Raw genomic sequence first — 162,413 nt, forward strand, 5'->3', positions numbered from 1 at the left:
CGATCTGAACGCCAGCCCCGCCACCTCGATCTGGATCGTCAACGCGTATCAGCTCGCCATCACCATTTCGCTGCTGCCGCTCGCCGCGCTCGGCGAAATCGTGAGCTACCGACGCGTCTACACGGTCGGTCTCGCCCTCTTCACCGTCGCCTCGCTCGCCTGCGCGCTCTCCGACTCCCTCGTCACGCTGACGCTCGCACGCGTGGCGCAAGGCTTCGGCGCGGCCGGGATCATGAGCGTGAACACGGCGCTCGTGAAGACGATCTACCCGTCGCGCTGGCTCGGACGCGGTGTCGCCCTCAACTCGCTGATCGTGGCCGTCTCCTCCGCAGCCGGGCCGACGATTGCCGCGGGCGTGTTGTCCATCGCGCACTGGCCGTGGCTCTTCGCGATCAACGTGCCGCTGGGGATCATTGCGTTCGCCATCGCGGTGCGCTCGCTGCCGGACAGCACGCGCTCGTCGCATCCGTTCGACTGGATGGGTGCGCTGTTGAGTGCGCTGACGTTCGGGCTGCTGATCTCCGGCATCGATTCGTTCGGCCACGGTCAGGAGCGCTGGCTCGTCGCGGTAGAGATCGCGGCAGCCGTCGTCATCGGGACGATCTTCGTACGCCGTCAGCGCAGTCAGCCGGTGCCGCTGCTACCCGTCGATCTGTTGCGCATTCCGATTTTCGGGCTGTCGATCTGCACGTCGATGGCGTCGTTCTGCGCGCAAATGCTCGCGTTCGTCTCGCTGCCCTTCTTCCTTCAGGACACGCTCGGCTTCGATCACGTGCAAACGGGATTGTTGATGACGGCGTGGCCGCTCACCATCGTGGTCGTCGCCCCATTGGCGGGACGTCTGCTGGAGTACTACAAGCCGGGCCTGCTCGGTGCGATCGGGCTGGCGGCGTTCGCGCTCGGTCTGCTTGCGCTCGGCTTGCTGCCCGATCAGCCGGGCACGCTCAATATCGTCTGGCGCATGGCGCTGTGCGGTTTCGGCTTCGGGCTGTTCCAGTCGCCCAACAATTACGCGATGCTGATGTCCGCCCCAAGCCATCGCAGCGGCGGCGCGAGCGGCATGCTGGGCACCGCGCGGCTGACCGGACAGACGACCGGCGCGGCGCTCGTGGCACTCGTCTTCAGCGTCGCGCCGCAAGGCTACGGCACGCGGGCATCGCTTTACGTGGCGGCCGCGTTTGCGGCGGTGGCGGCGGTCGTGAGCAGTCTGCGCACGTTGCCGTCCGCACAACCGGCGGTGAAATGACGACGCGTCAGACGCCGCTGCGGCCCCCCCTTCCCGGGCCGCGTAAGCGGGTTCACCCGGCCGACCGTCCGGCCGTGCTACACTGCCGACCTTTTACGGCTCGCATGCGCGGGCCGCAAACGCCATGAGTTTCTGCGCCATCGATTTCGGCACTTCGAATTCTGCCGTCGCCGTGAAAGGCGGCAGCGCCATGCGTCTGGTCGAACTTGAGGCCGGCTACGGCACGCTGCCCACCGCCGTGTTCTTCAACGCCGACGAAGGCGGCCGCGCCTCGTTCGGGCGTCAGGCCGTCGCCGATTACGTCGATGGCTACGACGGGCGCCTCATGCGCTCGCTCAAAAGCCTGCTCGGCTCCTCCCTGATCGAAAGCACCACCGACCTCGGTAACGGCTCGGCGATGCGCTACATCGACATCATCGCCACGTTCCTGCGCCACCTTCGCACTCATGCGTTGAAGGCCGACGGCGGCGATCTGCGTCAGGTCGTCATGGGCCGTCCGGTGTTCTTCGTCGACGACGACCCGAAAGCCGACGCGGCCGCCCAGCGCTCGCTCGAACAAAGCGCACGCGACGTCGGCTTCAAGGACGTGCATTTCCAGTTCGAACCGATCGCCGCCGCATTCGATTACGAATCGCGCCTGACGGAAGAACAGCAAGTGCTGGTCGTCGACATCGGCGGCGGTACTTCGGACTTCTCGCTCGTGCGTGTCGGCCCGGATCGCGCCCGTCATCTGGATCGCAAGGACGACGTGCTCGCGCACCACGGCGTGCACATCGCCGGTACCGACTTCGACCGCCGCATCGAGCTGGCGACCATCCTGCGCGAACTCGGTTACAAGGCGCTCGGCCCGGACGGCAAGGAAGTCCCCAACCGGATTTACTTCGATCTGGCCACATGGCACCTGATCAACACCGTCTACACACCCAAGCGCGTGGGCGAACTGGCGCTCACGGCGCATCTGTACGCCGATGCAGCCCATCACCGTCGCCTCATGCGCACGGTCGAGCAACGCCTCGGTCACGCGCTGGTCGGTCATGCCGAAGAAGCCAAGATCGACGTGTCCGCTGGCGGTGAGACGCGCATCGATCTCTCGGTCATCGAGCGCGAACTGGGTGTGGCCTTCTCGGAAGCCGGTCTGGTAGAAGCTGTAAGCGACGAAATCGCCAGCATCACGGCGGGTGCCGTACATACGGCATCGCTCGCCGGGCTGCGCGCCGAGGATGTCGACGCGCTGTACTTCACCGGTGGCTCGACAGGACTGCGTTGTCTGTCCAGCGCGATGTGCGCCGCGTTCCCGAAAGCGACGCCGGTCTTCGGCGACCGCCTCGCCAGCGTGGCGCTGGGTCTTGGCATTCACGCAAAGCGTGTGTTTTCCTGATCGCCCGGCTCGCAACAAAAAAAGCGCGCGACCGAAAGGTCAGCGCGCTTTTTTTATGCCGTGAGGCGAAGCAAATCGAGACGGATCACACGAGGAATTGCCAGAGCAGCAACGTCATCACCAGCCCGACCAGCGACACGATGGTCTGCAACACAGACCACACCCACAGCGTCTCCTTGAGCTTGAGGCCGAAGTACTCGCGCACCATCCAGAAGCCCGCGTCGTTGACGTGGCAGAAGAACACCGACCCCGCCCCGATCGCCAGCGCGATGAGCGAGCCCTGCACCGGCGGCAGATGCATCACGAGTGGCGCAACGATACCGGCCGTCGTGGTCGTGGCGACCGTCGCCGACCCCGTCGCCTGACGCAGCGCCACGGCAATCAGCCACGCCAGCAGAATCAGCGGCATATTCGTGCCGACCGCCACCTTGCCGATGGTTGTCGCAATGCCCGCCGTCACCAGCGCCTGCTTCAGCCCGCCGCCCGCACCGATGGTCAGCAACAGCCCGGCAATCGGCGGCAGCGCGCGACGCAGTGTCTCGCCCACGCGAGCGCGCGGCAGACCGCGCCCCCAGCCCAGCACGACGATGGCGACGATGACCGTCAGCGCCAGCGCGATGATCGGTTCGCCGAGGAAGTTGAGCGCATCGAACAACGGCGTCTCCGGTGTGAGCGCCACCTTGGCGAGCGTGCGCCCCAGCATCAGCACGACCGGCAGCAGAATCACCAGCAGCGCTGCCGCGAACGGTGGCTGCGACGCGTCGTCGTCACGCTTGGTGAATAGCTCGCCCATTTGCTGCGGCGCCTGCACTTGCAAACGCGGCGCAAGCCACATACCGTACAGCGGCCCGGCGAGAATCACGGCCGGGATCGCGATGAGAAGACCAAGGCCCATCGTCATGCCCAGATCCGCGCGCAGCGCGGACACAGCGATCAGCGGTCCCGGATGCGGCGGCACGAGCGCGTGCAGCGTCGTCATGCCCGCCAGCGCCGGGATCGCCACGCGCAGAATCGGCGTGTTAGCGCGACGTGCCATCACGAAGATGATCGGCACCATCATGACCAGACCGACTTCGAAGAACAGCGGCAGGCCGATGATCATGGCGACGAGCGCCATCATCCACGGCAACGCCGCGCCCTTCGCGAACTTCAGCAGCACCGTGACGATTCGGTCGGCGGCCCCGGTGTCGGCCATCAACGCCCCGAGCATGGCCCCGAGCGCGATGATCATGCCAGCGTCGCCGAGCAGACTGCCCGCGCCCTTACTGAACGAACTGGCCACCGCTTCGAGCGGTAGCCCTGCGCCCAGACCCGCGATGAATGTGCCGATGAGAATCGACAGGAACGGCGATAGCTTGAGCGCGCTGATGAAAACGATGATGGCCACGAGGCCGACGAGACAGGACAGCAGAAGGCGAGTGTCGTGCGCTGCCCAAGGCACGACGTGGTTGACTATCTCCACGATGATCCTTGATGACGAGAAACGAAAACACCGGCGCGCAGCGCGCAGCCGGTGTGTGCGGGGATTGTGCTACTGGAGACGGCCGCATGCACGCGTGGGCCGCAACGCCCCGTGAGACGGGGCAGGCGGGAGGCAGCGGCAAGTTTCGATCGACAAAACATCGCCGCTGCGGGTCGCGTTACTGGAACGCGACTTCGTTGAAACTGCGCAGTTTGCGACTGTGCAGACGGTCCAGACCGTTATCGCGCAGCAGCTCCATGGCCTTCACGCCGATCTTCAGATGTTGGTCGACACGCTCGCGATAGAAACGGTCCGCCATGCCCGGCAGCTTCAGCTCGCCATGCAGCGGCTTGTCGCTCACGCACAGCAACGTGCCGTACGGCACGCGGAAACGGAAACCGTTGGCGGCAATCGTCGCACTCTCCATATCGAGCGCAATCGCGCGGCTCTGGCTCATGCGCTGCACCGGCTCACGGTGATCGCGCAATTCCCAGTTCCGGTTATCGACCGTCACCACCGTGCCGGTGCGCATCACACGCTTGAGCTCGAAGTCGTCCAGTTGCGTGACGTCGGCCACCGCGCGCTCCAGCGCCACCTGTACCTCGGCCAGCGGCGGCACCGGCACCCACAGCGGCAGGTCGTCGTCGAGCACGTGGTCTTCTCGCACGTAACCATGCGCGAGGCAGTAGTCCCCCAGACGTTGCGAATTGCGCAGGCCGGCGCAGTGACCCAGCATGATCCACGCGTGCGGACGCAGCACGGCAATGTGATCGGTGATGGTCTTGGCGTTCGACGGCCCCACGCCGATGTTCACCATCGTGATGCCGGTGTTGTCCGGGCGCACAAGGTGATACGCGGGCATCTGCGGCAGGCGCGGGGGCGACGTGCCCTCTTCGCTGCGCGCTTCGATGTTCTGGTTCCAGTGCGTGACGTTGCCCGGCTCGACGAACGCCGTGTACTGGCTACGGTACTCGCGCAGCGCGGGGTCGTCCGTCGCGCTCATCAACTCGCGTCCCAGTTCGACGAACTCGTCGATATAGAACTGGTAGTTGGTGAACAGCACGTAGTTCTGAAAGTTCTCGGGCGACGTCGCCGTGTAATGACGCAACCGGTGCAGCGAATAGTCGACGCGCGGCGCAGTGAAAAGCGCCAGCGGCAGAATCTCGCCCGGCAGCGGATCGCGCGTGCCGTTGACGATGCTGTCGTCCATCTTCGCCAGGTCGGGCACGTCGAACACGGTGCGCATGGCGCGCAGGTGCGTCTGGTCGAGATCGCCTTCGAGGTACACGCCATCCTGATAGGCAAAGTGCACGGGAATCGGCTCGTCCGAGACGCCGACCTCGAACGCGGCGCCGTGGTTATGCGCCAGTCGGCGCAACTGCTCGATGTAGTAATTCTCGAACAGATCCGGACGGGTGACGGTGGTCTGATAACTGCCCGGGCCCGAGACAAAACCGTAGGACAGGCGCTTGTCGAGCTGGGTGATGTCTTCCGTGGTGATGCGAACGAACGGGTAATGGGCGCTTACGCGGCGCGCCTGATCCTTCTGCTTCGAGAAGCGCTCGAATGCCGCGCGCAGATAGGCCGTATTGGCGTCGTAAATCGTCTTCAGATAGGCGACGGCTTCCACCGGATCTGCGATCGATCGGGTGGCATGGACCGGTTCTTGTTCGGACATGCGCAAACCTCTTCTGTCTTCTTCGTGATCTCGAATATGCGCCTATTGTGACACGACTGTACGACATCTGCGGGACAGTGAAGCAGGTCGCTTCCCATTCGGCGGAAGGCGTGAACGGCAGGGTTTGAGCGGAGATTCAGAGGGGATTTGGCGCGACTTCGGCCGGGGAAGTTCGTCCCCCGGCCAAAGGGGTTCTTGCGGATGCAGCCGGACGGTGCCGGATGCGTGCACTCAGTCTTCGAGCCGCACCCCGACCTTGAGCGTGACTTGCCAGTGCGCGACCTTGCCGTCTTCGATATGGCCGCGTGTTTCGGTGATCTCGAACCAGTTCAGATTGCGCAGCGTCTTGCTCGCGCGTTCTATGGCACATTTGACCGCGTCCTCGATGGACTTGGTCGACGAGCCGGTCAGCTCGATTTGCTTGTACACGTGATTCGTCATGTCAGCCTCCGGGTGGGTTTGGAGACTTCCCATGCTAGGCCTGTGCTACTGAGGCCGCAAGTCGGTGTATTCCGACAGGTCGTCGCCAGCATCGTCGAGCAAGTCGACAGCAGCCGCGGGCGCGCTGACGTTCGCCGCATTTTCCGCCTGCGCGCGGCGCAGCACCGCGGGCACGACCGTATCGAGTGGCGTGGGGACGACGTGTGTGAGATTCCGACGCACTTTCTGCAGCAACTGCGTGAGCTGCACCGCTTCGAACGCGGTCAGGCCGTGCAGCGCTTCATCGCGCACTTCGTCGGAAAGGCGGCGCGCGACCTGCAGTTGCGCAACCGCCGCCCGCGTGACGAACAGGCGTTCGATGCGAGGATCGTGCGCATCGGGCCGACGTCGCACCCAACCGGCCTCTTCCATGCGTTCCAGCATGCGGGCGAGCGTCTGTACCGGGGTTTCAAGAATGTCGGCCAGCACCGTCTGGCTCACGCCGCGATTGACGTAGAGATAGGCGAGCAAGCGGCATTGCGCGCGCGTCATCGGCAGCGTGCGCTGTGCAAACTGCTCGAAGCGGCGCCCGAAGAGACGTTGGATGTCTGCGACGAGAAAGCCGAAACGTTGGGCGGAATCGGTTACTTTCATATGCCGCATTATGCTAAACATGTTTAGGGATATCAAGCCGACGACACTTCGGCGTCCGGTGCATCCTCACATCCCCGGCGGCGGCGCCCTGGTCCTCCCCGCCCGGCACCACCCAGCGCCGCTTCAGGCCGCTTCAGGCCGCCTCAGGCCGCAGCCGGTGTGCCGTCGCCCTGTCCGCTACCGTGTCCCAACCAGTCGAGCGCGCCCTCGCCCGCGGTTTCGCCTCCCGGACCAGCGCGCCGAATCGCGACGCCCACGGCCAGCACGTCAATGGCGGCAAGATGCAGAATCCGCGCAATCATGGTGACGTGTGCGCCCATCGTCTCCACATGATCGTTGGGCAGCACCAGCGTCGCCTTGCGCGCGAGCGGTGAATTGCGTGCAGTAAGCGCGATCACCTTGGCACCGCGCGTGAGTGCGATATCGACGGCGCGGTTCAGGTCCGTCGAGCGTCCCGATGCGGAAATCGCGACGACCACATCCCCATCCCCCAGCAACCCGGCCGACGCCTGCAACAGGTACGGATCGCCGTACGCGATGGTCGGCTTGCCGAAGCGGAAGAACTTGTAGTGCGCGTCCTGCGCGATCACACCGGAGTTGCCCAGCCCGTAGAACTCGATGCGACGCGCGCCGTCGAGCAACGTCACGGCCGCCTCGACGGTGCGGGCATCGAGATGCTCACGCATTTGCAGAATCGACGACACGGTGTTATCGAGCACCTTGGCGCTGAACTCGGCGGCCGTGTCGCCCACGTGCACCTGCCCGTGACGCACCGGCAACGTGCCCGTCAGCGCGCTTGCGAGCTTGAGCTTGAAATCCGACAGCCCCTGACAGCCGAGCTTGCGGCAGAAGCGGATCACGGTGGGTTGACTCACGCGCGCCAGGCGCGCGATCTCCGCCACCGGCTCAGCCAGCAGCGCGCGCGGTTGCTTCAACGTGAGTTCCGCGACGCGCTGCTCGGCAGGACTCAGACGGTCACGCAGACGATGCAGACGGTCGATGAGCGCTCCCGCCCCGACCGCGTGCGTGCCCAACTGCTCAGCGAGAATTGCGGATGTGCCCAGAAACGCCGGATGATCGGCGGTGATGATGTAAGTCGGAATCTTCTTCAGATACGCTTCGAAACGTCCCTTCGCCTCGAAGCGCTGACGAAACGGCGAATCCTCGAACAGCTTGCCGAGCTTCGGAATCACCCCGCCGCCGAGGTACACGCCGCCGACCGCGCCGAGCGACACCGCCACGTTACCTGCGAGCGTGCCCAGCATCGCGCAGAAGCAATCGACGGTCTCGCGTGCGAGCGCGTCGCCCGATTCCGCGAGCTTGACGATGGCCGGGGTCTCAAGCGATTCCACACGACGTCCCGCCCGCTCCGCCAGCGCCTGATAAACCAGCGCCATGCCGGGGCCCGCCACCAGCCGCTCGAACGACACGTGCGGGAAGTGCTTCCACGCGTAGCGAAGCACGTCGATCTCGCGCTCGTCCGCCGGAGAAAACGTCGTGTGGCCGCCCTCGCTGCCCAGCGCGATCCATCGGTCTCCCGCCGGAATGAGGCCCGACACACCCACGCCGGTACCCGGCCCAAGCAAACCCAACACACCGTTCGGACGCGGTTCGCCGCCGCCGATCTTATGCTTCTGCGCGTCCGTCAGATACGGCAACGCCATCGCCAGCGCGGTGAAATCGTTAACGACCAGCAGCGTCTCGAAACGCAGCGCACGGCGCGTCGCTTCGATGGAGAAGTGCCAGTCGCGGTTCGTCATCTGAATCTCATCGCCTTCGATGGGATTGGCGATAGCGATGGCAGCGTGCTGTACCGGTTCGGCGTGATCCGCCTCGTCGAGATAGGCGCGGATGACTTCGGGCACGCCCGCATAGTCGTCGCAGGCGTAATCACGAATTTCAACGAGATCGCCCGGCGAAATCTCCAGCGCAAAGCGGGCGTTGGTGCCACCGATGTCGGCCAGCAGTCGCGGGCCGCTCAGGTGGGGCGGGTTATTCCTCACTCCAGAAGACATCGAGCTTGACTCCTTCACGGTGGATTAGCCGGGAGATGGCGTTGTCCTGTTCGTTCGCCTGCGCGGCTTCGAGTACGGCGCGTTTGGCCGGGCCCTGTATTTGCAGGATGAGCCGGTCGCTGGCCGCGAGCGCGGCGAGCGACCACGACACACGCTGATACGGCGCGTGCTGCGGCTGCACGAAGACGAACTTGTCGTGGGTGGTAGTGGCGTAGGGCCATTGCGGGGCGTCGGCAAAGAGCGACGCGGTGTGCCCATCCTCGCCCATGCCCAGCACACAGACTTGCGGCACGCCGTGCGTCCATGTGTCGTTGAGCGTGCGCACGTGCAACGCCGTGGCCGTCGCGGTGTCGACAATCGGCAACCAGCGCGCGCCGGTCGCACCGGGTAGCAGCGTCTCGGTCACGAGTCGCGCATTGCTGTCTGCGTGATCGGGCGGCAGCCAGCGATCATCCACCAAGGTGATGTCGACGTCGCGCCACGCCACGGGCAGGCGCGCGAGCTGCGTGAGAAACGCCCGGGGGCTTGTACCGCCTGAGACGGCCAGCAACGCACGCTTGCGAATCGTCAGCGCTTCGTCGATGCCCGCCACAACGGCGTTAGCCAGCGCGTGTGCCTGCGCGTCGCGCGTAGGAAAGTTTCGCCAATGAATCATGCGGTCCGCCGTCAGTTGTCTTCTTCCATCCAGCTCGATCCGTATTGCGTGAGCAGCGCGCTGGCGGCGGGCGGTCCCCACGTGCCGGCGGCGTAACGCTTCGGGCCCTTGTGCTGTCGTGACCAGTACGCCTGAATCGGCGCGACCCAGCGCCACGCCTGCTCCTGCTCGTCGCGTCGTACGAACAGTGCCAGCCGACCGTTGATGACGTCGAGCAACAGACGCTCGTACGCATCCATCCGGTGCCCCTTGAAGAACTGGTCGAATGCCAGATCGAGGTGCACGGATTGCAGATTCATGCCCTCGCCCGGCTGCTTCGCGAGGCAGTACAGACGAATCGATTCGTTCGGTTGGAGGCGAATGACGAGACGGTTGACGCCCGGTTGTGCCGTCGCGTCGCCCAGCAGCGGATACGGCGTCGCGCGGTAGTTGACGACGATCTCAGCGACGCGCTCGCCGAGCCGCTTGCCCGTACGCAGGAAGAACGGCACACCGGCCCAGCGCCAGTTGTCGATGTCGGCCTTGAGCGCGACGAAGGTTTCCGTCTGGCTGTCGGGCGGCACGCCCGGCTCGTCGATGTACGCGGGCACCGCCGAATTGCGGATCGCGCCACCGCCGTATTGCCCGCGCACCACATTGCGCGACACGCTCTCGTCGTCCAGTTGACGCAACGACCGCAGCACGCGCAGTTTTTCGTCACGCACGGCGTCGGCGTCCATCGACAGCGGCGGCTCCATCGCGACGATGGCCAGCAGTTGCAGCAAATGGTTCTGCACCATGTCGCGCAGCGCGCCGGTCTGCTCATAGAACTCGCCGCGTCCCTCGACGCCGATCTCCTCGGCAATCGAGATCTGGATGTTGTCGATCAGCTCGCGACGCCACAGCGGCTCGAAGATCGCGTTGCCGAAACGCAGGGCCAGCAGGTTCTGCACCGCCTCCTTTCCGAGGTAGTGATCGATGCGGTAAATCTGGTCTTCGCGGAAGATCGCGCCGACAGCGTCGTTGATCGCCTCCGACGACGCCAGATCGTGACCCAGCGGCTTTTCGAGCACGATGCGGCTGTTCTCGTTGAGCTTCGCGCTGCGTAGCCCTTTGCAAATGGGGATGAACAACGACGGCCCGGTCGCCAGATAGAAGATGCGCACGCCGGGGCGCTTCGACAGCCGCTCGGCGAGTACGCCGAACTCGTCTTCGCGGCCCAGATCGAGCGGCATGTAGTCGATGGTGTCGAGAAAACGCTTCCAGGCGCTCTCATCCCACACGTCGGGCTTGATGTGTCCGCGCACATGCTGCTCGCACCACACGTGGTACTCGGCGACGTCCATCGGTTTTCGGGCGACGGCGAGGATGCGGCCAGCCTCGTTGGCACTCGTCGTTCCGTCCTTCGCATCGTCCGCGCCGAGCTGGCCGGTGCGGAACGCGCGGAACAGCGCGGGAAGGACTTTGCGCAGCGACAAATCGCCGGTAGCGCCGAACAACACAAAGGTATAGGGTGAAGGCGTGTTCATGACAAGACGTCCACGTGTCACTGGGAAAGCGCAACTTTTGACACTGCATTGTAGTTTAACTACACTGCAATTCAACAAAATATCGTGCTTTAACTACACGCCTCGGCGGCGTGTGTTACGACAGTTCGCACGCATTCCGCGTTTGCTCCCGTCCCCACAACGTCCGTCCCGGGATCCCCCATGACCCAGTCTTCGCATAACGTGTCGCTGCATCCGGTGGTAAAACGCGTGACAGAGCGCCTCATCGAGCGCAGTCGGTCGTCCCGCCAGGCCTATCTCGCCGGCGTCGAGCGCGCAACGCAGGGGCAACCCGGGCGCGAGAAGATCGGATGCGCCAATCTGGCGCATGCGCTGGCCGCCGCCCCCGCCGACGACCGTCTGAAAATCCGCTCCGAGCGTACGCCCAACATCGGCATTGTCACCGCGTACAACGACATGCTCTCGGCGCACGCGCCCTTCGCCGAATTCCCCGACATCATCAAGTCTGCCGCGCGCGCGCATGGCGCAAGCGCGCAGGTCGCCGGTGGCGTACCCGCCATGTGCGACGGCGTGACGCAAGGTTATGCGGGCATGGAGCTGTCGCTGTTCTCGCGCGACGTGATCGCGCTGGCCTCCATCGTCGCGCTCTCGCATCAGATGTTTGACGCCGCTATGTTCCTCGGCGTGTGTGACAAGATCGTGCCGGGGCTGGTGATCGCCGCGCAGGCGTTCGGCCATTTGCCCGCCGTGTTCAGCCCGGCTGGCCCGATGCCGTCGGGGTTGCCGAACGACGAGAAGTCGCGCATCCGGCAGGAATACGCGGCGGGCCGTGTCACGCGCACCGCCCTGCTCGACGCCGAGCTCGCCGCCTATCACGCCGAAGGCACGTGCACGTTCTACGGCACGGCGAACAGCAACCAGATGCTCATGGAGTTCATGGGCCTGCACCTGCCCGGGTCGTCGTTCGTCAATCCGCATACGCCGTTGCGACACGCGCTCACGCAAGCCGCCACGGCACGTGCTGTGGCGCTCGCCAAGTCGGGCATCAATACGTCGCAGATTCTGGACGAGCGCGCGTTCATCAACGGCGTCGTCGGTCTGCTCGCCACCGGCGGATCGACGAATCACACGCTGCATCTGGTGGCAATGGCCCACGCAGGCGGCATTCTGCTCGACTGGCAGGACTTCGCCGAGCTGTCGGACGTCACGCCGCTGCTCGCGCACGTCTACCCGAGCGGCAAGGCCGACGTGAACCAGTTCCATGCGGCCGGTGGCCTGAGTTTTCTCATCCGCGAACTGCTCGATGCGGGCTTCTTGCACAACGACGTGACGACCGTCATGGGGCATGGTCTGCGCGCCTACACGCAGGAAGCCTTCCTGCGCGACGATGTGCTGTCGTGGCAGGAAGCGCCGAGCGAAAGCCTCGACGAAAACATCGTGCGTCCGGCCTCGCGACCATTCGCGCCCGAGGGCGGCCTGCGCATGCTCGCAGGCAATCTGGGACGCGCCGTCATCAAGTCGTCCGCCGTCAAGCCCGAACACCAGAAGGTACGTGCACCGGCGCGCGTGTTCTCCGATCAGGAATCGGCACAAGCGGCCTTCAAGGCGGGCGAACTGACGCGCGACGTGATCGTCGTGGTGCGCTTCCAGGGGCCGCGTGCCAACGGCATGCCCGAACTACATAAGCTCATGCCGATGCTGGGACTCTTGCAGGATGAAGGGCACCACGTCGCGCTGGTGACGGACGGTCGGATGTCCGGGGCATCGGGCAAGGTGCCTGCCGCTATCCACCTGTCGCCCGAAGCGGAGGAAGGCGGCATGCTCGCGCGCGTGCAGGATGGGGACATCATCGAGATCGATTGCGAGACGAATACTCTGCACTGCGAAGTGGATGACGCGGCGCTTGCCGCGCGCACGCCCGAGCCGGTGCCGCAACGTCCGTTCGATCCGTGGCGCAATATGTTCGCGCTGTTCCGTAACAATGTCGGCACCGCACCGCATGGCGCAAGCGTGCTGTTCATCGATGCGCAGTACCCGAAGCACGACTGATCTCACCGCTAAACGTCAGGTCGGCAAGGCGTCAAAATCTTGACGCCTTTTTTACCTGCGCCTCCCTAGACTGGCCTCGTTGTCACTTCAGTCGTCAAAACGACACGTCGTCATGCCCTCAATCGCCCAACGCGTCAGCCTTGAACCTCCTGGTGCGAACGCCGCCCCGGCCGATGCTACGCGTACTTACACCGCAACGCCCGCCGCCGCCCGTGCGTCGGTCACATCGGCCAACAATGCCGTCGCCGCAACGCCCGCCAGCACACTGACCACGCTAAGCGCACCGCCCGCCGAGACCGTCTCCGTGGCGCGTCAACGCAATCGATACAACCCGCGCGCCCGCCTCGACGCGACGCTCGAAATCACTCTCAGCCGCGCCGCCGTTTCCTCGCTGGCCGTCACGCTGGCGATGAGCTTGCCGCTGCCGTGGCGTGTCGAGACAATTCGCCCGATCCGGCGCGATACGGCGGCTGTGGTGTCGATTGCCTTGCCGCGCGTCGAAGCGGCGCGTGCGATGGACGTCGTGATGCAATCGCTGCCGGAAGCCGAATTCGGCGCACTGCGCCTGCGTCCGGCCGTCTGAGACTCTCCCGGCGATCTTCGCCAATACCGATGCTTCAGGTTATGAACACAGCCATCTTCGAAGGCGTGTGGGTTCCGCTCGTCACGCCCATGTCCGGCGCCAATGGCGCTCAGATCGACTACAACGCGTTTGCACGTCTGGTCGACTATTACCTCGCGGCGGGCGTGGACGGCCTCGTGGTCGCAGGCACCACCGGCGAGGGCACACTGCTCACCGACGACGAGCGCCGCCGACTCGTGGAGACCGCCTGTCACCTCGCCCACGGACATGCGCCAGTGCTCGCCGGTGTCGGTGCGGCCGACACGACGAATGCCGCGCGCCAGATCCGCAGTCTCGATGACTTGCCGCTCGCCGGTTACCTCGTGCCGCCACCGTACTACCTGCGCCCCTCGCAGGAAGGCATTCTCTGGCACTACCGCACGCTTGCCGCCGGCACGCGCAAGCCGCTCGTGCTCTATAACGTGCCGCTTCGCACCGGTGTCACGCTGGGCGTGGAGACGATCCGCGAGCTGGCATCGCACGAGTCGTTCGCCGCCATCAAGGAGTGTGACGCGCACCCGCTCACGCATCTGCCCGCGCAAGTGACGATGCGCGTGCTGTGCGGCGACGACATGCAGATCCTGCCCGCGCTGCGTGCCGGTGCCGTCGGTTGTATCTCGGCGGCAGCGCATGTGCGCCCGGACCTCTATCTCAAGCTGATGCGCTACGTGCGTGAAGGCGACATGGATCACGCGAACACGCTGTTCAACGGCATGAAGCCGCTGATCCGGCGACTGTTCTCCGAGCCGAATCCGGTGGCGATCAAAGCCGCACTCGCCTCGCTAGGCTTCTGCCAGGACACGGTGCGCCGCCCGCTCATGCCGTGCACCGCCGCGCTTCGCAAGGACATCGACGCACAACTGGAAGTCACGATGGCGTTCTGATATCGACAGCACGCCGCCACGACGTGGTCCATGACCGCACCTGACAGGACACTCGCAATGGATGAGATCGAACGGCGTCACCGCACCGTCGCCCGTCTGCTGATCAAGCTCTCGGGCACCACGCTGGCAAGGCTCGCTTACGCGACCGGCATCACCGGCAACACGATATCGCGCTGGGTGCATGGCGATCACTGCGCGCTCGGCACACACGGCAGAGACAAGCTGTTCACCGCGTTGGGCGTGCGCAGCGACGGCGTCAACATCCGCTTTGCGCCTCGCTCTACGGGCGCGGCGCAACCGGTCTTCCAGATCAGCGGTCTGGTGCAGGCCGAGCGATTCGCCACACTCGCCGCGCTCACATCGACGCAGTTCGTCGCCGCACGCGAGACCGCTCAGGGGAAAACGCTGGTGAGCGTGGTCACGGACATCAGCGGGCAGACGACGGCGTTGCTCGTCGGCACCCGCGAGGCGTTCGACGAGCTGTACGCCGAGCTTGGCATCGCGCTCTCGCCCAATCGCCGTTTGGAGGCAGGCCTCCGTCCTTATGGGGTGACGGAAAAAGCGATGCGTATACACTCGAACTGACAGCAGATTGCGTAGCAGAGTGCTGATGGCCACCCATCGGCGATCCATTCTTGGCCCCCCGTCAACTATGGAGCGTTGTCATGACAACAGATCGCATCAACAAGCGCATGAAGGTGTACGCCGATGAGGGCTGGCAGGACACGGGATACAAGGTGGGGGCGCAGAGCGCACCGAAGGTCATTCTGCGAGCGTCCGGTGAGTGGTGCACACGCACGGACGACCGCAAGTTCGGACGCCGCGACGCCAACGGTCGCACCCCGAACTCCGGCGCGACGTATCTGCACAATGTCTCCGGCGACAGCGAGTATCCGTATCACGGTCACGACGCCCTGATGGGGCAGCTCGTCGGACGCTTCGGCGAGACGGGCGAACCGTTCCTCGTCGGCAATCAGAAGTCGTTTCGCGTCGATGGCATGCCAAAGGACGTGTCGCTGTGGCTGTGCTGCAACGATCCTCTCGGCAGCGCAAAGAAGGACAACGACGGCGCGCTTGACGTCACCCTCGAACTCGACGATGCCCGCGACGTCTTCGCCCCGCGTTCGCAGCACTTCGACCGGCCGTCAGGCACCTGGGTCGACGATTGAGCCTCGCATCGAAGCCCCATGAAAAAAGCCAGCGGTGAACGACTCGCCGCTGGCTTTTTTCTTTGACGGCTACCGCAGCAGCGTCACTGCCACCCGAACCGTCGCGCGAACACGCCCTTCATCAACTGCGTGAGCACGGCATACGCCAGCAGAATCGCGGCGAGCATCGGGAAGTATGCAAGCGGCAGCGCCTGCATCTTGAAGGTCTCGGCGAACGGCGACAGCGGCAGCATGATGCCGATCAGCATTACCGCGCCCGTCATCAACAGCAACGGCCATGCGGCGCGGCTCTGGATGAACGGCAGACGGCGCGTGCGAATCAGGTGCACGATCAGCGTCTGAGACAGCAGGCCTTCGACGAACCAGCCGGACTGGAACAACGTCTGATGCTCCGCGCTGTTCGCGCCGAACAGATGCCACATGGCGACGAACGTCAGCACGTCGAAAATCGAGCTGATCGGGCCGAAGAACACCATGAAACGCGACAGATCCGACGGATTCCACTGCTGCGGTTTCGTCAGTTGTTCGGCATCGACGTTATCGAACGGAATCGTCGTCTGCGACAGATCGTAGAGCAGATTCTGCGTGAGCAACTGCAGCGGCAACATGGGCAAGAACGGCAGGAAGGCGCTCGCGATCAGCACCGAGAAGACGTTGCCGAAGTTCGAGCTGGCCGTCATCTTGATGTACTTGAGCATGTTCGCGAACGTACGGCGTCCCTCGATCACGCCCTGCTCCAGCACCATCAGGCTCTTTTCCAGCAGGATCAGATCGGCCGCTTCCTTGGCGATGTCGACCGCCGTATCCACCGAAATGCCGATGTCGGCTGCACGCAGTGCCGGGGCATCGTTGATGCCGTCGCCCATGAAACCTACGACGTGACCGTTCGCGCGCAGCATGCGCACGAGACGCTCCTTGTGCGCAGGCGTGAGCTTCGCGAAGACGTTGGCGCGCTCGACGGTCTTGGCAAGTTCAGCATCGCTCATCGCTTCGATGTCGTCGCCCAGCACGCACGCCGTCACCGGCAGACCGACTTCGCGGCAGACTTTCGCCGTGACAAGATCGTTGTCGCCCGTGAGCACCTTTACGTCCACGCCTGCCGCCGCCAGCGCCTGGAGGGCCGGTGCGGTCGACTCCTTGGGCGGATCGAGGAAGGCGATGTAGCCAACGAGCACGAGTTCGCTTTCGTCCGCGATGCTGTAGCTCTCGCGTACCGGCGGCAGATGCCGCGTCGCTACCGCCACCACACGCAGCCCTTCGGCGTTCAGGTGGGCCGTCACGCGCCGCAATTGCGCCAGCACGTCCGGCGTAAGCGGCTCGACGTTCGCGCCATGCTGCACGCGGTTGCACACCGCCATCACCTCTTCCACTGCGCCCTTGCAGATCAACTCGTGGTGATCGCCGTTCTCACTCACGACCACCGACATGCGACGACGCTGGAAATCGAAGGGGATTTCGTCGATCTTGCGATAATGATTGACCACGTCCAGGCGCTGGTGCAACTCGGCGTGATTGAGCACGGCGACGTCCAGCAGGTTCTTCAGACCGGTCTGATAGAAGCTGTTGAGGTACGCGTATTCGAGGACGTCTTCGGAGAAGTTGCCCCATACGTCGGTGTGACGTTCCAGACAGATCTTGTCCTGCGTGAGCGTGCCGGTCTTGTCTGTGCAGAGCACATCCATCGCGCCGAAGTTCTGGATCGCGTCGAGCCGTTTGACGATCACCTTCTTGCGCGAGAGCACGACCGCGCCCTTGGCGAGCGTGGCAGTCACGATCATCGGCAGCATTTCGGGTGTGAGGCCGACCGCGACCGACAGCGCGAAGAGTGACGCTTCGAGCCAGTCGTGCTTCGTGAAACCGTTGATGAGCAGGACGATGGGCGTCATGACGAGCATGAAGCGGATGAGCACCCACGACACGCGGTTCACGCCTTGCTGGAACGACGTGACGGTCGGTTGCTGCGCGGTTACGCGCTGCGCAAGCGAGCCGAAGAAGGTGCGACCGCCCGTGGCAACGACGACGGCCGTGGCCGAGCCGCTCACCACGTTCGTCCCCATGAACGCGAGGTTGTCGTAAGCGAGCGGGTTGCTGCCGCCGGTCTCGCACGGGTGCGCGAATTTCTCAACGGGCAACGCCTCGCCCGTCAGTGCCGACTGCGAGATAAACAGGTCCTTGGCGGTGAGAATGCGCACGTCGGCCGGAATCATGTCGCCCGCCGCGAGCAGCACGATATCGCCGGGCACGAGGTCTGCGAGGGCGATTTCACGGCCCATACGTCCGAGGCGGCGCACGTTCTCCGGCTCGGCAGCGCCGTCGATCAACGGCTCACGGCGCAGCACGGTCGCCGTGGTGCTCACCATCGCCTTGAGCTTCTCCGCCGCCTTGTTGGAGCGAGCTTCCTGCACAAATCGCAACACCGTGGAAATGATCACCATCGACGCGATGATGATCGTTCCCTCGGTGTCGTCGGTCGCATAAGACACAGCGGCCAGTGCAGTGAGCAGCAGGTTGAACGGATTGCGGTAGCAGTTAAAGAGATGACGCCACCAGGGCAGCGGCTTTTCGTGCTCGACCTCGTTGGGGCCGACGTGCGCGCGCACCGTGGCGGCTTCGTCGTCGGACAGCCCGTCGCGCGTGGTGCGCAGACGCGCAAGCAGGTCCGGCCCGGCGTCGCGTGCGGCTTCGAGCAGGCCCGGTGGTGCCTCGTGGCCATGCGCTGGCGCATCGAGGGTTTCGAGCATGTCGCGGCGACGGAAGAAGCGCAGGCCGAGGCGCGCGCCAAGCACCGCAATCAGTCGCTCGCTGAGCGTGAGAGCTTGTTGCATGGATACATCCTGAAATGGCTTGCGAGGCGCCGGAGAATCCCCGGCGCCTCACGTAACAACGGAAAGACGCGGGGTCAGGCTTGCTTGACGCTCTCGCGATGGCGCACGAACGAGGCCAGCCATTGCCCGGCACGCGCCACGAGACCGGGACGCGCCGCTTCATGGACGACGTCGGGGTGAGGATCGACGTGATAGTGATGCAGGCACTGGGACGGCAGCATCAGGGCTTGCGGATTGCCTCCGCGTAGGGTCATGGAGTAACGGAACACGATGAATCTCCCGGCCGCACGGCACCTGAGCGGCGTGAGCGGCGGGTTCGCGTTTCATGCAAAACACGCGAACGCACGCGCACGACGGGACAGCCCGAACGGCAGACGTAAAACCAATAAGGGAGCGTGCTACGAGAGACGGACGCTATCGGTACGACCCAACAAAACCCTTCTTCGCCTGAGTGCTGCGACTAAAGGGTGAAGGCATTCGACAGGTACATCTGAGGTGCGCGCCAACCCGACTATGCGAGTTAGCGGCTGGGAAGATCCCGGGGACTAACTCGCGGTGATGGTGTCGACTTCGGTCGACCGGCAACTACCACTAGAACTACTGTCCACGGAAGGACCTCCTGAGAGCTATGACGGCGCGATTCTACCTCCGGGAGCGTCGAAAGAAAAGTGACAATTCAAGGTGTTACAAAATGATGACAAATGGCACTTTCCTCGCGGCGACGGGTCATTCAGAATCTGTCACGCAATCGTCACAAACCGTCGGCCGGCGGCCGTTGAGGCGCCGGCAACGCTAAAGCGCCCGGCCGCATGCTCAACCTCCGGCAGGCATTCGTCCCCCCCGGAGTTCATGGATTCGCTCAACCGCGCCCTCTTTCTCGCGATCAACGCCTCGCCCGATGTGAGCGATGGCGAACTGGCCATCGCCGTCTTCATTGCCAAGTACCTGATCCTGCTGCTGCCGGTGGGCCTCATCACGCTGTGGCTCGCGGGCGGACGCGACCGCGAAGGCGCGGTGCACGGGCTGCTGGGCGTGGGGCTCGTGCTGCTGATCAACTTCGTCATCGGATTCGCCTGGTTCGAGCCGCGACCGTTCGTCGTCGGCCTCGGCACGAATCTGCTCGCGCACGCGCCGACGAGCGCCTTCCCGAGCAACCACGGCTCGATCATGTTCACGTCGGCGTTCGTGCTCATGGGTACGGTAGCCCGCACGCCGCGTCTGCTCGGCAAGCTCCTTCTGATTTGCGCGCTGCCCGTGTGCTGGGCGCGCATCTACCTCGGCGTGCACTGGCCAGTCGACATGCTCGGCGCGCTGGTGGTGTCGCTGGTCGTCGCACTCATCATGCGCACGGCGAGCGCACGCGAGACGAGCCGTATCGTCGCGGCGATCCTCGAAGGCATCTATCGTCGCCTGTTGGCATGGCCGATTTCGCGCGGCTGGCTTCGTCGCTGAGCGGGGAATTGCTGGAATTGCGGGGGGAGATGACTGGGAGACTCGGGAGATCCGAATCTCCCAATGGTGCTGCGGAGAATAGAATTAGCGGTGATATTCGCCAGCGGCTTCAGGCTGGTAGTCGAGGCCGAGCAATTCCAGCTCGATGAGATGACCGCCCGGCACTTGCCAGTGAATCGACTGGCCGACGCGCAGACCCAGCAGCGCGCTGCCCACCGGCGCCAATACCGAAATGCCGTTTTCCGTGGCGGCGAGATGCTGCGGATACACGAGCGTCACGCGGTGCTCCTGCTGCGTGCTCAGATCGCGATAGCGCACCACCGAATTCATCGTGGCGACATCGGCAGGCATTTGCTCCGGCTCGACGACGCTCGCCCGGGCGAGCTCTGTTTCGAGTGCCTCCACATACGGCAGGGCCGTGCGCGGCGCATTCTCGATGACCGAATAGAGACGATCGAGGTCGAGAGACGAGACAGTGATCGAAGGACGTTGTGCGTTGACGGTGGACATGTCGAAGGGCCTTGAATTTCCTTGGCGTTGAGAAAGTTGCCTTCAATCTAACAGAAGCCCCCGGCCGCGAGAAGTCCCGGACTTCGACGCCATCCGCTAGAATCGACGCATTAGGGTCAATAGGCCTATGCGCCGCAAAGCTGAAGTCATGTCTGAAAACACTACGAATGCCGCGCTGTTCGAGCGCGCCCAGCAAACTATTCCCGGCGGTGTGAACTCGCCCGTGCGCGCCTTCCGCTCGGTCGGCGGCACGCCGCGTTTCATCGCCCGCGCACAAGGCCCCTACATGTGGGACGCCGAAGGCGTGCGCTACATCGACTACATCGGCTCGTGGGGCCCGATGATCGTCGGCCATCTGCACCCGGAAGTCGTCGCCGCCGTGCAAACGGCCATGTCGCAGGGTTTCAGCTTCGGCGCACCGACGGAAGCCGAAGTCGTGATGGCCGAAGAAATCTGCCGTCTCGTGCCATCCATCGAGCAAGTGCGTCTGGTGTCCTCGGGCACCGAAGCCACGATGAGCGCGCTGCGTCTGGCACGCGGCTTTACGGGCCGCAACAAGATCGTCAAGTTCGAAGGCTGCTACCACGGTCACGCCGACAGCCTGCTGGTGAAGGCCGGTTCGGGTCTGCTGACGTTTGCCGACTCCACTCGCAATGCGCCCTCCTCGGCCGGTGTGCCGCCCGAAGTCACGCGCGACACACTCGTCCTCGAATACAACAACGTCGAACAGTTGCGTGAATTGTTCGCCGGTCAGGGCGGTGAAATCGCGGCAGTGATCGTCGAGCCGGTCGCGGGCAACATGAATCTCGTGCGCGGCTCGCGTCACTTCCTCCAGACGCTGCGCGAGCTGTGCACCGCGCACGGCGCCGTACTGATCTTCGACGAAGTGATGTGCGGTTTCCGCGTCGGTCTCGGCGGCGCGCAGGCGCTTTACGGCATTACGGCCGACCTGACGTGTCTGGGCAAGGTGATCGGCGGCGGCATGCCCGCAGCCGCATTCGGCGGACGCCGCGACATCATGTCGCATCTCGCACCGCTCGGTGGCGTCTATCAGGCGGGCACGCTTTCGGGTAACCCGCTGGCCGTCGCCGCCGGGCTCGCCACGCTCAAGCTGATTCAGGCGCCCGGCTTCTACGAGGATCTGGCCAAGCGCACGTCGAAGCTCGTGAGCGGTCTCGTCGATGCCGCACAGGCCGCCGGTGTGCCGTTCTCAGGCGACAGCGTCGGCGGCATGTTCGGTCTGTACTTCCGAGCCAACGTGCCGCAGAGCTTTGCCGAAGTGACGACGTCGGACGTCGCCCGCTTCAACAAGTTCTTCCACGCCATGCTCGATCGCGGCGTCTACCTCGCACCGAGCGCGTTCGAAGCGGGGTTCGTGTCGGCCACGCACGACGACACGATCATCGATGCGACGATCGACGCCGCGCGCGACGCGTTTGGGACCATTGCATGATCGCGTCCGAAAGCTTGCCTACCATTTGCACTGTGGTTCGTGCCACGTTTTGCGCAGTCTGCCGGATGTCCGTCCGGTCATAACAAGGGGAAAACGTCATGCAAATGCTACTGCCGATCCTTCGTCGTCAGTCCTGGGTGCGATGGCTCGCGCTGGGACTTCTCGCGTCGATGCTGTCCTCCTGCGGCTACAACGAAATTCAGGTCAAGGACGAAGCGGTCAAGGCGTCGTGGAGCGAGGTCGTCAACCAATACCAGCGACGTGCCGATCTGGTGCCGAACCTGGTGAACACGGTCAAGGGCTACGCGTCGCATGAGCAGGCCACGCTCACCGAAGTGATTAACGCCCGCGCCAAGGCGACAAGCATCACGGTCACGCCGGAGACGCTCAACGATCCGGAAGCGTTCAAGCGCTTCCAGCAAGCGCAGGGTGAGCTGTCGGGCGCACTCTCGCGCCTGATGGCCGTTTCGGAAAACTATCCGAACCTGAAGGCCGACGGCCTGTTCCGCGACCTGCAATCGCAGCTCGAAGGCACGGAAAACCGCATCACGGTCGCGCGCAATCGTTACATCCAGTCCGTGCAGGACTACAACGTGTATGTGCGTCAGTTCCCGAACAATCTGACAGCCAAGATGTTCGGTTACGGTACGAAGCCGAACTTCACCGTGGATAACGAGAAGGCTATTTCCACGGCACCGGCCGTCAAGTTCTGAGGCCGTGGCAATGACAGCGCTCATGCAACCGAAGCGCTTTGTGTGGGCGTTGTGGGCACTCGCGCTGGCCAGTCTGTGCTGGCTGGCGCAGCCCGCGAGCGCAGAAGCGCTGGTGGCGGTGCCCGCGCTGACGGCGCGCGTGACCGATCTGACCGGCACGCTCACCGCCGAGCAGCGCAACGCACTTGAGGCGCAGCTCGCGCAATACGAGCAGCAACGCGGCAGCCAGATCTTCGTGCTGATGCTGCCGAGCACCGCGCCCGAGACCATCGATCAGTACAGCATCCGTGTCGCCGACGCCTGGAAGGCAGGCCGCAAGGGCGTGGACGATGGCGTCATCATGCTTATCGCAAAGGACAACCCGAACGACTTGCGCAAGATGCGCATCGAGGTCGGACGCGGCGTGCAAGGCTCGCTCACCGATGCCATTTCGGGTCGCATTCTGCGCGACGTGATGGCACCGTACTTCCGCAATGGTGATTTCTTCGGCGGCATCGCGGCGGGAACGGCGGCCGTGCAGGCGGCCATGAACAACGAGGCGTTGCCCGCACCGAATCTGCCGTCCACGCGCGCGCCTCACTCCGATTTGTCCGATTTTCTGCCGCTGCTCTTCATTGTCTTCATCATCGCGATGGTGGTGATCATGGAAGGCCGTCGGCGCTTCAGTGGTCCCGGTTTGCCGAGCGCCCCCAACAACCCGCGCTCGCGCGTTCTGACCGGTCAGCGCGGACGCATCGGCCCCGGTGGTTTCGGCGGCATCGGTGGCATCGGCGGCGGACTCGGCGGTGGCTGGGGACGTAACGACGGCGGTGGCTTCGGCGGGGGCGGGGGCGGCGGTGGTGGTTTTGGCGGCGGAGGCGGCGGTGGTTTCGACGGCGGCGGCTCGTCCGGCAACTGGTGAAGACAATGACGACAGCACACGAACCGGCAGTCGCAATGCAACCGAAACCGCGCGACGTGTCGCGCTGGCTGCGTCACGCAGGCACGTGGCGGGCGCATGCCCGCTGGCTATTTCCCGACAACGCGCTCGACACGCTGGAAGCCTCGATCCGCGAATCCGAATCGGAGCATCGTTGTGAAATCCGGCTGGTGATCGAAGCGGCCATGCCGCTCGCCAATGTGTGGCGCGGCCAAACGTGCCGTCAACGCGCCGTTCAACTGTTTCACCATCTGGGTGTCGCGCACACCAGCGAGCGCACAGGCATACTGCTGTACATCAACATCGCCGATCACGATATCGAGCTGATCGCCGACAAGGGCGTCAATGCGCTGGTGGACGATGCCAAGTGGGAAGCCGTCGTGAAGCAGATGAGCGCCGGGTTTCGCGATGAACGCTACGTCCAGAGCGCGCTCGACGCACTGAACACCCTGCGCGGCATTGCGCGCGAATCCTTGCCAGCCCGTGCTGGCGCAGCCCCGGCCAATGCGCTGACCGACCGGCCGCTGATGCTCTGACGATCTCAGCCTCATGTTTTCCGATCAGGATTTTGACTACATGCGCCGCGCGCTGGCCCTGGCCGAGCGCGCGATGTTCACTACCACGCCGAACCCGCGCGTGGGCTGCGTCATCGTGCAGGACGGCCGTGTCATCGGTGAAGGTTTCACCCAGCCCGCCGGGCAGGATCACGCCGAAGTGCAGGCCATGAAGGACGCCCGTGTGCGCGGTGAATCGGTACGCGGCGCGACGGCCTACGTCACGCTGGAACCGTGCAGCCATTACGGTCGCACGCCGCCGTGCGCCAAAGGGCTTATCGAAGCGGGCGTGAAACGCGTGATCGCCGCCATGGAAGATCCGAACCCGCTCGTCGCCGGGCGCGGTCTGGGTATGCTGCGTGACGCCGGTATCGACGTGCGCTGCGGTTTGCTGGAGAACGAAGCACGCGAGATGAACATCGGCTTCATCGCCCGCATGACGCGAGGCACGCCTTGGGTTCGAATGAAAGTGGCCGCGAGCCTCGACGGCAAGACGGCGCTGCACAACGGCGTGAGTCAGTGGCTCACCGGCCCGGCTGCACGCGCTGACGGCCATGCATGGCGTGCACGCGCCTGCGCGATTCTCACGGGCATTGGCACCGTGCGTGAAGACGACCCGTCGCTGACCGTGCGCGACGTAGAAACGACACGTCAGCCGCTGCGCGTCGTCGTCGACTCCCGTCTGGACATCGCCCCGACCGCGAAGGTGCTGGCGGACGGCAACGCGCTCGTGGTCTGCGCCAACGGCGACGCGGATCGTGTGGCGCGGCTGCGCGACCTGGGCGTCGACGTGCTCGATCTGCCCAACGCCCACGGCAAGGTCGAATTGCCTGCGCTACTGCGTGCGCTGGGCGAGCGTCAGTTCAACGAAATCCACGTGGAAGCCGGTTACAAGCTCAACGGTTCGCTGCTGCGCGAAGGCTGCGTGGACGAACTGCTGACGTATTTCGCGCCGAGCATCGTCGGCGATGCGCAAGGCATGTTCAACCTGCCCGCCCTCACTTCGCTTGATGACAAACTCGCGCTGACGTTCACCGACGTACGCATGATCGAGACCGATCTGCGCGTGATGGCCCGGGTGAAGCGGGACTGACGCCCTGCCGGGATTCGTTGGACAGCAAAAACAAAAACGGGGCGTGCCGCGTGGCGCGCCCCGTTTTGCATGGCTCGGCGACACGGTGAAATGGCCCGCCGTGCCCGTCGTTCGATGTCTTAGACGTGGAAGCCCACGCGACCGAGCGATTCCATCTCGACCGACACATACTGCCCCGGCTGGATGTACTCGGCCGGTGTCGCGCCGCCCGCCATCACGATCCAGCCCGCCTGCAACGGCTCGCCGGCCGCCGCCGACAGACGCGCCGCCGCCACGAGCGAGCGCAGCGGATGGCCCAGCAGCGCCGCCGTCGAACCGACCTGCACAGTGCGGCCGTTGATCGACATCGCCAGCCCCAGATTCGAGAAGTCGACGTGTGGGCTATGCCACGCGCCGATCACGAAACCGCTGGACGAAGCGTTGTCGGCAATCACTTCCGGCAACGTGAACTTGAAGTCCTTGTAGCGCGAGTCGATGATCTCGATGGCCGGCGCAATTGCCTCGACTGCTGCCAGCGCCTGCGGCCCGGTGACGTTGCCTTCGAGCGGCTTCTTCAGAATGAAGGCAATTTCCGGCTCGACGCGCGGATGCACGTAACGCTTGAAGTCGATGGACGTGCCCTCTTCGATCTGCATGCCGGACGTCAGACGCCCCCAGATCACATCGGACAGCCCCATCTGAATCATCTTCGCGCGGCTGGTGAACCCCATCTTCACGCCGACGCGCGTCTCGCCACGCTCGGCGCGGCGCGCCAGCGAGGCGGCCTGAATGGCGTAGGCGTCGTCGAGCGACAGACGGTTATCGGTGTCGAACTGTTCGACTTCGTGGGCGAAATGCGCTGCGTCGTCGAGCAGCTTGGCGTAATCGTGGATGTGGCTCATCGTGCAGCCTCGCTGGCAGGTTCAAAGACGGCGCGGACCGAGCCCAGGCCATTGATGCGGGTCTCGAAAATATCGCCCGGGGTGACGGCGGCCATCGGCCCGAGGGCGCCCGAGAGCACCAGATCGCCCGCCTTGAGCGGCGTGCCCACCGCAGCCATCGTGCGCGCGAGCCACACAACGGCGTTGATCGGGCTACCCAGACAGGCCGCCCCTGCGCCGACCGAGACCGGCTCGCCACGACGCTCAAGCACCATGCCGCACATGCGGACGTCGAATTCCGAGAGCTTCTTCGGCGTGTTGCCGATCACATAAGCCGACGACGAGGCGTTATCGGCAATCGTGTCGGTAATACGGATATTCCAGTCGGCCACGCGGCTGCCGACGATTTCCAGCGCGGGCAGCGCGTACTCGATGGCATTGAGCACATCCAGCTGGCCCGGATGCTCGACGTTCAGATCACGGCCGATCACGAACGCAATCTCGGCTTCGATCTTCGGTTGCGTAAGGATCGAGGCAGGAATCGGTTCGCCGTCGCCATAGCCCATGTCGTCGAATAACAGGCCGAAGTCAGGCTGATCGACACCGAGTTGCTTCTGAACGGCGACCGACGTCAGGCCGATCTTGCAGCCGACGATACGGCGACCGGCCGCGAGGCGTCGTTCGGTGTTGATGCGCTGAATGGCGTAGGCGTCGTCGATGGTGAGCGGCGCGAACGTGTCGCGCAGCGGGGCGATGAAGCGGTGCGAGCGTTCGGCTTCGAGCAGCGCATCGGCGGCCTGCTGGAGACGCGCCTGTGTAGCGACGTCGCGTTGGATGGCGTTGCCCATTACGCACCCGCCTTGGCCGGTGCTGCCGGCTCGTCCTTCGTGCGCTCGCCCACCGCCCAGTGGGCGGCCGGCACCTGCGTCGCAAAGACGCGAATCGATTCGAGCGGTGCGCCGAGCGTCTCGTGCACGGTGCGCGCCACGGCCTTCACGCAGGCTTTGACGGCGGCGTCATCGCGGCCCTCGATCAGATTGATATGTACGATTGGCATGATGCTGTCTCCTGAAATGCTCGATAGAGCGGCTTCGTGCAGCCATAATGCGCGCGCGACGGGATACCGTCCAATACCAAATTTCCAGATTCCGATACTATTTCGGTATTGACATTGAGCATCTGGATCATGGACATCAAGCAAATGCGGTACTTCCTCGCGGTGGCGCAGGAAGGCCATTTCGGACGCGCCGCCGAACGGCTGAACATGGCGCAGCCGCCGCTCACCCGTCACATCCACGCACTGGAGGCGCAACTCGGCACCGCGCTCTTCGTGCGCACCCCCAAAGGCGCGACGCTGACCGCCGCCGGACAGACGCTGCTAGCCGAGGTACCGAACATCCTCTCGCTCACGCGCCGCGCGGAAGAACAGACGCGGCTGGCCGGTGACGGTTACATCGGGCGGCTCGATGTCGGCATCTTCAGTTCCGGCATTCTCAACGTGATCCCGCGGCTGCTCGCAGACTTCCACACCGAGCGCCCCGAAGTGAAGATCGGTCTGCACAACCTGTCGAAGACGGAACAGATCGCGGCACTGCGCGAGCGGCGCATCGCCATCGGCTTCAACCGGCTGATTCCGGACGAACCGGATCTTGTGGTGGACTGGATTCACCGCGAGCCGTTTCTCGTCGCGCTTTATGAAGGGCACCCGCTATGCAAGCGCGCATCGCTCACGCTCGCCGATCTAGATAACGAGCGGATGATTCTCTACCCGAACGCACCAGTGCCCGGACTCGCAGAAGAAGTGGCCGCCGCATTTCGCGCCGAGGGTGTGACGCTGCGCGTAGAGCAGGAGGTGGAGGATGTGGTGACGTCGATTGCACTCGTGGCGAGTCGCTTCGGCGTGTGCGTCACGACCGAGTCGGCCGCGAATCTGCGATTGCCCGGTGTGGTGTACCGGCCGTTGAAATCGCAGCGGCTGCGCTCCATCGAACTGAACTGCATGTACCGGCGCGACGACGATTCGCCGATTCTCGCCGCGTTTCTCGCGCTGATCCGCGCATCGCGCACCCGGCGTCACCCGCTGCCGATGTAAGGCTGGCGTCTATTCATGGATATATGCGCCCGGATACGGCAACACAGATGTCGTCATAGATGTGACCCGCCGAACCGGTGCGGCTGAATGCAAAGTGCCGACGATTGGATTTCAATACGCGCCGGATTGTATCCAAAATGTCCTGACGCCTATTTCGTCGCATCTATTCAACATGGCCCTCATTTGCAGACTCACGTGACATTCACCGATTTTCCAATCTGCGTAGTACTACGGAGAATCGCTGTGACGACTCTTATTTTTTTCTTATGACCCTTTTGAAACCCTTTATCCATGCGGGTTTTCGGGGGACTCAGGATACCTGTTTCTATTAAAGAGCGTATTACGCTACTATGGCGCATCGTTCAGGCCGCCAGCGGTTTGAAGGATCCAATACCGACCAGGTTTAGCAGTCGATTAAGGCTACCGCACCACGGGGTAGTCAAAAAATACAAATCAAGGAGATGTCCACAATGCAGTTTCGTCACAAATCCCTGTTCGTTGCCGCTGCTCTCGCCCTCCTCGGAACGGCTGCCAATGCAGAGACCGTCAAGATCGCCATCGCCGGCCCGTTCAGCGGCTCGGTTGCTCAGTACGGCGACATGGTCAAGGCCGGTGCGCTGACCGCGATTGAAGAAGTCAACGCAGCTGGCGGCGCGAACGGCAACAAGCTCGAAGCCGTGTTCATGGATGACGCATGCGAGCCGAAGCAGGCTGTCGCCGTCGCCAACAAGATCGTCAGCCAGAAGATCAAGTATGTGATCGGTCACGTGTGCTCGGGCTCGACGATCCCGGCATCGGACATCTACGAAAACGAAGGCGTCGTGATGATCACGCCGTCGGCCACTGCACCGCAACTGACCGAAGGCAAGAAGCGCCACTTCATCTTCCGTACGATCGGCCGTGACGACCAGCAAGGTCCGGCAGCCGCTCAGTACATCATCAACAAGGTCAAGCCGAAGAAGGTTGCCGTGCTGCACGACAAGCAGTCGTACGGTCAGGGTATCGCCACGTCGGTGAAGAAGGACCTCGACGCCGCCAAGGTGCCGGTCGTGCTGTTCGAAGGCATCAACGCTGGCGACTCGGACTACTCGGCTGTCATTACCAAGCTCAAGGCGCAAGGCGTGGACTTCGTCTACTTCGGCGGCTACCACCCGGAAATGGGTCTGCTGCTGCGTCAGGCACGTGAGCAAGGCGTGAAGGCCACGTTCATGGGACCGGAAGGCGTGGGCAACAAGGACGTGACGGCTATCGCCGGTCCGGCTTCGGAAGGCATGCTCGTGACGCTGCCGGCCGACTTCGCTGCCGACCCGGCCAACGCCAAGCTGGTGAAGGCCTTCGCCGACGCCAAGCGCGATCCGAACGGTCCGTTCCAGATGCCGGCCTACACGGGCGTGCAACTGATCGCCAAGAGCATCGCCGGCGCGAAGAGCACCGACTCGGAAAAGGTGGCGAAGTACCTCCACGCCAACACGTTCGACACGCCGATCGGCAAGGTGGCTTATGACGCTGCCGGCGATCTGAAGTCGTTCAAGTTCGTGGTCTTCACCTGGCACAAGGACGCTACCAAGACCGCAGCCAACTGATTCCCTGACGCTTTACCGGCCAGCGAATCACCCCCAGCCGCCCGCCGACCCCGGCGGGCGGCTCGCATTCGCGCTCGGCCCCCGCTAGTCGCGAGGCTTCCCGCATGAACGAATTTTTCCCACAGCTTGCCCAGCAACTGGTCAATGGCCTGACGCTGGGCGCGATCTACGCGCTGATTGCCATTGGCTACACAATGGTCTACGGCATCATCGGCATGATCAACTTTGCCCACGGCGAGATCTATATGATCGGCGCCTATGTCGGGCTTGTCACACTGACTGCAATCGGAACGGCGGCGGGCTACCCCTTGCCGCTCGTGCTGGGCGCAGCGCTGCTGGTATCGGTGCTGGTCACGGGCCTTTACGGCTTCGCGATCGAGCGGGTGGCGTATCGCCCGCTGCGCGGCGGACCTCGTCTCGGACCGCTGATCTCCGCGATCGGTATGTCCATCTTCCTGCAGAACTACGTGCAGATCGGTCAGGGCGCACGCGATGTTTCGGTGCCGATGCTGATCTCCGGCGCCATCGATATTCCGATGGGCGACTTCACCGTGACGATTCCCTACGCTCGCATGCTGATCGTGGGCGTGACGGTGGCACTGATGATTCTGCTCACGCTGTTCATCGCTAACTCGCGTATGGGCCGCGCCTGCCGTGCCTGCGCCGAGGACATGCGCATGGCCAACCTGCTCGGCATCGATACGAATCGCGTGATCTCGTTCACGTTCATTCTCGGTGCCATGCTCGCGGCCGTGGGCGGCGTGCTGATCGGCCTGACCATCGGCAAGCTCAATCCGTACATCGGCTTCATCGCCGGCATCAAGGCCTTTACGGCAGCGGTGCTGGGCGGTATCGGCAGCATTCCCGGCGCAATGCTGGGCGGCGTGTTGCTGGGCCTGGCGGAGACGCTCGCCTCGGGCTACATGCCCTCCGAGTACAAAGACATCGTGGCGTTCTGCCTGCTGGTGCTGGTGCTGCTGTTCCGCCCGACCGGCCTGCTGGGCAAGCCTGACGTCGAGAAAGTCTGAGGTCGACCATGACACAACAACTCACCATGAAGTCCGGCGCCGCCAACCGCGCGCCGGCAGGAGAGACGCTCAAGGGTGCGGTCATTGCCGCAATCGTGACGATCATCCTCACGGCCCCCATCCTGGGCCTGCAACTGAAGCTCGACGGCTACAAGGTTGTGCTCGAACAGCATTGGCGTCCGGTGTGGATCGCGACCGCCGTCGTGTTCGTGTTCCAGTTGATCAAGCCGTTCCTGATCCGCACCAAGCGCGCGGTGAAGCTGCCGACGATGCCCACGATGGGGCGTCGTCAGCAACTGACCGCCATGTGGGTACTGCTCGCCGTCGGTCTCGTGTGGCCGTTCGTCGGTTCGCGCGGTGCGGTGGACGTCGCGACGCTTGCGCTCATCTACTGTGTGCTGGGTCTTGGCCTGAACATCGTCGTGGGCTTCGCCGGTCTGCTCGATCTGGGCTATGTCGGCTTCTATGCCGTCGGCGGTTACACGTACGCGCTGCTCAATCAGTACTTCGGTCTGACCTTCTGGGAATGCCTCCCGCTCGCCGCACTGATGTCAGCGACGTTCGGCTTCCTGCTGGGCTTCCCGGTGCTGCGTCTGCGCGGTGACTATCTCGCCATCGTGACGTTGGGCTTCGGCGAAATCATTCGCCTGCTGCTCAATAATCTGACGAGCCTGACCGGCGGTCCCGACGGCGTGTCGGGCATTCCGAAGCCCAGCGTGTTCGGCTTCGAGATGGCGCGCTCGTCGAGCGTGGAAGGGGCGAAGACATTCCATGAACTGATCGGGCTGGATTACAGCGGCGGTCATATGGTGATCTGGCTGTATCTGCTCGCGTTCGCGCTGGTCGGCTTCACGCTGTTCGTCACGAGCCGCCTGATCCGCATGCCGATCGGTCGCGCATGGGAAGCCCTGCGCGAAGACGAAATCGCCTGCCGCTCGCTCGGTCTGAACCCCACGCGCATCAAGCTCTCGGCATTCACGCTGGGCGCATCGTTCGCGGGTCTGGCCGGGGCGTTCTTCGCTGCGCGTCAGGGGCTGGTCACGCCGGAATCGTTCACGTTCATCGAATCGGCGCTGATTCTCGCCGTGGTGGTGCTCGGCGGCATGGGCTCACAGATCGGTGTGATTCTCGCGGCCATCCTGCTGACGATTCTGCCCGAAGTGGCACGTGACTTTGCCGAGTACCGCATGCTGATCTTCGGTCTGGTGATGGTGCTGATGATGATGTGGCGTCCGCAAGGTCTGCTGCCCGCCACCCGCCCGCATGTGGAGTTGCCGCAATGAGTGCAGAACTGTTGAAACTCTCCGGCCTTCAGATGCGCTTCGGCGGTCTGCTGGCTGTCGACGGCGTCGAGTTCGACGTCCGCAAGAACGAAGTCTTCGCGATTATCGGTCCGAATGGCGCAGGCAAGACGACCGTCTTCAACTGCGTGGGCGGCTTCTACCGTCCCACGGGCGGATCGATCGTGCTTGACGGCAACGACATCACCGGCTTGCCGAGCCATATGGTGGCGCGTCGCGGTCTGGTGCGCACGTTCCAGAACATTCGTCTGTTCCGTCAGTTGACGGTGGTGGAGAACCTGCTCGTCGCGCAGCACATGACCGTGCACACCGGTTTTCTGCAAGGGCTGCTCTCGACGGGCGCGTTTCGTCGCTCGGAGCGCACGGCGCTTGAACGCGCGAAGATGTGGCTCGATCGTCTGGGTCTCACGCCGGTCGCCAACCGCGAAGCCGGCACGCTGTCATACGGCCACCAGCGCCGCCTCGAGATCGCACGATGCATGATCACCGAGCCGCGTCTGCTGATGCTCGACGAACCGGCAGCCGGCCTGAACCCGCAGGAGAAGGTCGAGCTGCAGCAACTCGTGGACAACCTGCGTAACGAGTTCGGCATTTCGGTGCTGCTCATCGAGCACGACATGAGTCTTGTGATGGGCGTCTCCGACCGGATTCTCGTGATGGAACACGGCAAGCCGATCATGACCGGCAAGCCCGACGAGGTGCGCAACGACCCGCGCGTCATCAAGGCCTACCTCGGGGAGGAATAATGCTCAAGCTGGAACAGATCCACACCCATTACGGGGCCGTCGAGGCGCTCTCGGGCGTGTCCATCGAAGTGAACAAGGGCGAGATCGTCACGCTCATCGGCAGTAACGGTGCTGGCAAGACCACGCTGATGATGACCGTGTGCGGCACGCCCCGTGCATCGAGCGGTCGCGTGATGTTCGAGGGCAACGACATCACCAACCGTCCAACGCACGAAATCATGCGCATGGGCATGGCGATTTCGCCAGAAGGCCGTCGCGTGTTTCCGAGCCTGACGGTCATCGAGAACCTGAAGATGGGCGGCTTCTTCGCGTCCAAAGACGAAATCGATGCAGGCATGGATCACGTCTTCAAGCTGTTCCCCCGGCTCGCACAGCGTGGCAAACAGCGCGCGGGCACGATGTCCGGCGGCGAACAGCAGATGCTCGCCATCGGGCGCGCGTTGATGAGCCGTCCGCGTCTGTTGTTGCTCGATGAACCGACACTCGGCCTCGCACCGCTCGTGATCGCGCAGATCTTCGACATTATTCGTGCGATTCGCGAAGAAGGCGTGACGGTGTTTCTGGTGGAGCAAAACGCGAACAAGGCGCTGCACGTGGCCGACCGCGGTTACGTGCTCGAAACCGGGCGCGTCGTGCTCGCCGATTCGGCCGACAATCTGCTCGCAAACGACGACATCAAGCGCGCTTATCTGGGCGCCTAAGTCGCCGGTCATTCGGCCATCGCTCAGGCGTGCGTGACGAGCAAAGAAAAAGGGGATGTGCTTTCGGGCACATCCCCTTTTTTCATACGTCTGCGGCCGATGACTTCAGCCGGGTTACTTCATCAGATCGACCAGTTGATCCAGCGCCTTGCCCCAGCCGTCGTGGAAGCCCATGGCCTCGTGCTGTGCGCGCGTGGCTTCGTTGCCGTGCATGGCAATCGCCGTGTAGCGCGTGCCCTTGCCTTGCGTCTCCATCAGCACGGCGGCGGTGAACTGAAAGCCACCGTGTTCAGCCACCGGCGCAGGCGCGGGACGGAAGCCGGGCAGCACCGCGTTCGTCCATACGAGCCGCGAATTTTCAACCACTTCCAGATAGCAGCCGACGTTCGGAAACTGCTGCCCTTCCGGCGAGCGCATGACGGTGTGAAACAGACCGCCCGGACGCAGATCGATTTCGCACTCGACCGTTTGCCAGGGCGCAGGCGTGAACCACTTCTTGAGATGTTCCGGCTGCGTCCACGCGGCCCAGACGCGCTCGCACGGCACGTCGACATAGCGCTCCAGCACCAGGTCCAGCTTCGGGTCCACCGAGAACAGGTTGGGTTGGCTCATCGTCACGTCTCCTTCATCTGCAATAGATAGTTATCGAGTTGGTCGAGGCGGCGCGTCCACTTGTCACGCTGCAACTGGAGCCAATCCTGTGCGCCCGCCAGCGTTTCGGTCTCCAGCGCGTAAGTCCGCACGCGTCCGGTCTTGCGCGAGACGACCAGCCCGCTCTCCTCCAGCACGCTCAGATGCTGCGAGAAGGACGGCAGCGCCATCGAAAACGGACGCGCCAGTTCGCTCACGGACGCCGGGCCCAGCGTCAGGCGCTCAACGACCGCACGACGTGTGGGATCGGATAGCGCCTGAAATATCCGATCGAGGGGAATGGATTGGTTAGTCATATGCCTAACTATAGTCACCACATTCACTTAGGTCAATGCCTTTGTATTGACGCTTTTCCGTTGTCCGATGCGCTAGATCGGACGCAGCCGCGCACCGGCTTGGCGTAGAATAGAGCCTTTCCAAATCGAGCCCCGCGTTGCCGCTATGCCGTTGGCCACTACAGAAGAAATCATTGCCGAGCTCAAGGCCGGCCGCATGGTTGTCCTCGTTGACGAGGAAGATCGTGAAAACGAAGGCGACCTGGTCATGGCAGCCGAATTCGCAACGCCCGAAGCCATCAACTTCATGGCGAAGTACGGTCGTGGCCTGATTTGCCTCACGCTCACGCAAGCGCGCTGCAAACAGCTCAACCTGCCGCTGATGACGTATCGTAACGGCACGCAGTACGGCACGGCGTTCACGCTGTCGATCGAAGCGGCCGAAGGCGTGACCACGGGCATCTCCGCCGCCGACCGCGCCCATACGGTGAAGACAGCGATTTCGCGCGACGCCCGTCCCGAAGATATCGTCCAGCCGGGTCACGTGTTCCCGATCATGGCGCAACCCGGCGGCGTGCTGGTGCGCGCCGGTCACACCGAAGCCGGTTGCGACCTGACGGCGATGGCCGGCCTCACGCCTGCGGCCGTCATCTGCGAGATCATGAACGACGACGGCACGATGGCGCGTCTGCCGCAGTTGCTGGAGTTCGCCGAGCAGCACAGCATCAAGATCGGCACCATCGTCGATCTCATCCACTATCGCAGCCGTACCGAATCGATGATCGAGACGGTGTCGTCGCGCGAGATGCAAACGGCATGGGGCCCCTTCCAGGCCACGCTCTATCGCGACAAGCCGAGCGGCAATCCGCATCTGGCGCTGGTGCGTGGCGTGCCGTCGCCCGACGAAGAGACGCTGGTGCGCGTGCACGAGCCGCTGTCGGTGATGGACCTGCTGGAGACCGGCGTGTCGACCCACTCGTGGACGCTGGGCGGCGCGATGAAGGCGATTGCCGAAGAAGGCAAAGGTGTAGTCGTGCTGCTGAACTGCGTCGAGACACCCGAGCATCTGTTCAACCAGTTCGAAGCCCTCGACGAAACCGAGAAGGCCGCACGCGCCAAGCGCCGCCCGGTGGACTTCCGTACGCACGGCGTTGGCGCGCAGATCCTGCGTGAGCTGGGTGTCGGTAAAATGCGAGTCCTGTCGAGTCCGCGCAAGATTCCCAACATGGCAGGCTATGGCCTTGAGGTCACCGGTTTCCAACCGATGCCCGGCGCCGCGACTGCCTGAGTTACCTTGTATCGGCGTCCCGTCTTTGGCGGGGCGTCATCTTGCCGAGCATTGCCTGTCTCGGGCATGTCGGCATAACGTTGGCCGCACCGCCTGGACGGTACTTTTTTGAGGAAGCCCATTATGGAAATCGGACAATACCAGCCGGAACTCGACGGTGAAGGCCTACGCGTGGGCATCGTGCAAGCACGATTCAACGACGCGGTCTGCACCGCGCTGCGCGCCGCAGCCGTGGCCGAACTCGACCGCCTTGGCGTCGACGGCGAAGACGTCTTGCTGGTGACGGTGCCCGGCGCGCTGGAAATTCCGCTGGCATTGCAGAAGATGGCCGAAAGCGGGCAGTTCGACGCGCTCATCGCGCTCGGCGCGGTGATCCGTGGCGAGACGTATCACTTTGAGCTGGTGTCGAACGAAAGCGGCGCCGGCATTACGCGCATCGGTCTGGATTTCGGCATCCCCATCGCTAACGCGGTGCTGACGACCGAAAACGACGAACAGGCCGAAGTGCGCGCCGCCGAGAAGGGTCGCGATGCGGCTCGCGTGGCGGTGGAAATGGCCAATCTGCTCGAAGCCATCGACATGTTGAGTGGCGACGATGCAGAAGATGAAGACGAAGACGAAGAAGAGGAAGATCGGTAATGAAGAGTGCACGGCGCCGCGCGCGCGAATTTGCGCTGCAAGGAGTGTATCAATGGCTGATTTCGCGCGGCCACGCGAGTGAGATCGATGCTCACCTGCGCTCCACCCCTGGCTACGACAAGGCGGATCAGGCCCTGCTGGAAGCTGTTCTGTACGGCAGCATCCGCGAAGCCGACGCCCTGTCGGAGCAACTCCAGCCGCATCTGGACAGACCGGCAGCGCAGCTGTCGCCGATCGAACATGCCGCGCTCATCGCGGGTGCGTACGAACTGATTCATCTTCAGGACGTGCCGTACCGTGTGGTGATCAACGAGGCGGTCGAAGTCGTGAAGACGTTCGGCGGACCGGACGGTCACCGTTTCGTGAACGGCGTGCTCGACAAGTTCGCCGCCGAGGTTCGTCCGGCTGAGGTCGCAGCCAACCGCAATGGCGGCAACGGCGGTCGCGGCAAGAGCGCCTGACGTTCCAACGTACGTAAGCCCCCCCGTCCTCCCCCCGATATGGACCGCATGCCCAACCTCGCTTCCGCGCTGACACTGGCGCAACGTGTCGACGACATCGCCCCTTTTCACGTGATGGAGTTGGCCAAGCAGGCCGCGTTGCGTGAGAAGGCGGGGCACCATGTGATCCACATGGGGATTGGGGAGCCGGATTTCACGGCCCCCGAAGCGGTCATCGAGGCTGCGGCGAAAGCCATGCGCGACGGCCGGACGCAATACACCAGCGCGATGGGCGTTCCCGCGCTGCGCGAAGCCATTTCCGGCTACTACCGTAGTTTTTACGGGGTGGAGGTCGATCCGTCGCGCATCGTTGTGACGGCCGGCGCCTCGGCTGCGCTCGTGCTGGCCTGTGCAGCGCTCGTGGGGGTGGGCGACGAAGTGCTGATGCCGGACCCCTGCTATCCGTGCAACCGTCACTTCGTGTCGACGTTCGACGGCAAGCCGGTGCTGATTCCGTCGGGTCCGGCGGAGCGTTTCCAGCTTACGGCTGAGCGCATCGAATCCCATTGGGGGCCGAAGACGAAGGGTGTACTGCTCGCGTCGCCATCGAATCCGACGGGCACGTCCATCGAGACCGACGAACTTGCACGTATTGTGAAGACGGTGCGCGCGCGTGGCGGCTTCACGCTCGTCGACGAGATCTATCAGGGGCTGTCGTATGACGGCAAGCCGACGACCGCGCTGAGCTTCGGCGACGACGTGCTGGTCGTGAGCAGCTTCTCGAAGTACTTCAACATGACGGGGTGGCGTCTGGGCTGGCTGGTGGTGCCGCCGTCTCTGGTGCCGACGTTCGAGAAGCTTTCGCAGAATCTGTTCATCTGCCCGTCGGCGGTGGCGCAGCATGCTGCAACGGCATGTTTCCTCCCCGAAACGCTGGCGATTTACGAAACTCGCAAGGAAGCGTTCCGCCAACGTCGCGATTACGTTGTGCCTGCGCTGGAGCGCCTGAGCTTCAAGGTGCCGGTCATGCCGGACGGCGCGTTCTACGTCTACGCCGACTGCACGGGTGTCCCGCATGCGCACGCTGGCGATAGCGACCGTCTCACGCAAGCGCTGCTTCAGCAGGCCGATGTCGTGCTGGTGCCCGGCCTCGACTTCGGGTTCGCCGAGCCACGTCACTACATCCGCTTGTCGTACGCCACGTCGCTCGAACAGCTTCACGAGGCGATGGACCGGATCGGCAGAGTCTTCACGTCAGGCTGAGCGGTTTTCCTCGCGCCAAAACAAAAAACCCATCGAAGCGATTCGATGGGTTTTTTGTTGGCTGCGCAGTGCGTCTCTATATATAGATAGCCTTGCTGGCCGATGGATGCGCCGGCCGTGGCGCATCGCGAGGTCGTCGGCAGATGCCGATCGTTCAGGCTGCCGTGCTGTCGTCCGCTTCGAGCGGCTTGGCAGCCGCGGCCGCCTTGCCGTTCGAGTTCGACGCTGCAGGCGCAGGAGCCGATTCCGTCGGGTCGGCCGACTTGCCGGTCGAAACCGGCTTCGCAACCGGCTTGGCCGAGCTGACGATCACCGGCGCTTGCGGCTCGTTCGGCGAGACCTTGCGTCCCATGGTCACACCACGCAGACGGTCGCGCTCGGCGAGCACCTTCGCACCATAGCCACCGTCACCGGCGCTGGTCGATCCGACATACAGACGCAGACCGCCCGCGAGCGAACCGCCACGTGCGATGCATTCCTTCAGGATCAGTGCACCGACCTTGATATTGGCCAGCGGATGCAACGCAGCTTCCGGACCGCCGAAGTATTCGAGCTTGTCCTGATGCACTTTCGACATGACCTGCATGAGGCCCTGCGCACCAACGGTGCTCTCGGCATACGGGTTGAAACCCGATTCGATGGCCATCACGGCGAGCAGCAACAGCGGATCGAGTCCGACTTCCTTGCCCGTAGAGTAAGCCGCGCGCACGAGGTTGCCCGTCACGTCGCCCGCCACGCGATAGCGGCGTGCGAGATAGTCGGCAACGGCGATCTGCTCACGCGTATCGAGCACCTTGGTGGCGCGCGCATCGGCCGCCACACGCTGGTTCGGAATATATGCGGCGAGGACAGCGGCCGACGGCACATGCTGCGCCGCTTGCGCCATCATCGTCGAATCCGACGCCGTGCCCTGTGCGACGATGCCGCCGCTGGCGCCTTGGCCGGCCGCGTTGGCCGTACCCGTGGCTGCCTCAAGCAGCGGACCCACGCGCGACGCCATATCGGCGCGCCACGTCGGTCGGGCCCACAGCGCCAGCGTACCAACCACGGCAACCAGACCGACCGCGCTGGACGTATACAGTCCAACACGACCGCCGTGCCAGGCAAGGCGACGCCAATCGCGGCGAGCCAAGGCTACCGTTGCCGCGCCGCGCGCGCGAAGCGCACCGAACACGGCCAGTAGCCAGGGTGATAAACCAGACTTCTTCATACTACGTACTCCGGTTACGCCGTCACCACGGGGTGGCCCCGGGGCGTAAGGAAGTAAGCCGGTATGCCCGCCAGGCATCCCGTCAAGCGCTTACTTACGGCATATGGAAAGAGGCGGTGCATCGTGTTGTCATGGACGATGCCGCTACCGCCGCAGCGCGCCGACCTGTTCAGGTCTCTGGCGCTGACGAGCTATCGCTCGCGCTGCTTCCTAAAACACTGGTTTCCCGACCTCGGTGAGAAAACCAGCCACTGAAAATCCACGTCGATGTTGTAGTTGTCGCTAAGCTCGAGCGGGTCGGCCTACCCGTCATCGAAGCCGCCTTTCTGGATTCAACGGGCGGATTGTAGCAGTGATATATAAACCGTCAATACTATTAACACTAAAAATCATTACTAAAAGTAATTTGTAACGCCTGTTTTGCCGTGACGTTTTACCGCCTTGGCCGGTAAAATGCCCTGCCCCACCCCGCGTTTACAAGGGTGTCACCCCGACTTTCACGCGATTCAAACGCCCGTTCGATCCGACCGTATGAATTTCGTAAAAATTTTTGGTAACGGTTTGTTTCATGAAATATCTCGATCTTCGTGACTTCACCGCGCAACTGGAGCGATCCGGCCAGCTTCGTCGCGTAGACGTGCCGGTCTCGCCGGTGCTTGAGATGACAGCGCTGGCCGACCGCGTACTCAAAGCCGGCGGCCCGGCTCTGTGGTTCGAGCGACCGACCGGCCATGACATGCCCGTGCTCGCCAACTTGTTTGGCACCCCTGAACGAGTGGCACTGGGGATGGGTGTCGAAGACGGCGAGAACGCCCTGAGCTCGCTGCGCGATATCGGCCGTCTTCTCTCGACGCTCAAGGAACCCGAGCCGCCGCGCGGGCTGAAGGACGCAGGCAAGTTGCTCGGCATGGCCAAGGCCGTGTGGGACATGGCCCCGAAAGAAGTCAGCAGCCCGGTGTGTCAGGAGATCGTCTGGGAGGGCGACGACGTCGACCTCTCCCGCCTTCCGATCCAGACCTGCTGGCCCGGCGATGCGGCGCCGCTGATTACTTGGGGACTGGTTATCACCAAGGGCCCGCATCGTAGACGTCAGAACCTCGGCATCTACCGTCAACAGGTCATCAGCCGCAACGAAGTCATCATGCGCTGGCTCGCGCATCGCGGCGGCGCGCTGGATTTCCGCGAGTTCGCGCAGGCGAATCCGGGCAAGCCGTTCCCGATTGCCGTCGCCCTTGGGGCCGACCCGGCGACCATGCTCGGCGCAGTCACGCCAGTCCCCGACACGCTCTCCGAGTATCAATTTGCTGGATTGTTGCGCGGCAGCCGTACGGAATTGGCCAAGTGCGTGACGCCCGGATTGGAGTCGCTGCGCGTGCCCGCCCGCGCCGAGATCGTGCTGGAAGGCTTCATTTACCCGTCCGAACAACCGCCTGTCGTGCCCGAAGGCGCACCGCCACCTCCCTCGCGGGGTGCGACCGCCGGTTACGAACACGCGCTCGAAGGCCCCTACGGCGATCACACCGGCTACTACAACGAGCAAGAGTGGTTCCCGGTGTTCAAGATCGAGCGCATTACGATGCGCCGCAACGCCGTCTATCACTCGACCTACACGGGCAAGCCGCCCGACGAACCGGCTGTCCTGGGTGTGGCCTTGAATGAAGTCTTCGTGCCTCTGCTGCAAAAGCAATTCCCGGAAATCACCGACTTCTATTTGCCGCCCGAGGGTTGCAGCTACCGGATGGCCATCGTCCAGATGAAGAAGGCTTATCCAGGGCATGCCAAGCGGGTGATGTTCGGCGTGTGGAGCTTTCTGCGCCAGTTCATGTATACGAAATTCATCGTCGTGGTGGACGAAGACGTCGACATCCGCGACTGGAAGGAGGTCATCTGGGCGATCACGACACGCGTCGACCCGACGCGCGACACCACGCTCGTCGACCAGACCCCTATCGACTATCTCGATTTCGCCTCGCCCAAGGCCGGGCTGGGCTCGAAGATGGGGATCGACGCGACCAACAAGTGGCCGGGCGAAACTTCGCGCGAGTGGGGGCGTCCGATCGAAATGACCGCCGACGTCGACGCGCGCATGGCTGCTCTATATAAGGATCTCGGCCTGTAAAACGGGCCTCCGATCCTGCGTCATGCCGAACGCCGGTGGCCATCAGGCTGCCGGCGTTTGTGTTTGCGCGCAATGCACGCTGCGAGTCACGAACCTTCTCCATCAATAGAGTAAGCTGGCACCCGAAAGACAGATAAGCCGTATCCATTTCCGTCCCCCGGGTCGGTGCGCCCCCCCCCCCCGAGCGCACCGACCGGCCATCGAAAGGAGCTAATCGTGTCCTCATCCACTACCTCCCGCGCCTCCCACGCGTCAGCCAAGTCGCATCCCGCGCTGGCCCGTCTCAAAGATCCCGACCTGCTCAAGTTCAACGCCTACATCGACGGCGACTGGACGCAAGCCGACTCCCACGCCACCTTCTCGGTCAACGATCCGGCCACCGACGCCGAAATCGCTCAGGTGGCCGATCTCGGCGCGAAGGAAACCGAGCGAGCACTCGTCGCCGCCGAAGCCGCGCTGCCCGAGTGGCGCGGCAAGACCGGCAAGGAACGCGCCCGCATCATGCGTCACTGGTTCGATCTCATCATGGCGGCGCAGGACGACCTCGGTGCCATCATGACGGCCGAACAAGGCAAGCCGCTGGCCGAAGCCAAGGGTGAGGTGGCGTACGGCGCATCGTTCATCGAGTGGTTCGCCGAGGAAGCCAAACGTATCGACGGCGACGTGCTCGCTTCGCCCGAAGGCGGCAAGCGCCTGCTGGTGCTCAAACAACCCATCGGCGTGTGCGCGTCCATCACGCCGTGGAACTTCCCCATCGCAATGATCACGCGCAAGATCGCACCGGCCATTGCCGCGGGCTGCACCATCGTTGTCAAACCGGCCCGTCTCACGCCGCTGTCTGCGTTGGCGCTGGCCGAACTGGCCGACCGCGCCGGATTGCCCAAGGGCGTGTTCAATGTCGTGACGTCGAAAAATTCGTCGGACGTGGGCAACGTGCTGACGTCCAGCCCGCGCGTACGCCATCTCTCCTTCACAGGCTCGACGCCGGTCGGCGCGAAGTTGATGGAGCAATGCGCGTCCACCATCAAGAAGGTGGCGCTCGAACTCGGGGGTCTCGCGCCGTTTCTGGTGTTCGACGACGCGGACGTCGATGCCGCCGTCGAAGGCTGCATCGCATCCAAATTCCGCAATGCGGGACAAACGTGCGTCTGCGCCAACCGCATCTACGCACAAGACGGGATTTACGACGCCTTCGTCGAAAAGCTCACTGCTGCGGTGAGCCGCCTGCGCGTGGGCAATGGCTTCGAGCCGGGCGTGGCGATCGGCCCGCTCATCGAAGACGCCGCCATCGCCAAGGTCGAGCGTCACGTCGAGGACGCAGTCGCCAAGGGTGGACGCGTCACCGTCGGCGGCAAGGTGCTGCACGGCCGCTTCTTCGAGCCGACCGTCGTGGCCGACGCCAGCGCCGACATGCTGGTGGCGCAGGAGGAAACGTTCGGCCCAGTCGCGCCCGTCTTCCGCTTCAAGGACGAAGCCGACGGCATCCGGCTGGCGAACGCATCCGACTTCGGACTTGCGTCATATTTCTTCGCGCGCGACGTAGGCCGCGTATGGCGCGTGGCCGAGGGCATCGAGGCTGGCATGGTCGGCATCAACACCGGCCTCATCTCGAACGAAGTCGCACCATTCGGTGGCGTCAAGCAGTCCGGACTGGGCCGTGAAGGGTCGAAATACGGCATCGACGAGTACCTTGAGATGAAGTATCTCTGTCTCGCCGGGATGTGAAATACATCTGACCCTTTAACAATTTGTAATAGTTGCTTTCCCACGGCGTGAGCCGCGCCGTGACTGGGTTGCGCGCATTTCGACCTAACGTCGCCGAACCGGACGCCATCGTGGAAACGTTACAAAGTCCCACAGAGGCGGTCCGGCTCGGGTAGAATCGCGCTTTTTTCGCGAACCCCGACTCCGACCCCAATTCGGCCGACACATGGGCCAGTTGCGGTGTGACGTCGGAAGCCGGTGCGGTGTCGCGAAGCCGATCAACAGAAGTCGCGTCCGTCAGCGCCTCCCCCGCGCCGTCATGCTCCTTGTGATGGCGACGGCCTGACTGCCGTGTCCGCCCTCGCGCAATGCATCGCCCGCTCCCTGCGGGCGTCCGCTTGTCCCCCCGGGCGTGGAGTAGACATCTATGGATAACAATCAATCCCTCATGCGCAACATCGGGCCGTTCGCCCTGATGTTGACCGGTCTCGGCTCGATCATCGGCTCCGGCTGGCTGTTCGGTGCCTGGAAAGCCGCCAAGATCGCCGGACCTGCGGCCCTTTTCGCCTGGCTTATCGGCGCTGTCGTGATTCTCGCCATTGCCCTCACGTACGCCGAACTCGGCGCGATGTTCCCCGAGTCGGGCGGCATGGTGCGCTACTCCCGTTACTCGCACGGCAGTCTCGTCGGCTTTATCGCCGCCTGGGCTAACTGGATCGCCATCGTGTCGGTGATTCCGATCGAAGCCGAAGCGTCGATCCAGTACATGAGCACGTGGCCTTACGATTGGGCGCACGCCTTGTTCGTGGACGGCACACTCACCACGAGCGGGCTGGTGCTATCCGCCCTGCTCGTGATCGTCTACTTCATGCTGAACTACTGGGGCGTGAAGCTGTTCGCACGCGCGAACACGGCGATCACGCTCTTCAAGTTCGCGATTCCCGCGCTGACCATCGCCGGTCTGATGATTGCAGGCTTCCATCCGGGCAATTTCAACATCGCCGAGCATGGCGGCTTCGCGCCGAACGGCATGTCGGCGGTGCTGACTGCCGTCGCCACGTCAGGCATCGTGTTCGCGTTCAATGGCTTCCAAAGTCCCGTGAACCTTGCCGGTGAGGCGCGCGATCCGGGCCGCAGCATTCCGTTTGCGGTCGTCGGCTCGATCCTGCTCGCGACCGTCATCTATCTGTTGCTGCAAGTCGCGTACATCGGCGCGCTCTCGCCGGAGCAACTCGCGGGCGGCTGGCACATGGTGAGCTTCAGCTCGCCGTTCGCCGAACTGGCGATTGCGCTGGGCCTGAACTGGCTGGCGATCGTGCTGTACTTCGACGCGTTCCTGAGCCCGAGTGGCACGGGCACGACGTACATGGCCACCACGAGTCGCATGATTTACGCGATGGAGCGCAACCGCACATTGCCCGCCATCTTCGGTCGTGTGCACCCGCTGTACGGTGTGCCGCGTCAGGCGATGTGGTTCAACCTCGCGATCTCGTTCATCTTCATGTTCTTCTTCCGCGGCTGGGACTCGCTGGCCGCCGTGATCTCGGTGGCGACCGTGATTTCGTACCTCACCGGCCCGATCAGCGTGATGTCGCTGCGTCGTTCTGCACCGGAGATGCACCGCCCACTGCGCCTGCCGGGCCTGTCGCTGATCGCGCCGTTCGCGTTCGTCTGCGCCTCGCTGATCCTGTATTGGGCGCGTTGGCCGCTGACCGGCCAGATCATTGTGCTGGTGGTCGTGGCGCTGCCGGTCTACTTCTACTATCAGGCGAAGGACAACTGGGAAGGTTTCGGACGCGACCTCAAGGCCTCGTGGTGGTTGATCGGCTATCTGCCGTGCATGGCGCTGTGCTCGTATATCGGCAGCAAGGAATTCGGTGGTCTCGGTCTGCTGCCTTACGGCTGGGACATGCTCATCGTGGCGGTGCTGTCGCTCGCGTTCTATCACTGGGGTGTGAAGGCTGGCTGGCGCACCCCGTACCTGTCGGAAGAGCGTGAAAACGACGCCGCCAGCATGGAAGGTATGCCTGCGCTGTCGCACTAAGCTTTAAGCTGCTTCAAACGAAAAGCCCGCCGATTGGCGGGCTTTTTCTATGTGACGAAGCGCCGCCGAGCGGCTTACCGATGCGCCCGACGCCGCTCGATGAACAGGCTGTTGCCGAGCGCGCGCTTGGCCATCTTCTTGGCATCGGCAGCAGCGGCCGAGACTTCCACGTGTGACGGGAAGCTCTCCGGCGTGACCGCAACCACGCCAATCGACAGACTCGTGATCGGATGGAAGATGACCATGCCGCGACGATCCTCCGCCTCGAACCCGCCAGCAGCAATCTGATCCGGGTGGAAGTACTCCGTCACCGCCTCACCAAAACGCGTGAGCGCTTCGCGGCACCGGGCCTCCCAATCAGGGCTGCGAAACAGAATCAGGAAATCGTCGCCGCCGATGTGTCCGAGGAAATCGCGCTCGGGATTGCGCACCGCCATCAGCACGCGCGCGACCAGTTGAATCAGGTCGTCGCCGCGACGATAGCCGAACACGTCGTTAAACGGCTTGAAGTTGTCCAGGTCGACATAGCAGGCGTGGAACGACTGACGCTCCCCGATCATGCGATCCATGTAGTCGTCGATGGGCACGTTGCCCGGCAGTAGCGTCAGCGGGTTGGCATAGCGCGCCGCATCCAGTTGCATATCGGTGATGTGACGCATCAGCGCATGCCCCTGCGCCACACCGAAATAACGCCCCTGATCCGTGACGATGAAACCGGCCGCGATCTGACGACTCGCCCCTTCGGCAATCATCCGACTCAGATCCTCGACGCGCGCCGCCTTGTCGAACGTCAGCGGACGCGGCTCCATCACGGCCGAGCACGGCTTGCGTCCGTACAACTCGCGCGTGAACGGTCGTGCAAAGCGCCCGATCAGCGACGCCCGTCCAATCAGCCCGACGGCGCGCTCGCGCTCCACCACCGGCAACACTTCCAGCGCGGGATCGCTCTCGAAGCGCGCCACGACATCCTCGCTGCGCGTGTCCGGCGAGACGGGCGCGACGTAGGACGCAATGCGCTCCAGCGTCACATTACCCGCCCCCAACTGACTCGGTTGCTGATGGACGTAAGCACGGCGCTCATTCACCACTTCCTGCACGTTCGCCGTGATGGCGCGCTGCGGCTGCGCTTCCGGCCGCGCAATGAAATACCCCTGCCCAAGGAAAATGCCCAGATCGCGCACGACCTGAAGCTCCTCGGCATGCTCGATGCCTTCTGCAATGACGCGCGTGCCACTTGTCTCCGCAATCTGGCGCATCGAGCGCACAAACTGAAGTTTGACGGTGTCGGCATCGATGCCGTCGACGAAATGCCGGTCAATCTTGACGTAATCGGGCCGCAGCTCTGACCACAGACGCAGGCTCGCGTAGCCCTCGCCCATGTCATCGAGCGCTACTTCGAAGCCTAGCGCACGGTAGGCAGCAAGCGACGCACGCGTGCTCGCCAGGTCCAGCGTCGGCGCGTGTTCCGTGAGTTCCAGCACCACGCGCTCCGGCGCGAGCCGGAACGACTGAAGCATGGCGAACGTCTCGTCCAGCCCCAGCGATTCGCTCACGCCACCGCCAGGATGCGCACGCGTGACCGGACCGATGTTCAGGAACAGACGTTCAGGCAAGTCCTGCTCGACGAACCCGCGCAGCACCGTACGTCGACAGGCGAGTTCGAGAGGCCCGCTCACGCCGTGACGCCGCGCCGCAGCGAACAACGCCATCGGCGAATGAATCGACGTGCCCGCAGGCCCGCGCACCAGACCTTCATAACCCGCGACTTCGGACGTCCGGAAATCGACGATCGGCTGGAACACACAGGTCAGGCCGATGCCTTCACACAGTTCGGCGAGCAGCGACGCTTCGTCGGGTTCGACGTAGGGACTCGAAGCGGAGGGCGAAGTAGAGAGCGCGGAAGCTGGCTGCGCATCGCGCGCTGTCGCGGGAGCGCCAAAGCGATCCTGCGGACGTATCCCGGCAACTGCGGCAGGCGGGAGAGGGTTCAACTGAGACTCCGTATGTCGGTGCGGCGCGCCGGCATCATGCAAACAGCTGTACGTTATGCGGGCATGTGTCGGGCACACTCATGCGCACCGGGGGCATCTTTACTTCGATGTGCCCCGATGAGGTCTCACCCGTTCCCCGTGTTTCACGTGCGGTCGCTGCTCTTTGGCCCATATCCGCGTCTTGTGACGGTGCCCGCGGGCACCCTCTTTTACTTGGCACTCAGGCTATCGCCGTTATTTGACAAAACCGTGACAGCACCGGAATTGCAACAAATGTCGACGCAGCACTCGCGCCCGTCTCCCGTCACGCGGGAATCCGTAGCCTGATGAAGAGATTCGCGTCGCACAAGGACGAAAAAAAACGGCAACGCGCCAAAGCGTTGCCGTCTTTCGTCAGGCGCATCCGAGCGGTGCGCCGTCCAGCCATCGATACGTCCCGAAACTTACCAGGCCGTCACGACCGAGCCGCCGAACTTCTGCTCGATGAACGCCTTCACTTCCGGCGAGTGGTAGGCCTTGATCAGCTTGGCGACCCACGGCTTGTTCTTGTCGGCCGAGCGGATGACCAGGACGTTGGCGTACGGGCCGTTCGCGTCTTCGATGGCGATCGAATCCTTCTTCGGGTTCAGACCGGCTTCCATCGCGAAGTTGGTGTTGATGACGGCCACGGCCACGTCGTCCAGCGAGCGCGGCAGTTGTGCGGCGTCCAGTTCCACGAACTTCAGCTTCTTCGGGTTTTCAGCCACGTCGATGGGCGTTGCCTTCAGACCGGCGTCGGCGCGCAGCTTGATCAGCCCCTGCTTTTGCAGCAACAGCAGCGCACGGCCGCCGTTAGTCGGATCGTTCGGCAGCGAGACCTTGTCGCCCGTCTTCAAATCGGCCAGCGACTTGATCTTCTTCGAGTAGATGCCCATCGGGAAGATCACCGTCTTGGCGATCGATTCGAGCTTGTAGCCACGGTCCTTCACCTGCGCGTCGAGGTACGGCTGGTGCTGGTAGCTGTTCACGTCCAGATCGCCCGACGACAGGGCTGCGTTCGGCTGCACGTAATCGCTGAATTCGATGACCTTGAGGTTCAGGCCGTCCTTGGCTGCGACCTTCTTCACTTCGTCGAAGATCTGGGCGTGCGGGCCGCCCGTCACACCGACCTTCAGGTTGATGGCGTCGGCGGCAACCGCAGGTGCTGCAAATTGCGTGGCGAAAACCGTGGCGGCGCCAACACCGGCCAGCAGCTTGAAAATCGTACGACGTTGCATGAAAAACCTCGTGTGTGTGAGTGAAGTGCCGGTTCGACCGGCAACCGTTGTTATGTGGGAATTACTTGTGGCTCAGACGCCGCACCAGCCAGTCGCCGAACGTCTGCACCAGTTGCACGAAAACGATCAGGATCAGCACCACGGTGATCATGACTTCCGGCAGGAAGCGCTGATAGCCGTAGCGGATGCCGAGGTCGCCCAGCCCGCCGCCGCCAATCGCGCCGGCCATTGCCGAATAACCGACCAGGCTCACGAACGTAATCGTCAGACCGGCAACGATGCCGGGCAACGCCTCGGGCAGCAGCACCTTCATGACGATCTGACCGGTCGTCGCGCCCATCGACTGGGCGGCCTCGATCAGGCCACGGTCCACTTCACGCAGCGCGGTCTCCACCAGACGCGCCACGAAGGGTGCTGCGGCGATGGTGAGCGGCACCACGGCGGCCATCGTGCCGATGGACGACCCGACGATCAGTCGCGTGAACGGAATCACTGCGACGAGCAGGATGATGAATGGCGTCGAGCGCACAGCGTTGACGAGAATGCCGACGATCCGGTTGGTCGGCAGGTTCTGCAACACGCCGTTGCGGTCGGTCAGGTACAGCAGTACGCCCAGCGGCACGCCCACGACCGCGCCGATCAGCCCGGAGATGCCGACCATGATCAGCGTCTCCCAAAACGATGAGACGAACAGATCGAACATTTCACTCCACATGGCTCAGCTCCTCAACGACAACGCCTTGACTGGCGAGGAACGCCATGGCTTCGGCCACGCGGGCCGGGGTGCCGCCCGCCATGACGGCGAGCGATCCGAACGCCTGCCCCTGGATCTCGTCGATCTGGCCATGCAGGATGTTGAAATCGAGTTCGTAGCGGCGAATGGCCTCGGAGAGCAGCGGCTGATCCACGCCCGCCCCAGAGAACGCCAGACGATACAGATGGTCGTGGCCATTGCCGATGCGCGACGCCACACGCTGGCGCACGCCTTCGGGCAGTTCCTGCGCAATCACGTCGCCGATCAGTGCGCGGGTGACCTCATGGCGCGGACGCAGGAACACGTCGATCACGGCACCCTGCTCGACCACGCGACCGGCGTCGAGCACGGCCACACGGTCGCAAACCTGTTTGATCACTTCCATCTGGTGCGTGATGAGCACAACCGTCAGGCCGAGTTCGCGGTTGATGCGCTTGAGCAGTTCGAGAATCGAACGGGTCGTCTCGGGATCGAGCGCAGAGGTGGCTTCGTCCGAGAGCAGCACTTGCGGCTCGCTCGCGAGCGCTCGGGCGATGCCCACGCGCTGTTTCTGACCACCGGAAATCTGCGACGGATAGCGATCCTTCTGCGCCGTGAGACCTACGAGTTCAAGCAGCGGCAACACCTTCGCGCGAATCTCTGCGGCCGACATGCCCGCGAGTTCCAGCGGCAGCGCCACGTTCTGGTAGACGGTGCGCGAGCTGAGCAGGTTGAAGTGCTGGAAGATCATGCCGATGCGGCGGCGCGCCTGACGCAGTTCGTCGGACGACAGCGAGGTCAGATCCTGACCGTCGACCCGCACCGAGCCGTCGCTGGGACGGTTAAGCAGGTTGATGACACGCACGAGCGTGCTCTTACCGGCGCCGCTTCGGCCGATGATGCCGAAAACTTCGCCGCGCTCGATCGACAGGCTGATATTGGAAAGCGCGTCGATCGGCCCCTTGGGTCCAGCAAAGCGCTGGGTAATGTTCTGGAGTTCGATCATGCAAAAAAATAGCAGCCCCACTGCCGAAACTTCCCGAACAGTGCCGCCGCCAAGACTCTATTTAGCGCAAAGGCAATATTCTAGCCCATGCGCCTAAATAGTTGAAAATAATAAAATTTGATCTCTTTATATTGAATTTCGCAGATAGAGAGTGTGGGGTTCAGGCCTGCCGCTCGTTGGCAAAATCGTCGAGCACTCTGATGACTTCGTCGAACTCCAGCGACTTGTCGAAAAAGTGCCGCACGCCCAGTTGCTGGCAGCGCTTACGGTAGGTCGCAAGCGCATAGTTGGTCAGCACGATCGCCATCAGCTTTTCCAGCATGCCCCTGCTGTGCAAGTACGAGAGCACGTCCATGCCCGAGCCGCGCCGCAACTGGATATCGACGATGACCGCGTCGAAGGAATCGTTTTCAAGGGTACGGACCGCGTCGTCAGCCGTCTCCGCCACGCCTGTCACTTCCAGCATCCCGCTCGATCCGAGCGCTTCGGACAGACTCTCGCGAATCACCGCCGAATCTTCGATCAGCAGCACCTTGAGGGGCGCACGCGTCCCTGTAAGCGTTGCTGCGTTCCCAGTTGACATGAAAGCCTCTCTCAACTGATCAGGCCGTTCTTGAGCGCGTAAAGCGTCAGATCGGCATTGGTTTTCAAATGCATCTTTTCCAGTACACGCGCGCGATAGGTGCTGACGGTCTTCACCGACAGATGCAACTCGTTGGCGATTTCAGTTGGCGTGCGGCCCTCCGCCAGCTTGCAGAACACCTGGAATTCGCGCTCCGAGAGCTGTTCGTGCATGGGTTCGTCGACCGGCTTGTCGAGCTTCTGCGCCAGCAGATCCGCCGTCACCTCGCTCACATAGCGATGACCGCGCGCCACCGTGCGAATCGCCCGAATGATTTCCTCGGGGGCCGCGTCCTTCATCAAATAACCGTCTGCACCGGCACGCAGCAGATTGACCGCGTACTGCGCTTCGGGATACGTAGACAGAAACAGCACACCCTGCTCGGGTCGTAACTGCTTGATCACGCGCAGGGTGTCGATGCCGTTCTTGTCAGGCATGGCGATATCCAGCAGCACGACATCGAATTCGGTTTCGCGCACGGCACGAATCACCTCGTCCCCGCTCGCGGCCTCGCCCAGCACCTCCATGTCCGACTCGTCGGCAATGAATTGCTTGAAGCCGGTACGAACGATGGCGTGGTCGTCGGCAATGAGGATTTTTATTGTCAGTGACATCTAAGCTCCAGAGACTGTCCCCGTCGGCCTCCTGGCCGCGCTTGAGTGAATTCGGTGCGCGCGCCATGGCCGTCACTCCCGGTCGAGCAGATCCCGCATATCGTCGGCATGCTCTTCCTCGACGGCGAGGATTTCTTCGAGCAAGCGACGGGTTGTGGTATCCCGGTCGCCCAAATAATGAATCATCTCGCGGTAACTCTCAATCGCAATACGCTCGGCGACGAGGTTTTCGCGAATCATGTCGCGCAGGGTTTTACAAGTGACGTACTCGGCGTGGCTGCGCGAGGAAAGGCTGTCCGGCGAGAAATCCGGCTCGCCGCCCAGTTGCACGATACGCGCCGCGATGCGATCCGCATGATCCTGCTCCTGTGTGGCGTGCTCGGCAAATTCGGCCGCCACCGGCTCGGCGTGAATCCCCGTGGCCATGAAATGATGGCGCTTGTAGCGCAGCACGCAGACCAGTTCGGTGGCGAGCGCGTCGTTAAGCATGTGGACGACCGCGTCGCGATCGGCCCGGTAATCTTCCGTGACGGCACCTTCGTCGAGGTGCTCACGGGCACGCTCGCGCAAGGCGCGAACGTCGATTTCGAAATCCTCTCCCGCGTGCTGGCTATGACCATTACCGGTCATCGCGTGCTTGCCCTGCTTGGCGTGCTGTTTAGCGTGCTTGGCGGTGTGCATCTGCGAATTCTCCTGTAGCGGTTTGGCGAGTTTGCCGGGGTTGGGCGAACGCATTTTCCAGATATTGCGAAGGGCGGCTCAGGCCGCCCCGCGTTCCTTGACGGTATCTATCGTCGGACCACCCCGAAGAGCAGCGTGACCAGGAAGATCACCAGGAAGATGAAGAACAGGATCTTCGCGATTTCAGCCGCACCGGCGGCGATTCCCGTGAAACCGAAAACCGCGGCGATCAACGCGATCACGAAGAAAACAACGGCATAGTGAAGCATCGCAACCTCCTTGAATGTCGATGGCCCGTTAGCCCATGTGGCAGGCGCACCGCGAACCGCTTGCCGCGAGCCACATGACTATGCTGCGGCGCAAAATACGACCGCGCCGCAGCGCACTTCTAGTCGACGATTTTCTTGGCGACGGTCAGGCCAAGCAGCAAGAAAACCACGAACAGCACCAGGAACAGCACGAACAGAATCTTCGCGATCCCGGCGGCGCCGGCGGCAATCCCGGTAAAGCCCAACAGGCCTGCCACGATTGATACCAGCGCGAACAACAAAGCCCACTTCAGCATGGCGTTCTCCTTGGTTCCATGTGTCGTTTCCCGGAGACTTTCTGGCTCCCTGCGACGGGTGCACTGCCTTGTCAGGCGGCACACCAACCCGAGGGCGCTGAATGAATATTAGAAAAATGCCGCTCGCGGGACTGCCCGCGCGGCGCTGGTTTTTGCGTAGGAATTTGCTGACAATTACCCGGATGGTGGGATTTTCGCCGTATGATCGAAGCACTCCCCGCTATCAACGGTCATTCAAACCCCGCCCAATGCCCCGATTTACGTCCTGGTTGCGTCGCCGAAGCTGGATCATCGCCATGATCGCTGCGATCGTCATCACGGTCGGCAGTCTGATCGGACTGGAATCGGCACACCGTCGTCTCGCCTCCACCTACGAAGCGGCCCTGCAAGACATGACCGCCGCCAATGAGCTCAACGAGATCATTGCGCGCACCTCGACGGTGGTCGCGAGTCAGCGCGGTTATCTGCTCACGAACGATCCGAGCTATCTGGATCCGTATCTGTCGGCCGTGCGACGCATTCGCGACCTCTCAGCGCTCGTCATCCAGCACTACAAGGATGTGGGTGACGATCAGGCCACGCGCGAATTTGCGCGCGTCATGACCTTGTTCTCGCAGCGCATCACGGCGATGGACACGGCGCGATCCGCCGTGACGCAGGGCGAAATGACGCTCGAAGAAGCATTGTCACCGGCCAATCTCGGCATTGGGACAATGGAACCGGTGCAAACCGGCATTACCGATCTCTATAACCGCGAGCTGGCCCGCGCCCGCACGGCGCAGGACGACGGCCGCTTCGATCAGGCGATCTCGGCGGTCAGCGCCGGCGCACTGTCGGTGCTGACGATTCTGCTCTTCGTATTGTTGTTCCGCTCGCTCGGCAAGCAGATGCGTCAGGAACAACTCGCCCGCGACCAGTTGCACGAGCAGCAGGCCCACCTCGACCGGCTCGTGCGTGAGCGCACCGAACAGCTAGACGAACTGGCCACCCACTTGCAGAACGTTAGTGAGGACGAGAAGACGCGTCTGTCGCGCGAATTGCACGACGAACTCGGCGCGATTCTCACGGCGTGCAAGATGGACGTCACGTGGGCGCATCACAAGCTGCGCAACGTCGATCCGGTGATTTCCGAGAAACTCGCGCGCGCGCAACGCAATCTCGATTCCGGTATTCAGACTAAGCGACGCATCATCGAGAACCTGCGCCCGACTGTGCTGATCAACTTCGGCCTCGTCACCGCGCTGCGCTCGCTCGCGGAAGAAACGGCCGATCAACAACACTGGCAGCTTGATCTCGATCTGCCTGAGGAAGACTTCGCATTGCCCGAGTCGACAGCCATCGCGCTGTTCCGCGTGGCGCAGGAAGCGCTGACAAACGCAGGCAAATACGCGCGTGCCACGACTGTGCGCATCGCGCTCGCCTGCGACGACCAGCGCGTGCGCCTCGAAGTCATCGACAACGGCATTGGACTCACGCAAGACCAGTTCAATAAGCCCAAAACGCACGGCCTGTTCGGCATGCGTCAGCGCGTCTCGGCCAAGGGCGGACGCATCGACATTCACTCGCTGCCGCAGCGCCTTGGGACTGAGATTCAGGTGGTGCTCCCATTGTGCAATCCGGCCGATGCGCTGGATATCGCGACCGAAGTCACCGAAAGCACTGTCTCCGCGCAATCGGGCGAGGCATCGTCCGAAGGCAAGACCGCCGAATCGTCGAACGCGACACCTTCGCGCGACGGCACCGACACCGCCACCACGACAGACGCCTCGCAGCCTCCCCGCCCGCCGGTCGGAATGCACTGACAGCGCAACCCGACTCCGCCTACACCGCGTTGACGTCGCGGCTGACAGCACAAACACTTCGCACTCCCTACCATGGAATCACCTGCCGACGCCCTGAAGGGCGCGGATTGTGGTTTCCGTGCGCACGCCGCGCTTTGTGCGTCCTATGTGCGCGAAATGACGGAATCGCGGACTCCCCGCAGAAGCACCTGAACTAACCCAACACTGAGGAGTAGTTTATGAACTCGGATCTGATCAAGGGCAAGTGGAACCAGCTCAAGGGCGAAGCGAAGAAGCAGTGGGGCAATCTGACCGACGACGATCTGCTGAAGATCGAAGGTAATCGCGACAAGTTCGTCGGTGTGATCCAGGAACGTTACGGCAAGGCCAAGGCCGATGCCGAGAAGGAAGTCGACACCTGGAACAACCAGCACAAGCTCTGGTAAGCCAGCGTCGCTCGCGTGAGTCATGCCGGCCGGGAGGTCGGCGTGGCTCCTCCCCCCTCGCGCGTCCTATGCGCTTCGGACGACATCATCTCTCCAAGGAGAAATCAAAATGAAACGATTGATCGCCATCGCACTGCTCTCGGGCTTCGCACTGGGCCTGGCCGGTTGCAACACCATCCACGGCGCAGGCAAGGACGTTGAAAAGGGCGGCGAAGCCATTCAGGGCGCGGCCGACCGCAACAAGTAACGCGGCACCAACCGGTGTCTGACAACACCGGAGCGCAGCACCCGACAGCATCGACATCCCCCCGATACGCGACGCACGGCGCATAGTTCATTCCCCATGCCGTCCGGGCGTCGCCCCACGCTCGCCCAATCCCCAGACTAGGAGGACTTTGAGATGTCACATCGAATCGCTATGAACGTCCTGACCTGCGCCTGCATCGCGGCGGCAGGCATGCTCGGCACAACGGCGGCCAGCGCCGCCGATGCCGCGGCCAAGGACCGTTACGACGCTGCTCAGAAATCGGCAGAAGCCGACTACAAGGCCTCCGCTGCGCGTTGCGACGACATGAAGGACAACGCGAAGAAGATTTGTGTGGAAGACGCGAAGGGCAAGGAGAAGATCGCCAAGGCCAACGCGGAAGCCGACTACAAGCAAACGCCGAAGGCCCGCTACGATGCGGCCGTCGCCAAGGCCGACGCCGATTACAGCGTTGCCAAGCTGCGTTGCGACGACAAGAAGGGTAACGACAAGGACGTCTGTGTGAAGGATGCCGACGCCGCCAAAACCAAGGCCTATGGTGACGCCAAGGTCATGCGTACGAGCCGCGAATCGTCCAAGGACACCATGGAGGCACGTCAGGATGCCAACGCCGATGCCAACAAGGCGCAGTACAAGGCGGCATTGGAGCGCTGCGACAGCATGACGGGCAATAGCAAGGACAGCTGTGTGGCCGACGCCAAGTCGCGCTATCACCAATAAAGCACGGGTCAACATCGATTAGAACGACAGCAGGTTTAGCAGGGAGGAGGAGGCGTCACGGACCGTCACCACGGGTGCGCGCCGGACGTCGGCACCGGGCGAATGTTGCGCAAGCGGCATTCGCCCGGTGTTTTTGCGCCACAGGCCGTGCGCGCCATGTAAATGAATGTAACAAGTGTCATGCGCCGCGCGCGGCGGACCGCAGCCTGTCGCTGGGGGTGATGTCAACCGAAACGAGCGCAAAGCGTTGATTCTGAATAGAATAGAGGCCTGATTTTCACGTTTGGCGGCCGCCTTTCTACGCCCGAACGTTCCCCACACCGGATGGCTTCGCATACTTTGCAACAATTGCGTTGCGCCCGCGTTTCGGAACTTCAGTAAAGTAAAGCCAAGGAATCTGACGAACCAGGGTGCCGGCGGGCACCAGGCGCGTCGAACGGCATGGTGCCGTTCGGGTGCCGTCATCAGTACGCTGCCAAGTCCGCAGGAGAAATGTCATGAAAACCAAGTTTGCCGCCCTTGCCATCGCCGGGGTCGCGCTCGCCGCGGGTGCGATCGGGACGGCGCAGGCACACGTTTCGGTCGGAATCGGTATTGGTGTACCGCTGATCGCACCGGCTCCGGTTTATGCGCCGGCACCGGTCTACGTTGCGCCGCCTCCGCCGGTCTACGTTGCACCTCCGCCCGTCTATGTCGCCCCGGCCCCGGTCTACTATGGCCCGCCGCCGGCGTACTACGGTCGTCCGTACGGTTACGGCGGCTACGGCCGCGGTTACTGGCGTCATGGCCGCTGGTACGGCTATTGATCGACGGCCGAACCGGCTAAACGCCGAAACGAAACGCGCCGCCGACTGAGAAGTCGGCGGCGCGTTTCGTTTATGAAGAAAGGCAGTATCCGGCGATGTTCAGCGTGCCACCCGATAGGCAATCCGGAAGCCGCCCCAGTGACGCCCGTTCACATAGATCGGCGCAGACGCATCCTTCATCACCACGAACTCCCCGCCCCCCATATCGCGCCGATACGTTTGCAACAACAGCGGCTTGGTGTTGCGCCCGGCCGCGGCCCCCGTGCGATCGTTGAACAGACGTCGATTGCGACAGTGCGCGGCGTTCCACACGGGATCGTTCGTCGGCGCTTGCGAGAATTTGCGGTTGTGCGTCGGCAGATAGCCGTTTTCGTCGACCGCCGCACAGAACGTGATGCGCTCGTTCATGCCGAGCAACGGTTCCTGAATCGCGGGCAGCGTCTCATCGGTAAAGCGTGTAAAGCGCGCCATCAACTGCTGCGGATTCGAGCCCGGAATCGGTTCGTAACGGCGATCGAACAATTCCTGCTCGCTGATCTTGCCCTTCGCCAGCGCCGCTTCGAAACTTTCACCGACTTGCTTGGCCGCGCGACGCACGGCCCGAATGAACGGCGTGTCTTCCGTCTCGACATCTGCCTCTGCAATCAGACCGATCAGATGCTCTGACACCGACAGCAGACCGTTGATTCGCTCGCGCGCGCTCTCGACGTGATCGGCGGAGTGCGTCACACCGTCGGCCATTTCGTCGACGTGTGCGGCGAGCGTGTTGCATTCGTTTTCGATGGCTTCGCTGGCTTGTGCGATCTGTCCGGCCTGACGGTCGAACGTATCGAGCGCCGTACCGGCCGTCTCGATCACGCTTGCGATGGCGCGGGTGCCTTCGCGGGCGTCGTTGGCGCGCGCAACGTTCGCGTTGCTCTCACGCATGAGACGCTCGGTGCGCTCGCCGAGCGCCGCCAGCGTGTGTTCGATCTGCTGCGTAGCCTCGGCCGTCTTGCTCGCGAGCAGCTTGACCTCGGTCGCTACGACGGCGAAGCTGCGTCCCGCCGCGCCGGCCCGCGCGGCTTCGATAGCGGCATTGAGGGCGAGCAGATTGGTCTGACGCGCGATAACGGAGATGCCTTCGGCGACCTTGCCGACGTGATCGAGCGCCTCGCGCAGGCCGGAGATTTCGTCCGCCATACCGGAGACGCCTTCGACAAGCCCGTGAATCGACGCGAGCGACGCGTCGGCCGTGCTGCGCGATGCTGAAATTTCTGCACTGGCGCGATCGGCCACGTCGCGGGCTTCGCGCGCCGCTCCGGCAATACGCTGATTCCCTTCGCTGGTATCGGTCGCGGCGCGGCGAAGCTCCTGAAATACTTCGGCCTGACGCTTGATGCGAACCGCGATTTCATCGACATTGCCCGCGATATCGCACAACTCCACACCGAGGGTGCCGGCGTTGTCCGCCACCTCGTTCATGATGTTGACGGTCTGCCCCGCTCCCCTTGAGCGCGTGAATAGCCCCATCGTCAGTCTCCTCGCATCTCTGATCTGCTTGTTATGACGAGGGCGAGACGGTCGCCGGAACTGCCAAAACGTAAAACGCCGGATAGACGTCTGCGCCACACGTATGGGTATCTTTTTTACCCGGTGTCGAAAAGTATAACGGGAGAAAAAACGGCTGACTTGAGGGTTTCTTCGCGTGATTCGTCCCCGTTTTCTCTATTTTTCGACGTTTATAGGGGCACCCTCTCACGCAAGGCTTACGCGGGACTTACTGCCGGGCACGACGCCCCCTTCAACGCCCCCGCCAGCGCATCAGCCAGTGCCACGACCAGCCCGCCCGCGTCGCGGCGGCGCAGCAATGCGACTTCGCTGTCGGCATTCGCGTCGTCGAGCGCAACCCGGCGCACATCCGGCCCGGCGAGCGCCGCAAGGCTCTCGGGCACGATCGCCACACCGAAACCGGCGGCGACCAGATTGACGAGGGTTGCCTTGCGCGAAGTTGCTGGAGCCGCCATCGGAAAGAAGCCATGCTGCTGACACAACTGCGCGACCCGGTAGCTCAGTCCACCGCGCTCACGGTGCGGCAGCGACACGAACGGCTCGCCCGCCAGCGTCGACACACTCACAGATGCCACGTCTGCCAGCGCATGCTCGCTGGCCACCAGTAGCAACAAGCGCTCGCGCGCAATCGTCTCGCAAACGAGCGACGGCGCGGGGCGCAGCACGGGCAATCTCACCAGCCCCAGGTCGATGCGTCCGGCCTCGACTTCGTCCTGTTGTTGCTCGGAAGACAGTGTCGAGACGTCGACGGTGACGCCCGGGTTCGCCTGAAGATGAGCACGCAGCGCGACCGGCAGCCCGCCGGCGAACGGCACGGAACTGGAATGCGCGAGCCGCACGGTGCCTTGCTCGCCGCGCGCCACACTGCGCGTGAGCGCGACAGAGCCTTCGAGTTCGGTCAGCACACGGCGTGCTTCGGTGACGAACGTCCGCCCGGCAGGTGTGAGCGTCACACCTTTCGACGAACGTTCTAGCAACACCGCCTGCAACTCCTTTTCGAGTTCGGAGATCTGGCGGCTCAACGCCGACTGCGCGACGAACAGACGCTCCGCCGCCGCGCTGAACCCGCCCGCGTCGACCACTTCCAGGAAATAACGCAACTGCCGCAGCGACACCATGACTATGCCGTTTCGAGATCGAACATCGCCACATTCTATATTGGCGCGACGCCTGCACGCGGCCCTATGCTGACGGAAAACCCACGTGTTCTCAGGCCCATGCGCCCGCACGCTTCGCATCGAATCCCAACGCCGTCACCATGCTCACAACGCTAGCCACCTCACCGCTCGACTCACTCGGCTCACTCACTGCGGCCCTTCCGACGCCTGGCCACTGGCTGATAATGAGCGCGGCGCTCGTCGTCGCCTATGTGATCTTCGGCGTCGCGGGCTTCGGCACGGCGCTCGTCGCCAGTCCCATCCTGGCTTACGCGATGCCTGTCGCCCAGATCGTGCCGATGCTCGCGCTGCTCGACTTCAGCGCGGCGTCGGGCAACGTCCTGCGCAATGCCCGCGCCGCCGACATGAGCGAGTTGCGACGCCTGCTGCCCGCCATCGTGATCGGCAGCCTGGCGGGCGGGGCGCTGCTGTTGCGGCTGCAACCGGAGGTGCTGCTTAAAGCGCTGGCGTGGTTCGTCTGCGCTTATGCGGTGTTTTCGCTGATCGGGCCGCGCGCGAAATCGCGTCTGTCCCAAGCATGGGCTATTCCGTTCGGGGCCGTGGGGGGTATGTTCGGGGCGATGTTCGGCAGCGGGGGCTTCGTCTTCGCCATCTATCTGACGAGTCGTCTGGAGCGCGTGGAGGCGATGCGCGTGACGCAGGCGACACTCATCGGCTTCAGCACGCTCTCGCGCGCCGTGCTGTTCCTGCTGGCGGGTGTCTACGCCAACGTGTCGATGCTGGTGACAGCTGTCTCGCTCGTCCCCGCGATGATCGTCGGCATGTGGCTCGGCAAGCACATCACACTGCGGCTCTCACGCCAGCAGTTCGTACGGGCGGTGAATTTCGTGGTGTTGGCCGCGGGCATCGCCTTGCTGATACGCAGCCGGTAAACATCGCGCCCACAAGCGGGTATGCTGACGGCCATTCTTACGCGACGCCCCGCTCATGTCCCTGCCCGCCCTGCTCGTCTTTGGCGAAGCCCTTACCGATCTGATCCGTCAGCCGGATAGCGACGGCCGCCAATGGATCAGCCGTGCCGGTGGTGCGTGCTGGAACGTCGCCCGGGTGACGGCGGCCATGGGCGTGGCGACGGGCTACGGCGGTGCCATCAGCACACATGCTCCGTTCGGCGCAGAATTGCTCGCGCTCTCCCGCGAGGCCGGGCTGGACGAGCGCTACTGGCAAGCCGTCGATGCGCCACCGCTCGTGGCTGTTGTGCACCGGCACGATCCGCCCGCCTACTTCTTTCTCGGTGAAGGCGCGGCCGATCTGGCATTCGATCCGGCGACCTTACCCGTCGGCTGGCAGGATGCCGCACGCGTCGCGCATTTCGGTTGCATCAGTCTCGTTCGGGAGCCGCTGGCGAGCACGCTGCTCACCATCGCCCAGACGTTGCACGACGCCGGTGTCGCGATCAGCTTCGATCCGAATCTTCGAAATCTGATGGGGCCTGCGTACTTCGCCACGTTTAGTCGCATGGCGAGACTCTCGACGTGGCTCAAGCTCTCGGTGGAAGATTTGCGCGGCCTCTATCCGATGCACACAGACGACGACGCCCTCGCCGACGTCCGTCGCATCGCCCCGCAAGCGCAGATTCTGTTGACGGATGGCGAGCGTGGCATGCGCTTGCTGCTGCCGGACGGCAGTGCCCTCGTCCAACCGGCGTTCAACGTCGAAGTGGCCGACACCGTAGGCGCAGGCGACGCCGCGATCGGTGGCTGGCTGGCCAGCCTGTCCCGGATGCCGGGCGCGCCGATCACCGTCCATTTGCGCCGGGCCGCGGCCGCCGCCGCGCTGGCCTGCACCCACACCGGCGCTCACGCGCCTGACTGGGACGACGTCGAAGCGCTCACTCGGACCTGACTTCCACCGAGATTCGGACGCAAGCGTCAAGTCAATCATCCGAATATTGGCTATGATGAGAGCCAATCATCACCCCAGCCGATAGATTCAACGATATGACGCCTGACCAATTGCTGACCTTCGCGACGGTGGCCGAACTGGGCAACATCAGCCATGCGGCGCAGGCGTTGCACCTGTCGCAGCCAGCCGTTTCCGGCCAATTGCGGCTGTTGCAGGAGTCGTTCGGCGAGCCGCTGTACCGACGTGACGGTCGCGGCATCCGCCTGACCGCCGTGGGCGAGCAGGTGGCCGTCTACGCCAACAAGCTGCGTCAGGACTACCGTCAGGCGATAGCGCTGCGCGACAGCTTGCGGGGACTGGAGACGGGCGCGCTGCGCATTGGCGCGAGTACGACGCCCGCGAGCTATCTGTTGCCATACGTCATCGCGGAATTCCATCAGCGCTACCCGGCGGTCGGGCTGCATATCGTCGACGGCAACACGAGCGAGATCGTGGCGCAGCTCGACCGGCTCGACGTCGCATTTATCGAGGGGGCGGTGCCGCCCGGGTTGTCCCCGGAGATTGCGGTGCGTCCGTGGCGCGACGACGAGATCGTGGCGATTGCGCGCGCCGATCATCCGCTCGCACAGCATCCGGCAGGCGCGTCGTTGCAGAGCATCGCGGCCTATCCGCTGATCATGCGCGAACCCGGCTCCGGTGTGCGGGCGCTGGTGGCACGCGCCTTCTCGGTATCGGGACTGGAGCCGCGCGTGGCGCTCGAACTCGCGGGGGTGGAAAGTATCAAGGAAGCCGTACGCGCAGGCATGGGCGTGGGCTTCGTGTCGGCCATGTCGATGCGTCACGAAGACGCCGCGCTTGCCACAGTGCGCATCGATCCGCCGCATGGCCTCAAGCGCTTGCTCACCGCGCTCGTGCCGCATGCCGACGCGTTATCACGTCCCACCGAGCGCTTTCTCGCTCAATGTTTTGCAGGGGACGCAGCCGATCCGGCGCAGATGCGGTGACACGTGAGAACGACCCCACCGTGCGCCGCACGGCACTCGTCGCATCGCGAAGAACCGGATCGGCGCGTCAGACCGATCCAGGGTCTGCTCCCCCTACAACCCTATTTGAAATCCCACGCCATCTGTTCTGCGACCGACGTCGCTTCGGACGACCGCACGCACACGTCCAGATAGTCGGTCACGGCAGGCGGCGGGGGCGTACCTTCGCCGAGCAGACGACGGTTGTCGAATACATAGTCGAGCGCCGCAAAAGCGCCATAGCGACGCAACGCCTTCGCCATCAGACGGCTATTACCATGCCCCAACTGGCGCGCCAGCGCAGGCGTCAGCCGGTCGATCTCCGCTTCGCCGATGTGACGGAAGCGCTCGCCAAGGGGCGCCACGCCGCGCGCTCTGGCCAGCGCCGCCTCGATTTCGCGAATCGTACGTGCGCTGCCCTCGCCCGCCGACACGTGATACAGGTCGTGACGCAGTCGGGGCAGGAACGCGAGATCGATGAGAGCATCGGCGCAGTAATCGACCGGCACGACGTCCAGACGGTCGTCGAGCCCGCACGTGAACGCACCCAGCAACTGCACCATCCGGAACATCCAGAAAATGCTGCCCGACGGCTCGCACCCGAGGCGCGTATGCCCCACGACAATGGACGGCCGCGCGATCACCAGCGGCAGACCCGGCCACTCGCTGCGCAGACGCCGTTCGGCCTCCGCCTTCGACGCCGTGTAGGCCACCACCTGATGATCGGCAAGCGCCAGCTCGTGCGACTCCTTCACCAAGCCGGACAACGCATCGCCGCACGCCATGGCGGTGCCGACATGCACGAACCGCTCCAGCACCGGCGACGCCGCGACCGCGCGCGCCAGCGCTAACGTCCCGGTCACGTTGACGGTATCGAGTTGCGGATGTGCCGAGAAGCTCGCAATCGCCCCGGCGTGAATCACATGCGTGACGCGACGCATGCGCGGGTCGTCGTCGAACGTCACCGGCTGCGCCAGATCGCCGCAAACGATGTTCGCTTCGGTGAGCGTCAGCCGATGCACAGGTGCCACGCGAAAACGGTCCATTGCGGCGCGTACACGGGCAAGACCGTCGCTGCTGGTGCGCGCACGCACGAGCAGCAATAACGACGGACCGAAGCCGTCCTTCAGAAGTTGGGCGACAACGGCGCCGCCCACAAAACCGGTACTGCCGGTGACGAGAATTCGCATGGCGATGGCCTCACAGAACGATATGCGTCGCAGATCGCCCGATCAGAACGTGTAGTCGAGCGTTGCCGCAGCCTGATAGTTGGTCTTGTTGAAGACGATGGGGCTCTTGGCCGCGTTGCCGGTGTAGCGCATCACGCCACCCGCGACTGTCGTGCTCCAGTGCTTGGTGAATTTGTGCGTCCAGTTCGCCGTCAGGCTCACGCCGTAAAGACCGCCGCCGGGAGCGTACTGACCGAAGCCGGAGTTCAGGCTCTGGTTGGCCGTCACACCGAAATAGGTTTGCGCGTATTTGCCGCTGGCGAAGTGCGCGGTAGCGCCGATGCCGACGGAATCCGCCGCCGACTTGTAGAGCACGCTATCGACCGAGAAGCGATAGATGTTGCCGCGGTCGCGGTTGGTCAGCGCAATGTCGGTCGCAACACTCACGACTGCAAGATCGCTGATTGCGTAACCGGCTTGCAACGTGGTGAAAAGCGATCCCTTGATGTTGCCCATGCCGCGCAGCTTCTTCGAACCGGAGTCGAGCCCCTTGGGGTCATCCTTACGGCCGCCGTCATACGACAGTGCGGCCGAGACGAAGAAGCCCGCTGGCAGCGACAGGCGATAGCCGATGCCGCTCAAGCCGATGAACACGCCGATGGGCGTTTGCAGCGCAAGATTCAGCGCAGGTGTCGCACGGTATTCGTCGCTCCCCATGTAGCGCGGCGAGACACCCACACCACCGCCGAGGGTGAATTCGTAGCCGCTATCCGCCGCGTTCGTGGGCAGACTCTGGTCCTGCTGAATGCCGCTGTATCGGGCAGGCTCCACAGCCAGGGCTGACGAGGTGACACCAGCGAAAAGCACGCTCGCCGCCCCGGCCGCCGCGAGGCGATGCAAATGGCGATTGCCATGAAGGCTTCGGTGGACGCTGAGATGACGGAGGGGGCTGGTGAGACGGCTTTTCATGGCACTCCTACAAAATTCGGTGAGTTTCGGTAGTGGGAAATTGGAACTTGGCATTGCGATCTGCGCATGGATCGCAAGTTGAACGCATGGTAGGCAAGAAGCCTTCGCGTGGCTGTTATCCGATTTAGGAGAGTTGTGAACAAATGTTTTCATTTGTTCGCAGGTTTGAAACGCCCGCCCGGCGGGCCTCCGGGGCAGTAAAATGCGCCTCACGGGAGTGCTGCCGGCCATCGGACGCTTAACGCCGGACGTGGAAAACCGGGCGGCACAGAAAAATTGACAGGAATAACGTCCATGTATCGAGTCTTGCTGGTCGAAGACGATGCACGCCTTGCCGCACTCGTTACCGAATATCTGCACGCCTATCGCTTCGAAGTGATGGTCGTGGGCGACGGCTCGCGAGCGCTCGAGCGGTTTCGCGCGTTTTCGCCGGACATCGTGATCCTCGATCTGATGCTGCCGGGAATGGACGGCATGGAAATCTGCCGCCAGTTGCGCGCCGTGACTACCACGCCGATCCTGATTCTCACTGCACGCGAAGACACCTACGATCAGGTGGCGGGGCTGGAAGTCGGGGCTGACGACTATGTCGTCAAGCCGGTCGAGCCGCGTTTGCTACTGGCGCGACTTCGGGCCCTGTTGCGGCGTGTGGTGCCGAGCACCGAGCTGGAACTCGAGAACGACGACGGAATCGCGTTCGGTCAGTTGCGCATCGTGCCGCGCGACCGCATGGTGTTCTGGCGCGGCGCAACGGTCGAGCTCAAGTCCAATGAGTTCAGCCTGCTCCTGATATTGGCGCGCGGCGCCGGGCGAGTCGTCACGCGCGACGAAATCCTTCAGCAGTTACGCGGCATCGAATTCGACGGCATCGATCGCACGGTGGATGTCGGCATTTACCGGTTGCGCAAACGCTTCGAAGACACGGACGGTGAACCCCAGCGCATCAAGACCGTTTGGGGCCGGGGCTATCTGTTCAGCCCTTCGGCCTGGGAAAGTTGAAGGGAAATAAAGGGAGAGTTAGGGCATGTTTCGCGTCCTGTTGAAGCTGTACGCGCTGGTAGGCATTTCTGTCGTTGCGTCGATTCTGATCATCACCTACACGTTCGGCCATCTGTTTCTGGACACCATGAACCGCTCCGCGCAAACGCAACTGGGCGGTTATGCGTGGCTGATCAACGAGAAGCTCGGCGACATTCCGGAATCCGAGTGGCCGCAGTTCGTCAAAGAATTTGCTTCGAAGACGCAGGACACCCTGACGCTCCAACCACTCAAGGACTTCCCGGTAGAACGCGAGTACCTTCGCCAGGATCTCGAAGCGGGGCTACCGATCGTGAACGGCACCGACGGCGAGCACTACGCCATGCGCCTGCGCAATTCGCAGTGGGTTCTGACGTCGGCAAGTGGTACCGATCTGAGCATGAAACAGATCAACTACCTTGCCTATGCCGTGGTGGCCTTACTCATGCTGATCTCCGTGTTGACCTGGGTGCGTTGGTACTGGTCCGATCTGAAGTCGCTCAACCGGGCGGCGATACGCTTTGGCGAAGGCGATTTCAGCTCACGTGCCAAGGTGTCGCGCTTTTCGAATATGACCGCACTCGTGCGCGTGTTCAACACCATGGCCGACCGTATCGAGCGGTCCATCAAAGCGCAGAAAGACATGATCAATGCCGTGTCGCACGAATTGCGCACGCCGATTGCGCGACTGGATTTCGGGCTGGAGATTTTGCAGCAACGGCGTCAGGAGCCGGACGCAGACGACCGGATCAACGCGCTCAAGGGCGATATCCGCGAGTTGGACGAACTGGTGACGGAGTTGCTTTCGCTTGCGCGACTCGACCAGATCACTGCGCCACCGATGCGTCAGACGGTATCGTTGCGCCTGATGTTCGACAGTCTCGCGGCGAATTGCACGGAGGTATTGGCGACGCGCTCGATTGCGCTGGACATCGCGGCCGAGCCGGGCGCGGATCGTGTGGAGGTGGAGCCGAAGCTGCTGGCGCGCGCGGTACAGAACCTGCTCAACAATGCGATGCGGCACACGTCTCGACGCATCGTCTGCGGCGCGCGGACGTGCGAGAACGGCGAGGTGATGATTTACGTGGACGACGATGGCGAGGGTGTCCCGACCGCCGAGCGGGCCCGCATCTTCGAGCCGTTCCACCGATTGGACAGCAGCCGCAACCGCGCGACGGGCGGCTTCGGCCTGGGTCTGGCCATCGTGCGTCGCATCGCGCTGCTCCACGGCGGGCGCGTGCGCGTCGAGACCTCGCCACTCGGCGGCGCCCGCTTCACGATCACGTTGCCAGCACCACCCGCCTGAAAACGCACGATCCCCCTCTTTCGGATGACGACACATTGTCATGTTCGCGACATGTTGGTCGCTTACATTGGCGGCTCAATTTAATCCCAAAGAGGACCTTGAAATGAAGCCCAACCTCCGCATCGCGGCGGCAGGGTGCTGCCTGGCGTTCGCCAGCAGCCTGCCCATGCCCGCTCTGGCCCAGTCAAACGTTCAGCTCTACGGCTTGATCGACTCGGGCGTCGAATTCCTCACCAACGCCGATAAGAACACCGCCGGTAGCGCCGTGAATCTCACGCGTGTCACGTCGGGCAACCTCGCCGGTTCGCGCTGGGGCCTGAAGGGCACCGAAGACCTCGGCGGCGGCAACAAGGCGTTGTTCCTGCTCGAAAACGGCTTCAACCTCGGTAACGGCCAATCGCTTCAGGGCGGCCGCGAGTTCGGTCGTCTGGCCTACGTCGGCCTGTCGAACAAGTCGTTCGGCACCGTCACGATCGGCCGTCAGGGCGGTGTGTTCCTCGACTGGGTGAGCAAGTTCAACCCGCTCAACAACGCCGTGTACGCCATCAAGATGCAGGACACGGCGTTCTCCGACCGTCTCGACAACAGCCTTCGCTACAGCGCCAGGCTCGGTGACTTCGAAGCCATGGTCCAGTACTCGAAGGGCTACGACGACGTGAGCTTCGGCGCGGCCAGCACCACGCCGGGCGACAACCGTCGCGCGCAGGTCGTCGACGCAGGTGTGCGCTACGCCAACGGCCCGCTCTCGTTCGTGATCGCTTACGATCAGAAGAACGGCGGCTCGACCCTGCCCAACGCAGCGATGACCTCGAAGGTCGGTGGCTACGAAGGCAACATGGACCGCCGTATCGCGGCGGCCGTGCAGTACTCGCTGCAAAGCGTCGATCTGTACGTCGGCTACCGTTACCTGAACGCCAAGGCCATCCATCTCTCGGCCCTGAATAAGAGCCCGGTGGAAGCGTCGAGCTACTACTGGATCGGCTCCACGTGGCACGCCACGCCGGCCCTCGACCTGTCGGCCACGGCCATGTATCAGGACTTCTACGGCACGAACCGCGACCCGCTGTCGTTCCAGGTCAGCGCCGACTACAGCTTCTCGAAGCGTACGGACGTCTACGTCAACATGGGCTACGTCGTGAACCGCAACGGCTCCGATCTCGGTCTGAACGGTTTCGGCACCAACGTCATCGCTGGCAAGAACCAGTTCGGTACGATGGCTGGTATCAAGCACACGTTCTGATGACGAGCGACGCTCTGCCTGCGCCGCAAGGCGTCGCCGTGTCGCTGCGCGCGCTGCACCAGACTTTCGGTGCAGCGCGCGTGCTCGACGGCATCGACATCGATGTCCCGGCCGGCACCACGACCGCTTTGCTCGGCCCCTCCGGATGCGGCAAGAGCACACTGCTCAAACTGCTCGCCGGTCTGCTCGCCCCCACCGGGGGCGAAATCCGTTTCGACGACACCGTTGTCGCCAGCGCCAGCGTCTGCCACGCCCCCGAGCTGCGCTCACTCGGCATGGTCTTTCAGGACTACGCCCTGTGGCCGCACATGAGTGTGGCCGCCAACGTGGCGTTCCCGCTGGAGATGCGCGGTGTGAAACGCACTGCGCGCGCCGAGCGCGTCGAAGAAGCCCTCACGCTCGTCGGCCTTGCCGGTCTGGGCACCCGCCGCCCGCAGGCGCTCTCCGGCGGCCAGCAGCAGCGCGTTGCGCTTGCGCGCGCCATCGTCTCGGCCCCGCGACTGCTCCTGTTTGACGAACCGCTATCCAACCTCGACCGCGATCTGCGCACGCGTTTGTGCGCCGATATCGGCGCCCTGCTCTCACGCCTTGGCACCACCGCCGTCTATGTCACCCATGACCGCGAAGAAGCCGAGGCGCTGGCCGACCAGATCGTGATCCTCGCCCACGGGCGCGTTGACAAACGTATTACGAGGTAGCCCATAATGCTCCACCGCAAAATTATCGCGACACTCACCATGGCCTTTGCTGCAAGCGTTGGCGTTCAACACGCGCATGCGCTGACCGTCTATACCGCCGGCCCCGGCAACCTCAGCAAGAAGCTCGCTGCAGGTTTCGAGAAGAAGACCGGCATCAAAGTCGATGTGTTTCAAGCCACGACCGGCAAGGTGATGGCGCGCATCGAAGCCGAACAGGCCAACCCGCGTGCCGACGTGCTCATCTCGGCCTCGTGGGACACCGCGCAGGATCTCGAAAAGCGCGGCTGGCTGGCCCCGTTCCAGAGTGCCAACGCCTCGCGCGTGCCGGCCCCGTTCAAGACGACGCATTACGTCGCGCAAGGCCTCTCCGCGCTCGGCATCGTGTGGAACGCCAAGTCGGGCACGCCGGAACCGCATGACTGGCGCGATCTGACCAAACCCGCGTATCGCAATCTCGTGACGATGCCTGACCCAGCCCTCTCCGGCGCGTCCGCCGACCTGCTGCTGGGTCTGCAAGCGCGTCTGGGTGGCGAAGCGTGGAAGCTCTTCGACGAGCTGAAGCAAAACGGCATGGTCGTGTCCGGTCCGAACGCTCAGGCACTCAACCCGGTGTTGCAAGGCGCGAAGGCCGCCGTGTTCGGCGCAGTCGACTACGTCGCCTATGCCGCCGCCGCACAGGGCGAAGCCGTGAAGGTGATCTTCCCGACGAGCGGCACGGTCATCGCACCGCGTCCGATGATGATTCTGAACACGTCGAAGCAGCAGAGCGAAGCGCGTCAGTTCATCGATTACGTGCTCTCGGAAGAAGGCCAGCAGATGGTGGCCGAAGCGTGGCTGATTCCGGCACGCGAAGACATCGCCATCAAGCGCGCGTCGTTCAAGGATCTGCGTCTGCTGCCGCAAGGCGACGCGCAATCGTCGAGCGCCTCGCGCGCCGACGTCCTGGCACGTTTCGCCAAACTCAACGGCCAGCACTAACGGTGAAATCGCTCCGACTACTGCCGACGGCGACCGTTGCAGCGCTCGCCGTCGTGGTGGCGTTGCCGGTCGTGTTCGTTCTGTTACAGGCTGTTTTTCCGCATCTCGCGCAGGGGTCGTTCGCCGATCCCTTCTCCGCTGTCTGGCCCACGCTGTCGCATGACAGCACGCTGCCGCTCGTCACCAATACGCTGAGACTCGGCGTGTCGGTGGCGCTCGGCACGGCGTTGGTCGGCGGGGCGCTCGGTGCGGTGCGCGGCCTGTTTCACGTACCGGGCGCACGGCTCTGGGATCTGTGCTTTCTCCTGCCGTTTCTGGTGCCGCCGTATCTCGCGGCACTCGGCTGGATGCTGCTGCTGCAAACGGGCGGCTATGCTCAGCAGCTCACCGGCATGGACGCCGGACAGTTCCTGTTCTCGCTGCCGGGCCTCGTCTTCGTGATGACGCTCAACATCTTTCCCGTCGTCTACTTCGCGGTGTCCCGCGCGCTCGCGACCACCGGCTCGCGACTGGCAGACGTTGCCCGCGTGCACGGTGCGTCCGCGTGGCGTGCGTTTGCACGGGTGACGTTGCCGCTCGCGCTGCCAGCGTTCGCAGCCAGCCTGTTGCTCGCGTTCACGATGGCCATAGAAGAATTCGGTGCACCCGCCGCCCTCGGTGCGCGTGCCGGTTTCTCCGTGCTGGTCACGTCCATCGAAGGCCGCTTTGCCGACTGGCCGATCGACCTGCCGGGCGCGTCGATTCTGTCTGTCGTGCTGGCGGTGCTCGCGCTCCTCGCCTTCGTGTTGCAACACCGGCTCGCAGCAGGTAAGGACTTCGAGACGCAAACGGGCAAACCCATCGCATCGCCTCCGCGCGAACTGGGCCGCTGGAAAGGTCTCGCGCTCTTCGGCTTCGCCTTCGTGGCGCTGCTGGCCACCGTGGCACCGCTGTTCTCGATTCTTGCCACGGCGTTCTCGGGCACGCTCTCGGGCGGCCTGTCGCTTGCCAACCTGACGACCGCGCACTTCGCGGCGTTGCTCGGTCAGGGCGCGGAAGGGCTTGAAGCGCTGGCGACGAGTCTGTCGCTGGCGCTGGGCACATCGCTCGTCACAGGCGTGTTGGGCTTCCTGTGTGCGTGGTGCGTCGTGAAGTCGACGATGCGAGGCCGCGTGCTGATCGACGGCCTGTCGCTGCTGCCGCATGCCTTGCCGGGCATCGTCGTCGGCGTGGGCCTGATCCTCGCGTGGAACCTGCCGTTCTGGCCCGTCACGCCGTACAACACCTGGGGCATTCTGCTGCTGTCTTACAGCTGCCTGCTGCTGCCGTATCCGGTGCGCTACACGAGCGCTGCGCTGCGGCAGACGGCGGCGTCGCTCGAAGCCGCAGCGCGCGTGCACGGTGCACCGGCGGGTGTCGCGCTGCGACGCATCACGCTACCGCTGGTGATGCCCGCGCTAGGCGCGTCGCTGATGATCGTGTTTGCGATTGCGTCACGCGAACTCGTGACCTCGCTGCTGCTCGCACCAAGCGGCGTGCAGACGGTCTCGATCTTCGTATGGCGTCAGTTCGAGCAGGGTTCCATCGGTCAGGGCATGGCGATGGGCGTCGTCTCGATGGCCGTGAGCGGCACGTTGCTCATGCTGGCGTCGCGTCTGGGGAACAAGCGCGAGCGCGCCGCCTGACCCTGACGCGGCAGGGACGAAGGGCGCGCTACCGGTATCCGGTCAGCGCGCCCTTTTCATTTCATGCGGGACAAGCCGTTATCGACTTAACGACGCCAGCGCAGCGGCCGACGCAACGGGTGCCGTTGCGGCCCCGTCGCCATCCACACCTGCCCTGCTCCGACGATTGACGAAGGGGTCCCGGACATCGCCTTCGCTTCGTCCGCTTCGTCCTTGTCGACGGTCTTGCTCGTGTCGATGAACAATGCAGCGACAACGCCCATGCCGAGCAACACCGCCGAGATGGCAAATGGCACGTTGTAGCTGCCGCTCGTCTCGATCAGGTAGCCGAACGCCACGGGCGAGATCATTCCCGCAAGACCGAAACCAGTGTTCATCATGCCGCCCGCCGTGCCCGCATACTTGCCCGCGATATCGAGCGGCAAGGTCCAGAGCACCGGATTCGTGATTTCGAGGAAGAAGAAAGACGCCGAGAGCAGGAACACCGCCACCATCGGATCGGACACCATCGTCATCGGCAACAGAAACGCCAGCGATCCGCCCATGCCGACAACCAGCACCGACACACGAGCGAAACGCAGGCGGCCCGTCGCCTTGTAGAGCTTGTCGGACACCACACCGCCCAATGTATCCCCGACCACCCCTGCGAGCAGCGGCAGCGCCGTGAACAAGGCGAGTTGCTTTAGATCGAAGCCCTGCGACTCGCGCAGATATGACGGCATCCACGTCAGATACACCCACAGCAGCCAGCCGTAACAGAAGTCGACGAACGTCACGAGCCACATGCGGCGAATGAGCTTGCGCCACGGCGTCGACGCACGCTTGGCCCGTTCGCAATCGCCCGGCCGGTAACCGATCTCGGCGGCCTCCTCCGGCGTGACGCGACGGTGTTGCTCGGGCGTGTTCGTGAACACCCTCATGTAGAGCGCGGTCCAGATCAGGCTCACCACACCCAGCACGATGAACGCCTCGCGCCAGCCGAACGCCACCACGATGGCGAGCACGACCGGCGGCGTGACCGCCCCGCCCAGACGCGCGAAGCTATGCGTAATGCCCTGTGCAAAGCCGCGCTCGCCGACGGGCATCCAGTAGGTGAAGGCGCGCGTTGCCGTGGGGAACGCACCGCCCTCTCCGATGCCCAGCAGGAAGCGCAACGCAACGAGCGCGGCGATGCTGCCCGCGAAGCCGGTCGCCAGCGTCGCCACGCCCCAAATGAGCGAAAGCACCGTCAGTACGAGCTTGGGTCCGTACCGGTCCGCCAGCCATCCACCGAAGATCTGCATCGCGGCATACGGATAGGCGAAGGCAGAAAACACGAGCCCCAGTTGCACCGTCGTCAGCCCCATCTCCTGTCGGATGAAGGGTCCGGCGACGGCAATGTTGACGCGATCGATGTACGAGATGAAATACATCAGGCACATGACCGCAAGAATGATGTGGCGCGTTTTCACGCGACCGGTACGCTTGTCCATGTTGTCTCCTATGTATTTACGTCGCACACATCATGCGTATGCGATCGTGTCCTGCACCCGGGGAGCGATGGCCCCCTCGGGTCGTTACTGTTGCAGCAGTTTGAGTCGTTGCACCTTGCCCGACGGGCCACGCGGCAACTCGGTCACGAAGCGGAATTCCTTCGGAGTCTTGTAGCGGCCAAGCGTTTGCAGACAGTGTTCGCGCAACGCCTGCACTTCGGCAGACGCGTGCTGAGCGTCGCCCGGCTCGCGCAGCACGACGAACGCCACGATCTCCTGTCCGTAGGCCGGGTCGGGCACGCCGACGGCAGCCGCCTCCAGCACATCGGGATGCCGCAGCAACGCCTCGTCGATCTCGCGCGGCGCGATGTTCTCGCCGCCTTTGATGATCAGTTCCTTCGCGCGTCCGGTGATGTAGAAGTACCCGTCGCTGTCGCGATGGCCGAGATCACCCGTGCGCAACCAGCCATCTGCCGTGAAAGCGTCGGCGGTCTCGTCCGGGCGCTTGTAGTAGCCGCGCATGATCTGCGCGCCACGCAGCACCAGCTCGCCGGTCTCGCCCGCGTCGGCTTGCGAGCCGTCGCGGCGTATGACCCTCGCCTCGCTGCCAGACGGCAGCCCGACACTGCCGATGCGGCGCATGTGCGCATCGAACGGATTGCTGAAAACGGGCGCGGCGGTCTCCGTCATTCCCATCGTCTCGATGATGCCGATGCCGAAGCGCGCCTCGAACGCCCGGTGATGGTCGGCGGGTAACGCCGCCGACGCACTGCGGCAAAAGCGCAGCCTGGCAAGCGCAGCGCGCGCCGGGGCATCGCATTCGAGCAGATACGCGACGATGGTCGGCACGACGTTGATCCACGAGCACCGCGTTGCGGTCACGTCACGCCAGAACGTGCGCGCGGAGAAGCGCGGGGCCATCACGACCGAGCCGCCGTGGAACAGCGGCGCCAGCAACGTCACCACCAGACCGTTGATGTGATAAAGCGGCAGCGAAGCCAGCACGCGGTCCTCATGCGTGAGCCGATGTTCGGCGCTGATGAACGCGGCGTTCGCGAGCAGACTTCGATGCGTGAGCAGCACGCCCTTGGGCACCCCGGTGGTTCCCGACGTGTACATGAGCAGCGCTACGTCGGCGATCATCGGTGAGGCCAGCGATGGTACCGCCGCCATCGATGGAATTTCAGGCAGTGCGGTGGCATCGGGCGACATGCACACCAGCGCCACCGCGCGCGTCATCCCCTGTTCACGTGCGGCGTCCACCGCTTGCGTGAGCGCTGGAAGCATGGTCTCGGAGACGAAGATCAGCCGCGTGTCCGAGTGCTCGACGATGTATTGCAGTTGCGCCGGCTGACAAAGCAGATTGATCGGATTGACGATCAGGCCGCTGTACATCGCGGCGAGAATCACACGTGCCGACTGCGGGCCGTTGCCCATGCACACGGACACGATGTCGCCCGCGCGCAGGCCAGCCTCCGCAAACCGCCGCGACAGTTCCCGGCAATCATCACGCAACGCACGGAAGGTCAGCGGGACGGCATCTCCACTTTCATTTCCGCTTTCATTTCCGCTTTCATTGCCGCGTTTATCGCCACCAGTCAGCGCCAGCAAGTAGGGACGCTCGCCATGCTTGTCAGCCTGCTGCTCGATCAGATCTCGCAACGAACTGGCGTTCGTGACGAGCGATTCATGCGCTGCGGCAAGGGCTGCGGAGACGGGGTTCATGGGCGCGTTCATCGTCCGAATCTCCCGAAATAGTCGGCGAGGAGATCGTCGGCCTCAGGCACTTCGGCGGCGATGGGATAGGCCACGCGCGTGACGTTGAGGTACTGACGGTAGCCGAGGTTGTCGGTGAAGTTGTTTCGCCCCCACGTGCCGCAGCCCATCGACAGGGAGAACGGCAGACCGTTGTCGAAATTCCCGCCGGTCGCGAAGCAGTGCGCCTGATTCACGATCACGCGCGCGACTGGCAAGGTCTCGCCCAGTTGCACGGCCTGCGCCTTGTCAGCGCCATGCAGACCGACCGAATGACCTGCGCCCATGTAGCGGTAGATGTTCGAGACGAGCGACACGGCGTCGTCGAAGTCGCGGGCACGATAGACCGTCAGCACGGGCGAGAGCTTTTCACCCGAGAATGGGTAATCCAAGCCGGTGCCCGACTCCTCGACCATCAGGAATTTGGGATGCCGAGCCGCGATATCGTCGAGTCCGGCCAGACGCGCAATCCGCTGCGCCGACTTGGCCGTGCATGCGCTGGAGAGCTTGCCGTCCACCCACATGACTTTTGCCAGTGCCTGCTTCTGGTCCGCACTGAGCAAGACGCCACCGGCAGCGTGCAATGCATCGATCATCGCGTCGTACACCCGGCTTTCGATCACGACACTGTTCTCCGACGAACAACTTGTCGCGTTGTCGAACGTCTTCGAACGGGCGATCTTTACGGCGGCACCCGGCAGATCGGCGCTCTGCGTGACGATCGACGCGACGTTGCCAGCGCCGACGCCGAACGCCGGTGTGCCGCTCGTGTAGGCCATGCGCACATTGGCCTGCGAGCCCGTCGCCACGATCAGATCGACCTGACGCATGAGCGCCGCCGTTGCAGCCTTGGTGATCGGCTCCGGCAGCATCTGCACGAGATCCGGGGAGAGGCCCGCTTTGACGAGTTCCGCGTGCACAAACCGCAACAGCAAGGCGCACGCGCTGTAGCCTTTGGGCGATGGTGCGACGATCACTGCATTGCCACACTTGAGCGCATTGACGATCTTGTTCGCAGGCGTCGCCGCCGGGTTGGTCGACGGCGTGATCGCCGCCACCACGCCGACCGGACGTGCGATCTCGACAATGCCCTTGCCCGTATCCTCGGCAATCACGCCGTGCGTCTTGCGGCCGTGCAGATCGCGCAGCAGGCCGAGCGTCTTGCGGAAGTTCTTCTGAATCTTGTCGTCGACGTTGCCCAGCCCGGTGTCGTGCACCGCCAGTTCGGCGAGTTGACGGTTGCGCGCCGGTTCCATGATCGCCCACGCCGCCGCGCTCGCCGCCGTGTCCAGTGTCTGCTGTCCGGCAGCGGCGAAATTGCGTTGTGCCGCCTTTGCCCGCGCGATCAGCTGCGCGACCTGTGCCTCGACGTCGGCCGTGTCGTTGCTCGCGTGCGGCGCTAACGTGCGAGCGTCCGATGGCGGAACGACAGCTCCGAGAGCCCGTGAATTCATGAGACGCCTCCTGATGGTTTTCGAGTGGGATCGCGTAACCAATCTAGCCAACACACGACGCGTCGCCGGTCTCAAATTCCCGGTCAAGCCGGACACCTTCGGAGGGTGTAAAGGGTGGGTCGAAATTCGGGACCACAGAGGTCCGCAAAAGTAATCAAACCGATGCAGAATTGCGTTAATGGGCGAGAGAACAACGACAAAGCTTCGCCACAGGCAACGTCAGATTGCCGAGGGGGAAGTAGCAACACTCAGGAGACGACATGGCCGCATCGAATCAATCGAACGCCGCCGCAGTGCGAGCGTTTCGCGTGCTTGAAACCCTCGCCGACGCTGGCGGCCCACTATCGATGATGGATCTCGTGAACGCGCTTGGACTGCCGAAGCAAACGGTGCATCGCATCCTCACGCAGTTGAAGGATGCATGGCTGATCACCCGCAGCGACGACGACCGACGCTACGAATGCTCGCCACGCGTGCGCGCGCTGGCCATCAATGTGTTGATGCAGACAGGCCCTGCTGCAGCGCGTCATGGTTTGCTGGAGCAACTCGTCGCGAGCATCGGCGAGACGTGCAACCTGACAATGCTCTCGGGCAACGATGTGATCTACGTGGACCGTGTGGAGACGGAGTGGCCGCTGCGCATGCATTTGCAGCCCGGCTCGCACGTCCCGCTGCACTGCTCGGCGAGCGGCAAGCTGCTGCTGAGTTTTCTGCCGAAGGAGCGTCGCGAACATCTGATCGACACATTGCCGCTGCGCCGTTTTTCCGACCAGACGTTCACCGACCGCAGCGCGTTGCGCGCCGAGCTGCAACAGACTCGGCGTCGCAAGATGGGCATCAACAATCAGGAGCATTTGCAGGGGCTGATCGCGATCGCCGTGCCCGTCATGCTCAATCGCAACCGCGCGTGCGCCGCTATCGCCGTGCAAGCCCCCATCGGGCGCCTGACGCTCGACGACCTGCTGGCATTCGAGCCCGAACTGCGCTTCGCTGCCGAAGAAACCGCACGCACCTTCAAGCACTGAGCTGGCTCCGACTCGCCGCCCCGCCCTGCACGGGGCGCGCTTCACCTCCTCCCCTTCGCGACACCCGCGCGCACACCTGTCCATTATCTGAACAGGTGTCATGCCTGCGAACGCCCGTTCGCCCCCCGAAAAATCCCCTCAATCGTCTAGATTCTTGCGTTTCGAGACGCTGGCATTGAACTTGCTGATCCCTGTGGGCGACGACTTGAAAGTCGCGCCGCATTCCCCCTCGCACAGGTTGATTTCAACATCGTTATCACAAGGATGCCTATCGTGGACAAGATCGAACATCTCGAACGTCAGATCAAGGAACATCACGCGACGCTTGCACATCACCCGGTGTTCCATTCCATCGAATCGATGCAAGGTTTGCAGACGTTCATGGAGTGGCACGTGTTTGCCGTCTGGGACTTCATGTCACTGGTCAAGCGCCTGCAGGCCGACCTCACGACGATCACGCTGCCGTGGATCGCACCGCGCAATATTCACGCCGCCCGTTTGATCAACGAGATCGTGCTCGGCGAGGAATGCGACGAGACGCCACAAGGCCCGATGAGCCACTTCGATCTGTACCTCGCCGCCATGCGCGACGTCGGCGCCGATACGCGCCAGATCGAGAAGCTGATCGACCTGCTCGTCAAGGGCCATAGTGTGAGCGCTGCGCTCGCCGCCGTCGACGCTCCCGCGCCGGTGCTGCGCTTCGTCAACTCGACGTTTGCGACCTGCTACGAAGGCAAGACGCATCAGGTGCTCGGCAACTTCTTCTACGGCCGGGAAAACGTGATTCCCGACATGTTCCGCACGCTGCTCGACGGCTGGCAAATCGATCCGAAGAGCGTGCCGCTGCTCACGTTCTATCTGGAGCGCCACATCGAAGTGGACTCCGGCGAACACGGCCCCGCTGCACGCGCCATGATCGTCGAGGCCGCCAATAACGACGAGCGCCTGATGATCGAAGCGCTGGAAGCTGGCCTGCGCGCCATCGACGAGCGCCTGCGTCTGTGGGACGGCCTGCATGAACACATCGTGGCGTCGCAGAAGGAAGCCGTCGCTGCGTAAGTCGTTTGCGCGATTCGTTTGCGAGCGCTTTTTTATGAGGCAGGACGGTCGGGGGACCGGAGGGGCGCGGCCGACAGCACACGCTGTCGGCCGCACACGCCCCGTTTCATCCCTCGTCCGGTGCCGCGTGCGCTCCCATCCGAATCCTGAGTCGCAGGTCCTCTGCCGTCCCCCATATTCCGAGGCAACGCCATGTCATTGCAGAGTTACGTCAGCCACGCTGACCAATGGGAACAACGCGCCACGATCCGTTCCCGTCCGCGCCGCATCGTCGAAGACGACGACCTGAGCTACTACCCCGTCGAGCGTCAGCCGCTGTACGCGCACCCCGCCGTGATCGACGCCGGCCGTGAAGTGCAGGACTACATCCTGCTGCAAAGCTTCTACAAGTACATCAACGACGTCATCATCTTCGAGACGGAGATCGTGAACCGCACGGCGCTGGCCATCGCCAAGTCGCGCTTCCCGTTCGAGTTTCCGTTCGCGTGCCGCAGCGACGCCATGTCCGTCGTGATCGACGAGAACTACCACGCCTACGTGGCGATGGACTACCTCGACCAGGTCGAGCGCAGCACCGGCATCGGCCCCATCGAGCAAAACCGCGAGATCGAACTCTCGCGCGCCATTCCCCGCGCCATGGAATACGTGCCGCCGCAATACGCCGCCGGTATGGAACTGCTCGGGGTCGCTATCTCGGAGAACACGGTGACGGCCGAGGTTGCAGCCTTCTCGCGCGACACCACGCTCAAGCGTTCGGTCAAGGGGGTCATGGCCGACCATCTGGCCGACGAAGGCCGCCACTCGGTCTTCTGGATCAATCTGGTCAAGCTGTATTGGTCGGAGATCGACGAGACGGCGCGCATCGAACTCGGACGCGGCCTGCCGTTCTTCCTTCGCGAGTACCTCACGAACGAGTTGCAACTCGAATTCGACCGCCGCCTGATCGGCACGCTCGATCTGCCCGCCGCCACGCGCGAACAGATCGCGAACGATATGGTCGGCGCGTACCCGATCACCAACCAGCACCCGATGATCGTCAACATCCGCAAGTTCTTGAAGATGGCGGGGCTGCTCGAACACGAACCCACTCGCGCGGCCATCGCGCAATACCTGTGAGGAACGAGTCATGAGAGCGATTTCCTTCGCCATCGCGGGCAACAACCGTCTCGGCGCACGTCTGTTCGCCGCGCTCCACGACATGGGGCACGACGTGGTGCCGCTGTCGTACAGCAGCGGCCCGCTCACGGAGACGGCGGCGCAACTCGGCGCGAGCGTGCCTACGCCGGACAGCGGACCGCAGCGCGTCGAGTGGCGTATCGACTGTGGCGACGCCGCACCGGAAACCGCCTGTGCCGCCACGCACACCATGACGTTTCGCGCCAGCGCCCCTGCACTTCCGCCGGTCACGTCCACGCTCGCCTGGCAATGGCACGGTCCGCGTGGCGAGGTCGACGTCGCGACTACGGCCTGCGCGTTCGACAACCTGCGCTGCGGCGCGGACATGGTCGCGCAGATCGATGCCGAGGCCGAAGCCATGCTCGTCGACATCGTCAGCCAGCTCGGCCGCGATGTGCTGACCACCGATGCGCTGGCGTCGCGCCCGGTGGCCGAGGCGACGCCGGGGAGCGTAGTGCTCGACCTGCATCGCCTGTCCGGCTGGCATGCGACTAACGAGACGGCACGCGAGATGGCGTTGGAGCCGTCGCTGCCAGAGATGATTTCGCGTCGCGCGCTCGAAGCCCCGTCGGCCATCGCACTGCGTGATGCCAACGGCGACGTCAACTACCGCACCTTCGTGGCGGCGTCGATGAAGCTTGCGCTCGACATCGCTGCGATGCTGCCCGTGCAATCGCCCGACGACCGCACGCCGCAGGTCGTTGCCGTGCGACTGCCCAAGTCGCGACTGCTGTACACCGCGATTCTCGGCGCCATCGGCGCGGGCGCGGCCTATGCGCCGCTCGACCCGTCGTTTCCTGCCGAACGCGTGCGCCAAATCGTCGAACAGAGCCGTGCGACGTGTCTGATCACCGACGACGACTTCGACGCGAGCGCACTTGACGGACTGAACGTCAGAATCATTCGACTGCGCTCGCTCAATGTCGCAGACGTGAATATCGGCGTGACGGCGTGGCCCGTCTCGCGCCTGCCCGACCGTGCGAGCCGCTGCGCCATCACGATCTTCACCTCCGGTTCGACGGGCGTGCCCAAGGGCGTGATGCTCACGCACCGCAACATCGTGCACTTCTGCCACTCGTATCGCGACTACATCGGGCTGGACGCCAGTTCGCGTGCGCTGCAGTTCTGCACGGTGGCGTTCGACGTCTCGCTGCTCGACATCTTCCCGACGTTCCTCGCCGGTGCCATGCTGGTGATCCCGACCGAAGCCCAGCGACACGCGCTTGACGACCTTAGCGCGCTTATCGAACGCGAAGCCGTCACACATGCGTTCCTGCCCCCCGCGCTGCTCGGCGTGATGCCGGACGCACAATGGCCTGCGCTGCGGCATCTGCTGACCGGCGGTGACGTCTGTTTCCCCGAGACGATTGCCCGCTGGAGTCAGGGCCGCGAGTTCCACAACATCTTCGGTCCGGCCGAATGCACGGTCTTCGTCACCGTCGCGCGCCTGAAGGCGGGCGACAGCAACCGGTTGATCGGGCGGCCACTTGCAAACGTGCGCTGCTATGTACTCACCGAGACAGGCGAACCGGCGCTGACCGGCGAGGCGGGCGAGCTGTGCGTCGCCGGTGCCGGTGTAGCGGACGGCTATCTGCATCGTCCCGACCTTACGGAGCGCAGCTTCGTGCCGAACCCGTTTGCCGATCCGAACGGGCAGTGGCCGTCGGCCCACGACGAACTGCTGTATCGCACGGGTGACATCGTGCAATGGGATGAGTACGGCGCGCTGCACTTCGTCGGACGCCGCGACGCGCAGGTCAAGATACGGGGCTTTCGCGTCGAGCTCGGCGAGATCGAATCGGCCGCACTCGCCACCGGCCAGTTCGGTCAGTGCGCGTGCGTGGTCGACGACCGCAAGCGCATTCGTGGCTTCGTCGCCCGCCCGCTGGCGGCATCCGTGACGGGCGATACGCTTCGCGACGTGCTCGTTGCACGTCTGCCGGACTACATGGTGCCTTACGAGATCGTTGTGCTCGACGCACTGCCTGCCACCAACAACGGCAAGATCGACCGTAATGCGCTTGGTCGCATTCCGGCACAGCGCACCCGCACAGAAGACGACGCCGCACAAGCACCGCTCACCGAAACGGAAACGAATCTGCGTGCCCTGTGGGCACGGCTGCTCGATCTGGAGCCGTTCGAGATCGGCCGCGACGATTCGTTCTTCAACCTCGGCGGCCACTCGCTGCTGGTCTCGCGGCTCATGCTGGCAGTCAAGAAGGAGTTCGGCGGCAATGCACCGCTCGCCCGCTTCATGGAACGTCCGACCATCGGCGCTCTGGCGTCGCTGCTCTCGAACGACGACGTCAGCAAGGGAGAACGTATCCCGCAGCGTGTCTTCGACGACATGGTGCTCCCCGACGACATTCGTCCGATCGACGGTCTGCGTCCCGTTGCAGACGGCGCACGCGCCATTCTGCTCACGGGCGCGAACGGCTTCCTCGGCACCTTCATCGCTGCCGAGCTGATCGCACAGACGTCCGCCACGATCCATTGCATGGTGCGGGCGGCGAGTCAGAAAGAAGGCGAAGCGCGTCTTGCGCAGGCGTTGCAGGCGAACGGGCTGGCAGCGCTCGCAGGTCATCCGCGTCTGAAAGTCGTGCTTGGCGATCTGGCGAAACCGCGACTCGGCGTATCGCCAGAAACATGGCGAACGCTGGCGCACGACATCGATGCGATTTATCACAACGGTGCACACGTTAATCACGTCTACGACTATCCCTATCTGTACGACGCGAACGTCGGCGCAACGCTCGAACTGTTGCGTCTCGCCTGCGAGTTCCGCAACAAATCGATGCATTTCGTCTCGACGTTGTCCGCCGCGAGCGCGGTAAGCGCCGACGGTCATGTACTGGAGGAAGGCCCCGCCCGCAATGCGCCCGCCTTCGTGAACAACGGATACAACGTGACGAAATGGGTGGCGGAGCATCTCGTGTGGGAGGCTGCCGAGCGCGGCGTCGACGCCACGATTCTGCGCCCGGGGAACATCACCGGCGTGTCCGGCACGGGGCTGTGCCAGCCGACGCGCAACCGGATCCTGTTGCTCGTCAAAGGCTCACTGCAACTGGGCGCGGCCCCTGCCGGGGATACGGATTTCGACTTCACGCCGGTCGACTTCCTGGCGCGCGCGATGGTCCGCTGCACGACCGACCCGCAGCGCGAGTTGCGCGTCTTCCACCTCCAGAACCCGCAACCGCTGACGTGGGAGGACTACCTCGGCGCACTCGCCCGATGCGGGTATTCGCTCGCGCTGGAAGAGCCGGCGGACTGGCGCAATCGCCTGACGTCCATCGACGAGACCAACGCGTTGTTCGACGTGGTCGCGTTCTATCTGGACGACAGTCAGGAGGACATCGGCGATATGGCACGCATTGCGCACCGGCAGTCTGCTCAAGCGCTTGCGCGCCTGGGGCTGGCGTATCCGCGAAAAGACGACGCCCTGCTCATGCATCACTTCGGCTATCTGATCGAAAGCGGTTTCCTGCCCGAGCCGGGCGGCAGCAGTGCCCGGCGTACCGAACCTAAGGCGAGTCAGACGGGTAAGTCGGGCAATTCGGATTTGGCAGGTAAGTCCGACGAGAAGGAGACGGCCTCCGTCGCCTGATCGGCGTGTGGGGTCTCTCAGTCACTTGTTGCACCTTTTTTCGCGCAGTCCATTTTCTTCATCGAGGAGTTCATCATGCTGCAAAAAGTCCGCACCGAACTGCAACCCGACACGCTGATCCACAACCTCACGACGACTGTGCACGCCGGGGTGGCCGACCTGAATGCGTCTGCTCGTGACGTCTGGAACATCGTCGGCCGCTTCGACGGCTACAACCGCTTCGTGACCGGTCTCGAGTACATCCAGATGACGGGCACGGCGACCGGGCCGCGCTCGCTGCGTCACAAGCACTTCACGGGTGGCGATCTCGTCGTCGAGCAACTCAACACGCGCAACGACGACGCCATGACCATGAGCTGGACGCTGATCTACACGACGTTCGACATCGGCAACATGTGGGCGTCGATGGAAGTAGTACCGCGCGGCGACAAGGCGTGTACGGCGACGTATCGCATCGTCGGCGAAGCGCGCTCCGGGAATCCGAAGGACCAGCCGGCGTTCGACGACTTCGCCGTCGGCTTCCTGAAGATGGCGATGGACAATCTGCGCAAGATGTTCAACGAGTAAGACTCGGGTTACCCGACATCGATGTCATCGATGATATTGCGCCCTCACGGCTCATGTCGTGAGGGCGTCCCTCTTCTTCGTTGCGGACCGCACAATGGACAGACATCTCCCGCCCGCCGGTCGCTGGCAACTCGCGGCGCGCGCGCAACGCATGCAGCCGTCGGCGCTGCGTGAACTGCTCAAGGTCGCCGAGCGGCCTGACATCATCTCTTTCGCGGGCGGCTTGCCCTCGCCCTATGCGTTGCCGGTCGAACGGCTTCAGGCGTCGGTCGACCGGATTTTGCGGCGCGACGCCATCGGGGCGTTGCAATACGGGCCGTCCGAGGGCTATCTGCCGCTACGCGAAGCCATCGCCGCGCGGCTGACCCGGCAGGGCGCGGCGATCAGTCCGTCTCAAGTGCTCATCACGACCGGCTCACAGCAGGCGCTCGATCTTGTCGCACGCGTGCTCGTCGATCCCGGCTCGCGTGTGCTGATCGAGACGCCGACCTATCTCGGCGCGGTGCAGGCACTCGCGCAATACGAACCCGTGTTCGAAGAAGTCTCGACAGACGCGGCAGGCCTGTTGCCCGAACGGCTCAACGAGACATCGATGCGCAGTGCGCGCCTGCTCTATACGCAACCGAACTTCCAGAATCCCACGGGACGCACGCTCCCCCTCGACCGGCGCATGGCCCTGGCGTCACTGGCCATCCGTCACGGCTTACCGATCGTGGAGGACGACCCTTACGGCGAACTCGTCTACACCGGCGTGACCCTGCCGTCGCTACTGTCGATGGCGCCCGAAAACGTCGTGCATCTCGGCTCGTTTTCGAAGGTCATTGCGCCGGGCCTGCGAGTGGGATACGTCGTCGCGCCGGAAGAACTCATGATCAAGCTGTTGCAGGCGAAGCAGGCGAGCGACCTGCACACGACGGGCATCACGCAACGGCTGGCGCATGCCCTGCTCACCGACGGCGAATACGACACGCACCTCGAAGCCATTCGTCTGCGGTATCGGGCGCAATGTGCGCTTATGCTCAAGTGCCTCTCCGAGCATATGCCGGAGGGCGTGAGCTGGACGCGCCCCGCAGGCGGCATGTTTCTTTGGGTGACGCTGCCGCCCGGCGTCGACAGCGCGAGTCTGTTCGAAGACGCGTTGGCGCGCGGTGTGGCGTTCATTCCGGGCGCATCGTTCCATGCCGTATCACCGAAGGCGAACACGATGCGACTGACATTCACGACCGCCACGCCTTCGCAGATCGAAACCGGAATTGCACGCCTGGCGCAGGCCATCGAGGCGCGGCTTCGCAAGACCGAAACCTGCCTCACTGTCTCCTAGGTTCCGCTACACCGACACCGGCGCTTCAGGCGCAAGCCTGAAGTGCCGCGTCCGACGGCTCGAACAGTCCGATGTTCTGCGCCGTCTGCACAAAGCGCTGTACGCACGGGTTGCGGCTGGTCGCGCTCCATACCAATGCCACGTCGATATGCGGCGCGTGCAGCAGCGGCACGAACTGCACGTTCTCCGCGCGCGTGCTGCGCATCGAGCTGTGCACAAGCGCGACCCCGAGGCGCTGTCCGACCAGATTCACGATCGTCTGCTGGAAGTTCGTCTCCAGTCGGACCCGCGGTGAAAAGCCCGCCTGGCGACAGTGGTCTGTGATGGTGTTGTGGATGAACGGCGACGCTTCGCGCGGCGAGATGATGAAAGCATCGTCACGCAATTCGGCTACCGAAATGGCCGAGCGCGCCGCTAGCCGATGACCGGCGGGCAGCGCCGCCACCAGCGGTTCGCGGAAGATGGTTTCCGTGCATAACTCGTCGGATGCATCGGAGGAATACATGATGCCCACGTCGACCTTACCGCAGCGAAGCTCGGCGGCGAGGTCAGTCGGAATCGACTCTTTGAGTTTGACCTCGATACGCGGAAACGCCGCAGCAAATGCCCGCGTGAGCACGGGAAGCACGCTGCATGCCACGGCGAACATGAATCCCGCACACAGCATGCCCGAGTCGCCGACTTCGGCTGCGCGTGCGTGAGAGCGCGCCTGATCGAGCGTGGCGAGCACGGAGCGTGCATCGCGATAGAAACGCTGTCCTGCCGCAGTGAGCGCCACGCTGCGCTGTGTGCGTTGAAACAAAACGACCCCCAACTCCTCTTCGAGCATCGCAATCTGACGCGACAACGGCGGTTGCGAGATGTGCAGCAAATTCGCTGCGCGCCCGAAGTGAAGTGTTTCAGCCAGTACTACGAAATAGCGAAGTTGCCTCAGTTCCATGGAGCCTTACCCCTTAAAAGAACATCGGTTTCTATTCATAGCGAACCGGTATCAGTCATCGCATCATATGGTATTGGAGACCGCTCGCGAATCAAACTATGCTTGGTCTTGCTTTATGGAGCACCCCCCACGGCATTCGCCATGATGCGATACCGCGCCGCCAAACGCAGCGCCCGCCAATTCCAATAAAGTCAATGAGAGACGCTATGTACGCCCACGATCCGCTGGACCGTTCAAACGCAAACTTTCAGTACTCCTCCCGGCCAATGCTTGACCGGCTGTGCGGCAGCGATCCCTCGATGCTGGCCACCCTCGCGCGTGCCAGACTGCTCATCGATCGCCAGCTTCCCATTCTGATTCTCGGAGAAACCGGTACCGGCAAGGAGTACCTCTCACGCGCCCTGCATGACTACAGCGCACGCCGTCAGGCGAGCATGGTGTCGGTCAACTGCGGCTCGATTCCCGAAAACCTTATCGAAAGCGAATTGTTCGGATACCAACGCGGCGCTTTCTCGGGCGCCCTCAATACCGGCATGAAGGGTAAAGTCGTACAGGCCGATGGCGGTACGTTGTTCCTCGACGAAATCGGCGATATGCCTTTCGCACAGCAGACACGTTTGCTGCGCGTACTCTCCGAGCGGGAGGTCACGCCCATCGGCGCCTCTGCGCCGGTTCCCGTCGACCTGCAACTCATTTGTGCGACGCACCAGAATCTCGAATCCCGCGTGCAGACGGGGGCGTTTCGCGAAGACCTCTATTACCGTGTGGCCGTCGGCATCGTGCATCTGCCGCCGCTACGCCTGCGACAGGACCGCGCCTGGCTGCTCGACGCCATGATCGTCGCCGAGTCTCACGGCAAAGCCAGCTTCGAATCGCTCGACCGCGAGACGCGTGAGCTACTACTGTCCTATGCGTGGCCGGGTAATCTGCGACAAATGCGTGCGGCCGTTCAGTACGCTTGTGCGGTCAGGAGCGGCGACACGATTCGTGTGTCCGACCTGCCCGCGAATCTGCTGCAAAGTGCGATGGCTCCCGCCATTGCGCCGGTGATGGCACCGGCGGCCGTCTCGCCGGGCGCGTCCGGGGTATCCGGGTCCGCGGGCAACATCCAGATCGCACCGCTTGCGTCGCTATCGGCCATCGCCAACGGCGAGCGCGAGATCATTATTCGAGTGCTGTCGTCGCGACGCTGGAATATCTCCGCAGCCTCACGCGAACTCGGCATTTGCCGCACGTCGCTCTATCGCAAACTGCGTGAACTGCATATTCCTCATGTGCGCGATATGGGCAGCGACGTGCTGCTCGGGCCGGATCGCTGATATCGATGCCAGAAACGAACGGTCGGACGACGGGGCCTGATGCTCTTTGTGCCCTTCGTCCACCGTTCGCTTCAATCTCCTTCAATTCCCCTCAACTCGCTACGCCGGATCCGCCAGCAACGCCATCATGGCCGTCGGCTTGTAGCGGTTCCCGGAGGTCGCGTTCGCGCCAAAGTGCGCTTCGAGCACGCGCACCATGCCCGGGTCGAGATGCACACTCGCTGCCGCAAGGTTCTCCTCAAGGCGGCTGACGCGGCGCGTGCCCGGAATCGGCACGATGTCGTCGCTACGCGAGAGCAGCCACGCCAGCGCCAGTTGTGCGGGCGTCACACCGATTTGCGCCGCATAGCCCGCGAGCGTCTGCGCCAGCTTCACGTTGGCGTCGAAATTCTCGCCCTGCAGACGCGGGTCCGACGTGCGACGCGAGTCGCCTTCCGGAAAGTCTTCGGCACGCCGCGCGGTGCCCGTCAGAAAGCCACGCCCGAGCGGCCCGAACGGCACGAGTCCGATGCCCAGCTCGCGCAGACATGGCAGAATCGACGCTTCGATATCGCGATGCCAGAGCGAGTATTCGCTTTGCAACGCACTGACCGGATGCACGGCGTGTGCGCGACGGATGGTGCGCTCGCCGGCTTCCGAAAGTCCGAAGTAACGCACCTTGCCCGACCTGACGAGTTCGCCGACGGCACCCGCCACGTCTTCGATCGGCACATTGGGATCGACGCGGTGCTGATACAGCAGATCAATGTAGTCAGTGCCGAGTCGCGACAGACTGGCGTCGACCACTTCCCGGATATGTTCGGGTCGGCTATCGGCCCCCGTGACCGCACCGTTTTCGAAGCGAAATCCGAACTTCGTCGCAATGATCGCCTTGTCGCGACGGCCTTTGAGTACGCGACCGAGAAGACGCTCGTTCTCGAACGGGCCATACACTTCCGCCGTATCGAAGAAGTTGCAGCCGAGCGCTATCGCCCGTTCCAGCACGCGAACCGATTCGGCGTCGTCGGAAGGCCCATAGGCGTAGTGCATGCCCATGCAACCCAGCCCAATGGCGGGGACTTCCAGCCCCTGTTTCCCCAACCGGCGTGTTGGCAGCATTGTCGAACTCCTGTGAAGTGGTCGTAGGTCCGGCGTCTGTCGGTCGACACCGGTACGTCGTCTTCACCATGCAAGTTTCGATCCATTGTTTTGTCTGCAACGTCGGCATTTCATTCGAATCGTCGTGTTGAACGAAGCCCTCCTCACGTAACCCGCATGCCTGCTCGCAACAAGGCCGGCGATCACGCTTATGGCAACGAGCGACGTTACATTTAGAACGCGTGTTCGGCATCGAATACCCGCGCAAACAGTTGTCTGAAACTGCGACACCTGTCGCAGCCTGCGACAGGTGTTCGAGCTCATGATGCGCCGCCGCAAGCGGCCATCCATGCATGGATTACGTGGCAGTCGATATGGCATCCAAATTGCTTGGAGTCCGTCATTTGTCTTCGCCACCCACAGGCGCACGACACACGATGAACAACGACAAGAATGCCGTGCAAGCGGGCACGGGGCTGGCGCTTTACGGGGCTTCGGCAGATGTATTGGCGCGCTTCATGGGATGGACCGCACATCTGAGTCCGGACGAGCGCAGGCGGGCCGACGCGTTTTCCCGACCGGCCGATCGGGAGGCTTATGTTGCGGCGCATATTTTGGCTCGGGTCGCTGCGGCGCGCATTACCGGCAGTCCGGACACGCCCGGTCCTGCTGCGCGCACGTATGTGCTCGTGCAGTGCTGCGAGCAATGTGGCGGCGCGCATGGGCGCCCGCGTCTGCCCGCGCATCCGGGCTTGCATGTGAGTCTGAGCCACACCCGGGGTGCGGTCGCTGCGGCGTGCGCGATCTCGCCCGTCGGTATCGACGTCGAACACTGGGACGAAGCGCTCGCGCCGGACGCCGACCTTCCCGGCCTGAACGAGCGCGAGCGCAAGCGGCTTGGTGCGTTTTCCAGCGTCGCCTGCACGCATCATGCACCGTCGCCGCGTGCGCTGGCCTGGCTGCGTCTCTGGACGCGCAAGGAGAGCCTGATCAAGGTCGGTGGCACGACGCTGGACGAGATGAGCGATATCGACCTGTCGGCCCTGCCCATGAGCGAAGCGCCACTGCGCGCCTGGCAACGTCGCGTCGCGCATGGCGTGTGGGCGATGACCGACTGGCTGGATCCGGCGCTGCGCGTGACGGGCACCGTCTCTAGTGCGGGGGGTATGAGCGTCGAGCGCATCGACGCATGACGTCGATCACACGGCCGACGCAAAAAATAAGCCGCCCGAAGGCGGCTTATTTCATGTCAACGACAATGGCGCGATGCGTGTTCAGGCCACGGCGGCTTCGTTCTGTTCGACGTCGACTTCGTCTTCTACCGAGCTGAGCATCAGGTGTTCGAACGCGCCGAGCGACGCCTTCGCGCCTTCGCCGACTGCGATCACGATCTGCTTGAACGGCACGGTCGTCACATCGCCTGCGGCGAACACGCCTGGCACCGAGGTCGCGCCCTTGGCATCCACTTCGATCTCGCCGTGACGCGAGAGCGACACCGTGCCCTTGAGCCATTCGGTGTTCGGCACCAGACCGATCTGGACGAACACGCCTTCGAGCGCAATCGTCGAACGCTCACCCGTGGCGCGGTTGAGGTACGTCAGGCCGTTCACCTTCTGACCATCGCCGACGATCTCGGTCGTTTGGGCATTCATCAACACACGCACATTCGGCAGACTGCGGAGCTTGCGCTGGAGCACCTCGTCGGCGCGCAACTGGGTACCGTATTCGATCAGCGTGACTTCCTTGACGATGCCCGCCAGATCGATGGCTGCTTCGACGCCCGAGTTGCCTCCACCAACGACCGCAACGCGCTTGCCCTTGAAGAGCGGGCCGTCGCAGTGCGGGCAGTAGGCCACGCCACGATTGCGGTATTCGCGCTCGCCTGGTGCGCCGATTTCGCGCCAGCGTGCACCGGTGGCCAGCACCACGGCGCGGGCCTTGAGCACCGCACCACTGGCCAGATGCACTTCGTGAATCTTGCCCGGGATCAGCGCTTGGGCGCGCTGCGTGTCGATCACGTCGACGTCGTACGTCTTCACGTGCTGTTCGAGCGCCGTGGCGAATTTCGGCCCTTCGGTGTGCGTGACGGAGACGAAGTTCTCGATGGCCATCGTGTCGAGCACCTGACCGCCGAAACGCTCGGCGACGACGCCCGTCGCAATGCCCTTGCGAGCGGCGTAAATCGCGGCCGCCGCGCCTGCGGGACCACCGCCCACGATCAGCATGTCGTAGACCGGCTTGTTTTCCAGCGCCTTCGCTGCACGCGCCGTCGCACCCGTATCGAGCTTTGCCAGCAGTTCCTTCACACTGGTACGCCCTTGTGTGAACGATTCGCCGTTGAGGAACACCGTCGGCACGGCCATCACCTGACGCGCTTCCACTTCGTTCTGGAACAGCGCGCCGTCAATGGTGACTTGCTGAATGCGCGGATTGATCAGCGCCATCACGTTCAGCGCCTGCACGACTTCCGGGCAGTTCTGGCACGACAACGAAATATACGTCTCGAAGCGGAAATCGCCGTCGAGTGCGCGAACCTGTTCGATGGTGTCGTCGTCAAGCTTGAGCGGGTGCCCACCGACCTGCAGCAGTGCCAGCACCAGCGACGTGAACTCGTGGCCCATCGGCAACCCGGCAAAGCGAATACGCGGCGCCTCACCCGGCGTACCGATCGCGAACGACGGACGACGTTCGTCGGCATCGGTGCGCGCCACGACGGCGATCTTGTCCGACAGCGGGGCGATCTCTTCGACCAGCGCCTTCATTTCTGCAGACTTGGGGCCGTCGTCGAGCCACACGGCGATTTCGATGGGGCGCGTGACTTTCTGAAGATACGTTTGCAACTGAGCTTTGAGGTTCGCGTCCAACATGGCTTTTTTTCCATCTCGATAGGGTGAGCGAGGTCCACCGCGTCGGCCGGGGGCTGGCGCAGGTAAGCGTCGGGAATTCGGGGTTGGGTGCCGGCGCAGCGGGCTTTAGGGGGAACCCGCGCGCCGGCAGGTGACGCCGCTCCGTGACAAGAGCGGCGCTTGCTGCGGTACTACCGGTGAAACTCTGGGTAGTGCTTAGATCTTGCCGATCAGGTCGAGCGACGGGCTCAGCGTTTCAGCACCCGGCGTCCACTTGGCGGGGCAGACTTCGCCCGGGTGAGCGGCGATATACTGAGCCGCCTGCACCTTGCGCAGCAGTTCCTTGGCGTCGCGACCAATGCCGTTGTCGTGGATCTCGCACAGCTTGATCTCGCCTTCCGGGTTGATCACAAACGTGCCACGCAGCGCCAGACCTTCTTCTTCGATCAGCACGTCGAAGTTGCGCGAGATCGCCAGCGTCGGGTCGGCCACCATCGGGTACTGGATCTTCTGGATCGTGTCCGACGTGTCGTGCCAGGCTTTGTGCGTGAAGTGGGTGTCGGTCGACACGCTGTAGATCTCAACGCCCAGCTTCTTGAATTCTTCGTAATGGTCGGCCAGATCGCCAAGTTCGGTCGGGCACACGAAGGTGAAGTCGGCCGGGTAGAACACCACCACCGACCACTTGCCCTTCAGGGTTTCGTCGGTCACGGTGATGAAGTCGCCGTTTTGGTAGGCGTTGGCTTTGAACGGCTTGATCTGGGTGTTGATGATCGGCATGTCGTAGTCTCTTGGACGGGGTGGAAAGTGTTGCCAGTATGCCGAATGCTATTGATATATAGAAATTGATTATTGAAATCTATGCGATTAAGCCAGGCTATCGGAGCCGATAGCCTGGCTGCTATGACGACCGTCCCCGTCCGGACGGCCACGGGATTCGAGTCCTCTCAGCGGTTCGAGCCCTTCGGGTAACGCACGGCACGCACCTTGCCGCTGGCCGCACCACCGCAGTAGAACGTGCCGTTGCCGTCGTACTCCAGCCCGCTCACGACCAGACCGTCCGGCATCTGGACACGCGTCAGGACTTCGCCGCTGACGGCGTCGATCTGGCGCAGTTCGCTCTCGTCGTTCTCCCACGTGCCGTGCCACAGTTCATCGTTCGCCCACGTCACGCCGGTCACGAAGCGATCGGACTCGATGGTGCGCAGCACACGTCCATCGGTCGGGTCGACTTGCAGAATGCGTCGGTCCCGATACTGACCGACCCACAAGCTGCCCTCGGCCCACGTCAAACCGGAGTTACTACCGCGATCTGCCGGTGCAGGAATCGAGTGCACCACGCGCCCGGTAGACGGTTCGATCTTATCGATGCGCGATTCTGCGATCTGGTACAAATGCTTGCCATCGAAGGCGGTGCCTGCATCGCTAGGTGCATCGACGGTGCGGCTGACCTTGCCGTTCGCGGGGTCGAACGCGACGAGCGTCTCCCCGGTTGCGGCCCATACCTGCTGCCCGTCGAAGGTCACGCCATGAATGCGATCAATGCCAGGGAAAGGACCGTATTCGCTAATGATGTCGGCTGCGCTCACGGCGGCCGTGCGGAAGTTTCGTTGCGGTGTGCTCGTCATATCAGGCTCCGGTTGTTACGCCGCGTTCGGCGTGCAAGTCCACTCTAGCCAAACGACCATCCAGCAGGGAGTAACAAAATTGTCGTGAATTCGGTGAGCGGCGGCGTCATCCAGCGCCGCGCCCGCGCGAGGCCGACCGCTCGCACGCGCCCTTCGGCTTCGAGTTCACCGAGTGCGCGCTGAACGGAACGCTGGCTCGCGTTCAATGCAAGTGCGAGCGCCGACGTCGACCACGCTGCACCGTCTGCCAGCAAGGCGACGAGCGAGGCGCGCTCACCGTCGATGGGCGGTAGCAGGACGGCGACGGAAGGTCTGGCGATGTCAGGATCGACGGCTGTCGTGATTCGCTCAGTCGTGTGAGTGCGCGGGTGAGCGTCGAGGGGGCGCAAGGCAAAGCCGCCCGGTGTTGCATCGATCTCGGCAATGCCTTTGAGCAAAGTGCGCAAGCGTCCGATTTCGACACGCAGGCGCACCCGATGCGTCTCGTCGGGACGACGCAGGCGAAACGCCTCGGCAATCAACGTCTCTCTGTCGATATCCCCCGGCCACGCTCGCGCCAGATGCAGCGCAAGCGTGAACAACACCGGTCGTCTGGCCAGCGGACGCCACACGTTGCCCGTCCCGATGCCTCGACGGCAGGCATCGACCACCAGAGTGTCCGAGTGCAGGAGTGTGGCGGCCTCCGCGAGCGACAGCATCTGTTCGCCATCGCGATGCCACCGTCTCGCTGCCGGACGCCCCATCGTCTCGCGAAGACTCCGGACTTCGGCGCTGAGCGCCGGCACGTCGGCCGTCGCCGCCGCGGTCTGCGCCTGGTCGAGCGCGGCGTGAGCGTCGGCGATGCGTAGCGTACGTAAGGCAAGTTCCGCTGTCGTCAATGCGTGGACGGCCGTCAATCGTGCAGGGACGTGGGGCAACGGCGCGTCTTGCAAGGCAAGTGCTGCGGCATCGAGTTTGCCCAGCAACATCAGGCGCCGCGCAACGATCAGCCGCGCGAGCATGGCATTAGGGAAATCGGCGCGTTCGGTAAGCAGCGAAGCGGCGGCTTGCAGCGACCTGTGGGTGCCGCCGAGATCTCGCATGGCGAGCGCGACCTCGGCATCCGCAACGACACACCGTGCACGGGCGACCGACTCATGCGTGCCGAAGCCACGTGCAGCGCGCTTGAGCAGATCCCGGGCGCGAGCGAAATCCCCAAGCTGCGCCATCGCAATCCCACGCAACGCAAGGGCCGGTGGGTCATCGCGAAGCGCCACACGACGCAGTGCGCCGAGCGGATCGCCCGACGCCAGCGCGCGGGCCGAAGCGGCAATGAGGGAGTCCATCGCGGGATATTACCGCGCGCGACAGCGAAGTCAGGGATCGGGGCCTGACGAACGGTCGCACGACGGATGCGAAGTCTTGGGCCCAGTAACCGTTAAAATTGGGGTTTTCGTCCGGAATACGTCCATGTCTTTTGACTCGCTGGGTCTGATCGATCCGTTGCTGCGGAATTTGCAGGATCTAAACTACGAGACACCTACGCCAGTGCAGGCGAAGGCGATTCCTGCCGTCCTCGCGGGCAAGGACGTCATGGCGGCCGCGCAGACCGGTACAGGCAAGACGGCGGGTTTCGCGCTGCCGCTGTTGCAGCGCCTCGTGCAACTCGGACCGCAAGTGTCCAGCAATCGGGTGCGCGTGCTGGTGCTGGTGCCCACGCGCGAACTGGCGGAACAAGTGCTGCAAAGCTTCGTCGAGTACGGCAAGGGGCTCGGCTTGCGACTTCTCGCAGCCTACGGCGGCGTAAGTATCAATCCGCAAATGATGAAGTTGCGCAAGGGCGTGGATGTGCTCGTGGCGACGCCGGGCCGTCTGCTGGATCTGAATCGCCAGAACGCCGTGCAGTTCGACCAGGTTCAGACACTGGTGCTTGACGAAGCCGACCGTATGTTGGATCTCGGCTTCGCTCGCGAACTCAACGCGGTATTCGCAGCGCTTCCGGCCCAACGTCAGACGCTGTTGTTCTCAGCGACGTTCACCGACGACATTCGCGCGATGGCTGCGAACATTCTGCGCGAGCCGGTCGATATCAGCGTGAGTCCACGCAATGCCACGGCCAGCAAGATCAAGCAGTGGGTCATCCCGGTGGACAAGCGCAACAAGCCTGAGCTCTTCATGCATCTGGTCACGGAGAACGACTGGAAGCATGCGCTGGTGTTCGTCAAGACGCGCAATGGCGTGGACTATCTGGCGGGCGTTCTGGATGAAGCGGGCTACTCGGTCGACACCATCCACGGCGATAAGCCGCAGCCGGCGCGACTGCGTGCGCTGGAGCGCTTCAAGACAGGCGAAGTGCAGATGCTGGTGGCGACCGATGTCGCCGCGCGCGGACTGGACATCGACGACCTGCCGCTCGTCATCAACGTCGATCTGCCGATCGTGGCACAAGACTACGTGCACCGGATCGGACGTACCGGCCGTGCAGGGGCGAGCGGCGTAGCCGTATCGCTCGTGTGTGCCGACGAAGCGCCACAACTGGCCGCCATCGAAGCACTGATCCAGCAAACGCTACGTCGCGAGGAGGAGCCCGGCTTTGAAGCCGAACACCGTGTGCCGGAGACCAGCGCGACGGGGCAAGTCATCAAGAAGCCGAAAAAGCCGAAGAAACCGAAGGTGTTGCAGACCGGCGTGGGCACAACGCCCGCGTCGGGCAAGAAGCCGAAGCCACAACACAGCGAGAAGCCGCGCAAACCTGCGACACAGAGCCCGACATCGAAAGGCACCAGCCCGAAGCCCGCCAGTGGCAACCCGTTCGGCGGACAAAAGGCGCATAGCAAGCAGGCAAAAGACTCCGTCGCGAATTTACTTAGGCCCGCCGGTAAAACGGCAAATGGTCGCGGCAAACGATAGTCTCGAAACGTGAGCCCGCACGCTGGTTGCTCGGTACTCTCCAATGCCGTCGTCGCGTCGTTCAGCGCGGAGGCCCCCGGTTAGGTGCGACGACGGCTCTGCGTTTGAAGAATGCGTTGACGTGGCTACGGCCGGATACTACGGCCTACCGCACAGTGACACTTGATCCGAGCAACATGGTTGAGACGAAAATCAGAAATTGCTGGGCTTTTCGCAAACCCCTACGCAAATTACTCAATACCCCGTCACCACCGCAAACGCGAGTGCGCCGCCCGACAGCAACAGCAGCACGATGAACAGCGGCAGGATGAACTTGATCCACTGACCGAACCCCACACGTGCCGTGGCGAGATACGCGAGCAGCATGCCCGACGTCGGGGTAATCATATTCGTCAGTCCACCACCGAGCAGGAACGCCAGCACCGACGTCTGCGGACTGACGCCCGAGAGTTGCGCAATCGGTCCGATAATCGGCATGCTAACCGCCGCCTTGCCCGACACCGAGGGAATAAAGACGTCCAGCGCCATCTGTACGCCCATCAGGCCGTTTGCGACCGCCACCGCCGACTGTCCGCGCACCGTACGCGTGAAGTCGTTGATCAGCGTATCGAGCACATAGCTGCCATGCAGAATGATCTCGACGGACGCCGCGAGACCGATGAGCAATCCGGCGAGCATCATGCCCTTGAGCCCCTCGACGAAGGCATCCGCCGCCGTGCGCGAATCGAGACGACCGACGACGGCTGTCACAAGACTCGTCAGCACGTAAAAGGCCGACAACTCCAGATTGCCCCACTTCAGTTCGCGCGTGCCATAGACGAGCATCGCGGCCGCCACAGCCAGTACAAGCAGCGTCGCCTTGTGACGCCCCGACAATCGCGCGTGCAGATGCGCTACCGTCGCCATTTGCGCGCGCGCCTCGCTTAGCCGGTATTCGCTGCGATAGACGTGCCACAGAAAGTAGGCGATGCCCAGCGCCAGAAACACCACGAACACCGCGATACGCAAACCGATCCCGGAAAACAGCGGCAAGCCGACGAGCGGCTGCGCCACGGCCAGCGCCAGCGGGTTCGTCACCGATGCGATGTAGCCGATCTTTGCCGCAATCGCCACCAGCGCGACGGCAAACAGATTCGACAGTCCAAGTCGGCGCGTGAGCACCATCACCATAGGAATGACAACGAGATACTCGGAGATGAAGCCGAGCAGCGTGCTGCCTAACGCGATCAGCACCATCAACAGCGGTGCGAGCACGTACATGTTGCCGGACGTGAGCTGCAGCAGCCGGTCGATACCTGCGTCGATAGCTCCCGTCTTTCGCATCACGCCGAACATACCGCCGACGAACATCACCATGAAGATGAGCGGTGCATTCTTCACCAACCCTTGCGGCACCGAAAGAAACGCGGAGACGACGTTCGCCGGTTGTGCCTGCTCAGGCGTGCTGTGTGTGGCTTTGGGCGCGATCAGCATGCCGATGTCGTGCGCCTTCGGCACCACCTCGTACGTGCCCGGCACCACGAGCTTGCCGTCGCGCTCGAAGCGTCCGGCATCGACCCACCAAGTCATTGCCACGGCCATTACGAGCACCCACAGCATCATGACGACGGGGTGCAACATCTTGCCGTGTGGCTTCTCGGTATGTCCCGCAGGCGGGTCCGGCAATTCTGATTGCGAGGATGCGGAGTGCCCGTCGACGGGTGTCGGCGCGAGTGCTGTCATGTCTGTCCTGCCTGTTGTCTCTTGTTGTATTCGTGAAATGACGTCGCACTGCGCCTGAGGCAGTCGGCTACGCCACCTTATTGGCTTGCGCCTCGAACGGGGCCGGTGCGACAACGCCCCCCGTGTAACCCAGTTCAGCGGAAATCTGACGGCTGCACGCTTGCAGACGCTCCAGATAATCCGGGATCTCGATACGGCTGATGCGCGCTTCCGGCCCCGAAATCGAGAGCGCCGCAACGACCTCGCCCGACACGTCGCACACTGGCACCGCAATGGCGACGGCACCACTCGTGACTTCGCCCGCACTCATTGCATAGCCCTTGCGGGCGACGGCGGCGAGTTCATCCGCGAATGCCATCGCGTCGGCCGCAACCGGCACGTGCTTCATCCGCGCAAAAAACTCGTTGCGAATGGCGTCCTGCGAAAACGCGAGCAGCAATTTGCCCGATGCCCCCGAACTGAGCGGCCGACGATTGCCGACCGAGCCAACCGAGCGCACCTGATGCGTGGTTTCGCAACGCGCGACGCACACCGTTTCCAGCCCTTCGGGCACGCGCAGCACGACGGTCTCGTTGATCGCTTGATTGAGGGTCAGCATGTGCTTCTGCGCCGCGCGTACGAGAATGTTCTGCTGCGAAGCAGCCACCCCGATCACGAACGCCTGCGGGCCGAGCGCGTAGGTCGTCGTGCGCTCGTCCTGCAGCACGAAGCGGTTGTGCTCCAGCGTGCACAACATGCGATAAGTGCGTGACTTGTTGATGCCCAGACGGTTGGACAACTCGGTCACGCCCAGCCCCGGATGCTCCGCTACGAGCGAGAGCAGTTTCAGGGCGCTGTCGACGGAATCGACGATGTAGTTCATGGGATTTCCTTCGGGCTTGACTGCGAGCGGACCCATCGGGCGAGCGCAGCCGTGAACGTTTCCAGATGGCGCCCGAGCGTATCAAATCCTGCGTGCTTCACAAAGCGCGCCTCATCCATGTACAACGCGCGGTTGATTTCGATTTGCAGGCTCGAACGGCGGCGGGCCGGATCGCTCACCGCCGTGAGCAGATCGCCGCCCTGATACGGCGTATTGACCTGAACCCGATAGCCCAGTTCGCGAAGCTGGTCGGCGACCCACTGCGTGAATGCCGGATCGGACGTCGTGCCCAGCCGGTCGCTCACCACCATATCGGGGCGCGCCGCACCGTCGTCCACATTCATGGCGTTACCGCGCGACTTCATCGAATGACAGTCGACGTGCCACAACGCGCCGTGACGCGCATAGGCGTCCTGCGCCGCATCGATCAGCGCCTGACGGTACGGCAGGTAATACGCGTCGATGCGATGACGCACCTCGGCCACCGTCAGCTTCCGGTCGTACATCGGCATGCCAGGCAGGGCGTAGCGGCGCAGCAGCCCCATGCCGCGCGCCGAGTACTTCTCCGGCGCAATCGGACCGGGCCAGGGCGCGTCGAGCATGTCGGCGTCGATGTCGGTCACGGCACGATTGGCGTCGATGTACATGCGCGGGAAGTTTGCGGCGATCAGCGTGCCGCCGTGGCGTGGCACACACGCCCAAAGCTCGTCGACGAAGGCGTCCCAGCCGGTGAGGAGCGCAGCATGCGGCACCAACGTGTGGAAGTCGTCCGGCATGCCGACGCCGCTATGCGGCGAGTCGAAGACGATCGGTAAAGACACGCTGGACAAGTCGGCCGCGCCCGCAGCCGGACGCATGACGACGCACGCTTCGCTGCGCGACACGCAAATGTCTGCCGACGAATCCGTTGTGCGGTTCGCGTCTTCGGCCTTGTTGTTTTCTTGCGTCACCATCAAAAATTTTTTCCGCGTTCCCACGACCGCTGACCGGTCGAAATCGCTCCCATCGAAGCTCACGAATTCTTTGTTGTTTTATTTATTAAAACAACGTATTGAAAATTAAACATCAAAAATTTGAGCCGGTCAATTGAGGAATCTGTCATCGACGTACGGGATGACAAATACCTTACCGACCATCTCGGCAAAAACCAATGCCATCAAGCATGTTTTAGTGATTGAAATACAAAAATCGGCAATCCCCTCTGCACCTGTCTGCTCGATTTTTTTCCGATGGTTGACGTGTCAGAAGCATCAACTCGATAATTTTCAAAACATTGTTTTAATTATTAAAACATCTGTAACAAACCAAATTTCACACAAACACCCGGAGGGGGGATATGAAGCACAAGGCCTGGCCAATCGCTCGCGTGGCCGTCATGGGGATGGGAATGGCACTGACGGGGCTCAGCACGTCGGCGCTCGCGCAATCCAACGTCACGCTTTACGGCCTGATCGATAGCGGACTGACCTATGTCAGCAAAGTCGCGGGACCGACGGGGACCGCCACCGGCAGCCGTTTCAGCGTGGACAGCGGCGATCTCCAGCAATCGCGCTGGGGTATGAAGGGGACGGAAGATCTCGGCGGCGGTCTGAAGGCGCTGTTCATCCTTGAGGGCGGCTTCTCAGTGGCGAACGGCACGTCCGGTCAGGGCAATCTGCCGCTCGGACGCACGTCCGTCGTCGGCCTGTCCAGCCCGTACGGGACGGTGCAAATTGGCCGCCGCAAGGATTACATCGACGAGATCGCCACCTGGTATTCGAGCGTCTACAACTTCGGCGTCTTCATCAACGGCGTTCACGACAACAACCTCGACCGCGTTGGCGGCAATCGCGCCAATAACTCGATCCGTTACGACACGCCGGACTTCCGTGGGCTGACCGCCAACGTGACGTATGGCTTCGGCGGGACCGCCGGGTCGATGGCCACGGGGCAATCGCTGGGCTTCGGCGCGAACTACAAGTACGGCGGTTTCGGCGTGGGCTTCGGCTATTGGCAGTCGCGTCTGGGCACCGGCACGGCGAGCACGAACACATCGAGCGACGTGGGTGCGTCATCCGGCGCAGGCTGCGATCCGGCCTACGGCAATGCAGGCGCGGTGTGTATCCGCACGTGGATGGTAGGCACGAGCTACAAGTGGGATAAGGCGCGCGTCTACGCGTCGTGGTCGCGCACGTTGCAGCCGCTCGCGCGCTTCGGTGGCACCGCCGCCCCGTTCGCAACGACGTTTACCAGCACAGCAAGCAGTGGCGCATTCGCGGCCGCAGGGTCGAACAACAACGCGACGAACGTCTTCGACGTGGGCGTGAACTACTGGGTACTGCCGAATCTGGAACTGATCGGCGCAGTCCTGCACTCGCGCTACTCGTTCGTGGGCGCACCGGCGACGGGTCGTCTGCTGCAATTCAACGTCGGCCTGGACTACTTCCTGTCCAAACGCACCGACATCTACACGTACTTCGCCAACTTGCGCGCGACAGACATGTACAACCCGGGCATCACGGGTGGCGCACCGGGACGCGATGCGACTCAGAACGCCATGACCATCGGCATGCGTCATACGTTCTGACGCGGCCCAGACTATAGGTAGGAAAGCGTAGGAAAGCCGCACCCTGCAACGGGGTGCGGCGGTGCTTTACCGGACTCAGCGGGGAGGCGACTCCCCGTCGTCCCGGCAATCGCTCCCGGAACAGCGCGACGGCGCACCGCGCGCATGCGCGGTATGTCCGGACGACGTGCCCTGACGTCCGAAGCCAATCTGCTGAAAAACACCGCCACCGATCTCGAATCCGGTGGCGTAGTGATAAGCGGCAACGGTCGAACCAAGTGCCACCGACAGCAACAACAACGTACCCGTACGCCAGCGGCGTCGGACCGTGGAAGCCATGTCTCCTCCCTGTCAGAGGTCGGCCCGCTCGGAAGACATCTGTCGCCGGTTCCAGGTAAACAGCACGCCGGCACGGCTACGTCTTGGCGGGGATCGAGTTTCCAGTCACTACTGAGTCTCGTTTTTTCGCGATTCTGCACGCGTCAGCCGCGAATTGTCACCCCGGCTATCCCTAAGACCGAGCAAATATATCGTGATGTGATATATTTTTTGGCTTTCGGACATATCCCATTTCCCTGACGGCCGACTTATGACTGCACCGACTCCGCCGAATGCACCGATCACAGGCGACGCGCTGACCAAGAGCGATTTCGAAGCGCTCTCCGAGTTTCGTTATCGTCTGCGCCGCTTCCTCAATTTCAGCGAGACGGCGGCACGCGAAGGGGGTATCACACCCCAGCAGTATCTGTTGTTGCTGCACGTCAAAGGTATCCCGGGACGCGAGTGGGCGTCCATCAGTGAATTGGCGGAGCGCCTGCAAGCGGTGCACCACAGCGTGGTGGCCCTCGTCGCACGATGCGAGAAGGCTGGCCTCGTGACCCGCCGCCAGAACGAGAGCGACCGGCGCGTGGTCGAGGTGCATCTCTCGCCGAGCGGCGAAGCCTGCCTCGCGAATCTCGCCGCGCAGCACCGCAACGAATTGAGCACGTTTGCGGACATCTTCCACATTCGTGGCGTTCATCTGTAATTCCCAGGACTGTCATGGCGACCGCTTCTCAACCGGCTCCTCAAGCTGCTTCGGTGAGTGCGTCTCAATCGACGCATGCGTCGAACACCCATCACTCACCGCTCACGCCCATGGCCTTGCCGGAACACGCCCGCGACTTCGCGCGCGCGCCGGGACTGCCACGCCTCATCGCACTGGCCGCCGTTATCGGCTTCTGCGGCGTGCCCGCCGCCTGGTTGCTGCTGAACCTGATTCAGGGCTTCACCAACCTCTTCTTCTATCAGACGCTCTCGTTCACCCCGCACTCCCCCGCGGGCAATACGCTCGGTGCCGTGGTCATCGTACTGCCGGTCATCGGCGGTCTGATCGTGGGCGCCATGGCGCGCTTTGGCAGCGACAAGATTCGCGGCCACGGCATTCCGGAAGCGATCGAAGCGATACTGTTCGGCAAGAGCAAGATGTCGCCGCGCGTGGCCGTGCTCAAACCGCTGTCTTCAGGCATTGTGATCGGCAGTGGCGGACCGTTCGGCGCGGAAGGTCCGATCATCATGACGGGCGGGGCCATCGGCTCGCTGATCGCGCAGTATTTCCACCTGAGCGCCGCCGAACGCAAGACGCTGCTCGTAGCGGGTGCCACTGCGGGCATGACCGCCGTGTTCGGCACGCCGGTCGCGGCCGTGCTGCTCGCTGTCGAACTGCTGCTGTTCGAATGGCGTCCGCGCAGCCTTCTGCCGGTGATCGTGGCGTGTGCCGTAGCCGGTTTTGCGCGGCCGTTGCTGCTCGAAGCCGGGCCGCTCTTCCCGATGACGACGCCCGCCGTCTCCCTGATTGCACTGGCGTCGTGCGTGATCGCGGGCGTGTGCGCCGGGCTGCTGTCGGCCGGGATGTCGCGCGCGCTTTACGCCATCGAAGACGCCTTCCACAAGCTCCCTGTGCACTGGATGTGGTGGCCAGCCATTGGCGGCCTCGCCGTGGGTATCGGCGGCTATCTCGAACCGCGCGCGCTGGGTGTCGGTTACGACGTGATCGCCGACCTGCTCGCCGGTCATTTCACGCTGCATGCGGCAGCGGCGCTACTGCTCGTCAAGGCGCTGATCTGGGCAATTGCACTCGGCTCGTGCACTTCCGGCGGCGTGCTCGCCCCGCTGCTCATGATCGGCGCCGGTCTGGGGACGTTGCTCGCACCGATTCTGCCCGGCGGCGACATCACTTTGTGGGCGCTCGTGTGCATGGCCGCCACCCTCGCAGGTGTGCTCGGTGCCCCGCTCACGGCCATCGTCTTCGCGTTGGGACTCACTCACGACGTCAATGCGCTACTGCCGTTGTTGCTGACCTGCGGCGTGTCGTACGGCGTAACAATCTGGATCATGCCGCGCTCGATCATGACGGAGAAGATTGCGCGGCGCGGACGTCACATTCACCGTGAATACGGCGTCGATCCGCTGGAGCGTCTTCACATCGGCGAATTGATGACGCACGAGCCGGAAGCGCTTGTCGCCGACATGACCATCGACGAAGCCGCGAAATGCGCCTTTGGGGCGACGCAACGTCACCGCGCTTATCCGGTGATCGACGCCTCACGTGCCGTGCTAGGCATGGTCGACCGTCAGGCGCTCACGCGGGCACAGGAACAAGGTCTGCAAACGCTTGGCCAGCTATATGGCGTGAATCCGCCGCTCGTCGCCCTGCCGACCGAAACCGGACGCATCGTATCGGCCCGCTTAGCCGCGCACCATCTGGAGCGTCTTCCGGTGGTGAGCGACGCCACTTCGCGCAAGCTCACTGGCATCATCAGCCGCAGCGACCTCGTCAAACCTGCCGAACACTGGTGCGCTGAAGAGGAAGTGCGCGAGCGTATGCTGCACCTCGGACGCAAACGTCGCTGAGAGTCATCCCCCACTTACGCAAGCGCTCCACGCCGGGTGCGCGTCGACACCATTGACGCGCGCCCGGCCGTTGATCCACCATCGGGGCTTCCTCCCACCGAATGCGCACCGGCGCGTGCGCCTCCACCCGATGGCGACGACCCGATCCTCCAAAGCTTCGTCCTCCGCAACAACGCCGCCCAAAGCCCCCGACACGCGCATACGCATCGGCGTCGGCGGCTGGAACTTCGCGCCATGGCAAGACACGTTCTATCCCGAGAAGTGGCCCAAGCGACGTGAGCTCGAATACGCGAGCCGTCACCTCACGTCCATCGAAATCAACAGCACGTTTTACGGCTCGCAAAGGCCCGCAACATTCCGCAACTGGTTCGACGAAACGCCGGACGATTTCGTGTTCTCGGTCAAGGCGTCACGCTACGCCACGCACCGGCGTGTGCTGGGGGAAGCGGGTGAATCCGTGGCGCGTTTCTTCGATAGCGGCGTGCTGGAGCTCGACAAGAAACTCGGCCCGGTGAACTGGCAGTTCGCGCCGACGAAACAGTTCGACGCAGAGGACTTCGAGCATTTTCTGAGCCTGCTGCCGAAGTCTGCGAACGGGCACACAATTCGCCACGCCCTGGAAGTCCGACATGAGTCCTTTGCCGTGCCCGAGTTCGTCGCACTTGCACGCAAGTACAAGATGGCCATCGTGCTCGCAGGTGATGCCAAATTCCCGTGCATCGCAGACATTACTGCGCCCTTCGTCTACGCACGCCTTATGGGCACCGAGGAACGCTACAAACTCGGCTACGCGCCTAAAGCCATGACGCAGTGGCTAGGCCGCGCGACCACGTTTGCGAACGGCGGCGTTCCGGACGATCTCGATACGGTGGCCAAAGCCCCGCCCAAGGCCAAGCATCGCGACGTCTTTCTCTATGTCATCAGCGGCTTCAAGGAACGCAACCCGGCCGCTGCGATGGCGATGATCGAGGCACTCGCCAGGCGAAAATAGAACGCCCATAAAAAAAAGCGGCGCACAAAGCGCCGCGTCGATACAGCCACTGCTACGGCCAAACGATTAGCCGCATACACTTCGAGCGTCAGTGCATCGCGGCCGAGTTGCGTGCCTCGCTTGCGTTCTGTGCCGGACGGTTGCCGCTCGAACGCTCCCATGCGTTCTTGGCGAGCAGCGCGACGGTTGCGATCACGGCCGGAATTGCCAGCAGCGAAAACGTGGCCGAAAAGCCGAGATGACGACGCACCAGCTCTGCACCGAGCAGCGCACCGGCAATGCCGCCGAAGCGACCGATGCCGAGCATCCAGGCCACGCCGGTCGCACGACCGTTCGTCGGATAGAACATCGCCGCCAGCGACGGCATGGACGATTGCGCACCGTTCATCGCCGTGCCCGCAAGGAAGATCAGCGTCACGAGCATGCCGATGTTGCCAATCGCCTGTCCGACGGCATAGACCAGCACAGCGGTCAGCGCATAGCCCACGGCCACGACCTTCTGCGCGTTGAACTTGTCCATCAGCCAGCCCGACAGAATCGTGCCGATGCCACCGCCCAGCGGGAACAATGCCGTTATCAACGCAGCGCGCTCAATCGTGAAACCCGCATCCTTGAACAGAATCGGCATCCAGCTCGTGAGCAGATAGAAGATCACCAGCCCCATGAAGTAGGTAACCCACAGCATCAGCGAACCGAAACCGTATTGCTTGGACAGCACCACACCCATCGCCGATCCGGCACGCTTCGGTGCGGCTTCCACGACCGTGAATGCGCCAACGTCATCGAGCGATTCGCCCGAGATGCGCGACAGAACGCGACGCACACGCTCCACCGGCTTGTGCTTGACCACAAGAAACTTCACCGACTCCGGCAGACAAACGATCAGCAGCACCGACAGCACCAGCGGAAGCACGCCGCCGAGCACGAGCACGCTATGCCAGCCGAAGTGCGGAATCAGCCACGAGGCGACAAATCCGCCGACCGATGCGCCCAGCGGAAAGCCGCAGAACATGGTGTTGACGATCACCGCACGGCGAGCTTCCGGCGCGTACTCGGAAATCAGCGTCACGGCGTTGGGCATGGCCGCGCCCAGACCGAGGCCCGTGAGAAAACGCAGCACGGTCAGCGTCTGGAGATCCTGCGCAAATGCCGTCGCGAGACTGGCGATGCCGAAGAACACCACCGACAGCACGAGCATCGTCTTGCGACCGACCTTGTCGGCGAGCGGCCCGGCGAAGATCGCGCCGCCGGCCAGACCGAAGAGCGCCGCCGAGAGTACCGGGCCGAGCGAGCCCTTGTCGATGTGCCATTGCTGCACCAGCGAGGGCGCAATGTAACCGATGGCCGCCGTATCGAATCCGTCGATGGCCACGATGAAGAAACACAGGATCAGCACCAGCCACTGATAGCCGGAAAATCGCTGTGCGTTGATGTAGGCGGGCACGTCCACCGTGCGCGGTTGATTCATGACGCTGTCTCCTCGGGGCGGTGCCGCCCCGTTGTTCATTCCATTATTTTTTTGAAATCGTCGCCGCCGGAGCGCGCCCGAATGTCGGGGGTCGTGCGCGTGAAGGTGTCCGGCTCGATGACTGCCCGCCGTCTTGATGCGGCATTACAGCGAAGCGGATTTCTGCCGCTAATGTACGTCCTTACCTTGCCCGTCGAAATGATCTTTCGTCAAGCCATCCATAACGGGCAGTTATGGATGACTTGACGCCCGAAACGCTCAGGCCAGCGGCAGACCGACGTAATTCTCCGCCAACATGAGCGACGCCGCGCGCGAGCTGACCACGTACTCCAGCTCCGAGCGCTGCATCTGCTGTTCGAACGGCGTGGCATCGTCGATTCGATGCAGCATGCGCGTCATCCAGTACGAGAAATGCTCCGCACGCCAGATGCGCTTGAGCGCCGCCTCCGAATAGCCTTGCAGTGCGGTTTCACTGTCGCGATGAAAGAAGTCATCGAGCGCACGCGCCAGACGCCACACGTCCGCCACCGCCAGATTCATGCCCTTCGCGCCGGTCGGCGGCACGATGTGGGCGGCGTCGCCCGCCAGGAACAGACGCCCGTACTGCATCGGCGTCGCCACGAAGCTGCGCATTGCAACCACGTTCTTCTGGAAGATCGGCCCCTCCTTGAGACGCCAGCCATCGTCGCTCTCGGTACGTGCATGCAGTTCTTCCCAGATTCGTGCGTCGCTCCATTCCTCGGCGCGTTCGTTCGGATCGCACTGGAAGTACATGCGCTGCACCGTGGGCGAGCGCGTACTGATCAGCGCGAAGCCACGCTCGTGCGAGGCGTAGATCAATTCGTCCGACGACGGCGGGGCCTCGACCAGCACGCCGAACCAACCGAACGGATACACGCGTTGGTATTCCTTACGCACCGACGTCGGGATGGCCGGGCGGCAGACGCCGTGGAAGCCGTCGCAGCCTGCAATGAAATCGCACGTGAGTCGACGCGACTGACCGTCCACCGTGAACTGCACACTCGGTTGCGTGCTATCGATGTCGTTCACCGAGACGTCGGACACGTCGAACAGAATCTCGCCCTCTGCCGCTTCTCGTGCAGCGATCAGATCCTTGATGACTTCGTGCTGCGCATAGACGGTAATTGCGCGGCCGGTCAGTTCCGTGAGCGCAATGCGGTGACGCTGTCCGCCGAACGCCAGCTCGACGCCGTGGTGCACCGCGCCTTCGCGACGCATGCGCTCACCCACGCCGGTCTCGTTCAGGATATCCATCGTGCCCTGCTCCAGCACACCGGCACGAATGGTTGACTCGACGGCTGCACGGGAGCGCGATTCGAGCACGATGGACTCGATGCCTTGCAAATGCAGCAGATGGGACAGCAGCAGACCGGCAGGACCGGCACCGACGATGACGACAGGGTAATGGGTGCGCATGAGTTGTCTCCTTTCATTGCACCGCCCGCGCCCGGCACACCTGCGCCGGACATCTCGTGACAGGAAAACGGCCTGTCGGCGGATTGCATTTCTTGGATGCTTCACGCCAACCACCCCAACTTAGGACTGCGCGTAAACGAGCATGTCCTAAGTCATTTTGATGCCTTGTCACGAGGGGCGAATGCGTCATATCTTATGGAGCGCGCACGTCGCGTTGAATGGATGAATCGACGACTTTCTTGTACTTTTTCGACAACTTCGACCAAGGGAAAACCAGTATGTCAGGCGCGTCATCCCGGCTGCGCGCGGCGCGCGAGACGATTCCGGAATTCTCCTTGTATGGCGAGTTGACGGAAACAGACAGCGGCGACTTCGTCCATATCGAATGGATCGAGACACGCAGCCGCCTTTACGACTGGCATATCGATACGCATCGCCATCTGGGGTTGTTTCAGGTGCTCGCGATTTTCGAGGGCACAGTGGAAGCCAATGTCGACGACGCGACGTGGGAAGTCGAGGGTCCGGCCGTCATCACGGTGCATCCGTCGGCCGTGCACAACTTCCGCTTCTCGCGCGGGGCGCATGGCTTCGTGCTTACGATGGCGCAGAGCGTGCCGTTCGATGCCGCCATCGGCGCGGATGCCGATATGGCGTCGCTGCTGCGAAAACCGTGGCTATTCCCGCTGGCCGATGCGCCGCAAACACGCGACCGTCTCTACACGCTGCTGGGCCTCGTCATGGACGAGTTCTCGCGCCCGCAACTGGGGCACGCGGAGATGGTCGGATGGCTCACGCGCAGCATTCTGCTGTTGCTCGCCCGTCTGCATGCGCATCACGATTCGGCCACGCGCACGGGGCGTACCGAACTGGATCTGTTCGCGCGCTTTCGCGCGCTGGTGGAGGCACATTACACCGAAGCGTGGGCCGTCCCGGCGTATGCGCAACGGTTGCATGTGACGGAGAGCAAGCTCAATCGTCTGTGCCGACGCATCTCGGGCAAATCGGCGTTCGATCTGGTGCAGGACCGGCTGATGCTGGAGGCGAGACGCAAGCTGATCTACATTCCCGCGCCGGTCTCTCATGTTGCCTACGAACTGGGGTTTCAGGATCCCGCGTACTTCTGCCGCGTGTTCAAACGACATGTCGGCGTCACGCCGTCGGCCTTCCGGCGAACGGCGCAACACGCGCATCTGGGCGACGAATCCGATCTTACGGCGGATCTCGTCGCTGCCATGACCGAATGATCACGCACGCAGGAAGGTCAGCAACGCCTCGGTGACGGCCGAGGCACACTCGATGTTCGAGAGGTGTGCGCCCGGCACGATGACCTGCTGCGCCCCCGGAATGCGCTCGACCATCGCCGTGGACATCGCAGGTGGGGTCGCCAGATCGCCCGAGCCGGTAATGACCAGCGTCGGCGCGGTAATCGCGGCGATCTCGTCCAACTGATTCATGTCGCGCACCGCCGCGCAAGCGGCCGCATACCCGGCGGGTGCGAGCGAGCGGAACATCGCCTTCATGCGCTCGACAGTCGCGCCCTCGCGCTCGGCGAACTCCGGCGTGAACCAGCGCGAGACCACCGCATCGGTCACGGCGTTCATGCCGTCGGCCTGCACGGCGCGAATGCGACCGTTCCACACGTCTTCCGCACCGATGTGCGCCGACGAGCAGACAATGGCGAGACGATTCAGGCGCTGCGGCGCGTGAATGCCCAGCCACATGCCCGTCATCCCGCCCATCGACACGCCCGCGAGGCTCGCACGCTCGATGTCGAGCGCGTCGAGCAACGCCACAACATCGCGCCCCAACTGGTCGATGACGTACGGTCCCGGCGTGACGGACGAGCCGCCATGGCCCCGCGTGTCGTAACGGATGACACGAAACTCGCGCGCGAGCGCGGGCACTTGCGGCGCCCACATATCGAGCGTCGTGCCGAGCGAGTTGGACAACACCAGCGCAGGTGCATGGTCGTCGCCATCGATGGCGATGCGCAACTGGGCGTCGCCCACGTCGATCAGACGTTCTACCGTCATTTGCTTCGTCTCCTCAGGCGGTCTTCTCATCACCCACATGACCCACGTCGGGCACGCGCGTGGTCGATCCCGGCTCGGCGGCTTCCATTTCCGCGAAGACCTTCTCGGCATCGTGAATCGCCTGATTGGCGGCGGGCAGTCCGGCGTACAGCGCGGCGTGCATGAACAGTTCCTTCATTTCCTCGCGCGTCACGCCGTTGTTGAACGCTGCGCGCACGTGCATGCGGAATTCGTCGCCGCGATTAAGGGCGATGAGCAGCGACAGCGTGATCATGCTGCGCATGTGGCGCGTCAATCCCGGGCGCGTCCAGATATCGCCCCAGGCGAAGCGCGTGATGAAGTCCTGAAAGTCTTCGTTGAAGTCGTTGCGGCGCGTGAGCGTGCGGTCGACGTGCGCGTCGCCGAGCACACCGCGTCGTACTTGCATGCCGTTGTCGTAGCGTTCCTGATCGTTCATTTGGATGTCCTGCCGTGTTGGGTTGACGGCACCGCCGCATCCGCGAGCGCGAGCACCTGACTCACGAACGTATCGGCAGCGCCCAGATAGTGTTGTGGGTCCGTCAGGCGTTCGAGCGCCTCGACGGACAGCACGCGCGTGATCTCGGTGTCTTCACGCAGGACATCGAGCAAATGACGCTGCTGCGCGAGCGCATCGCGGCAACGCGCTTCCACGCGACGATGTGCTTCGAGCCGTCCCATCGATTCGCCCAGCGCCATCGTCACGGCTTCGGCCATGATGAGCCCGTGCGTGACGTCGAGATTGGCGCGCATGCGGGCCGTATCGACCGTCCAATCGTTCACGAGCGCGCGCGCCGTCGCCAGCGCACCACCGCACAACATGAGCAGCTCGGGCAGCGTTTCCCACTCGGCGTGCCAGGTGCCCAGTCCGCGCTCGTGGTCCTGCTGCATCGCGGAGAACAACGTCGCGACGAGCTGTGGCGTGCGTGCGGCAGCCGCAAGGATGGCCGCGCAGCCGACCGGATTGCGCTTGTGCGGCATGGTGGACGAGCCACCACGTCCCGCGCCGGAGGCTTCGGCGATCTCGCCGACTTCCGTTTGCGTCAGCAGCGCCGTATCGCGTGCGAACTTGCCGAGCGAGCCGGTCAGCGTTGCGGCCCAGCTTCCCACGCGTACGATGCGATCACGCTGGCCGTGCCACGGCGTCGCGCCTTCGGACAGACCGAGATGACTTGCGAGCGCCGTCGCGACGGCCGGGCCTTGCGTGCCGAGCGACGCCAGCGTGCCCGCAGCGCCACCGAACTGCACGCAGAGTACCTGTTCGCGCACGCTGGCGAGGTCGGCGCGCGCGCGCAACAAAGTGTCGAGTGTACCGGCGAGTTTGAGACCGAAGGTGATCGGCAACGCGTGCTGGAGCCACGTACGGCCGATCATGACCGTCGCGCGATGTTGCCGGACCTGCTCGGCGAGCGTAGCGATCAGCGCGTCGAGATCCGCACCGAGGTCGTCGAGCGCACCTCGCACTTGCAGGATGAGGCCGGTATCGATGGCGTCCTGACTGGTCGCGCCCCAATGAACGAAGCGGGCGGCATCGGCGTCGTGCGTCTTCACGCGCGCCGTCAGTTGCTTGACCAACGGAATGGCGAGGTTGCCCGCGCAGGCGGCGGCGTCGCGCAATGCCATCCAGTCGAGATCGCCCGCACGTGCGGCCGCAGTGATCGGCGCGACGGCGGCGGCCGGGATCAGGCCGACTTCGGCTTCAGCGGCGGCGAGCGCCACTTCGAAGTCGAGCATGCCCTGCAATGTGGCGTCGCGGGAGAATCGCGCCGACACGGCAGCGCCGCGCAGTAAAGAGTCAAGCAGTTCCGTCATCAGAGAATTCGATGCGTTGCAACAATGCAGATACGGCCACAGGCTGCCGGCATTCGCATGCCGGCAGCCCGAAGCCGCGCCAGATTCAGCGTGACATGACAGACGTCAGAGGTCGAGGAACACCGTCTCCTCGTCGCCCTGCATGCGAATGTCGAACCGGTACGTCACACGCCCGCCGTTCACCTCACGGCGTGCAATCAGCGTGTGACGGCGCTCGGACGGCACTTGTTGCAGTACGGGGTCGGCCGCATTGGCCGCTGCCTCATCGTCGAAATAGATACGCGTAAACAGATGATTGAGCAAGCCCCGCATCGTCAGAATCACGTCGATGCGCGGTGCGTCGCCCTGCGCAGCCACGCCAGGCTTGATCGTCTCGATGACGAAGCGGTTCTCGGCGTCTGTGCCCGTGCCGCAACGGGCCGCCCCCGCGAAGCCGGTGCGCTCGATGTCTTCGGCGGTCTCGACGTAGCGGCCGTGGGCGTCCGCCTGCACGATTTCGATAAGCGCGTCGTTGACCGGATTGCCCGCACCGTCGAGCACCTGCCCGATCAGGCGGATGTGCTCACCTTCTGCGTGGTCGGCAGCGACCACCGGCGTGAAGGCGCTCTTGAAGTCGTACAGATACTGCTCCGGCGACAGGCCATAAGCGAAGTACGGGCCGACGGTCTGCGACGGCGTTTGCTTGAATTCGGGAGTAGTGGACATGGCTCAGGACTCCATCGGCGTTTGGTCGGCACCGCGCAGGACGATGTCGAATTCGTAACCCAGTGCGTACTCCGGCTCGGTGATGTCCATCGAGAAGCGCGCGATCAGGCGGTCGCGGGCATGGGCCGGCGTTGCTTCGAAGATCGGATCGTAGGCGAGCAGCGGATCGCCCGGGAAGTACATCTGCGTGACCAGACGGGTCGCAAAGTAATGGCCGAACACCGAGAAGTGCAGATGCTGGGGACGCCACGCGTTGTGGTGGTTCTTCCACGGATACGCGCCCGGCTTGATCGTCAGGAATTTGTAGCGGCCTTCGGCGTCGGTCATGGCGCGACCGGCCCCGAGGAAGTTCGGATCGAGCGGCGCGTCGTGCTGGTCGACCTTGTGCACATAGCGCCCGCACGCGTTGGCCTGCCACAGCTCCACGAGCGTGTTCGGCACCGGACGTCCGCCTTCGTCGAGCACGCGGCCCGTGACGATCATGCGCTCGCCCAGCGGCTCGCCGTTTCGCACCGCGTTACGCGTAAGGTCGTTGTCGAGCGCACCGATGATGCCGTTGCCATAGACCGGCGAGCGCAGGTCGGCCAGGTTCTGCTTCACCGGCACGAGCAATTGTTTGGGGCCGCGCAGCGCCGTGGACTTGTACCCGCTATCGATGAGCTTGGGATGCGAATCCCAGTCGCGGGGGCGCAGGACGGTTGTCGTCTTCGACATGGTCTCACTCCATTTTGTGTTGACTGATCTGGCAGGCGCGTTGGCCGGTCACCAGCTTGTTTTCGACACTATATCCATAATCAACGGATATATTTATTGACATTTTCTTAGGCTTTTCATAACTTTCCGGCATGGAAAGACACCTACTCGACGGACGCATCAAGCTGCGTCATCTGCAATGCCTGCTGGCCGTCGCCCAGCACGGCAGCTTGCAGCGCGCGGCGGAAGCCCTGTCCATTACCCAGCCCGCCGTCAGCAAGACGATTGCCGAGCTCGAAGGGCTGCTGGGTGTGCGTCTGTTCGATCGGGGTCGTAACGGGGCCCGGCCCACGGCCCAGGCCGAGCTGTTCCTGCGCCATGCGGGGGCGAGCGTCAGTGCGTTGCGTCAGGGCATCGACGTGCTCTCGCGTGCCGTCGGCCAGACCGGCGGCGTGATCGAGATCGCCGTGCTGCCCACGCTCGCGGCCGCGATGATGCCCGGCGTGCTCGAAGCGTTCCGGCGCGAATGGCCGGGCATCGTCGTGCAAGTGCATACCGGTGCCAACCAGCAACTCCTCACGCAACTGAAGTCCGGTCAGGTCGCGCTGGCGCTGGGGCGGATGTCTGACCCCGAAGGCATGGCTGGGCTGACGTTCGAACATCTGTGCGCCACGCCGCTTAGTGTCGTCGTGCGGCCCGAGCATCCGCTGGTGCAGAAGCGCAGCGTGTCGATGGCGGATATCGCCCACCATCACGTGATCCTGCCGCCGTACGGCACGATCCTGCGTCACACGGCGGACAGCTTTCTGCGTGCGCACGGTGTCGGCACGCTCGACGACTATTCCGAACTGCTCTCGATGTCGCTCGCCCGCGCGATGACCTTGCGCGACGACGTCGTCTGGATCGCCTCGGAGATCACCGTGCAGGACGACCTCGCCGATGGCGCACTGTGCGCTCTGCCCTTCGCGACGAAAGGCACCGAGGAGTCCATCGGCATTCTGTGGCGTAACGACACCGTGCCGACACCGCCCGGGCAGACGCTCATCAGCGCCATGCGCGAAGCCGCGCGCCTGCGTTACGGCATGCCGGGGTTGCGCTGACGACATCTCGGCTCACGCCTCGGCGGCGGTCATTGTGTCCGACACGGCCGCCAGCCCGAGCATGCGCACGGCGTTGCCCTTGAGCAGTAGCGGTTTGACCTCGTCGCGAAAGCCCGCCGTCTCGAAATCCTTGAGCCAGCGGTCCGGTGCGATGAGCGGGAAATCCGAGCCGAACAGCATCTTCTCGCGCAGCAGCGAATTCGCGTACTGAATCAGCTCCGGCGAGAAGTACTTGGGCGACCATCCCGACAGATCGATGTAGACGTTCGGCTTGTGCAGCGCGATGGACAGTGCCTGCGATTGCCACGGCCACGACGGATGCGCGATCACGATGTTCATATCCGGGAAGTCGGTCGCCACGTCGTCGAGATGGATCGGCTCCGAGTATTTCAGCCGCAATCCGCCGCCACCCGGCATGCCCGAGCCGATCCCCGAATGCCCGCTGTGGAACACTGCCGTGAGCTTGTGCTCGGCGATGAGTTCGTACATCGGGTACGCCATGCGGTCGTTGGCGAAGAAGCCCTGCATGGTCGGATGGAACTTGAACCCGCGCACACCGAATTCTTCGACCAGCCGACGCGCCTCGCGCACGCCCATCTTGCCCTTGTGCGGATCGATGCTCGCGAACGCGATCATGATGTCGGCGTTCTCCTGCGCAAAGCCCGCGATCTCCTCGTTCGGAATGCGGCGTCGGCCGATGTTCGCTTCGCAGTCGACGGTAAACATCACAAAGCCGATATTGCGCTCGCGGTAATGCGCAATGGTCTCGGGAATCGTGGGGCGGCGATTCTGCTTGAGCACCGTACCGAAGTACTTGTCGGCGGCGTCGTCGAACGCCTTGCCGAACAGGTCCGGTGGCTGGCAGCAAGACACTTCCGCGTGCACGTGGGTGTCGATAGCGACGAGATTGTCGAGGTTCATTCGGCGGTCTCCGGATCCTGAATCTGCGATGCGACGATCGCCATCGCGCGACGCGTATGCGGTAGTTCGAACTTCAGCCAATAGCGCGCGGCGCGGCGTTTGGCATCCGACGCACTGCCCGCCCCGGCCTCCGCCATCGATGCCTGCGCCCAAAGCCCGGCCATCGACAAGCCGTGAACCGCCTGCATGACTTCCCCGGCGACGCACAGCGCTGCACGCGGCGTCGCTCGCGCCAAAGCGATGAGCGAGGGCATCAGGTCAGTCCACGCATCGAAGCCGTGAAGTGCGTCGTCGAAACCGTTCAATCGTTCCAGCGCCCGCGCTTCCCTCACCTGCGCCTGCCCCCACGCCAGCCAGCGCGACAGCGTCACGCCGTCGTCTTTGACGATCTTGCGCATCAGCAAATCGATGGCCTGAATCTCGTTGGTGCCCTCGTAGATCATCGGAATGCGCGCATCGCGCACGAACTGCGAGATGCCCGTCTCTTCGACATAGCCATAACCACCGAAGACTTGCAGCGCATCGCTTGCCCCATGAAATGCCTGCGCCGTCGCGGTCGCTTTGACGATGGGTGTGAGCAGCGCTGCCAGTGCATCGGCATCGGTGCGCATCGCCGGGGTGGACGCGTGATGCGCTTCGTCGACGGCGAGTGCTGCGCGATACAACAGCAAGCGCGCGCCCTCCACGCCGACACGCTGCCCTTCGAGCAAACGCCAGACCGCCGGATGCCCGGCAATCGGTGCCCCGACGTCTGCGCCCGGCACACGCGATTGGACGCGCTGATGCGCATGACGCACCGACATCTCGTAAGCGCCTTGCGCCAGCCCCACCGCCGACGCACCGACATGCAAACGTGCCGAGTTCATCATCGCAAACATCGCTTCCAGTCCACGATGCACTTCGCCGACGAGGTACCCTATCGCACCTTCGAACGCCATCGAACAGGTCGCGCTGCCGCGAATACCCATCTTGTGTTCGATACCGGTGCAGCGCACTTCGTTGCGCTCTCCGTTCGCGAGAATCTTCGGTACCAGAAAAAGCGACAAACCGGCGCTGCCTGGGGGCGCATCCGATGTACGCGCCAGCACGAGATGCACGATGTTCGGCGTCAGATCTTGCTCACCGCCAGAGATGAAGATCTTCTCCCCCGTGACGCGCACAGTTTCCTGTTGCTCGTCAGTCCAAACCGCGCGCGTACGAATCTGTCCCAGATCGCTGCCCGCGCCCGGCTCCGTCAGGCACATCGTCGCCAGCCACTCTCCGCTGACCAGCGGCGCGAGCCACGCGTCGCGTAACGCCGCGCTGCCGAAGCGGTGCACGCATTCGTACGCGCCGTGCAGAATGCCGGGATACATCGTCCATGCGAGATTCGCGCCCGCCGTCAACTCCTGCACGGCAATCTGCGCGACGAGCGGCAGTCCTTGCCCGCCCAACGACGGATCGCACGGCAAAGACGGCCATCCTGCGTCTCGATACTGACAGTAAGCGTCGGCGAACCCGGCAGGCGTGCGCACCGCGCCATCGCGCCAGGTGCAGCCCTCGCGGTCGCCGACAGCATTCAGTGGGGCAAGCACCTCACGCGAGAAGCGCGCCGCCTCGTCGACGACCTGCACGAGGGTGGCCGTATCGAATTCTTGGAACGGTGCGAGCCGCGTGAGCGCCTCGCTTACCCCGAGTGTCTCCAGCACGAACGCGATGTCCTCGGCCGCGCTGCGCAATTCCGATGGATGCATGACAGCGCCCTATCGACGTGTGGGCGCAAGGATCACGCGCGGGTCGCCTGCTGTGGCGGCGTGGAGCGCATCGACCGTCGCGGACCGATGGTCCTGCACCGCGCGTTGATTGATCGAACCTTTGTCCGTCACCTCGCCCAGGTCGAGCGACGGCGGCGTGTCGAGCAGCAGCAGACGGGCGACGCTCGTGGCGCTGCCACTCGCGCTGGCATTGAGTCGCGTGAGAAGCGACGCGAACATCTCGCGCACCGGCGTTGATGCCAGCACGTCAGCCAGCGACGCATCCTTCGGCAGACCGCTCAACCGACGGCAATCGTCCACGCGCGGGAAGATCATCAGACCGATATCGTCGCGATTGATGCCCGTGACCACCGCGTCCTGCACGTACGGTGCACCTTCGGAGATCACGCGCGCCCGCAGCGGTCCCACGCTGACGAAGGTGCCCGAACTGAGCTTGAAATCCTCGGTGATGCGTCCGTCGAACTGAAGGCCCGCCTCGGGGTCTTGCGTATCGACGAAGGTCGCGGCGTCACCCGTGCAGTAGTAGCCCTCTTCGTCGAACACCGGGTCCGACGCTTCGTGACGCCAGTACCCCGCCATAACGTTCGGACCGCGAAAGCGCACTTCGAGCTTCCCACCCACTGGCGCAAGCTTTACCTCGCACCCCGGGGCGGGCAGGCCGATGTAGCCCGCGCGCATGACCGGTCCCGTGGTGAACATGCAACTCGGCGACGTCTCCGTCATCCCGAGACCGGACATGATGCGAATCCGCTCGCCGCAATGCGTTTCGGTCACGCGTTCCAGCCGGTCCCACGCCGCTTGCGACAACCCGGCACCACCGAAGAAGTACAGATTCACCCGGGCAAAGAAGCGCTCACGCAGGGCCGCGTCGCGCTCCAGCGCAATCGCCAGGTCTTCCCAGCCCTTGGGCACATTGAAGTAGACGGTCGGAGAAATCTCGCGCAGGTTGCGCAACGTCTCCTCGAACTTGCCTGCGACGGGCTTGCCGTCGTCGATATACAGCGTGCCACCGTTGTAGAGCGCGATGCCCACGTTGTGACTGCCGCCATACGTGTGATTCCACGGCAACCAGTCGACGAGCACGGGCGGTGCCTCGCCGAACGTCGGAAACGTTTGCAGCAACATCTGCTGGTTACTGCACAGCATGCGTTGCGTCGTCGGCACGGCCTTCGGCTGACGTGTCGATCCCGACGTGAAGAGAATCTTGGCGACGGTATCGCCGTTCACCTTCGCGTGTACGGCGTCAATGTCGCGCGGCACCACGTCCGCGAACGTGTCGAACGACACGGTGCCACGATCGCCATCTGCCGTGACGCGAATCACCTCGTCGCCCAGCACAGCGTCCATCGCGCGCGCGTAAGCCGTCGCGTCGCTCGCGTACACGAGGCCCGGCTTGAGCAGACCCAGCGTGTGACGCAGCTTGCCGTAATCCGTCGATACGACGGAGTACGCTGGCGAAATCGGGGCGAACGGCACGCCCGCGTACATCGCACCCAGTGCAAGCTGGAAGTGTTCCAGATCGTTGCCCGACAAAATGGCGATGGGACGCTCCGCCGACAGGCCCCGGTCGCGCAATGCTTGTGCGATGGCACGCACGCGCAGCAACATCTGCCCATAGGTGATGCCGACCCATTCACCGTCCGCGCCACGGCGAGCAACGAGCCACCGCGTCGGATGCTTCGCTGCGCCGGAGACGAGACGGTCGGTCAGACGCTCGGGAAAATCGCCCAGCGCCTCACGCGAGCGCAGATACCAGAACTCGCCGTCGCGCTGCACTTCGACACCGGGATTGCCGATGGCGACATGCCGGTAGCGATGCCCGGCCATGTTGTTGCCTTGATTCAACACACTGTCTCCTGCTGGGTCAAGCACTCACCCGGCACGACGCGCTTTTTGTTCTCTGGGCAGCGTTCGTGCACGGGGACATTGTCGTCTCCCGCGTTGCGGGGATCAGATCGGATAGTGACGCGGTGTCGTCTGCACGGTGATCCAGCGCAGTTCCGTGAATTCTCCGATGGAGGCCTTACTACCGAAACGTCCGTAACCGCTCGCCTTTACGCCGCCGAACGGCATTTGGGCTTCGTCGTGCACGGTCGGGCCGTTGATGTGGCAGATGCCAGATTCGATACGCTTGGCCAGTTGCAGCGCGCGAGAGACGTCGCGGCTGAAGATCGCCGCCGACAAGCCGAACTCGCTGTCGTTCGCCGCGCGCACCGCTTCGTCGTCGCCGCTCACACGTTGAATCGTCACCACCGGGCCGAACGACTCCTCGCGATACAAGCGCATGGCAGGCGTCACGCCATCGACAATCGTCGCCTGCATGATTGCACCGTCGACGCGGCACCCGAGCGGCAGACGTGCACCGTGTTCGCGTGCATCCTCGACCAACGCCGCGACACGCGATGCCGCCTGTGCGCTCACCATCGCACCAAGCACGCTGTCGGGCGACGTCGGCGCACCGGCGTGCAGCTTGGCGGCCTTCGCCGTCAGCTTCTCCACGAACGCATCGGCAATGCGTGCGTCGACGATCACGCGCTCCGTCGACATGCAGATCTGCCCTTGATTGAAGAACGCGCCGAAGGCGACGCCATCGACGGCGGCATCGAGATCGGCGTCGTCCAGCACCATCACGGGCGCCTTGCCGCCCAGCTCCAGCAGCGCAGGCTTGAGATGCTCGGCCGCGAGACGCGCGATGATGCGGCCCACGTGCGTTGAACCCGTGAAGTTCACGCGACGTACCGCCGGATGCGCAATGAGACGCGCCACGATCTCGCCAGCATCCTGCGGTGCGTTCGTCACGACATTAACAACACCGTCGCCCAGTCCCGCTTCATGCAGGCAAGCACCGATCAGCGCATGCACGCCGGGGCACTGCTCCGATGCTTTGAGCACCACGGTATTGCCGCACGCGAGCGGCATCGCGAGCGCGCGCGTCGCCAGAATCACCGGTGCATTCCACGGCGCGATGCCGAGCACCACGCCGACCGGCGAGCGCACCGCCATCGCGAGACTGCCGGGCACGTCGCTGGGAATGACGCTGCCGTCGATCTGCGTCGTCATCGCCGCCGCTTCGCGCAGCATGTTGGCGGCGAGCATGACGTTGAAGCCGTACCAGTTCGCCATCGCACCGGTCTCGGCTGCGCCAATCGCGATGAACTCCGCCGCGCGGGCGTCCATGCGCTCGGCGGCCGCAAGCAGACGCTGACGGCGCGCCGTCGGAGAGAGCGCCGCCCACGCGGGGAACGCGGCCTGAGCGGCATCGACGGCCGCGTCGGCGTCGACCAGCGTGGCCGCCGGGGCGCGCGTCGCCACGTCGCCCGTCACCGGATCGATTCGCTCGAACGTCGCCCCGCCTTGCGCGCCACGCCACTGGCCGCCAATCAGCATCTGCACTTCATGCATCGCAGTCTTCCTCAGTGTTCAACGCTTGTAGGCTTGCAGGCCCGGCTTGATCGACTTGTCGTCGAGGAACTGCTTCAGGCCCTGTTCGCGGCCATGCTCCGGATCGCGCAGTTGCGCCTGATCGAGCTTGGCGTACAGGTAGTCTTCGCACTGCTCCCATGTGAGTTCGCGCGAACGCTTGAAGCCATGCTTCGCCGCACGCAGCACCACCGGATTCTTTTCGAGCAGTTTGGCGGCGAGCGCCAGCGTGGCGGCGCGCAATTCGGCGAGCGGCACGCTCTGATTGACGAGCCCCATGTCGGCGGCTTCGCGACCGGTGAACGTGTCGCCCGTCATGATGTAGTGCAGCGCACGACGATGGCCCACCGTGTCGGCCATGGCCTTGCTCACCAGATTGCCCGGCGGAATGCCCCAGTTGATTTCCGACAGGCCGAACACGGCGTCGTCGGCGGCAATCGCCAGATCGCAGGCCACCAGCGGCGAGAAGCCACCGCCGAAGCACCAGCCGTTGACCATCGCGATGGTCGGCTTGGCGTACATGCGCAGACGACGCCATTGCCAATCGGAGGCGTCGCGGCGAATACGCTCCTGCACGATCTCCGGTCCGCCGTCGATCTCGCGGAAGTACTCCTTCAGGTCCATCCCGGCCGTCCACGCAGCGCCAGCGCCCGTCAGCACGACAACACGCGCATCGTTATCGAGTTCGAGCGCGTCGAGCACCTGATTCATCTCAGTGTTCAGCGTCGGGCTCATCGCGTTGCGCTTATCCGGACGATTGAAGGTCACCCAGCCAATGCCGCCCTCCACCTTCACGTCGACCGTCTTCCAGCGTCCTTCGTATGCATTCATTTTGCGTAATTCCCAAATGTCCGGGGCAACCGAACCGCGTGCCGGGAGTGGTGCGCGGCGTTGCCGACAGACACAATTTAATATCAGGTTACCTTACATTGCAAGCGCGACGACTTCAGGGGAAACCCTGAAGATCGATCCGCGCTTGCGATCAGAACGTGTGACGCATGCCGAGCATCACACCTGCCTGCCCTTCGCCTGCGGGCGGCGTGGTACCACCACCGCCGCCGCTGACCGAATAGGCCGCGCGGGCGCTGTTGAAGAGGTAGGCGGCCTGTGCATAGACGGCCGTGCGCACGGAGAGCGAATACGTCGCACGCAGCGTGGTCATCGTGCCACGCGTGTCGTGGTCGCTGTTGATGATGCGATAGACCTCGGCGTCGACCAGCCAGGCGGGCGTGACGCTGTACGCTGCACCGAGGTAGAAAAGGTTCGAATGCGTGTTGACGGCAGACGTCGACACGCGACGTCCCAGCCAGCCGCCGCCGACCTTGAACGCACCGTACTTGTAATACGCGCCGAGGGTGGTGCGCGTGTCCTTGTCGCCGCTGCTGGTGAAAACGGATGTGGCCTGACCGTCGAAGAAGTTGGCCGCCGCGTTGGTGCCGCCGCGCTGCTCTTCATACGACGCCGCCACGCCGAAGTTGCTCGCGTCGTATTTGAGCATGACCGACCAGTCGCGACATTGCACCGACTGACCCGGCACTTGTCCGGCGCAGGTGCCCTGCCCCGGCGAATTGCCGGTGCCTGCCGAGTCACGGCCAAAGGAATAGCCAGCGCCGAACGTCAGGCCCTGCCAGCCAACCTGATACGTCACCGAGTTGTCGGTGCGGGCGTTCGGGATGTAGGCGTCGAACGACCCCATGCCGTAGATGTCCGGCCCGAGAATGTCCGAGCCCAGCAACGCGTAGTACGTCATGGTGTATTGGCGGCCGAACGACAGCGTGCCATACGGCCCCTTCACACCCACGAACGCCTGACGGCCGAACAAACGACCGCCCTGACCGAGATCGCCGCCACGAATGTTGAAACCGCTCTCCAGCTGGAAGATGGCCGCGAGTCCACCGCCGAGGTCTTCACTGCCGCGCAGCCCCCAGCGCGACGGCAGTTCGCCGGTCACGCCCGGCATGCGCACGACCGAGCCGTTCGGGCTCGCATGCGAGACGTACTCGATGCCGGTGTCGACGATGCCGTACAGCGTGACGCTCGACTGCGCGCAGGCGATGGACGGTACCGCCAACGCGGCGACCGCCGCCAATGGCGCAAGCGTGTGACGTGAAATGCGAAAAGCCATGAAAGTCTCCAGATTATTGATGTCGTTATATGTGCTACGTGAATCAGTCGATGCGTCCGGCGTTACGCCAGAAAAAACGCGACGGCGGCCTTTGCATGCCGTCCGTCGCGCACAAGCGAGGCCGAGTCGAGTCAACCTTTCGGGCCAACTCGTGAAGCGAACTCAGTCGGCCGCGCGGGGACGACGGATTAGCGTGAGTGCCGCCAGTGCGGCCACGATGGTCACGGGAATGCTTGCGCCGATCACCACCGCTGCGCTGCTACCCACCGCGAGCAACATCCCAGCGGCGAGCGGGCCAACCACGGAACCGATGCGACCGATGGCAACCGCTGCGCCCACGCCGGTGCCACGCATGGCCGTCGGGTAATAGGCGGCGGCGAGCGCGTAGAGCACCGACTGGCCGCCGATGATGAACATGCCCGCGAAGAACGCTGCCGCAGCCAGCACGCCGAAACCGTGTGCGGCAGCCAGACCGACGAGCGAGGCGATCATGCCGAGATACATGCCGCCGATCACGAACGACATGCGCGCGCGGTCCATCAGATAGCCCAGCCCCAGTACACCAACAGCGCTACCCACGTTGAAGAGAATCTGCACCCAGCCGATTTCGCCACGCGCAAGACCACGCGATCCCATCAGCGATGGCAGCCAGTTAAGCAGGAAATACAGCACGATCAGCGTGCAGAAGTAGGACAGCCAGAGCTGCACCGTCGAGAGACCGCGCCCTTCGGAGAACAACACCGACGTCATCGGCGCGGGCGTCGCGCGCTGTCCTTGCGACGTCGCCGCAGCGAACGCACGCGACTCCGGCAGGAACCAGGCGAGCAACGGCAGCAGCAGGATCGGGCCGAGACCACCGACGTAGAAGATGTGCCGCCAGTCGGCATCGCTCACCGACAGCATGCCGATGGTCGCCGCGATGCCGCCACCCAGCGGAATGCCGCAATACATGATGCTCACGGCCGTGCCGCGCAAACGCGGTGCCACCGCCTCCGACGACAGTGCAATCAGGTTCGGCATCGCGCCGCCCAGCCCGACGCCCGTGAGCATACGCACGATCACCAGCATCCAGAAATCCGACACGAACGCCGTGGCGATCGACAACACACCGAACAGCGCGGCACTCAGCATCAGCACGCGCTTGCGGCCAATGCTGTCGGCAAGACGTCCGCCCACCATCGCGCCCGGCAACAAGCCGAACGTGCCCGCCGAGAACGCAATGCCCATCTGCGCCACGCTCAGGCCGAACTCCTTCGCCATGCCGCGCGCCGCCACCCCGACCGACTGCAAGTCGAGGCCTTCGAGCAACGCCACCGCGAAGCACAACGCGAGTGTCAGCGCCACGGAATTCGCCGCACTGCCGACCCCGCCGGTCCCGTCATCTCCCAACGGCAACGCCTGCGCGCCGCCCTCCCGATTCGATTTCATGGTGTCTCCTGTCATCTTCTTTATGGATGTCGGTTGCCACCCCGCACGGTCCATCGACATCGGCAACGAACGCCTGCCGCGCAGACCATTTAATCAGGTAACCTGATATTAAAGGCGCACGTATGACGCACGTGACAACGCTGCGAGAGCGTTGCATCGCTTTCGTCTTGCCGGGTCACTGGGATTCGGTCGCGCGCTTATTTAGCGTCGGCAGACTACCGCCGACGCGGCGCGATCCGGTTAGCCGCCGGTCGGCATACGACGATGCCTACCGGGGTGACGGACTCCATTTAATATCAAGCAACCTGACAATACAAGCTGTTGTCCGGTCGGGACAAACCCGGAGTCAGTCGCGCAGATTGCGCACGAACATTTCGAGATGACGCTGCACGGCAGCGGCGTCGTCGCGCGCCACACCGGCACGCATGCGCGTGTCGATTTCCTTGGCGACGGCTTCGCATTGCGCGAGCACACGCCGACCTTCGTCGGTCAGTTGCAGCAGTACGATCCGGCCGTGATTCGGATCCGGTTCGCGGGTGATCCACTGACGCGACGCCATCACGCTCACGACTTCATTGGCGGACTGCGGCGTGATGAACGAGCGTTGCGCGAGTTGCGCGTTGGAGAGCTTGCCGCGCGCATCGAGCACGGAAAGCGCGGTGAATTGCGCGAGCGTGAGGCCCAACGGTGCGAGCGCTTCCGACATGTGTCGGCGTAGCAAACGGTCGAGACTGGCGATGACGTAGGTCAGGCGCAGTTTGGAGCGGCGCGGGCGGGCGTCGGCCCCTGTCGCATCGGTGGAGGCCGTAAGTTCCACATCGCCGTCGGCCGCGAGCGCGACATTGTCCGGCGTGTCGTGCGAACGCGAGTCGCTGGCGGCAACCGCAGCGGCAGTCTTCTTCTTCGAGGGTACGACGCTCATGATGACTCAGCGAGAATGCGCAGATTTTCGCGTAATGCGGGAAAGTCAGCAGTGTAACGCCGCCACCGGGGCGGTGGCGACGGTCTGCCCGCGATTCATCCCGACGATGAGCGGCGTTCTCCGCCTGACCGGCTCGCCGGAAGCCCCCTCAGACCTCCGGCGCGGCCAGCAAGGGGTATCAGCTGGCGAGCTTGCGAAACGTTTCCAGCACGGCGTCGCCCTTGAACGGCTTGACGATCCAGCCCTTCACACCTGCGGCTTTACCGCGCTCCTTCATGGCCGGGCTGCTTTCGGTAGTGAGCATCACGACATTGACGGATGCGTTCGCGAGTTCGCCGCGAATCTTCTCGACCATCGTCAGGCCGTCCATATTCGGCATGTTCACATCGCTGATGACGAGACGCACGCCCGGGCTGGCCTTGATCTTGGCGAGGCCGTCGCGGCCGTCGACGGCAGTGTCCACGTCCAGGCCGTTCTTGCGCAGAAAACCAGCGACTTCGTCGCGCACGGTGCTCGAATCGTCGACCACGAGAATCTTCGACATGGTGTTGTCCTTTGTGTGTAAGAGAGAGTGAATTGGCGAGCCGGGATCTCAGAACATTTCCAGCGCCCCGGTCTCGACGGGCTCAGTCGCGCTCTGTGCCGCCTCGCGAAATGCTTCGGGCGACCAGTTCAGGCTGAATACAAAGTGCTGATGCAGCGTGACGATCTGACCGTTGACCGGATCGGTCAGGCGGTAGACGAAACACAGCTGCGGGTTATCGGTGCCAAAGGTGATGTACTTCTGCTTGTGGTTGATGAGCAGCGGCACTTGCACCTGCGTGCGGTCCACGGCGAGCGGATCGCCCATGTAGCGGTTCTTGAATGCGCCCCAGACGAGGTTCGTCAGTTCGCCCAGCATGCCGTTGAGTTCGCGAAAACCGGCCTGCCCTTCGCAGCGACCGGTGTGTTCGAGCAGTTGCATGAACGGCACCTGCTCGGCCTGCATCATCATATAGCCACGGCACCAGGCGCTCTCGAGCGGAATCAGGCTGAACACTTCGCCGAAGATGATGCGGTCGCGCACCACGCTGGGCGAATCGCAGGTCACTTCGACGTCGCCGAACAGGCCGCGGAACACGCCGTCGGTAATGTCGATCATGCCGCGGACCAGCGCGTCCGGGTACTCATGCTCGACGCTGTCTTCGAGGATCAAGAACTGGCTGACCGACTCGCGGGGGGTGCTTCGGTTCATTGTGATGGTTTCCTAAAGCGTAATTCGTGAGAGGCGAAGGGATGCGACCTGAAGCAATATCCGGTGCGCGAGTCGCGTCAAAACAATTCGAGTTCGCCGCCGCTGTCCTGCGTCACGCTGACATCGGCGTTGAAGTCCAGCGGTGCATGCGCACACACGCACAACGTGGCCGCAAGGCTGACCGAACCGTCGAGCGTGATGTCCCACGACGCCAGATGGTTCGGCTTGAGCTGCATGAGGTGAGGCACGCAGCGCGCGCTGAGCACGTAGGGCGTGGACATGCCCAGATCGGGGAAGTAACCCAGCAACTCCTGGTTGATCGCCCCGCAGCACAGGTTGCTGATTTCGAGAAAGGCTTCGCGAAACGACTTCTCCTGATCGTCGCCCACGAAGTACGCGCGGGTGGCGTCGTCTTCGTCGAAATGCAGCACGAGCAGCATGCGAAAGTCGATGCCGGAGATCGTGAGCACGACCACGTTGGTGTGGCGTACCTTCAGCTCGATGTTCGCGGTCGTATCCGACGCGTCGGCCTGCTGCACGGCGAGCGGTGCAATCTCGCACTGTGCGTCGGCCGAGCGGGCGAGCCGCGTGCGCGCCGCCTTGTGAAGGATGCGTTCGAAACTGTCGCGTGCGTGAGCGCTGATCACAACGAAACCTGCCTGCTGAGTGCTTAGTGGAGACGGGAATGCAGCTGCTGCGCCAGCGATTCGACGCTGGAGAGCGACGCTGCAATCATCTTGCCGCCGGCCTGAATGTCCTGGAACGTCGCCGTGGTCGTGACATCGTTGCGATGCAGGCTGTCGCGATAGCTCTTCGAGAGTTCTTCCGAGCGCGTCGCCAGCGCACGCACTTCGCTCGCGACGATGCCGAAGCCGCGACCGGCCGTGCCCGCACGCGCCGCTTCGATGGACGCGTTGAGCGACACGATCAGCACATGGCGCACGATCGACGCGAGTTCGTGGTTCTTCGCGTGCATGTCCTGATTTTGCGTCATCAGCGAAATCATCTGTTCGTGCCAGCGCTCGAACGTGGCCGCCAGACCGCGCAGGCGAGCGGCTTCGCCCGCGATGCGCTGCGCCTCGCCCTGCCACATCGCCTTGTCTTCCAGCACCGACGCTTCCGACTTCTGCGCGGTCTGCAAGTCCTGCTCGGCCTGCGTCAGGCGCGCCTGCAATGCGGCGATAGCTTCGTCATGCGACTGCACCAGCGCGTCCTTGCCTGCGACGGCGACACGCTCGCGCTCAAGCGCCTGCTCCAGCGCTTCGTCGTGCGTTTTGCTCAGCGCGCGCCAATGCGCCGTGGCCTGGGCCATGCGCCAGCGATGCACGACGTAACCCGCGACACCCGCACCGATGAGGCCCGCAGCCGCACCCGCGAATAGCCATTGAACTGCTTCCATACTCGATCCATCTCCGAAAGCGGCGCGGCGGCCGCAAGCCCGTCAGGTCTGCGCCGCCTCGCCGATCGTCCTGACGCCGGGAGCCCGACGCGTTTGTTCGCGCCTCAGACCTTGCCGGTTTGCGACAGGTCGTCGCGCGACGTGTCGTGTGCCGTCAGGCCGTTCGACCCCACTTGCGTCTCGCCGTCTCCCAGCGCAGGAAGATCGACGGCATCGGCCGCCACGCTGTTCAGATCGAAGCCGTCGACCACGAGGTTGTCGGGCAGGCACACCACCGTCTGGAACTGACGGAATTCCGCGCCCTTGCGTTCGTCCGTGAAGCGCAGTTCGATGCGGCCGTGTTCGCGGCGCACGAAGTCCTGCACGGCGTCCATGCCAACGCCACGTCCCGACACCTCGGTGACGCTCGACGCCGTCGAGAAGCCCGGACGGAAGATGAATTGCGCGATCTGTTCGTCGGTCACGTACGTCTCGGCCGTAATCCAGCCGCGCTGCACGGCGATGTTGCGGATGCGATGCAGCGCAAGGCCACGCCCGTCGTCTGTCAGCGTGACTTGCAGCATGTTGTGGTCGAGACCCACTTCGATATCGATGGTGCCCGCGGCAGGCTTGCCCTTCGCACGACGCTCGTCCGCCCCTTCCAGACCGTGGTCCATCGAGTTGCGCAGCAGGTGCATGAAGACGTCGCGCAGAATGCGCACGGCCGGGGCACGCAGACGGTAGCCGTTGTCGTCGATACGCACGGCCGGGGCCGGCTTGCCGAGTTCACCCGCGAGCGACGGCAGTGAATCGAGCACGCCACCCAGCGCTTCGCCCACGCCTTCGGTGCCCAGCAGACGCAGCGTCTGGTGCACGGCGTCGCGCATGGCGACCAGTTGATGCAGATCGTTCGGATCGGCGGCTTCGAGCATGCGCAGGCTGGCGCGGATGTGGGCGCGGTCCACGACCATCGACTGCTCGTCGGCGGTGCGGCCCGGCCCCTTGCGGCCGAGGCTCATCTCGTTGATGTGGGCATATGTGGCGACGGCGTCGCGCACGCGTTCGAGTTCGCGCATCAGGCCATCCTGATCCCACAGACGCGCTTCGTCCGGCGCACGCAGATCGTGATAGCGCTGCTCGGTCTCGTGCACGACGTTCGTCAGGTATTGCAGGTTGTACGTGCGCGCGTTGCCCTTGATCGTGTGCATGTTGCGGAACAGCTCGGCGATGGCCGCGCTGTCGGCTTGCGAATGCTTGCGAATGATGCGTTCGTTCTCGCGAATGAAGCCCGTCGAGCTTTCGATGAAGTGATGGAACTTCTCCTGGCTCACCGCCAGAATCTCGCCGATCATCTCCAGACGCTGCTTCTGCTCGTTCGCTTCGGCCGCGAGCTCGCGCAGTTCGGTCACGTCGCGCACGCACAGCATCAGACGCAGGATCGTGTCGGTCTCGTCGGTGATCGCCGACCACGTCAGATCGAGCTGCTTGATGCGGCCGTCCGGCATGCGCTTGCCGATCTCGCCGACCAGCAAATGTTCGTTGAACGCGAAGTTGATGGCGTCCTGTCCGATACAGGCATCGATAGCCGCTTCGACTTGCGAGACGGCGTCGGACCCCAGATCGCTGTCGGCGAACACCAGATCCATGACACCACGACCGGCGATGTCCTGCGTCTCGAAGATCGCTTCGAGGTAGGCCGAGTACTCTCCGTGCACCTTCGAGCCGTCGACGACCGTCAGAATGCCCTGCTGCATGTTCTGCAACATCGCCTGAATGTCGGCCGTCTTTTGCTTGAGCTGCGCGGAGCGCTCCTGAATCTTCTCGATCATGCCGTTGAAGGCGACGATGGAGTGCCCGATTTCATCCATACGGCCGACCGGCACGCGACGGGTGAAGTCCTGGCTGTTCGCGATCTCGCTCATCATGGCCTGCATGCGCGAGAGCGGACGCGTGATCTGGCGATACAGCAGCGCGCCGATGGCCGTGAGCAGCACAATGGCCAGCCCCGTCACGATGCCGATAGCGGTCGTGGTGGTCGAGAGCGTGTCGTTGAGCGTGGCGATGGCCGAGTCTTTCTGGCGGTTCTTCTCGACGCGCAGCGTGTTGACCACGCCTTCGAGCTCGTCGCGGTACTGCGCGACCATCGCGAAGAGGAACGCCTGCGCCATCTCGGTTTTTCCGGCCTGCTTGAGCTTGGCGGTGTCGTTGATGGCGTTGAAGTAGTTGTCAACGCTCTCGCGTGCCTGCGTCACCAGCCCCTTCTGAGCGTCGCTTGCGGCGCCTTCGGCCTGACGCGCGAGCGACTGGTCGATATCGCCGCGCAGCTTCTTGAGATTGTCGAGCGCCTGTTCGACGACGGTTTCGTCGGGCGCGTAGACCAGCGTCATCGTGGCGATCTGCACCGCCTTGACTTGCGAGACGAGATCGGCGGAAGCGAGCGCGCTAGGCACCACGCCTTCCGTTACCTGTCGTACTTTGTGAGCGCTGGCGCGTGTCTGATAGACCGCGTAGCCACCAATGATCGAGAGCGCGACAAACGTCAGGATCACCAATAGCGTTATTCGATGACGGATGGTCATTGCGTCATTTCCCCGGGTCGCACCGGCGCCCGGTGCCACGCGTGATTTGACGCAGTAGATCGGCCGCCGAATTAGTTTGTAGATTCCTCGTGCGCCGTGATTATTGCGGGTGAACTGTGACGATTCGATGAATCAACAGAAGCTTCACGTTACCTCGATGCCGTAGTGCCGTGTAGGAATCCGAGATGAGTGAGCGCGTACTGACGAGGCCGACATCCTCAGACCATCAAGATTTCGGTCCTCACAACGTCCCCCATCCTGCGCGTTGCAGTAGCCCCCCCAGTCAGCACTAACTTCTGCGCTCGTGCGCGATGGCATCGATGCGTTGCAGCGACTCAACGACCAGTTCGGTGAATTGGCGCCACAGTTCGGGCTTCGCGCGCCCGCGCTTCACGATCCGATGGAATCCCAATGTGACTTCCGGGTCGGTCAGCACCTCACAACGGACTGCACGATGACGACACGCCGGTAGCGCGAACGTCGGCACGATCGCGGTGCCGATACCGGCTTCGGCCATGCCGATCAGCGTCTCGAAGCGGCGAAACGCCGCGCGTGGCTCGTCTGCCCGGTCGATGCGCGCGAGATGTGTCTCGACGAGTTGCTGAATTGGATTGTCCGACGGTAGACCGATCAGCGTTTCGTCACGCAGGGCGTGCCACGATGCATCGTCCGCGCCCGCTTTGGGATTTCCTGTTTTGCGGGTTGGCCGCTTCGTCGCCGTCACGCGCATCAGACGAAACGATTGCAGCAGCGTTCGCTCGATGCCATGCGATGCCTTGGTGAAAAAGCCGAAGCCCATGTCCGCCTCGCCTTGCTCGACGAGCGCATGCACCTGCGCCAGTTCGGTTTCATGCAGCCGCAGGTCCACATCGGGATTCGCCCGTTGAAACGTGCCGAACCATTCGGGCATGAGATGCGACGACACGAGCGGCGTGGCTGCGATGCGCAGCGTCTTGCGCGACACCTGTCCGAACGTCGCGATCTGTCCCGCGACGGCATCGAGCTGGCTGACGGCCGCACTCGCGACCGGGAGCAACGCATGACCGGCGTCGGTCAGCGTCACGCTGCGCGTTGTGCGGTCGAACAGACGGCTGCCGAGTTGCGTTTCGATCTCGCGCATCATCACCGACAAACCCGCCTGCGTGATGTGCAGCCGCTCGGCCGCACGCGTGAAATTGCCCAGCGTGGCCACGAGTACGAATGCTTTGAGTTGACGCAGTGAGATGTTCATCGTCGATTCATAATCGATTCATATTAATTCATATGATAGTCAAAATTCCCTGATGACTGACGACGCGCTTTAATGGTGTCCATTCCAGAACCATTGGCGCATTCGCGCTCAGGAGACTTTCCCATGCCCCCATCGATCGACGTGGCCATCGTCGGCGCAGGTATCGGCGGTTTGACGCTCGCGCTCAATCTGCATGAAGCCGGTATCGCCTGCCGCGTGTTTGAGGCCGTCCCCGAAATCCGTCCGCTGGGTGTCGGCGTGAATATCCTGCCGCACGCCGCGCGCGTGCTCGACGGGCTGGGGCTGACGCCCGCGCTGCGCGACGTTGCGGTGACGACGCGCGAGTCGGCGTTCTTCAATCGCTTCGGCCAGTTCGTCTACAGCGAACCTGCTGGCGAACATGCCGGTTACGCGTGGCCGCAGTTCTCGATTCACCGGGGCGATCTTCAGGGCGTATTGCTGGCCGCCGTGCGCGAGCGCCTTGGAGAAGACGCGGTCGTCGTAGGGCATCGCTGCACCGGTTTTCTCCAGGACGATGACGAGGTCACGATCTCGTTCGAGTCACCGGAAGGCGACACCCTGCCGCCGGTCACGGCACGCCTGCTGGTCGCCGCAGACGGCATCCATTCGGTCGTGCGCAAGCAGTTCTATCCGACTGAGGGTGCGCCGCGATACTCCGGCGTGAACATGTGGCGCGGCAGCGTCGTGCTGCCGCCGTTCCTGAGCGGCGCATCGATGGTGCGCGCGGGCTGGCTGTCGGTGGGCAAGATGGTGATCTACCCGATTCGCAACAACGTCGACGGCCGCGGCAACCAGTTGGTGAACTGGGTCGCGGAGATCGAAGCACCACGTCCGGCGCGTCGCGACTGGAACGGCGTGGGCCGTCTGGAAGACTTCTTCCCCGCGTTCGCCGACTGGCACTTCGACTGGCTCGACGTGGCGGGCATGATCCAGGCGACCGAGACGATTCTCGAATATCCGATGGTCGATCAGGATCCGTTGCCGCGCTGGAGCTTTGGGCGCGTCACGTTGCTGGGCGACGCCGCGCATCCGATGGTGCCGCGCGGCTCGAATGGCGCGGGGCAGGCGATTCTCGACGCGCCGTGTCTGGCCGCACAATTGCGCGAGCATGGCCTGACGCCCAAGGCGCTGGACGCCTACGATGGCATTCGCGGCAAGGCGACCGCCGACGTCGTGCTGATGAACCGCAAAGCGCCGCCGGACGCGATCCTGCAAACGGTGCACGAACTGAGCGGCGACAAGCCCTTCACGCATATCGACGATGTGATCAGCGCCGCCGATCTCGCGGAGATTTCGAATCGCTACAAAAACGTCGCAGGTCTGAACCGCGAAACGCTCAACGCGACTCAGGCCGCCCAGACCGGCCGTTGAGTCACCCGGCAGCCGACTGCCAATGACGCGTGCGCGCCCCTGGGTGCGCACGCTTTCGCCTATTCGACAGAGCCTCGCCAACGAGGCCGATCATGGAGACAGTGCCATGCCCCAACCCAGCATCGATCTGCGTGCGCTCATCGACGAACGGCCCTTCGGCCGTTACCAGATATTCGTCACGGCGCTCTGCGGGCTGATCGTTTTTCTCGACGGATTCGACACGCAAGCCATCGGCTATGTGGCCCCGGCCATCGTGCATGCACTGGGCATCGATCGCTCGGCGCTCAGTCCCGTGTTCTCGGCCAGTTTGGTCGGCCTCACGCTCGGCGCACTCGTCGGCGGACCGGTGTCCGATCGCGTGGGGCGGCGGCCGGTGCTGATCGCGGGCATGCTGATCTTCGGGGCGATGTCGCTCGCGACGGCGTTCGCGTCGTCCGTCACATCGCTGCTGGTGTTGCGCCTGCTCACCGGCATCGGCCTTGGCTGCGTGATGCCCAACGCCATTGCACTGACCGGCGAGTTCGCCCCGGAGCGCGTGCGCTCCACCGCCATCATGGTGATGTTCTGCGGATTCTCGCTGGGCGCGGCGCTCGGCGGTCTCGCTGCGGCCGGGCTGATTCGCGACTATGGATGGCCGTCCGTCTTCATCGTGGGCGGTTTGCTGCCGCTCGGCGCTGCGCTGCTCGCCTGGCGGCACCTGCCCGAGTCGCCGCGCTTTCTCATCGTGCAGGCAAAGCATCCGGCGCGGCTGATTGCCGTCCTCCGGAAACTCGCCCCCGATCTCCCGGAAGACGTGCGCATCGACAGCGGTATCGACGTGCACGCCAAGGGGCATGCCAGCGTGTCCGCCCTCTTCGCAAACAAGCGTGCGCGGATCACCATGCTGCTGTGGGTGATCTTCTTCATGAGCCTGATGGATCTGTATTTCCTGTCGAGCTGGCTGCCGACGGTGATTCACGATGCGGGCATCGCACTCGATACCGCCGCAATCATCACCTCGATGCTGCAAATCGGCGGCACGCTCGGCACGCTCACGCTCGGACGCGTATTCGACCGCGTACCGCCCTTCAAGGCGCTCGGCGTGGTGTATCTGGGCGCAGCGGTTTGTGTCGTGCTGGTGGGATTGGCGGGCACATCAGTCGCGGTGCTCGTTGCGACGATCTTCGGGGCGGGGTTCTGCGTCGTCGGCGGACAGATCGGCGCAAACGCACTGGCCGCACGCACGTATCCCACGGCGATTCGCGGCACGGGCGTGGGCTGGGCCCTGGGGATCGGGCGAATCGGCTCCATCGTCGGGCCGATCGTGGGCGGCGTGCTGCTGGCCCTGCATTGGGACCCGCAGCATCTGTTCATGATGGCCGCCGTGCCGGTGGCCATCGCCGGTGTGGCGGCCTTCACGATCAGCGCCGTCGTGCAACGTGAAGCTCGGCTTGAGGCCCGCCGCGTCGCCCGCACTGCGAGCGACGCTATCTGAGAGCGGCCGAACTCAGCAGACTCAGTAGCCCGCAGCGAGGCCGTCGCGACGGCTATCGCTCGCGGCCACGTAGCCACGCTCCGGATCGTTGCGATCCAGACGCCAGATGTACTGGCCGGAGCCGAAGTCCATGTACGGGTCGTCGATGGACTTGAGCTTGTGGCCCAGTGCCACGAGCCCGGCCACCGTCTCGCGGTCCATCGTCGATTCGATATCGACGGTGAAGTCGCGATTGACCTTCCAGCGCGGCGCGTCGCATGCAGCCTGCGGTTGCTGACCGTAGTCCAGCATGCGCACGACCGATTGCAGATGGCCTTGCGGCTGCATGTCGCCGCCCATCACCCCGAAGCTCATCACGGCTTCGTGCTGACCGTTGACCTTCTGCGTGAGGAACGCCGGAATGATCGTGTGGAACGGACGCTTGCCACCTTCGACCACGTTGGCCGACTTCGGGTCCATAGAGAAACCACAGCCACGGTTTTGCAGCGCGATGCCGTAGTCCGGCACCACGACGCCCGAGCCGAAGCCCATGTAGTTCGACTGGATGAAGCTGACCATCATGCCCTGCTCGTCGGCCGCAGTCAGATAGATGGTGCCGCCGGACTTCGGCATACCGAAGTCGAAGTGCGTCGCCTTGTCCGGATCGATGAGCTTCGCGCGCTCGGTCAGGTAAGCGTCGTCGAGCATCTGCTCCGGCGTCACCTCCATCGAGCGCGGATCGGCCACGTACTTGTAGAGATCGGCGAATGCCAGCTTCATCGCCTCGATCTGCAAGTGTTGCGAATGCACGCGGTCCACCGCGAGGCTGGAGACGTCGAATTTGTCCAGAATGCCCAGCGCGATCAGTGCCGCAATGCCCTGCCCGTTCGGCGGAATTTCGTGCACCGTGTAGCCGCGATAGTCCTTCTCGATGGGCTTGACCCAGTCGGCGCGATAGTTGCGCAGATCGTCGGTCGTCATCGCGCCGCCGTGCTCGGTGCTCCAGGCCGCGATGCGCTCGGCGATCTCGCCCTCGTAATACGCGCGCGGGCCTTCCTTCGCCAGCAGACGCAGCGTACGGGCGTGGCCAGGCATGCGCATCATCTCGCTGGTGGTCGGCGCGCGGCCATTCGGCATGAACGTCTGCGCGTATCCGGGCTGGTTCTTGAGTTCGGGCACCGCAGCGGCCCACTTGCGCGCGACGATGTTCGCGACAGCGTGACCGCGCTCGGCGATCTCGATGGCCGGGGCCATCAGGTCGGCGAACGGCAGCTTGCCGAACTTCGCGTGCAGGGCTTCCCAACCGGCGATCACGCCGGGAATGCTGACGGAGTCGACACCGCGAATCGGCTGTTTGGCAATGCCGTGCTCCTCGCCATACTTCTTACGGAAGTAGTCGACGTTCCATGCGCCGGGCGCGGTGCCGGAGGCGTTCAGGCCATGTACCTGCTTGCCGTCCCACACCAGCGCGAAGCAATCTCCGCCCAGACCGTTGGAAACCGGCTCGACGATGGTCATGCACGCGGCAGCGGCAATCGCTGCGTCGACGGCATTACCGCCCTGCCAGAGAATGCGCAGACCGGCTTGCGCGGCGAGCGGGTGCGACGTCGACACGATGTTGCGGGCGAACACCGGCAGGCGCGGCGTCGGGTACGGGTTTTGCCAGTTGAAGTGCGTCATGGGAATCGCTGATGACCTCTGTCTCGAATGGTTGGAATAAGTCTGCCAGTGTGCGATGTTGCTTTGGTTACGTGACGTTTATTGCTCGCGAGGATCCAGCGCGTCGCGCAGTCCGTCACCCAGCAGGTTGAAGCCGAGTACCGTCAGGAAGATGGCGATACCGGGAAAAATGGACATCCAGGGTGCCTGCTCGACGAAGTCCTTGGCCGTGTTGAGCATCGAGCCCCACGACGGCAATGGCGGCAATTGCCCCAGTCCGAGGAACGAGAGGCTTGCCTCGGCGATGATCGCGGTCGCGACCGTGAGACTGGCCTGGACGATGATCGGCGGCAGCACGTTCGGCAGGATGTAGCGCACGATGATGCGCGTGTCCGTCAGCCCGATGGCACGCGCGCCCTCGACATACTCTTCCGCCTTCACAGTGAGCGCCTGCGCGCGCGCGAGCCGGACGAAGCGCGGCATGGCGGACACACCGATGGCAATCATCGCGTTGGTGAGGCTCGCGCCGAGGAACGCCGCCATCGCAATGGCCAGAATCAGGAACGGAATGGACAGCAGCGCGTCGGCCAGCCGCGAGACGATGGCGTCGACCCAGCGACCGAAGTAGCCCGCCAGCAGCCCGAGCGGCACGCCCACGATCACCGCGATGCCGACCGACACCACCCCCGCCGCCAGCGACGCCTGCGCGCCGTAGATCATGCGCGCGAGAATGTCGCGGCCGAGCTCGTCGGTGCCGAACCAGTGCAGCGCACTCGGGGCCTGACGCACCGTCATGAAACTCGTGGCAATCGGGTCGTAGGGCGAGATCCACGGCGCGAGCAGCGCGACGAGCACCGCAAACGCGACGATGACCGCCCCGGCGACGGCCGCCTTGTTGCGCGCGAATTTGCGCAGCCCGCGATAGCGGCGTCGCGGCAAGCGCTCGGCGCTCAAGGCCGCAGCCACCGGTGAGACGGTAGGATTCGCGTCCGGCGCTGGCGAAGAGGATGACGTCTGTGTCGTCTGGATAGCAGCCATGTTCTTGGATTCTCAGGCGCGACGCAGGCGCGGGTTAAGCAGGACGTAAAGTACGTCGGCCAGCAGATTCAGCACGATGAAACTCACGGCGGTCACCAGCACCACACCCTGCACCACCGCATAGTCGCGGTTGAACACGGCGTCGACGACCAGCTTGCCGAAGCCCGGAATCGTGAAGACCTGCTCGGTGAGCACAGCCCCCGCCAGCAACTCGCCGAACAACAGCGCCAGTACCGTCACAATCGGAATCAGCGCATTGCGAAACGCGTGCTTTAGCACCACCGTACCGCGCAGCAAGCCTTTCGCACGAGCCGTCCGAATGTAATCGGTGCGCAGCACGCCGAGCATCGCGCTACGCGTGTGACGCATCAGTTGCGCGCCCAACGCCGCCCCGAGCACGAAGGCGGGCATCACCATCGTCTTGAAGCTCATCCACAAATCTTCGCCCGGCGGCACATAGCCCGACGACGGCAGCAACTGCCAGCGCACGGAGATGAGGAAGATCAGCAGAATGCCGAGCCAGAAGTTCGGAATCGACATGCCCGAGAGCGCCAGCACGTTGGATCCGTAATCGATGGCCTTGCCACGATTGGCCGCCGAGAGAATGCCCAGCGGAATACCGATGCCAATGGCGATCACGAGGCCGAACATGGCCAGTTGCAACGTGACGGGCAACTTCTGCGCGATGAGCTTCGTCACCGGCTCGCCCGTGCGCAACGAGTTGCCGAGATCGCCGCGCAGCACACTGCCGATCCACAGCGCGTACTGCGTGGGCAGCGGCTTGTCGAGGTGATACTTCTCGCGCAGGGCAGCAATGACCTGCGGGTTCTGATCCTCGCCAGCCATCGCAAGCACGGGATCGCCGGGCAGCATCTTCTGCAACCCGAAGATCATCATCGACACGATGATGAGCGTGGGAATGGCAACCAGCGCACGATGGACGACGAGGCGCAGCATGGCGGCAGTCCCCTTAGCCCTTGATGGTCACGCCGCGCAGACGGATCAGACCGTCCGGGTAGGCCACAAAGCCCTGCACCTTCTTCGTGAGCACATACGGCCACGGCTGCACGTACAGGTAGAGAATCGGGTCTTCGTCGGACAGAATCTTGTTCGCGGCGTCATACAGGGGCTTGCGCTCGGCGACGGTGGACTTCACGCGTGCGTCGTTCAGCAGCTTGTCGACCTCGGCGTTGCAGTACTGCCCGTAGTTCAGATTTCCCTTGCAGGAGACGAACTGGTGCAGGTTGCCGTCCGGATCGACACGTCCCGACCAGCCGTTGTAAAGCACGTCGAAGTCGCCGCGATGCGCGGCGTCGAGTGCCGCCGCGTAGTCCATCGGGCGTAGCTTGAGCGTGATACCGGCTTCCGCGAGCATCGCTTGCAACATCTGCGCCATCTGGTTGGAGACAGTGCTGTTGCCGAAGCTCAGCGTCACGTTGACCTTCTCGAAACCGGCCGACTTCAGCAGCGCCTTCGCCTTCGCAACGTCGCGCTTCGTGGTCTTGATCGACGTGTCGTAATACTGCCCAGAGTGCGGCAATGCCTGATTGGCGGGCGTAAAGATGCCGCCGCCGATCACCTGATTGATGGCGTCGCGGTCGATGGCCAGATCGAACGCCTGACGCACGCGCTTGTCACGCAGCGCCTTGTTCGCATTCGGTGCGACGTTGAACGTCAGGCCGTAGTAGCCCAGTCCGTCCATCGAGACGAAGGTGAGGTTCGCGTCGCGCTTGACCGACTTCACGTCGGACGGCGAGAGACGCTCCAGCATGTCGAGCGAGCCGGAACGCACGTTCGCGAGACGCACCGTCGTGTCCGGAATCGGCAGGAAGACGACCTTCTGGATGGGGTACTTGTCGGCTTCCCAGAAGCCCGGGAATTTCTCCAGCACCACGCGATCATTCTGCACGCGCTGCACGAACTTGTACGGACCGGAACATACCGGCTTCGATTGCACGCCCGCGTCGTCGGCCAGCGTCTTGGGCGCGAGCATCATCCCCGCGCGGTCGGACAGCGTGGCGAGCAGCGCCGAGTCCGGGGCCTTGAGCACGATGTTCACGGTCGAGTCATCGACCACGTCGACATGGTCGATGGACGACAACTCGCTCTTGCGGTTGCTTGCCTGCATCGTGCGCGCACGGTCGAGGTTGGCCTTCACGGCGGCGGCGTTGAACGGCTCGTCGTCGTGGAACTTCACACCCTTGCGCAGTTTGAACGTCCACGTCTTGCCGTCGGCACTCACATTCCATGCGGTGGCCAGCATCGGCACGAACTTCAGATCGGTGCCGATATCGACCAGCGAGCTGCACAGCGAGCGCAGCACCATGCGGTCGACGACCTGCGAACTGCGCGCAGGATCGAGCGAACCGATGTCTTCCTGCAAGCCAATCCGGATAGTCGATTGCGCCATGGCCGAAGCCGCGCCGGTCGTCAGTGCCGCCGCCAATACAAGATCGAGCAGAACGTTACGCATGCGTGTGATCCCTTGTCTGTGTGATGGTGTCGTGAAGGTGTTCTTATGCACTCGTGCGGGCCGCGGTTGAATCGGCCTGCGACTGTCGCTCCCGGTACAGCGCGAGCCGCTCGCCCAGCTTCTCGCTCGGTGCCGCCGCACGCGCCGGGCTTGCTCCGGCGTTCTGAATCTCGCGCCAGAAGTGGCAGGCGACCTGTCGGCCGTCCGGCAACACTTCGTCGACCGGCTTCTGCTCGCGACATGCCGCGCGCGCATGCGGGCAACGCGGGTGGAAGCGGCACCCCGGCGGCGGTGCGGTCGGGCTGGGCAGTTCGCCACCCAGCGGCGCGCGCTCACGTCGCAGATGCGGACGGCTCGCCGGAATCGCCTGAAGCAGCGCCTGTGTATAGGGATGCAGCGGGTTGTCGAAGAGCGCATCGGCGCTCGCCAGTTCGACGATCTCGCCGAGGTACATCACCGCCACCCGGTCGCTCATGTGGCGAATCACCGCCAGATCGTGCGCGACCATGATGAGCGTGAGGCCGAAGTCGTGCTTGAGCCGTTCGAGCAGGTTGATGACCTGCGCCTGCACGGAGACGTCGAGCGCCGAAACCGGCTCGTCGCCGATGATCACGCGCGGCTCACCGGCCAGTGCGCGTGCGATGCCGATGCGCTGGCGTTGCCCGCCGGAAAACTCATGCGGGAAGCGTTGCGCGTAGTCCGGTTGCAGGCCGACGGTGCGCAGCAGTTCGGCGACGCGCTCGTCGCGGGCGCGTCCATGTGCGAGCCCGTGCAACGCAATTGGCTCACCGATCAGACCGCCCACGGTCATGCTCGGATTGAGCGACGCGAACGGGTCCTGAAAGATGATCTGGAGTTCGCGCCGCAAACGTCGCATCGCGCCCGACCCCAGCGTCATGATGTCTTCGCCCTGATAGCGCACTTCGCCGCGCGTTGCGTCGAGCAGTCGCAGCAGCAGACGTCCCAGCGTGGATTTTCCGCAGCCCGATTCGCCGACGATGGCGAACGTCTCGCCCGCCTGCACGGCGAACGACACACCGTTGACGGCATATACCGTAGGGGCGCGTGAAAAGCCCACGCGGTGGCCACCGAAGTGCTTGGTCAGATCGCGGGCTTCAAGCAGCGGCGTCATTGTCGATGGTGCGTTCATGCCACGGCCTCCTCTCGCAAGGACGGCGGAGGGGTTAGGGACTCGACCGGTGCGAGCCAGCACGCCACGCGGTGCGCGCCGGACAATGTCCGCTCGGGCGGCGCCTCACGAGTGCAACGCGCCTCGGCAAACGGGCAGCGCGGCGCAAAACGGCATCCGGCAGGCATGCGCTCCGGCGAGGGCACGGCGCCGCGAATCGTCGCCAGCGTGCCTTCGCGTTTGCCGATGGACGGAATCGCGCCCATCAGCCCGATGGTGTAAGGGTGCTGCGGATCGTCGAAGATCTCGCTCACCGTGCCGTATTCGACGATGCGTCCGGCGTACATCACGGCCACGTCGTCCGCGACTTCGGCCACCACGCCCAGATCGTGCGTGATGAGCACCACGGCGGTGCCCGTTTCGCGTTGCAACGTCTGAATGAGCGTGAGCACCTGCGCCTGAATCGTGACGTCGAGCGCCGTCGTCGGCTCGTCGGCGATGAGTAGCGCGGGCCGGTTGGCGAGCGCCATCGCAATCATCACGCGTTGACGCATGCCACCGGAGAGCTCGTGCGGATAGTTGTCGAGCCGGGCTTCCGGCGCGGGAATGCGCACGAGTTTGAGCATGTCGAGGGCTTCAGCACGTGCGGCGCGCCGGTCCAGTCCACGATGTCGCCGGATGCCCTCCTCGATCTGATGGCCGATCGTGAACGACGGATTGAGCGACGTCATCGGCTCCTGAAAGATCATCGCCAGACGATTGCCACGCAGGTCCGCGAAATCGCGTTCGCCCAGCGCCAGCAGGTCGTGGCCTTCGAAGACGGCGCGTCCGGCCACGAGATTCGCCGGCGGGCTGGGCAACAAGCCCATGAGCGCCAGCGACGTGACGCTCTTGCCGCATCCCGATTCGCCGACGATGCACAACGTTTTGCCGGGGTGCACGGCGAAAGAGACGCCATCGATCAGATTCGGCGCGTCGGGTGCCTTGGAGAATTTCAGCGACAGTCCGGTGACATCAAGCACCGGCCCAGCATCTGCGGGCATGGTCATGGGGCGCGTTGTGTGGGTCGGCCACCCGCTCATGCGGGATGTGCATGACACGATTATGTCTTCCCCGCACGCAAAGGAAATATTAATATTTCTTTTTCATGCTTAAGTTATTTTTACTTCCCAAATGCTCACGCTGCGCATGTTGAAGACGTTTCGTCTGGTGGCCCAAACCGGCTCGTTTGCGGCGGCGGCCGAGCGCGCCGCATTGACGCAGGCGGCCGTCAGTTTGCAGATGCGCGGGCTGGAAGACGCCGTCGGTCAGCGGCTGTTCGACAGGCGCGGGCGGCAGATCACGCTCACGCGTCAGGGGCGCGAACTGTTTCCCCGCGTCGAGCAGATTCTGGCGCTCACTGCCGAGCTGACCACCTCGCCCATCAATGCAATGCAGGGCCCGGTGACCATCGGCGCGGTGGTGTCGGTCATCGGCGCGCTCTCGCTCGTGGTCGCCGAGCTGAAGACGGCGCATCCACAGCTCGACGTGCGGCTGACGTCTGCCCGCTCGGACGAATTGACCGATCTCGTCGAACAGGGGGAAGTGGACATCGCCGCCGTGGTCGCTCGTGCCGACGACGCCCGCGCCGACGGACTGGTGTGGACGCCGCTCTACACCGAGCCGATGGTGATGGTCGTCAATCGCGACATCGCCGAGTCCGACCCGCAGCAGATTCTCGACGCACACGCGTTCCTGCGTTTCGACCGTCGCGTGCGAACCGGTCTCGTCGTGGAGCAGGCGTTGCGCGCAGCAAAACTTAGCGTGACGGAATATCTGGAACTGAACTCCATCGAGACGATCGTCGCACTCGTGCGCAAGAACGTCGGTGTGTCGGTATTGCCGTTGCTGCATCGAGGCGATTGGCACGCAGACCCGCTGCTGCGCATTGTCCCCATTGCCGAGCCGCCGCTGCTTCGCACCGTCGGCATGATTCATCGCGAACACGACTCGCGCACGCACAACATCACCGCCGCGATTGCGGGCATGCTGTACGACGTTTGAACCGGCGTGAGCGGATATGACACAGATGAACAAGTCGCACAAATGACAACGGCGCGAACTTTTTCGCGCCGTTGACGGGAAACAACGTGAGGTGAAATTATTGAGCGGCGTTCAGTCTTTCGTTTCGAACGCCTTGTTGATGCGCAGAGCAAGCAGCGTGCAGACCGTGCCGGAGAGCAGATAGCCGCTCACCGCGATCAGCCCGAACTCCGCCGACAATCCGAGTGCGACGAGCGGTGCGAACGCCGCGCCAAACAGCCACGCGAAGTCCGTCGTGAGCGCCGCCCCGGTGTAGCGAAAGCGTTGCTCGAAGTTGGACGTCACCGTACCGGCCGCCTGACCGTACGACAGGCCGAGCAGGCCGAAGCCGACAAGAATGAAGATGTCCTGCCCCACCGAACTGCCACCCATCAGGAACGGCGCAAACAGGGCGAAGACGCCGATGAAGATCGCGAAAAGACCCAATGTCGTGCGTCGACCGATGCGGTCGGCGATGCGTCCGGAAATCACCGTGCAGATGATCGCGATGACCGCGCCGCAGAGCTGCACGATCAGCACGCTGTTCAGATCCTGCGTGTTTTGCAGCGAAATCCACGACAGCGGGAACACCGTCACCAGGTGGAAGAGCGCATAACTCGCCAGCGCCGCGAACGCGCCGAGGAAGATGTTGTAGCCCTGCGAGCGCACCATCTCCCGCGTGCTGATCGGCTCCAGTTGCCCCTCTTCGAGCATGGCCGTGTATTCGTTCGTCACGACCAGACGAAGCCGCGCGAACAGCGCCACCACGTTCACGGCGAACGCCACGTAGAACGGATAGCGCCAGCCCCAGGTGAGGAAGTCGTCCGAATCGAGGCTCCAGTGCAGGAACAGGAATAACGACGCCGCGATGATGAATCCGATCGGCGCGCCCAACTGTCCCATCATCGAATACCAGCCGCGACGTTGCGGCGGGGCGTTCATCGCCAGCAGCGACGGCAAGCCATCCCACGAGCCGCCGAAGCCAATGCCCTGTACCAGACGGAAGAAGGCGAGCAGCCAGATGGCCTTGTCGCCGATCACGGCATGTCCCGGCAGGAAGGCCATGCCCGCCGTTGCCGTACCGAGCACGAACAGCGCCGCCGTGAGCTTGACGCTGCGTCCCCAGCGACGCTGCACGTTCATGAAGAGCGCAGTGCCGAACGGGCGCGAGATAAAGGCGAAAGAGAAGATCGTGAACGAGTACAGGAGCCCGTGCAGGCCGTCCGCAAACGGGAAGAAAACGTGTGGAAAGACGAGGACGGCAGCGATGCCGAACACAAAGAAGTCGAAGTACTCGGAGGCGCGTCCGACAACCACGCCGACCGCGATTTCCTCAGGCGCGATGCGGGATTTGCTCCCGTGATCGTGCGCTGTCGGCGCGCCGGGCACACCCGGTGGCGTCGGCGATTGATGAGCACTGCTTGACATTATCGGACCCCCTCGCGGATCGGGATGACGATGACACTCGTGCCAGAAAAGCATCGCAGGTATCTCGAATTGCCGCTATAGGGTTTACCCTAAATTGATGCATCAGAAAGGGCGGTCCATGATGGGTACGGTCTAAGGCTACGGTTCCATCGATCGCAGCATGACTTCCCCCAAGTTCCTCCGCGGGGTACTTTTACTCCCCGCCTTCGCGCTGTTGTCCGGCTGCAATACCGTATTGATGTCGCCTTCGGGAGATCTCGCGGTAAGGCAGCGGGACATCATCATCGTTTCCACCGTTCTGATGTTGCTGATCATCGTGCCGGTGATCGTGCTGACATTGCTGTTCGCCTGGCGATACCGGGCATCGAACAAGAACGCCGTCTACACCCCCGAATGGGATCACTCCACGCTGCTCGAACTGCTGATCTGGGCCGCGCCGCTGCTGATCATCATCGCGCTGGGGGCCCTCACGTGGGTCAGCACCCACAAGCTCGATCCTTACCGGCCGCTTGAGCGGATCGACGCGAAACGGGAGATTCCGCCCGACACGCGTCCGCTCACGGTGCAGGTCGTGGCGATGGACTGGAAGTGGCTGTTCTTCTATCCCGACCAGGGCATTGCGACCGTGAACGAACTTGCCGCGCCCGTCGACCGTCCGATCCGCTTCGAAATCACGTCGACCACGATGATGAATTCGTTCTTCGTCCCGGCGCTCGCCGGTCAGATCTACGCGATGCCGGGCATGGAGACGAAGCTGCACGCGGTCATCAACAAGCCCGGCGTGTACGACGGCTTCTCCGCGAACTACAGTGGCGCGGGCTTCTCCGGCATGCGCTTCAAGTTCCACGGCATGACCGCGGACGAATTCGACGCGTGGGTGAAACAGGTCAAGACGAAGGGCGAAAACCTGTCGCGCGACAAGTACGAGGCGCTCGCGAAACCGAGCGAGTGGGTGCCGGTGAAGTATTACGCCGACGTTGCCCCCGATCTCTACGACGCGATTCTGAACCGTTGTGTTCAGCAGGGACAGCCCTGCCTGAAGGACATGATGGATCAGCCCAATCACGCGCACGCCAGCCGGGCCGGTTCACGCAAGACCGATGCGTTGCTCGCCGACGCAATGTGTACCGCACAGAACACCGTGCAGTTCGCCGCCGACGCGCAACGTGTCCCGGGGACTGCGCTCGCGCAGTGACATCGTGAAGCCGATTCGCGAAGACCTACCCGTGACGCGCACTGCGCCTAACCGTCGACAATGATGCGCCTCGCGCGCGAATGATCCCAGGTTCGAGCTTATGGACATCGTCAAGCTGATCTTCGGTCGCCTCACGCTAGAGGCGATCCCGTACCACGAACCGATCCTCCTCGCGACCTTTGCGGGGGTGGCGATCGGTGGCGTCGTGGTACTGGGCGCCATCACCTACTTCAGGCTGTGGGGCTACCTGTGGCGAGAGTGGTTCACGAGCATCGATCACAAGAAGATCGGGATCATGTACGTGATCCTCGGCATCATCATGTTGCTGCGCGGCTTCGCCGATGCCGCGATGATGCGCCTGCAACAGGCGGTCTCGTTCGGCGACAACATGGGCTATCTGCCGCCGCACCACTACGATCAGATCTTCACCGCGCACGGCGTGATCATGATCTTCTTCGTGGCGATGCCGCTCGTGACCGGTCTCATGAACTTCGTGGTGCCACTCCAGATCGGCGCCCGCGACGTGGCCTTCCCGTTCCTCAATAACTTCAGCTTCTGGATGACGACCAGCGGCGCGGTACTCGTGATGATGTCGCTGTTCGTCGGCGAATTCGCACGTACCGGCTGGCTCGCGTATCCACCGCTCTCGGGCGTATTGCAAAGTCCCGACGTGGGCGTCGATTACTACATATGGGCCTTGCAGATCGCAGGCGTCGGCACCCTGCTCTCGGGGATCAACCTGCTCGTGACCATCGTGAAGATGCGCGCACCGGGCATGACGATGATGCGCATGCCAGTGTTCACGTGGACGTCGCTGTGCACCAACGTGCTGATCGTGGCCGCCTTCCCGGTGCTCACCGCCGTGCTCGCCCTGCTCGCCCTCGACCGCTATGCGGGGACCAACTTCTTCACGAACGATCTCGGCGGTAACGCCATGATGTACGTGAACCTGATCTGGATCTGGGGCCACCCCGAGGTCTACATTCTCGTGCTGCCGGTCTTCGGCGTGTTCTCGGAAGTGGTGGCGACGTTCTCGGGCAAGCGACTTTTCGGTTATGCGTCGATGGTCTACGCAACGGTCGTGATTACGGTGCTGTCGTACCTCGTGTGGCTGCACCACTTCTTCACGATGGGCTCGGGCGCGAGTGTGAACTCGTTCTTCGGGATCACGACGATGATCATCTCGATACCCACGGGGGCCAAGATCTTCAACTGGCTCTTCACGATGTATCGCGGACGCATCCACTTCGAAGTGCCCATGCTCTGGACCATCGGCTTCATGGTGACGTTCGTGATCGGCGGCATGACCGGCGTGCTGCTCGCAGTACCGCCTGCGGACTTCTCGCTGCATAACGGGCTGTTCCTGATTGCCCACTTCCACAACGTGATCATCGGCGGGGTCGTGTTCGGCGTGTTCGCCGCCATCAGCTACTGGTTCCCGAAAGCCTTCGGCTACAAGCTCGACCCGTTCTGGGGCAAGTGCTCGTTCTGGTTCTGGTTCATCGGCTTCTACGTGGCGTTCATGCCGCTCTACCTACTCGGTCTGATGGGCGTGACGCGACGCGTGAGCCACTTCGACGATATGTCATTGCAGATCTGGTTCCGGGTCGCCGCCGTGGGTGCGCTGCTTATCGCCATCGGTATCGCCTGCTTCATCATCCAATTGGTGGTGAGCTACATGCGTCGCGATCAACTGCGCGACGAGACGGGTGATCCGTGGGGCGGGCGCACGCTGGAATGGTCGACGTCGTCGCCGCCGCCGGTCTACAACTTCGCCTTCACGCCGCTCATTCACGACAACGACGCCTGGTGGCAGATGAAGCAGCACGGCTTCAAGCGTCCGATGGACGGCTTCATCCCGATTCACATGCCGAAGAACACCGGCGCAGGCATCATCCTTGCGGGGCTGGCGACGGTGTGTGGCTTCGGGCTGATCTGGCATATGTGGCTGGTCGTCATCGTGGCCTTCGTCGCACTGATCGCGACGGCCATCGGACACACGTTCAACTATCACCGCGACTACTACATCCCGGCCGATCAGGTCGAACACACGGAGGCAGCGCGCACGCGACTGCTCGCCCAGAATGTCTGACACGACCGCACCGTTCCCTGCCGGTGGCGTGCCGCTCGGCGGCGGCGCCCACGCCCCCTCCCCGCCGCGCGAGGGCGACCTGAAATTCATGATGTCGACGGACTACCACCCGCCGGGTGGCACGTTGCTCGGCTTCTGGATTTATCTGATGAGCGACTGTCTTGTCTTCGCCTGTCTGTTCGCGGCGTATGGCGTGCTCGGTCGCAACTACGCGGGCGGACCGACGGGCGCGGAGCTGTTCGAACTGCCGCTCGTGGCGCTCAACACCACGTTCCTGCTGCTCTCGTCGATCACCTACGGCTTCGCGATGCTGGAGATGCAAAGGCGCCGCCAGAGCGCCGTGACCGGCTGGCTGATCGTGACGGGGTTGCTCGGCGCGGCGTTCCTCTCGCTCGAACTGTACGAGTTCGCCACGCTGATTCATGAAGGTGCCGGGCCGTGGCGCAGCGCGTTCCTGTCGTCGTTCTTCACGCTGGTGGGCACGCACGGGCTGCACGTCACGTTCGGCATCATCTGGCTCATCACGCTGCTGGTGCAGATCGGCAAGCACGGGCTGACCGTACCGAACCGCCGACGGCTGATGTGCCTGTCGATGTTCTGGCACTTTCTGGACGTCGTGTGGATCGGCGTCTTTACGTTCGTCTATCTGATGGGAGTGCTGCCGTGAGCACCCACGACTCGACTTTGCACGATGCCCACGGGCACGACCATGACGATGATCATGGGAACGAGGGGCCGCACAGCACGCTGCGTGGCTATGCGACCGGCTTCATTCTGTCGGTGGTGCTCACCGCGATTCCGTTCTGGTTCGTGATGGGTGGCGTGTTCGAGAAATCGAGCACGACCGCGATCATGATCCTGTTCCTCGCGGCGATTCAGATCGTGGTGCACATGATCTACTTCCTGCATATGAACGCGAAGTCCGAGGGCGGCTGGAACATGCTGTCGCTGATCTTCACGATCGTGCTGGTCGTCATCACGCTCTCGGGTTCGCTGTGGGTGATGTATCACCTGAACCAAAACATGATGCCGGGTATGATGCAGGATACGAAAAACCTCCCTTGAACGGCATTTCCCTTGAGTAGCGATCGACTTCACGATTCGGGGGACGCACAGCGTCCCCCGCGCGCTTCTGGCGCCCCCTCCCGCACATCTCCCCTTCGCGTGGTGATTCTCGGCGTCATCACGCTGGTGCTGATTTCCCTCTTCGTCTCACTCGGCACATGGCAGTTGCAACGCCGCGCGTGGAAACTCGATCTGATCGAACGCGTGAATTCGCGCGTGCATGCGCCGCCGTCGGCAGCGCCCGCGCGCGCGCAGTGGGCCGACGTCAACGCCGAGAAGGACGAGTATCGTCACGTCTCGCTAACCGGCACCTACCAGTTCGACAAAGACACGCTCGTGCAGGCCGTCACCGATCTGGGCGGCGGCTACTGGGTGCTCACGCCGCTGCGCACGGCAGATGGCGGTGAAGTGCTGGTCAATCGCGGCTTCGTGCCGCCAGGCTGGAAAGAGTCGGTGCCGCCCGCCCCGACAGGCGAAGTTACGGTGACGGGATTGCTGCGCATGCCCGAGCCGGTCGGCGGCTTCCTGCGCAAGAACGCCCCGGCGCAGAACCTCTGGTATTCGCGTGACGTGATGGCGATTGCGACGGCGCGCGGCCTCAATACGTCCGATGTCGCCCCATATTTCGTGGACGCCGACGGCAAACCCGGAGCGAATGCAGGTGCCGGCGCAAACGCCATCACCAACGACGCCGAAGCCATGACCAGCAAGGTACAGTCGCAAGATCGCGACTATCCCGTGGGCGGCCTGACCGTGGTGCAGTTCCCGAACAACCACATGAGCTATCTGCTGACGTGGTACGCACTCGCGATAATGTCGGCCGTCGCAGGCTGGTTCGTTATCCGGCTCGAACTTCGCAAGCGCGGCGAGTAGACGAAATAAGCGTCGCAATACACGTCGCAATCTCCGGCAGCCGCGCATCGTCGAGCGCGGCGTAGCCGAGCACCAGCCCCGGGGGCACCGTCTGCGCCCGGGCAAACTCCCTCAGTCCTTCCACGAAAACGCCTTGCGCGCGTAGCGTCGCGACGAGCGCCGCCTCGTCCACATGAGATGGCAACCACAGCACGCAGTGAAAGCCCGCGTGATCGCCAGTGATGCGGCAAGGTGGAGTCATCCTCGCGCGTAACGTCTCCAGCAGCAGATTGCGACGTCTGAGATACACGCTGCGAGAAGCGCGCAAATGCCGTGCGAAATCCCCGCTATCGATATAGCTCGCGAGCGCCATCTGCTCGATGAGACTGTTCGAGCGTCCCGACGCCGAACGCTGCCCCGCGATTCGCGCAAGCAACGCTGGCGGTGCCAGCAAATAGCCGATGCGCAGCGACGGAAACAACGATTTGTTGAAGCTGCTGCAATGGATCACGCGCGCCTGTGTGTCGATGGCTTTGAGCGCAGGCAACGGCGCACTGCCGTAGCTGAACTCGCTGTCGTAGTCGTCTTCGACGATCCAGACGTCGCGCGCGCTCGCCCACTCCAGCAACTGCATCCGACGGTTGATCGACATGGTGGTGCCGAGCGGTGCCTGATGCGCGGGCGTCACGTAGGCGATGCCGGGACGTCCTGCGCCCGCACGGTCGGCGGCTGCCACGACAAAGCCCTCGTCGTCGACAGGTACGCTCACGCAACGCTGCGACGGCGCGCGCACCAGCGTCGACAGATTCTTGTAGCCGGGGTCTTCGAGATAGAACGCCGTGGCGTCGTCGGCAAGGACTTCCGTGACGAGACTGATCGCATGGCGAATGCCGGTCGTCACCACGATTTCGTCTGCTTCGCAGGCGATGCCGCGCGTCATACGCACGTAGCGAGCGATGCTCTCGCGCAGCGGCAAATAGCCGCGCGGGTCTGTGTCGGCCAACAACTCGGGGGTGACGGCTCGCAGCGCGCGGTTCATATGCTTGCGCCAGACGGGTAGCGAGAACAACGCGGCATCGGGCGACCGACCGGTTTTCGACGCAAGCGATGCTGCATTCTCAGGCAACGGCTGCGTCGAACGCTCGGCCTGGCAGGATGCAGCTGGTGTCGCCACCGCCCCGGAGAAGTCCGCGACCACTTCCGTACCCGCGCCAACGCGACTCGCCACATAGCCTTCGAGCGTCAGTTGCTCGAACGCCAGCTCGACGATGCCGCGCGACACCCCCCAGCGCTCTGCCAGCGTGCGTGTGGAGGGTAGGCGGTCGCCACGTCGCAACTCGCCCGCGACGATGCGCTCTCGCACACACCGGTAGACCCATGCCTGTCGCGTCTCCTTCTCATGACGAGCGGAGAGCGGCAATTCCAGTGACTGGCTGAGATGGCGTCGGCGCATGAGGCGGCTGCACAAAGGGATAGGGGAGCGTTGGTGTCACAGCGGGTGCAGGTCTTTCACGACGGTCGAATCATCGATCCATCGCAAAGTGGCCCAACCGATCCCGCGACAAATGGCGCTTCGAATTATACAAGTTAGGCCGTATCCTAAAAGCCATGACGTCTGTTCCGCAGGTTGCAACGCGACTGGCGTTCCACCCAAATCAGAATAAACAGTGGAGAAATTCGATGGAGTTGACGGAGTTGGCCCGGCGCGAAGCAGTCGGAACCAAGTACAGCGCCGAAGCCATGCAACGTGCGCAGGCGCTCACGTGGGAAGCCACCGAGAAAATCGCCGCCATGATCAAGCCCGGCATGCGCGAGTCGGAAGCCATCGCCGCCAGCAAGACGCTGCTCGGCACGCTCGGCATGGACCGCATCTGGCACCCGGTGCTGATTCGCTTCGGCGAAAACACGTTGCGCACGTTCAGCGAACGCAGCGATAACGACCCGGTGCTCGGCGACGACGACATCTATTTCATCGACATCGGCGTGGTGTTTGGTGCGCACGAAGGCGATTGCGGGTTCACGCGCACGACTGGCAGCGATCCCGAGATGCAGCGTTGTGCAGACGACGCCAAGCGCCTGTTCGACATCGTCCACCAGCATTGGCGCGCCGAAGGGGTGAACGGTCAGGCCCTGTACGAATTCGCGAAGGCACAGGCCGAGGCGATGGGCTGGGTTCTCAACCTGGACATCAAGGGCCACCGCGTCAGTGACTTCCCGCACGCCATCTACAAGGGCGGCAAGCTCGGCGATTTCGAAGGCACGCCCAACGGCGGCCTGTGGATTCTCGAGATCCAGATCGCGCATCCGACGCGTGCGTTCGGTGCTTTCTACGAAGACCTGCTGATCTGAGCGTCAGCGAAGATGCGAGCGCCGCCGGGGGTGCTCGCGTCATTCGACGCGCATCAAAACTCAACACGCAGTTCAATCCTGCTCAACACGGCGATATCTGCCTGTTATCTGTGCAAGTCGCGCTTGCCTCCCAACTTCGATTCGCTAATACACGGGTCACATGACAGCGTGGTGATCGCGCAACAACACCGAGTGGATTCCGAACTTTTCGCGCCGTTTTGCTTCGTGATCCCCTCCGTTTCGACGGACAAACCTCCATCGATATCTGACCCCATATTGTGTGAAGTTCGCGTCGCACAAGGCCTGTGAAGGCGCGTACGCGATTTCGCGAATTGTCCAGAGCCACCTGAAGCTGCGTTGTGGCCCGTCGCCCGGACTTTTGGCGCATCTTTCCCCAATTACCCGTTATGCGTTAACGTTCGATGGTCGACGGGATTGTTCACGCACGTCGTAATGTTGTTTAGGCAGCGGAGACATCACCCCGCAACCATGTCGCCCGCTGGGGTCCATGGGCGAGGGCGAGCTGCCCGTCGTGTGTCCGTCGCTAGCGCAGTTGAAGCTCCGGCAGTTGGAGCTCCCTTTATCTCGCTCACGATAAGAACCACAGAAAGACGATGAAAAACCCAACCTTCACCAAAGCGCTCTTAGCCACAGCTCTGAGCTGCGCGCTGTTCAACGTTCACGCGGCATCGCAGGCACCGGTCGGCGCTCAGAACGGCATGGTCGTGACGGCCCAGCACCTCGCGTCGAAAGTCGGCGTCGACGTGCTCAAGGCCGGCGGCAATGCCGTCGACGCCGCGGTTGCGGTCGGTTACGCGCTCGCCGTGGTGTACCCGGCAGCGGGCAACATCGGCGGCGGCGGCTTCATGACGATCCAGCTCGCCGACGGCCGCAAGACCTTCCTCGACTTCCGTGAAAAGGCCCCGCTCGCTGCAACGGCCAACATGTACCTCGACAAGGACGGCAACGTCATCAAGGGTGCTTCGACAACCGGTTATCTGGCCGTCGGCGTCCCGGGCAGCGTGTCCGGTATGGAATACGCTCGCGAGAAGTACGGCACGAAGACGCGTCAGCAACTGCTCGCACCGGCCATCACGCTCGCCGACAAGGGTTTCGTGCTCGATCAGGGCGACGTCGATATGCTGTGGACGTCCACCAAGGACTTCGAAAAGGACCGCGCCAACTCGGGTGCCATCTTCCTGAACAAGGGTCAACCGTTCCAGCCGGGCGAACGTCTTGTGCAGAAGGACCTCGCCCGCACGCTCAAGCTGATCAGTGCCCGCGGCACCGACGGCTTCTACAAGGGTGAAGTTGCCGACAAGCTGGTGGCGTCGATGAAGGCGGGCGGCGGCATCATCACGCAGGCCGACCTCGATCAGTACAAGACGCGCGAACTGGCCCCGGTCGAGTGCGACTATCGCGGCTATCACGTGGTGTCCGCCCCGCCCCCGAGCTCGGGCGGCGTGGTGATCTGCGAGATCATGAACATTCTCGAAGGCTACCCGATGAAGGAGCTGGGCTATCACTCGGCCCAGGGCGTGCACTACACCATCGAGGCCATGCGCCACGCGTATGTCGACCGCAACAGCTATCTGGGCGACCCGGACTTCGTGAAGAACCCGATCGCACAGTTGCTCGACAAGAACTACGCCGCGAAGATTCGTGCCGCGATCAACCCGCAAAAGGCTGGTATCTCGCAGGAGATCAAGCCGGGTGTGCCGCCGCATGAAGGCAGCAACACGACGCACTACTCCATCATCGACAAGGACGGCAACGCCGTATCCGTCACCTACACGCTCAACGACTGGTTCGGCGCGAAGGTCATGGCCAACGGCACGGGCGTGCTGCTCAACGACGAAATGGACGACTTCACCTCGAAGGTGGGCGTGCCGAACATGTACGGTCTGATTCAGGGTGAGGCGAACGCCATCGGCCCGGGCCGTCGTCCGCTGTCGTCGATGAGCCCGACCATCGTCACGAAGGACGGCAAGCCGGTGATGGTCGTCGGCACGCCGGGCGGTAGCCGCATCATCACGGCCACGCTGCTGACGATGCTCAACGTGATCGACTACGGCATGACGTTGCAGGAAGCCGTCGATGCGCCGCGTTTCCACCAGCAATGGATGCCGGAAGCGACCAACATCGAAGCGTTCGCGCTGAGCCCGGACACGCAAAAGATTCTGGAAAGCTGGGGCCAAAAGTTCGCAGGCCCGCAACCGGCTAACCACATTGCGGCGATTCTCGTCGGCGCGCCGTCGCTCGGCGGCAAGCCGGTCGGCAAGAACCGTTTCTACGGCTCGAACGATCCTCGTCGCAACACGGGTCTCGCACTCGGGTATTGATGACTGAATGGATTCGGCGTTGCGCCGAATCCGGGTAGCGAATGAAAAGAGGCCGCAAGTGCGGCCTCTTTTTTGTTCGGGCGCTGTCCGTCCTCAGTGCTCAGCGACGATGATCGACTCTGCGTGCGAGACGCTCCCCCGCGAACTGCACCAGCGTCACGAGGGCCACGAGAATCACGATCACGTTGAACATCACACTCGTCTCGTAGCGCTCATAGCCATACCGCACAGCGAGATCGCCCAGACCGCCCGCCCCGACTGCCCCCGCCATTGCCGACGCCCCGACCATCGCAATCACCGTCACTGTCGCACCGCCGAGAATCGCGGGAAGCGCTTCGGGCAACAGCACGTGGCGCACGATGTGCCAGCGACGGCAGCCCATCGCGCGCGCCGCTTCGATCAGTCCCGGGTCGATCTCGCGCAAGCCGACTTGCGTCACTCGCGCGAAGAACGGAATCAGATGGACGGCGAGCGGCACCACGGCGGCCCATGTGCCCATTGTCGTGCCGACGATCCAGCGCGTGACCGGCAACAACGCCACCAGCAGGATGATGAAAGGTACCGCGCGGAACAGATTCACCACGACCGACAACGCGCGGTTGAAACGCGGACGCGGGACCAGACCGCCCGATGCGGTGATCACCAGCACGATGGCGATCAGCATGCCCACCGCAAAGACGATGGCGCACGCGCTCGTGACCATCAACAAGGTTTCACCGAGGGCGCGCAGGTATTTGTCGAGCATAACGATTCCGAGAGAACTAAACGGCGTGTGCGTGTTGGCGCTGTGCGTTTTGCGTGAGACGTCCCTGCCAGGCGTGTTGCAACGGGCGTAGCAGCGCGCGCGTTGCCTCAGCCAGAGGGTTCGCGAAGACTTCGTCGACCGGACCTAGTTCGGTGATGCGTCCCTGATCGAGCACCAGTACGCGGTCGCAGGCCTGATGGATCACCCCCATGTCGTGCGTGATGAGGACAACCGTTAAGCCAAATTCGCGCTGGACGTCGCGCAACAACGAGAGAATCGAATCGGTCGTCTCGGGATCGAGTGCGGACGTCGCTTCGTCGCACAGCAGAATTTCGGGGCGATGTACCAGCGCACGCGCGATCCCCACGCGCTGCTTTTGTCCGCCGGAGAGCATGGCGGGATAGGCATCGGCCTTGCCCGACAGCCCCACGAGCGCTAGTAGCTCGTTTACTCGCGGCGCGATTTGTGCTTTCGGCACGCCCGCCACACGCAGCGGCAGCGCCACGTTTTCGAAGACGGTCTTCGCCGACAACAAGTTGAAGTGCTGGAAGATCATGCCGACGCGCCGACGCAAACCGACCAGCGCCGCTTCGTCGAGCGACGCCACATCGACGCCATCCACCTTCACATGCCCCGTGCTCGGCAACTCCAGCGCGTTGATCGTGCGCAGCAGCGTGGACTTGCCTGCGCCGCTGCGTCCGATGATGCCGAAGCTCTCGCCGCGATGCACGGCGAAGGCAATGTCCTGCAACGCCGCACTCGACGCCCCGGGGTAAATCTTGCTGAGTCCGTCGAAGGTGATGTGTGCGACTTCGCGCGCCGCCGCAGTGGGCAAGCGGGTCACCGTGGTCGTGGTGGGCGCTGTGGAAGTGTGCCGGGTTGTCATCGACGGGGTCCTCGCGAATGAAAATGGTGAATGGGTGATCAGAACGCCGGGACGACCGAACCCTGATACTTGGTCTCAATGAACTTGCGCACTTCTTCCGATTGATACGCCTTCACGAGGGGCGCAACCCACGGCGCGTTCTTGTCCTTTTCGCGCACGGCAATGATGTTCACGTAAGGATTGTTCTCGCGCTTCTCGACCGCGATGCCGTCGCGCGTGGCGATCAGGCCTGCCTGATACGCGAAGCTGTTGACGATGGCCGACGCGTCGACGTCCGGCAGCGAGCGCGCCAGCACCACCGATGCGCTTTCGATGAACTGAAGCTTGCGCGGGTTGGCGGTGACGTCCGAGAGCGTGGCCGTGCCGGTGTAGGGATCGAAGCCATCGCGCAGCTTGATCAGACCGTGATCGCGCAGGATCACGAGCGCGCGGGTCTGATTGCTCGGGTCGTTCGGCAGGCCGATCTTCGCGCCTTCGGGCAGCGATTCGAGCGACTTGTACTTCTTCGAATAGAACGCGATGGGCGAGATCAGCGTGTCGCCGACCGACACAAGCTTGTAGCCGCGTTGCTTGACCTGATCGCGCAGGAACGGAATGTGCTGGAAGGAATTGGCGTCGAGATCGCCGTTATTCAGCGCTTCGTTCGGACTGGCCGTGCCGCTCACCACCACGGATTCGACGTTCAGGCCACGCGATTTCGCCACCTTCGTGACCACTTCCCAAATCTCTTCATCGACGCCGCCGCGCACGCCGACCTTGAGCGGTTTGTCGGCCGCAAAGGCGCTCGCCGAGCCCAACGTACCGAGCGAGCCGAGGGCCAGTGCGAGCGAGAGACTGCCGAGCAGACGAAACAATTGGCGGCGTTGCATGACGTATTCCCCTTGATTTAGGTATGGATGATGCCGATTCAGGCGAACGCTCAGTCTAGGAAGTGGGCGCCAGCAGCGTCCAATAACCAATTGCGCAAAGCTAAGTTGCCGAGGAGCGCAGAGCATTCGTACGCCGAAGGTTCTGCACTTGTAACTTTTTGTAATGTGTCGCCGAAAAACTCAGGAACTCCTCTTCTGACCGACGTCCAACAGGTTTCCCCGTGGATTGCGTCTATCACTCGTGTGGCGGTTGCCGTCGCGCGTGGAGAGCATTTTTGTTCGACGCACATCGCTTTCTCGTCACTTCTCTCTACGGAACCGCGCGAAGATGTCTGCCCTGTGGTACCCGCTGCTCAGCCCGTCCCTGCCCCGCCTTTACCGTATGCCTCCACGTGCAATTGCCATTGCGCGCCTCGTGCTGTTCGGCGTCATTCTGCTTATCGCGGGACTCCCGGTCAGCGACGCGCTCGCCGCCAACGCGCATCAGTCGAGCACCGGCAAGCGTCGGCATGACGCCGTCAAGAAGAAGAAACCGGTGGTAAAAAAGGCGAAGGCAGCGCCGAAGCACAAGGCGACGGCAGCGAGCACGTCGCGCAAGCGTGCGGCGACTCACGCCGCGAAAGGACGCACGAGTCGCACCGCGAAGAAGGCGGCACCGCCGCGTCATGCCAAGGTGACGAAGTCCACGGCGAAGCGATCGCCGACGGTCGCGCGGCGCAAGGCCGTGCCGAAGGCTGCTATGGCTGCGGCGGGGGCGACCGCGGCAACTGCGGCGAAGCCCGGAGTAACAGCGGCTGCATCAGCCCAAGTGAGTACTGACGCCAAACCCCGCTTGCTCGCCCGTTGCGGCTTCACGCCAGCATCGCGAAAGCGACTGTTCTCGAAGGCGGTGTACATCGTCGACGAGAAAACGCACACGCCGCTGTTTGCCCTGAATGCCGATCAGGTGCGCCCCATCGCGTCGCTCTCGAAGCTGATGACGGCCGTCGTCTGGCTCGACAGCGGCCCGGCCATGCGCGCGCCGCTCACCGTCACGAATGCGGATCTCGATACCTTGAAGTTCACGCATTCGCGTCTGGCCGTGGGCTCAACGCTCTCGCGCGCCAACATGCTGCACATCTCGCTGATGGCCTCCGAGAACCGAGCCGCCGCAGCGCTGAGTCGTGACTATCCGGGCGGGCGGCCCGCGTTTATCTCGGCAATGAACGCCAAGGCACGCTTGCTCAACATGCCTAACACACGCTTCGAAAACGCCACGGGACTCTCGCCGCGCAATGTGTCGACGGCGCGTGAGCTGGCGCGACTGGTGCGCGCGTCGAACGGCTATCCGCTGATTCGCCGCTACTCGATCGATCATCAGCAGTTAGTGCCCACTGGCAAAGGACAGCTGCAATACGTCAATACGAACCGACTGGTGCGTTACGGCAAGGTGCACGCCAGCGTGCAGAAGACGGGCTTCATCAACGAGTCGGGGCACAACATGGTGATGCGGGTGATGGTGCACAAGACGCGTCCCGTGATCGTGACGATGCTCGGCAGCGACACCCCCGAAGGGTCACGCCTCGATGGCGTTCGCATCGCGCATTGGTTGTCGTGCTCGTTGCGCTGAACTCACGCCGCGAGACAAAGAAAAACGCGCGCTCACGAGTGGGTGAGCGCGCGCTTCGGTGACGATGAATGCAGGGGTCGGTTAGTGCTTACGTGCGTGCCAACGTCCCCAGATCGCCGTGGCAAAGAGCAGGAACGCGCCCGCGCCGATCACAGCATCGAACCCGTGATTGAACGCGGTGTTGGAGAGCATCGTCAGCGCATCGGCAGCGACCGGTGGCAAGTGCTCAGCGACGATCTGCGCTTCGTCGAGGCTGTCGCGCACGGTGTCCGGGAGCGTCGCCACCTGCGGCACATCCATCGAACGGCCGTAGACGAATGTCAGCAGGCTGCCCATGAAGGTCACGCCTAGCGCACCGCCGAGTTCGTACGAAACCTCTTCGACCGACGCTGCCATCCCGGCACGCTCGGGCGGTGCGCTCTGCATGATGGTGCTCGAGGCCGCCGTCATGGTCGCACCGACGCCAACACCGAGCGTTGCCAGTGCCAGTGCAGACAACACTTGGCCCGAATCGCGCAGGATCAGGTAGCCCGCCATGCCCGCGGCCGAGGTGAGTAACGAGATGAACAACATCCGCGCACTGCCCATCCGGGGGAGCATGCGCCCGGCAATCGGTCCCGCGACGAACGCGGCAATCGATAACGGCATGCCCGCGCATCCGGCTTCCAGCGGCGAGTAGCCCATCGTCAGTTGCAGACGCTGGCTGAACACCAGTTGCATGCCGATCAGAGCCGCCGCAGCCATGAGTGCAGCCGCCACCGCACCGGCGAACACCGGATTACGGAACAACGTGAAGTCGAGCAACGGATGCGCGCTGCGCTGCTGGCGTTTGACGAACGCCCACAGAAACGCGACGCCCACGACGACCGCAACGGCGACCGTCGCCCAGTCGGGGGACAGCTTCCCCGCGCTCTTGATCGCGTACGTCACGCCGATCAGACCGACCATGAAGAGCAATGAGCCGAACCAGTCCCACGGTTGGGACGATGTCGAACCGCCCTTCGGAATCAGCCACCAGGCCACAGGCAACGCGATAAGTACGATCGGGACATTGATCAGGAAGACCGAGCCCCACCAGAAGTGTTCAAGCAGCGCACCGCCGACAATCGGACCGAACGCCGCACCACCTGAAGCAACCGACGCCCAGATACCGATAGCGAGCGCCTGCTCATGGGGATCGGCAAACGTCAGGCGAATCAGCGACAGCGTGGCGGGCATCATCATGGCCGCACCGACCCCGAGGAAACCTCGGGCGACGATCAGGACGTTGGCGCTCGGCGCAAAGGCGGCGGCGAGCGACGCCACGCCGAAGACGACCAGACCGGCGAGAAACAATTGCTTGTGGCCCAGACGGTCACCAAGCGTGCCCATGCCGAGCAGCAGGCCCGAGACCACAAGCGCGTAGGCGTTGACGATCCACAGCTTGGCGGAGGCCGTCGCTGCCAGATCGTGGGTCAGACGCGGCAGTGCCGTATAGAGCACCGTCATGTCGATCACGATGAGCAGCAGCGCCACCGACACGATGGCCAGCACCAGCCAACGGCGTGCGCCGCTCGCATGAGGTACCGGATGTGTTGAGGTATGCAGACTGGACATCGGAAAAGCTCCTTTCCTTTTTGGTGCGCAACGCCCGTTTGTCTGATGGGGTTACGTACTGACTTTATTTCTAGGGAAAACCCGCATCATCCATCAATAAATCGATTGAGAAAAGTTGGATTCCATCTGATAAGTGGATGGATTTGAAAGGTTTTCCCGTTTAACGAACCTCAGATGCTGATGCCGACGATCCGGCGGGTGATGGGGTCAGATTCGAACGGTCGTTCTAGTACGCCCGTCAAGACTGGCGGCGCACCACGCAGGCGCATACAATCTGCGCCACATTCCCATTGGGCGAAAAATCCCCCCTATTCGTACATGGCATCTCATCCGACCCGAATTCCCGACGCCGTCTCTCTCCCTGAGTTGACGGTACGCGGCATGATCCTGGGCGCACTGATCACCGTAGTGTTCACTGCCTCCAACGTTTATCTCGGCCTCAAGGTCGGTCTCACGTTTTCTTCCTCCATTCCTGCAGCCGTGATTTCGATGGCGGTCCTCCGCGCGCTGCGTGGCGGCAACATCCTTGAGAACAACATGGTGCAGACGCAGGCGTCTGCGGCCGGCACGCTCTCATCGATCATCTTTGTGTTGCCCGGCTTGCTGATGATCGGACACTGGCAGGGCTTCCCGTTTGGCCTGACGCTGGCGATCTGCGCGTCGGGCGGCATTCTTGGCGTGCTGTTTACGATTCCGTTGCGCCGCGCGATGGTCGTCGACAGTGACTTGCCCTATCCGGAGGGCGTAGCGGCGGCGGAAATTCTGCGCGTCGGCAGTGAAGGTGATGAAGGCACGTCGTCCGCCAGCGGGAAGGCATCGACGGGTAACGAAGCGAGCGGTGTGCGGGAGATTGCCTTCGGCGGGATCGTCTCGGCGCTGTTCGCGTTTGCGACGGCTGGCCTGAAGATTCTCGGCGAGAGCATTACTGCGTGGATCCCGGCGGGCGCTGCGGTCTTTCGTCTGACGACCGGCTTCTCGCTCGCGTTGATCGGTGCCGGTTATCTCATCGGTATCGTGTCCGGGCTCGCGATCTTGTTGGGTGCGGTGCTCACGTGGGGCGTTGCTGTGCCGGTGCTCACGGCTATCACGCCGAATCCCGATGGGCTGGCGATGGCTGCGTTCGCGAATGGGCTGTGGCAACACAAAGTGCGGTTCATTGGGGCCGGTGTGATCGGTGTGGCGGCTATCTGGACGCTGATCACGTTGGCAAAACCGATGGTCGACGGTGTGAAGACGTCGTTCACGGCGTTGGGCAAGGCGCGTGGCGCGCGGGGTAAGTCTGGTAACGGACAGACGCTGGGTCGCACGGAGCAGGATCTGTCGCCGTACTGGGTGATCGGTCTCACGTTGTTGTGCGTGGCGGTGTGGGTCGTGACGTTCGGCGTGTTCCTCGCGGATGCGCCGCTGTCGTTCGGCGGTATCGCGACGCTGGTGATTTGCAGCGTGGTGTTCGCCGTGGTTTTCGGCTTCCTGGTGGCAGCGGCATGTGGCTATATGGCGGGGCTGGTGGGATCGTCCGCCAGTCCGATTTCGGGTATCGGAATCGTTGCGGTGGTGTTGGTGTCGCTGCTGATTCTTAGCGTCAGTCAGGCGAGCGGGCTGCTCGATACCACTGGCGGCAGCAAGCTCGCGATTGCGTTGGCGCTCTTCACGACGGCCGCGGTCATCGCCATTGCCACGATTTCCAACGACAACCTGCAGGATCTGAAAACAGGTTGGCTGGTGGGCGCGACGCCGTGGCGTCAGCAGGTGGCGCTGTTGGTCGGCTGTGTCGTGGGTGCGGCGGTGATTCCGCCGGTGCTGAACCTGTTGTACAACGCTTACGGGTTCACCGATGCGTTGCCGCGCGCGGGGATGGACCCGTCACAGGCGCTGTCGGCGCCGCAGGCGATTCTGATGACGGCGATTGCCAAGGGCATCTTCACGCACCAGCTCGACTGGTCGATGCTCGGCATCGGCGCGGCGCTGGGGCTGGCGTTGATTGCGATTGATGCAGCGTTGGCCAAGCGCGGTGGTGTTGCGCGTGTGCCGGTCATTGCGGTGGGCATCGGTATCTATCTGCCCCCGACGATCGGCTCCGTGCTGGTGATCGGTGCGGTGCTGGGTTGGATTGCGCAACGCGTTCTGAAGGCACGTGCCAAGGCACAAGGAAAGGACTTCGGACCGTATGCGGAAGCGGCTGAACGACGCGGCGTGTTGCTGGCATCGGGCCTGATCGTGGGTGAGAGTCTGGTGGGCGTTGCGATGGCGATGGTCGTCGGCTTCAGCGGCTCCGACGCCCCGCTGGCCATCGTCGGCAGCAGCTTTGCCCCGACGTCGGAATGGCTCGCCTTGCTGGTCTTCGCTGGCATCTGCGTCGCCATCGTCCGCCGAGTGCTTTCGGCAACGCGATCCGCGTGATCCACTTGATCTGTGTTATTTGCGTAACGAGCTATTTGCGCGCTACTGCGCTCAACGTCATATAAGTTCTAGTGTCATCCTGTGAGTCGATAAGCGCGATCCCGCGCACATCGACTCACAACATCCCCCCAGCAAGTCTCATTCCTCCCCACCAGATCACACGCCAGAGTGTCCAGACGTCGCTCATGGGCATGGCGCTTCACGAACAAACGCCTACTAGGATCCGTGCGCCCGGAAATGCGTTTGACGGGTGGCCATACCCGTTCGTACTGAAACACGTCAGCGTTAAGGTGGAGATTTCCTGTCATCCGACGAAGATGCCGTTGGAGCGTCGTTGTTGATGGAAGTGAAGGCGGTACCGCCGATAGCCAACGCGTTTTAGTTGAATCACTTCCTCCACGGGAATGATCGACACCAGTTACACGCTTGGGGGGATACGGCGTCAGGCTAACAAACACGCACTGACACGTGGATGGGCGATTGAGCTATCCGCAGAAGGAGCGCAATCGTAGTCGGACCAAAATCAGAAATATTGCACGGACGTAGAGTTCGCGCCCGACACGCAGATCAACAACACCGAGGCCCAAAATCGACACCAGTTACACGCTCGGGGGATACGGCGTCAGACTAACAAACACGCACTGACACGTGGATGGGCGATTGAGCTATCCGCAGAAGGAGCGCAATCGTCGTCGGACCAAAATCAGAAATATTGCATGGATGCGTATAGTTCGCGTCCGACACGCAGATCAACAATACCGAGGCCCAGATGATCCACCAAGCACTCGGGTTCACGGAAATGGAGCGCGTCGTGGTGTACAGGAAGCGCTGCAAGCTTGATTGACCGACTAACAGGGGAGCGTAGCGATCATTTATCAAGTCCCGGTCGTCTTACACGACTTTCCAAGCATGGCTTCAGCGGACAACGGGTCGGATTCGGCCTGTGAGGCACCGATGAAAGCGTCGCTGCAAAGCAAAAACCCCTTGCTACTGCTATAGCAAGGGGTTTTTAAGGGGAGCCTGACGATTACCTACTTTCACACGGGTATCCGCACTATCATCGGCGTGGAGTC

141 protein-coding genes and 2 pseudogenes (1 of these 143 only partly in view) are annotated in these 162,413 nt (G+C 63.3%); 68 read left to right on the plus strand and 75 right to left on the minus strand.

From position 1 onward, the window contains the following. Positions 1 to 1,246, plus strand: the 3' portion of a protein-coding gene (locus tag PAN31117_RS14435; RefSeq protein ID WP_150738784.1) for an MFS transporter. 131 nt of this gene lie to the left of the window's left edge; only the last 1,246 of its 1,377 coding nucleotides appear in the window; its start codon lies off the left edge, out of view; it ends in the stop codon at positions 1,244 to 1,246. 124 nt (positions 1,247 to 1,370) lie between these two features. After that, on the plus strand, positions 1,371 to 2,624 hold the full coding sequence (locus PAN31117_RS14440; protein WP_150738785.1) for an Hsp70 family protein: 1,254 nt from the start codon (positions 1,371 to 1,373) through the stop codon (positions 2,622 to 2,624). An 85-nt stretch (positions 2,625 to 2,709) separates the two neighbouring features. Here PAN31117_RS14440 and PAN31117_RS14445 read toward each other — a convergent pair whose 3' ends face one another. From PAN31117_RS14445 to zwf, 7 genes are all read right to left on the minus strand, one after another. Further along, the gene (locus PAN31117_RS14445) at positions 2,710 to 4,086 is read right to left on the minus strand and encodes a GntT/GntP/DsdX family permease (protein ID WP_246189085.1); all 1,377 of its coding nucleotides are present in this window, start codon (positions 4,084 to 4,086) and stop codon (positions 2,710 to 2,712) included. Positions 4,087 to 4,264: 178 nt separating this feature from the next. After that, positions 4,265 to 5,764: an AMP nucleosidase gene (locus PAN31117_RS14450; protein ID WP_150738786.1), complete on the minus strand. Its 1,500-nt coding sequence runs from the start codon at positions 5,762 to 5,764 to the stop codon at positions 4,265 to 4,267. Positions 5,765 to 5,995: 231 nt separating this feature from the next. Continuing rightward, entirely contained in the window at positions 5,996 to 6,205 is a 210-nt protein-coding gene (locus PAN31117_RS14455; protein WP_150738787.1) for a dodecin, read from the minus strand. Positions 6,206 to 6,250: 45 nt separating this feature from the next. After that, entirely contained in the window at positions 6,251 to 6,838 is a 588-nt protein-coding gene (locus tag PAN31117_RS14460; RefSeq protein ID WP_174990959.1) for a MarR family winged helix-turn-helix transcriptional regulator, read from the minus strand. 143 nt (positions 6,839 to 6,981) lie between these two features. Next, positions 6,982 to 8,853 (minus strand): bifunctional transcriptional regulator/glucokinase, encoded by a 1,872-nt coding sequence (locus PAN31117_RS14465; RefSeq protein WP_174990960.1) that lies wholly within the window; start codon positions 8,851 to 8,853, stop codon positions 6,982 to 6,984. After that, complete coding sequence (gene pgl / locus PAN31117_RS14470; RefSeq protein WP_150738789.1) at positions 8,831 to 9,508, minus strand: 6-phosphogluconolactonase; 678 nt, start codon at positions 9,506 to 9,508, stop codon at positions 8,831 to 8,833. The genes PAN31117_RS14465 and pgl overlap by 23 nt, the downstream gene beginning before the upstream one ends. An 11-nt stretch (positions 9,509 to 9,519) precedes the next feature. Further along, positions 9,520 to 11,016, minus strand: coding sequence for a glucose-6-phosphate dehydrogenase (gene zwf / locus PAN31117_RS14475; RefSeq protein WP_150738790.1), 1,497 nt, complete (start codon positions 11,014 to 11,016; stop codon positions 9,520 to 9,522). A gap of 180 nt (positions 11,017 to 11,196) precedes the next feature. Between zwf and edd the strand changes: the two genes are divergently transcribed. The 5 genes from edd to PAN31117_RS14500 all read left to right on the plus strand — a co-directional run bounded on the left by edd (position 11,197) and on the right by PAN31117_RS14500 (position 15,719). Continuing rightward, complete coding sequence (gene edd, locus PAN31117_RS14480; protein WP_174990961.1) at positions 11,197 to 13,044, plus strand: phosphogluconate dehydratase; 1,848 nt, start codon at positions 11,197 to 11,199, stop codon at positions 13,042 to 13,044. A gap of 112 nt (positions 13,045 to 13,156) precedes the next feature. Further along, complete coding sequence (locus PAN31117_RS14485) at positions 13,157 to 13,627, plus strand: hypothetical protein (RefSeq protein ID WP_150738791.1); 471 nt, start codon at positions 13,157 to 13,159, stop codon at positions 13,625 to 13,627. 41 nt (positions 13,628 to 13,668) lie between these two features. Beyond that, the gene (gene dapA / locus PAN31117_RS14490; RefSeq protein WP_174990962.1) at positions 13,669 to 14,550 is read left to right on the plus strand and encodes a 4-hydroxy-tetrahydrodipicolinate synthase; all 882 of its coding nucleotides are present in this window, start codon (positions 13,669 to 13,671) and stop codon (positions 14,548 to 14,550) included. A gap of 57 nt (positions 14,551 to 14,607) precedes the next feature. Next, complete coding sequence (locus PAN31117_RS14495; RefSeq protein ID WP_150738793.1) at positions 14,608 to 15,135, plus strand: hypothetical protein; 528 nt, start codon at positions 14,608 to 14,610, stop codon at positions 15,133 to 15,135. Between the two features lie 80 nt (positions 15,136 to 15,215). Next, positions 15,216 to 15,719: a hypothetical protein gene (locus tag PAN31117_RS14500; RefSeq protein ID WP_150738794.1), complete on the plus strand. Its 504-nt coding sequence runs from the start codon at positions 15,216 to 15,218 to the stop codon at positions 15,717 to 15,719. Positions 15,720 to 15,802: 83 nt separating this feature from the next. Here the strand turns inward: PAN31117_RS14500 and mgtA are convergent, their stop codons facing one another. Continuing rightward, the gene (mgtA, locus tag PAN31117_RS14505; protein WP_150738795.1) at positions 15,803 to 18,544 is read right to left on the minus strand and encodes a magnesium-translocating P-type ATPase; all 2,742 of its coding nucleotides are present in this window, start codon (positions 18,542 to 18,544) and stop codon (positions 15,803 to 15,805) included. 74 nt (positions 18,545 to 18,618) lie between these two features. Beyond that, a complete protein-coding gene (locus PAN31117_RS14510) occupies positions 18,619 to 18,813 on the minus strand; it encodes a hypothetical protein (protein WP_150738796.1) in 195 nt (64 codons plus the stop codon). 580 nt (positions 18,814 to 19,393) lie between these two features. Between PAN31117_RS14510 and PAN31117_RS14515 the strand changes: the two genes are divergently transcribed. Continuing rightward, a complete protein-coding gene (locus PAN31117_RS14515) occupies positions 19,394 to 19,996 on the plus strand; it encodes a phosphatase PAP2 family protein (RefSeq protein WP_150738797.1) in 603 nt (200 codons plus the stop codon). An 84-nt stretch (positions 19,997 to 20,080) separates the two neighbouring features. Here PAN31117_RS14515 and rnk read toward each other — a convergent pair whose 3' ends face one another. Next, entirely contained in the window at positions 20,081 to 20,506 is a 426-nt protein-coding gene (gene rnk / locus PAN31117_RS14520) for a nucleoside diphosphate kinase regulator (RefSeq protein ID WP_150738798.1), read from the minus strand. 148 nt (positions 20,507 to 20,654) lie between these two features. Here rnk and hemL point away from each other — a divergent pair, with 148 nt between their 5' ends. From hemL to ribD, 5 genes are all read left to right on the plus strand, one after another. Beyond that, complete coding sequence (hemL, locus tag PAN31117_RS14525; RefSeq protein ID WP_150738799.1) at positions 20,655 to 21,959, plus strand: glutamate-1-semialdehyde 2,1-aminomutase; 1,305 nt, start codon at positions 20,655 to 20,657, stop codon at positions 21,957 to 21,959. A 98-nt stretch (positions 21,960 to 22,057) separates the two neighbouring features. Continuing rightward, a complete protein-coding gene (locus PAN31117_RS14530; protein WP_150665205.1) occupies positions 22,058 to 22,672 on the plus strand; it encodes a LemA family protein in 615 nt (204 codons plus the stop codon). Between the two features lie 22 nt (positions 22,673 to 22,694). Then, a complete protein-coding gene (locus PAN31117_RS14535; RefSeq protein ID WP_150738895.1) occupies positions 22,695 to 23,573 on the plus strand; it encodes a TPM domain-containing protein in 879 nt (292 codons plus the stop codon). Between the two features lie 5 nt (positions 23,574 to 23,578). Continuing rightward, a complete protein-coding gene (locus PAN31117_RS14540; protein WP_150738800.1) occupies positions 23,579 to 24,127 on the plus strand; it encodes a TPM domain-containing protein in 549 nt (182 codons plus the stop codon). 13 nt (positions 24,128 to 24,140) lie between these two features. After that, complete coding sequence (gene ribD, locus PAN31117_RS14545) at positions 24,141 to 25,238, plus strand: bifunctional diaminohydroxyphosphoribosylaminopyrimidine deaminase/5-amino-6-(5-phosphoribosylamino)uracil reductase RibD (RefSeq protein ID WP_150738801.1); 1,098 nt, start codon at positions 24,141 to 24,143, stop codon at positions 25,236 to 25,238. Between the two features lie 119 nt (positions 25,239 to 25,357). On the opposite strand, the gene PAN31117_RS14550 is transcribed toward ribD, so the two are convergent. Genes PAN31117_RS14550 through PAN31117_RS14560 form a run of 3 tightly spaced genes read right to left on the minus strand, consistent with a single transcriptional unit; the run spans position 25,358 to position 27,155 of the window. Further along, entirely contained in the window at positions 25,358 to 26,119 is a 762-nt protein-coding gene (locus PAN31117_RS14550; protein ID WP_039400294.1) for a 2-keto-4-pentenoate hydratase, read from the minus strand. Then, the gene (locus PAN31117_RS14555) at positions 26,116 to 26,946 is read right to left on the minus strand and encodes a 2-keto-4-pentenoate hydratase (RefSeq protein WP_150738802.1); all 831 of its coding nucleotides are present in this window, start codon (positions 26,944 to 26,946) and stop codon (positions 26,116 to 26,118) included. Before PAN31117_RS14555 ends, PAN31117_RS14550 begins: the two co-directional genes overlap by 4 nt. After that, positions 26,946 to 27,155, minus strand: a complete 210-nt coding sequence (locus PAN31117_RS14560; protein ID WP_039400297.1) for a tautomerase family protein — start codon at positions 27,153 to 27,155, stop codon at positions 26,946 to 26,948. Before PAN31117_RS14560 ends, PAN31117_RS14555 begins: the two co-directional genes overlap by 1 nt. 129 nt (positions 27,156 to 27,284) lie before the next feature. Here PAN31117_RS14560 and PAN31117_RS14565 point away from each other — a divergent pair, with 129 nt between their 5' ends. The 6 genes from PAN31117_RS14565 to PAN31117_RS14590 all read left to right on the plus strand — a co-directional run bounded on the left by PAN31117_RS14565 (position 27,285) and on the right by PAN31117_RS14590 (position 33,549). After that, positions 27,285 to 28,190 carry a LysR family transcriptional regulator gene (locus PAN31117_RS14565; RefSeq protein WP_150577625.1) on the plus strand — a complete coding sequence of 302 codons (906 nt, stop codon included), beginning with the start codon at positions 27,285 to 27,287 and terminating at the stop codon, positions 28,188 to 28,190. A 470-nt stretch (positions 28,191 to 28,660) separates the two neighbouring features. Further along, complete coding sequence (locus PAN31117_RS14570) at positions 28,661 to 29,773, plus strand: branched-chain amino acid ABC transporter substrate-binding protein (RefSeq protein ID WP_095178473.1); 1,113 nt, start codon at positions 28,661 to 28,663, stop codon at positions 29,771 to 29,773. 104 nt (positions 29,774 to 29,877) lie between these two features. Next, a complete protein-coding gene (livH, locus tag PAN31117_RS14575; RefSeq protein ID WP_044454576.1) occupies positions 29,878 to 30,801 on the plus strand; it encodes a high-affinity branched-chain amino acid ABC transporter permease LivH in 924 nt (307 codons plus the stop codon). A gap of 8 nt (positions 30,802 to 30,809) precedes the next feature. Then, positions 30,810 to 32,084 (plus strand): high-affinity branched-chain amino acid ABC transporter permease LivM, encoded by a 1,275-nt coding sequence (locus tag PAN31117_RS14580; protein ID WP_150738803.1) that lies wholly within the window; start codon positions 30,810 to 30,812, stop codon positions 32,082 to 32,084. Next, positions 32,081 to 32,848, plus strand: coding sequence for a high-affinity branched-chain amino acid ABC transporter ATP-binding protein LivG (gene livG, locus PAN31117_RS14585; protein WP_150577623.1), 768 nt, complete (start codon positions 32,081 to 32,083; stop codon positions 32,846 to 32,848). Before PAN31117_RS14580 ends, livG begins: the two co-directional genes overlap by 4 nt. Continuing rightward, positions 32,848 to 33,549 (plus strand): ABC transporter ATP-binding protein, encoded by a 702-nt coding sequence (locus PAN31117_RS14590; protein WP_039400315.1) that lies wholly within the window; start codon positions 32,848 to 32,850, stop codon positions 33,547 to 33,549. Before livG ends, PAN31117_RS14590 begins: the two co-directional genes overlap by 1 nt. 114 nt (positions 33,550 to 33,663) lie before the next feature. Here PAN31117_RS14590 and PAN31117_RS14595 read toward each other — a convergent pair whose 3' ends face one another. After that, entirely contained in the window at positions 33,664 to 34,161 is a 498-nt protein-coding gene (locus tag PAN31117_RS14595; RefSeq protein ID WP_150738804.1) for an SRPBCC family protein, read from the minus strand. A 2-nt stretch (positions 34,162 to 34,163) separates the two neighbouring features. After that, positions 34,164 to 34,496, minus strand: coding sequence for an ArsR/SmtB family transcription factor (locus PAN31117_RS14600; protein ID WP_150738805.1), 333 nt, complete (start codon positions 34,494 to 34,496; stop codon positions 34,164 to 34,166). A 145-nt stretch (positions 34,497 to 34,641) separates the two neighbouring features. Between PAN31117_RS14600 and ribBA the strand changes: the two genes are divergently transcribed. The 4 genes from ribBA to PAN31117_RS14620 all read left to right on the plus strand — a co-directional run bounded on the left by ribBA (position 34,642) and on the right by PAN31117_RS14620 (position 38,105). Next, entirely contained in the window at positions 34,642 to 35,763 is a 1,122-nt protein-coding gene (gene ribBA, locus PAN31117_RS14605) for a bifunctional 3,4-dihydroxy-2-butanone-4-phosphate synthase/GTP cyclohydrolase II (protein WP_150738806.1), read from the plus strand. Between the two features lie 123 nt (positions 35,764 to 35,886). Beyond that, positions 35,887 to 36,402: a 6,7-dimethyl-8-ribityllumazine synthase gene (gene ribH / locus PAN31117_RS14610; protein ID WP_150738807.1), complete on the plus strand. Its 516-nt coding sequence runs from the start codon at positions 35,887 to 35,889 to the stop codon at positions 36,400 to 36,402. Continuing rightward, complete coding sequence (gene nusB, locus PAN31117_RS14615) at positions 36,402 to 36,863, plus strand: transcription antitermination factor NusB (RefSeq protein WP_150738808.1); 462 nt, start codon at positions 36,402 to 36,404, stop codon at positions 36,861 to 36,863. Before ribH ends, nusB begins: the two co-directional genes overlap by 1 nt. A gap of 39 nt (positions 36,864 to 36,902) precedes the next feature. After that, positions 36,903 to 38,105 carry a pyridoxal phosphate-dependent aminotransferase gene (locus PAN31117_RS14620; RefSeq protein WP_150738809.1) on the plus strand — a complete coding sequence of 401 codons (1,203 nt, stop codon included), beginning with the start codon at positions 36,903 to 36,905 and terminating at the stop codon, positions 38,103 to 38,105. A gap of 154 nt (positions 38,106 to 38,259) precedes the next feature. Here PAN31117_RS14620 and PAN31117_RS14625 read toward each other — a convergent pair whose 3' ends face one another. After that, complete coding sequence (locus PAN31117_RS14625) at positions 38,260 to 39,315, minus strand: lytic transglycosylase domain-containing protein (protein ID WP_150738810.1); 1,056 nt, start codon at positions 39,313 to 39,315, stop codon at positions 38,260 to 38,262. A 568-nt stretch (positions 39,316 to 39,883) separates the two neighbouring features. On the opposite strand from PAN31117_RS14625, the gene PAN31117_RS14630 reads away from it, so the two are divergent. The 3 genes from PAN31117_RS14630 (at position 39,884) to PAN31117_RS14640 (ending at position 45,182) form a co-directional block, all read left to right on the plus strand. Beyond that, the gene (locus PAN31117_RS14630; protein WP_150738811.1) at positions 39,884 to 41,434 is read left to right on the plus strand and encodes a UbiD family decarboxylase; all 1,551 of its coding nucleotides are present in this window, start codon (positions 39,884 to 39,886) and stop codon (positions 41,432 to 41,434) included. A gap of 216 nt (positions 41,435 to 41,650) precedes the next feature. Continuing rightward, complete coding sequence (locus PAN31117_RS14635) at positions 41,651 to 43,159, plus strand: NAD-dependent succinate-semialdehyde dehydrogenase (protein WP_150738812.1); 1,509 nt, start codon at positions 41,651 to 41,653, stop codon at positions 43,157 to 43,159. Between the two features lie 406 nt (positions 43,160 to 43,565). Continuing rightward, entirely contained in the window at positions 43,566 to 45,182 is a 1,617-nt protein-coding gene (locus PAN31117_RS14640) for an APC family permease (RefSeq protein ID WP_150738813.1), read from the plus strand. Positions 45,183 to 45,256: 74 nt separating this feature from the next. On the opposite strand, the gene PAN31117_RS14645 is transcribed toward PAN31117_RS14640, so the two are convergent. The 7 genes from PAN31117_RS14645 to PAN31117_RS14675 all read right to left on the minus strand — a co-directional run bounded on the left by PAN31117_RS14645 (position 45,257) and on the right by PAN31117_RS14675 (position 51,974). Beyond that, the gene (locus PAN31117_RS14645; RefSeq protein WP_246189087.1) at positions 45,257 to 47,173 is read right to left on the minus strand and encodes a GGDEF domain-containing protein; all 1,917 of its coding nucleotides are present in this window, start codon (positions 47,171 to 47,173) and stop codon (positions 45,257 to 45,259) included. A 443-nt stretch (positions 47,174 to 47,616) separates the two neighbouring features. Then, positions 47,617 to 48,429 carry a MetQ/NlpA family ABC transporter substrate-binding protein gene (locus tag PAN31117_RS14650; RefSeq protein ID WP_046291043.1) on the minus strand — a complete coding sequence of 271 codons (813 nt, stop codon included), beginning with the start codon at positions 48,427 to 48,429 and terminating at the stop codon, positions 47,617 to 47,619. A 61-nt stretch (positions 48,430 to 48,490) separates the two neighbouring features. After that, entirely contained in the window at positions 48,491 to 49,144 is a 654-nt protein-coding gene (locus PAN31117_RS14655) for a methionine ABC transporter permease (RefSeq protein ID WP_039400341.1), read from the minus strand. After that, positions 49,134 to 50,168 carry a methionine ABC transporter ATP-binding protein gene (locus PAN31117_RS14660; RefSeq protein ID WP_150738814.1) on the minus strand — a complete coding sequence of 345 codons (1,035 nt, stop codon included), beginning with the start codon at positions 50,166 to 50,168 and terminating at the stop codon, positions 49,134 to 49,136. Before PAN31117_RS14660 ends, PAN31117_RS14655 begins: the two co-directional genes overlap by 11 nt. A gap of 160 nt (positions 50,169 to 50,328) precedes the next feature. Beyond that, the gene (locus PAN31117_RS14665) at positions 50,329 to 50,751 is read right to left on the minus strand and encodes a response regulator (RefSeq protein ID WP_150738815.1); all 423 of its coding nucleotides are present in this window, start codon (positions 50,749 to 50,751) and stop codon (positions 50,329 to 50,331) included. 11 nt (positions 50,752 to 50,762) lie between these two features. Beyond that, on the minus strand, positions 50,763 to 51,404 hold the full coding sequence (locus tag PAN31117_RS14670; RefSeq protein WP_150738816.1) for a response regulator: 642 nt from the start codon (positions 51,402 to 51,404) through the stop codon (positions 50,763 to 50,765). A 72-nt stretch (positions 51,405 to 51,476) separates the two neighbouring features. Then, entirely contained in the window at positions 51,477 to 51,974 is a 498-nt protein-coding gene (locus tag PAN31117_RS14675; RefSeq protein WP_246189098.1) for a ferritin-like domain-containing protein, read from the minus strand. On the opposite strand from PAN31117_RS14675, the gene PAN31117_RS27510 reads away from it, so the two are divergent. After that, complete coding sequence (locus PAN31117_RS27510; RefSeq protein WP_246189103.1) at positions 51,894 to 52,103, plus strand: hypothetical protein; 210 nt, start codon at positions 51,894 to 51,896, stop codon at positions 52,101 to 52,103. The genes PAN31117_RS14675 and PAN31117_RS27510 overlap by 81 nt on opposite strands. Before the next feature lie 89 nt (positions 52,104 to 52,192). Here PAN31117_RS27510 and PAN31117_RS14680 read toward each other — a convergent pair whose 3' ends face one another. Together PAN31117_RS14680 and PAN31117_RS14685 are read right to left on the minus strand one after the other, a co-directional pair. After that, entirely contained in the window at positions 52,193 to 52,354 is a 162-nt protein-coding gene (locus PAN31117_RS14680; protein WP_039374862.1) for a DUF1328 domain-containing protein, read from the minus strand. A 119-nt stretch (positions 52,355 to 52,473) separates the two neighbouring features. Then, on the minus strand, positions 52,474 to 52,650 hold the full coding sequence (locus PAN31117_RS14685; RefSeq protein WP_150577609.1) for a DUF1328 family protein: 177 nt from the start codon (positions 52,648 to 52,650) through the stop codon (positions 52,474 to 52,476). A gap of 296 nt (positions 52,651 to 52,946) precedes the next feature. Between PAN31117_RS14685 and PAN31117_RS14690 the strand changes: the two genes are divergently transcribed. The 5 genes from PAN31117_RS14690 (at position 52,947) to PAN31117_RS14710 (ending at position 56,668) form a co-directional block, all read left to right on the plus strand. Then, positions 52,947 to 54,452, plus strand: a complete 1,506-nt coding sequence (locus tag PAN31117_RS14690; protein WP_174990963.1) for a sensor histidine kinase — start codon at positions 52,947 to 52,949, stop codon at positions 54,450 to 54,452. 218 nt (positions 54,453 to 54,670) lie between these two features. Further along, entirely contained in the window at positions 54,671 to 54,877 is a 207-nt protein-coding gene (locus tag PAN31117_RS14695) for a CsbD family protein (protein WP_039400354.1), read from the plus strand. A gap of 109 nt (positions 54,878 to 54,986) precedes the next feature. After that, complete coding sequence (locus PAN31117_RS14700) at positions 54,987 to 55,124, plus strand: entericidin A/B family lipoprotein (RefSeq protein ID WP_039374867.1); 138 nt, start codon at positions 54,987 to 54,989, stop codon at positions 55,122 to 55,124. A 171-nt stretch (positions 55,125 to 55,295) separates the two neighbouring features. Beyond that, entirely contained in the window at positions 55,296 to 55,862 is a 567-nt protein-coding gene (locus PAN31117_RS14705) for a hypothetical protein (RefSeq protein ID WP_246189088.1), read from the plus strand. 497 nt (positions 55,863 to 56,359) lie between these two features. Then, the gene (locus tag PAN31117_RS14710; RefSeq protein WP_046291036.1) at positions 56,360 to 56,668 is read left to right on the plus strand and encodes a hypothetical protein; all 309 of its coding nucleotides are present in this window, start codon (positions 56,360 to 56,362) and stop codon (positions 56,666 to 56,668) included. Positions 56,669 to 56,767: 99 nt separating this feature from the next. Here PAN31117_RS14710 and PAN31117_RS14715 read toward each other — a convergent pair whose 3' ends face one another. Both PAN31117_RS14715 and PAN31117_RS14720 read right to left on the minus strand, forming a co-directional pair. Further along, the gene (locus tag PAN31117_RS14715) at positions 56,768 to 58,180 is read right to left on the minus strand and encodes a methyl-accepting chemotaxis protein (RefSeq protein WP_150738819.1); all 1,413 of its coding nucleotides are present in this window, start codon (positions 58,178 to 58,180) and stop codon (positions 56,768 to 56,770) included. Between the two features lie 236 nt (positions 58,181 to 58,416). Next, positions 58,417 to 59,337 (minus strand): LysR substrate-binding domain-containing protein, encoded by a 921-nt coding sequence (locus tag PAN31117_RS14720; RefSeq protein ID WP_150738820.1) that lies wholly within the window; start codon positions 59,335 to 59,337, stop codon positions 58,417 to 58,419. Positions 59,338 to 59,477: 140 nt separating this feature from the next. Between PAN31117_RS14720 and PAN31117_RS14725 the strand changes: the two genes are divergently transcribed. From PAN31117_RS14725 to PAN31117_RS14735, 3 genes are all read left to right on the plus strand, one after another. Continuing rightward, positions 59,478 to 60,269 (plus strand): sulfite exporter TauE/SafE family protein, encoded by a 792-nt coding sequence (locus PAN31117_RS14725; RefSeq protein WP_150738821.1) that lies wholly within the window; start codon positions 59,478 to 59,480, stop codon positions 60,267 to 60,269. Between the two features lie 55 nt (positions 60,270 to 60,324). Beyond that, positions 60,325 to 61,242, plus strand: a complete 918-nt coding sequence (locus PAN31117_RS14730) for a carbohydrate kinase family protein (RefSeq protein WP_150738822.1) — start codon at positions 60,325 to 60,327, stop codon at positions 61,240 to 61,242. 95 nt (positions 61,243 to 61,337) lie between these two features. Next, complete coding sequence (locus tag PAN31117_RS14735; protein WP_150738823.1) at positions 61,338 to 62,246, plus strand: LysR family transcriptional regulator; 909 nt, start codon at positions 61,338 to 61,340, stop codon at positions 62,244 to 62,246. Between the two features lie 101 nt (positions 62,247 to 62,347). Here the strand turns inward: PAN31117_RS14735 and PAN31117_RS14740 are convergent, their stop codons facing one another. Together PAN31117_RS14740 and PAN31117_RS14745 are read right to left on the minus strand one after the other, a co-directional pair. Beyond that, entirely contained in the window at positions 62,348 to 63,454 is a 1,107-nt protein-coding gene (locus PAN31117_RS14740) for an SDR family oxidoreductase (protein WP_150738824.1), read from the minus strand. 42 nt (positions 63,455 to 63,496) lie between these two features. Beyond that, complete coding sequence (locus tag PAN31117_RS14745; RefSeq protein WP_174990964.1) at positions 63,497 to 64,402, minus strand: MipA/OmpV family protein; 906 nt, start codon at positions 64,400 to 64,402, stop codon at positions 63,497 to 63,499. A 276-nt stretch (positions 64,403 to 64,678) separates the two neighbouring features. On the opposite strand from PAN31117_RS14745, the gene PAN31117_RS14750 reads away from it, so the two are divergent. The 6 genes from PAN31117_RS14750 to PAN31117_RS14775 all read left to right on the plus strand — a co-directional run bounded on the left by PAN31117_RS14750 (position 64,679) and on the right by PAN31117_RS14775 (position 71,305). Then, complete coding sequence (locus PAN31117_RS14750; protein WP_370855760.1) at positions 64,679 to 65,401, plus strand: response regulator; 723 nt, start codon at positions 64,679 to 64,681, stop codon at positions 65,399 to 65,401. A 25-nt stretch (positions 65,402 to 65,426) separates the two neighbouring features. Beyond that, a complete protein-coding gene (locus PAN31117_RS14755) occupies positions 65,427 to 66,725 on the plus strand; it encodes an ATP-binding protein (protein WP_150738827.1) in 1,299 nt (432 codons plus the stop codon). A gap of 103 nt (positions 66,726 to 66,828) precedes the next feature. Next, positions 66,829 to 67,965, plus strand: coding sequence for a porin (locus tag PAN31117_RS14760; protein WP_150738828.1), 1,137 nt, complete (start codon positions 66,829 to 66,831; stop codon positions 67,963 to 67,965). Further along, positions 67,965 to 68,663: an ABC transporter ATP-binding protein gene (locus tag PAN31117_RS14765; RefSeq protein ID WP_150738829.1), complete on the plus strand. Its 699-nt coding sequence runs from the start codon at positions 67,965 to 67,967 to the stop codon at positions 68,661 to 68,663. Before PAN31117_RS14760 ends, PAN31117_RS14765 begins: the two co-directional genes overlap by 1 nt. A gap of 39 nt (positions 68,664 to 68,702) precedes the next feature. After that, positions 68,703 to 69,641 (plus strand): ABC transporter substrate-binding protein, encoded by a 939-nt coding sequence (locus PAN31117_RS14770; protein ID WP_246189089.1) that lies wholly within the window; start codon positions 68,703 to 68,705, stop codon positions 69,639 to 69,641. A gap of 2 nt (positions 69,642 to 69,643) precedes the next feature. After that, positions 69,644 to 71,305 (plus strand): ABC transporter permease, encoded by a 1,662-nt coding sequence (locus tag PAN31117_RS14775; RefSeq protein ID WP_150738831.1) that lies wholly within the window; start codon positions 69,644 to 69,646, stop codon positions 71,303 to 71,305. Positions 71,306 to 71,391: 86 nt separating this feature from the next. Here PAN31117_RS14775 and PAN31117_RS14780 read toward each other — a convergent pair whose 3' ends face one another. The 3 genes from PAN31117_RS14780 to sauS form a co-directional block, all read right to left on the minus strand. Further along, positions 71,392 to 72,777, minus strand: a complete 1,386-nt coding sequence (locus PAN31117_RS14780) for an MFS transporter (RefSeq protein WP_150738832.1) — start codon at positions 72,775 to 72,777, stop codon at positions 71,392 to 71,394. 84 nt (positions 72,778 to 72,861) lie between these two features. Further along, entirely contained in the window at positions 72,862 to 74,514 is a 1,653-nt protein-coding gene (locus tag PAN31117_RS14785; protein ID WP_246189090.1) for an AMP-binding protein, read from the minus strand. Continuing rightward, positions 74,511 to 75,986 (minus strand): acylating sulfoacetaldehyde dehydrogenase, encoded by a 1,476-nt coding sequence (gene sauS / locus PAN31117_RS14790; protein WP_150738833.1) that lies wholly within the window; start codon positions 75,984 to 75,986, stop codon positions 74,511 to 74,513. The genes PAN31117_RS14785 and sauS overlap by 4 nt, the downstream gene beginning before the upstream one ends. A 260-nt stretch (positions 75,987 to 76,246) precedes the next feature. Between sauS and PAN31117_RS14795 the strand changes: the two genes are divergently transcribed. The 6 genes from PAN31117_RS14795 (at position 76,247) to PAN31117_RS14820 (ending at position 84,738) form a co-directional block, all read left to right on the plus strand. Continuing rightward, a complete protein-coding gene (locus PAN31117_RS14795; RefSeq protein WP_150665239.1) occupies positions 76,247 to 77,011 on the plus strand; it encodes an IclR family transcriptional regulator in 765 nt (254 codons plus the stop codon). A gap of 273 nt (positions 77,012 to 77,284) precedes the next feature. Continuing rightward, positions 77,285 to 78,070 carry a DUF3050 domain-containing protein gene (locus PAN31117_RS14800; RefSeq protein WP_150738834.1) on the plus strand — a complete coding sequence of 262 codons (786 nt, stop codon included), beginning with the start codon at positions 77,285 to 77,287 and terminating at the stop codon, positions 78,068 to 78,070. A gap of 192 nt (positions 78,071 to 78,262) precedes the next feature. Beyond that, entirely contained in the window at positions 78,263 to 79,186 is a 924-nt protein-coding gene (locus PAN31117_RS14805; RefSeq protein WP_039400399.1) for a diiron oxygenase, read from the plus strand. 10 nt (positions 79,187 to 79,196) lie between these two features. Further along, positions 79,197 to 82,850: an amino acid adenylation domain-containing protein gene (locus PAN31117_RS14810; protein ID WP_150738835.1), complete on the plus strand. Its 3,654-nt coding sequence runs from the start codon at positions 79,197 to 79,199 to the stop codon at positions 82,848 to 82,850. Positions 82,851 to 82,925: 75 nt separating this feature from the next. Continuing rightward, on the plus strand, positions 82,926 to 83,417 hold the full coding sequence (locus tag PAN31117_RS14815; protein ID WP_150665241.1) for an SRPBCC family protein: 492 nt from the start codon (positions 82,926 to 82,928) through the stop codon (positions 83,415 to 83,417). 94 nt (positions 83,418 to 83,511) lie between these two features. Next, the gene (locus PAN31117_RS14820) at positions 83,512 to 84,738 is read left to right on the plus strand and encodes an aminotransferase-like domain-containing protein (RefSeq protein WP_150738836.1); all 1,227 of its coding nucleotides are present in this window, start codon (positions 83,512 to 83,514) and stop codon (positions 84,736 to 84,738) included. A 25-nt stretch (positions 84,739 to 84,763) separates the two neighbouring features. Here the strand turns inward: PAN31117_RS14820 and PAN31117_RS14825 are convergent, their stop codons facing one another. Further along, positions 84,764 to 85,678, minus strand: a complete 915-nt coding sequence (locus tag PAN31117_RS14825) for a LysR family transcriptional regulator (protein ID WP_150738837.1) — start codon at positions 85,676 to 85,678, stop codon at positions 84,764 to 84,766. A 206-nt stretch (positions 85,679 to 85,884) separates the two neighbouring features. Here PAN31117_RS14825 and PAN31117_RS14830 point away from each other — a divergent pair, with 206 nt between their 5' ends. Next, a complete protein-coding gene (locus PAN31117_RS14830; protein ID WP_150738838.1) occupies positions 85,885 to 86,997 on the plus strand; it encodes a sigma-54-dependent Fis family transcriptional regulator in 1,113 nt (370 codons plus the stop codon). A 99-nt stretch (positions 86,998 to 87,096) separates the two neighbouring features. Here the strand turns inward: PAN31117_RS14830 and PAN31117_RS14835 are convergent, their stop codons facing one another. Then, positions 87,097 to 88,095, minus strand: a complete 999-nt coding sequence (locus PAN31117_RS14835) for an aldo/keto reductase (protein ID WP_150738839.1) — start codon at positions 88,093 to 88,095, stop codon at positions 87,097 to 87,099. Between the two features lie 416 nt (positions 88,096 to 88,511). On the opposite strand from PAN31117_RS14835, the gene PAN31117_RS14840 reads away from it, so the two are divergent. Further along, positions 88,512 to 89,267: a 4'-phosphopantetheinyl transferase family protein gene (locus tag PAN31117_RS14840; RefSeq protein WP_174990965.1), complete on the plus strand. Its 756-nt coding sequence runs from the start codon at positions 88,512 to 88,514 to the stop codon at positions 89,265 to 89,267. An 81-nt stretch (positions 89,268 to 89,348) separates the two neighbouring features. Here the strand turns inward: PAN31117_RS14840 and ahpF are convergent, their stop codons facing one another. The 4 genes from ahpF to PAN31117_RS14860 all read right to left on the minus strand — a co-directional run bounded on the left by ahpF (position 89,349) and on the right by PAN31117_RS14860 (position 93,873). After that, on the minus strand, positions 89,349 to 90,941 hold the full coding sequence (ahpF, locus tag PAN31117_RS14845) for an alkyl hydroperoxide reductase subunit F (RefSeq protein ID WP_150738841.1): 1,593 nt from the start codon (positions 90,939 to 90,941) through the stop codon (positions 89,349 to 89,351). Positions 90,942 to 91,136: 195 nt separating this feature from the next. Continuing rightward, positions 91,137 to 91,700 carry an alkyl hydroperoxide reductase subunit C gene (gene ahpC / locus PAN31117_RS14850; protein ID WP_039372199.1) on the minus strand — a complete coding sequence of 188 codons (564 nt, stop codon included), beginning with the start codon at positions 91,698 to 91,700 and terminating at the stop codon, positions 91,137 to 91,139. A gap of 167 nt (positions 91,701 to 91,867) precedes the next feature. Next, the gene (locus PAN31117_RS14855; protein WP_150738842.1) at positions 91,868 to 92,548 is read right to left on the minus strand and encodes a Vgb family protein; all 681 of its coding nucleotides are present in this window, start codon (positions 92,546 to 92,548) and stop codon (positions 91,868 to 91,870) included. A 44-nt stretch (positions 92,549 to 92,592) separates the two neighbouring features. Then, positions 92,593 to 93,873, minus strand: coding sequence for a helix-turn-helix domain-containing protein (locus tag PAN31117_RS14860; RefSeq protein ID WP_150738843.1), 1,281 nt, complete (start codon positions 93,871 to 93,873; stop codon positions 92,593 to 92,595). Between the two features lie 124 nt (positions 93,874 to 93,997). On the opposite strand from PAN31117_RS14860, the gene PAN31117_RS14865 reads away from it, so the two are divergent. After that, positions 93,998 to 95,437: a DEAD/DEAH box helicase gene (locus tag PAN31117_RS14865; RefSeq protein ID WP_150738844.1), complete on the plus strand. Its 1,440-nt coding sequence runs from the start codon at positions 93,998 to 94,000 to the stop codon at positions 95,435 to 95,437. A gap of 234 nt (positions 95,438 to 95,671) precedes the next feature. On the opposite strand, the gene PAN31117_RS14870 is transcribed toward PAN31117_RS14865, so the two are convergent. From PAN31117_RS14870 to PAN31117_RS14880, 3 genes are all read right to left on the minus strand, one after another. Continuing rightward, positions 95,672 to 97,159 (minus strand): YfcC family protein, encoded by a 1,488-nt coding sequence (locus PAN31117_RS14870; protein ID WP_150738845.1) that lies wholly within the window; start codon positions 97,157 to 97,159, stop codon positions 95,672 to 95,674. Positions 97,160 to 97,226: 67 nt separating this feature from the next. Continuing rightward, the gene (locus PAN31117_RS14875; RefSeq protein ID WP_150738846.1) at positions 97,227 to 98,021 is read right to left on the minus strand and encodes an IclR family transcriptional regulator; all 795 of its coding nucleotides are present in this window, start codon (positions 98,019 to 98,021) and stop codon (positions 97,227 to 97,229) included. Beyond that, a complete protein-coding gene (locus tag PAN31117_RS14880) occupies positions 98,018 to 98,878 on the minus strand; it encodes an N-formylglutamate amidohydrolase (protein WP_150738899.1) in 861 nt (286 codons plus the stop codon). Before PAN31117_RS14880 ends, PAN31117_RS14875 begins: the two co-directional genes overlap by 4 nt. 479 nt (positions 98,879 to 99,357) lie before the next feature. On the opposite strand from PAN31117_RS14880, the gene PAN31117_RS14885 reads away from it, so the two are divergent. Further along, complete coding sequence (locus tag PAN31117_RS14885) at positions 99,358 to 100,587, plus strand: porin (RefSeq protein WP_246184643.1); 1,230 nt, start codon at positions 99,358 to 99,360, stop codon at positions 100,585 to 100,587. 75 nt (positions 100,588 to 100,662) lie between these two features. On the opposite strand, the gene PAN31117_RS14890 is transcribed toward PAN31117_RS14885, so the two are convergent. Beyond that, positions 100,663 to 100,905, minus strand: a complete 243-nt coding sequence (locus tag PAN31117_RS14890; protein WP_150738847.1) for a hypothetical protein — start codon at positions 100,903 to 100,905, stop codon at positions 100,663 to 100,665. A gap of 250 nt (positions 100,906 to 101,155) precedes the next feature. Between PAN31117_RS14890 and PAN31117_RS14895 the strand changes: the two genes are divergently transcribed. The 3 genes from PAN31117_RS14895 (at position 101,156) to PAN31117_RS14905 (ending at position 104,449) form a co-directional block, all read left to right on the plus strand. Then, positions 101,156 to 101,593, plus strand: coding sequence for a MarR family winged helix-turn-helix transcriptional regulator (locus tag PAN31117_RS14895; RefSeq protein WP_052253055.1), 438 nt, complete (start codon positions 101,156 to 101,158; stop codon positions 101,591 to 101,593). Positions 101,594 to 101,703: 110 nt separating this feature from the next. Then, positions 101,704 to 103,458, plus strand: a complete 1,755-nt coding sequence (locus PAN31117_RS14900) for a chloride channel protein (RefSeq protein ID WP_150738900.1) — start codon at positions 101,704 to 101,706, stop codon at positions 103,456 to 103,458. A 130-nt stretch (positions 103,459 to 103,588) separates the two neighbouring features. Continuing rightward, positions 103,589 to 104,449 carry a DUF72 domain-containing protein gene (locus PAN31117_RS14905; protein WP_150738848.1) on the plus strand — a complete coding sequence of 287 codons (861 nt, stop codon included), beginning with the start codon at positions 103,589 to 103,591 and terminating at the stop codon, positions 104,447 to 104,449. A gap of 88 nt (positions 104,450 to 104,537) precedes the next feature. On the opposite strand, the gene PAN31117_RS14910 is transcribed toward PAN31117_RS14905, so the two are convergent. Both PAN31117_RS14910 and pobA read right to left on the minus strand, forming a co-directional pair. After that, a complete protein-coding gene (locus tag PAN31117_RS14910) occupies positions 104,538 to 105,917 on the minus strand; it encodes an MFS transporter (protein WP_150738849.1) in 1,380 nt (459 codons plus the stop codon). 258 nt (positions 105,918 to 106,175) lie between these two features. Further along, positions 106,176 to 107,354, minus strand: a complete 1,179-nt coding sequence (gene pobA, locus PAN31117_RS14915) for a 4-hydroxybenzoate 3-monooxygenase (RefSeq protein ID WP_150738850.1) — start codon at positions 107,352 to 107,354, stop codon at positions 106,176 to 106,178. A 278-nt stretch (positions 107,355 to 107,632) separates the two neighbouring features. Here pobA and PAN31117_RS14920 point away from each other — a divergent pair, with 278 nt between their 5' ends. Further along, positions 107,633 to 108,598, plus strand: a complete 966-nt coding sequence (locus PAN31117_RS14920; RefSeq protein ID WP_174990966.1) for a helix-turn-helix domain-containing protein — start codon at positions 107,633 to 107,635, stop codon at positions 108,596 to 108,598. On the opposite strand, the gene pcaD is transcribed toward PAN31117_RS14920, so the two are convergent. The 5 genes from pcaD to pcaH all read right to left on the minus strand — a co-directional run bounded on the left by pcaD (position 108,599) and on the right by pcaH (position 112,636). Beyond that, positions 108,599 to 109,387, minus strand: coding sequence for a 3-oxoadipate enol-lactonase (gene pcaD, locus PAN31117_RS14925; protein ID WP_150738852.1), 789 nt, complete (start codon positions 109,385 to 109,387; stop codon positions 108,599 to 108,601). It abuts the gene before it with no gap. A gap of 13 nt (positions 109,388 to 109,400) precedes the next feature. Continuing rightward, the gene (gene pcaC / locus PAN31117_RS14930; protein WP_150738853.1) at positions 109,401 to 109,844 is read right to left on the minus strand and encodes a 4-carboxymuconolactone decarboxylase; all 444 of its coding nucleotides are present in this window, start codon (positions 109,842 to 109,844) and stop codon (positions 109,401 to 109,403) included. Further along, complete coding sequence (locus PAN31117_RS14935) at positions 109,841 to 111,217, minus strand: 3-carboxy-cis,cis-muconate cycloisomerase (protein WP_150738854.1); 1,377 nt, start codon at positions 111,215 to 111,217, stop codon at positions 109,841 to 109,843. Before PAN31117_RS14935 ends, pcaC begins: the two co-directional genes overlap by 4 nt. 105 nt (positions 111,218 to 111,322) lie before the next feature. Next, complete coding sequence (gene pcaG / locus PAN31117_RS14940) at positions 111,323 to 111,922, minus strand: protocatechuate 3,4-dioxygenase subunit alpha (RefSeq protein ID WP_150738855.1); 600 nt, start codon at positions 111,920 to 111,922, stop codon at positions 111,323 to 111,325. Between the two features lie 3 nt (positions 111,923 to 111,925). Then, entirely contained in the window at positions 111,926 to 112,636 is a 711-nt protein-coding gene (pcaH, locus tag PAN31117_RS14945; RefSeq protein WP_150577561.1) for a protocatechuate 3,4-dioxygenase subunit beta, read from the minus strand. 131 nt (positions 112,637 to 112,767) lie between these two features. Between pcaH and pcaQ the strand changes: the two genes are divergently transcribed. After that, complete coding sequence (gene pcaQ, locus PAN31117_RS14950; protein ID WP_150738856.1) at positions 112,768 to 113,715, plus strand: pca operon transcription factor PcaQ; 948 nt, start codon at positions 112,768 to 112,770, stop codon at positions 113,713 to 113,715. A 12-nt stretch (positions 113,716 to 113,727) separates the two neighbouring features. On the opposite strand, the gene PAN31117_RS14955 is transcribed toward pcaQ, so the two are convergent. The 14 genes and pseudogenes from PAN31117_RS14955 to PAN31117_RS15020 all read right to left on the minus strand — a co-directional run bounded on the left by PAN31117_RS14955 (position 113,728) and on the right by PAN31117_RS15020 (position 130,707). Then, on the minus strand, positions 113,728 to 114,636 hold the full coding sequence (locus tag PAN31117_RS14955) for an amidohydrolase family protein (RefSeq protein ID WP_150738857.1): 909 nt from the start codon (positions 114,634 to 114,636) through the stop codon (positions 113,728 to 113,730). Continuing rightward, positions 114,633 to 116,369, minus strand: a complete 1,737-nt coding sequence (locus PAN31117_RS14960; RefSeq protein WP_150738858.1) for an acyl-CoA dehydrogenase family protein — start codon at positions 116,367 to 116,369, stop codon at positions 114,633 to 114,635. The genes PAN31117_RS14955 and PAN31117_RS14960 overlap by 4 nt, the downstream gene beginning before the upstream one ends. Positions 116,370 to 116,378: 9 nt before the next feature. Next, the gene (locus PAN31117_RS14965; RefSeq protein WP_150738901.1) at positions 116,379 to 118,217 is read right to left on the minus strand and encodes a feruloyl-CoA synthase; all 1,839 of its coding nucleotides are present in this window, start codon (positions 118,215 to 118,217) and stop codon (positions 116,379 to 116,381) included. A gap of 123 nt (positions 118,218 to 118,340) precedes the next feature. Continuing rightward, the gene (locus PAN31117_RS14970) at positions 118,341 to 119,792 is read right to left on the minus strand and encodes an aldehyde dehydrogenase (protein WP_150738859.1); all 1,452 of its coding nucleotides are present in this window, start codon (positions 119,790 to 119,792) and stop codon (positions 118,341 to 118,343) included. A gap of 18 nt (positions 119,793 to 119,810) precedes the next feature. Continuing rightward, positions 119,811 to 120,641 (minus strand): p-hydroxycinnamoyl CoA hydratase/lyase, encoded by an 831-nt coding sequence (locus PAN31117_RS14975; RefSeq protein ID WP_039400467.1) that lies wholly within the window; start codon positions 120,639 to 120,641, stop codon positions 119,811 to 119,813. 151 nt (positions 120,642 to 120,792) lie between these two features. Then, positions 120,793 to 121,935 (minus strand): porin, encoded by a 1,143-nt coding sequence (locus PAN31117_RS14980; RefSeq protein ID WP_150738860.1) that lies wholly within the window; start codon positions 121,933 to 121,935, stop codon positions 120,793 to 120,795. Between the two features lie 162 nt (positions 121,936 to 122,097). Beyond that, positions 122,098 to 123,363 (minus strand): 3-(3-hydroxy-phenyl)propionate transporter MhpT, encoded by a 1,266-nt coding sequence (gene mhpT / locus PAN31117_RS14985; RefSeq protein ID WP_246189092.1) that lies wholly within the window; start codon positions 123,361 to 123,363, stop codon positions 122,098 to 122,100. Positions 123,364 to 123,709: 346 nt separating this feature from the next. Then, positions 123,710 to 124,285, minus strand: coding sequence for a MarR family winged helix-turn-helix transcriptional regulator (locus tag PAN31117_RS14990; protein ID WP_306440193.1), 576 nt, complete (start codon positions 124,283 to 124,285; stop codon positions 123,710 to 123,712). Positions 124,286 to 124,463: 178 nt separating this feature from the next. Further along, positions 124,464 to 124,829, minus strand: coding sequence for a response regulator (locus PAN31117_RS14995; protein ID WP_046290992.1), 366 nt, complete (start codon positions 124,827 to 124,829; stop codon positions 124,464 to 124,466). Positions 124,830 to 124,877: 48 nt separating this feature from the next. Next, positions 124,878 to 125,366 (minus strand): annotated as a pseudogene (locus tag PAN31117_RS15000) (chemotaxis protein CheX); the annotation flags it as partial. 230 nt (positions 125,367 to 125,596) lie between these two features. Further along, positions 125,597 to 126,166, minus strand: a complete 570-nt coding sequence (locus PAN31117_RS15005; protein WP_150738862.1) for a hypothetical protein — start codon at positions 126,164 to 126,166, stop codon at positions 125,597 to 125,599. A 23-nt stretch (positions 126,167 to 126,189) separates the two neighbouring features. Then, positions 126,190 to 126,918 carry a methyl-accepting chemotaxis protein gene (locus PAN31117_RS15010; RefSeq protein WP_150738863.1) on the minus strand — a complete coding sequence of 243 codons (729 nt, stop codon included), beginning with the start codon at positions 126,916 to 126,918 and terminating at the stop codon, positions 126,190 to 126,192. A gap of 104 nt (positions 126,919 to 127,022) precedes the next feature. After that, positions 127,023 to 129,476 carry an MCP four helix bundle domain-containing protein gene (locus PAN31117_RS15015; RefSeq protein ID WP_246189093.1) on the minus strand — a complete coding sequence of 818 codons (2,454 nt, stop codon included), beginning with the start codon at positions 129,474 to 129,476 and terminating at the stop codon, positions 127,023 to 127,025. Between the two features lie 289 nt (positions 129,477 to 129,765). Beyond that, positions 129,766 to 130,707 carry a LysR family transcriptional regulator gene (locus PAN31117_RS15020; protein WP_150738864.1) on the minus strand — a complete coding sequence of 314 codons (942 nt, stop codon included), beginning with the start codon at positions 130,705 to 130,707 and terminating at the stop codon, positions 129,766 to 129,768. A 123-nt stretch (positions 130,708 to 130,830) separates the two neighbouring features. On the opposite strand from PAN31117_RS15020, the gene PAN31117_RS15025 reads away from it, so the two are divergent. Further along, positions 130,831 to 132,099, plus strand: coding sequence for a flavin-dependent oxidoreductase (locus PAN31117_RS15025; protein WP_150738865.1), 1,269 nt, complete (start codon positions 130,831 to 130,833; stop codon positions 132,097 to 132,099). Between the two features lie 106 nt (positions 132,100 to 132,205). Beyond that, positions 132,206 to 133,573 carry an MFS transporter gene (locus PAN31117_RS15030; protein ID WP_150738866.1) on the plus strand — a complete coding sequence of 456 codons (1,368 nt, stop codon included), beginning with the start codon at positions 132,206 to 132,208 and terminating at the stop codon, positions 133,571 to 133,573. A 21-nt stretch (positions 133,574 to 133,594) separates the two neighbouring features. Here PAN31117_RS15030 and PAN31117_RS15035 read toward each other — a convergent pair whose 3' ends face one another. The 6 genes from PAN31117_RS15035 to PAN31117_RS15060 form a co-directional block, all read right to left on the minus strand. Beyond that, positions 133,595 to 135,232, minus strand: coding sequence for a gamma-glutamyltransferase family protein (locus PAN31117_RS15035; RefSeq protein WP_039400489.1), 1,638 nt, complete (start codon positions 135,230 to 135,232; stop codon positions 133,595 to 133,597). 78 nt (positions 135,233 to 135,310) lie between these two features. After that, positions 135,311 to 136,249, minus strand: a complete 939-nt coding sequence (locus PAN31117_RS15040) for an ABC transporter permease (RefSeq protein ID WP_246189094.1) — start codon at positions 136,247 to 136,249, stop codon at positions 135,311 to 135,313. A gap of 12 nt (positions 136,250 to 136,261) precedes the next feature. Further along, complete coding sequence (locus PAN31117_RS15045; protein WP_039400492.1) at positions 136,262 to 137,206, minus strand: ABC transporter permease; 945 nt, start codon at positions 137,204 to 137,206, stop codon at positions 136,262 to 136,264. Positions 137,207 to 137,219: 13 nt separating this feature from the next. Further along, on the minus strand, positions 137,220 to 138,722 hold the full coding sequence (locus tag PAN31117_RS15050) for an ABC transporter substrate-binding protein (RefSeq protein WP_150738867.1): 1,503 nt from the start codon (positions 138,720 to 138,722) through the stop codon (positions 137,220 to 137,222). Between the two features lie 43 nt (positions 138,723 to 138,765). Beyond that, positions 138,766 to 139,872, minus strand: coding sequence for an ABC transporter ATP-binding protein (locus PAN31117_RS15055; RefSeq protein ID WP_150738868.1), 1,107 nt, complete (start codon positions 139,870 to 139,872; stop codon positions 138,766 to 138,768). Continuing rightward, the gene (locus PAN31117_RS15060) at positions 139,869 to 140,894 is read right to left on the minus strand and encodes an ABC transporter ATP-binding protein (protein WP_217429660.1); all 1,026 of its coding nucleotides are present in this window, start codon (positions 140,892 to 140,894) and stop codon (positions 139,869 to 139,871) included. The genes PAN31117_RS15055 and PAN31117_RS15060 overlap by 4 nt, the downstream gene beginning before the upstream one ends. A gap of 130 nt (positions 140,895 to 141,024) precedes the next feature. On the opposite strand from PAN31117_RS15060, the gene PAN31117_RS15065 reads away from it, so the two are divergent. Then, complete coding sequence (locus PAN31117_RS15065) at positions 141,025 to 141,894, plus strand: LysR substrate-binding domain-containing protein (RefSeq protein WP_150738870.1); 870 nt, start codon at positions 141,025 to 141,027, stop codon at positions 141,892 to 141,894. 111 nt (positions 141,895 to 142,005) lie between these two features. Here the strand turns inward: PAN31117_RS15065 and PAN31117_RS15070 are convergent, their stop codons facing one another. Beyond that, a complete protein-coding gene (locus PAN31117_RS15070; protein WP_174990967.1) occupies positions 142,006 to 143,340 on the minus strand; it encodes an MFS transporter in 1,335 nt (444 codons plus the stop codon). Between the two features lie 160 nt (positions 143,341 to 143,500). On the opposite strand from PAN31117_RS15070, the gene cyoA reads away from it, so the two are divergent. The 5 genes from cyoA (at position 143,501) to PAN31117_RS15095 (ending at position 148,565) form a co-directional block, all read left to right on the plus strand. Next, the gene (gene cyoA / locus PAN31117_RS15075) at positions 143,501 to 144,535 is read left to right on the plus strand and encodes a ubiquinol oxidase subunit II (RefSeq protein WP_150738872.1); all 1,035 of its coding nucleotides are present in this window, start codon (positions 143,501 to 143,503) and stop codon (positions 144,533 to 144,535) included. 100 nt (positions 144,536 to 144,635) lie between these two features. Next, a complete protein-coding gene (gene cyoB / locus PAN31117_RS15080) occupies positions 144,636 to 146,627 on the plus strand; it encodes a cytochrome o ubiquinol oxidase subunit I (RefSeq protein WP_150738873.1) in 1,992 nt (663 codons plus the stop codon). Beyond that, positions 146,620 to 147,294 carry a cytochrome o ubiquinol oxidase subunit III gene (cyoC, locus tag PAN31117_RS15085; RefSeq protein ID WP_150738874.1) on the plus strand — a complete coding sequence of 225 codons (675 nt, stop codon included), beginning with the start codon at positions 146,620 to 146,622 and terminating at the stop codon, positions 147,292 to 147,294. The genes cyoB and cyoC overlap by 8 nt, the downstream gene beginning before the upstream one ends. Then, positions 147,291 to 147,692 (plus strand): cytochrome o ubiquinol oxidase subunit IV, encoded by a 402-nt coding sequence (gene cyoD / locus PAN31117_RS15090; RefSeq protein ID WP_039400513.1) that lies wholly within the window; start codon positions 147,291 to 147,293, stop codon positions 147,690 to 147,692. Before cyoC ends, cyoD begins: the two co-directional genes overlap by 4 nt. Positions 147,693 to 147,791: 99 nt before the next feature. Continuing rightward, a complete protein-coding gene (locus PAN31117_RS15095; protein ID WP_281349181.1) occupies positions 147,792 to 148,565 on the plus strand; it encodes an SURF1 family protein in 774 nt (257 codons plus the stop codon). Here the strand turns inward: PAN31117_RS15095 and pdxR are convergent. Then, positions 148,531 to 149,997, minus strand: a complete 1,467-nt coding sequence (gene pdxR, locus PAN31117_RS15100; protein WP_150738875.1) for a MocR-like pyridoxine biosynthesis transcription factor PdxR — start codon at positions 149,995 to 149,997, stop codon at positions 148,531 to 148,533. The genes PAN31117_RS15095 and pdxR overlap by 35 nt on opposite strands. 227 nt (positions 149,998 to 150,224) lie before the next feature. On the opposite strand from pdxR, the gene PAN31117_RS15105 reads away from it, so the two are divergent. Further along, complete coding sequence (locus tag PAN31117_RS15105) at positions 150,225 to 150,893, plus strand: M24 family metallopeptidase (protein WP_150738876.1); 669 nt, start codon at positions 150,225 to 150,227, stop codon at positions 150,891 to 150,893. Between the two features lie 719 nt (positions 150,894 to 151,612). Then, positions 151,613 to 153,235, plus strand: coding sequence for a gamma-glutamyltransferase (gene ggt / locus PAN31117_RS15110; RefSeq protein WP_246189102.1), 1,623 nt, complete (start codon positions 151,613 to 151,615; stop codon positions 153,233 to 153,235). Positions 153,236 to 153,335: 100 nt separating this feature from the next. Here ggt and PAN31117_RS15115 read toward each other — a convergent pair whose 3' ends face one another. The 3 genes and pseudogenes from PAN31117_RS15115 to PAN31117_RS15125 all read right to left on the minus strand — a co-directional run bounded on the left by PAN31117_RS15115 (position 153,336) and on the right by PAN31117_RS15125 (position 155,735). Beyond that, entirely contained in the window at positions 153,336 to 153,980 is a 645-nt protein-coding gene (locus tag PAN31117_RS15115; RefSeq protein ID WP_150738878.1) for a methionine ABC transporter permease, read from the minus strand. Between the two features lie 49 nt (positions 153,981 to 154,029). Further along, positions 154,030 to 154,866, minus strand: a pseudogene (locus tag PAN31117_RS15120) (methionine ABC transporter ATP-binding protein); the annotation flags it as partial. 38 nt (positions 154,867 to 154,904) lie between these two features. Continuing rightward, complete coding sequence (locus tag PAN31117_RS15125; protein ID WP_150738880.1) at positions 154,905 to 155,735, minus strand: MetQ/NlpA family ABC transporter substrate-binding protein; 831 nt, start codon at positions 155,733 to 155,735, stop codon at positions 154,905 to 154,907. Positions 155,736 to 156,063: 328 nt separating this feature from the next. Here PAN31117_RS15125 and PAN31117_RS15130 point away from each other — a divergent pair, with 328 nt between their 5' ends. After that, complete coding sequence (locus PAN31117_RS15130; protein ID WP_246189095.1) at positions 156,064 to 157,344, plus strand: serine hydrolase; 1,281 nt, start codon at positions 156,064 to 156,066, stop codon at positions 157,342 to 157,344. A gap of 81 nt (positions 157,345 to 157,425) precedes the next feature. Here the strand turns inward: PAN31117_RS15130 and PAN31117_RS15135 are convergent, their stop codons facing one another. Then, positions 157,426 to 158,940, minus strand: coding sequence for an MFS transporter (locus PAN31117_RS15135; protein WP_150738881.1), 1,515 nt, complete (start codon positions 158,938 to 158,940; stop codon positions 157,426 to 157,428). A 318-nt stretch (positions 158,941 to 159,258) separates the two neighbouring features. Here PAN31117_RS15135 and PAN31117_RS15140 point away from each other — a divergent pair, with 318 nt between their 5' ends. After that, complete coding sequence (locus PAN31117_RS15140) at positions 159,259 to 161,340, plus strand: OPT family oligopeptide transporter (RefSeq protein WP_150738882.1); 2,082 nt, start codon at positions 159,259 to 159,261, stop codon at positions 161,338 to 161,340. Positions 161,341 to 162,413: the final 1,073 nt, after the last annotated feature.

The organism is Pandoraea anapnoica (assembly GCF_902459765.1).
In the GTDB taxonomy this organism is placed as follows: domain Bacteria; phylum Pseudomonadota; class Gammaproteobacteria; order Burkholderiales; family Burkholderiaceae; genus Pandoraea; species Pandoraea anapnoica.

Bases quoted from the DNA above. Each gene is read 5' to 3' on its own strand.
- PAN31117_RS14440 (WP_150738785.1), top strand. From the start codon at position 1,371: ATGAGTTTCTGCGCCATCGATTTCGGCACTTCGAATTCTGCCGTCGCC.
- PAN31117_RS14450 (WP_150738786.1), bottom strand. From the start codon at position 5,764: ATGTCCGAACAAGAACCGGTCCATGCCACCCGATCGATCGCAGATCCG.
- PAN31117_RS14455 (WP_150738787.1), bottom strand. From the start codon at position 6,205: ATGACGAATCACGTGTACAAGCAAATCGAGCTGACCGGCTCGTCGACC.
- PAN31117_RS14460 (WP_174990959.1), bottom strand. From the start codon at position 6,838: ATGAAAGTAACCGATTCCGCCCAACGTTTCGGCTTTCTCGTCGCAGAC.
- PAN31117_RS14465 (WP_174990960.1), bottom strand. From the start codon at position 8,853: ATGTCTTCTGGAGTGAGGAATAACCCGCCCCACCTGAGCGGCCCGCGA.
- pgl (WP_150738789.1), bottom strand. From the start codon at position 9,508: ATGATTCATTGGCGAAACTTTCCTACGCGCGACGCGCAGGCACACGCG.
- zwf (WP_150738790.1), bottom strand. From the start codon at position 11,016: ATGAACACGCCTTCACCCTATACCTTTGTGTTGTTCGGCGCTACCGGC.
- edd (WP_174990961.1), top strand. From the start codon at position 11,197: ATGACCCAGTCTTCGCATAACGTGTCGCTGCATCCGGTGGTAAAACGC.
- PAN31117_RS14485 (WP_150738791.1), top strand. From the start codon at position 13,157: ATGCCCTCAATCGCCCAACGCGTCAGCCTTGAACCTCCTGGTGCGAAC.
- dapA (WP_174990962.1), top strand. From the start codon at position 13,669: ATGAACACAGCCATCTTCGAAGGCGTGTGGGTTCCGCTCGTCACGCCC.
- PAN31117_RS14495 (WP_150738793.1), top strand. From the start codon at position 14,608: ATGGATGAGATCGAACGGCGTCACCGCACCGTCGCCCGTCTGCTGATC.
- PAN31117_RS14500 (WP_150738794.1), top strand. From the start codon at position 15,216: ATGACAACAGATCGCATCAACAAGCGCATGAAGGTGTACGCCGATGAG.
- mgtA (WP_150738795.1), bottom strand. From the start codon at position 18,544: ATGCAACAAGCTCTCACGCTCAGCGAGCGACTGATTGCGGTGCTTGGC.
- PAN31117_RS14515 (WP_150738797.1), top strand. From the start codon at position 19,394: ATGGATTCGCTCAACCGCGCCCTCTTTCTCGCGATCAACGCCTCGCCC.
- rnk (WP_150738798.1), bottom strand. From the start codon at position 20,506: ATGTCCACCGTCAACGCACAACGTCCTTCGATCACTGTCTCGTCTCTC.
- hemL (WP_150738799.1), top strand. From the start codon at position 20,655: ATGTCTGAAAACACTACGAATGCCGCGCTGTTCGAGCGCGCCCAGCAA.
- PAN31117_RS14530 (WP_150665205.1), top strand. From the start codon at position 22,058: ATGCAAATGCTACTGCCGATCCTTCGTCGTCAGTCCTGGGTGCGATGG.
- PAN31117_RS14535 (WP_150738895.1), top strand. From the start codon at position 22,695: ATGCAACCGAAGCGCTTTGTGTGGGCGTTGTGGGCACTCGCGCTGGCC.
- PAN31117_RS14540 (WP_150738800.1), top strand. From the start codon at position 23,579: ATGACGACAGCACACGAACCGGCAGTCGCAATGCAACCGAAACCGCGC.
- ribD (WP_150738801.1), top strand. From the start codon at position 24,141: ATGTTTTCCGATCAGGATTTTGACTACATGCGCCGCGCGCTGGCCCTG.
- PAN31117_RS14550 (WP_039400294.1), bottom strand. From the start codon at position 26,119: ATGAGCCACATCCACGATTACGCCAAGCTGCTCGACGACGCAGCGCAT.
- PAN31117_RS14555 (WP_150738802.1), bottom strand. From the start codon at position 26,946: ATGGGCAACGCCATCCAACGCGACGTCGCTACACAGGCGCGTCTCCAG.
- PAN31117_RS14560 (WP_039400297.1), bottom strand. From the start codon at position 27,155: ATGCCAATCGTACATATCAATCTGATCGAGGGCCGCGATGACGCCGCC.
- PAN31117_RS14565 (WP_150577625.1), top strand. From the start codon at position 27,285: ATGGACATCAAGCAAATGCGGTACTTCCTCGCGGTGGCGCAGGAAGGC.
- PAN31117_RS14570 (WP_095178473.1), top strand. From the start codon at position 28,661: ATGCAGTTTCGTCACAAATCCCTGTTCGTTGCCGCTGCTCTCGCCCTC.
- livH (WP_044454576.1), top strand. From the start codon at position 29,878: ATGAACGAATTTTTCCCACAGCTTGCCCAGCAACTGGTCAATGGCCTG.
- PAN31117_RS14580 (WP_150738803.1), top strand. From the start codon at position 30,810: ATGACACAACAACTCACCATGAAGTCCGGCGCCGCCAACCGCGCGCCG.
- livG (WP_150577623.1), top strand. From the start codon at position 32,081: ATGAGTGCAGAACTGTTGAAACTCTCCGGCCTTCAGATGCGCTTCGGC.
- PAN31117_RS14590 (WP_039400315.1), top strand. From the start codon at position 32,848: ATGCTCAAGCTGGAACAGATCCACACCCATTACGGGGCCGTCGAGGCG.
- PAN31117_RS14595 (WP_150738804.1), bottom strand. From the start codon at position 34,161: ATGAGCCAACCCAACCTGTTCTCGGTGGACCCGAAGCTGGACCTGGTG.
- PAN31117_RS14600 (WP_150738805.1), bottom strand. From the start codon at position 34,496: ATGACTAACCAATCCATTCCCCTCGATCGGATATTTCAGGCGCTATCC.
- ribBA (WP_150738806.1), top strand. From the start codon at position 34,642: ATGCCGTTGGCCACTACAGAAGAAATCATTGCCGAGCTCAAGGCCGGC.
- ribH (WP_150738807.1), top strand. From the start codon at position 35,887: ATGGAAATCGGACAATACCAGCCGGAACTCGACGGTGAAGGCCTACGC.
- nusB (WP_150738808.1), top strand. From the start codon at position 36,402: ATGAAGAGTGCACGGCGCCGCGCGCGCGAATTTGCGCTGCAAGGAGTG.
- PAN31117_RS14620 (WP_150738809.1), top strand. From the start codon at position 36,903: ATGGACCGCATGCCCAACCTCGCTTCCGCGCTGACACTGGCGCAACGT.
- PAN31117_RS14625 (WP_150738810.1), bottom strand. From the start codon at position 39,315: ATGAAGAAGTCTGGTTTATCACCCTGGCTACTGGCCGTGTTCGGTGCG.
- PAN31117_RS14630 (WP_150738811.1), top strand. From the start codon at position 39,884: ATGAAATATCTCGATCTTCGTGACTTCACCGCGCAACTGGAGCGATCC.
- PAN31117_RS14640 (WP_150738813.1), top strand. From the start codon at position 43,566: ATGGATAACAATCAATCCCTCATGCGCAACATCGGGCCGTTCGCCCTG.
- PAN31117_RS14650 (WP_046291043.1), bottom strand. From the start codon at position 48,429: ATGCAACGTCGTACGATTTTCAAGCTGCTGGCCGGTGTTGGCGCCGCC.
- PAN31117_RS14655 (WP_039400341.1), bottom strand. From the start codon at position 49,144: ATGTGGAGTGAAATGTTCGATCTGTTCGTCTCATCGTTTTGGGAGACG.
- PAN31117_RS14660 (WP_150738814.1), bottom strand. From the start codon at position 50,168: ATGATCGAACTCCAGAACATTACCCAGCGCTTTGCTGGACCCAAGGGG.
- PAN31117_RS14665 (WP_150738815.1), bottom strand. From the start codon at position 50,751: ATGTCAACTGGGAACGCAGCAACGCTTACAGGGACGCGTGCGCCCCTC.
- PAN31117_RS14670 (WP_150738816.1), bottom strand. From the start codon at position 51,404: ATGTCACTGACAATAAAAATCCTCATTGCCGACGACCACGCCATCGTT.
- PAN31117_RS14680 (WP_039374862.1), bottom strand. From the start codon at position 52,354: ATGCTTCACTATGCCGTTGTTTTCTTCGTGATCGCGTTGATCGCCGCG.
- PAN31117_RS14685 (WP_150577609.1), bottom strand. From the start codon at position 52,650: ATGCTGAAGTGGGCTTTGTTGTTCGCGCTGGTATCAATCGTGGCAGGC.
- PAN31117_RS14690 (WP_174990963.1), top strand. From the start codon at position 52,947: ATGATCGCTGCGATCGTCATCACGGTCGGCAGTCTGATCGGACTGGAA.
- PAN31117_RS14695 (WP_039400354.1), top strand. From the start codon at position 54,671: ATGAACTCGGATCTGATCAAGGGCAAGTGGAACCAGCTCAAGGGCGAA.
- PAN31117_RS14700 (WP_039374867.1), top strand. From the start codon at position 54,987: ATGAAACGATTGATCGCCATCGCACTGCTCTCGGGCTTCGCACTGGGC.
- PAN31117_RS14705 (WP_246189088.1), top strand. From the start codon at position 55,296: ATGAACGTCCTGACCTGCGCCTGCATCGCGGCGGCAGGCATGCTCGGC.
- PAN31117_RS14710 (WP_046291036.1), top strand. From the start codon at position 56,360: ATGAAAACCAAGTTTGCCGCCCTTGCCATCGCCGGGGTCGCGCTCGCC.
- PAN31117_RS14715 (WP_150738819.1), bottom strand. From the start codon at position 58,180: ATGGGGCTATTCACGCGCTCAAGGGGAGCGGGGCAGACCGTCAACATC.
- PAN31117_RS14720 (WP_150738820.1), bottom strand. From the start codon at position 59,337: ATGGTGTCGCTGCGGCAGTTGCGTTATTTCCTGGAAGTGGTCGACGCG.
- PAN31117_RS14725 (WP_150738821.1), top strand. From the start codon at position 59,478: ATGCTCACAACGCTAGCCACCTCACCGCTCGACTCACTCGGCTCACTC.
- PAN31117_RS14730 (WP_150738822.1), top strand. From the start codon at position 60,325: ATGTCCCTGCCCGCCCTGCTCGTCTTTGGCGAAGCCCTTACCGATCTG.
- PAN31117_RS14735 (WP_150738823.1), top strand. From the start codon at position 61,338: ATGACGCCTGACCAATTGCTGACCTTCGCGACGGTGGCCGAACTGGGC.
- PAN31117_RS14740 (WP_150738824.1), bottom strand. From the start codon at position 63,454: ATGCGAATTCTCGTCACCGGCAGTACCGGTTTTGTGGGCGGCGCCGTT.
- PAN31117_RS14745 (WP_174990964.1), bottom strand. From the start codon at position 64,402: ATGAAAAGCCGTCTCACCAGCCCCCTCCGTCATCTCAGCGTCCACCGA.
- PAN31117_RS14755 (WP_150738827.1), top strand. From the start codon at position 65,427: ATGTTTCGCGTCCTGTTGAAGCTGTACGCGCTGGTAGGCATTTCTGTC.
- PAN31117_RS14760 (WP_150738828.1), top strand. From the start codon at position 66,829: ATGAAGCCCAACCTCCGCATCGCGGCGGCAGGGTGCTGCCTGGCGTTC.
- PAN31117_RS14765 (WP_150738829.1), top strand. From the start codon at position 67,965: ATGACGAGCGACGCTCTGCCTGCGCCGCAAGGCGTCGCCGTGTCGCTG.
- PAN31117_RS14770 (WP_246189089.1), top strand. From the start codon at position 68,703: ATGGCCTTTGCTGCAAGCGTTGGCGTTCAACACGCGCATGCGCTGACC.
- PAN31117_RS14780 (WP_150738832.1), bottom strand. From the start codon at position 72,777: ATGGACAAGCGTACCGGTCGCGTGAAAACGCGCCACATCATTCTTGCG.
- PAN31117_RS14785 (WP_246189090.1), bottom strand. From the start codon at position 74,514: ATGAACGCGCCCATGAACCCCGTCTCCGCAGCCCTTGCCGCAGCGCAT.
- sauS (WP_150738833.1), bottom strand. From the start codon at position 75,986: ATGAATTCACGGGCTCTCGGAGCTGTCGTTCCGCCATCGGACGCTCGC.
- PAN31117_RS14795 (WP_150665239.1), top strand. From the start codon at position 76,247: ATGGCCGCATCGAATCAATCGAACGCCGCCGCAGTGCGAGCGTTTCGC.
- PAN31117_RS14805 (WP_039400399.1), top strand. From the start codon at position 78,263: ATGTCATTGCAGAGTTACGTCAGCCACGCTGACCAATGGGAACAACGC.
- PAN31117_RS14810 (WP_150738835.1), top strand. From the start codon at position 79,197: ATGAGAGCGATTTCCTTCGCCATCGCGGGCAACAACCGTCTCGGCGCA.
- PAN31117_RS14815 (WP_150665241.1), top strand. From the start codon at position 82,926: ATGCTGCAAAAAGTCCGCACCGAACTGCAACCCGACACGCTGATCCAC.
- PAN31117_RS14820 (WP_150738836.1), top strand. From the start codon at position 83,512: ATGGACAGACATCTCCCGCCCGCCGGTCGCTGGCAACTCGCGGCGCGC.
- PAN31117_RS14825 (WP_150738837.1), bottom strand. From the start codon at position 85,678: ATGGAACTGAGGCAACTTCGCTATTTCGTAGTACTGGCTGAAACACTT.
- PAN31117_RS14830 (WP_150738838.1), top strand. From the start codon at position 85,885: ATGTACGCCCACGATCCGCTGGACCGTTCAAACGCAAACTTTCAGTAC.
- PAN31117_RS14835 (WP_150738839.1), bottom strand. From the start codon at position 88,095: ATGCTGCCAACACGCCGGTTGGGGAAACAGGGGCTGGAAGTCCCCGCC.
- PAN31117_RS14840 (WP_174990965.1), top strand. From the start codon at position 88,512: ATGAACAACGACAAGAATGCCGTGCAAGCGGGCACGGGGCTGGCGCTT.
- ahpF (WP_150738841.1), bottom strand. From the start codon at position 90,941: ATGTTGGACGCGAACCTCAAAGCTCAGTTGCAAACGTATCTTCAGAAA.
- ahpC (WP_039372199.1), bottom strand. From the start codon at position 91,700: ATGCCGATCATCAACACCCAGATCAAGCCGTTCAAAGCCAACGCCTAC.
- PAN31117_RS14855 (WP_150738842.1), bottom strand. From the start codon at position 92,548: ATGACGAGCACACCGCAACGAAACTTCCGCACGGCCGCCGTGAGCGCA.
- PAN31117_RS14860 (WP_150738843.1), bottom strand. From the start codon at position 93,873: ATGGACTCCCTCATTGCCGCTTCGGCCCGCGCGCTGGCGTCGGGCGAT.
- PAN31117_RS14865 (WP_150738844.1), top strand. From the start codon at position 93,998: ATGTCTTTTGACTCGCTGGGTCTGATCGATCCGTTGCTGCGGAATTTG.
- PAN31117_RS14870 (WP_150738845.1), bottom strand. From the start codon at position 97,159: ATGACAGCACTCGCGCCGACACCCGTCGACGGGCACTCCGCATCCTCG.
- PAN31117_RS14875 (WP_150738846.1), bottom strand. From the start codon at position 98,021: ATGAACTACATCGTCGATTCCGTCGACAGCGCCCTGAAACTGCTCTCG.
- PAN31117_RS14880 (WP_150738899.1), bottom strand. From the start codon at position 98,878: ATGCGTCCGGCTGCGGGCGCGGCCGACTTGTCCAGCGTGTCTTTACCG.
- PAN31117_RS14885 (WP_246184643.1), top strand. From the start codon at position 99,358: ATGAAGCACAAGGCCTGGCCAATCGCTCGCGTGGCCGTCATGGGGATG.
- PAN31117_RS14890 (WP_150738847.1), bottom strand. From the start codon at position 100,905: ATGGCTTCCACGGTCCGACGCCGCTGGCGTACGGGTACGTTGTTGTTG.
- PAN31117_RS14895 (WP_052253055.1), top strand. From the start codon at position 101,156: ATGACTGCACCGACTCCGCCGAATGCACCGATCACAGGCGACGCGCTG.
- PAN31117_RS14900 (WP_150738900.1), top strand. From the start codon at position 101,704: ATGGCCTTGCCGGAACACGCCCGCGACTTCGCGCGCGCGCCGGGACTG.
- PAN31117_RS14905 (WP_150738848.1), top strand. From the start codon at position 103,589: ATGGCGACGACCCGATCCTCCAAAGCTTCGTCCTCCGCAACAACGCCG.
- PAN31117_RS14910 (WP_150738849.1), bottom strand. From the start codon at position 105,917: ATGAATCAACCGCGCACGGTGGACGTGCCCGCCTACATCAACGCACAG.
- pobA (WP_150738850.1), bottom strand. From the start codon at position 107,354: ATGCGCACCCATTACCCTGTCGTCATCGTCGGTGCCGGTCCTGCCGGT.
- PAN31117_RS14920 (WP_174990966.1), top strand. From the start codon at position 107,633: ATGTCAGGCGCGTCATCCCGGCTGCGCGCGGCGCGCGAGACGATTCCG.
- pcaD (WP_150738852.1), bottom strand. From the start codon at position 109,387: ATGACGGTAGAACGTCTGATCGACGTGGGCGACGCCCAGTTGCGCATC.
- pcaC (WP_150738853.1), bottom strand. From the start codon at position 109,844: ATGAACGATCAGGAACGCTACGACAACGGCATGCAAGTACGACGCGGT.
- PAN31117_RS14935 (WP_150738854.1), bottom strand. From the start codon at position 111,217: ATGACGGAACTGCTTGACTCTTTACTGCGCGGCGCTGCCGTGTCGGCG.
- pcaG (WP_150738855.1), bottom strand. From the start codon at position 111,922: ATGTCCACTACTCCCGAATTCAAGCAAACGCCGTCGCAGACCGTCGGC.
- pcaH (WP_150577561.1), bottom strand. From the start codon at position 112,636: ATGTCGAAGACGACAACCGTCCTGCGCCCCCGCGACTGGGATTCGCAT.
- pcaQ (WP_150738856.1), top strand. From the start codon at position 112,768: ATGGAAAGACACCTACTCGACGGACGCATCAAGCTGCGTCATCTGCAA.
- PAN31117_RS14955 (WP_150738857.1), bottom strand. From the start codon at position 114,636: ATGAACCTCGACAATCTCGTCGCTATCGACACCCACGTGCACGCGGAA.
- PAN31117_RS14960 (WP_150738858.1), bottom strand. From the start codon at position 116,369: ATGCATCCATCGGAATTGCGCAGCGCGGCCGAGGACATCGCGTTCGTG.
- PAN31117_RS14965 (WP_150738901.1), bottom strand. From the start codon at position 118,217: ATGGCCGGGCATCGCTACCGGCATGTCGCCATCGGCAATCCCGGTGTC.
- PAN31117_RS14970 (WP_150738859.1), bottom strand. From the start codon at position 119,792: ATGCATGAAGTGCAGATGCTGATTGGCGGCCAGTGGCGTGGCGCGCAA.
- PAN31117_RS14975 (WP_039400467.1), bottom strand. From the start codon at position 120,641: ATGAATGCATACGAAGGACGCTGGAAGACGGTCGACGTGAAGGTGGAG.
- PAN31117_RS14980 (WP_150738860.1), bottom strand. From the start codon at position 121,935: ATGGCTTTTCGCATTTCACGTCACACGCTTGCGCCATTGGCGGCGGTC.
- mhpT (WP_246189092.1), bottom strand. From the start codon at position 123,363: ATGAAATCGAATCGGGAGGGCGGCGCGCAGGCGTTGCCGTTGGGAGAT.
- PAN31117_RS14990 (WP_306440193.1), bottom strand. From the start codon at position 124,285: ATGAGCGTCGTACCCTCGAAGAAGAAGACTGCCGCTGCGGTTGCCGCC.
- PAN31117_RS14995 (WP_046290992.1), bottom strand. From the start codon at position 124,829: ATGTCGAAGATTCTCGTGGTCGACGATTCGAGCACCGTGCGCGACGAA.
- PAN31117_RS15010 (WP_150738863.1), bottom strand. From the start codon at position 126,918: ATGGAAGCAGTTCAATGGCTATTCGCGGGTGCGGCTGCGGGCCTCATC.
- PAN31117_RS15015 (WP_246189093.1), bottom strand. From the start codon at position 129,476: ATGACCATCCGTCATCGAATAACGCTATTGGTGATCCTGACGTTTGTC.
- PAN31117_RS15020 (WP_150738864.1), bottom strand. From the start codon at position 130,707: ATGAACATCTCACTGCGTCAACTCAAAGCATTCGTACTCGTGGCCACG.
- PAN31117_RS15025 (WP_150738865.1), top strand. From the start codon at position 130,831: ATGCCCCCATCGATCGACGTGGCCATCGTCGGCGCAGGTATCGGCGGT.
- PAN31117_RS15030 (WP_150738866.1), top strand. From the start codon at position 132,206: ATGCCCCAACCCAGCATCGATCTGCGTGCGCTCATCGACGAACGGCCC.
- PAN31117_RS15035 (WP_039400489.1), bottom strand. From the start codon at position 135,232: ATGACGCACTTCAACTGGCAAAACCCGTACCCGACGCCGCGCCTGCCG.
- PAN31117_RS15040 (WP_246189094.1), bottom strand. From the start codon at position 136,249: ATGGCTGCTATCCAGACGACACAGACGTCATCCTCTTCGCCAGCGCCG.
- PAN31117_RS15045 (WP_039400492.1), bottom strand. From the start codon at position 137,206: ATGCTGCGCCTCGTCGTCCATCGTGCGCTGGTTGCCATTCCCACGCTC.
- PAN31117_RS15050 (WP_150738867.1), bottom strand. From the start codon at position 138,722: ATGCGTAACGTTCTGCTCGATCTTGTATTGGCGGCGGCACTGACGACC.
- PAN31117_RS15055 (WP_150738868.1), bottom strand. From the start codon at position 139,872: ATGAACGCACCATCGACAATGACGCCGCTGCTTGAAGCCCGCGATCTG.
- PAN31117_RS15060 (WP_217429660.1), bottom strand. From the start codon at position 140,894: ATGCCCGCAGATGCTGGGCCGGTGCTTGATGTCACCGGACTGTCGCTG.
- PAN31117_RS15065 (WP_150738870.1), top strand. From the start codon at position 141,025: ATGCTCACGCTGCGCATGTTGAAGACGTTTCGTCTGGTGGCCCAAACC.
- PAN31117_RS15070 (WP_174990967.1), bottom strand. From the start codon at position 143,340: ATGTCAAGCAGTGCTCATCAATCGCCGACGCCACCGGGTGTGCCCGGC.
- cyoA (WP_150738872.1), top strand. From the start codon at position 143,501: ATGACTTCCCCCAAGTTCCTCCGCGGGGTACTTTTACTCCCCGCCTTC.
- cyoB (WP_150738873.1), top strand. From the start codon at position 144,636: ATGGACATCGTCAAGCTGATCTTCGGTCGCCTCACGCTAGAGGCGATC.
- cyoC (WP_150738874.1), top strand. From the start codon at position 146,620: ATGTCTGACACGACCGCACCGTTCCCTGCCGGTGGCGTGCCGCTCGGC.
- pdxR (WP_150738875.1), bottom strand. From the start codon at position 149,997: ATGCGCCGACGCCATCTCAGCCAGTCACTGGAATTGCCGCTCTCCGCT.
- PAN31117_RS15105 (WP_150738876.1), top strand. From the start codon at position 150,225: ATGGAGTTGACGGAGTTGGCCCGGCGCGAAGCAGTCGGAACCAAGTAC.
- ggt (WP_246189102.1), top strand. From the start codon at position 151,613: ATGGTCGTGACGGCCCAGCACCTCGCGTCGAAAGTCGGCGTCGACGTG.
- PAN31117_RS15115 (WP_150738878.1), bottom strand. From the start codon at position 153,980: ATGCTCGACAAATACCTGCGCGCCCTCGGTGAAACCTTGTTGATGGTC.
- PAN31117_RS15125 (WP_150738880.1), bottom strand. From the start codon at position 155,735: ATGCAACGCCGCCAATTGTTTCGTCTGCTCGGCAGTCTCTCGCTCGCA.
- PAN31117_RS15130 (WP_246189095.1), top strand. From the start codon at position 156,064: ATGTCTGCCCTGTGGTACCCGCTGCTCAGCCCGTCCCTGCCCCGCCTT.
- PAN31117_RS15135 (WP_150738881.1), bottom strand. From the start codon at position 158,940: ATGTCCAGTCTGCATACCTCAACACATCCGGTACCTCATGCGAGCGGC.
- PAN31117_RS15140 (WP_150738882.1), top strand. From the start codon at position 159,259: ATGGCATCTCATCCGACCCGAATTCCCGACGCCGTCTCTCTCCCTGAG.